General features: G+C 70.5%; 187 protein-coding genes, 1 tRNA gene and 4 pseudogenes. 67 read left to right on the top strand and 125 right to left on the bottom strand.

All coding sequences use genetic code 11. The features are described from left to right. The 4 genes and pseudogenes from ACFQ6S_RS23440 to ACFQ6S_RS23425 form a co-directional block, all read right to left on the bottom strand. Positions 1-453 (bottom strand): annotated as a pseudogene (locus ACFQ6S_RS23440) (hypothetical protein); the annotation flags it as partial. 83 nt (positions 454-536) lie between these two features. Further along, a complete protein-coding gene (locus ACFQ6S_RS23435; RefSeq protein ID WP_383412941.1) occupies positions 537-1,220 on the bottom strand; it encodes a SigE family RNA polymerase sigma factor in 684 nt (227 codons plus the stop codon). A 445-nt stretch (positions 1,221-1,665) separates the two neighbouring features. Beyond that, positions 1,666-2,718, bottom strand: coding sequence for an aspartate-semialdehyde dehydrogenase (locus ACFQ6S_RS23430; RefSeq protein WP_383412938.1), 1,053 nt, complete (start codon positions 2,716-2,718; stop codon positions 1,666-1,668). Continuing rightward, complete coding sequence (locus ACFQ6S_RS23425) at positions 2,715-3,992, bottom strand: aspartate kinase (protein WP_383412935.1); 1,278 nt, start codon at positions 3,990-3,992, stop codon at positions 2,715-2,717. Before ACFQ6S_RS23425 ends, ACFQ6S_RS23430 begins: the two co-directional genes overlap by 4 nt. A gap of 279 nt (positions 3,993-4,271) precedes the next feature. Here ACFQ6S_RS23425 and ACFQ6S_RS23420 point away from each other — a divergent pair, with 279 nt between their 5' ends. The 4 genes from ACFQ6S_RS23420 to ACFQ6S_RS23405 all read left to right on the top strand — a co-directional run bounded on the left by ACFQ6S_RS23420 (position 4,272) and on the right by ACFQ6S_RS23405 (position 8,346). Further along, positions 4,272-5,018, top strand: coding sequence for a tRNA-dependent cyclodipeptide synthase (locus ACFQ6S_RS23420; protein ID WP_383412932.1), 747 nt, complete (start codon positions 4,272-4,274; stop codon positions 5,016-5,018). Beyond that, positions 5,008-6,195 (top strand): cytochrome P450, encoded by a 1,188-nt coding sequence (locus ACFQ6S_RS23415; protein ID WP_383412929.1) that lies wholly within the window; start codon positions 5,008-5,010, stop codon positions 6,193-6,195. Before ACFQ6S_RS23420 ends, ACFQ6S_RS23415 begins: the two co-directional genes overlap by 11 nt. A gap of 79 nt (positions 6,196-6,274) precedes the next feature. Next, a complete protein-coding gene (locus ACFQ6S_RS23410) occupies positions 6,275-6,964 on the top strand; it encodes a response regulator transcription factor (protein WP_383412926.1) in 690 nt (229 codons plus the stop codon). Beyond that, a complete protein-coding gene (locus ACFQ6S_RS23405; protein WP_383412924.1) occupies positions 6,961-8,346 on the top strand; it encodes a sensor histidine kinase in 1,386 nt (461 codons plus the stop codon). Before ACFQ6S_RS23410 ends, ACFQ6S_RS23405 begins: the two co-directional genes overlap by 4 nt. Here the strand turns inward: ACFQ6S_RS23405 and ACFQ6S_RS23400 are convergent. Beyond that, positions 8,312-8,815, bottom strand: coding sequence for an SgcJ/EcaC family oxidoreductase (locus ACFQ6S_RS23400; RefSeq protein WP_383412921.1), 504 nt, complete (start codon positions 8,813-8,815; stop codon positions 8,312-8,314). The genes ACFQ6S_RS23405 and ACFQ6S_RS23400 overlap by 35 nt on opposite strands. Before the next feature lie 136 nt (positions 8,816-8,951). Then, positions 8,952-9,146 (bottom strand): hypothetical protein, encoded by a 195-nt coding sequence (locus ACFQ6S_RS23395; RefSeq protein WP_383412918.1) that lies wholly within the window; start codon positions 9,144-9,146, stop codon positions 8,952-8,954. A gap of 149 nt (positions 9,147-9,295) precedes the next feature. Here ACFQ6S_RS23395 and ACFQ6S_RS23390 point away from each other — a divergent pair, with 149 nt between their 5' ends. Beyond that, on the top strand, positions 9,296-10,027 hold the full coding sequence (locus ACFQ6S_RS23390; RefSeq protein WP_383412915.1) for a TSUP family transporter: 732 nt from the start codon (positions 9,296-9,298) through the stop codon (positions 10,025-10,027). Positions 10,028-10,039: 12 nt separating this feature from the next. Here the strand turns inward: ACFQ6S_RS23390 and ACFQ6S_RS23385 are convergent, their stop codons facing one another. From ACFQ6S_RS23385 to ACFQ6S_RS23375, 3 genes are all read right to left on the bottom strand, one after another. Further along, positions 10,040-12,124, bottom strand: a complete 2,085-nt coding sequence (locus ACFQ6S_RS23385) for an NB-ARC domain-containing protein (protein WP_383412912.1) — start codon at positions 12,122-12,124, stop codon at positions 10,040-10,042. Further along, the gene (locus ACFQ6S_RS23380) at positions 12,121-12,534 is read right to left on the bottom strand and encodes a hypothetical protein (protein WP_383412909.1); all 414 of its coding nucleotides are present in this window, start codon (positions 12,532-12,534) and stop codon (positions 12,121-12,123) included. The genes ACFQ6S_RS23385 and ACFQ6S_RS23380 overlap by 4 nt, the downstream gene beginning before the upstream one ends. Before the next feature lie 81 nt (positions 12,535-12,615). After that, positions 12,616-13,032: an SsgA family sporulation/cell division regulator gene (locus ACFQ6S_RS23375; protein ID WP_383412906.1), complete on the bottom strand. Its 417-nt coding sequence runs from the start codon at positions 13,030-13,032 to the stop codon at positions 12,616-12,618. Between the two features lie 189 nt (positions 13,033-13,221). Between ACFQ6S_RS23375 and ACFQ6S_RS23370 the strand changes: the two genes are divergently transcribed. Further along, positions 13,222-14,058, top strand: a complete 837-nt coding sequence (locus ACFQ6S_RS23370; RefSeq protein WP_383412903.1) for a PhzF family phenazine biosynthesis protein — start codon at positions 13,222-13,224, stop codon at positions 14,056-14,058. A gap of 23 nt (positions 14,059-14,081) precedes the next feature. Here ACFQ6S_RS23370 and ACFQ6S_RS23365 read toward each other — a convergent pair whose 3' ends face one another. The 3 genes from ACFQ6S_RS23365 to ACFQ6S_RS23355 form a co-directional block, all read right to left on the bottom strand. After that, positions 14,082-14,744 (bottom strand): DUF5063 domain-containing protein, encoded by a 663-nt coding sequence (locus ACFQ6S_RS23365; RefSeq protein WP_383412900.1) that lies wholly within the window; start codon positions 14,742-14,744, stop codon positions 14,082-14,084. Further along, on the bottom strand, positions 14,737-15,336 hold the full coding sequence (gene recR / locus ACFQ6S_RS23360; protein WP_274241543.1) for a recombination mediator RecR: 600 nt from the start codon (positions 15,334-15,336) through the stop codon (positions 14,737-14,739). The genes ACFQ6S_RS23365 and recR overlap by 8 nt, the downstream gene beginning before the upstream one ends. A gap of 92 nt (positions 15,337-15,428) precedes the next feature. After that, on the bottom strand, positions 15,429-15,773 hold the full coding sequence (locus ACFQ6S_RS23355) for a YbaB/EbfC family nucleoid-associated protein (RefSeq protein ID WP_190074330.1): 345 nt from the start codon (positions 15,771-15,773) through the stop codon (positions 15,429-15,431). 293 nt (positions 15,774-16,066) lie between these two features. On the opposite strand from ACFQ6S_RS23355, the gene ACFQ6S_RS23350 reads away from it, so the two are divergent. Beyond that, positions 16,067-16,819 (top strand): SLATT domain-containing protein, encoded by a 753-nt coding sequence (locus tag ACFQ6S_RS23350; RefSeq protein WP_383412896.1) that lies wholly within the window; start codon positions 16,067-16,069, stop codon positions 16,817-16,819. A 127-nt stretch (positions 16,820-16,946) separates the two neighbouring features. On the opposite strand, the gene ACFQ6S_RS23345 is transcribed toward ACFQ6S_RS23350, so the two are convergent. The 9 genes from ACFQ6S_RS23345 to ACFQ6S_RS23305 all read right to left on the bottom strand — a co-directional run bounded on the left by ACFQ6S_RS23345 (position 16,947) and on the right by ACFQ6S_RS23305 (position 26,650). Continuing rightward, a complete protein-coding gene (locus ACFQ6S_RS23345) occupies positions 16,947-17,735 on the bottom strand; it encodes an ABC transporter permease (protein WP_383412893.1) in 789 nt (262 codons plus the stop codon). Continuing rightward, complete coding sequence (locus ACFQ6S_RS23340) at positions 17,732-18,733, bottom strand: ATP-binding cassette domain-containing protein (RefSeq protein ID WP_383412890.1); 1,002 nt, start codon at positions 18,731-18,733, stop codon at positions 17,732-17,734. Before ACFQ6S_RS23340 ends, ACFQ6S_RS23345 begins: the two co-directional genes overlap by 4 nt. Before the next feature lie 73 nt (positions 18,734-18,806). Further along, positions 18,807-19,649, bottom strand: coding sequence for a DUF4097 domain-containing protein (locus ACFQ6S_RS23335; RefSeq protein ID WP_383412887.1), 843 nt, complete (start codon positions 19,647-19,649; stop codon positions 18,807-18,809). An 82-nt stretch (positions 19,650-19,731) separates the two neighbouring features. Beyond that, positions 19,732-20,250, bottom strand: a complete 519-nt coding sequence (locus ACFQ6S_RS23330; protein WP_383412885.1) for a hypothetical protein — start codon at positions 20,248-20,250, stop codon at positions 19,732-19,734. 153 nt (positions 20,251-20,403) lie between these two features. Continuing rightward, a complete protein-coding gene (locus ACFQ6S_RS23325; protein ID WP_383412882.1) occupies positions 20,404-21,786 on the bottom strand; it encodes a M28 family metallopeptidase in 1,383 nt (460 codons plus the stop codon). Positions 21,787-21,901: 115 nt separating this feature from the next. Beyond that, positions 21,902-23,440 carry a PstS family phosphate ABC transporter substrate-binding protein gene (locus ACFQ6S_RS23320; RefSeq protein WP_383413008.1) on the bottom strand — a complete coding sequence of 513 codons (1,539 nt, stop codon included), beginning with the start codon at positions 23,438-23,440 and terminating at the stop codon, positions 21,902-21,904. 130 nt (positions 23,441-23,570) lie between these two features. Beyond that, positions 23,571-25,514, bottom strand: a complete 1,944-nt coding sequence (locus tag ACFQ6S_RS23315; RefSeq protein WP_383412880.1) for a protein kinase — start codon at positions 25,512-25,514, stop codon at positions 23,571-23,573. Positions 25,515-25,592: 78 nt separating this feature from the next. Further along, entirely contained in the window at positions 25,593-26,051 is a 459-nt protein-coding gene (locus ACFQ6S_RS23310) for a MarR family winged helix-turn-helix transcriptional regulator (RefSeq protein ID WP_383412877.1), read from the bottom strand. Further along, entirely contained in the window at positions 26,048-26,650 is a 603-nt protein-coding gene (locus ACFQ6S_RS23305) for a type 1 glutamine amidotransferase family protein (protein WP_383412874.1), read from the bottom strand. The genes ACFQ6S_RS23310 and ACFQ6S_RS23305 overlap by 4 nt, the downstream gene beginning before the upstream one ends. Before the next feature lie 182 nt (positions 26,651-26,832). Here ACFQ6S_RS23305 and ACFQ6S_RS23300 point away from each other — a divergent pair, with 182 nt between their 5' ends. The 4 genes from ACFQ6S_RS23300 to ACFQ6S_RS23285 all read left to right on the top strand — a co-directional run bounded on the left by ACFQ6S_RS23300 (position 26,833) and on the right by ACFQ6S_RS23285 (position 32,347). Then, positions 26,833-28,188, top strand: a complete 1,356-nt coding sequence (locus ACFQ6S_RS23300; RefSeq protein WP_383412871.1) for an aspartate aminotransferase family protein — start codon at positions 26,833-26,835, stop codon at positions 28,186-28,188. Between the two features lie 144 nt (positions 28,189-28,332). Continuing rightward, on the top strand, positions 28,333-29,034 hold the full coding sequence (locus ACFQ6S_RS23295) for a GntR family transcriptional regulator (RefSeq protein ID WP_383412868.1): 702 nt from the start codon (positions 28,333-28,335) through the stop codon (positions 29,032-29,034). Positions 29,035-29,138: 104 nt separating this feature from the next. After that, positions 29,139-31,532 (top strand): dolichyl-phosphate beta-glucosyltransferase, encoded by a 2,394-nt coding sequence (locus tag ACFQ6S_RS23290; RefSeq protein WP_383413006.1) that lies wholly within the window; start codon positions 29,139-29,141, stop codon positions 31,530-31,532. Positions 31,533-31,696: 164 nt separating this feature from the next. Beyond that, a complete protein-coding gene (locus ACFQ6S_RS23285) occupies positions 31,697-32,347 on the top strand; it encodes a hypothetical protein (RefSeq protein ID WP_383412865.1) in 651 nt (216 codons plus the stop codon). Position 32,348: 1 nt separating this feature from the next. On the opposite strand, the gene ACFQ6S_RS23280 is transcribed toward ACFQ6S_RS23285, so the two are convergent. From ACFQ6S_RS23280 to ACFQ6S_RS23260, 5 genes are all read right to left on the bottom strand, one after another. Next, on the bottom strand, positions 32,349-32,639 hold the full coding sequence (locus ACFQ6S_RS23280) for a DUF3303 family protein (RefSeq protein ID WP_383412862.1): 291 nt from the start codon (positions 32,637-32,639) through the stop codon (positions 32,349-32,351). A 130-nt stretch (positions 32,640-32,769) separates the two neighbouring features. Beyond that, positions 32,770-33,213, bottom strand: coding sequence for a hypothetical protein (locus ACFQ6S_RS23275; RefSeq protein WP_383412859.1), 444 nt, complete (start codon positions 33,211-33,213; stop codon positions 32,770-32,772). Then, the gene (locus tag ACFQ6S_RS23270) at positions 33,210-33,476 is read right to left on the bottom strand and encodes a hypothetical protein (protein WP_383412856.1); all 267 of its coding nucleotides are present in this window, start codon (positions 33,474-33,476) and stop codon (positions 33,210-33,212) included. Before ACFQ6S_RS23270 ends, ACFQ6S_RS23275 begins: the two co-directional genes overlap by 4 nt. Positions 33,477-33,526: 50 nt before the next feature. Further along, positions 33,527-34,246 (bottom strand): hypothetical protein, encoded by a 720-nt coding sequence (locus tag ACFQ6S_RS23265; RefSeq protein ID WP_383412854.1) that lies wholly within the window; start codon positions 34,244-34,246, stop codon positions 33,527-33,529. Beyond that, positions 34,243-34,638, bottom strand: a complete 396-nt coding sequence (locus ACFQ6S_RS23260; RefSeq protein ID WP_383412851.1) for a hypothetical protein — start codon at positions 34,636-34,638, stop codon at positions 34,243-34,245. The genes ACFQ6S_RS23265 and ACFQ6S_RS23260 overlap by 4 nt, the downstream gene beginning before the upstream one ends. Before the next feature lie 116 nt (positions 34,639-34,754). On the opposite strand from ACFQ6S_RS23260, the gene ACFQ6S_RS23255 reads away from it, so the two are divergent. Further along, positions 34,755-35,600 (top strand): Scr1 family TA system antitoxin-like transcriptional regulator, encoded by an 846-nt coding sequence (locus ACFQ6S_RS23255; protein ID WP_383412848.1) that lies wholly within the window; start codon positions 34,755-34,757, stop codon positions 35,598-35,600. Then, positions 35,597-35,794 carry a DUF397 domain-containing protein gene (locus ACFQ6S_RS23250; protein WP_383412845.1) on the top strand — a complete coding sequence of 66 codons (198 nt, stop codon included), beginning with the start codon at positions 35,597-35,599 and terminating at the stop codon, positions 35,792-35,794. Before ACFQ6S_RS23255 ends, ACFQ6S_RS23250 begins: the two co-directional genes overlap by 4 nt. Here the strand turns inward: ACFQ6S_RS23250 and ACFQ6S_RS23245 are convergent. After that, positions 35,769-36,446 carry a response regulator gene (locus ACFQ6S_RS23245; protein ID WP_383412842.1) on the bottom strand — a complete coding sequence of 226 codons (678 nt, stop codon included), beginning with the start codon at positions 36,444-36,446 and terminating at the stop codon, positions 35,769-35,771. The genes ACFQ6S_RS23250 and ACFQ6S_RS23245 overlap by 26 nt on opposite strands. Beyond that, a complete protein-coding gene (locus tag ACFQ6S_RS23240) occupies positions 36,443-37,750 on the bottom strand; it encodes a sensor histidine kinase (RefSeq protein WP_383412839.1) in 1,308 nt (435 codons plus the stop codon). Before ACFQ6S_RS23240 ends, ACFQ6S_RS23245 begins: the two co-directional genes overlap by 4 nt. 214 nt (positions 37,751-37,964) lie before the next feature. Here ACFQ6S_RS23240 and ACFQ6S_RS23235 point away from each other — a divergent pair, with 214 nt between their 5' ends. Together ACFQ6S_RS23235 and ACFQ6S_RS23230 are read left to right on the top strand one after the other, a co-directional pair. Then, positions 37,965-38,681, top strand: coding sequence for an ABC transporter ATP-binding protein (locus ACFQ6S_RS23235; RefSeq protein WP_383412837.1), 717 nt, complete (start codon positions 37,965-37,967; stop codon positions 38,679-38,681). Then, positions 38,678-41,062 carry an FtsX-like permease family protein gene (locus tag ACFQ6S_RS23230; protein WP_383412834.1) on the top strand — a complete coding sequence of 795 codons (2,385 nt, stop codon included), beginning with the start codon at positions 38,678-38,680 and terminating at the stop codon, positions 41,060-41,062. Before ACFQ6S_RS23235 ends, ACFQ6S_RS23230 begins: the two co-directional genes overlap by 4 nt. Before the next feature lie 84 nt (positions 41,063-41,146). On the opposite strand, the gene ACFQ6S_RS23225 is transcribed toward ACFQ6S_RS23230, so the two are convergent. Next, complete coding sequence (locus ACFQ6S_RS23225) at positions 41,147-42,430, bottom strand: adenylosuccinate synthase (RefSeq protein ID WP_383412831.1); 1,284 nt, start codon at positions 42,428-42,430, stop codon at positions 41,147-41,149. Positions 42,431-42,627: 197 nt separating this feature from the next. Between ACFQ6S_RS23225 and ACFQ6S_RS23220 the strand changes: the two genes are divergently transcribed. Then, the gene (locus ACFQ6S_RS23220) at positions 42,628-43,488 is read left to right on the top strand and encodes a diacylglycerol kinase family protein (protein WP_383412829.1); all 861 of its coding nucleotides are present in this window, start codon (positions 42,628-42,630) and stop codon (positions 43,486-43,488) included. A 12-nt stretch (positions 43,489-43,500) separates the two neighbouring features. Here the strand turns inward: ACFQ6S_RS23220 and ACFQ6S_RS23215 are convergent, their stop codons facing one another. Further along, entirely contained in the window at positions 43,501-43,998 is a 498-nt protein-coding gene (locus ACFQ6S_RS23215; protein WP_383412826.1) for a GbsR/MarR family transcriptional regulator, read from the bottom strand. A 73-nt stretch (positions 43,999-44,071) separates the two neighbouring features. On the opposite strand from ACFQ6S_RS23215, the gene ACFQ6S_RS23210 reads away from it, so the two are divergent. After that, on the top strand, positions 44,072-44,977 hold the full coding sequence (locus ACFQ6S_RS23210; RefSeq protein ID WP_383412824.1) for an ATP-binding cassette domain-containing protein: 906 nt from the start codon (positions 44,072-44,074) through the stop codon (positions 44,975-44,977). Beyond that, a complete protein-coding gene (locus ACFQ6S_RS23205; protein WP_383412821.1) occupies positions 44,974-46,578 on the top strand; it encodes an ABC transporter permease in 1,605 nt (534 codons plus the stop codon). Before ACFQ6S_RS23210 ends, ACFQ6S_RS23205 begins: the two co-directional genes overlap by 4 nt. A 6-nt stretch (positions 46,579-46,584) precedes the next feature. On the opposite strand, the gene ACFQ6S_RS23200 is transcribed toward ACFQ6S_RS23205, so the two are convergent. The 10 genes from ACFQ6S_RS23200 to ACFQ6S_RS23155 form a co-directional block, all read right to left on the bottom strand. Continuing rightward, positions 46,585-47,178: a Uma2 family endonuclease gene (locus ACFQ6S_RS23200; protein WP_383412818.1), complete on the bottom strand. Its 594-nt coding sequence runs from the start codon at positions 47,176-47,178 to the stop codon at positions 46,585-46,587. Positions 47,179-47,266: 88 nt separating this feature from the next. Further along, on the bottom strand, positions 47,267-48,487 hold the full coding sequence (locus ACFQ6S_RS23195) for a cytochrome P450 (RefSeq protein ID WP_383412816.1): 1,221 nt from the start codon (positions 48,485-48,487) through the stop codon (positions 47,267-47,269). 54 nt (positions 48,488-48,541) lie between these two features. Next, positions 48,542-48,976 (bottom strand): VOC family protein, encoded by a 435-nt coding sequence (locus ACFQ6S_RS23190; RefSeq protein WP_383412813.1) that lies wholly within the window; start codon positions 48,974-48,976, stop codon positions 48,542-48,544. 23 nt (positions 48,977-48,999) lie between these two features. Further along, a complete protein-coding gene (locus ACFQ6S_RS23185) occupies positions 49,000-49,665 on the bottom strand; it encodes a response regulator (RefSeq protein ID WP_383412810.1) in 666 nt (221 codons plus the stop codon). Continuing rightward, positions 49,662-50,999 (bottom strand): sensor histidine kinase, encoded by a 1,338-nt coding sequence (locus ACFQ6S_RS23180; RefSeq protein ID WP_383412807.1) that lies wholly within the window; start codon positions 50,997-50,999, stop codon positions 49,662-49,664. The genes ACFQ6S_RS23185 and ACFQ6S_RS23180 overlap by 4 nt, the downstream gene beginning before the upstream one ends. Positions 51,000-51,118: 119 nt before the next feature. Beyond that, positions 51,119-51,793 (bottom strand): response regulator, encoded by a 675-nt coding sequence (locus tag ACFQ6S_RS23175; protein ID WP_383412804.1) that lies wholly within the window; start codon positions 51,791-51,793, stop codon positions 51,119-51,121. Then, positions 51,790-53,187, bottom strand: coding sequence for a sensor histidine kinase (locus tag ACFQ6S_RS23170; RefSeq protein ID WP_383412802.1), 1,398 nt, complete (start codon positions 53,185-53,187; stop codon positions 51,790-51,792). The genes ACFQ6S_RS23175 and ACFQ6S_RS23170 overlap by 4 nt, the downstream gene beginning before the upstream one ends. A 112-nt stretch (positions 53,188-53,299) precedes the next feature. After that, positions 53,300-54,532: an acyltransferase gene (locus tag ACFQ6S_RS23165; RefSeq protein WP_383412799.1), complete on the bottom strand. Its 1,233-nt coding sequence runs from the start codon at positions 54,530-54,532 to the stop codon at positions 53,300-53,302. Next, a complete protein-coding gene (locus tag ACFQ6S_RS23160; RefSeq protein ID WP_383412797.1) occupies positions 54,525-55,607 on the bottom strand; it encodes an alpha/beta hydrolase in 1,083 nt (360 codons plus the stop codon). The genes ACFQ6S_RS23165 and ACFQ6S_RS23160 overlap by 8 nt, the downstream gene beginning before the upstream one ends. Positions 55,608-55,790: 183 nt before the next feature. Further along, positions 55,791-56,708, bottom strand: a complete 918-nt coding sequence (locus ACFQ6S_RS23155) for an alpha/beta hydrolase family protein (protein WP_383412795.1) — start codon at positions 56,706-56,708, stop codon at positions 55,791-55,793. 209 nt (positions 56,709-56,917) lie between these two features. On the opposite strand from ACFQ6S_RS23155, the gene ACFQ6S_RS23150 reads away from it, so the two are divergent. Continuing rightward, positions 56,918-57,520: a TetR/AcrR family transcriptional regulator gene (locus ACFQ6S_RS23150; RefSeq protein WP_383412792.1), complete on the top strand. Its 603-nt coding sequence runs from the start codon at positions 56,918-56,920 to the stop codon at positions 57,518-57,520. Here the strand turns inward: ACFQ6S_RS23150 and kynU are convergent. The 10 genes from kynU to ACFQ6S_RS23100 all read right to left on the bottom strand — a co-directional run bounded on the left by kynU (position 57,517) and on the right by ACFQ6S_RS23100 (position 67,746). Next, entirely contained in the window at positions 57,517-58,716 is a 1,200-nt protein-coding gene (kynU, locus tag ACFQ6S_RS23145; protein ID WP_383412790.1) for a kynureninase, read from the bottom strand. The genes ACFQ6S_RS23150 and kynU overlap by 4 nt on opposite strands. Beyond that, entirely contained in the window at positions 58,709-59,557 is an 849-nt protein-coding gene (locus ACFQ6S_RS23140; protein WP_383412787.1) for a tryptophan 2,3-dioxygenase family protein, read from the bottom strand. Before ACFQ6S_RS23140 ends, kynU begins: the two co-directional genes overlap by 8 nt. Positions 59,558-59,706: 149 nt before the next feature. Beyond that, positions 59,707-60,120 carry a DUF3151 domain-containing protein gene (locus ACFQ6S_RS23135; RefSeq protein WP_383412784.1) on the bottom strand — a complete coding sequence of 138 codons (414 nt, stop codon included), beginning with the start codon at positions 60,118-60,120 and terminating at the stop codon, positions 59,707-59,709. A 247-nt stretch (positions 60,121-60,367) separates the two neighbouring features. Then, entirely contained in the window at positions 60,368-61,855 is a 1,488-nt protein-coding gene (locus tag ACFQ6S_RS23130) for an MFS transporter (protein WP_383412782.1), read from the bottom strand. Positions 61,856-61,913: 58 nt separating this feature from the next. Continuing rightward, positions 61,914-62,936: a class II fructose-bisphosphate aldolase gene (fbaA, locus tag ACFQ6S_RS23125; RefSeq protein WP_383412780.1), complete on the bottom strand. Its 1,023-nt coding sequence runs from the start codon at positions 62,934-62,936 to the stop codon at positions 61,914-61,916. A 172-nt stretch (positions 62,937-63,108) separates the two neighbouring features. Continuing rightward, entirely contained in the window at positions 63,109-63,657 is a 549-nt protein-coding gene (gene pyrE, locus ACFQ6S_RS23120) for an orotate phosphoribosyltransferase (protein ID WP_383412777.1), read from the bottom strand. 10 nt (positions 63,658-63,667) lie between these two features. Next, positions 63,668-64,465 carry an aldose 1-epimerase gene (locus ACFQ6S_RS23115; protein WP_383412774.1) on the bottom strand — a complete coding sequence of 266 codons (798 nt, stop codon included), beginning with the start codon at positions 64,463-64,465 and terminating at the stop codon, positions 63,668-63,670. A 90-nt stretch (positions 64,466-64,555) separates the two neighbouring features. After that, the gene (locus tag ACFQ6S_RS23110) at positions 64,556-65,431 is read right to left on the bottom strand and encodes an SRPBCC domain-containing protein (RefSeq protein ID WP_383412771.1); all 876 of its coding nucleotides are present in this window, start codon (positions 65,429-65,431) and stop codon (positions 64,556-64,558) included. 95 nt (positions 65,432-65,526) lie between these two features. Beyond that, positions 65,527-67,137 (bottom strand): polyamine aminopropyltransferase, encoded by a 1,611-nt coding sequence (locus tag ACFQ6S_RS23105; RefSeq protein ID WP_383412769.1) that lies wholly within the window; start codon positions 67,135-67,137, stop codon positions 65,527-65,529. 36 nt (positions 67,138-67,173) lie between these two features. Beyond that, entirely contained in the window at positions 67,174-67,746 is a 573-nt protein-coding gene (locus ACFQ6S_RS23100; RefSeq protein ID WP_383412766.1) for a DUF2617 family protein, read from the bottom strand. An 804-nt stretch (positions 67,747-68,550) separates the two neighbouring features. Between ACFQ6S_RS23100 and ACFQ6S_RS23095 the strand changes: the two genes are divergently transcribed. Beyond that, on the top strand, positions 68,551-69,741 hold the full coding sequence (locus ACFQ6S_RS23095) for a pyridoxal phosphate-dependent aminotransferase (protein ID WP_383412764.1): 1,191 nt from the start codon (positions 68,551-68,553) through the stop codon (positions 69,739-69,741). Positions 69,742-69,873: 132 nt separating this feature from the next. Here ACFQ6S_RS23095 and ACFQ6S_RS23090 read toward each other — a convergent pair whose 3' ends face one another. Next, complete coding sequence (locus tag ACFQ6S_RS23090; protein WP_383412761.1) at positions 69,874-70,401, bottom strand: YbjN domain-containing protein; 528 nt, start codon at positions 70,399-70,401, stop codon at positions 69,874-69,876. 158 nt (positions 70,402-70,559) lie between these two features. Then, on the bottom strand, positions 70,560-73,193 hold the full coding sequence (gene clpB / locus ACFQ6S_RS23085; protein ID WP_383412760.1) for an ATP-dependent chaperone ClpB: 2,634 nt from the start codon (positions 73,191-73,193) through the stop codon (positions 70,560-70,562). 118 nt (positions 73,194-73,311) lie between these two features. On the opposite strand from clpB, the gene ACFQ6S_RS23080 reads away from it, so the two are divergent. Further along, positions 73,312-73,725: a pyridoxamine 5'-phosphate oxidase family protein gene (locus ACFQ6S_RS23080; protein WP_383412757.1), complete on the top strand. Its 414-nt coding sequence runs from the start codon at positions 73,312-73,314 to the stop codon at positions 73,723-73,725. A 175-nt stretch (positions 73,726-73,900) separates the two neighbouring features. Here ACFQ6S_RS23080 and ACFQ6S_RS23075 read toward each other — a convergent pair whose 3' ends face one another. Beyond that, complete coding sequence (locus tag ACFQ6S_RS23075) at positions 73,901-74,236, bottom strand: hypothetical protein (RefSeq protein WP_062673604.1); 336 nt, start codon at positions 74,234-74,236, stop codon at positions 73,901-73,903. A gap of 370 nt (positions 74,237-74,606) precedes the next feature. On the opposite strand from ACFQ6S_RS23075, the gene ACFQ6S_RS23070 reads away from it, so the two are divergent. Next, positions 74,607-75,551, top strand: coding sequence for a helix-turn-helix transcriptional regulator (locus ACFQ6S_RS23070; RefSeq protein ID WP_383412754.1), 945 nt, complete (start codon positions 74,607-74,609; stop codon positions 75,549-75,551). A gap of 337 nt (positions 75,552-75,888) precedes the next feature. Here the strand turns inward: ACFQ6S_RS23070 and ACFQ6S_RS23065 are convergent, their stop codons facing one another. Both ACFQ6S_RS23065 and ACFQ6S_RS23060 read right to left on the bottom strand, forming a co-directional pair. After that, positions 75,889-76,998 carry a LuxR C-terminal-related transcriptional regulator gene (locus ACFQ6S_RS23065; protein ID WP_383412751.1) on the bottom strand — a complete coding sequence of 370 codons (1,110 nt, stop codon included), beginning with the start codon at positions 76,996-76,998 and terminating at the stop codon, positions 75,889-75,891. 756 nt (positions 76,999-77,754) lie between these two features. Next, positions 77,755-78,879, bottom strand: coding sequence for a sugar ABC transporter substrate-binding protein (locus ACFQ6S_RS23060; RefSeq protein WP_383412749.1), 1,125 nt, complete (start codon positions 78,877-78,879; stop codon positions 77,755-77,757). 294 nt (positions 78,880-79,173) lie between these two features. Here ACFQ6S_RS23060 and ACFQ6S_RS23055 point away from each other — a divergent pair, with 294 nt between their 5' ends. Continuing rightward, positions 79,174-80,892 (top strand): PA14 domain-containing protein, encoded by a 1,719-nt coding sequence (locus ACFQ6S_RS23055; protein ID WP_383412746.1) that lies wholly within the window; start codon positions 79,174-79,176, stop codon positions 80,890-80,892. A gap of 64 nt (positions 80,893-80,956) precedes the next feature. After that, positions 80,957-82,624, top strand: a complete 1,668-nt coding sequence (locus ACFQ6S_RS23050) for a PA14 domain-containing protein (protein WP_383412743.1) — start codon at positions 80,957-80,959, stop codon at positions 82,622-82,624. Between the two features lie 82 nt (positions 82,625-82,706). Here the strand turns inward: ACFQ6S_RS23050 and ACFQ6S_RS23045 are convergent, their stop codons facing one another. The 5 genes from ACFQ6S_RS23045 to ACFQ6S_RS23025 form a co-directional block, all read right to left on the bottom strand. Beyond that, positions 82,707-83,153, bottom strand: coding sequence for a heat shock protein transcriptional repressor HspR (locus ACFQ6S_RS23045; RefSeq protein WP_383412741.1), 447 nt, complete (start codon positions 83,151-83,153; stop codon positions 82,707-82,709). Positions 83,154-83,158: 5 nt separating this feature from the next. Continuing rightward, positions 83,159-84,340, bottom strand: coding sequence for a molecular chaperone DnaJ (gene dnaJ / locus ACFQ6S_RS23040; protein ID WP_383412738.1), 1,182 nt, complete (start codon positions 84,338-84,340; stop codon positions 83,159-83,161). A 36-nt stretch (positions 84,341-84,376) separates the two neighbouring features. Beyond that, positions 84,377-85,021, bottom strand: a complete 645-nt coding sequence (gene grpE / locus ACFQ6S_RS23035; protein ID WP_383412735.1) for a nucleotide exchange factor GrpE — start codon at positions 85,019-85,021, stop codon at positions 84,377-84,379. Next, positions 85,021-86,868: a molecular chaperone DnaK gene (gene dnaK, locus ACFQ6S_RS23030; protein ID WP_383412732.1), complete on the bottom strand. Its 1,848-nt coding sequence runs from the start codon at positions 86,866-86,868 to the stop codon at positions 85,021-85,023. Before dnaK ends, grpE begins: the two co-directional genes overlap by 1 nt. A gap of 94 nt (positions 86,869-86,962) precedes the next feature. After that, positions 86,963-88,027 (bottom strand): MraY family glycosyltransferase, encoded by a 1,065-nt coding sequence (locus ACFQ6S_RS23025; protein ID WP_383412730.1) that lies wholly within the window; start codon positions 88,025-88,027, stop codon positions 86,963-86,965. Positions 88,028-88,233: 206 nt separating this feature from the next. Here ACFQ6S_RS23025 and ACFQ6S_RS23020 point away from each other — a divergent pair, with 206 nt between their 5' ends. Together ACFQ6S_RS23020 and ACFQ6S_RS23015 are read left to right on the top strand one after the other, a co-directional pair. Further along, complete coding sequence (locus ACFQ6S_RS23020) at positions 88,234-90,528, top strand: (Fe-S)-binding protein (RefSeq protein WP_383412727.1); 2,295 nt, start codon at positions 88,234-88,236, stop codon at positions 90,526-90,528. A 108-nt stretch (positions 90,529-90,636) separates the two neighbouring features. Then, complete coding sequence (locus ACFQ6S_RS23015) at positions 90,637-90,930, top strand: zinc-ribbon domain-containing protein (RefSeq protein WP_383412724.1); 294 nt, start codon at positions 90,637-90,639, stop codon at positions 90,928-90,930. Between the two features lie 49 nt (positions 90,931-90,979). Here ACFQ6S_RS23015 and ACFQ6S_RS23010 read toward each other — a convergent pair whose 3' ends face one another. The 7 genes from ACFQ6S_RS23010 to ACFQ6S_RS22980 all read right to left on the bottom strand — a co-directional run bounded on the left by ACFQ6S_RS23010 (position 90,980) and on the right by ACFQ6S_RS22980 (position 96,465). Beyond that, positions 90,980-91,675, bottom strand: a complete 696-nt coding sequence (locus ACFQ6S_RS23010) for a DUF2637 domain-containing protein (protein WP_383412721.1) — start codon at positions 91,673-91,675, stop codon at positions 90,980-90,982. 2 nt (positions 91,676-91,677) lie between these two features. Next, positions 91,678-91,857, bottom strand: coding sequence for a hypothetical protein (locus ACFQ6S_RS23005; protein ID WP_383412719.1), 180 nt, complete (start codon positions 91,855-91,857; stop codon positions 91,678-91,680). A 115-nt stretch (positions 91,858-91,972) separates the two neighbouring features. Beyond that, positions 91,973-93,118, bottom strand: coding sequence for an MFS transporter (locus tag ACFQ6S_RS23000; RefSeq protein WP_383413003.1), 1,146 nt, complete (start codon positions 93,116-93,118; stop codon positions 91,973-91,975). A gap of 38 nt (positions 93,119-93,156) precedes the next feature. Then, entirely contained in the window at positions 93,157-93,759 is a 603-nt protein-coding gene (locus ACFQ6S_RS22995; protein ID WP_383413000.1) for a Chromate resistance protein ChrB, read from the bottom strand. A gap of 50 nt (positions 93,760-93,809) precedes the next feature. Then, positions 93,810-94,721: a calcium-binding protein gene (locus tag ACFQ6S_RS22990; protein ID WP_383412717.1), complete on the bottom strand. Its 912-nt coding sequence runs from the start codon at positions 94,719-94,721 to the stop codon at positions 93,810-93,812. A gap of 194 nt (positions 94,722-94,915) precedes the next feature. After that, positions 94,916-95,647, bottom strand: a complete 732-nt coding sequence (locus ACFQ6S_RS22985) for an SDR family oxidoreductase (RefSeq protein ID WP_383412714.1) — start codon at positions 95,645-95,647, stop codon at positions 94,916-94,918. A gap of 152 nt (positions 95,648-95,799) precedes the next feature. Beyond that, the gene (locus ACFQ6S_RS22980; RefSeq protein ID WP_383412711.1) at positions 95,800-96,465 is read right to left on the bottom strand and encodes a DUF5701 family protein; all 666 of its coding nucleotides are present in this window, start codon (positions 96,463-96,465) and stop codon (positions 95,800-95,802) included. A 254-nt stretch (positions 96,466-96,719) separates the two neighbouring features. On the opposite strand from ACFQ6S_RS22980, the gene ACFQ6S_RS22975 reads away from it, so the two are divergent. After that, a complete protein-coding gene (locus tag ACFQ6S_RS22975; protein ID WP_383412708.1) occupies positions 96,720-97,997 on the top strand; it encodes an FG-GAP repeat domain-containing protein in 1,278 nt (425 codons plus the stop codon). 7 nt (positions 97,998-98,004) lie between these two features. On the opposite strand, the gene ACFQ6S_RS22970 is transcribed toward ACFQ6S_RS22975, so the two are convergent. From ACFQ6S_RS22970 to ACFQ6S_RS22955, 4 genes are read right to left on the bottom strand one after another with little or no spacing between them, the layout of a single operon-like run. Further along, positions 98,005-98,637: a hypothetical protein gene (locus ACFQ6S_RS22970; RefSeq protein WP_383412705.1), complete on the bottom strand. Its 633-nt coding sequence runs from the start codon at positions 98,635-98,637 to the stop codon at positions 98,005-98,007. Between the two features lie 5 nt (positions 98,638-98,642). Then, complete coding sequence (locus tag ACFQ6S_RS22965; RefSeq protein WP_383412702.1) at positions 98,643-98,768, bottom strand: hypothetical protein; 126 nt, start codon at positions 98,766-98,768, stop codon at positions 98,643-98,645. Then, positions 98,768-99,034, bottom strand: a complete 267-nt coding sequence (locus tag ACFQ6S_RS22960) for a hypothetical protein (RefSeq protein ID WP_383412699.1) — start codon at positions 99,032-99,034, stop codon at positions 98,768-98,770. The genes ACFQ6S_RS22965 and ACFQ6S_RS22960 overlap by 1 nt, the downstream gene beginning before the upstream one ends. Before the next feature lie 5 nt (positions 99,035-99,039). Beyond that, the gene (locus ACFQ6S_RS22955; protein WP_383412696.1) at positions 99,040-99,231 is read right to left on the bottom strand and encodes a hypothetical protein; all 192 of its coding nucleotides are present in this window, start codon (positions 99,229-99,231) and stop codon (positions 99,040-99,042) included. 315 nt (positions 99,232-99,546) lie between these two features. Between ACFQ6S_RS22955 and ACFQ6S_RS22950 the strand changes: the two genes are divergently transcribed. From ACFQ6S_RS22950 to ACFQ6S_RS22915, 8 genes are all read left to right on the top strand, one after another. Then, entirely contained in the window at positions 99,547-101,022 is a 1,476-nt protein-coding gene (locus ACFQ6S_RS22950; RefSeq protein ID WP_383412693.1) for a VCBS repeat-containing protein, read from the top strand. Between the two features lie 125 nt (positions 101,023-101,147). After that, positions 101,148-102,554, top strand: a complete 1,407-nt coding sequence (locus ACFQ6S_RS22945; RefSeq protein ID WP_383412690.1) for an FG-GAP repeat protein — start codon at positions 101,148-101,150, stop codon at positions 102,552-102,554. Next, a complete protein-coding gene (locus ACFQ6S_RS22940) occupies positions 102,551-103,984 on the top strand; it encodes a hypothetical protein (protein WP_383412687.1) in 1,434 nt (477 codons plus the stop codon). The genes ACFQ6S_RS22945 and ACFQ6S_RS22940 overlap by 4 nt, the downstream gene beginning before the upstream one ends. Before the next feature lie 28 nt (positions 103,985-104,012). Beyond that, entirely contained in the window at positions 104,013-105,437 is a 1,425-nt protein-coding gene (locus tag ACFQ6S_RS22935) for an FG-GAP repeat protein (RefSeq protein ID WP_383412684.1), read from the top strand. A 57-nt stretch (positions 105,438-105,494) separates the two neighbouring features. Next, on the top strand, positions 105,495-106,940 hold the full coding sequence (locus tag ACFQ6S_RS22930) for an FG-GAP and VCBS repeat-containing protein (protein WP_383412681.1): 1,446 nt from the start codon (positions 105,495-105,497) through the stop codon (positions 106,938-106,940). A gap of 76 nt (positions 106,941-107,016) precedes the next feature. Then, positions 107,017-108,051, top strand: a complete 1,035-nt coding sequence (locus ACFQ6S_RS22925; protein ID WP_383412678.1) for a Yip1 family protein — start codon at positions 107,017-107,019, stop codon at positions 108,049-108,051. A gap of 374 nt (positions 108,052-108,425) precedes the next feature. Further along, positions 108,426-109,061: an MSMEG_1061 family FMN-dependent PPOX-type flavoprotein gene (locus ACFQ6S_RS22920; protein WP_383412675.1), complete on the top strand. Its 636-nt coding sequence runs from the start codon at positions 108,426-108,428 to the stop codon at positions 109,059-109,061. A gap of 187 nt (positions 109,062-109,248) precedes the next feature. Then, positions 109,249-109,557, top strand: coding sequence for an immunity 53 family protein (locus tag ACFQ6S_RS22915; protein ID WP_383412672.1), 309 nt, complete (start codon positions 109,249-109,251; stop codon positions 109,555-109,557). A 19-nt stretch (positions 109,558-109,576) separates the two neighbouring features. On the opposite strand, the gene ACFQ6S_RS22910 is transcribed toward ACFQ6S_RS22915, so the two are convergent. Beyond that, positions 109,577-110,026, bottom strand: coding sequence for a hypothetical protein (locus ACFQ6S_RS22910; RefSeq protein ID WP_383412669.1), 450 nt, complete (start codon positions 110,024-110,026; stop codon positions 109,577-109,579). A 126-nt stretch (positions 110,027-110,152) separates the two neighbouring features. Between ACFQ6S_RS22910 and ACFQ6S_RS22905 the strand changes: the two genes are divergently transcribed. After that, the gene (locus tag ACFQ6S_RS22905) at positions 110,153-110,626 is read left to right on the top strand and encodes a hypothetical protein (RefSeq protein ID WP_383412666.1); all 474 of its coding nucleotides are present in this window, start codon (positions 110,153-110,155) and stop codon (positions 110,624-110,626) included. A 382-nt stretch (positions 110,627-111,008) separates the two neighbouring features. Beyond that, positions 111,009-111,452, top strand: a complete 444-nt coding sequence (locus tag ACFQ6S_RS22900; protein ID WP_383412663.1) for a hypothetical protein — start codon at positions 111,009-111,011, stop codon at positions 111,450-111,452. A gap of 917 nt (positions 111,453-112,369) precedes the next feature. Here ACFQ6S_RS22900 and ACFQ6S_RS22895 read toward each other — a convergent pair. Both ACFQ6S_RS22895 and dcd read right to left on the bottom strand, forming a co-directional pair. Then, entirely contained in the window at positions 112,370-112,885 is a 516-nt protein-coding gene (locus ACFQ6S_RS22895; RefSeq protein WP_383412660.1) for a phosphoribosyltransferase, read from the bottom strand. Then, positions 112,882-113,457 (bottom strand): dCTP deaminase, encoded by a 576-nt coding sequence (gene dcd, locus ACFQ6S_RS22890; RefSeq protein ID WP_147994749.1) that lies wholly within the window; start codon positions 113,455-113,457, stop codon positions 112,882-112,884. Before dcd ends, ACFQ6S_RS22895 begins: the two co-directional genes overlap by 4 nt. A 582-nt stretch (positions 113,458-114,039) precedes the next feature. On the opposite strand from dcd, the gene ACFQ6S_RS22885 reads away from it, so the two are divergent. Then, a tRNA-Gly gene (locus ACFQ6S_RS22885) sits at positions 114,040-114,113 on the top strand. A gap of 49 nt (positions 114,114-114,162) precedes the next feature. On the opposite strand, the gene ACFQ6S_RS22880 is transcribed toward ACFQ6S_RS22885, so the two are convergent. Further along, positions 114,163-115,206 carry a tyrosine-type recombinase/integrase gene (locus ACFQ6S_RS22880; RefSeq protein ID WP_383412656.1) on the bottom strand — a complete coding sequence of 348 codons (1,044 nt, stop codon included), beginning with the start codon at positions 115,204-115,206 and terminating at the stop codon, positions 114,163-114,165. Between ACFQ6S_RS22880 and ACFQ6S_RS22875 the strand changes: the two are divergent. From ACFQ6S_RS22875 to ACFQ6S_RS22860, 4 genes and pseudogenes are all read left to right on the top strand, one after another. Beyond that, positions 115,197-115,437, top strand: a pseudogene (locus ACFQ6S_RS22875) (hypothetical protein); the annotation flags it as partial. The gene ACFQ6S_RS22880 and the pseudogene ACFQ6S_RS22875 overlap by 10 nt on opposite strands. Positions 115,438-115,523: 86 nt before the next feature. Continuing rightward, positions 115,524-116,204, top strand: coding sequence for a hypothetical protein (locus ACFQ6S_RS22870; RefSeq protein WP_383412655.1), 681 nt, complete (start codon positions 115,524-115,526; stop codon positions 116,202-116,204). Beyond that, positions 116,201-116,689 carry a hypothetical protein gene (locus tag ACFQ6S_RS22865; protein WP_383412652.1) on the top strand — a complete coding sequence of 163 codons (489 nt, stop codon included), beginning with the start codon at positions 116,201-116,203 and terminating at the stop codon, positions 116,687-116,689. Before ACFQ6S_RS22870 ends, ACFQ6S_RS22865 begins: the two co-directional genes overlap by 4 nt. A gap of 570 nt (positions 116,690-117,259) precedes the next feature. Beyond that, a complete protein-coding gene (locus ACFQ6S_RS22860; RefSeq protein WP_383412649.1) occupies positions 117,260-118,015 on the top strand; it encodes an ASCH domain-containing protein in 756 nt (251 codons plus the stop codon). Between the two features lie 767 nt (positions 118,016-118,782). Here ACFQ6S_RS22860 and ACFQ6S_RS22855 read toward each other — a convergent pair. Beyond that, complete coding sequence (locus tag ACFQ6S_RS22855; RefSeq protein ID WP_383412647.1) at positions 118,783-119,169, bottom strand: hypothetical protein; 387 nt, start codon at positions 119,167-119,169, stop codon at positions 118,783-118,785. Positions 119,170-119,609: 440 nt separating this feature from the next. After that, complete coding sequence (locus ACFQ6S_RS22850; RefSeq protein WP_383412644.1) at positions 119,610-121,058, bottom strand: FG-GAP and VCBS repeat-containing protein; 1,449 nt, start codon at positions 121,056-121,058, stop codon at positions 119,610-119,612. A gap of 112 nt (positions 121,059-121,170) precedes the next feature. Between ACFQ6S_RS22850 and ACFQ6S_RS22845 the strand changes: the two genes are divergently transcribed. Beyond that, positions 121,171-121,371, top strand: coding sequence for a hypothetical protein (locus ACFQ6S_RS22845; protein WP_383412641.1), 201 nt, complete (start codon positions 121,171-121,173; stop codon positions 121,369-121,371). 605 nt (positions 121,372-121,976) lie between these two features. On the opposite strand, the gene ACFQ6S_RS22840 is transcribed toward ACFQ6S_RS22845, so the two are convergent. The 8 genes from ACFQ6S_RS22840 to ACFQ6S_RS22805 all read right to left on the bottom strand — a co-directional run bounded on the left by ACFQ6S_RS22840 (position 121,977) and on the right by ACFQ6S_RS22805 (position 129,174). Next, the gene (locus ACFQ6S_RS22840) at positions 121,977-122,243 is read right to left on the bottom strand and encodes a DUF4235 domain-containing protein (RefSeq protein WP_383412639.1); all 267 of its coding nucleotides are present in this window, start codon (positions 122,241-122,243) and stop codon (positions 121,977-121,979) included. After that, entirely contained in the window at positions 122,240-122,710 is a 471-nt protein-coding gene (locus tag ACFQ6S_RS22835) for a DUF3618 domain-containing protein (protein ID WP_383412636.1), read from the bottom strand. Before ACFQ6S_RS22835 ends, ACFQ6S_RS22840 begins: the two co-directional genes overlap by 4 nt. Further along, positions 122,707-123,126: a phage holin family protein gene (locus ACFQ6S_RS22830; RefSeq protein WP_383412633.1), complete on the bottom strand. Its 420-nt coding sequence runs from the start codon at positions 123,124-123,126 to the stop codon at positions 122,707-122,709. Before ACFQ6S_RS22830 ends, ACFQ6S_RS22835 begins: the two co-directional genes overlap by 4 nt. A 147-nt stretch (positions 123,127-123,273) precedes the next feature. Then, positions 123,274-123,675, bottom strand: coding sequence for a phosphatase PAP2 family protein (locus tag ACFQ6S_RS22825; protein WP_383412630.1), 402 nt, complete (start codon positions 123,673-123,675; stop codon positions 123,274-123,276). A 212-nt stretch (positions 123,676-123,887) separates the two neighbouring features. Further along, the gene (locus ACFQ6S_RS22820) at positions 123,888-124,949 is read right to left on the bottom strand and encodes a YihY/virulence factor BrkB family protein (protein ID WP_383404544.1); all 1,062 of its coding nucleotides are present in this window, start codon (positions 124,947-124,949) and stop codon (positions 123,888-123,890) included. Between the two features lie 239 nt (positions 124,950-125,188). Further along, a complete protein-coding gene (locus tag ACFQ6S_RS22815; protein ID WP_383412627.1) occupies positions 125,189-125,758 on the bottom strand; it encodes an SUKH-4 family immunity protein in 570 nt (189 codons plus the stop codon). A gap of 141 nt (positions 125,759-125,899) precedes the next feature. After that, on the bottom strand, positions 125,900-128,590 hold the full coding sequence (locus ACFQ6S_RS22810) for a hypothetical protein (protein ID WP_383412624.1): 2,691 nt from the start codon (positions 128,588-128,590) through the stop codon (positions 125,900-125,902). Continuing rightward, positions 128,587-129,174, bottom strand: coding sequence for a hypothetical protein (locus tag ACFQ6S_RS22805; protein WP_383412621.1), 588 nt, complete (start codon positions 129,172-129,174; stop codon positions 128,587-128,589). Before ACFQ6S_RS22805 ends, ACFQ6S_RS22810 begins: the two co-directional genes overlap by 4 nt. 225 nt (positions 129,175-129,399) lie before the next feature. Between ACFQ6S_RS22805 and ACFQ6S_RS22800 the strand changes: the two genes are divergently transcribed. After that, entirely contained in the window at positions 129,400-129,606 is a 207-nt protein-coding gene (locus ACFQ6S_RS22800; RefSeq protein WP_383412618.1) for a hypothetical protein, read from the top strand. 50 nt (positions 129,607-129,656) lie between these two features. Here the strand turns inward: ACFQ6S_RS22800 and ACFQ6S_RS22795 are convergent, their stop codons facing one another. The 3 genes from ACFQ6S_RS22795 to ACFQ6S_RS22785 form a co-directional block, all read right to left on the bottom strand. After that, entirely contained in the window at positions 129,657-129,791 is a 135-nt protein-coding gene (locus tag ACFQ6S_RS22795) for a hypothetical protein (RefSeq protein ID WP_383412615.1), read from the bottom strand. A gap of 82 nt (positions 129,792-129,873) precedes the next feature. Continuing rightward, positions 129,874-130,395, bottom strand: coding sequence for a hypothetical protein (locus ACFQ6S_RS22790; RefSeq protein WP_383412613.1), 522 nt, complete (start codon positions 130,393-130,395; stop codon positions 129,874-129,876). 54 nt (positions 130,396-130,449) lie between these two features. After that, positions 130,450-130,908 carry a MarR family winged helix-turn-helix transcriptional regulator gene (locus ACFQ6S_RS22785; protein WP_383412997.1) on the bottom strand — a complete coding sequence of 153 codons (459 nt, stop codon included), beginning with the start codon at positions 130,906-130,908 and terminating at the stop codon, positions 130,450-130,452. Between the two features lie 304 nt (positions 130,909-131,212). Here ACFQ6S_RS22785 and ACFQ6S_RS22780 point away from each other — a divergent pair, with 304 nt between their 5' ends. Next, positions 131,213-132,286 (top strand): alkene reductase, encoded by a 1,074-nt coding sequence (locus ACFQ6S_RS22780; RefSeq protein WP_383412610.1) that lies wholly within the window; start codon positions 131,213-131,215, stop codon positions 132,284-132,286. Between the two features lie 76 nt (positions 132,287-132,362). Here ACFQ6S_RS22780 and ACFQ6S_RS22775 read toward each other — a convergent pair whose 3' ends face one another. The 4 genes from ACFQ6S_RS22775 to ACFQ6S_RS22760 form a co-directional block, all read right to left on the bottom strand. Continuing rightward, positions 132,363-133,295, bottom strand: coding sequence for a CPBP family intramembrane glutamic endopeptidase (locus ACFQ6S_RS22775; RefSeq protein ID WP_383412608.1), 933 nt, complete (start codon positions 133,293-133,295; stop codon positions 132,363-132,365). Between the two features lie 69 nt (positions 133,296-133,364). After that, positions 133,365-135,893: an FtsX-like permease family protein gene (locus tag ACFQ6S_RS22770; RefSeq protein WP_383412605.1), complete on the bottom strand. Its 2,529-nt coding sequence runs from the start codon at positions 135,891-135,893 to the stop codon at positions 133,365-133,367. A 3-nt stretch (positions 135,894-135,896) separates the two neighbouring features. After that, entirely contained in the window at positions 135,897-136,616 is a 720-nt protein-coding gene (locus tag ACFQ6S_RS22765; protein ID WP_383412602.1) for an ABC transporter ATP-binding protein, read from the bottom strand. Further along, positions 136,613-136,858, bottom strand: a complete 246-nt coding sequence (locus ACFQ6S_RS22760) for a hypothetical protein (RefSeq protein WP_383412600.1) — start codon at positions 136,856-136,858, stop codon at positions 136,613-136,615. Before ACFQ6S_RS22760 ends, ACFQ6S_RS22765 begins: the two co-directional genes overlap by 4 nt. Before the next feature lie 172 nt (positions 136,859-137,030). On the opposite strand from ACFQ6S_RS22760, the gene ACFQ6S_RS22755 reads away from it, so the two are divergent. The 7 genes from ACFQ6S_RS22755 (at position 137,031) to ACFQ6S_RS22725 (ending at position 147,425) form a co-directional block, all read left to right on the top strand. Beyond that, a complete protein-coding gene (locus tag ACFQ6S_RS22755) occupies positions 137,031-138,305 on the top strand; it encodes a sensor histidine kinase (protein ID WP_383412597.1) in 1,275 nt (424 codons plus the stop codon). Between the two features lies 1 nt (position 138,306). Next, positions 138,307-138,966 (top strand): response regulator transcription factor, encoded by a 660-nt coding sequence (locus tag ACFQ6S_RS22750; RefSeq protein WP_383412594.1) that lies wholly within the window; start codon positions 138,307-138,309, stop codon positions 138,964-138,966. Positions 138,967-139,007: 41 nt separating this feature from the next. After that, a complete protein-coding gene (locus ACFQ6S_RS22745; RefSeq protein ID WP_383412591.1) occupies positions 139,008-140,243 on the top strand; it encodes a hypothetical protein in 1,236 nt (411 codons plus the stop codon). A gap of 43 nt (positions 140,244-140,286) precedes the next feature. Next, a complete protein-coding gene (locus ACFQ6S_RS22740; protein ID WP_383412589.1) occupies positions 140,287-141,558 on the top strand; it encodes a toll/interleukin-1 receptor domain-containing protein in 1,272 nt (423 codons plus the stop codon). Between the two features lie 8 nt (positions 141,559-141,566). Continuing rightward, the gene (locus ACFQ6S_RS22735; RefSeq protein ID WP_383412586.1) at positions 141,567-142,490 is read left to right on the top strand and encodes an AAA family ATPase; all 924 of its coding nucleotides are present in this window, start codon (positions 141,567-141,569) and stop codon (positions 142,488-142,490) included. Positions 142,491-142,908: 418 nt separating this feature from the next. Next, positions 142,909-143,457 (top strand): hypothetical protein, encoded by a 549-nt coding sequence (locus ACFQ6S_RS22730; protein ID WP_383412583.1) that lies wholly within the window; start codon positions 142,909-142,911, stop codon positions 143,455-143,457. After that, the gene (locus ACFQ6S_RS22725; protein ID WP_383412580.1) at positions 143,454-147,425 is read left to right on the top strand and encodes a CHAT domain-containing protein; all 3,972 of its coding nucleotides are present in this window, start codon (positions 143,454-143,456) and stop codon (positions 147,423-147,425) included. The genes ACFQ6S_RS22730 and ACFQ6S_RS22725 overlap by 4 nt, the downstream gene beginning before the upstream one ends. 17 nt (positions 147,426-147,442) lie before the next feature. Here ACFQ6S_RS22725 and ACFQ6S_RS22720 read toward each other — a convergent pair whose 3' ends face one another. Genes ACFQ6S_RS22720 through ACFQ6S_RS22700 form a run of 5 tightly spaced genes read right to left on the bottom strand, consistent with a single transcriptional unit; the run spans position 147,443 to position 153,105 of the window. After that, positions 147,443-148,093 (bottom strand): hypothetical protein, encoded by a 651-nt coding sequence (locus ACFQ6S_RS22720; protein ID WP_383412578.1) that lies wholly within the window; start codon positions 148,091-148,093, stop codon positions 147,443-147,445. Then, positions 148,090-149,661 carry an ATP-binding protein gene (locus ACFQ6S_RS22715; RefSeq protein WP_383412575.1) on the bottom strand — a complete coding sequence of 524 codons (1,572 nt, stop codon included), beginning with the start codon at positions 149,659-149,661 and terminating at the stop codon, positions 148,090-148,092. The genes ACFQ6S_RS22720 and ACFQ6S_RS22715 overlap by 4 nt, the downstream gene beginning before the upstream one ends. Further along, positions 149,562-150,245, bottom strand: a complete 684-nt coding sequence (locus ACFQ6S_RS22710) for a response regulator (protein WP_383412572.1) — start codon at positions 150,243-150,245, stop codon at positions 149,562-149,564. The genes ACFQ6S_RS22715 and ACFQ6S_RS22710 overlap by 100 nt, the downstream gene beginning before the upstream one ends. Before the next feature lie 23 nt (positions 150,246-150,268). After that, complete coding sequence (gene murJ, locus ACFQ6S_RS22705) at positions 150,269-151,912, bottom strand: murein biosynthesis integral membrane protein MurJ (RefSeq protein ID WP_383412569.1); 1,644 nt, start codon at positions 151,910-151,912, stop codon at positions 150,269-150,271. Then, positions 151,909-153,105: a lipid II:glycine glycyltransferase FemX gene (locus ACFQ6S_RS22700; protein WP_383412566.1), complete on the bottom strand. Its 1,197-nt coding sequence runs from the start codon at positions 153,103-153,105 to the stop codon at positions 151,909-151,911. Before ACFQ6S_RS22700 ends, murJ begins: the two co-directional genes overlap by 4 nt. 217 nt (positions 153,106-153,322) lie before the next feature. On the opposite strand from ACFQ6S_RS22700, the gene ACFQ6S_RS22695 reads away from it, so the two are divergent. Both ACFQ6S_RS22695 and ACFQ6S_RS22690 read left to right on the top strand, forming a co-directional pair. Continuing rightward, on the top strand, positions 153,323-154,525 hold the full coding sequence (locus tag ACFQ6S_RS22695; RefSeq protein WP_383412563.1) for an Ig-like domain-containing protein: 1,203 nt from the start codon (positions 153,323-153,325) through the stop codon (positions 154,523-154,525). A 168-nt stretch (positions 154,526-154,693) separates the two neighbouring features. Further along, on the top strand, positions 154,694-155,377 hold the full coding sequence (locus tag ACFQ6S_RS22690; RefSeq protein WP_383412561.1) for a DUF4232 domain-containing protein: 684 nt from the start codon (positions 154,694-154,696) through the stop codon (positions 155,375-155,377). Between the two features lie 84 nt (positions 155,378-155,461). Here ACFQ6S_RS22690 and ACFQ6S_RS22685 read toward each other — a convergent pair. From ACFQ6S_RS22685 to ACFQ6S_RS22675, 3 genes and pseudogenes are all read right to left on the bottom strand, one after another. Then, a pseudogene (locus ACFQ6S_RS22685) lies at positions 155,462-156,121 on the bottom strand (DUF3500 domain-containing protein); the annotation flags it as partial. Between the two features lie 65 nt (positions 156,122-156,186). Further along, the gene (locus ACFQ6S_RS22680; protein ID WP_383412996.1) at positions 156,187-156,321 is read right to left on the bottom strand and encodes a DUF3500 domain-containing protein; all 135 of its coding nucleotides are present in this window, start codon (positions 156,319-156,321) and stop codon (positions 156,187-156,189) included. A gap of 67 nt (positions 156,322-156,388) precedes the next feature. Further along, a pseudogene (locus ACFQ6S_RS22675) lies at positions 156,389-156,721 on the bottom strand (response regulator); the annotation flags it as partial. Positions 156,722-156,923: 202 nt separating this feature from the next. Here ACFQ6S_RS22675 and ACFQ6S_RS22670 point away from each other — a divergent pair. Beyond that, positions 156,924-157,697, top strand: a complete 774-nt coding sequence (locus ACFQ6S_RS22670; RefSeq protein ID WP_383412994.1) for a polysaccharide deacetylase family protein — start codon at positions 156,924-156,926, stop codon at positions 157,695-157,697. A 14-nt stretch (positions 157,698-157,711) separates the two neighbouring features. Here ACFQ6S_RS22670 and ACFQ6S_RS22665 read toward each other — a convergent pair whose 3' ends face one another. From ACFQ6S_RS22665 to ACFQ6S_RS22650, 4 genes are all read right to left on the bottom strand, one after another. Next, on the bottom strand, positions 157,712-158,533 hold the full coding sequence (locus ACFQ6S_RS22665) for an MBL fold metallo-hydrolase (RefSeq protein ID WP_383412558.1): 822 nt from the start codon (positions 158,531-158,533) through the stop codon (positions 157,712-157,714). Positions 158,534-158,599: 66 nt separating this feature from the next. Then, positions 158,600-159,034, bottom strand: a complete 435-nt coding sequence (locus tag ACFQ6S_RS22660; RefSeq protein ID WP_383412555.1) for a DUF6233 domain-containing protein — start codon at positions 159,032-159,034, stop codon at positions 158,600-158,602. A gap of 33 nt (positions 159,035-159,067) precedes the next feature. Next, positions 159,068-159,286 (bottom strand): hypothetical protein, encoded by a 219-nt coding sequence (locus ACFQ6S_RS22655; protein WP_383412552.1) that lies wholly within the window; start codon positions 159,284-159,286, stop codon positions 159,068-159,070. A gap of 149 nt (positions 159,287-159,435) precedes the next feature. Continuing rightward, the gene (locus ACFQ6S_RS22650; RefSeq protein ID WP_383412549.1) at positions 159,436-160,278 is read right to left on the bottom strand and encodes a hypothetical protein; all 843 of its coding nucleotides are present in this window, start codon (positions 160,276-160,278) and stop codon (positions 159,436-159,438) included. A gap of 282 nt (positions 160,279-160,560) precedes the next feature. Between ACFQ6S_RS22650 and ACFQ6S_RS22645 the strand changes: the two genes are divergently transcribed. The 8 genes from ACFQ6S_RS22645 (at position 160,561) to ACFQ6S_RS22610 (ending at position 165,436) form a co-directional block, all read left to right on the top strand. After that, a complete protein-coding gene (locus ACFQ6S_RS22645) occupies positions 160,561-160,911 on the top strand; it encodes a MerR family transcriptional regulator (protein ID WP_383412546.1) in 351 nt (116 codons plus the stop codon). 232 nt (positions 160,912-161,143) lie between these two features. Further along, positions 161,144-161,347, top strand: a complete 204-nt coding sequence (locus tag ACFQ6S_RS22640; RefSeq protein ID WP_007383480.1) for a cold-shock protein — start codon at positions 161,144-161,146, stop codon at positions 161,345-161,347. 278 nt (positions 161,348-161,625) lie between these two features. Continuing rightward, positions 161,626-163,245, top strand: coding sequence for a DEAD/DEAH box helicase (locus ACFQ6S_RS22635; RefSeq protein ID WP_383412543.1), 1,620 nt, complete (start codon positions 161,626-161,628; stop codon positions 163,243-163,245). A gap of 123 nt (positions 163,246-163,368) precedes the next feature. Continuing rightward, a complete protein-coding gene (locus ACFQ6S_RS22630) occupies positions 163,369-163,656 on the top strand; it encodes an SCO5918 family protein (RefSeq protein WP_383412540.1) in 288 nt (95 codons plus the stop codon). A gap of 53 nt (positions 163,657-163,709) precedes the next feature. Continuing rightward, positions 163,710-164,084 carry a hypothetical protein gene (locus ACFQ6S_RS22625; RefSeq protein WP_383412537.1) on the top strand — a complete coding sequence of 125 codons (375 nt, stop codon included), beginning with the start codon at positions 163,710-163,712 and terminating at the stop codon, positions 164,082-164,084. A 112-nt stretch (positions 164,085-164,196) separates the two neighbouring features. Beyond that, the gene (locus ACFQ6S_RS22620; RefSeq protein ID WP_383412533.1) at positions 164,197-164,517 is read left to right on the top strand and encodes a hypothetical protein; all 321 of its coding nucleotides are present in this window, start codon (positions 164,197-164,199) and stop codon (positions 164,515-164,517) included. 129 nt (positions 164,518-164,646) lie between these two features. Continuing rightward, positions 164,647-165,090, top strand: coding sequence for a DUF6325 family protein (locus tag ACFQ6S_RS22615; RefSeq protein ID WP_383412991.1), 444 nt, complete (start codon positions 164,647-164,649; stop codon positions 165,088-165,090). A gap of 49 nt (positions 165,091-165,139) precedes the next feature. After that, complete coding sequence (locus tag ACFQ6S_RS22610) at positions 165,140-165,436, top strand: SHOCT domain-containing protein (protein WP_383412530.1); 297 nt, start codon at positions 165,140-165,142, stop codon at positions 165,434-165,436. 34 nt (positions 165,437-165,470) lie between these two features. On the opposite strand, the gene ACFQ6S_RS22605 is transcribed toward ACFQ6S_RS22610, so the two are convergent. Further along, complete coding sequence (locus tag ACFQ6S_RS22605; protein ID WP_383412528.1) at positions 165,471-166,301, bottom strand: alpha/beta fold hydrolase; 831 nt, start codon at positions 166,299-166,301, stop codon at positions 165,471-165,473. 170 nt (positions 166,302-166,471) lie between these two features. On the opposite strand from ACFQ6S_RS22605, the gene ACFQ6S_RS22600 reads away from it, so the two are divergent. Next, complete coding sequence (locus ACFQ6S_RS22600) at positions 166,472-167,146, top strand: DNA alkylation repair protein (protein ID WP_383412989.1); 675 nt, start codon at positions 166,472-166,474, stop codon at positions 167,144-167,146. 4 nt (positions 167,147-167,150) lie between these two features. Here the strand turns inward: ACFQ6S_RS22600 and ACFQ6S_RS22595 are convergent, their stop codons facing one another. The 4 genes from ACFQ6S_RS22595 to ACFQ6S_RS22580 are packed head-to-tail and all read right to left on the bottom strand — an operon-like array spanning position 167,151 to position 169,964. Further along, the gene (locus ACFQ6S_RS22595) at positions 167,151-167,507 is read right to left on the bottom strand and encodes an MmcQ/YjbR family DNA-binding protein (RefSeq protein ID WP_383412526.1); all 357 of its coding nucleotides are present in this window, start codon (positions 167,505-167,507) and stop codon (positions 167,151-167,153) included. Beyond that, positions 167,504-167,938: a VOC family protein gene (locus ACFQ6S_RS22590; protein WP_383412523.1), complete on the bottom strand. Its 435-nt coding sequence runs from the start codon at positions 167,936-167,938 to the stop codon at positions 167,504-167,506. Before ACFQ6S_RS22590 ends, ACFQ6S_RS22595 begins: the two co-directional genes overlap by 4 nt. Beyond that, a complete protein-coding gene (locus tag ACFQ6S_RS22585) occupies positions 167,935-168,627 on the bottom strand; it encodes a hypothetical protein (RefSeq protein WP_383412521.1) in 693 nt (230 codons plus the stop codon). Before ACFQ6S_RS22585 ends, ACFQ6S_RS22590 begins: the two co-directional genes overlap by 4 nt. Next, the gene (locus ACFQ6S_RS22580; RefSeq protein WP_383412519.1) at positions 168,624-169,964 is read right to left on the bottom strand and encodes an APC family permease; all 1,341 of its coding nucleotides are present in this window, start codon (positions 169,962-169,964) and stop codon (positions 168,624-168,626) included. Before ACFQ6S_RS22580 ends, ACFQ6S_RS22585 begins: the two co-directional genes overlap by 4 nt. Positions 169,965-170,036: 72 nt before the next feature. On the opposite strand from ACFQ6S_RS22580, the gene ACFQ6S_RS22575 reads away from it, so the two are divergent. From ACFQ6S_RS22575 to ACFQ6S_RS22565, 3 genes are all read left to right on the top strand, one after another. Next, a complete protein-coding gene (locus ACFQ6S_RS22575) occupies positions 170,037-171,038 on the top strand; it encodes a GlxA family transcriptional regulator (protein ID WP_383412516.1) in 1,002 nt (333 codons plus the stop codon). 80 nt (positions 171,039-171,118) lie between these two features. Then, positions 171,119-172,348 carry an amidohydrolase family protein gene (locus ACFQ6S_RS22570; RefSeq protein ID WP_383412513.1) on the top strand — a complete coding sequence of 410 codons (1,230 nt, stop codon included), beginning with the start codon at positions 171,119-171,121 and terminating at the stop codon, positions 172,346-172,348. A 17-nt stretch (positions 172,349-172,365) separates the two neighbouring features. Then, on the top strand, positions 172,366-172,734 hold the full coding sequence (locus tag ACFQ6S_RS22565; protein ID WP_383412511.1) for a hypothetical protein: 369 nt from the start codon (positions 172,366-172,368) through the stop codon (positions 172,732-172,734). A gap of 74 nt (positions 172,735-172,808) precedes the next feature. On the opposite strand, the gene ACFQ6S_RS22560 is transcribed toward ACFQ6S_RS22565, so the two are convergent. The 16 genes from ACFQ6S_RS22560 to ACFQ6S_RS22485 all read right to left on the bottom strand — a co-directional run bounded on the left by ACFQ6S_RS22560 (position 172,809) and on the right by ACFQ6S_RS22485 (position 192,643). After that, entirely contained in the window at positions 172,809-174,080 is a 1,272-nt protein-coding gene (locus ACFQ6S_RS22560) for an MFS transporter (RefSeq protein WP_383412509.1), read from the bottom strand. Positions 174,081-174,086: 6 nt separating this feature from the next. Continuing rightward, positions 174,087-175,376 carry an ATP-grasp domain-containing protein gene (locus tag ACFQ6S_RS22555; protein ID WP_383412506.1) on the bottom strand — a complete coding sequence of 430 codons (1,290 nt, stop codon included), beginning with the start codon at positions 175,374-175,376 and terminating at the stop codon, positions 174,087-174,089. 121 nt (positions 175,377-175,497) lie between these two features. Next, positions 175,498-176,826, bottom strand: coding sequence for a cation:proton antiporter (locus ACFQ6S_RS22550; RefSeq protein ID WP_383412503.1), 1,329 nt, complete (start codon positions 176,824-176,826; stop codon positions 175,498-175,500). Between the two features lies 1 nt (position 176,827). Continuing rightward, positions 176,828-178,627: an ABC transporter substrate-binding protein gene (locus ACFQ6S_RS22545; RefSeq protein ID WP_383412501.1), complete on the bottom strand. Its 1,800-nt coding sequence runs from the start codon at positions 178,625-178,627 to the stop codon at positions 176,828-176,830. Next, positions 178,627-178,953, bottom strand: a complete 327-nt coding sequence (locus ACFQ6S_RS22540) for a hypothetical protein (protein WP_383412498.1) — start codon at positions 178,951-178,953, stop codon at positions 178,627-178,629. Before ACFQ6S_RS22540 ends, ACFQ6S_RS22545 begins: the two co-directional genes overlap by 1 nt. Continuing rightward, positions 178,950-179,831 carry a dimethylargininase gene (gene ddaH / locus ACFQ6S_RS22535; RefSeq protein ID WP_383412495.1) on the bottom strand — a complete coding sequence of 294 codons (882 nt, stop codon included), beginning with the start codon at positions 179,829-179,831 and terminating at the stop codon, positions 178,950-178,952. Before ddaH ends, ACFQ6S_RS22540 begins: the two co-directional genes overlap by 4 nt. A gap of 50 nt (positions 179,832-179,881) precedes the next feature. Next, positions 179,882-181,162: an ATP-grasp domain-containing protein gene (locus ACFQ6S_RS22530; protein WP_383412492.1), complete on the bottom strand. Its 1,281-nt coding sequence runs from the start codon at positions 181,160-181,162 to the stop codon at positions 179,882-179,884. Beyond that, positions 181,159-182,775 carry a class I tRNA ligase family protein gene (locus ACFQ6S_RS22525; protein ID WP_383412489.1) on the bottom strand — a complete coding sequence of 539 codons (1,617 nt, stop codon included), beginning with the start codon at positions 182,773-182,775 and terminating at the stop codon, positions 181,159-181,161. Before ACFQ6S_RS22525 ends, ACFQ6S_RS22530 begins: the two co-directional genes overlap by 4 nt. After that, on the bottom strand, positions 182,772-183,140 hold the full coding sequence (locus ACFQ6S_RS22520; RefSeq protein ID WP_383412486.1) for a cupin domain-containing protein: 369 nt from the start codon (positions 183,138-183,140) through the stop codon (positions 182,772-182,774). Before ACFQ6S_RS22520 ends, ACFQ6S_RS22525 begins: the two co-directional genes overlap by 4 nt. 50 nt (positions 183,141-183,190) lie before the next feature. Next, positions 183,191-184,486, bottom strand: a complete 1,296-nt coding sequence (locus ACFQ6S_RS22515) for a lysine N(6)-hydroxylase/L-ornithine N(5)-oxygenase family protein (RefSeq protein WP_383412483.1) — start codon at positions 184,484-184,486, stop codon at positions 183,191-183,193. A 20-nt stretch (positions 184,487-184,506) separates the two neighbouring features. Beyond that, positions 184,507-184,743 (bottom strand): acyl carrier protein, encoded by a 237-nt coding sequence (locus ACFQ6S_RS22510; RefSeq protein WP_383412480.1) that lies wholly within the window; start codon positions 184,741-184,743, stop codon positions 184,507-184,509. Next, positions 184,736-186,610, bottom strand: coding sequence for an HAD-IIIC family phosphatase (locus ACFQ6S_RS22505; protein WP_383412477.1), 1,875 nt, complete (start codon positions 186,608-186,610; stop codon positions 184,736-184,738). The genes ACFQ6S_RS22510 and ACFQ6S_RS22505 overlap by 8 nt, the downstream gene beginning before the upstream one ends. A 28-nt stretch (positions 186,611-186,638) precedes the next feature. Continuing rightward, on the bottom strand, positions 186,639-187,556 hold the full coding sequence (locus ACFQ6S_RS22500; RefSeq protein WP_383412474.1) for a 3-oxoacyl-ACP synthase III family protein: 918 nt from the start codon (positions 187,554-187,556) through the stop codon (positions 186,639-186,641). 330 nt (positions 187,557-187,886) lie between these two features. Then, positions 187,887-188,912: an NAD(P)/FAD-dependent oxidoreductase gene (locus ACFQ6S_RS22495; protein WP_383412471.1), complete on the bottom strand. Its 1,026-nt coding sequence runs from the start codon at positions 188,910-188,912 to the stop codon at positions 187,887-187,889. Between the two features lie 7 nt (positions 188,913-188,919). Then, on the bottom strand, positions 188,920-191,412 hold the full coding sequence (gene pepN / locus ACFQ6S_RS22490; RefSeq protein ID WP_383412469.1) for an aminopeptidase N: 2,493 nt from the start codon (positions 191,410-191,412) through the stop codon (positions 188,920-188,922). A 130-nt stretch (positions 191,413-191,542) separates the two neighbouring features. Then, positions 191,543-192,643 carry a ParB/RepB/Spo0J family partition protein gene (locus ACFQ6S_RS22485; RefSeq protein WP_383412466.1) on the bottom strand — a complete coding sequence of 367 codons (1,101 nt, stop codon included), beginning with the start codon at positions 192,641-192,643 and terminating at the stop codon, positions 191,543-191,545. Positions 192,644-193,037: the final 394 nt, after the last annotated feature.

Here is a 193,037-nt window from a genome sequence, read left to right as displayed (position 1 = left end):
GGTCGCCGTGGGGTCCTCGGGGCTGCCGGAGTCGTCACCGGAACCGGTGCCGGTGCCCTTGTCCTCCTCCTTGCCACCCCCCTTGCCATGGTCCTCGGTCTTGCCGGAGGAGCCGCCCGAGGTGCTCTCGCCGCCCTCGGTCTCCTTGCCCTGACCGGACCCGCCCTGCGCCTGCTCGCCGTGACCGGCGACGGACGGGTTGACGTCGGTGCCGGTCGAGTTGGACACATGCACCAGGGCCGGGACCGCGGTGCCGACGAAGAGGGCCGCGGCCGCCATGCCGACGAGCGCCTGGCGCTTGCGTGCCCGGCGCGCGGGCACGGCCCGCCGCAGATGGTCCAGGGTGCCGTCGCGCGGCTCGATCTCCTGGACCGCATCCTGCAACATGCGGCGCAGTGCCAGCTCGTCCGAGTCGAACCCCTCGGGGCTCTGGTCGTCGGGGCCGTGGTTCACAGTTCCGTTCCCAGCGTGCGATTGCTTCGGATCTTGCTCGTCCGGGCGTTGTGCCGGATCGCGCCGCCCGTTCTGGTCCCCGCTCATGCCGGCGCCTCCATGGCGACCCGCAGCGCCGCGATCCCGCGCGAGCCGTACGCCTTCACCGAGCCCAGCGAGATGCCGAGCGTCTCGGCGACCTGCGCCTCGGTCATGTCCGCGAAGTACCGCAGGACCAGCACCTCGCGCTGGCGGCGCTGCAGGCCCTTCATCGCGTTGATGAGGGAGTCGCGCTCGAGCTGGTCGTACGCCCCCTCCTCCGCGCTCGCCATGTCGGGCATCGGCTTGGACAGCAGCTTCAGCCCGAGTATGCGGCGGCGCAGGGCGGAGCGGGAGAGATTCACGACGGTCTGGCGCAGATACGCCAGCGTCTTCTCCGGGTCACGCACCCGCTTGCGCGCCGAGTGGACGCGGATGAACGCCTCCTGGACGACGTCCTCGCAGGAGGCGGTGTCGTCGAGGAGGAGGGCCGCGAGCCCCAGGAGCGAGCGGTAGTGCGCCCGGTAGGTCTCGGTGAGGTGGTCGACGGTGGTGCCGGCCGCCGCGGTGTTCTCGGCGTGCTCGGCACCGTCACGCTGACTGGGTATGCGGGTGGGCCGCGCTGCAGGCATGGGCGCGATCACCGGCATGCCGCCGGGCGCACCGGGCATGCGGGGTCGGACGGGCCGACGGGGCGGCCGTAGGGCCGTGCCGCGGGTCGCCGCGCTGAAGTCGAGTACCTCTGCCACGCCTGTTGGACACGCGTCCCCCCAGGAGGGTTGTACGTGCCGGACGTCACTTTTGCGCCAGTCTCCGCAATCACCCCTCCAGGACCCGCAACCGACCCACTCACCACCCCAGCAGCCGACCGTCTCGCCCCAGGCAGCACAGCTGACCGTGCGTCAAACGCCCACATGCCTACCCGCTCTTCCCTTATGTCCTATATGGGCAGACGTCCCCACGCCCCGCCCATTCGGCGTCCCCACGCCAGAAAAAACGCGTCTCCACACCCCATAAGGGCGACCGCAAAGACGCTCCCCGCCCTGCAAGCGGTTGCAGAGCGGGGAGAAAAATCTTCAGCTGCCGACAGGGTCCGGTTCAAGTGGTACGGACCATCGATCGGCTCACACTTCTCACACAGATCCTACAAACGTTCCCGTCCGAGCCCAGGAGATTTCCGGCACCACGGGCGGTTCACGAAAATTCCGCCGCCACGAGCTCCGCGACCTGCGCGGTGTTGAGCGCCGCACCCTTGCGCAGATTGTCGCCGCAGACGAACAGTTCGAGCGCGGTCGGATCGTCGAGCGCGCGCCGCACCCGGCCGACCCAGGTCGGATCCGTGCCCACGACATCGGCGGGCGTGGGGAACTCACCGGCGGCCGGGTCGTCGTACAGCACGACCCCCGGGGCGGTGGCCAGGATCTCGCGCGCCTTGGCGACCGTGACCTCGTTCTCGAAGCGGGCGTGCAGGGTCAGCGAGTGCCCGGTCAGCACCGGCACCCGTACACAGGTCACCGCGACCGGCAGTTTGGGCAGCCCGAGGATCTTGCGGGACTCGTCCCGCACCTTCATCTCCTCCGAGGACCAGCCGTCCTCGCGCAGCGACCCGGCCCACGGCACGACGTTCAGCGCGACCGGCTCCGGGAACGGCCCGGTGTTGTCGCCGACGGCCCGCCGTACGTCACCCGGGCCGGTCCCCAGTTCGGTGCCGGCGACCAGGGACAGCTGCTGCCTGAGCGTCTCCACACCGGCGCGCCCGGCCCCGCTCACCGCCTGGTACGAGGACACGACCAGCTCCCGCAGCCCGAACTCGGCGTGCAGCGCGCCCAGCGCCACGATCATCGAGAGGGTCGTGCAGTTGGGGTTGGCGACGATCCCGCGCGGCCGCATCCGTACGGCGTGCGCATTGACCTCGGGGACGACGAGGGGCACCTCGGGGTTCATCCGGAAGGCGCCCGAGTTGTCCACCACCACCGCGCCCTTGGCGGCGGCAACCGGCGCCCAGCGGGCGGCCACCTCGTCCGGTACGTCGAACATCGCGATGTCGACCCCGGCGAAGGCCTCCTCGGTGAGCGCCACCACCTCGACCTCCTCGCCGCGCACGGTCAGCTTGCGGCCGGCCGAGCGCGGCGAGGCGATCAGACGGATCTCGCCCCAGATGTCCGCACGCTGGGACAGGATCTGGAGCATGACCGAGCCCACGGCCCCGGTCGCTCCCACGACCGCGAGCGTCGGTCGTCGGGTCATCGCCCGGTGCCGCCGTAGACCACGGCCTCGTCGCTGTCCGAGTCGAGCCCGAAGGCCGAGTGCACGGCGCGCACGGCCTCGTTGACGTCGTCGGCGCGGGTGACGACCGAGATTCGGATCTCGGAGGTCGAGATCAGCTCGATGTTCACACCGGCGTCGGACAGCGCCTTGAAGAAGTCGGCCGTGACACCGGGGTTGGTCTTCATGCCGGCGCCGACGAGGGAGATCTTGCCGATCTGGTCGTCGTAGCGCAGCGAGTCGAAGCCGATGCCGTGCTTGTTCTTCTCCAGGGCGTCGATGGCCTTGCGGCCCTCGGCCTTGGGGAGCGTGAAGGAGATGTCCGTCAGGCCTGTGGAGGCGGCGGACACGTTCTGCACGATCATGTCGATGTTGATCTCGGCGTCGGCGATCGTCCGGAAGATCGCAGCGGCCTCGCCCGGCTTGTCCGGCACACCGACGACCGTGACCTTGGCCTCGGAGGTGTCGTGCGCGACACCGGAGATGATGGCCTGCTCCACCTGCTTGTCCCCTTGCTCGATCGGCTCGCTGCTGACCCACGTGCCCTGAAGTCCGCTGAAGCTGGACCGGACGTGGATCGGGATGTTGTACCGGCGGGCGTACTCCACACAGCGGTGGAGCAGCACCTTCGAGCCGGACGCAGCCAGCTCCAGCATGTCCTCGAAGGAGATCCAGTCGATCTTCTTCGCCTTCTTGACCACGCGCGGGTCGGCGGTGAACACGCCGTCGACGTCGGTGTAGATCTCACACACCTCGGCGTCGAGCGCGGCGGCCAGCGCCACCGCGGTGGTGTCCGACCCGCCACGCCCCAGCGTGGTGATGTCCTTCTTGTCCTGGCTCACGCCCTGGAAACCGGCGACGATGGCGATGTTGCCCTCGTCCACCGAGGTGCGGATCCGGCCCGGTGTGACATCGATGATCCGGGCTTTGTTGTGGACCGAGTCGGTGATGACACCTGCCTGGCTGCCGGTGAACGACTGGGCCGAGTGGCCCAGGTTTTTGATCGCCATGGCCAGCAGGGCCATGGAGATCCGCTCTCCCGCGGTCAGCAGCATGTCGAGCTCGCGCCCGGCAGGGATCGGGGATACCTGCTCGGCGAGATCGATCAGCTCGTCCGTCGTGTCGCCCATCGCGGAAACGACGGCCACCACCTGGTGACCGTTCTTCTTCGCTTCCACGATCCGCTTGGCGACGCGCTTGATGCCTTCGGCATCGGCTACGGAGGAGCCTCCGTACTTCTGCACGACAAGGCCCACGTGCGCTCCTCGCTCAGTCCGTGTGTGTCGGCTCAGTCTATCGAGCGTCCGAAAACGACCTTGGGGTTCCCAGATCGTGAGATTCCGGCGCTCCGGGATGGTCTCTGCCCGGTGGGGAGCAGGGCACTCCGGAAAGTGGGACAGGTCACTACCGCGTGATGCGGACCATCATGAGGCCATTGACGCTCTCCGTAGTCGCACACTAACTTCGCGTCGTCGTCGCCACACCAGGAGCACAAGGCTCCATCGGGACTTGCGACGCGCAAGGATTCTCCTCCTTTGACGACTGCGACCGCTTCCGAGATCCAGCACGTCACATCGGCCGATACGGATTCCCCGGCCGGCCTTTTCAGGATCCAGCCCTTCACCCCGCACTGCGAGGTGATCCGAGCCGCCGGCGACCACGCCGTCATCGGCGTCTCCCCCGGCAACAGCTACTTCTCCGCCCGCCGGGTCCATGACCTCGCCCAATGGGGTCTGGCCCGGTTCGAACGGGTGGACTTCGTCTACACGGACCTGTACGTGGCCGAGATGTACGCGGCGTCCGGCTACCCGCCCGACGACGCGCGCCGCAAGGCGGTGAAGAACCTGCGCGGCGTACGGGCCAAGGTCCTGGGCGCCGTAGCGGCGGTGGACCCCGCCGGCACCCGTCTGCACGCCCACGCCATGTCCGACTTCCGCGGCAACCCGGCGTACCGCGAGATCCACGACCGTCTCCAGGCCCGCCTGGCCACCGACGACGAGTTCCGCACGACCTGCGAGAAGCTCGTCGACTCCTTCCTCGCCGAGAAGGCGGGGCACGCGACCAAGGCCCAGCGCGAGGTCTGCCTGGCCTATGTCTGCGCCGAGGCTCCCCTGTTCCTGGACACCCCCGCCATCCTCGGTGTCCCCTCGTCCCTCAACTGCTACCACCAGCTGCTGCCGATGGCCGAGCTGCTCTACTCCCGGGGCGCCGGCCTGCGCGCCTCCCGCAACCAGGGGCACGCCATCGTGACGCCCGCCGAGAGGGCCACCGATGCTCACTGAGACCGCCATCGACTTCCCGTTCTCCTGGCGGGGCGACCAACTCCCGCACGAGGTCGAGGAGTTGCGGGAGCGCACCCCCGTACGCCGGGTGCGCACCATCGCCGGCGACGAGGCCTGGCTGGTGTCGTCGTACGACCTGTGCAGGCAGGTCCTCGAAGACCCCCGCTTCAGCCTCAAGGACACCTCGGCACCCGGAGTGCCCCGCCAGTACGCGCTGACGATCCCGCCCGAGGTCGTCAACAACATGGGGAACATCACCGGTGCCGGCCTGCGCAAGGCCGTACTCAAGGCACTGAACCCGAAGAGCCCCGGGCTCGCGGACTGGATGCGGTCCTACGCCGCCGAACTCGTCGACGGGCTGATCGGCGAGGGCGCCCCCGCGGATCTGCGCGCCGGCTTCGCCGATCCGTACTCGGCCGGCATGCACTGCCGCATCCTCGGCATCCCGCCGGCCGACGCGCCCCGGCTGATGCGGAGCCTGGACATCGCGTTCATGAACTCGGCGTGCCCCGTCGCGGGTGCCCGGCTCAACTGGGACCGGGACCTGGCGTACATGACGGAGCGGCTCGACGACCCGGCGACGACGGGTCTGATGGCCGAACTCGCCGCCCTGCGCGCGGATCCGGACTACGGCCACCTCACCGACGAGATGCTCGCGACGGTCGGGGTGACGATGTTCGGCGCGGGCGTCATCTCCACGTCCGGCTTCCTGGCGATGGCGCTGGTGTCGCTGATCCAGCACCCGGACCTGCAGGACGAGTTGGTCGCGCACCCCGGCAGGATCCCCGCCGCCGTCGATGAACTGCTGCGCATCAACCTGTCCATCGGCGACGGCCTGCCGAGGCTGGCGACACAGGACGTACGGCTGGGAGACGTGGACGTGAAGGCCGGCGACCTCGTCCTGGTCCTCGTCGAGGGCGCGAACTTCGACCCGGCCGCCTTCCCCGACCCCCACACGGTCGACCTCGGCCGTGAGAACGCCACCGCCCACCTCTCCTTCGGCGGCGGAAGCCACTACTGCCCCGCCACCGCCCTCGGCCGCAAGCACGCCGAGATCGCCCTGGGGGCCCTGCTGGAACGGATGCCGAAGCTGCGGCTGGCCGTGCCGATCGAGCAGTTGGTGTGGCGGACGGGCTTCATGAAGCGGATCCCGGAGCGGCTGCCGATCATGTGGTAAGTGGCTTTTCGCCACGGATCGCCTGATCACGGGCTCGGCGACCGGTCGTCTTTAAAGTTCAACCACTAGGGTTCGCCGTGTGCGCGTACTTCTGGTGGAAGACGACGAGCCGGTCGCCGAGTCCCTCCGGCGCGGACTGCTGCGCTACGGCTTCGAGGTGGCCTGGGTCACCACGGGCAGCGCGGCCCTGAGCCACAAGGAGCCCTACGACGTCGTACTCCTCGATCTCGGTCTGCCCGACGCCGACGGGCTCGACGTCTGCAAGGCGCTGCGCGAGCGCGGAAGCGTGCCGATCATCGTGATCAGCGCGCGCAGCGACGAGACGGACCGGGTGGTGGGCCTGGAGCTCGGCGCGGACGACTACGTCTCCAAGCCGTTCGGCGTCCGCGAGGTCATCGCGCGGATACGAGCGGTGATGCGCCGCGTTCAGCCCCGTACGCCCGCCGCCGAGACCGGCCCGGACCGTTACGGCGACCGCCTCACCGTCGACCGCAAGGCGGCCCGCGTCCGGCTGGACGGCGAGGAGGTGGGGCTCGCGCCCAAGGAGTACGACCTGCTGGCCTTCCTCACCGAGGAGCCCGGGGCGCTGATGTCGCGCGAGCAGATCATGGAGGCGGTCTGGGACGCCAACTGGTTCGGGCCGACCAAGACGCTGGATGTGCATGTGGCGGCGCTGCGGCGCAAGCTCGCCGGGGCGATCACGATCGAGGCCGTGCGAGGTGTCGGCTTCCGCCTGGAGATCGTGAACGGCGATAGCGGCGCGTCATGATCCGCCAGCTCATCCGCAGTTACGTCCTGCTCGTCGCGGTCGCCATCGCCCTGTTCACCGTGCCGGTGGCCTTCACCCTCACGGACCAGCTGCGGGGCGACACCGCGGACTCGGTGCGGCGTGAGGCCGACACCATGGCGCTGCTGCTCGGCAACGGCAACGCCTCGTCGTGCGCGGCACTGGACGAGATGGCCAGGGCGTACGCCGGCCAGACTCCCGGCACGGTCGAGGTGAGCGGGCGCTGCGCCACCCGTCTGCCGCGTCCGGAGCAGGACGCGGCCCTGGCCAAGGCCCTTCAGAAGGGCGAGCCCACGACCGACTGGGGCTCCTCCTTCATCTGGGGGCCGGAGCTGAAGATCACGGTCCCCGCCCGTTCCAGCGCGGTGGACCTCGACGGCCGCAACAGGGGCCCGGTCGTCGGCGCCGTACGCATCGTGTACTCCACCGAGGACATGACCGGCCGGCTGTGGCAGATCTGGGTTTTCCGGGCCGGCCTCGCGGTGGTCGTCCTGGCCGTGGCCGCGGTGATCGGCGCCGCGGCGGCCCGGCGTATCACCCGGCCGCTGCGCCAGCTCAACGACATGGCGAGCAGGTTCAGCGACGGCGATCTGACCGCCCGCTCCCCCGTGACGGGCCCGCCGGAGACCCAGACGCTGGCGCGCACCCTCAATCAGGGCGCGGAACGACTGGACACGCTGGTCGCCTCCCAGCGCATCTTCGTGGCGGACGCCTCGCATCAACTGCGCACACCTCTCACGGCGTTGCGGCTGTCGCTGGACAACATCGCGGACGGTGTGGACGACGACTTCGTCAAGGAGGACGTGGAGCAGGCGACGGCCGAGGTCGTCCGGATCAGCCGGCTGGTGAACGGGCTGCTGGTGCTGGCCCGCGCGGAGGCCAAGGTGACCGCGGCCGAACCGCTGCCGCTGTGGGACATCGTCCGGGAGCGGCTGGACGTGTGGCGGCCGGCCGCCGACGAGCGTGGAGTCAGCATCACGCTCGGGGGGAGTGCCGACGGCCGGCCGCTCGTGCTGACCAGCCCCGGCCATATGGACCAGGTGCTGGACAACGTGCTCTCGAACGCCCTTGAGGTGTCACCGGACGGCGGCACGATCACCGTCGAGGTGGAGCCCAAGGGCGACGAGGTGGTGCTCTCGGTTCTCGACGAGGGCCCCGGGATGTCGGACACCGACAAGTCCCGTGCCTTCGACCGCTTCTGGCGCGGCAGGGGCCTGACCGGGAAGACCGGCTCCGGACTCGGCCTCGCCGTCGTCAAGCAGCTGGTGACGGACGACGGCGGGACCGTGACCCTCGGGGACGGGCCCGAGGGCGGGCTGAAGGTGACGATCAGCCTTCGGGCATCTTCGAGGAGTGGTGGTTGACGATCAGCCACTCGCCGTTCCGCTTCTCGTACACATAGGTGTAGCGGGCCTCGACGGTGCTCTTCGCGCCGGTCTCGGGGTCGGTGAGCGCGAACTCGTAGACACCGGTGTCGATGGCCGAGTCGCGGTCGAGGACGTTGACATGGGTCTCGATCTTCGTGCCGACCGGCTTGTTCGCGAGGAAGTGCTCGAAGTAGTCGACGATGCCGGCGTGGTCGGAGCGGACCTGGTTGGAGACCGTGGGCAGCAGCACCGCGTCCTTCGCGTACAGGTCGGCGACCTGCTCCGGGTCCCCGGTCTGCAGGGTCCTGTTCCACTGGTAGAACAGCTGGGCTATTCCCTTCTTGCCGGGCTTCCCGTCGCCCCACCCGGGCCCGGCGACGGCGGCACCGGCGGCGACGGTGCCGACGGCGACCACCGCGGTGGCGGTGACCACGGCTACGCGCTTACTGAGGGAACGGCGAGTCATCTCATCTCCAGTACGGGTCTGTTGGGTCTCTGCGGTGGAAGTGACTCCAGACTCGCTTCGCACTGGTTAGGGCCCGTGCAGCGGACGTACAGGCCCCGGACAACACGTCTCCAACTCACGCTGCGCGGTGGGCGCGTCACACAGCGGCAGCCTTCCCGCGGCCCCGCCCGCGCACCAACTCGACCCCGGCCCCAAGCGATACGACGCCCATGCCGACGGCGGTCACGATGCCCTGCCCGCCGTCGACGACGAAGGGGGCGGCCACGGCGACGACCGCGTTGAAGAGGAACAGGAACCACAGGACGGGACGGGAGGAGAGCAGTGCCTTCATGACGTTTCCTTCGGGACGGGGCCGCGGTGGCGGTCGTTGACCTGGTGAGATCAACGATTCCGTTTCCCGGGGCGGGCCACGAGGGAGTGGTCTCCCGAAGGGGTGGTGGAGCGGGCTACACCCCGGGCCGCCGGGAGGGAGGCCGGGCCGTGACGAGCGGTTGGGCGGGCGAGGCGCTGCTGGCCGGCATCGTGCTGCTCGGTTCCTCGGTCCAGTGGCTCACCGGAATGGGCTTCGCACTGGTCGCCGTGCCGGCGCTGGTGTTGTTGCTGGGGCCGGCGGAGGGGGTCGTCCTCGCGAACTGCGCGTGCGGCGCGATCAGTGTCGTGGGCCTGGCGAGCGGCTGGCGACAGGTCCGGCCCGGCGCGATGGTGCCGCTGTGCGCCGCGGCGGCCTGCACGGTCCCGGCGGGCGCATGGATGACGCGCCGACTGCCCGAGCCGGTGCTGCTGTTGACGATGGGCGGGCTCGTCTCGGCCGCCGTGCTGCTGGTCATGCGCGGCGCCCGGGTCCCCGCCCTGCGCGGCACCAAGGGCGCGGTGGCGGCCGGTGCGGTGGGCGGGTTCATGAACTCCGCGGCCGGGGTGGGCGGGCCGCCGGTGTCGTTGTACGCGGTCAACGCGGGGTGGACGGTACGGGAGTTCGTGCCGAACGCGCAGTTCTACGGGGTGGTCGTCAATGTGTTCTCGGTGGCGGCGAACGGGGTGCCGCAGCTGAGTGGCCCGAGGTGGGTGGCGGTGGTCGCGGCGATGGTGACGGGTGGGTTGATCGGCCGGGTGCTGGCCGCGCGGACGTCCGAGAGAGGGGCCCGGCTGCTGGTGTTGTCGCTGGCCCTTGCGGGCGGGGTCATCACGGCGGGCAAGGGGATGTGGGGGCTGTGAGGGTGCTGGGGCTCAGGTCTCGTCGTCCGGGGGCGGGCCGACCAGCGGCGTCAGCGCCTCGCGGAGCCGGCCGCCGAGGTCGTCGTCGGCGGGCAGCGCCGATTCCACCTCGGCGAGAAGGGCAACGGCCAACTCCCGTGCGCGCTCGTGCTCTCCCGCCTTCCAGAACAGCACGGCGATCCGCTGACGCGCCTTCAGTCCTTGTGTGTCCACACCGTCGGACGGCGCCGAGCGCTGCTCCAGGTACTCCTCGGTGACCCGGATCGCGCCCGCGAGATCGCCCGCGGCCTCGCGAGCAGCCCCGAGTTCCCACCTGTGCGCCAGGGCCGTGTCACCGCACTCGCCTTCGGCCCGTACGGCTTTGTCCAGCAGCCGCTCGATCTCGGCGACGGCTCGCGCCGCGTACGGCCTGGGGCGGGACTCGGCCCTCAGCCGCCATCCCTCGGCCACGACCGCCCCCGCACGGAGGGTCTGCGGAGCGTCGGCACCCAGGGCGCGCTCGGCCCAGCGGGCGTTCTTCACGGCAAGTGACAGCCCCTGCTTGAGAGTACGCTCCTGCCGCATCCTCACCTTGGCCAGAGCGGTGCGCTCGTCGATCGTCCGCGGGTCGTCCCGCCCGAGCACGCGCCTGGCCACCATCACACTGGTCATCAGCAGCACTTCGGCGCGATGCTGGTCGCCCGCCAGCCAGCAGATGTCCGAGAGGCGTCGCTGAGCGAGCCGAGCGGTGGGGGTACGTCCCAAGTGGTGCTGCTCGCAGAGGGTCACCGCGTACTCGTACGCCCAAAGGACCTTCTCCGGGACCTCTGTCCCCATCAGGTCGGCGGCGCCGATGTACAACAAGACCTCGAAATCCCTGGGTATCCCCAGCTCCGAGTCGTGCTGGAGGAGCGCGATCACCTGAAGGTTCCACTCCCGGACAAGCGGGCGGTCCATCGCGTTCCACGCTTCCTCCAGCAGGACACGGACCGCTTCCGCATGGCCCTCGGCCCCGTCCTCCCCGGCCCGCGACACCGCCTGCACCAACCGGTGCACCGAGATGGTCCCGTCCTCACGCAGGCCGATCATGCTGTGCGCGGCGAGCCGCCGCAGCGCCTCCCTGACGTCGGGCTCATCGCCCAGCGACTCGACGTACGCGCGCGGAATCCCGTCCGGCGCCCACCAGGCGATGACCCGCAGGATGCGCGCCGCGACCGGCGTGTCCGCCAGCCGGTCCATGGTCACCCGCCACACCCGGGCGATCGTCTGCTCGGCGTCACCGCCCTCGGCCGTGTTGGCGAGGATCCGCTCGGGGTGGCGCGCGAGCAGATCCCGATAGGCGGACGGGGTGATGCGCGCCTCCGCGCAGTACGCCGCCGCTTGTTCCACGGCCAGCGGCAGACACCCCAGCGTGCCGCACAACTCCTCGATGCCGTCGGCCGTACCGGCGTATGTCCGCTCGAACAGCTCGACTGCCTGGGGCAGTTCGAGCACATCGAGCGAGAGCGGCTCGGCGATCCCGTGCCAGCCCGAGGCTCTACGGGTGGTGATCAGGAAGCGCCCGCCCGTCGTGCGCCCCAGCAACGGCCGTACGTCCGCCGGATCGGTGACGTTGTCCAGCACGAGCAGCCAGCCGTCGCGTTCCGCGAGCCACTGAACCGCCCGTTCACTGCGGGCCTCCGGCGAGAGTACGTCCCGCAGGGCGGGCTGGAGGGCGACCGCCAGGTCGGCCAGACCGGCCTCGAGGTCGTCCGGCGTCTCGGCGGTGATCCACCACACCGGGTTGTACGCCCCCGTCCGCCCCGCCGCCCACTTCGCCGCCAGCGTCGACTTCCCGATGCCGCCGAGCCCGTGCACCGCCTGCACGACGACACCGCCGGTGTCCTCGAACGCCTCGTCCAGTCGCGCGAGTTCGGGCTGTCTGCCGATGAACAGGCGGGCCCGCTCCGGCAGGTTGACCATGCCGGACGGTGCCCGCGGCGGCAGTTCGAGCGCCTCCGGCGGCAGGGTCAGGGACTTCTCCACGTAGTGAGCGACCGCGAAGTCCCCGGTGAGCGCCTGCCGGATGGACCCGGCGGCGATCGAACGCTCGCCGGACGCCTCCGCCGACCCGCTCATGCGTCCCCCGTCGACACCGACCCGATGTCACCCCCGGCCGCGACGGAACGCTCCCCGGAGGCGGTGACGGGCCCCGTCGCCGGTCGCGTCGCAGGGGCGGGCATCGTGGGCGGCGGCGTGGCGGTCGCCCCGTCCCCCGTCGCCACGGACCCGATGGCGCCGCCCGCGGCGACCGAGCGGGGACCGCTCGCCGTCACGGAGGCCGTGGGCGTCGGTGACGGCGCCGACGTCGGCCCGAGGAGGGCGTAGAGGGTCACGGCCAGGCCGAACAGGCCCGCCGCTCCCCCGGCCACACTGGCCCAGGGATCGGCGGCGTCGACGTCCAGCGCGCCGCCCACGACCAGTCCGACGGCCCCCGCGACGCAGAGCCCGACTCCCGTCCACACCAACGCTTTTGACCGAGTCGCCATACGACCATCATGAACGAGTTCGGTGGCCGGGCGGGTGCTGTTGCATGTGCTTTCTGTGCCGCGGGGACCGGGACCCGCGCGTCACACCCGCCCGCCGAACAGCGTCACCAGCCCCTGGTCCAGCTCCGCCCCCAGCGTCTCCTCGCCGGGCGCGATCACGGTGTAGGTCCGGGCGAGGAAGCGGTACAGATCCGAGGCGGCGAACCGGATCATGGCCACGCCCTCCGACGCATGGAACTCGACATAGGTGTGGGACGCCCCGCAGGGCCGGATTCGCACGGTGCCGAGCCCGGCGGGGGCCCGCAGCCCCTCGCCCAGCAGCACCCGGGCGAACGTCCAGGTCACGGCCTCGCCGTCGAGGGTGACATGGGACGGGAAGTCGATGTGCACGGCCAGCGGATCGCCGGCGGTGTAGCGAAGCGTGGCCGGTATCGCGATCTCCTGACCCGCGTCGGTGATCAGACGGGCGCCGGTCGGCTGCTCCAGGGTGACGTGCATGGTCGGGCTCCGATTCGGGGGCGGGGGCAGCGGCCGGGGGTGGCCGTCGTGCCTGTGAGACCGCGAGAGAGGCCCTTGCATTACGCCACTTCCGGAGGCTTCTTCTGTAACCTGCGCCACTTTCCGGCCCGAGCCCCCCGTACGGGTATTCCCCTCGCCCCGCTCCGCACGTGCGGTTACGGTCCACAAATGGAGATTTCGAGCTACGTGGCCTTCAGCAGCGATCCCGCGGGAGGCAACCCGGCAGGTGTGGTGCTCGACGCCACCGGGGTCGACGACACGGCGATGCTGGCGACGGCGGCCGAACTCGGCTACTCGGAGTCGGCGTTCGTGGTGCCTGCCGTCGACGGCACGCTCGGCATCCGGTACTTCAGCCCGCTCGCCGAGGTGCCGTTCTGCGGCCACGCGACGATCGCCACGGCCGTCGCCCACGCGGAACGGCACGGCACCGGCCGGCTGCTGCTGCGGACCAAGGCGGGCCCGGTCACCGTGACCACCGACCGGACGGCGGACGGCACGGTGACGGCGACCCTGGTGAGCGTGGCGCCGCGCACGGCACCGATCGCGGACGCCGACCTGGCCGGGCTGCTGGCGATCCTGGGCTGGTCCGCCGCGGATCTGGACCCGGCGCTGCCGCCGCGGGTGGCCTTCGCCGGGGCCTGGCACCCGATCCTCGCCGCCTCGTCGCGGGAGCGGCTGGCCGACCTGGACTACGACATGGACGCGCTGGCCGCCCTCATGGCCCGCGAGGACTGGACCACCGTCGACCTGGTCCGGCGGGAGTCGGCGACCGTGTTCCACGCCCGCAACCCGTTCCCGCCCGGCGGGGTCGTGGAGGACCCGGCCACGGGTGCGGCGGCGGCCGCGTTCGGCGGGTACCTACGGGAGCTCGAACTCGTGGCGACACCCGCCACCCTGACGATCCATCAGGGCGTGGACATGGGCAGGCCCAGCAGGATCACCGTGACCGTTCCGGCGGAGCCGGGCACGGGCATCGGCGTGACGGGCACGGCCGTACAGCTGTGAGCCCGCCGCGGCCATGACCGCCGCTACTTCGCCGACCGCAGCCCCAAATGGTCCCCGATCTCCTGCTGCATGACCTTGCCCGCCTCGAACTCGAGCGTCTCGTCGCCCATCACGCCCTGGTCGGTGTCCAGGCCGTCCAGCTCCTCCAGGGGCTGGTCCAGGCGGACATGGGCCAGGACCGAATGCAGTGCGCGCAGGGTCGCGGACGCCGTCGAGCCCCAGTTGGAGAAGTAGGAGAACTGCCACCACCACAGGGCCTCGGCGGTGCGCCCGGCACGGTAGTGGGCCATGCCATGGCGCAGGTCGGTGATGACGTCGGTCAGGTCGTCGGAGATCCGGGCCGGGACCGGGGCCTTGCGGGGCTCGTAGGGGTCGAAGACCTCGGAGTAGACATCGACCGGGTCCAGCAGACGGGCCAGGTTCTCGCGGAGCTCGTCCACGTCCGGCTCGGGGCCCAGGTCGGGCTCGTAGCGCTCGTCGGGGACGATGTCCTCGTGGGCGCCCAGACGGCCGCCGGCCAGGAGGAGTTGGGAGACCTCCAGGAGGAGGAAGGGCACGGTCGAGCCCGGCTCGTCGCCCTTCGCGACCTCGGTGACGGCGACCAGGAAGCTCTCGATCTGGTCCGAGATCTGGACCGCGAAGTCGTCCGGGTTCTGTTCGGTCGCGTGCAGCGTGGCGTCAGACATCTAGGAGTCGTCTCCCCTCGAAGGCGCGTCCGAGGGTGACCTCGTCCGCGTATTCCAGGTCGCCACCCACCGGGAGGCCGCTGGCCAGGCGGGTGACCTTCAGGCCCATGGGCTTGATCATGCGCGCGAGGTACGTGGCCGTTGCCTCGCCCTCGAGATTCGGATCGGTGGCCAGGATCAGCTCCGTGACCGTCCCGTCGGCCAACCGCGCGAGAAGTTCTCGTATACGCAGGTCGTCCGGTCCGACACCCTCGATCGGGCTGATCGCGCCGCCGAGCACGTGGTAACGGCCGCGGAACTCACGGGTCCGCTCGATCGCGACGACGTCCTTCGGCTCCTCGACCACGCAGATCACCGCCGGGTCGCGGCGCGTGTCCCGGCAGATGTTGCACAGCTCCTCCTGCGCGATGTTCCCGCACGTCGCGCAGAAGCGGACCTTCGCCTTGACCTCCATCAGGGCCTGGGCGAGGCGGCGTACGTCCGTCGGTTCCGCCTGCAGGATGTGGAAGGCGATCCGCTGCGCGCTCTTGGGACCGACGCCGGGCAGCCGTCCCAGCTCGTCGATGAGGTCCTGGACCACGCCTTCGTACAACGGACTGCCGTCCTTCCTGGGGTTCCTTACGGTACGTACGGTAGTTGGCGGCGGCCCCTCTTAGAAAGGCAAGCCGGGGAACGCCCGGAGCGTCAGAAGGGCAGGCCGGGGATGCCGCTGCCGCCGCCCAGGCCCTGGGCCAGCGGGCCGAGCTTCTGCTGCTGCAGATTCTGCGCGTTCTCGTTGGCCGCCTGTACGGCCGCGATGACCAGGTCGGCGAGGGTCTCGGTGTCCTCCGGGTCCACCGCCTTCGGGTCGATCTTCAGGGCGCGGAGCTCGCCGGAACCGGTGACGGTGGCCTTCACCAGACCGCCGCCCGCCTGGCCCTCGACCTCGGTCTGCGCCAGTTCCTCCTGCGCCCGCTGCAGATCCTGCTGCATCTTCTGGGCCTGCTGAAGCAGCTGCTGCATGTTGGGCTGGCCACCACCGGGGATCACGATCAGCTCCTTGCCTCTGTACGGCTTTTTCCCGTTCAGCACGAGCCTACGTGGTCCGGGCAGCCGTCGCCCCGGCACTCTTTCGAGTGAGAGGAACTGGAGTCCTATACCTGATCAAGACCCACTTCCGGGCGGAAAAGAGGCGAAAGGCATCTCTTCGCCACCCATTGGGCGGTAGGAAGGGTCCGGCGCGTCAGCCTCAGGTGTTGCGTGACGTTCCGTGCGCTGCGGGGGGTCGTACCCGGACGTAAGTCGTACGTGATGTCACGCACCGTGACAGTAGGGAGTGCCGGGTGGGTCAGCCGGAGATGCAGCCCGACAGGTCGCCGCAGGACGGGCGGGGCGGCGAAGGGGCGGCCGGACTGCGGCCGGGCGATCTGACGGGGCGGGCGTTTCCGCTCGGGGACTGGGGGGAGCCGGCGCTGCGGCTGGACGAGCTGTACCGGTGGGTGGAGCGGGGGGCACTGGACACGGCGGCGTGGTATCTCGCGGACCGGGTGTGGAAGCGGCGCGGGGCGCAGGCGCTGCGCGGCGGGGCGGCGACGGGAGCGGTCGTCGGGGCCGCGCTGCCCCTGCTGGACCTGACCGGGGTCGCGAGCGGGGTGGCCCCCTGGGGATATCTTTCCCTGCTCCTGGCGGTGGCGTGTGTGGCGGTCGACCGCTCCTTCGGCGTCACCTCGGGCTGGATAAGGGACCTCGCCACGGCGCAGGCGGTGCAGCGGCGGCTTCAGGTACTCCAGTTCGACTGGGCGACGGAGAGCGTACGAGAGGTCCTCGGCCCGGCCGAGGGCACGGCCGGCGAGGCCGCCGAGCGGTGCCTGGGCGTACTGCGCCGGTTCTCGGAGGACGTGACCGAGCTGGTCCGCGCGGAGACGGCCGACTGGATGGTGGAGTTCCGGACGGGTTCGGCGCCGATGGGGATCCAGTCGGCGGTGGCCGGCGGGACGCGGCCGGACGCGGCCGTGGGACAGGGCCGCTTCACGGTGCCGCCGGCGAACGGGGCGCGGCCGAACATGCCTCGGCAGCGGCCGCCCGAGCCTCGGTGAGAAGCCGCGGTAAGGGGAGGGTGGCGGCGGGGAACGCCGACGGGGCGGCGTACGCCGACTCGATGTCGGAAGTACGCCGCCCTCAAGCAGGACGGGTGGGCGGGAGCGGGCCCGCGGGTCGTCCGGGCTACTTCGGGCCGCGGTCGTAGACCGCCTTCGACCAGAAGTAGCCGAGCGCGGAGAGAGCCACGCACCAGCCGACGGCGAGCCAGCCGTTGTGGCCGATCTCGGTGCCGAGCAGCAGGCCGCGCAGGGTCTCGATGGCGGGCGTGAAGGGCTGGTACTCGGCGATCGGCCGGAACCAGCCCGGCATCGCGTCGACCGGGACGAAGGTGCTGGAGATGAGCGGCAGGAAGATCAGCGGCAGGGCGTTGTTGCTGGCCGCCTCGGCGTTCGGGCTGATCAGGCCCATGCCGACCGCGATCCAGGTGAGGGCCAGCGCGAACAGCGTGAGCAGCCCGAACGCCGCCAGCCACTCCAGGGCCGTGGCGTCCGTGGACCGGAAGCCGATCGCCACCCCGATGGCGCCCACGAGGACCACGCTCATCACGCACTGCAGCACGCTGCCGACGACGTGTCCGATGAGCACCGAACCGCGATGGATCGGCAGGGTGCGGAAGCGGGCCATGATGCCCTCGCTCATGTCCATGGAGACGGACACCGCGGTCCCGATCGTGGTGCCGCCGATGGTCATCAGCACAATGCCGGGGACCAGATACGCGATGTACTCGGAGCGGTCCGCCCCGCCGCCGATGCCTGCGCTCATCACGTCGCCGAAGATGTAGACGAAGAGCAGCAACAGCATGACCGGGGTGAGCAGCACGTTCAGGGTGAGCGACGGGTAGCGCCGCGCGTGCAGCAGATTCCGCCGCAGCATCGTGGACGAGTCGCGCAGGGCGAGGGAGAGGGTGCTCATCGGGCGTTCTCCTTGGGCTGGTCGGGGATGGTGGCGCTGCCGGTGAGGGCGAAGAAGACGTCGTCGAGGTCGGGGGTGTGCACGGTCAGCTCGTCGGCCTCGACGCCGGCGGCGTCCAGCCAGTCCAGGAGGGAGCGCAGCTCGCGCTGGCTGCCGTCACTGGGGATCTGCAACGCGAGCGCCTCGTCGTCCCGGGTGACCTCGCGCAGGGCGGCGGCGGCCGACCGGTACGCCGCCGGGTCGGAGAAGCGCAGCCGCACGTGCCCGCCGGGGATGAGTCGCTTGAGCTCCTCGGCGCTCCCCTCGGCGGCGATCCTGCCGTCGTTCAGCACCGCGATGCGGTCGGCGAGTTCGTCAGCCTCCTCCAGGTACTGGGTGGTGAGGAAGACGGTGACGCCGTCGGAGACCAGCTCACGGATGATGCCCCACATGTTGTGGCGTGAGCGTGGGTCGAGACCGGTGGTCGGCTCGTCGAGGAAGATGATCCGCGGACTGCCGACCAGCGTCATGGCGATGTCCAGACGCCGCTTCATACCGCCGGAGTAGGTGGACGCGGGCTTCTTCGCGGCCTCGGTGAGGTCGAACCGCTCCAGCAGCTCGGCGGCGACCCGCCGACCCTCGCGCCTGGACAGGTGGTGCAGGTCCGCCATGAGCCACATGTTCTCCTCGCCGGTGATCAGACCGTCGACGGCGGAGAACTGTCCGGTGACACCGATCGCGGCACGCACCCCGTCCGGTGACGTGGCGACGTCGTGGCCCGCGACCTGGGCCTGTCCGCCGTCGGCGGCGATGAGCGTGGACAGGATCTTCACGGCGGTGGTCTTGCCGGCGCCGTTCGGGCCGAGCAGCGCGAACACGGACCCCGCCGGGATACGCAGATCGATGCCGTCGAGCACGGTCTTCTCGCCGTACGACTTGCGCAGACCGACGGTGGAGACGGCGGCCGGAGACGGGTGACCGTCACCCCGCCTGGACGTGGGCATGACAGATGAAGGCATGGGGCCCTCCATGAGAAGGCTGAAGTGGGTGGGAGATCCGAAGAGGTGCGGGCGGTGGGGGAGATGAGGGCGCTCAGGCCTTGGCGCGCAGGACGTCGATGTTGCCCCAGTTGGTCCGTGCGCGGACCTTCACGGTGTCCTCGGACTGCTCCGGGGCCTCGGACGCGGCGAGCATGTTGCGTACCTGTCCGCGGTTGGAGCTGACGTCGAGCCAGGCGGCGGTGCCCTCGCGGATACCGACCTCGATGGAGCCGTTGGAGGTCTCCAACTGGACTGTTCCGCGGGCGACTTCGGCGACGCGCAGGACGCCGTGGGTGGTGGTGCAGGTGACCGACGCCTCGGCGCGCGCGATGTCGATGGCGCCGTTGGCGCCGTTCACCCGCAGCTCGCCGGTGACGGCGCCGACGGTCGTGGTGCCGTGCGAGTTCTTCAGGACGGCGGGGCCGTCGATGATGCCGACGCGCACATTGCCGGTGCTGCTGGTGATCTCGGCCAGGCCTTCGATCCGGTCGACGGTGCTGGTGCCGTGCGACGCCTTCAGTTGCAGCGGGCCGGTGGTGTCGAGGCGCACGTCGCCGGCCGAGGTGTTCACGCGGACCTCGCCGAGCCGGCCCTCGCCGAGCACCCTGGTCCCGGCGCCGGTCATGTCGATGTTCGAGCCCGTGGGCAGTCCCACCGTCACGTCGACGGTGCCGCCGCGCCCGAAGAGATTGGCCTTGGGCGTGCTGACGGTCAGGACGCCGCTCGCGTAGGCGACCTCGGTCTGGTCGGCCGCTCGTACGTCCAGGTCCTTCTTCGGGTCGCGGGGCCGCACCTCCACGACGGTGTCTACGCGGTCGCCCGCGGTGAGCTGGATGGAACCGGCGTACACGTAGGCGGTGACCGAGATCGCGTCGGGAGTGTCGAAAGAAGGCATGGCTGTCCCGTCCTCTTGAGTCCTTGGAGCGTCCCCGCTGGTGGGACGTGGTGTGGGTGAAGTGGTGCGGGCGGGGGCGCGGCTAGCGCACCCAGCCCGTGAAGCTCTGTCCGAGGGTCTGGGTCTTCTCCGTGGCACGCGGCCGGGTGCCGCCGTCGACCGCGGCCGACACGGCCCGCACCAGCCACGCGTTGACCGACAGGCCCTCGCGGCTCGCGGCCTCCTCGGCGCGCGCCTTGAGGTGGGCCGGCAGACGCAGGTTGACGCGGGCGGTGCCGCCCTCGTCGCCGTCGGCCGGGACCGGGGTCCTGACCGTTTCGACGGGCGCGGCCGGCTCCGCGGGGGCGCCGCCGTGGGTGGGCGGCGGTGTCACCACGAAGTCGGGGTCGAGCCCGCGCAGCCGTACGTCGACCGAGCCGGGGGCGAGTTCACGGGTGATCTCGTCCATCGCGGCGGAGAGCACATTGAGCATGGTCAGCCGGGTCGCCGACTCCAGGGGAGCGGTGAGCCTCTCGGCCAGCTCGCGTGCTTCGTCGCCACCGGCTTCGGCGGCCACCGCGAGTTCGCGGCGGAGGGTGTCGACATACGGGGTGAGGTCCATGACGCCATGATGGCACCACGATGGCGCCACATGCAAGCCTGATTGGCGCCTAAAGTGGCACGGGCGCGAAAATAGCCGCCCTACCTGCGCAAACATGAAATGGCACCGAGTGGCACCATGTGGCGTCAAACGGTGCCACCCCAGCGCCACCGCTCACGACTGCGGCGCCGGGAAGGCCACCGGACTGCGCAGGCCCGCCCCGTTCACCGCCCGCACCCCGAAGAACACGTTGTCCTTGGACAGGTCGACCTCGTGGGTCGTCGCGTCGCCCACCGGCACCACGTGGGTCCACTCCGGGGACGTCGTCTCACGCCAGACGATCTCGTAGCCGGTGAGGTCCGGTTCCGGACCTCTGGTCCAGGTCAGACGGGTGGAGTTGGTGAGGGTGCTGGTGACGATCTTTGCGGACTCCGGGGTGCCGGGGGCCTGGGCCAGGGTCCACAGGGTCGCGGCGTTCACCTTGGCCACCCTCGCCGTGTAGCCGAAGTCGCAGAACTCCGGCAGGTCGCCGTACTGCTTGCCGTTCTCGTCGACGCGGACGTCCTGGTGCTGATGGGCGAAGTCCTCGGCCGGCTCGGTGAAGCGGGCGGCCGGGTAGCCGCGTTCCAGGAAGGGGATGTGGTCGCCGCCGCGGAGGTAGCGATCGCGGCGGTAGATCGTGCGGATGCGCATGCCCGTCGCGTCGTTGTCGGCGACATCGCGCACGAAGCGGGCCAGTTGGCGGGTCGCCGAGTCGTTCTCGCCGCCCACCGAGCGGCGGATCGCCGCCTGTTCGGGGGTCTCCGAGGACGGGACGCCCTCGGCGAACAGACGGATCGTGTACGGGTCCCGGGTGCCGTCGTCCGCCGTCGGGCTGCCGACGATGTCGTTGGTGAACATGCCCTGTACGTCCGCACCCGCGGCCTTAAGCGTCTGCGCCAGGTGGGCCGATCCGTACAGGCCCTGCTCCTCCCCCGCCACCGCCGCGAACACGATCGTCGACGCCGGCCGGCGCCTCGCCATCACCCGCGCCAGCTCCAGGACCACGGCGACCCCGGACGCGTCGTCGTCCGCCCCCGGCGCGTCGGACGCCGCGTCCATGACGTCCGTGACGCGGGAGTCGTAGTGGCCGGACACCACGTACACGCGCTCCGGCGTCACCGAGCCGCGCAAGGTCGCGACGATGTTCGTGATCTTCGTGGGGGACGGGATGCGGGGGGCCGGCTGCTGGACGTACGACTGGAGTTCCGTGGTCATACGGCCGCCCGAGGCCGCCGCGCAGGAGCTCAGTTCGGCCAGGAGCCAGTCCCTGGCCGCGCCGATGCCTCGGGTCGGGTCGTCCTGGACGGAGAGGGTGTGGCGGGTGCCGAAGGAGACCAGTGTGCGGATCGTGGCCTCGATGCGGGCCGGGTCGATCTCCCTCAGGAGGGCGCGGAGTTCGCGGCCCGGGCGCTGGGCGGTCGCCGGGGGGCGGTTCGTCGACGCGGGCGCCGCCCCGGCCGTACCGGTCGTCGTCAGCGCCGCCGCGCTCGCCGCCGATGCCGCCGTAGCCGTCAAGACCGTTCTCCTGCTGGGGCTGCGACGCATGTGTCCTCCCGGGGCTGCCGATGCCGGCCGACCCTCGCCATGGTTGTGTACATGGCAACCAACGGCAAGGGTGCGGTGCCGTGCCTCAGCGGCACAACTCCAGCCCCACCGGCGTGCCGCACGGCAGATGCCCCTGCGTCCGGATCACCTGCCGGCTGCTCTCCTTGTCCAGGTAGGCGAGAAACCCGGCGGTGAGCGAGTCGTCGGCCGCGGTGCCGTACGTGTAGGCGTACTCGATGTCCCGATAGGGGTAGGCGCTGTCGCCGCGCTCGATCTCGTCCACGTCCGCCCGGTCGCCGTCCAGCGCCACCGTCCGCACACCCTTGTGCCGGGCGGCGACACTCAGCTCGCTGTACCCGAGGGCACCGGGCTGCTCGGCGATCCTGTCCAGCACATCCCCGGTACTGGCGAGTTCGCACCGCGTCACGACGGTGACGGCGCCCTTGGGCGGCCGGCAGTCCAGTGACGTGCTCTGCGCCTGCTCCCACCCCCCGAGCACCCGGTCCTGGAACACCTGCCGGGTCCCCGAGCTGTCGCTGCGGCTGACGAGGACGATGGGCAGGTCGGCGACCGCCCTGCCGGCGGCCGGAAGCACCTCGCCCCACCGCTTGTACCGGCCCTTGTAGATGTCCCGCACCTGACGCACGGACAGCCCGTCGGGCCCGAGGTCGATCCCGTCGTTGACGGCGAGCGTGAAGACGGACAGCGCGACCTTCTTCCCCTTCAGGTCCAGCCGTTCGCCCAGCGGACCGTCGGAGAACGCGATCACCGACCGTGCCCTGTCCTTCGACCGGCCGGCCAGCGCGGCGAGTTCGCCCACACCGGCCTCGCTGCCGCGCGTCTGGACGTCGATCTCCGCACCCGCGCACTTGCCCTCGTACTGCTTCGCCAGCGTCGAGATCACCGGCTCGAACGCGGTCGACCCGATCACCGTCAACTCGCCCTGCTCGCATTCGATCGGGTTGCCGTCCCGGAAGACGACGATGCCCGCGAGGGCGAGGACGGAGAGGGTGAGCAGGGCGGTGAAGACCCGGGCCGGCAGGCTGAACATCGGCGACTTGTCGTCCGGCGTCGCACTGCGGTTGGGGTGCACCTCGCCGTCCCGGATGCCGCCGCGCAGCCGGATCTCGCTGCCCACGTCACCGCCGGACAGCAGCACCAGCAGCTTGTAGTAGTCGCCGGGGTTGAGCGGGACGCGCGGGATGCGCAGCCGGTTGTCCTCGTAGCCGAAGCCGCGCTGCGCGGTGAAGTGGTCCATCAGGTGGTCGATGTCGGTCGGCTGGGTGACCGAGACACCCCGGATGGTGCGGTCCGTGAACACCGCGGTGAGGCCATGGGGTCCGGGGCCCGTGTAGTCGTCGCGGTCGATGCTCTGCGAGCCGTCGTTCTCGACGCGCAGCAGCACGAGCGTCGCGTCGTCCATGTCCACGTCGAACAGCCCGAGCCGGACGTTGGCACGTCCCGAACGCACGTCGTCGCCTATCGGGTTGTCCATCTGGACGCGATAGCCGATGCGCTTCCTGCGCGGCACGCGCCGCTCGTACCAGACCATGACGCCCGACGCGACCACACCGAGCACCGCCGTGCCGACGGCCACGATGTTCTCTGCGCTCAGCCACTCCACAGTGGTGCCCCCGCCGCTCACCAGAGCCGTAGTGTGGGGTCACCGTACGTCCGTTCGGAGCCACCGTCGGTGCGTGGCCGCCGATGTTCGCCGTACGTTCAACTGCCTCACAGGAAACGCGACTTCATCCTCACTGCCTGGTGTACGTCAGCTTTTCCCCGCTGCTGGTGTTCACGCGCTCCAGCCTGCCGTCCGGCAGCAGCGTGATCTCGGTGGCCTCGCCCGGTGAGCAGGACGTGGCCGGACCGGCCGTCACGGTGGACGGGCCGATCTCCAACGGGCTGTCGCCGCCCGGCGCCCGGGTCAGCGTCGCCTCGAACTCGCAGTGATAGGTGCCGGTGCCGGCCGGGCCGTCGGCTACGAGGGAGAGGACGGTGTCACCGACCTCGCCCTGCCGGATGGTCAGCCGTCGGGTGTTCTGGCCGGTGTCGTTGTCGATCGAAGCCGTCCAGGTGCCCAGGTAACTCGCCGGGATCGCGCCGTCGGCGGGCTCGGAGGTGGCCGGGTCCGGAGAGGTGGCGGGGTCCGTCGGGTCGGAGGTGGCCGGGTCGGTCGCGGTGGCCGTGGCGGTCGGGCCGCCGCCGGCTCCGTCGTCACCGCCGCCGTTCATGAAGGCGTACACCGAACCACCTGCGGCGAGCGCGACCACCAGCGCGACGACGACGAGCGCCACCGTGGAACGACCGCTGCGGCGGGGGTCCTCGGGCGGGGGCGCGGGGAGGTACGGCACGGGCGGGTTGTAGGGCGGGGTGCTGCCGTAGGACGGGCCGGGGCCGTACGAAGGGGCGAAGCCGTACGCCGGATGGGGCCCGGGCGGCGTCGGACCCGGCGGCGTGTTCGGGGCGGCCGGAGGGTAGCCGTACGCCGGCTGCTGCGGGTGCTGCTGGGGGTAGCCGTACGCCGGGTGGGCCGGGGTGTCCCCGGGGGCGGCGGCGTCCCCGAAGGCACCGCCGGGCGGGGTGCGGGGGCTCGGCGGCGGGGTCGGGCCGCTCCGGGTCGCGGCCACCGTGGGGAGTTGGTCCGGCGGTGTCGCCGGGGCGGCCGGGGAGTGCTCGGGGGAGGCGGCGGGGGTCGGCTCCGCGGAACCGGGCCCATCCGAGCCCGCCCGCGCCGGATCGCCCTGTCGGGCGGGGACCTGCGCGGCCCCCGGCCCCACCGGATCCTCCGCATCCAGCAATCGCACCGCGTGCCGCCCGAGCTGCGCCACCAGCGCGCTCGGCAGCCAGGGATCACGGGACCGGCCACCGGAGACGGTGTCCTCGGCCCCCGTACGCTCCAGGATCCTCTCGAGCGTCGGGCGGGCGCCGGGGTCCTTGCGCAGACAGTCCCGCACCAGTTCGGCGATCCCCTCGGGCACCCCCTCCAGATCGGGTTCCTCCTGGGCGATCCGGAACATCACGGCGTGCGCGCCACTGTCGATGGACCCGAAGGGCAGCCTGCCGGTCGCGGCGTACGCGAGGACCGAGCCCAGGCAGAACACGTCGCACGCGGGCGTGATCCGGTCCCCGCGCACCTGCTCGGGCGCCATGAACCCCGGCGACCCGACGAGCGCTCCGGTGCGGGTGAGCCCGCTCTCGTCGACCGTCTCCAGCGCGCGTGCGATGCCGAAGTCGATGACGCGCGGCCCGTCGATGGTGACCAGGACGTTGGAGGGCTTCAGATCGCGGTGCACGATCCCCGCGGCATGGATGTCCCTGAGAGCGTGCGCCAGCCCGGCCGTCAGGATCCGCACCGAACGCTCGGGCAGCGCCCCGTGGTCGTGCCCGACCACCTGCTGGAGGCTGGGCCCGGCGACATACCCGGTGGCGACCCAGGGCACCTCGGCCTCGGTGTCCGCGTCGAGCACCGGCGCGGTCCAGAACCCGCCGACCTGCCGGGCGGCCTGCACCTCCTGCCGGAACCGTGCGCGGAACTCCTCCTGTGCGGCCAGCTCCCGCCGTACGAGCTTCACGGCGACGGTACGCCCCCGGTCCGACCGGGCGAGATAGACGTCCCCCATGCCGCCCGCGCCCAGCCGCGCCAGCAGCCGGTACACCCCAATGTGCTGCGGATCCCCGGGCCCCAGCTTCTCCATCGCACGCCCCCAACCAGCCCCCGCCTATGCGTCGGCCCCACGATAGTGCGGCATTTACGGAGGTGAGCGGCCCGGTGTCTACGGTTCCGTAACAGGAACGGCGAGGTCGTCGAGCACCGTCGACAACCGTTCCAGAATCCGTACGGCATCGGCGAGTTCGTCCTCCCCGAAAGCCGCCGCCAGCCGCTCGGCGAAAGCGGCGTGGCCGGGGTCGACACGGGAGATCGCCGCGCGCCCCTCCTTGGTCGGCGCGAGGAGCTTGGCACGGCGGTGGGCGGGGTTGGGCCGGTACTCCGCGAGTCCCTTCTCCACCAGCAGGTCGGCGATGCGCTGCACGCTCTGCCGGGTGATGCCCATGGCGCGGGCGATGCCGGAGACGGGCAGGGGCTCGCCGAGCACCGCGCCCAGCACCTGCCACCAGGCCGCCGTCAGCCCGGAGGGCCGGGCCAGTTCCTCGGCGACCGCGAGGAACTGGCCGTTGAGCCTGAAGACACCGAGCGCGCCACGGCTGAGCAGGTCCTGGCGGGTGCGGCTCACTGCCCGGCCTTCTCGAGGACGGCGTACGCCTCCGCGTCGGAGTCGTGGAACAGCCGGTACCAGGCGTCCAGCACCTCGCCCTCGTACACCCCGAGCAGCCGGAAGATCTCCCGGGCGAAGGCGACCGGCTCGGTGGGTCCGGCGGTGATCAGCTTGCCGTCGGTGACCGCATCGGCGTCGACGTACCGCTCGCCGCCGCCGTAGCCCGTGGCCGCGAGGTAGAAGGAGACGGCGCTGGTGTGGGCACGGTCGTCGAGCAGACCCTCGCGGGCAAGCCCGGCGGTGGCCCCGCAGATCGCGGCGACGGGCACCCCGGCGTCGAGGAACTCGCGCGCCTTGCGGGCGAAGGGCGCGAGGTCGCCGCTCGTGTCCCACAGGTCGGCGCCCGGGAGGATCAGCAGCGAGCTGTCCTCGGGCCGTACGTCGTCCAGGGCGAGGTCGGGCAGCACGCTCAGCCCGCCGATGCTCCGCACGGGCCGCGTGGACGGGCCGACGGTGCGGATGTCGTGGCCGGCGCGGGCGAGATGGGCGGTGGCGTGCCCCGTCTCCCAGTCGGCGTAGGTGTCATAGACGGCGAGGTGCACGGGCTTGGTGCTCATGACTGCTCCTCCTGCAGACTCCGAGGGCTCCGACGCCTTCGGGCATGACAGTAGACTGCCATCTCGACAGCTTACTGTCAATCAATTCCCGCCCGCCCTGTCGACACCTTGTCGCGGAAACCCCCGGACCGCAGACAGGACGCCGATATCTCGCCCACCCCGCGCACTCCTACGCTCACCGCATGACCCCTCAGCCAGATCCCGAGGTCGGCGCCGCCGTGAAGGCCGCGGACCGTGCGCATGTCTTTCACTCCTGGTCCGCGCAGGAACTCATCGACCCGCTCGCCGTCGCCGGCGCGGAGGGGTCGTACTTCTGGGACTACGACGGCAGGCGCTTCCTCGACTTCGCCAGCGGGCTCGTCTTCACCAACGTCGGCTACCAGCACCCCAAGGTCGTCGCCGCGATCCAGGAGCAGGCCGCGCGGATGACGACCTTCGCGCCCGCCTTCGCGGTCGAGGCGCGGTCGGAGGCGGCGCGGCTGATCGCCGAGCGGACGCCGGGCGACCTGGACAAGATCTTCTTCACCAACGGCGGTGCGGACGCCGTGGAGCACGCCGTACGGATGGCCCGGCTGCACACCGGGCGGCCGAAGGTGCTGTCCGCGTACCGGTCGTACCACGGCGGCACCCAGCAGGCCGTGAACATCACCGGCGACCCGCGCCGCTGGGCCTCCGACAGTGCCGCGGCCGGGGTCGTGCACTTCTGGGCGCCCTACCTGTACCGCTCCCGCTTCTACGCGGAGACCGAGGAGCAGGAGTGCGCGCGGGCGCTGGAGCACCTGGAGACGACGATCGCCTTCGAGGGGCCGTCGACCATCGCCGCGATCATCCTGGAGACGATCCCGGGGACGGCCGGAATCATGATCCCGCCGCCCGGCTACCTCGCCGGCGTCCGTGAGCTCTGCGACAAGTACGGGATCGTCTTCATCCTGGACGAGGTCATGACCGGCTTCGGGCGGACCGGGGAGTGGTTCGCGGCGGACCTCTTCGATGTGACGCCTGACCTGATGACCTTCGCCAAGGGCGTGAACTCCGGGTATGTGCCGCTGGGCGGTGTGGCCATCTCCGGGGCGGTCGCGGAGACCTTCGCGAAGCGGCCCTACCCGGGCGGTCTGACGTACTCGGGCCATCCGCTGGCCTGTGCCGCCGCCGCCGCGACGATCGGCGTCATGGCCGAGGAGGGCCTCGTCGAGAACGCCGCGCGGCTCGGCGCGGACGTGGTCGGCCCGGCGCTGCGGGAGCTGGCCGAGCGGCATCCGTGCGTGGGCGAGGTGCGGGGCGTCGGGATGTTCTGGGCGCTCGAACTGGTCAAGGACCGGCAGACCCGTGAGCCGCTGGTCCCCTACAACGCGGCCGGCGAGGCCAACGCCCCCATGACCGCGTTCGGCTCCGCCGCGAAGGCCGGGGGCATCTGGCCGTTCGTGAACATGAACCGCACGCATGTCGTCCCGCCGTGCAATGTGAGCGAGGCCGAGCTGAAGGAAGGGCTGGCGGCGTTGGACGCCGCGCTGTCGGTGGCGGACGATTACACGTCGTAGCCACCAGGGGCGCTGCCCCTTTTCCGGGCGAGGAAAAGCCGGGGGCCGCAGAAACGTCCCTCGAAACCCGAACGCGTAAGGTGGCGTGCTCGTAGACATATACGTGCACGCCACCTCATCGCGACGACGGGAGACGCCCTGACCATGCCCGGCACCGGCAGCAACGGCTCCGTCACGCGAAGTACCCTGCGCCAGCAGATCGCCGACGCGCTGCGGGACGAGGTACTGGCCGGGCGCCTCCAGGCGGGCCGCGAGTTCACCGTCAAGGAGATCGCCGAACAGTACGGGGTCTCAGCCACCCCGGTACGCGAAGCCCTCGTCGACCTCTCCGCACAGGGCCTCCTGGAGGCCGACCAGCACCGCGGCTTCCGTGTCCACGAGTACTCAGTGGCGGACTACCGCGACATCGTCGAGGCCCGCGGCCTGGTCACCGACGGCATGTTCCAGGTCCTGGCCACCGACCGCTCGACGCACCGTGACCCCGACAACCCACGCGTCGCCGCCGCCGTGGCCGGAGTGCGGCGCCGCGCCGAGGAGGCACAGCGCGCCGCCGCCGCCGGCGACCTCACCGTGCTCATCGGCTACGACCTGCGCTTCTGGCGCGAACTCGCCACCCTCTTCGGCAACCCCTACCTCGCCGACTTCCTGCACCGGCTGCGCCTGCAGTCCTGGGTCTGCGCGGTCCAGCACCTGCTCCGCCTGGACGATCTGCGCGGCCGGCTGTGGTCGGGGCACACCGACCTGGTCGACGCCCTGATGCGCCGCGACCTGCCCACCGCACGCTCGATCATCGCCGCCAACGACGCGGACTCCGTCGCCCTGATCGAGCGACTGGCGGCCGAGTGAGCCGTGAGCGGGGCCTGCCGGAGCTCTCCGCACCGGACTCGGCCGAGCCCGGCCCGGTCGACCCCGGCTCCGTCACCCCCGAGTCCTGCGATCTCTCCGTCGTCATCCCCGCCTACAACGAGCAACACCGCCTGACCCCCACCCTCGACACCCTCACCGGCCACCTGGCCGCCGAGGACGCCCGCTGGGGCGAGTGGGAGATCATCGTCGCCGACGACGGCTCCACCGACGCCACCCGCGACCTCGTCAGCGTCCGCCAGGACCCCCGTATCCATCTGGTCACCGGCACCCGCAACCGCGGCAAGGGCCATGCCCTGCGGCTCGGCGTCGCCGCCTCCCGAGGCCGCCGTGTGCTGGTCACCGACGCCGATCTCGCGACGCCGATCGAGGAGCTGGAGCGGCTCGACAAGGCGCTCGCCGAGGGCAACTCGGCGGCGATCGGCTCCCGTTCGGTCCCCGGCGCCACCATCGGCGACCGCCAGCACCGGCTGCGCGAACTCCTGGGCCGCGCCGGGAACCTGCTGATACGCGGCACGGCCCTCCCCGGCATCCGCGACACCCAGTGCGGTTTCAAGCTCTACGACGGCGACCGCGCCCGCGAGGCCTACGCCGCCTCCCGCGTCAACGGCTGGGGCATAGACGTCGAGGTGTTAGGGCATCTGCGGCGCGCCGGGCTGCCCATCGCGGAGGTCCCCGTCCGCTGGTCCCACCAGCCCGGCTCGAAGGTCGGCCCCCTCGACTACGTCCGCGTCCTCACCGAGATCATCCGCATCGCGCTGCGCTCCCTGCGCCCCGCCGACCTCTTCGCCGGCTTCCTGTTCCTCCTGATGTCGGTGGCCCTCTACTCCGGCCGTTTCTTCGCGCCGGCCCACCGCTACCTCCCCGACTCCCTGCGCGACCAGAACCAGTGGGAGTGGTTCTTCGCGGTCACCGCGGACAACGTCGCCCATTTCCGCAACCCCCTCTTCACCGACCTCCAGGGCTTCCCCGACGGCGTCAATCTCATGGCCAACACGGTCATGCTCGGCATGTCCGTCCCCCTCACACCGCTCACGCTCGCCGCCGGGCCCGCGGTCACCCTCAGCCTGGTCATGACGCTGGGACTCGCCGCCACCGCGGCCGCCTGGTACCGGCTGATCGTCAAGTACGTCGTCCGCGGGAGGATCGCGGCCTTCCTGGGCGCGTCCCTCGCCGCCTTCGCCCCGCCGATGGTCAGCCACGCCCACGCGCACCCGAACTTCGTGGTCCTGTTCATGATCCCGCTGATCATCGACCGCGCCCTGCGCCTGTGCACGGGCGCCCGGGTGGCACGGGACGGGGTGCTGCTGGGCCTGATGGCGGCGTACCAGGTCTTCCTGGGCGAGGAACCGCTGCTGCTGACGGCGCTGGGCCTGCTGCTCTTCGCCGCCGCCTACGCGGTCGTCCGCCCGGACGCGGCGCGGGACTCATGGCGTCCGCTGCTCAGGGGCCTCCTCATCGGCGCCTCCGTCTGCCTCCCCCTGGTCGTGTATCCCCTGGTCTGGCAGTTCGCCGGCCCGCAGAGCTACACCGACATCGAGCACAACCCCCGCTCCTTCAACAGCCCCCTCGCCCTGCTCTCCTTCGCCGAGCGCTCCTGGCTCGCGGGCGACGCCCAGACGGCGAACGCCCTGGCCTTCAACACCACCGAGCAGAACGCCTTCTACGGCTGGCCGCTGGTCCTGCTCGCCTTCGCCGTCGTCGTACGGCTGTGGGAGCGGGCCCTGGTCAGAGCGCTGGCGTTCACGGCGGTGGTGGCGGCGTTCCTGTCGCTGGGGCGGGAGTTCCGCATCCCGCTGACCGACGTCACCCTTCCCGGCCCCTGGAAACTCCTCGCCGACATGCCGTTGTTCGAGGCGGTCATCGAGAGCCGGGTCGCGATGATCTGCGCCCCCGCGCTGGGGATGCTGCTCGCCCTCGCCCTCGACCGGCTGCTGACGGCACGCCGCCCGGCCGCGCGCTACGCCGGCCTGCTGGGCGTCGCCCTCGCCCTGCTCCCCCTGATCCCGGCCCCGCTGAGGGCCGTCGACCGCGTCGACGTGCCCGCCTTCGTCGCGGACGGCACCTGGAAGTCGTACGTCCGCGAGGGCGAGTCACTCGTGCCGGTGCCGTTGCCCGACCCCGCCGACGCGGAGGCGCTGCACTGGCAGACCGAGGCCGGCCTCGGCTTCAAGCTGCCGGGCGGCTACTTCAACGGCCCCTACGGCGACGAACGCGTCGGCATCTACGGCGCCGAGCCCCGCTTCACCTCCAACCTGCTGCGTGAGGTGCGCAACTCCGGCGACGTCCCGCCGGTCAATGAGTCGTGGCGGGAGCAGGCCCGGGTGGACCTGGCGTACTGGAAGGCGGGCGTACTGGTGCTGGCCCCGCAGCCGAACGACCGTGCGCTGCGGGCGACCGTGCACAAGCTGGTCGGCGAGCCCGGTAGGTGGGTCGGCGGAGTATGGGTATGGGACCTGCACGAGCGGGGACCTGGATGAGGAGCCCGTACGAGGAGCCGGGTGAGGAGCCGGCGTGAGGATCCCACATCCGCACAAATGGGCCTGCACGAGGGGTCCCTGCCCGAGCCGCACCGATTACCCTTCCCTGACCACTGTGCTTCGTCTGAGCCACGCCGTGCGACGTCTGTGTGAGGAGCCCTCTTTTGGCCTGTGACCTGTGGCTGGTACCGCTTGTCGATGTGTTGTGCCACACCCCCGACAACCCGTTCGCCGAGGAACTCGCGCAATACAACAAGGTACTCGCCGAGGCCGGGCTGCCACCGGTGCCCGTGTACCAGTACATGCCGGGCCTGTCCGGTGATGTCGCCCCGGTCGCCGGCTTCGACTACGACGCGCTGCACTTCCTGCGGCGCGCGTATCTGCTCCAGGTCTGCCGTCTCGAGGTCACCCCGGTCGACGAACTGGGCGGCGACTACGAGCAGCTGCTGGAGATGTTCGAGTCGACGGCCAAGCAGTCGCACCTGGTCTGGCACTACGACCACGCGGGCGCCTACGTCCCCGTCGACTTCCCGAACCCGCTGTCCAACGACGAACTCCTCGCGGGCGGCGGCCCCTTGGGCTCCGCCCAGTCACTCCTGCGCGAGCTGGAGTTCGTGGCCCCGGTGATCGGCATCGACCCGGCCAACCCCCCGGCGGCACCCCAAGCTCCGCTCGCCCCGACGGACTTGGAGGAACCGGCCGTTCCCGCCCCCTACGATCCGAGCCCCTTCGCCCGCGAACGGCATGTGTGGCTGGGGCTGCACGCGGCGGCGACGCGGAGTCTGGCCCAGGGGTCGATGATCGTCTTCAGCTGACCTACTTGAGCTGGGACAGGCCCTTCTGCAGGTCTTCGAGGTTCATCACCGGCGTGTAGTCCACGGTGGCGCCGAACTTCTGGAAGAGCTGCTCGGTGACCGGCGGCATCTGAGAGGTGTCCTGCATGTCGAAGACGAGGAACATCGAGCGAACGCCGTTGTCAGGGCCGAAGTAGGAGGCCTCCGGCTTGAAGGCCTCCATGACCTCCTGCATCAGCTGGGGCATCTTGCCGCTCCGGATGATTTCGTTCGTCTTGTCGGTGTCGAGATGGGCCTGGAGCAGTACGCGCATGACGTTCACCTTCTTCTGGTCGCCCCCTGCGACCTCACGCTAGGGGCGCCGGGCGTGCGTCGCCCGCTGACTGGTCCATCGGAGGCGGGGTCGAAGGGGGACACCGGGTCGGCGCCCCCTTCGAGCCTCCTCAGTTCTGCTCGACGATACGGATGGTGCGGATGCCCGTACCCCGGTAGCGGGTAGGTGTCCTGGTCAGGACCGGACGCCCGCGCGGCCACTCGACGGTGGGCAGGGCGAGATGGAGCACCTGCGCGCCGCTCCAGTCCGGCTCGTCCTTGCCCTCGTCGTCGGCACCCGCCGTCCGCAGGCGCTTACCGACGGCGGCAGCGGCCGAGAAGTCGAGCCCCTCGACATGGACCGACGGCAACGCGCCCAGGTGCTCGGCGACTCCGGCCCGCTCACGCTCGGCGGCGGCGATGCCGAGTGCCGGGATGTAGACCCGCAGGGTCGGGTCCTTCTCGGCCTCGACGACCAGCCGCGAGGCCATGCTGTTCCCCGCGCCGAGGGCGAGCGCGGCCGTGTCGTCGAAGATGACGGCGCGCGGCAGCGGGTACCGCTTCTCGTGCGTCACTGGACCTCTCCGATCCGCCCGGCTTCGAGGTCGGCCCACAGCTTCTCACCGGCCCGCTCGTCCTCCTCGGTGTACGGCCGCCCCAGGAAGTGCTCCTCGACGTACGCCTTGGTCTCCTCATACCGCTTCCGCAGCTCTTCCTGGGTGGGCGTGGCCCCGGCCAGCTCCGCCACGAAGTCCCGCATGCTCATCCCGCGCTCCCGGGCCAGCTCCTGCAGGCGGTCGCGGACAGCGGGGTCGACTTTGATCGTGGTGTCAGCCATGAGGAGAGTATACCGACGGTATACCACCTCAGGCCGCTCCAGTACGACGGTCATCGAACGCTCCATTCCTCTCGAAGGAACCGCCGGGCGAGGCCGCCCGGCTTACGGAAATCAACTTCAACTGCCCTTGCAGGCCCAGCTGTTGATGCCGCCGGGCGCCGCAGCCGGGCCTCGATGTGGCCATACGCCGTGCCCACCCACCGCGGCGCATCCCACGTCACCGCCGCCCGCACCTCGGCACTGCTCGCCCCCCGCCGCCACCACATCTCCACCAGCGGCGCGAGCCGCAGCGCCTCGCTGGCGTCGAGCGTGAGTCGCCGGTCGAAATCCCCCAACGAGAGCAGCAGCCGCGCCGCCGCGGCGGTGCCCACCCCCGACGACGCACGCCGACCCGGCACTTTTTCGGTTTCACCCGTTCGTGGCACGGCTTCGTACGGCGCGTCGAACACCTCGTAGACGACGGGGAGTTGGCTCGCCGCCTCCCCCTCGCATGTCACTCGCCGCAGATACCGGAGTTCCTCCAGCTCACGCAGAGCGGCGTCGATCCGCGACCGCTCTTCGACACGCGCCCTGGCAAGCACGCGGAGGGTGACGCGAGCACGGTTCGGAAGTGCCAGCAAGTACGTCAGTACGTTCACCGCGCACCAGGAGATGCTCCGGTCGCGGAGTAGGGCGGCAGACAGGCCTGAAAAGACGCGCGCTAAGGCCACGCAGAGCGACGATTGCAAGTCGGAACCACCTTTCCCCAGGCGGGAGTTCGCGTTCTTCACTCCTGCGAGTGAAGGACGGTGCACAGCAGCAGCGCGTGGACGAGGCGGTCGGGGACCGTGGGGCGGTAGCGCCAGCTCAAAGGCCAGGTGGAGCCGTCGAGGGCGGGCACCGGGATGTACGAGACATGGCCCGGGCCGGCGACGAAACGGGTCACTCCGTCGGGCCAGGCGCGGTGGGACGTACTGCCGACAGGCACGAGGAAGTAGACCCCGCGGCGCCCCGTCGCCGTCTCGACGATCGGCCCCGGATCACCGCCGGTCATGCTTGCCAGCCGGTCGGCGACGTCCCGCCCCTCCTCGCCGTCGACTCTGATCGCGTCGAACTGGACGCCCGCCTTGCGGAGTTGAACACCGGTTGCCGGGAGCCAGGTCAGGTCACTTTGCGCATTCACGGAGTCAGCTTGCGGGTGCGAAGCTAGCTTGATCCATGACTCTGCGTCGTCGGTTGAGCACGGTTGATTACCGGCGTCCGTCAGTTGTGACCGGTTGAGTTCGGTTGAGTTCGGAGGTGACCGCAATGGCGCGGGCGGAGAACAAGACAGAGGCAGGCGGTACGGCTCATTTGGTCGCCGCCCTCGCGAAGGCATTGCGGGAGCAACACGGGCTGACCCAGCCGCAGTTGGGGGACAAACTCGGGTACACGGCAGCGGCGGTGAGCGCGATGGAGACGTGTGCGCAGCCCGCGAGCGATCAGATGCTGGTGAAGTTGGAAGCGGAGATCGGTGGTGGGCTGGGGGTCTTCGAGAAGGCCCGCAAATGGATACTGCTGGAGAAATACCCGGCCCGTTTCCGGGGGTTCTCCGAGCTGGAGGCCCGGGCCGTCACCATCTGTTCGTACGAGACGCTGGTGGTCGACGGGCTGTTCCAGACGGAGGATTACGCGCGGGCATTGATCGGCGGCGGCTATCCGCCGTTGCCCGATCAGAAACGCGAGGAACTGGTTGAGGCGCGATTGGCCCGCAGGGCACTCTTCGACCGCAATCCTGCCCCGCTCATCGAGCTGATCCTCGAAGAGAGCGTGCTGCGTCGGCCGTTCGGAAGCTGGGAGATCATGCGCGGACAGCTGCACTCGCTCACCGAAGACGCCCAGCGGGAAAATGTCTGTGTACAGGTGCTGCCTCTGGATCGGGGGCTGCGCGGAACGTATGCAGGCGCCTGCGGTCCGATGCACCTCGTGGAAACCGAGGACCACCAGCACGTGATTTACCTGGAAGTGGAGGACCAAGGCATTCTGGTCAGCGACCCGGCCGAGGTGTCCCCACTTGCACAGCGCTATGCGAGGATCCGTTCACAGGCCCTGAGTCCCGATGAATCACTGGTCCTCATCAAGCGGTTGGCAGGAGAGGAACGATGACAGGCACCGGAAAACTTCGCTGGTTCAAGTCGAGCTACAGCGACAGCAGCGGCGGAGCCTGCGTCGAAGTCGCCCGCAGCCCCCACGCCACCCCCACCATCCACATACGCGACTCCAAGAACCCCGACGGCCCGAACCTCACCGTCTCCGGCGGGGCCTGGGCCGCCTTCACCTCGGGTCTCCCCCAGGGGTGACCAGCCCCGTCTCGTAGGCCACCACCACCGCCTGCGCGCGGTCGCGTAGGCGGAGCTTGGACAGGATGCGGGCGACGTGTGTCTTCACCGTGGCCTCGCTCAGGGCGAACCGGGAGGCGAGTTCGGCGTTGCTGAGGCCAGTGCCCAGTGCCTGGAGAACCTGCCGTTCGCGGGGTGTCAGAACCTCCAGGTCCCGGTGGAGCGCGGCGGTCGCCGTGTCCTGGGTGATGAAGCGCTCGACAAGGCGCCGGGTGATGGCCGGGGCGAGCAGCGCGTCGCCGGAGCGGGCCAGCCGGACGGCGGCGACGAGGTGTTCCGGTGTGACGTCCTTCAGCAGGAAGCCGCTGGCGCCCGCGGTGAGGGCGGCGTAGACGTAGCGGTCGAGGTCGTAGGTGGTGAGGATCAGGACGCGGGGCGGGTCGGGGATCACGCCGGAGAGGATGCGGCGGGTGGCCTCCAGCCCGTCGAGGCCCGGCATCCGGATGTCCATGAGGACGAGGTGGGGGCGGGTGCGCTCGACGGCCGCCACCGCCTGTTCGCCGTCCGCCGCCTCGGCCACCACGTCGATGCCGTCGGCGGTCAGGATCATGCTGAAGCCGGTGCGGACGAGGGCCTGGTCGTCGGCGATCACCACGCGGGGCGCGTCGGTCATGACACCCCCTCGGCTACCTCGTCCACCGGCTTCTCCACGGGTATGACGGCCCGTACCCGGAAACCTCCCGTGGGTCGTACGCCCGCCTCCAGCGTGCCGTCGTAGACGGCGAGCCGTTCGCGCAGACCCAGCAGGCCCCGGCCACCTCCGGGACCGGCCGGGATCGCGGCCGTGCCGCCGGTGTCGGACACCTCCACGTGCACGGCGTCGGGCATGTGGCCGACGGTCACCCGCACCCTCGACCCGGCGGCGTGCTTCACGACGTTCGTCAGCGCCTCCTGCACCACCCGGTACGCGGCCAGGTCGGCGCCCGCGACGAGCGGTGCCGGCGCGCCCGTGACGGACAGCTCGACGGGGACGCCGGTCGCTCGGACCCGGTCCACGAGTACGGTCACCTGAGCGAGGCCCGGCTGCGGGGCGAGGTCGACGTCTGCGGCGGGGTCCCGGCCGGACTCCCCGTCCATGGTCAACAGGCCCATCACATGGCGCAGTTCGGCCATCGCGGTGCGCCCGCCCGCCTCGACGGCCAGCAGCGCCTCACGGGCCCGGTCGGGCGCGGCGTCCATCACCTTGCGGGCCGCGCCCGCCTGGATCACCATCACGCTCACATTGTGGGTGACGACGTCATGCAACTCCCGGGCGATCCGGGCGCGTTCGCGCTCGACCGCGAGGCGGGTGGCGGTCTCCTGCTGTTCCTGGAGGTCACGGACGCGCTGCTGCCAGGTGTGGATGGCGTTCGCCCCGAGGCCGACCCCGAGCAGCACCAGGAACGGCACGAAGCCCGGCGTGAAGTACGGGAAGTACTCCTCGTGGAACACCGCCATCAACACCGCGCCGACCAGCACGCCGACCAGCGCCGGAACGCGGCGCGGGCTGTGCACCGCGGCGCTGTAGGCGGCGACCACGCACGACAGGAACGTGTACAGGGTCGCGCCCGTCGCACCGGAGCGCTGGCCGAACACCAGGGTCACACCGAGCACGGCCCAGAACGCGGCCAGCGGATAACGTCGGCGCACGATCAGGGGCAACGCGGTCAACGCGGCGAGGACCAGCTCCCCGGGATCGGCCGCGGGGCCCGCGAGTACGCCCGGCGGCCCGGGCGGCGGCGGCGCGACCGGCTCCCCCACGCCGAACGGCGCAACCCTCATCGCAGCGTCCTGATCCAGCGAGGCGCTCACCGTGCACACGGCCAGGACGAGGGCGAGGATCGCGTCGGCCGTCCACATCCACCGCGACGGCCGCGGCAGCGCCGTGACAACGGCCCGCCACCGCCGCGCGCCTGCCCGCCCGACCACCCCACTCATGGGCTCAGTCTGGCAAGGGCCCGGCGCTTGCCACATCCCTCCCGCCGTCGACCAACGCCAACGGGCCGTACATCTTCCTCGTACATCTCAGGGATGACGTTCCCGCCACGTCGCCCCGGCACGGTAGTCGCTCTCGCCGCCGCGGGCGACGCCCCGGGCCCGGCCCCGCCCCTAGCGTCGCGCCGAACCGTCAACCGCCGGCCGGGGAGGGCCCATGACCACGACCGCACCACCTGTGATCGACATCCGCGACGTGAGCAGGACGTACGGGGAAGGGCCGCCGGCGCTGGCCGGGGTGAGCCTGAGCGTGCGGGCCGGGGAGGCGCTGGCCGTCCTCGGGCCGTCGGGCAGCGGCAAGTCGACGCTGCTCAACCTGATCGCGGGCCTGGACCGGCCGAGCGGCGGGAGCGTCACCGTCGACGGGCAGCGGGTGGACCGGCTCGGCGAGGCCGCGTCGGCGAGGTACCGCAGGGCGCGGATCGGCATGGTCTTCCAGTTCTTCAACCTGCTGGAGGACATGACGGTCGCCGACAACGTCCTGCTTCCGGCCCAGCTCGCCGGCACACCCCGCGCCGAGGCCCGCCGCCGCGCTGCCGGTCTGCTGGCCCACCTCGGCATCGAGCGGCACGCGGACGCCCACCCCGGCAGGCTGTCGGGCGGGGAGCGGCAACGGGTGGCGGTCGCCCGCGCCCTGATGAACCGTCCGGCACTGCTGCTCGCCGACGAGCCCACCGGCGCGCTGGACACCGCCTCCGGCGAGGACGTGCGGGAACTGCTGGCCGCGCTCAACGCGGACGGGCAGACGATCGTGCTGGTCACACATGATCTGGGGCTCGCCAAGTCCTGTGCCTCCCGCACGATCGAGCTGGTCGACGGGCAGATCGTCCGGGACTCCCAGGACGTCCGGGGCACACCGGCGGTGGCCCGGTGAGCGCCCTGGGCAGGGTGGTGCGCGCGGGGGTGGGGCGGCGCCGGATACAGACCCTGGTGATGATCCTGACCACGCTCGTCGCGGTCACCGCGTCCGTCGTGGCCGCCGGTGTGCTCACGGCGTCCCGGGCGCCGTTCGAGCACGCGATGGCCGAGCAGCACGGCGCCCACCTGGCCGCGCAGTTCGACGGCGACGAGGTCACCGAGCCGGAACTCGCCGCCACCGCTCGCGCGTCCGGCGTGAGCGCCGCGGCCGGCCCCTTCCGGACCCTCGAACTGCGCCCGCGCACGGTCTCGGCCTCCGCCCCGATTCCGGCCGGTGTCACGTTGCCCGCGCTGACCGTGGCCGGTCGCGCGGACGCCGCGGGGCCGGTCGACCGGCTGCGGCTCGTCGCGGGCGCCTGGGCCACCCGGCCCGGCCAGATCGTGCTGGCGGAGGCCGACTCACCGCTGCGTCCGGGCGCCCGGCTGACCTTCCCCGACCTGCCGGGCAGCCCGACGCTGACCGTGGTCGGCCTGGCCCGGTCGGTGACCGGCACCGCCGACGCGTGGGTGACCCCCGCCCAGGCCGAGGCGCTGACCACGAAGTCCGGTGCTCCCACGTACGAAATGCTCTACCGCTTCCGGCACGCCGGCACCGACGCGCAGATGTCCACCGCGCGTGCCGCGATCGCCGCCGCCGTGCCCTCGGGCGCGCTGACCGCGACGCGGTCCCACCTCGTCGTCCGGCAGGAACAGCTCGCCAACGCGCTGGCGTTCGTTCCCTTCGTGGCCGCCTTCGGTGTGCTCGGTCTGGCCATGTCGGTGCTGATCATCGGCATCGTCGTCAGCGGCGCGGTGGGCGCCGCCACCCGGCGCATCGGCATCCTCAAGTCCCTCGGCTTCACCCCGGCCCAGGTGGTGCGGGCGTACGTCGCCCAGGCGCTGGCCCCGACCGCGGTCGGCTGCGCCCTCGGTGTGGCCCTCGGCAATGTGCTGGCGGGCCCGGTCCTCGGCGACGTCGAGGACGTCTACAGCGGCGCGCCCGCCTCGGTGCCCTGGTGGGTCGACGTGGCGGCACCCGCCGTCGCCCTCGCGCTGGTCGCCGTCGCCGCCCTCGTGCCCGCGCTGCGCGCCGGCCGGCTGCGCACCGTGGAGGCGATCTCCGCGGGGCGTACGGCGGGCACCGCACGGGGGCGCGTGGCCCGGCGGCTGACCGGGCGGCTGCCGGTGCCGCGCCCGATCGGTCTCGGTCTGGCGCACCCCTTCGCCCGCCCCGCCCGTTCGCTGACGACGGCCGCCGCGGTGGCCTTCGCCGCCGTCACGGTCACGTTCGCGGTCGGGCTGGCCCTGACGCTCGGCGCGGTGCAGTCGAACCGGATGCTCGACTCGGCCGCTCCGGTCGTCGTGGACACAGGTGGCGGGCAGGGGCCGCCCGGCGCGCAGGTCGTCCGCGCCCCCGGTCAGCCCGCGAAGGCGCCGGCCGACCCGGCCGAGGTCACTGCCGCCCTGCGCGCGCAGGAGGGGACTCGCCGCTTCTACGGCACCGCCCAGGCGGAGGTCGGCGCGTCGGGCGTCACCGGCCGGACCACCGTGACCGCGTACGAGGGCGACACTTCGTGGGCCGCCCCGGAGCTGGTCTCGGGCACCTGGTTGACCGGCCCCGGCCAAGCGGTGGTCACCGAGCGCTTCCTGCACGCCGCCGGAATCGCGGTCGGTGACAGCCTGACCCTCACGGAGGCCGGCCGCCGCACCACCGTCCGCATCGTCGGCGAGGCGTTCTTCACCGAGGACGACGGCATGACCGTGCTGTCCGCGGCCACCACTCTCACCGCCCTGGGCCTGGAAGCCGAGCCGACCCGGTTCTACGTCGACACGGACCCTGGAACCTCCGAGTCGGCCTACCTGACCTCCCTGAACGAGACCCTGGACGCCATCGGCGCGTACGCCCACCCGGGCGGTGACGACTCCTCCAGCGTGATCGCGGCCATGGACGCGCTGATCGGCATGCTGACGCTGCTGCTCGTCACGGTCGCGGGCCTGGGCGTGCTCAACACGGTCGTCCTCGACACCCGCGACCGCGTCCACGACCTCGGCGTCCACAAGTCCCTGGGCATGACACCCCGCCAGATCGTGGGCATGGTGCTCACGTCGGTCGCCGGCATCGGTCTGCTCGCCTCGGTCGCCGGGATTCCGCTCGGAGTGGCCCTGCACCACTACGTGACACCGCTCATGGGCGACGCGGTGGGGATGAACCTGCCCGGCTCGTACATCGCCGTCTACGCCACGCCGATCCTGGCCCTGCTCCTGCTGGGCGGCCTGACGATCGCGGTGGCGGGCGCCCTGCTCCCGGCGGGCTGGGCGGCCAGGACGGACGCGGCCAGGGCGCTGCGCACGGAGTGAGGCGGCCCGCGGCCGCCCTTCGTCCGACGGGTGAACGCGGGAGCGCCCGGCCGGAGAACCGGCCGGGCGCTCGCACGTGCGGCCCTACAGGAACGAGTTGATCTCGATCGTCTCGTCCCGGCCCGGACCCACGCCGATCGCGGAGATCGGGGCGCCGGACATCTCCTCCAGCGCCTTGACGTAGTTCTGGGCGTTCTTCGGCAGGTCGGAGAACGACTTCGCCCCGGTGATGTCCTCGGACCAGCCCGGGAGGGTCTCGTAGACCGGCTTCGCGTGGTGGAAGTCCGACTGCGAGTACGGCAGTTCCTCGACCCGCTTGCCGTCGATCTCGTACGCCACACAGACCGGGATCTGCTCCCAGCCGGTGAGGACGTCGAGCTTGGTGAGGAAGAAGTCGGTCAGGCCGTTCACGCGGGTCGCGTAGCGGGCGATGACCGCGTCGAACCAGCCGCAGCGGCGGTCACGGCCGGTCGTGACACCCCGCTCGCCGCCGATGCGGCGCAGCGCCTCGCCGTCCTCGTCGAACAGCTCGGTCGGGAACGGACCGGCGCCGACCCGGGTCGTGTACGCCTTGAGGATGCCGATGACGCGGCTGATCTTCGTCGGGCCCACGCCCGCGCCCGTGCAGGCACCGCCCGCCGTCGGGTTCGAGGAGGTGACGAAGGGGTAGGTCCCGTGGTCGATGTCGAGCAGGGTGCCCTGCCCGCCCTCGAAGAGGACCACCTTGTCGTCCTCCAGCGCCTGGTTGAGGACCAGGACCGTGTCGGCGACGTACGGCTTGATCTTCTCGGCGTAGCCCAGCAGCTCCTCGACGACCTGCTCGACGGCGATCGCGCGCCGGTTGTAGAGCTTGGTGAGGACCTGGTTCTTGACGTCGAGGGCGGCTTCGACCTTCTGGGTGAGGATCGACTCGTCGTAGAGGTCCTGGACCCGGATGCCCACGCGGTTGATCTTGTCGGCGTAGGTCGGGCCGATGCCGCGCCCGGTGGTGCCGATCTTCCGCTTGCCGAGGAAGCGTTCCGTCACCTTGTCCACCGTCACGTTGTAAGGCGTGATGATGTGCGCGTTTCCGCTGAGGAGGAGCTTGGACGTGTCGACGCCACGCTCGTTCAGACCGCTCAGCTCGGAGAGCAGGACCGACGGGTCGACGACGACGCCGTTGCCGATGACCGGGGTGCATCCCGGGGAGAGGATGCCGGAGGGGAGAAGGTGGAGGGCATACTTCTGGTCGCCGACGACGACCGTATGGCCGGCGTTGTTGCCGCCCTGATAGCGGACCACGTAGTCGACGGATCCGCCGAGCAGGTCGGTGGCCTTCCCTTTACCCTCGTCACCCCACTGAGCACCGAGCAGCACAAGTGCGGGCACGCGCGTACACCCCTTCCGGGCGGGGCATGTCCAAGGTCAGGGGTGACACACGGAGGTCTTCCACCGTGTGCACCACGACCGTCCGCGACCGTCGTTGGCCGCGAACCGTCGGACCGGATGGCCCCGGAATAGACGAAGCCCCTGGCGCAATAGCGCAAGGGGCTCTTGCACAAAGATGCTACCCGAGGAAGCGAGGCATGGCCGAGGTGGCGACTTTCGCGATGTCCGATCAGCTGCTGGTGGTGATCGATCCGATCGCCCGGAGGACGGACGGCGAGTCTGTCAGGATCGCGAAAGACGTGCTCAGCGCGGGTGCGGCGACGAAAGTGTGCCTGCCGGAGGACCCGGACGAATTCGCCCGCGCACTGGCGAAACGCGGGTCGCGCAGGCCCGTGGTCGTCGGCGACGACGGGGCCCTGCTGCGCACGGTGGCGCTGCTGCACCGGCAGCGGCAGCTGGCCGAATGCGTGCTGTCGGTGGTGCCGGTCGGGGGTGCGCTGTCACTGGCCGGATCCCTGGGGGTGCCGACGGGGGCGGTCGCGGCGGCGCGGGCGGTGCTGGACGGGGTGGAGCGGCGGCTGGATCTGCTCGTGGACGACAGCGACGGGGTGGTGCTGGGCGGGCTGCGGATCCCGCCGATACGGGACCCCGCCGCGCCGGTCGGGGCGAGCGCGGTGGGGCCGGGGGCGGGGCGGCCGTGGTTGCGGACGTGCCAGTCGCTCGTACGGACGCTGGTGCCGGCCCGGGGTGCGCCGGTACCGGGATCGCCCGGCCCGGCGCGGCTGCGCGTCGAGGTCGACGGGGCGACGCTGGTGGACCTCGACCAGCCGGTGGAGGGGGTGTCGGTGACGCCGGGGGGTGCGGGGGTGGTCGAGGTGGAGGTGCGGCCGGCCTCGGTGGGGGCGGAGGCCTCGCCGCTGCGGGCCGAGGGGCGGACGGTGACCGTGTCGGGGGCGCATTTCCGGTACCGGGCGGACGCTGCGGTCTCCGGGCCCGTACGCAGACGGACCTGGACGGTGGGGGAAGGCGCGCTGCGGTTGGTGCTGCCGGGGCGGTGAGCCCCGGGAGGGTCAGCCCTGCCCGAAGATCTCCTCGCGGTGCACCCGCCAGCGCTCCATCATGGCCGCGACCTCTCCCTCGACGAACTCGAAGAAGGCGAGCGTCTCGGCCAGGCGGCGTCCCGCCGGGGTGTCGGCACCGAGGCTGGTGACACCCTCACGCAGGGCCGACTCCCACCGCTTGAGGACGGCTTCGCGGTTGGTGAGGGCCTCGTACCACTGGTCGCCGTGCACCCGGTAGCGCTCCCGGCGCGATCCGGGCTCCCGCTCACGCGAGACCATGTGCGTCTGGGCCAGGTAGCGCACCGCGCCGGAGACCGCCGCGGGGCTGATGCGCAGCTGTTCGCTCAGTTCGGCGGAGGTCAGCACACCTTTGTCGGAGGCGAGCAGCGCGGCGAAGACCCGGGCGGCCATGCGCTGCATCCCCGCCTCCACCAGCTGCGCCGCGAAGGACTCCACGAACTTCGACACGGACTCCGCGTCCCGGCCGACCCCGACTGACTCCGTCATCCGTCCATCCTATCGGGCCTTTATACGCTTCCTTAACTTCACAAATTTCTGAAAGAAGCGTACGTTCTGAACCATGACGAAGGCAATCACCGTCTCCGGACTGCACAAGTCGTTCGGCAAGACGCACGCGCTCGACGGCCTCGACCTGGACGTCGAGACCGGCGAGGTCCACGGCTTCCTCGGCCCCAACGGCGCCGGCAAGTCCACCACCATCCGCGTCCTGCTCGGCCTGCTTCGTGCCGACTCCGGCGGCGTCCAGGTGCTCGGCCGCGACCCCTGGACGGACGCGGTGGAGGTGCACCGCCGGATCGCCTACGTGCCGGGGGACGTGACGCTGTGGCGGAACCTGTCGGGGGGTGAGGTCATCGATCTCTACGGCCGGCTCCGCGGCGGGCTGGATTCCGGGCGCCGCGCCGAGCTGATCGAGCGGTTCGAGCTGGACCCGACGAAGAAGGGCCGCACCTACTCCAAGGGCAACCGGCAGAAGGTCGCCCTCGTCGCCGCGTTCGCCTCGGACGTGGACCTGCTGATCCTCGACGAGCCGACCTCGGGCCTGGACCCGCTGATGGAGGAGGTCTTCCAGCGCTGCGTGGAGGAGGAGCGCGACCGCGGCCGCACCATACTGCTCTCGTCCCACATCCTCAGCGAGGTCGAGGAGCTCTGCGACCGGGTCAGCATCATCCGCAAGGGCCGCACGGTCGAGAGCGGCTCGCTCGCCGACCTGCGCCATCTGACACGGACCAGCGTCACGGCCGAACTGGCCGGCCCGCCCAACGGGCTGTCGCATCTGCCGGGCGTCCACGACCTCGACGTCCAGGGCCGGCGCGTCCGCCTCCAGGTCGACACCGACAAGCTCGACGCCGTACTGCGCTCGCTCAGCGAGTCCGGCGTACGGTCGCTGACCTCGACGCCGCCGACGCTGGAGGAGCTGTTCCTGCGGCACTACCAGGCCGACATGAGCGAGGTGGCCGCCCGATGACCGCCACCGCCTTCACGGTACGGCCCGCAGGCTCACGCCAACTCGCGGGCACCGCAACCCTGCTGCGCTTCGCCCTGCGCCGCGACCGGGTGATGATCCCGGTCTGGGTGGCGGTGAACGCGCTGATGATCCTCTCCATGCCGAACACGCTGGAGAACCTCTACGCCACCCCGGCCGAACGCGCCGACCTCGTCCAGAACACCGCGACCAACGCCTCCTTCCGCGCACTGATCGGCCCGGTCTTCGACGACTCGATCGGCGCCCTCACGGCCTGGCGGGTCGGCGTCTACGCGGGCGCGCTCGCGGCCGTGGTGAGCATGCTCCTCGTCGTACGGCACACCCGGGACGAGGAGGAGAGCGGCCGTCACGAACTGGTGGCCTCCGGGATGGTGGGCCGCCGGGCCTCCCTGACGGCCGCGCTGCTCACTGCGGCGGTCGCCAACGCCGCACTGGCGCTGCTGGTGACGGCGGGACTGGCCGGGCAGGGCGCCTCCGGGGCACTGGCCTTCGGGCTCGGGCTCGCCGGGGTCGGCATGGTCTTCGCCACGCTGGCGGCGATCGTCGCCCAGTTCACGGAGAGCGCGCGGCTCGCGCGAGGGCTGACGGCCGGGCTGCTGGGCGCCGCGTTCGTGTTGCGCGCGGCGGGCGACTCGGCGTCGGACGACGGTTCGTCGGCGCTGACATGGGCCTCACCGCTGGGCTGGCTGGAGAACGTGCGGCCGTTCGCGGACGAGCGCTGGTGGGTGCTGCTGCTGCTCGCGGGGGCGGCCGCGGCGCAGGGCGTGGTGGCCTATGCGCTCGCCGGGCGCCGGGACGTGGGAATGAGCTTCCTGCCCGCCCGTCCGGGCCCCGCGCGCGGCCGCCTCGGTACGGCGGGCGCGCTGGCCTGGCGGCTGCAGCGCGGCGGCGTGCTCGGCTGGAGCATCGGCTTCTTCCTCGCCGGGGTCGTCTACGGCGGGCTGACCGACGGTGTGGCCGACCTGGTCGGCGACAACGACAACGCGCGGGAGATCTTCGAGCGCATGGGCGGGCAGTCGGGGCTGACGGACGCGTTCCTGGCGTCGATGGTCGGCATGCTCGGACTCATCGCGGCCCTGTACGTCGTGGCGTCGGTCCTCCGGCTGCACGGCGAGGAGACCTCGATGCGAGCGGAACCGATCCTGGCGAACGCGGTGGGCCGGCTGCGCTGGGCGGGGGGCCATCTCGTGATCGCCTTCGCCGGCTCCGCCCTGATCATGCTCCTGGCCGGCCTGGGCTTCGCCGTCGGCTACGGCAAGGAGATCGGCCCGATCCTGGGCGCGTGCCTGGTCCAACTCCCGGCGATCTGGGTCATCGGCGGCCTGGCGGTCCTGCTGTACGGCCTCTTCCCCCGAGCGGCGATGGGGGCGTGGGCGGTGGCCGGCGCGGTCCTGCTCATCGGCTGGGTGGGCCCTGCGCTGGACGTCCCGCAGACGGTGCTGGACCTGTCCCCCTTCGGACACCTGCCCAAGCTGCCGGGCGGCGGGATGGAGTGGGGCCCGGTGCTGGTCCTGCTGGCGCTGGCGGCGGGGCTGGTGGCGGCGGGGCTGGCGGGGTTGCGGCGGCGGGACATGACGACATGACGGGGATCAGTCGAAGTACAGCTTGAGTTCCTCCGTATCGAGCTCGATGCCGACCGGGTCGGGGAGAGCGACCTTGCCACCGAGCCTGACCACGTGGATGTCCCGGTAGACGCCCTCCAGGTCCGGATCGCTGTGCACGAGGACGGACAGCTCGTCCCGGTCGATCAGCAGATAGACCGGGATGCCCGCCTCGGCGTACGCCCGCGGCTTCTCGACCCGGTCGCGGTTGTGTGTGTCCGAGTCGTACGACGTGATCTCGACTGCCATCAGCACGCCCTGAGGGTCGGCCCAATCCCCCTGGCCCACGAAGTGATCGACCGGGGCGAGCACCCCGTCAGGCCGGGCCCGTCCCTGGCGGTAGGCCTCCACCTTGAGACCCTGCAATGGGTTGAGGTCGAGCTCAGGCCTGGCCCGCATGCATTGCCGGATCAGCCACATCGTGATCGCGCCGTGGTTGCCGTTTGTCACTTTCTTGAGACCGATCCGTCCGTCGATGAACTCGAACCTGACGGTCTCGTCCTCCCGCTCGGCGAACTCGGTGATTCGCTCGAACATGTCCACCGACAACTGAGACGACGCACGCTCTGCCATAACCGTCATGGTGCCTCCCTTCGCAGGCGTGCACCAGGATGACGAGCCGCCGACGGCCATCGATCGGGATTCGCTCAGTGATCATCCGAACGAGTGATCACCCCACTTCGACGCTCAGCCCCTCCAAGCCCCGGATCACAAAGTTCGGCTTGCGCTCCGGTTCCGCCGCCAGGCGGAGGGTCGGGGCCTGTTCCAGCAGGGCCGTCATCGACGCCGCCAGCTCGATGCGGGCCAGTGGGGCGCCGATGCAGTAGTGGATGCCGGCGCTGAAGGAGATGTGGGGGTTGTCCTTGCGGGTGAGGTCGAGCTTCTCCGGGGTTTCGAAGGCCTCCGGGTCGTGGTTCGCGGAGCCGAAGAGCATGGCGATCTCCGCTCCCCGCGGAATCGTCGTGCCGTCGATCTCGATCTCGTCCAGGACCCAGCGCTCGAAGAGCTGGAGCGGGGTGTCGTAGCGCATCAGCTCCTCGATCGCGGACGGGATCAGGGAGTGGTCGGCGCGCAGGGCCGCCAGCTGGTCGGAGTTGCGGAACAGGGCCCACCAGCCGTTGACCGTGGCGTTCACCGTGGCCTCATGGCCGGCGTTGAGGAGCAGGACCGCCGTGGAGATCATCTCCTGCTCGGTGAGCCGGTCGCCCTCGTCATGGGCCTCGATCAGACCCGAGATCAGGTCGTCCCCGGGCTCCTTGCGGCGGGCCGCGATCAGCTCCAGCAGATAGTCCGAGAACTCGACCGACGCACGGACCGCCTTCGTCGCCGTCTCCTGCGACGGGTTCAGCTCGTACATCCCGCAGATGTCCGCCGACCAGGGCCGCAACTGCCCCCGGTCCGCCTCGGGAATCCCGAGCATCTCCGCGATCACCGCCACCGGCAGCGGCTCCGCGACGTCCGTCAGCAGATCACCGCCGCCCGCCGCGACCAGCCCGGACACCAGCTCGCCCGCCAGCTCCCGCACATACGGCTGCAGCCGCTCCACCGTGCGCGGTGTGAAGGCCTTCGACACCAGCCGGCGGATCCGCGTGTGGTCCGGCGGCTCCAGATCGAGCATCCCGTGGTCGTTCAGGACGTGGAACGGCTCCTGCTCCGGCGGCGGCGCGGTGCGCCCGAAGTCCTCGTGCGTGAAGCGGTGCTGGTACGTCCGGCCGAGCCGGCGGTCGCGCAGCAGCGCCGAGACGTCCGCGTGGTGCGGCACCAGCCACTGGTTCGTGGGCTCGAACCAGTGCACACGGCCCCTGGCCCGCAGCTCGGCGTAGGCGGGGTACGGATCGGCGAGGAACGCCGGGCCCCAGGGGTCGAAAGCGAGGTCGAAAGGAGCTGCCATGCCCGGACGTTAGACCGCCGTCCCCCTCCCTGACCAGGGGGGCCAGGACACGACCTAGGCCGCGCCGAAGTCCGGCAGGGTGATCGAGCCGTCCTCGGCCAGCGGGAAACCGGGATTGTGGGCGACCTCCCACGCATGACCGTCGGGATCGACGAACGCGCTGGAGTAGAAGCCGATCTCGTTGACGGCCGCGGGTTTGGTGACCGTCCCGCCGGCCCGCTCCACCGCCGCGAGCAGCGTGTCCACCTCCGCCTCGGACCGGACGTTGTGCGCGAGGACGATCCCACCGAAACCGCCCGCCGAGCCGGGCTCCAGCCCGCAGTCCCGCGCCAGCTTGTCCCGCCCCCAGAGCACCAGCCCCAGGCCGCCCGCCTGGAAGAACACGGTCTGAGCGACCTCCTGCCCCCGCCAGCCCAGAGCCTCGTAGAAGGCCTTGGAACGGGCGAGATCCAAGACGCCCAGCGTGATCAGAGTGATGCGCTGTTCCATGCCCTCACCGTAGCCCCGGCGCCTCAGCCCGGCGTGACCAGACGCGCCTCGTACGCGAACACCGCCGCCTGCGTACGGTCCCGCAGCCCCAGCTTCACCAGGATCCGGCTGACATGGGTCTTGATCGTCGACTCGGCGACCACCAGCCGCTCGGCGATCTCCGAGTTGGACAGGCCCTGGGCGATCAGCACCAGCACCTCCGTCTCGCGCTCGGTCAGATCCCCGTACGCCGCGTGCGCGGACGTCATCAGACGCGGGGAGTCGGACAGCTTCGAGAACTCCGTGATCAGCCGCTTGGTGATCGACGGGGCGAGCAGCGCCTCGCCGGCCGCCACCACCCGCACACCGTCGGCGAGTTGGCGTGCCGAGGCGTCCTTCAGCAGGAAGCCGGAGGCGCCCGCCCGCAGCGCCTGGTACACGTACTCGTCGAGGTCGAACGTGGTCAGCACCAGCACCTTGGCCGCGCTGTCCGCCGCGACGATCTCGCGGGTCGCCTCGATGCCGTTCAGCTCCGGCATGCGGATGTCCATCAGCACGACGTCGGGAGCGAGTTCACGGACCCGGTCCACCGCCTCGCGGCCGTTGACCGCCTCGCCGACGACCTCGATGTCCGGCATCGCGTTCAGCAGGACCGAGAAGCCTTCGCGCACCATCATCTGGTCGTCCGCGATCAGCACGCGGATGGTCATGAGCCGTCCTCTGTCGTCGCCGCGACCGGCAGGAACACCGTCACCTCGTAGCCCCCATCGTCCGTCGGGCCCGCCGTCATCTCGCCGTTGAGCATGGTGACGCGCTCCCGCATGCCGGTGATGCCGTGCCCGGCGCCCGGCGAGGGCTTCACCAGGGCCGGCGCGGGCGGCGGGCCGTTGACTATACGCAGGCCGAGGCCGCCGAGGACATACGCGATCTCCACCCCGGCGCTCGCGCCGGGTGCGTGCCGCAGGCTGTTGCTGAGCGCCTCCTGCACGATCCGGTACGCCGACAGCTCCACGCCCTGCGGAAGCCCGCGCACCGCTCCGGTCACCGTCTTCTCGACGCTCAGGCCCGTGTCCCGCACGTTCGCCAGCAGCCCGTCCAGTTCGCTGAGCGTGGGCTGCGGGGTGTCCGGTGCCTCGTAGTCCTCGGCTCGGACGACGCCCAGGACCCGGCGCAGTTCGGTGAGCGCCGCGACCGCGTTCTCCCGGATGGTGGCGAAGGCACGCTCCAGCTCCGGCGGCGGGTTCTCCACCCGGTAGGGGGCGGCCTCGGCCTGGATGGCGACGACCGACATGTGGTGGGCCACCACGTCGTGCAGCTCGCGGGCGATGTTCGTGCGCTCCTCCAGCAGGGTCCGCCGGGAGCGCTCGTGCGCGGTCACCGTCTGCTGCGCGGTCACCTCCTGCCGGGCCTCCTTGCGGGTGTGCCAGACGGCGACGACCAGCATGATCAGTGCGGAGAGGATCAGCATGGGGCCGCTGTCGGTGCCGTAGTGGCCACCGGAGAGCATGAAGTCCGCCACGAAGGCGTACGCCGCGGTGAGCGCCCACATGTACGCGGCCGTGCGCGGTCGGGTGCGTATGGCCACGATCGTCAGCACGGTCAAATGGCACAGGAAGCTCGCGGGCAGCCAGGGCCAGCCGTCCCACGAGCTGCCGAAGACCTGGCTGACCGGGGTGGCCGCCATCGACATCCAGAACGCTCCGACCGGCCGCAGCATGGTCAGCAGGATCGGGAGCACCGCGAGCGGACCGAGCAGCAGGACCGCGCCGTCGTTGTCGACGGCGGCCATGAGCAGTGTGAGCAGGGCGACCGCGACGATCATGGCGTGCGGCGTCCAGGCCGCCCACTCCCGCAGACGGCCCGGCAGCCTGCGGGTGATCGGGCCGTCGACGCTCATGCGCGGCAGCGGACGGTAGGTGAAGGCGTCGTGGGACAGGTCCTGCCGCAGCCCGCGCAGGGCGCCCGCGGCGAGCCGGTACTCCGGGCTGCGTGGCTTGGCCGCGTCCCCCGTCGGCGGGGTCGGCATCTCAGTCGTCTCGGTCACGTACAGAACGGTAGGCGCCAGGCCGCATCGCGGTCGTCCCCAGTGAGAGGGGTTCTGCCGGGTCCGTCTCAGGTACTACGGGTATCACCGCTGGTCGCGCCCGGGTCGGAGCGCCCCGATCAGTACCCCGAGGGCCGCACCAGACCCGACTCGTAGGCGAACACCGCCGCCTGTGTACGGTCCCTCAGTCCCAGCTTCACCAGGATCCGGCCCACGTGGGTCTTCACCGTCTGCTCGGCCACGACCAGGCGCTCGGCGATCTCCGCGTTCGACAGGCCCTGCGCGATCAGCGCGAGGACCTCAGTCTCGCGCTCGGTCAGGTCGCCGACGCGTTCCTTCAGCGGGGGGCGCGGCCGGCCGTCCATCTTCGTGAACTGGGCGATCAGACGGCGGGTGATGACGGGCGCGAGGAGGGCGTCGCCGGCCGCGACGACCCGTACCGCCTCGGCCAGCTGGTCGGCGGAGGCGTCCTTGAGGAGAAAGCCCGAGGCGCCCGCGCGCAGCGCCTCGTACACGTACTCGTCGAGGTCGAACGTCGTCAGCACCAGCACCCTGATGTGCGGGAACGTGGTGGTGATGCGGCGGGTGGCCTCGATTCCGCCGAGCTCCGGCATGCGGATGTCCATCAGGACCACGTCGGGCACGAGCTCGGTGACCTTCGCGACCGCGTCCAGGCCGTGGACCGCCTGGCCGATCACGTCGATGTCGGGCTTGGTGTTGAGCAGCACGGAGAATCCCTGCCGGACCATCTGCTGGTCGTCGGCGATGATTACGCGGATGGGGCTGCTCGTCATGCGGTGTCGTCCTTGTCGGGGTCGTGGAGGTTCGAGTCGCGGGGGCCGGAGTCTTGGTCGTCGGGGTCGAGGGCGTCGAAGGCGTCGAGTGCGTCGGCGTTGTCGGCGTGCGTGGGGTCCTGCGGGACGTAGCCGAGGCCCTCGACACGCAGGTACGCCGGAAGGTAGGCGCTCACCACGAACCCGCCCTCGAGCGAGCGGTTCGCCGACAGGCCGCCCCCGAGCATCGCGGCCCGCTCCCGCATGCCGAGCAGCCCGTGCCCCGCGCCCTGCGACGGCGGCGCCGGCCACAGCGGCGGTGAGTTGACCACCCGCAGGCTCACCCCGTGCCGTTCGTACGCGACGGCGACACGCGCGCTCGAGCCGGGAGCGTGACGCAGGACATTGCTCAGCGCCTCCTGCACGATCCGGTACGCCGACAGCTCCACCCCGGGCGACAGCTGCCGGCGCCGGCCGGTGATCTCGACGGTCACGGTCAGTCCGGCGGCACGGGTGTTCTCCACGAGTGCTTCCAGCCGCTCCAGGGTGGGTTGCGGGGCGTGCGGGGCGTCGGGGTGCTCCGAGCGCAGGACGCCCAGGACGCGACGGAGTTCGGTCAGTGCCTCCAGGGCGTTCTGGCGGATGCCTTCGAGGTTCTCCTTCAGCTCGTCGGTGGGGTTCTCGACGAGGTGGGGGGCGACCTGGGCCTGGATGGAGATGACCGACATGTGGTGGGCGACCACGTCGTGCAGCTCGCGGGCGATACGGCTGCGCTCCTCCAGCAGGGTGCGCTGGGCCCGCTCCGCCGCGGTGAGGGTCTCCTGCTCCACCAGTTGGGAGCGGGCCTCCTTGCGGCCGCGCAGGGCGGTGCCGACGAGGACGGCCACGGCGAAGATGGCGACCGAGGTGGTGCCGGTGCCGGAGTAGTTCTCGGCTCCGATGACGCTCTGGAGGACGAAGGTCACCAGGCCCGACACGGCCAATGCCGCCACGGCGGTGCGGGTGCGCACGCGCAGGGCCAGGAGCAGCAGGACGCTGGCGTGGGCGATGACCGCGGGGGTGCTCCATGGCCAGTTGGGGTCGGGGGCCGCGGTCTCTGCCAGGTGGGGGCGGGCGGTCATCGCGGTGGCGACCGTGGCGGCGAGGCTCAGGGCCCAGGCCGCGCCCGGGTGCCACAGGGCGAGGATCAGGGTGAGGCCGAGGGCGAAGCCGCCGACGAGGCCGTTGGCGGTGGTCAGGTCGTAGCTGGCGCTGAGTTCGTTGCCGCCGGCCAGGGAGACGCCGAGGGCGATCCATGTGGTGAGGAGGATCGTCAGCCAGCGCAGCCAGGTTGTGCCGAAGGGTTTGCGGAGGTTTTCGGGGAGGGTGCGTTTCCTGGGTGCGGGCTTGTCGGGTGGCGGTGGGTTCGGAGGCACGCGGCCTTCGGCCGCGTTCGGGTTCCCACCGGCACCAGGCCCCCGTGGGGGTCGCGCGCCGTCGGTGGCCTCGGGTGCGGTCGCATCCTCCCGTTCGTTCACGTGGTCAACCCTAGGCATGGTTACGGGCCTTCGTTTCACGGGTGTTGGGGGTCGGGTGGGTGCGGATGACTCTGGACTCGCGGCCCCTCGGGCGGCGCGGGCCCTGTTCGTAGATGCGGAACGCCGCCCAGCACAGGGTCAGTGCGGCCATGAACAGGGGGAGCCAGGCCAGGCGGGCCGCCAGCCAGGTCAGGTTGTCGGGGAAGGTGTGCAGACCGGGGAGATGACCTGCCGTCAGGGCCGTGGCCGTGGTGGCCATCAGGGCCGTCTGGTGCCATAGGAAGATCGTCATCGCGGAGAGGTTGAGCAGGGCCACCGCCGCCCACGCCAGCGGGATGCGCATCGCCCGCCGCAACGGCTCGCGCAGGAGCAGCGCCAGGCCGCACTGGGCCAGGCCGAAGGTGACGGCGGCCAGCGTCGGCGGGTTGAGGTTGGAGACTCCGGCGCCGGGGACGCCGACCATGGACGCCGGATAGCCCGCCCAGGCGATGAGCGCGGCCGTCGCCGCCGCGCCGCCCGTCAGCAGGATCCAGCCCGCGCGCGGGCGCTCCAGCTCGCCCCTGGTCCAGGCCGCGCCCAGCGTGTACGGCACCAGCCAGCCCGCCGCCAGGTTCACCCAGCCGAGCCAGTCGGGTCCGCCCAACCCGAAGCGGAGGAGATCCACATGCAGGACGACGGCCAGCGGCCAGAGGGGATGGAGGCGCAGCAGCAGAGGCGTCACCGCCGTCAGCGCCGCGAAGACCAGGAGGAACCACAAGGGGGACAGGGCCAGTTTGACCAGCGTGTGGACGGTGTCCATGTCGGTGCCCGACAGGAGCAGCAGGGCCGACGCCACCGTCCACAGGGTGAGGACGGCCGCCACCGGCTTGAACAGACGGGACAGCCGGGACCTCAGCCACTGTCCATAGCTCGTGCCGCGCTCCCGGGCCGAGGTGTAGCCGCGGGTCGCCACATGACCGCCGACCAGGAAGAACACGGCGAGGGTCTGGAAGACCCAGGAGATCGGGGACAGCCAGGGCAGGTAGTGCAGCGGGCTGGCGGTGCGCAGACCTGTTCCGCCGCCGTCCGCCACCAGGGCCGTGACCAGCCAGTGGCCGAGGACCACACCGAGGATCGCGAAGGCCCGCAGGGCGTCCACGGCCCGGTCGCGCTCGGCGGGGGTGACGGCGTCCACCTGCGCGGCGCCCCGGCGTATGCCCTTCCATGCGCCCTTCAGGCGCGCTGCCGTCGTCGACTCAGCCATGGGTCACCTCCGAGGTCTCGCCCAGGACGATGCGGGTCAGGTTCGCCAGGGACGTCGACCCCGGCTTGAAGTAGTCGCTGTGGCCGCCGTCGCCTGCCGCGAAGACACGGGCGCCGAAGGCCGGGGAGATCGGGTCGGTGCCGAAGCCGACGGTCGCGCCGAGCAGGTCGAGGCGGACGTGCGGGACCTCCGCCACCCAGTCGTCGGCGCCGCGGGCCGCCCAGACGCGGGCCCGGGTGTGCAGGGCGGCGGCGGTGCCCGCGCCGGTGCCGGGGCTGCCGACCAGGGCGATGTCGTCCACGTCCAGGCGGGAGGCGGCGCGGCCGCAGACCACGGAACCGTAGGAATGGCAGAGGAGGGAGAGGTGGGCCTCTCGGCCGGTGACGGCGCGCAGTTGCCGTATGAACTCCCGCAGCTTCGGGGCCGCCGCCTCGGCCCGCCCGGTCGTCGTGACCGTGGTGCTGACCGTGCCCGGTGTCTCGTAGCCGAGCCAGGCCACCACGGCGGTGCCCGTGCCCTGCGGGGCCTCCCGGGTGAGCCGTTCGTACAGCGCGCGGGCGGTGTCGCGGAAGCGGTCGTAGGTGTCGATGGAGGTGTCGGAGCCCGGGACCAGGACCGCGATGCGGTCGGCGTGGGCCAGGTCGCCGAAGACCTCGCTGGCGAGGCCGGGGCCGCGGCCGTCGTAGGTGAGGAACCGGCGCGACGGGTCGGCCATCGCGCGGTCCGCGGCGGCGCGCTCCCGGTTGCCGTGGGCCGCGGCCATGCGGGACGCCTCGGCGGCGTTGGCGCGGTTGGCCTCGTAGGTCTCGTCCAGCGTCGCCGCCGTCACCGGAGCGAGGGCCGCGGGAGCGGGGGCGGGGATCTCGGGGCGCGCGGCTCCGGACAGCGGGACGACCACGGCGCCCGTGATGAGCACGGCGAGGAGGGCCCGGCGCCATCGGTGGCCGCGGTGGGGCTGCTTGCGCTCGCATGTCCTCCGGGCCGCGGACGGCGGCTCCTTCGCCCGACCCGGCCCGCCCGGCGTGTACGCCTCCCGCGATTCGCTCGCGCCGGCTGCCCCCGTCGTACGCCCCATGGTCGTCTTCCCTTCCAGTCCGCCCGGCCATCGGGCTTGCCTGGATGGGAAATTACGGATCCGGACTCGTCGTCCGCGTCATGCCAGGGAGCTCACCTGCGACGTAGCTCTCAGGTACTACGGGTATGAGGGGGACCGGTCATTAAGGGGAGGACAGCACGACGGCGCCGGCACCAGAACGGCTCACCACGCCAACTGCGCGATCTCCTCCACCACCACCGCACACGCGTCCGCCGCCGGATCGATCAGCGGAAAGTGGCCGACGTCCTCCAGCAGTGTCAGTCCGACCACCTCCCCCGCCTTCGCCGCCGCGTCCGCGTACGACTCGGTGACCGCCGGCGGCACCACGAGGTCCGCGCGGCCCTGGACGAGTGTGGTCGCGATGCCCGTCGGGAGCAGGAAGGTCGGGTCGGCGTACGGCCGGCGCTCGGCGAACTCAGTGCCGCCGCCGAGGAGTTGGCGCGCCGCACCCCCGCAGACGTCCAGCTTGTCGGCGACGTCGAAGTCGGCGATCGGGGCGAGGGCGACCACGCCGCGCAGGGGGGTGGGCCGGTCGGTGCGCCAGGGGGCGTCCGCCGGGAGGACATGACGGGCCGCCGCCCACAGGGCAAGGTGGCCGCCGGCCGAGTGACCGGTGAGCACCATCCGGCGCGCATCCGCCTGCGGGAGGATTTCCCGTACGAGCGCGGGCAGCGCGTCCAGCGCGGCGGCGATGTCGTCGAAGGTGTCCGGCCACCGGCCCGCGGCCGGCGGACCGACGGCCGGACCGCCGCCCCCGCCCGGAGTCTCGGAACCGGCCTCGCCGCCACCCGGGCCCCGCCGATACTCCACATTGGCCACGGCGAACCCCCGCCGAGCCAGAAAGTCCGCGAACGGCGTGACATGGCGCCGGTCGTAGCGGGCCCGCCAGGCACCGCCGTGCAGGAGGACGACCAGCGGGGCCGGGCTGCCCGCGGGGATCTCGCCGCGGGGCGCGTAGAAGTCGATCACCTGGTCGGGGTGGTCGCCGTAGGAGGCGATGGCGTCGGGATCGACGGGCGGGTGCGAGAAGGCCGATTCCTCCTCGGCAACGTCCCGGGCAGCTGCGACGTCGTCCGGCATGCTCCAACCTCTCAGCTACGAAACGGATTTGGACGAAAGGGAGCTGGCGGACCAGGTGCGAATTCGACCGTTGGCGGGGACGGTATCAGGCGGGTGACGTGCGCGGACACGCGGATGTCACGCTCGGTGAGGATTAAACGGTTCTGCTGTTTCGTTACGCTGGCAGCGCGGAGCACACCACGGCCCGCACCTGCACCAAGGAGGCCGATATGTCCGCCGAACCCGGCACCGTACGTCCCGGAGGGCGTACGGCGCGTGTCCGTGCCGCCGTGCTGCAGGCCGCCGGAGACGTGCTCGCGGAGCAGGGTTTCGACGGCCTCGACCTCGGGGATGTCGCCCGCCGCGCGGAGGTGGGCAAGACCACGGTGTACCGGCGGTGGGGCTCGGTGACGGGGCTGGTGGCCGATCTGCTCGCCGACATGGCCGAGCAGTCGTCACCGCGTGAGGAGACCGGGTCCGTGCTCGGGGATCTGCGGGCCAACGCGGCTCTGGTGCAGCGGACGTTGGCCGATCCCCGGCAGGGGGCGCTGTTCCGCGCGGTGATCGCCGCGGCGACGTGCGACGCACGCACGGCCCAGGCGCTCCGGCGGTTCTACGAGGTGCGGGTCGCGGAGTGGGCGCCGTGCGTGGAACAGGCCGTCGTCCGCGGGGAACTGCCCGCGGGGACGGACGCGGAGGCCGTCGTACGTGCCGTGTCGGCGCCCCTTTACTACGAGTTGCTGACGACCGGGGTGATCCCCGACGCCCCCGCCGCGGAGCGCGCCGCGCGAGGCGCGCACGCGGCTGCCGTGGCGGGGGTGTACGTCGGTTAGCGCGGCGCCGCCCCGAGCAGCACCTCGGCCAGCACCCGCGCCGCCCGCTCCACGTCCGCGAACCCGACGTACAGCGGGGTGAAGCCGAACCGCAGCACGTCCGGGTGCCGGAAGTCGCCGACGACACCTCGCTCGATCAGCCGCTTCATCACGTCCCCGGCGTCCTCGCAGCGCAGCGCCACCTGGCTGCCGCGCTCCCCGTGGGCCACCGGAGTCACCGACTCCACGCGTCCCTCGGGCACATAGGCCCCGACGCACTCCAGGAAGAAGTCCGTCAGCGCGAGCGACTTGGCCCGCACGGCCTCGACGGACACGCCGTCCCAGACCTCCAGGGCCGCCTCCAGGGCGAGCATGGAGAGGATGTCGGGCGTGCCGACGCGACCGCGCAGGGCACCGGAGGCCGGTTCGAAGTCGCCGCGCATGCCGAAGGGGTCGGTGTGCGAGTTCCAGCCGGGCAGCGGGGAGTCGAAACGGTCCTGGAGGTCCCGGCGTACGTACAGGTACGCCGGTGAGCCGGGGCCGCCGTTCAGGTACTTGTAGGTGCAGCCGACCGCCAGGTCCACCCCGTGCTCGTCGAGCCCGACCGGCAGCGCACCCGCGCTGTGGCACAGGTCCCAGACGGCGAGCGCGCCCGCCGCGTGCACGGCGGCGGTGAGGGACGGCAGGTCGTGCAGTCGGCCGGTGCGGTAGTCGACGTGGTTCAACAGCACCGCGGCGGTACGGCCGGACAGCGCCGCGGGCACCTCCGCGGGCGTCACCGGACGCAGTGTGCGGCCGGTCATCCGCGCCGCCGACTCGGCGATGTAGCCGTCGGTGGGGAAGGTGGTCGCGTCGACGAGGATCTCGTCGCGGTCGTCCGCCGCCATCCGCACGGCCGCCACAAGTGCCTTGAAAACATTGACGCTTGTCGAGTCACCGACCACGATCTGCCCGGCCGCCGCGCCGACCAGCGGGGCGATCCGGTCGCCGATCCGCTCCGGCGCGGACCACCAGCCGCTCTCGTCCCAGGAACGGATCCGCAGCTCGCCCCATTGCCTGCGTACGACGTCCTCCACGCGGCCGGGGACATGGGCGGGCAGGGCGCCCAGGGAGTTGCCGTCGAGGTAGACGACGTCGTCCAGTACGAACTGCTTGCGGACGCCGGCCAGTTCGTCGGCCGCGTCCAGCGATCCTGCCTGTGCCGCGAACTCAGACATGGGACCTCGCCGTCCACAGCTCGGGGAAGACGTTCTTCTGCGCGCGCTTCTCCAGCCAGGCCACGCCGGCCGAGCCGCCCGTGCCCGCCTTGGCGCCCATCGCGCGCCGGGTGGCGACCAGGTGGTCGTTGCGCCAGCGCCACACGAGTTCGGCGACATCGGTCAACGCTTCGCCGAGGCGGGCGAGTTCGGAGTTCTGGTCACCGGAGTAGATCGCGGTCCAGGCGGCTTCGACCGCCTCCGTCGGCTCGTACCGGCGCGAGACGTCGCGCTTCAGCACGGCCTCGGGGATCGCGCTGCCGTGCCGGGCGAGGAAGCGGAGCACCTCGTCGTAGAGGCTCGGCTCGTGCAGGGCCTTCTCCAGCTCGGCGTGGACGCGCGGGGCGCCGCGGTGCGGGACCAGCATCGACGCGGACTTCTCGGCGAGCAGGAACTCCATCCGGCGGTACATCGCCGACTGGAAGCCGGAGCCCTCGCCGAGGGCGCTGCGGTACGCGTTGAACTGGGCCGGGGTGAGCTGGCCGAGCGGCTTCCAGGAGGCGTTCAGGGCGTCCAGTTCCCGTACGGAGCGCTTCAGGGCGTCGATCGCCACGGCCGGCCGGTCCTCGCGCAGGGCGCGTGCGGCGGTCTCCCACTCGTGGACGATGACCGTGAACCACAGCTCCATCACCTGGGTCGTGACCAGGAAGACCATCTCTCCGGGGTCGTCGGAGAGGGTGTGCTGGAGGTGGGTGAGCACGTCCGCCTTGACGTAGTCCTCGTACGGCGTCGTACCCGCGAAGTCGAGATTCGGGGTCTCGGGCTCCTGAGTCTCCGTGGACCTGTGAGCCTGCTGGGACATCGCTGTCTCCTGTGTAACTCCGGGTAGCGGTCCGCCCTGCCGTTATCGACAAAGGGGCCCCGGTCCCCACCCGGCATCCTCAGGGATCGCCCGGAGCAGCGCAAGGCCCGCCTGGTCACATCGGCGGGCCTCACGTGGGGCCGGCGTGGCTAGCCCAGGGTCTGGGCCGCCGTCGGTGAGGAGTCCTTCAGGAACTGGGTGCAGCGCTCGTACTCCTCCTGCTCGCCGATCGTTCCGGCGGCGCGGGCGAGGGCGTGCAGGGCGCGCAGGAAGCCGCGGTTCGGCTCGTGCTCCCAGGGGACGGGGCCGTGGCCCTTCCATCCGTTGCGGCGCAGGGCGTCCAGGCCGCGGTGGTAGCCCGTACGGGCGTAGGCGTACGACTCCACGACGCTGCCCCGCTCGAACGCCTCGTCGGCCAGCTGGGCCCAGGCCAGCGAGGAGGTCGGGTACTTCGCGGCGACGTCCGCGGGGGCGGTGCCGCCGGCGAGCAGCTCGCGCGGCTCGGGGTCGTCGGGGAGGTGGGTCGGGGGCGGGCCCCCGAGAAGGTTTTCGTGATTGGCCATGAGGTCCAGTCTGGCCCATGGGGCGGGTACGGCAGAGGTGGGGCGCCCTTGGGTGAGGCCGGGTGTTTCTCGCCCCCGCCGCCCCCTACCCGTCCCATCCCCCAGGGGCGCCGCCCCTTCGACCCCGGCCCCTTCTGGGAGCTGCCGCCCCCAGACCCCCGGCATCGGCCCTGAACAGGCCTCGTCCTCAAACGCCGGCCGGGCTGACATCGCCTGGACCGGAGCCACGCAGTGCCACCGCACAGCCTCAGACCCCGCCCTCGTCCTCCACCCCCAACCGCCCCTTGCTCCGCACCCCCTCCAACGGTGGTGTCGTCACGCTTCCGTGGTGGATGCATTCCGGGCGGCGGCAGTCCGGTGGGAGCGGGCGTACCGTCGCGAAGGCGACCAGGGCGCCCAGGACCAGTACGCCCGCGCAGATCACCATCGCCCGGCCGAACGCGTCGTCGAAGGCGTCGGCCGAGCGGTAGGCCTCCTCGCCCATGCCGGCCAGCAACGGCAGCGCGGCCACCGCGATCAGGCTCGCCGCACGGGCCGCCGCGTTGTTGATGCCGCTGGCCAGGCCCGCACGGGCGACGCTCACGGAGGCGAGGACGGTGGCGGTCAGCGGAGCGACCAGGGTGACCAGGCCGAGGCCGAAGACGAAAACGGCGGGCAGTACGTCGGCGACGTACGAGGCGTCCGGGCCGACGCGCAGCATCAGCAGCAGGCCGACCGCACTCACCAGTGGCCCTACGGTGAGCGGGATGCGCGGCCCGATCTTGTCGGCCAGGGCGCCGGACCGGGCGGAGAACAGCAGCATCAGCACGGTCGTCGGCAGCAGTGCCGTACCGGCTTGCAGGGCCGTGTAGCCGGAGACGACCTGGAGCTGGAGCGCGGCCAGGAAGAAGAAGCCGCCGAGGGCCGCGTACACGCACACGGTGACCAGGTTGACCGCGGTGAACTGCCGGGACGCGAAGATGTCGAGCGGCATCATCGGGTCGCGCCGCCGTTTCTCGACGTACACGAAGGCGATCCCGGCGGCGACGCCCGCGACCGCGGTGACGGCGATGATCAGGGACCCCTCGCGGGCCTCGATCAGGGCGTACGTCACGAGTGCGAGGGACAGCGCTCCGAGGGCCGCGCCCAGCACGTCGAAGCGGCCGTGCTTGGACCCGTCGCCGGACTCGGGGACGTGGCGCAGGGCAATGGGGACGCACAGCAGCGCCAGCGGGACGTTGAGCAGGAAGACCCAGCGCCAGCCGGGGCCGTCGACCAGCCAGCCGCCCAGGAATGGGCCGATGGCCGCACCGATACCGCCGAAACCGGACCACAGGCCCACCGCCCTGGCCCGGTCGTCGGGGTGGAAGGACGCCTGGATCAGCGCGAGGGAGCCGGGAGTGAGCAGCGCCCCGCCGATGCCCTGGAAGGTCCGCGCGGCGATGAGGAAACCGGCGTTCGGTGCGAGCCCGCACAGCAGCGAGGCCGCGGCGAACCAGATGACGCCGATGACGAAGATCTTGCGGCGGCCGTAGCGGTCGCCCAGGGAACCGCCGAGGAGGATCAGACCGGCGAGGGCGAGGGTGTACGCGTTGACCGTCCACTGGAGGGCGGAGAGGTTCGCGTCCAGGTCCTCGCCGATGCGGGGGAGGGCCACGTTGACGACGGTCGAGTCCAGCATCGCCATGCTGGAGCCGAGGACAGTGGTGAGCAGGATCCACTTGCCTTGCGGGGAGGCCATCCGGACGTCGGGCATGACCCCAGGTATACAGCGAGCCCGGTGCCGTAGCACCGGGCTCGCTGCATGCGTACGGCTACTTGATCTTCGTGCCGGTGGAGCGCAGGTGGGCGCAGGCCTCCGTCACGCGCGCGGCCATGCTCGCCTCGGCGAGCTTGCCCCAGGTGCGCGGGTCGTAGGTCTTCTTGTTGCCGACCTCGCCGTCGACCTTCAGGACACCGTCGTAGTTCTGGAACATGTGGGCCGCCACCGGACGCGTGAAGGCGTACTGCGTGTCGGTGTCGATGTTCATCTTGACGACGCCGTTCTCCAGCGCGGTCGCGATCTCCTCGGCGGAGGAGCCGGAGCCGCCGTGGAAGACGAAGTCGAACGGGGACGCCTTGCCGTACTTGGCGGCGACGCCCTCGTTCAGCTCCTTCAGGAGCTCGGGACGCAGCACGACGTTGCCCGGCTTGTACACACCGTGCACGTTGCCGAAGGACGCGGCGAGCAGGTAGCGGCCCTTCTCACCGAGACCGAGCGCCTCGACGGTACGGATCGCGTCGTCGACCGTGGTGTACAGCGAGTCGTTGATCTCGTGCGAGACGCCGTCCTCCTCGCCGCCGGTCGGGGTGATCTCGACCTCGAGGATGATCTTCGCGGCGCGGGCGCGCTCCAGCAGCTCCTGCGCGATCGACAGGTTGTCGGCGAGGGTCTCGGCCGAGCCGTCCCACATGTGCGACTGGAAGAGCGGGTTCTCGCCGCGGGCGACGCGCTCCTCGGACACCGCGAGCAGCGGACGTACGTACCCGTCGAGCTTGTCCTTGGGGCAGTGGTCCGTGTGCAGGGCGACGGTGATGTCGTACTTCTTGGCGACGATGTGCGCGAACTCGGCCAGGGCGACTGCGCCGGTGACCATGTCCTTGCTGTGCTGGCCGCCGAGGAACTCCGCACCACCCGTGGAGATCTGGATGATGCCGTCGCTCTCCGCCTCCGCGAAGCCGCGCAGGGCCGCGTGCAGGGTCTGGGAGGAGGTCACGTTGATGGCCGGGTAGGCGAACTTGCCTGCCTTCGCCCGGTCGAGCATCTCGTTGTAGACCTCGGGGGTTGCGATGGGCATCTGTCCGCTCCTTGGAGTGTGCGGGTTGACGTACTGCGTACGGCGTTCTTCTTACGGCCCTGACCTAGACCTTGGGGGGTGCGACGTCGTCGTCGGCCCCATCTTTCCAGACGAACCGGGATGCTCCGAGCGCCTGTCATCAGCCGAGACGGACGCCGTTTCGGAGCGGACGTCAGTCCAGTCCGAGCTCGTCCTTGGAGTACGCGAAGAGGTACGGCACTCCCGCACCCTCCTGGATCTTCACGTCGGCGCCGGTGGCCCGGTCGACGATCGTCGCGACGGCGACGACCTCGGCGCCCGCCTCACGCACGGCCTCGACCGCGGCGAGCGGGGAGCCGCCGGTGGTGGAGGTGTCCTCGACGACGAGCACGCGGCGCCCGGCGATGTCCGGCCCCTCGACCCGTCGCTGCAGCCCGTGCGCCTTGGCGGCCTTGCGTACGACGAAGGCGTCGAGCCGCTTGCCGCGCGCGGCGGCGGCGTGCAGCATGGCGCCGGCGACGGGGTCGGCGCCCATGGTCAGCCCGCCCACCGCGTCGAACTCCAGCTCCGCCGTCAGGTCGAGCAGCACCTGCCCGACCAGCGGGGCCGCCTCCCCGTCGAGGGTGATGCGGCGCAGGTCGACGTAGTAGTCCGCCTCGAGCCCCGACGACAAGGTCACCTTGCCGTGCACCACGGCCTTGTTCTTGATCTGTTCCAGCAGCTCACCGCGTACGTCAGTCATGCCGCCCAGCTTAGAGGCGCCGCCAGCTCCAGAGAGTCGTGGCCTCCAGCGGCTCCAGGGGCGTGACCAGGCGGGGCAGGGTGTTGAGCCCGTTGGGCGGCCCGGTCTGCGGCTCGACGCATACGGCGGCCTCCTGCTCGTCGTACACCACGACCCACTCCTCGCGGCTGCTCACCTTCAGCTCCAGCCGCCCCGGCCAGGTGAGGGTGACGTCGACGCCGCCCGGCATGCCGAAGCAGTCGTCCCAGGGCCCGGGCTTCGGATCGATCCGGTTGCCGGTCGGGAGGTGATCGTCCCCGCGCTCCTCCTGCCAGGCGGGGGTGAAGTCGAGCCGGACGTCCTGGGCGCCCTCGCCGCCGAGGTTCCGGTTGAACCAGGGATGCCAGCCGATCTGGGCCGGGAAGGACGTCCCATACGTCTCGACGGACATGGTGAGGCTGAGGCTGTCCGGGGTGAGCGCGACGACATGGGTGACGCGGCCGGTGTAGGGCCACGGGTCGACCAGGTCGTAGGTGATGACGGCCTCGCCCTCGGTGACCCGGGCGACGCTCCAGGCGCCGTCGCGGGCGGTGCCGTGGATGGCGTGCGGCGGGGCGCTGAGCGGCATCTGCCGCACCTGGGCGCCGTCCAGGAACCGCCCGTCCCTGATCCGCCCGCACCAGGGAACCATCGGAAAGCACCCGAAGCGCTCTCCCTGCCGCAACAACTGCGTCCCGCCGACGCGAAGGCCCCCGACCCGCCCGCCGTTGCCCGGCAGCACGTCCACCTCCGCGTCACCCGCGGTCAGCGTGATGTGTTCGCTACTCACGGGACGACCCTACTGGGGCGATCAAGGGGGCGCGGCCGTCCCCCGATGCCGCTCCGGCCGATCTCGGCCCGTCGGGAGTCCGAGGGCCGGTCAGCCACGCCGCCGCAGCATCCGCCGCCCCACCACGATCGCCGAGGCCAGCACCAGCGCCGCCGCCGGTGCGGCCCACCGCAGCGTGGCGTTCGGCACCACGGTCTGGGGCGCCGGCACAGGCGCGTACCGCCCGCGCGGCGGCGCATGATCGACCTCCTCCGCGCTGCGCCCGATCATCGTCCGCCTGGCATGCGCGGCCTCGGCGACCGGCGGCTCCTCCTCGGACTCGCCCTTCTCGCCCCGGGGCTCCAGCGAAGGCGGCGGCACATCGGTCTCGAAGACGGACGCGGACTCGGCATCACCGACGGGGCCCTCCTTGCCCCCCGTCTCCGGCGCCGCGGCGTCATCCGCGTCCGGCGTCGTCTCGAAGTCACTGGTCACCCGTGTCTCGAACTCCCCGGGCGCCAAGGACTCCGTCACGGCCTCCGTCCCGGCCTCGGGATCCGGCTCCCCCGCCACCACTCCCAGCTGCTCCCCGAACCGATTCAGCAGCCGTCCCACGGCCGCCTCCACCGCGTCCTTCGAGAACTCGGCGATCCGCCCGTCCGCCGACGCGCTCCCCTCGAAGACGACGACGCAGCCGCCCTCGGCCTCGCGCACCCGCACGGTGAGCGTCAGCTTCACGGATCCGCTCCCGCGCGCCTCGGTCGCCTCGCCCTCGACGGCGTACGAACCGTCCTCCCGCGCGGAGACTCGCACAGCGCCCCGGTACGTGATGGTGTGACCACCGACCCGCACCTTCAGCCGTCCGGCGACGGGCTCGGCTCCGGCATCCTGCTGGAGCCCGGGGACCGCCCGGGCGACCCGTACGGGGTCGGCCAGCGTCTGCCTCAGCGGCTCGACCGTGACCGGAACGAACACCTCATGCTCCATGTCGATCGAGACTACCCAGCATGGCGTGAACCTCACCCGAACATCCCGGGATTCTCACCTCACGCCCTCCCGCCGGGCGTATCCTCCCGGCCCGCTCAGTACCGGGGATGCACCAACGTCGACACCGCGAGCCCCACGACCCGCGTCCCCTCCGCCGCCAGCCCGTCCGCCGCCAGCCCCGCCTGCGTCAAGGTCGCCGGACGCGGCCCAGCCCCGAGCCGCAGCGGCGGCCGCTGCGCCGGCCCCGCGAGGAGGAACCCCCAGTCGTGCGGTGCGCGTGCCGGTTCCGTCGAGCGGTCGCGGCCCCGGACGCGATACGGGGCGGTGCGCAGGCCCGCCGCGCGCAGGGTCGTGTCGACCGTCCAGAAGACGCGCGGGCGGGAGGAGACCGGCCCGGCGTGCACGGCGAGGCGGCCCTGCGGGGTGAGGGCGCGGCGGGCGAGGCCGTAGAACTCCTGGGAGTACAGCTTGGTGCTGGCCGTGATGCCGGGGTCGGGCAGGTCCGAGATGACGACGTCGTACGTCGAGGGCGGCGCCGTCCGCAGCCAGCGGAAGGCATCCCCGGTCATGACGTGGACGCGGTCGTCGTCGTAGGCATACCCGTTGAGGCGGGACAGCGGAGGGTCCCGGCGCGCCAACCGCACGACCCCTGGGTCGACTTCGACGACGTCGACCCGGTGCACCCCGGAGTGCCGCAGCACTTCACGCACCGCCAGTCCGTCGCCGCCGCCGAGGACGAGCACGCGTGAGTGCACGCCGTTCATCGCGGGGTGGACCAGCGCCTCGTGGTACCGCCGTTCGTCGCGTCCGCTGACCCGCAGCCGGCCGTCGAGGAAGAGGTCGAGGGGGCGGCCGTCGGTGCCGCCGGTGATGACGACCTCCTGGACCTCGGTCTGCAGCGCCACGCGCACGTCCTGCCCGTACACCTCGTGCCGGGCCGCCCGTTCGAAGTCGTCGACGAGTACGGCGGCGGAGGCCAGCACGCCGAGCACGGTGACGTTGGCGATCACCAGCAGCCAGCGGGCCCGCCGGGTGAGGTCACCCCGGAACAGGCCGAGGACGAGTGCGCCGCCCGCGACGGCGTTGACGGCGCCGGTGATCAGGGTCGAGGTCAACTGGCCCAGCAGGGGCAGCAGGAGGAAGGGGAAGGCGAGGCCGCCGACGAGGGCACCGACGTAGTCCGCGGCGAACAGGTCGGCCACCGCGCCGCCCGCGTCCTGGCGCCGGATGCGCTGGATGAGCTCCATCAGCAGCGGCACTTCGGCGCCGATGAGCAGGCCGATGGTGAGGGAGAAGGCGACCAGGAGTGCCCGGGAGCCGGCGGCGCCCGTCCCGTCCCAGCCGCCGGTCCAGGCGAACACGGCGTACAGGACCAGCGCGCTGCACCCGCCGACCAGGGCCAGTACGGCCTCGACGGCGCCGAACCCGGCCGCCGCGTGCGGGCGCAGGCGTTTCGCGGCGAGGGAGCCGATGCCCATCGCGAACACCATGACGGACAGGACGACGGAGGCCTGGGTGATCGAGTCGCCGATCAAGTACGAGGCGAGGGCGACGAGTTCGAGTTCGTACACGAGTCCGCAGGCGGCGCAGACGAACACACACACGAGCACCAGGAACCGTCCGGTGTCGGGCCGCACCGGTAGCCGTGCGCGGCCGCGCCAGGGCGGCGTCGTGCCGGGTGGGGCGGGGGCGTGCGGCTCGATCACGCTGCCGACGGTACGTCACTGCATGGGTACGCTTCGTCACCCACACGTGTGGTGTTGAGGCTCCCGACGTTTGCGTTGCCGTTCAGTGAGGAGTGCGGCCCCGGACCCCCGCACGCCCACCCTCGTGCGCGTCGCCACCAACTGCCCGTCCTGCGGGTACGCGTGCCAGGTGCGCCAGTGCACCTGGCCCTCGTGGTGCTGGGCCAGCATCGCGGTGAAGGCGTACGGGCTGCCGGGGAAGACGCCGACGAGTCCCTGCGGGTGGTCGGCGACCAGGGCCAGCAACTCCTGAGCGCGGCCCGCGAACTGCCCCGGTGACAGGATCTCCACCCGGGCCGCGAACTCGTACTCCCAGTCCCCGTGCCGCTTGGCCACACCGAGCGGCAGAGGGGTGCTGCTGCCGGGCATACAGGCCACCGTCTCCGAACAGTTGCCCCGCTCCTCCTCCAACAGCACCTGGTGGGACGCGCCGAGCAGTCGCAACTGAAGCTTCGCATCGGTCAGTTCGAGGTCGAGCAGGGCAAGCGCGGGCAGCGGCTCACGCCCCAGGGCCCAGGCGAGGTCGGCCGCGCGCGTGTCGGAATAGGCGGTGTTCAGGGTCGTGAGCATGGATCGGCTCCGCAAGCACACAAGAAAGGGAGGGAGGTATCGGTCTCCGGCGCTCCCGTCCGACACCGGGAGGCCGATCCGGTCAGCCCAGTCGGCCGGTCAGAAGAGGTGTCCGCGAGACGTCCGAGGGCTGCGTCGGTGAAATTAACTGAATCATGAACTGTGGGGCCGCCACAGCGTTTTTACCCAAGTTCGTAGGGTTTCCATCCCTCAGAGGGCTTATCAGCTCAACTGTTCAACTCCGGCGTGCGCTGCCGGACACGGGGCGTGCGCCGGTGCTCGACGATTCCGGCCGGGATCCCCGCCCCGGACGCAGGAAAGCGGGGCCGGTCCCAGGCACCGGCCCCGCTCCCCTCCGGATGCGGTTCCCCCTGCTCGGGGAGCTCAGCTGCCCCGTGTCAGCTGCCTCCGCCACCGCATCCGCCCCCGCCTCCTCCTCCACAGGACGACGACCCGCCTCCGCATGACGAGCCGCCACCGCAGGAGGAGCCACCCCCGCAGGACGATCCGCTGTCTCCCCCGCCGGCCCACCAGCTGCCCCCGCTGCTGTGCGAGCTCCCCCGGCGGCTGTGGCCGCGGTGTGCCGACCGTCCACTGCGGGCGGCCGATACGACGACCACGACACAGACCACTGCGACCAGCGCCACGATGATGCCGATGCCCATGGCTCAGCCTCCTTCCGTTCCCCCGAAGCGGCCCGAGACGTCCCCCCGTGGGCGCCTCCCGCTCGGTGCGTGCGAGCAAGATGCCCGGCCCTCTCGCGGCCCAAAGCAGAGTTGAGGAACTCCAGAGCTTGGGCGCAGGATGGCCGGCATGACCTCCACCACCCGCCCGCTGCTCAACCGCCGGCTCGCCGAGTTCGGGACGACGATCTTCGCCGAGATGTCCGCGCTGGCCCTGAGCACCGGCTCGATCAACCTCGGCCAGGGCTTCCCCGACACCGACGGCCCGGAAGAGGTCCGCGAGGCGGCCGTACGGGCGCTGCGGGACGGGCGCGGCAACCAGTACCCGCCGGGCCCCGGCGTCCCCGAGCTGCGCGGCGCGATCGCCGCCCACCAGCAGCGGCGCTACGCGCTGTCGTACGACCCCGACACCGAGGTCCTGGTCACCGCGGGCGCCACCGAGGCCATCGCGGCCGCCCTGCTCGCGCTGCTGGAGCCCGGCGACGAGGTCATCGCCTTCGAGCCGTACTACGACTCCTACGCGGCCTGTATCGCCATGGCGGGCGGCACGCGCGTGCCGGTCACCCTGCGCCCGCACGAGGGAAGCTTCCGGCTCGACCTGGACGAGCTGCGGGCCGCCGTCACCGACCGCACCCGGCTGCTGCTGATCAACACCCCGCACAACCCCACCGGCACGGTGCTCACCCGCGCGGAGCTGGCCGCGATCGCCGAGCTGGCCGTGGAGCGGGACCTGCTGGTCGTGACCGACGAGGTCTACGAGCACCTGGTCTTCGACGATGCCGAGCATCTGCCGCTCGCGACCTTCCCGGGCATGCGCGAGCGGACGGTGACGATCGGGTCGGCCGGCAAGAGTTTTTCGTTCACCGGCTGGAAGGTCGGCTGGGTGACGTCGACGTCCACCCTGGTCACGGCCGTGCGCTCGGCGAAGCAGTTCCTGACGTACGTCTCCTCGGGGCCGTTCCAGTACGCGGTCGCCGAGGCGCTCGCGCTTCCCGACAGCTACTTCGCGGCCTTCCGCGAGGACATGCTGGCCAAGCGGGACGTGCTGGCGGCGGGGCTGACGGAGGCCGGGTTCGAGGTGTTCAGGCCCGCCGGCACCTACTTCATCACCACCGACATCCGGCCCCTCGGCGAGAGCGACGGCTTCGCCTTCTGCCGTGCGCTGCCTGAGCGGGCCGGGGTGGTCGCCATCCCGAACGCGGTCTTCTACGACCACCGGGCGGAGGGGGCGCCCTTCGTGCGGTTCGCGTTCTGCAAGCGGACGGAGGTGCTTCAGGAGGCGGTGAAGCGGCTCAAGTCCCTGGCGGGCTGAGTCCTCCCCAAGCCGTCCACGGCCTGTGGACGGGCGGGCGGCCCCGCGGCCCCTCAAACGGCGAAGCCCGGCCCCGGCACCCGGCCCGTGACGGCCGGTGCCCTGGCCGGGCTTCGCCTTGCGGCTGCGGGACTACTCCTCGCCGTCCTCCGGCTCCTCCGCGTCGTTGACCTCCTGCTCCAGGCCGAGCTGCTCGACGAGCCACTTGTCGAACTCGATGGCGGCCCGCACCCAGCTGACCGTCGACGAGACGAAGTGCTCGAGGCTCACGCCCGTACCGATCAGCATCTGCGCCTCGCCGATCAGGCGGACGGTGCCGTCGTCGTGCGTGTGGCTGTAGACCTTGGGCCACAGGGTCCGGCGGTTCCAGTCGTCGATCGACTCCAGAAGCTGGGGCTTCTCGTCGATCTTGTGGGGCCGGTCGTAGAACGTCCGCACCGAGAAGACCTGCTGGTCACCCTCGCCGCGGAACATGAAGTACGTACGGAACTGCTCCCACGGCGCCGCGAGGTCACCCTCTTCGTCGACGACGTACTTCAGCTCCATCTGTTCGAGGAGCTGCTTCACGAGGTCCTGATCCGGGACAACGGGGCCGGGCGGGGGCCCGGGCTGCGGCTGCTGGCCCCCGAAGTTCGGAATCGAGGACGGGTCGATGCTCACCGTGATTTTCCCTTCGTACGGATTCCGCCATCCTCCCCCATCCGGGGAGGGGGGTGGCAAGCCCGGACGGGCCTGTCAGCCCTCGGCTGACTCGATCCGGTCACAGGGGACGGGTACCCGGTTTCGCCGGGTACCCGCGATCACGGCATCATGCCCGGTCAGAGCGTCTTTCCGGTCGCCGGACCCACGATCAGCCCGCCGCCGTGGGGGTCCCCCCGGTCGAGCGAAGCCGAGACTGGGGGAGCGTCCACCCGAACCGTGTCGCCGTCCTTCACCTCGCCGGAAAGGATCTCCTTGGCCAGCCGGTCACCGATGGCGGTCTGGACCAGTCGGCGCAGCGGCCGCGCGCCATAGGCCGGGTCGTTGCCCTCGTCGGCGAGCCAGGCCAGGGCCTCGTCGGTGATCTCTAGCGACAGCCTGCGCTCGGCCAGCCGCTTGGCGAGCCGGTCGATCTGGAGCCGGGCGATACGGCTCAGCTCGTCCTTGTTCAGGGCCGAGAAGACCACCAGGTCGTCCAGGCGGTTGAGGAACTCGGGCTTGAAGGCCGTGCGCACCACCTCCAGGACCTGTTCCTTCTTCTCCTGCTCGCTGGTGATCGGATCGACCAGGAACTGGCTGCCCAGGTTCGACGTCAGCACCAGGATGGTGTTGCGGAAGTCGACCGTACGGCCCTGACCGTCCGTCAGCCGCCCGTCGTCCAGCACCTGGAGCAGGATGTCGAAGACCTCCGGGTGCGCCTTCTCCACCTCGTCCAGCAGCACCACGCTGTACGGCCGCCTGCGCACCGCCTCGGTCAGCTGGCCGCCCTCCTCGTAGCCGACGTAGCCGGGAGGCGCGCCGACCAGCCGGGCCACGCTGTGCTTCTCGCCGTACTCCGACATGTCGATGCGGACCATCGCCCGCTCGTCGTCGAAGAGGAAGTCGGCGAGGGCCTTGGCGAGTTCGGTCTTGCCGACGCCGGTCGGGCCGAGGAAGAGGAAGGAGCCGGTCGGGCGGTCCGGGTCGGCGATGCCCGCGCGGGTGCGGCGTACGGCGTCCGACACCGCGCTCACGGCCTCCGACTGGCCGATCAGCCGGCGGCCGATCTCGTCCTCCATGCGCAGCAGCTTCTGCGTCTCGCCCTCCAGCAGCCGCCCGGCCGGGATGCCGGTCCAGGCCGCGACGACGTCCGCGATGTCGTCGGAGCCGACCTCCTCCTTGACCATGGTGTCCTTCGCGGCCTCCTCCTCCGCGGCGGAGGCGGCCTCCAGCTCCTTCTCCAGGGTGGGGATCTCGCCGTACAGCAACTTGGAGGCGGAGTCGAAGTCGCCGTCGCGCTGGGCGCGTTCGGCCTGGCCGCGCACCTCGTCGAGCCGTTCCTTCAGCTCACCGACGCGGTTGAGGGACTGCTTCTCCTTCTCCCAGCGTGCGGTCAGGCCGCGCAGCTCCTCCTCCCGGTCGGCGAGGTCGCGGCGCAGCTTCTCCAGACGCTCAAGGGAGGCCGCGTCGGTCTCCTTGTCGAGGGCCAGCTCCTCCATCTTCAGCCGGTCCACCGACCGCTGGAGTTCGTCGATCTCGACCGGCGAGGAGTCGATCTCCATGCGCAGCCGGGAGGCGGCCTCGTCGACGAGGTCGATGGCCTTGTCCGGCAGGAACCGGGAGGTGATGTACCGGTCGGAGAGGGTGGCCGCGGCCACCAGCGCGCTGTCCGCGATCTGCACCTTGTGGTGGGCCTCGTAGCGCCCCTTGAGTCCGCGCAGGATCGCGATGGTGTCCTCGACCGTCGGCTCGGCGACCAGCACCTGCTGGAAACGCCGCTCCAGGGCGGGGTCCTTCTCGATCCGCTCGCGGTACTCGTCGAGGGTCGTGGCGCCGACCATGCGCAGCTCACCGCGGGCGAGCATCGGCTTGAGCATGTTCCCGGCGTCCATGGCGGAGTCACCGCCGGCGCCGGCACCGACGACGGTGTGCAGTTCGTCGATGAAGGTGATGATCTGCCCGTCGGAGTCCTTGATCTCCGCGAGCACGGTCTTCAGCCGCTCCTCGAACTCACCGCGGTACTTGGCCCCGGCGACCATGGCGCCGAGGTCGAGCGCGACGAGCCGCTTCTCCTTCAGGGACTCGGGCACGTCGCCCTTGACGATCCGCTGGGCGAGCCCTTCGACGACGGCGGTCTTGCCGACGCCGGGCTCACCGATGAGGACGGGGTTGTTCTTGGTGCGGCGGGAGAGCACCTGGACGACCCGCCGGATCTCCTGGTCCCGGCCGATGACGGGATCGAGCTTGCCCTCCCGTGCGGCGGCGGTGAAGTCGGTGCCGAACTTCTCCAGGGCCTTGTACTGCCCTTCGGGGTCGGCGCTGGTCACCCGGCGCCCGCCGCGGGCCTTGCGGAAGGCCTCCAGCAGCTTCTTCGCACCGGCCCCCTGCTGGGCCAGCACGTCGGCCGCCGGGCCGCCCTTGGCGGCGGTGCCGATGAGCAGATGCTCGGTGGAGAGGTACTCGTCGCCGAGCTCCTGGGCGCGCGCCTGGGCGTCCGCTATCACGGCGAGCAGGTCCCGGTTGGGCTGCGGGGGCGCCACCGTGGACCCGGTCACGCTGGGCAGCGCGGCGAGCGCCTTCTCGGCGCCGGCGCGCACGGAGGCCTGGTCGGCGTCGACGGCCGCCAGCAGATCGATGATGTTCTCGTTGTCCTGCCCCTGGAGCAGAGCCAGCAGCAGGTGGGCGGGGGTGAGATCCGGGTGCCCCTCGGTCACGGCCCGGTTGCTGGCCGCGTTGATCGCGTCCCGGCTCCTGTTGGTCAGCTCGGCGTCCACGTGTCGGTTCTCCTCCTGGCGTCAGCGTCTCCCAGTCTGACTGGGACAGCGTACACAAAGTTGAGTCTATTCCACTCAAGGTGGTCGCGGGAGGCTTGGGGCGACTAGCTTCCCGGGCATGGCCGCATACCCCCAGGATCCTGGCGCGCCGGACGCGCCGTACCTCGCCTTCTGGCAGGAGAGGCATCTGTGCACCCTGACGACCCTTCGTCCGGACGGCACTCCACACGTCGTACCCGTCGGAGTGACATACGACCCCGAGGCGCGGCTGGCTCGAGTGATCACGAACAAGTCCAGCGCGAAGGTGAGCCATGTCCGGGCCGCCGGCCCGGACGGGGCCCGGGTCGCCGTGTGCCAGGTGGACGGCAGGCGCTGGGCGACGCTGGAGGGGCGGGCGTACGTCAGGACCGAGCCGGAGCGGGTCGCGGAGGCAGTGCGGCGGTACGCGACGCGCTATGAGCGGACGCCGGCGCCGAATCCCGACCGGGTGGTGATCGAGATCGAGCTGACGCGGGCGATGGGGCAGGGATGACCGGACGACCGGCCTGATTGGCCGGATACCGGTCGCCCGGTTTCAGCCACGGTCCGAACGGGCGGATACGGGTAAATGTCCCCGCAAAACTGCAGCGGCGTCACCGTGTTCAGGTCACGGTGACGCCGCTGCGGGGGGAAGCACCTGAGCGATCTGTTACGACGGGGGAATCGCGTCAGGCACTGCGGGGGGTGGCTGAGATGGTCCTTGGGGCCGGGGCCTCCGGCTCCACCAGCCGGTGGTCGCGCTGATCGAGGTTGACGAAGATCATTCCGTACCGGATGGCACACCGCACGGGCTGCGGCGCCCCCCGAGGCCGCCGCAGACACCGGTATGCCCGTACGTCCTCGTCCTCGTCCCGCGTCACGACGACCGGTTCTCCGAAGACCGTCACCATCAATGAGTCACCGGGGTGGGGGATCGCGGTGACGAGATCGATGAAGTGCCAGCCGGAGCGGTAGGCGGTGGCCATTTCCCTACGGAACGACCGGTCGTCGGGCGGGGTGGTCATGCCGACTCCTCGGCACTGTTCTGCACGGAGGAGGTGGGCCAAGTGCTGTCCTTGGCGATCGTGACAGTCGTCTTCGACGACGGCCACGTACTGTCCGCTCGCGAGTCGCTCTTCGCTTCCGAGAGGCCACTCAGGACTCCGAAGGCCATAACGGTGGAGAAGGCGGCGACAAGAATCGAGCGAAGCATTCTGTTCCGCATAGTCGGCTTCGTCCTCACTTGAAGGTCCCCTCTTCCCCCGTCGAGTAAGACGATGGCTCATTCGGGCACTTCATGGCCACACGATCGGTGCATCATGTTCCTGCATGTTCAGGACCCTGGGGGGTGGAGATTTGGCAACGAATCAGACTAAAGCGACACATCCCCATGCGATGACCGAGATGTGCGCGGAAGGTGGCCGACTCTATGCGAACGCGCTGCGCACGGGGCGTATCGCACGCGCGGACGTGGAGTCCGCACCCTGTCTGACGGAGTTCGCACTGCTCTACCCGGATCCTGACGACGCGAACTGGCTGCGCCCCGTGCCGGCGTCGGTCGCCCTCGCTCAGCGTCTCAATCCGATCGAGCGGGAGATCGCCGAACGCAGGCGGATGTCGGTCGGTCTGGCCGAGGTGCTGCAGCCGTTCATGGACCTCAGTACCCAGGTGCCGGGGAGCACGCACTCCATCACCGTGCTGGAGGGCGGGGAGCGGATCAACGCCGCCCTCAATCTGGCCACGGCCCAGTGCCACACCGAGATGCTCACGGTCCAGCCGAGCAACCGTCTCTCCGAGCGCCAGCTCCTCCAGGGGCTGGAGCGCGATCGGCCGATGATCGAACGGGGCGCGCGGATACGGACCCTCTACCAGCACACGGCGCGCTACAACCCGGAGAAGCTGGCCTACGTCGCCCAGCTCTCCAACGGGAAGGTGGAGTACCGCACGATCGACGAGCTGGTGGAGCGGCTCATCATCTGCGACGAGTCGGTCGCCTTCATCCCCACCCGGGACGACCAGCAGGTGGCCCTGGAACTCCGCCACCCCGGGCTCATCCGCTATCTGATCAAGGTCTTCGAGTTCATGTGGAACCGCGCGGTCCCGCTGACCGCCGGCGCCCCGTACGAGACGGCCCCCGACGGCATCACCGACATCCAGCACTCCATCGCGAAGCTGCTCGTGGAGGGACACGTCGACGAGGCCATCGCGCGCCGGCTCGGCATGAACGTCCGCACCTGCCGCGCCCACATCGCCAAGCTGGCGGCGGCGCTGGGCAGCGGCAGTCGCGCCCAGCTCGGCTATCTCATCGCCCAGTCCGGAATCCTGGAACAGGAGCACTGAATCCCAAGGGGAGAGCGACGCGTGAGCGCACCGGCGCACGGCCACGGAGCGGACGACATGTGCGAGCCGGGGCTGCGGCTGTACGCCCAGGCCCTGCGCGAGGGGTGCGTGGACCGGCCGGGCCGCGGACGACGCGCCCTGTCTGTTCGACTTCGGCCTGCTCCAGCCCACGGTCGAGAACCTGGACCGGCTGGAGCCCGTGGCACCGGCCCTCGCCCTCCACAGGCTGCTGCGCGCCTCGGCGGACCGGGTCGCGGACGAGCGACGGCGCCCCGCGTCCACATCGCCGAACTCGCGGCGACGCCGGGCAGCGTGAGCCGGGCCCAACTCGGCTGTCTCATCGGCCGGTCGGGGATTCTTGACCAGGCACACCATGCCCCTCGGGCATCCCATGACCTCCAGGCAGCCCAGGCACCCCGGCGACCCTGATCACCGCGGCCTCGGACGACGAGACACGCGAACGGTCCAGTCCCACCTGGGCGATCCGCACGCCCAGTTGAGTACGGCTCGCCGCGCCCAGCGTCTCCGACAGCCGAGCGATGTGCGCCCGGCACGTCCGCACGCTTATCCCCAGCCGCTCCGCGATCACCGCGTCCTGGTGCCCCTCGGCGAGCAGCGCGGCGATGGACTGTTCGCGGTGGGAGATGCCCTCGATGCCGGTGTCGGGGAGCGGGGCGGTCAGCGGGATCGCGAGGCGCCACAGCCGCTCGAACACCGTCACCAGGTAGTGGACGAGCCCCGGATGCCGCAGCTCCAGCGCCATCGTGCGGTCGGCGTTCGCCGGGATGAAGGCCACCGTGCGGTCGAAGAGGATCAGCCGGTCGATCACCTCGTCCAGGGTGCGGGCCTCGACCGAATCGCCCATCAGCTCAAGGTAGTTGAGCAGGCCCTGCCCGTGCCGGGCCACATGCGTGTACAGGTCGCGCATCCGCACGCCCCGCCCCCGCAGCGCCATCGCCCGGTGCAGCCCCTCCGTCAGCTCGTGCTCGGGACGGATGCCGCCGGGCTGCACGGTCAGCACCTCGCTCGTGCAGGCCTGTGTCGCCTCGTCGAGCGCGCCCTGGATGCGCGAGTCGCCGTCCAGGACCCGGATCGCCGAACCCGGCGCGATGCCCTCGATGCCGGCCGTCTGCGAAGTCAGGGGGCCCAGACCGGCGTACCACTCGAAGGCCGCCACCGCCGAGCCCATGCGCCGCTGGCTCGTGCTCACCTCGTCGTACACCCCGCGCAGCAGCCGGGTCATGACCTCCTGCGGGGAGGTCGGCACCAGCCAGTCCATGTCGTCGGGGTCGGGGTGCAGCAGTGCCAGTTCCAGCAGACAGGGCACCGGCTCGGCGTCCCGGCGCGGCACCCGGCCGTGCCCGACGGCACGGGAGTAGACACGATCCCCGGCCTCGCACAGCCGGTCGGCACCGTGTGGATGCTCCTGCGCCCTGTGCCCGGCCATCGCCCATCCACCCCCGGTTCCTGACTGGTTCGCCGGCTCGCTCAGCTCCGGAGCGCGGTGTCGACGCCCCTGCCAGGACACCGGCCGGGCGGGACCTGGTCGACGGGCCCACCGTGCTCGGCCGTGCGGCCCCGCGGTTCGCTCGCGCTTCCGCAGCGCAACTATGCGCGGACAGGCCGTGCTCCGCAACACGGCTCCTCGCGGGACGGGCGCCGCAAAACACCAGTACGCCCCGGTATCTACGGGCCTCCGCCCGCCGAGTTGCAACAAGCTGATGGTGTCTTCCCGGCCTTTGCGGTGTGCGCAGCAAAGCCGGGACGCCTTGCTCGGTCCGACCGCCGGACGTCACCGTGCCGCGCGCACCTCCGTGAAACGGCAGACCTCCTCGACGCATACGCGGGGGCCGACGAGGAGAGGGGCCGGCCGTCGGGCCCGACCCCTCTGCAACGTCCCACTCGCGAACGCCGCGCGGGAGGCGCGCTCGCCGGCGACAAGCCTCTCCGCACATATGTCCCGGACCTCATCCGGTGGCCGCCTCGGCGAGGGAACCGGCTTCACCCCGACGTCGAGTCCTGCCGCTCGACGGAACAGGGCGAGTGGGAGGCCGCCTCGACCGGAGCCGGCAGCGCGTTGTCGGGTCCGGGGTCGAACGCCGTGACGATCGAACGCACTCGCAAAGCCGCCGTCACCGACCCGCGCGGCTCCTCGCCCCGCGTCCGGTCCGCCCCGTCCCTCTCGTACGACTCCGGGCGCGCCCTACTTGATCCCGGCCGCCGAGCAGTCCGCCTTGTACTCGCCCGTGCAGATGTCGGACACCTGGTAGATCCCGTCCGCGAGGACGGTCTCCTTGATGTTCTGCTTCGTCAGGGCGACCACGGGGACCAGCAGCGCCGGGATGTTCTTGTCCGTCGGGCTGTCGACCTGGTCCTGGGCGAGCGCTTCGAACTGGATGTCGTGGCCCTGGACCTTGGCGACGGCCATCTCGGCGGCGCTCTCGGCCTCCTGCGGGTACGACTTGTACACGCTCATGAACTGCTCGCCGTCCAGGATCCGCTGGACGGCGTCCAGTTCGGCGTCCTGCCCGGTGATCGGCGGCAGATCGGTCACGCCCGCCGACTCCAGGGCCTTGATGACGCCGCCGGCCATGCCGTCGTTGGCGGAGTAGACGCCCTTGATGTTGTTCGCGCCGAGGGACTTGATCGCCGCGGCCATGTTGGCCTGGGCGTTCTCCGGCTTCCAGTCCTTGGTGTCGTACGACTTGGCTATGTCCACCGAGCCGTTGAGCTCGGAGAGGGCACCGGCCTTGAACTGCTTGGCGTTGGGGTCGGTGGGCGAGCCGTTCATCATCACGATCTTGTCGGAGGAGTCGACCTCCCCCATGGCCTCCAGGAGGCTGCGGCCCTGGACCTCGCCGACGAGTTCGTTGTCGAAGGAGACGTAGGCGTCGATCGGCCCCTCGGCCAGGCGGTCGTAGGCGATGACCGGGATCCCGGCCTCCTTGGCCTTCTTCACCCCGCCCGCGATGGCGTGCGCGTCGACGGCGTCCAGCAGGATGACGTCGACCTGGTCGTCGATCATCTGCTGCAGCTGGCTCTCCTGCTTGGCGGCGTTCGCGTCGGCGTTCTTGTAGACGACCCTGCCCTGCTTGTCGGTGAGCTCGAGGACCTTGCTCCTGATGATGGGGAAGTCGAACTTGTCGTAGCGCGTGTTCGCGGTCTCCGGCAGCAGCAGGCCCACGGTGACGTCGTTGCCCTTGGTCGGGCTCGCCTCACTGCTGTCCCCTGTGACACCCAGCGCCCCGCATGCGGCCAGCGAGAGGGTCATCGTGGACGCGGCGGCCACGGCTGTGGCGGTGCGGCGCAGCGGGCGCAAGGGACGCATAGAGGAGCTCACTTCTGGTGCCTTCGGGACACGGGCGCGCCATTGCGCCCAGATGTCTGAAAAGACAACGCGCCGACGACCCCCAGCGTCAAGCGGAACTACTTAACGAGTGCGCAACACCACGCTCCGCTGACCATGTAAAGACATGGCGGAACCTCTCCAAACGCCCGTTACACCCCCTCCACGGAATCTCGATCGAACGCAGGATCAAGATCCGTACAACCAACCCCATTACTCGCGAGTCCTGATGAGGACAGCTCCTGACCGCTGTCCCGCACTCGACCAGAGGATCGAATGAACCCAGCCAGAGGCACGACCGCCGCTGCCGCGACGACGGTCGTGCTCGCCACCGCGGGCACCCTGCTCTCGATGACCCCCTCCGCGTCCGCCGCCGTGACGTGCACATCCCCCGTCTTCAAGCGGCAGTTCTTCGCGAATACGACGTTTTCGGGCACCCCCAAGCGGACCGACTGCGACACCGCGATCGACCAGAACTGGGGCACGGGCGCCCCCGCTTCCGGCCTCCCCCGGGACAACTTCAGCGTCCGCTGGACCCTGACCCGGGACTTCGGCTCCGGCGGCCAGTTCTCCCTCGCGGCCTCCACCCAGGACGGCATCCGCGTCTACCTCGACGGCAGCCGCAAGATCGACCTGTGGAAGAACGTGTCGACGACCGCGAACAAGACGGTCAACGTCACCATCCCCGCCGGCAAGCACACCCTGCGCATCGACCACGTCAACTGGACCGGCACCGCGAACGTCAAGTTCGCCTACACGCCGCGGACTTCGGCGACCGTCGACAAGGTCAAGCCGCTCACGCCCACGGGCGCGAAGGTCACGTACGACACGGCCACCGGCAAGGCCAAGCTGACCTGGGCGAAGAACCCGGAGATGGACCTCGCGGGCTACCGCGTCCACCGCCGCCTCAAGGGCGCCTCCTACGGCAGCGCCCCGCTGGCGACGACCACCTCCACCACGTACACCGACAGCACCCTGCCGGTGAATGGCGCGACCTACTACTACGAGGTCCGCGCCTACGACAAAGCCGGCAACGAGTCGGCCGGTACGACGGATCAGGCCATCACCACCGTCGACCGGGTCGCACCCGCCTCGCCCACCATCACGAAGGCGACGGGTGAGGTGACCCCGACCGGCGGGTCCGGCGGACTGGAGGTCGGCTGGGGCAAGGTCGCGGACGCGGTGAAGTACCGCGTCTTCCGGGCGGCCACCGAGCGCGGCACTTACACCGAGATCGGCGGCACGGACCAGCTGTCGTTCCTGGACACCGCCGCCGCCAAGGGCGTCGTGTACTACTACCGGGTCTCGGCCGTCGACGCGGCGGGCAACGAGTCGGCCCGGTCCGCGACTCAGTACGGCAAGATCTGGGACAACGACCCGCCGGCCCTCGTCACCGGGCTGAACGCCACCCCGACCGAGTACGGCTTCCGGCTCGACTGGGACAAGAGCGCGGCAACGGACCTGAAGTACTACACGGTCCACTGGGGCGAGCTCTACGGCGACGAGGGCGAACAAGTCTGCTGGGGCAGCCTGGTGGACTACGTCTCGCCCAGTGACACGTCCTACGACTACACCACGCTCCCCGACGGCGACGAGGTCTGCTTCTTCGTCGACGCCGTGGACGACGAGGGCAACTCCGCCATCAAGTGGAGCGACGATCCGGTCCAGGCCGTGCGCGTCACCGAGCTCGACATGACGCCGAGCGTGGCCACGCCGGAGGGTTCGCCGGTACATCTGACGGCCGACGAGAACGACGACGACGTAGTGCTGACCTGGAACACCGTGGCCGATGCCACCGGCTATCAGGTCTACCGCTGGAACCCCGACACCGAGGCCTACGAGAAGCTGGCGGCCACGACCGGCACCTCCTACGTGGACACCGGCGCCGGCGCGGGCACCACCCGCCACTACTGGGTGACCGCGATGTACGCGGACGGCACGGAGTCGGCGCCCGGCGGCGACTGGGCGGTCACCGCCCCGGCCGACAACCCCTGACAGACGCCGTACGTGTTCGGCGACGGTTGATCACCGCCGTCGCCGAACAGGACCGAAGGACCCCATGACCCCAGCCAGACGCACGCCCGCGGTCACCGCGACCGCCCTCGTGCTCGCCACCGCGGGCGGCCTGCTCACGACCCTCGCCGCGCCCGCGTCCGCCGCCGTGACCTGCAACTCGCCCGTCTTCAAGCGGCAGTTCTTCGCGAACACGGCCTTCTCCGGTACGCCGAAGAAGACCGACTGCGACACCGCCATCGACCAGAACTGGGGCACCAATGCCCCCGCCTCCGGCCTCCCCAAGGACAACTTCGCCGTCCGCTGGACCCTCACCCGCGACTTCGGCTCCGGCGGGCCCTTCGTCCTCTCCGCCTCCGGGCTCGACGGCATCCGCGTCTACCTCGACGGTTCCCGCAAGATCGACCTGTGGAAGAACACCTCCACGACCGTCTCCAAGACCGTCAACGTCTCCGTTCCAGCGGGTAAGCACACGCTGCGGATCGACTACGTGAACTGGACCGGCAGCGCGAAGGTCAAGTTCGGCTACGCCCCGCGGACTTCGGCCACCGTCGACAAGGTCAAGCCGCTCACGCCCACCGGTGCGAAGGTCACGTACGACACGGCCACCGGCAAGGCCAAGCTGACCTGGTCCAAGAACCCGGAGATGGACCTCGCGGGCTACCGCGTCCACCGCCGCCTCAAGGGCGCCTCCTACGGCAGCACCCCGCTCGCGACGACCACCTCCACCACGTACACCGACAGCACCCTGCCGGTGAATGGCGCGACCTACTACTACGAGGTCCGCGCCTACGACAAAGCCGGCAACGAGTCGGCCGGTACGACGGATCAGGCCGTCACCACCGTCGACCGGACGGCCCCGGCGCGGGTCGAGACCGTGTCGGCGCTGGGGACGACGGCGGGCAACTCCGTCACGTGGAAGGCCTCGACGTCCAAGGACGTGCACCACTACGAGGTGTGGGGCGCGGAGGGCGGCCAGTCGGACATGGACGGTCCGGAGATCGTCTTCGGCACGTCCTGGACGGACCCCGTGGCACCCGCGGGCCTGGCCTACAACTACGAGGTGGTGGCCCTCGACGCCGCCGGCAACATCGCCCCGGTCTCCGACCCCGCGGTGGTCACCCGCCCCGTGGCGTCGGCCGTCGCCGCCCCCACGGGCCTCACGAGCACGCCCGCCGACGCCTCCACGAAGGTGACGTGGACCGCGGCCGAGGACGCCGGGGTCACCGGCCACCGCGTCTACCGCCGCACCACCGCCACCGGCGCCTGGAGCCTCCTGGGCGCCACGTCCGGCACGTCGTACGCCGACACCTCCGCCCCGAAGGGCAAGGCCTACTACTACGTGGCCGCCGTCGACGCCCAGGGCGCCGACTCCGTCCCCTCCGCGGAGACCGTCGTCGACCGTCTGACGCCGGCCACCGCGAGCGGCCCGGCCGCGCCGAAGCTGACCCTGGTCACCACGGGCGTGCCCGCGCGCAGTCCGATCCAGCTCACGGCCGCCCCCGGCACGGGCGACGAGGCACGCGTCCTGAAGGGCTACTCCTGGGAGATCTCGGGCGCCTGCGGCATCAGCGGCACCCGGTTCTCCGCCACGGGGTCGCTCTCCTGGACGGCGCCCTACAACGGCCCCTGCATCGCCGAGGTGTACGCCGTGGACGCCTACGGCCGCCAGAGCACGCAGAGCACCTCGCTGGAGTTCTTCGTCGGCCGCTGACGGCCACAGCTGACGGCGGGCCGCTCACGGCACAGGAAAGGGGCCCGGAGATTCCTCCGGGCCCCTTTTGCCTGCGGTCTGCCTAGTCCTTGGGCTTCTTCGGCCGCCACACCACCAGCGCACTGGTCTGCTGTACCTCCTGGTACGGCACCAGGTCGCGCCGGTACGACGCGTGCACCGCGGCCTCGCGCTGCTGCATCGCCGCCGCGGCCCCGTCGAGGGCCGCCTGCATCTCCGCCATGCGGGACTGCAGCGCGACGACCTGGTTCTCCAGTTCGATGATGCGCTTGATGCCGGCCAGGTTGATGCCCTCGTCCTGCGACAACTGCTGCACCTGGCGGAGCAGTTCGATGTCGCGGGCCGAGTAGCGGCGGCCCCGGCCGGGCGTGCGGTCGGGGGACACCAGGCCCAGGCGGTCGTACTGGCGAAGGGTCTGCGGGTGCAGGCCGGAGAGCTGGGCCGCCACCGAAATGACGTAGACCGGGGTTTCCTCGGTCAGTTCATACGGGTTGCGTCGACGACCGTCCATCTCCATCAAGCTCCCTTCGCGGCCTGGAACAGCTCCGCCCGCGGATCCTCCTCCGCGGTCGCCTCGCGATACGCCTCGAGCGCGTCACGAGCCTTCCCCGTCACGTCCTTCGGGACACTCACCTCGACGGTGACCAGCAGGTCCCCGCGGGTGCCGTCCTTGCGGACCGCGCCCTTGCCCCGCGCCCGCATGGTGCGGCCGTTGGGCGTGCCGGGCGGCAGCTTCAGGGTGACCGGCGGTCCGCCCAGGGTGGGAACCCTGACCTCGCCGCCGAGGGCCGCCTCCGTAAAGGTCACGGGGACGGTCACCGTGAGGTTGTCGTCCTTGCGGCCGAACACCGGGTGGGCGTCGACATGCACGGTGACGTAGAGGTCGCCCGCCGGGCCGCCGCGCTCGCCGGGCGCTCCCTTGCCGCGCAGCCGGATGCGCTGGCCGTCCGACACCCCGGCCGGGATGCGGACCTGCATCGTCCGGGACGACTTCGCCCGGCCGCTGCCCTTGCACTCCATGCACGGGTGCTCGGCGATCAGGCCGCGCCCCTTGCAGTCCGGGCAGGGGTCGGTCAGCGAGAAGCCGCCGCCCGAACCCCGGGCCACCTGGCCGGTGCCGACGCAGGTCGGGCACACCCTCGGCGTGCCGTTCTTGTCGCCGGTGCCCGCGCACGCCTTGCACGGTGACTGCGAGGACATCCGCAGCGGGACCGTCGCACCCTCGATCGCCTCGGTGAAGCTGAGGTTGACCTCGGTGTCGATGTCCTGGCCGCGCCTGGGCTGGGTACGTGTGCCCGTGCCCGCGCCGCCGCGGTTGAACAGGCCCCCGAAGACGTCACCGATTCCGCCGCCGAAGCCGCCGGAACCCCCTTGGCCCTGGGCGCCGCCTCCGAAGAGGTCGCCCAGGTCGAAGTTGAAGGAGCCGCCCGCGCCGCCCGGCCCCGGGCGGAACCCGCCGTTGCCGAAGAGGGCGCGCGCCTCGTCGTACTCCTTGCGCTTCTTGGGGTCGCCGAGGACGTCGTTCGCCTCGGAGATCTCCTTGAAGCGCTCCTCGGCCTTGGCGTTGCCCTTGTTGGCGTCCGGGTGGTTCTCGCGGGCGAGCTTCCGGTACGCCTTCTTGATCTCGGCCTCGGTGGCGTCCTTGGGGACGCCGAGGACCTTGTAGTAGTCCTTCTCGATGAAGTCCTTGGTGCTCATCCTCGACGCCCCTCCTCTCTCCTCGTCAGTTCAACGTCAGCCCTCGTCCGGGCCACCGCTCTCCTTGTCGTCGGCCGCCTCGGCAGACTCCTCCTTGACGGTCTGCGCGCCCGGCTGGGGCTCGGCCACGGCCACCCGCGCGGGGCGGATGGTGCGCTCGCCGATGCGATACCCCGGCTGGAGGATCGCGACGCAGGTCGTCTCGGTGACGTCCGGCGCGTAGGAGTGCATCAGGGCCTCGTGGATCGTCGGGTCGAAGGGCTCGCCCTCCTTGCCGAACGCCTGCAGTCCCATCTTCGCCGCGACGGTCTCCAGCGACTCCGCGACGGACTTGAATCCGCCGACGAGTTCGCCGTGTTCCCGTGCGCGGCCGATGTCGTCGATCACGGGCAGGAGCTCGGTCAGGAGGTTCGCGATGGCGATCTCCTTGACCGTGATCCGGTCCCGCTCCACGCGGCGGCGGTAGTTCTGGTACTCGGCCTGGAGCCGCTGGAGGTCCATCGTGCGCTCACCGAGCGCCGTACGCACCTGGTCCAGCTGGGCCACCAGGCCCGCGTCTGCTGCTCCGTCCCCGGCCGGGGCCGCCCCCTCCTGAGGGGCGGCCTTCGACTCGGCGTCGTCAGGGGTCGCGCCGGAGGGGACGTCGGGCTTCTCCTCGAAGCCCGGGGTCTCCTCCGTCATTACGCGACACCGTCCTTGCGCTCGTCGTCCACGATCTCGGCGTCCACGACGTCGTCGTCGGCGGCCTTGCCACCCGGAGCGGCGCCCTCGGGGCCACCCGCGGCCTGGCCGGCCTGGGCGTCGGCGTACATGGCCTGACCGACCTTCTGCGAGACCGCGGCGACCTTCTCGGTGGCGGTGCGGATCTCGGCGGTGTCCTCGCCCTTGAGCGCGGTCTTCAGCTCCTCGACGGCGGCCTCGACCTCGGTCTTGACCTCGCCGGGGACCTTGTCCTCGTTGTCCTTGAGGAACTTCTCCGTCTGGTAGACGAGCTGCTCACCCTGGTTGCGGGACTCGGCGGCCTCGCGGCGGGCGTGGTCCTCCTCCGCGTACTTCTCGGCCTCTTCGCGCATCCGGTTGACCTCGTCCTTCGGCAGCGAGGAGCCACCGGTGACGGTCATCTTCTGCTCCTTGCCCGTGCCGAGGTCCTTCGCGGTCACGTGCATGATGCCGTTGGCGTCGATGTCGAAGGCGACCTCGATCTGCGGGACACCGCGCGGGGCCGGCGGCAGACCGGTCAGCTCGAACATCCCGAGCTTCTTGTTGTACGCCGCGATCTCGCGCTCGCCCTGGTAGACCTGGATCTGCACGGACGGCTGGTTGTCCTCGGCGGTGGTGAAGATCTCGGACCGCTTGGTCGGGATCGTCGTGTTCCGCTCGATGAGCTTGGTCATGATGCCGCCCTTGGTCTCGATGCCGAGGGACAGCGGGGTCACGTCGAGGAGCAGGACGTCCTTGACCTCACCCTTGAGGACACCGGCCTGGAGGGCGGCGCCGATGGCGACGACCTCGTCCGGGTTGACGCCCTTGTTGGCGTCCTTGCCGCCGGTCAGCTCGCGCACGAGCTCGGCGACGGCGGGCATACGGGTGGAGCCACCGACGAGGACGACGTGGTCGATCTCGTTGATGGAGACGCCGGCGTCCTTCATGACGTTGAAGAACGGGGTCTTGCAGCGCTCCAGGAGGTCCGCGGTCAGCTGCTGGAACTGAGCCCGGGTGAGCTTCTCGTCCAGGTGCAGCGGGCCCTCGGCGGAGGCGGTGATGTAGGGCAGGTTGATCGAGGTCTCGGTGGACGAGGACAGCTCGATCTTGGCCTTCTCGGCGGCCTCACGGAGGCGCTGGAGGGCCATCTTGTCCTTGGCGAGGTCCACGCCGTGACCGGACTTGAACTGCTGCACCAGGTAGTCGACGACGCGCTGGTCCCAGTCGTCACCACCGAGGTGGTTGTCACCGTTGGTGGCCTTCACCTCGACGACGCCGTCGCCGATCTCCAGGAGGGACACGTCGAAGGTGCCGCCACCGAGGTCGAAGACGAGGATCGTCTGGTCGTCCTTGTCGAGGCCGTACGCGAGCGCGGCCGCGGTGGGCTCGTTGACGATGCGAAGGACGTTCAGACCGGCGATCTCGCCGGCCTCCTTCGTCGCCTGACGCTCGGAGTCGTTGAAGTACGCCGGGACGGTGATGACCGCGTCGGTCACCTTCTCGCCCAGGTACGACTCGGCGTCGCGCTTCAGCTTCTGGAGGATGAACGCGGAGATCTGCTGCGGGTTGAAGGGCTTCCCGTCGAGCTCCATCTTCCAGTCGGTGCCCATGTGACGCTTCACCGAACGGATGGTCCGGTCCACGTTGGTGACCGCCTGGCGCTTGGCGACCTCGCCGACGAGCACCTCGCCGTTCTTCGCGAAGGCGACGACGGACGGCGTGGTCCTGGCACCCTCGGCGTTGGTGATGACGGTGGGCTCGCCGCCCTCCAGAACGCTGACGACGGAGTTAGTCGTGCCCAGGTCGATGCCGACCGCACGTGCCATGGTGATTTCCTCCAGCTGACTTGAGTGGAACGGACTCAAGTGTGCACGACGGCTCCCCATGGGTCAACAGAGCTGAGTCGACCTCACTCAACTCTTATCCGTTCCTTACGCGCAACTGGGCTCCCACCTGCGAAGACTCGACCCGTGCGGAGGCCCTGACGGAGTCCTGCACGGGAAAACTGGGTTGACGCCGAGGCCCGTAGGTCTTGATGTGCAGCAGCCCGAGTACGGCGATCAGAGCGCCCACCCCCACCCACAACGCCCCGGACCGCGCCATCCATCCCATGTGCACGAGGACGCCGACGAGTACCCCGGAGAAGGCCCCGGCACCCAGCAGAACGGTCACGCCCTGCGGAGTGAGACCGACCCGGCGCAGCCGGTGGGCCAGATGGTCGGGCCCGGGCCGCAGCAGCGGCCGCCCGGCCAGCCGGCGGGACAGCGCCACTAGGACGACGTCGGCGGTGGCGAGGGCGGTGAGCGCGTAGAGCACGCCCGCGCTCGAGACCGGATCGTGCCCGGCCCGGGTCATCACGGCCGACGACGCGAGCACGAAGCCGACGAACAGGGACCCGGACGCTCCGAGCCCGATCTTCGCGGGATGCCAGTTGTGCATGAGGAACCCGGTCAGGGCGGCGGCCAGCACACTGAGCAGCACGGCGAGTTCGTCCATCACCTCGGCCGCCGCGCAGACACCGACGCCGAAGGCGGTGAGCACCCCGACCGTGCCGACCAGCGCGTCCGCGTGGTCGAGCGCCTTGAAGCCGACGGCGACGAGCACGATCCAGCCGACGGCCAGCAGCCCCAGCAGGATCCCCGTGTCGCCGTACGGCACCACGCAGAGCGCCGCCACGGCCGTACCGCCGACCAGGAACCGTGCCTTCACCCGGCGTACGTCGGCGACCAGTCCGAGCACGGCGACGGCGCCCGCGGCGATCAGCAGCCGCATGATCTCCGAGCCCAGTCGGGCGACTCCCGTCCACTCCCCGGCACCTGCCACCAGGCAGGTCACCAGCGCGACGGCCACACCGCCGAGCAGGGGCAGCGGCCGCTGTCGCCGGCGGTCCACGATGCCGAGGCGCAGAGCGGGCAGGCGAAGCAGCGCCGCGAGGAGCGCGGTGAGGAGAAGGGCGGCGGTGGCGGCGGCGATCCCGTAAAGCACGGGCATAGATTAGTGCCGTATATACCATTTCGGGATGAATAACACGATCGGTTCTTAAGGCAACCCTCAGCGACTCAGATCACCTCGCCCCTGGCTACAGTGCGACTGAGGATGGGGGTAGTCTCAGACGGACTGCATAAGTTACCGCTTAGTAATGTCGAGGACCCCCTCGAAACCACCACCTCGCAGGCCCGAGGAGCCCCGAAATGCAACTCGCCGCGATCATCGTGTCGCTGGTGCTGACCGTGGTCGGCGTTGCGCTGCTCGCACGCGCCATCGGCCAGTTCGTCCGGTACTTCAAACTCGGCCAGCCGGTCCCGGCCGGCAGCCGGACCGACAACCCCTACGCGCGCAGCGTGACGCTGGTGCGGGAGTTCCTCGGCCACACCCGGATGAACCGGTGGGGCATCGTCGGAGTCGCCCACTGGTTCGTGGCGGTCGGCTTCCTGACGCTGCCGCCCACCCTGGCCCAGGCCTTCGGCCAGCTCTTCCAGGCCGACTGGACGCTGCCGGTCATCGGCGGGTTCCTGCCGTTCGAGCTGTACATCGAGTTCATCGGTGTGATGACCATCCTGGGCATCGCGGTGCTCATGGTGATCCGCCTGCTCAGCCTGCCCTCGCGCGCGGGCCGCAAGTCCCGCTTCGCGGGCTCGAAGTCCGGCCAGGCCTACTTCGTCGAGTACGTCATCCTCACCATCGGCCTCGCGATCTACGTGCTGCGCGGCCTCGAGGGCGCGATCCACCACGTCGAGCACTACGAGGCGGCGTACTTCGCCTCGTACCCGCTGGTCCTGGCCTTCAAGGGCCTGAGCCTGACCGCGCTGCAGAACCTGGTCTACCTCACCGCGATGGTGAAGATCGGCACCTCGTTCGTCTGGATGATCGTGGTCTCGCTCAACACCAACATGGGTGTGGCCTGGCACCGCTTCCTGGCGTTCCCGAACATCTGGTTCAAGCGCGAGGCGACCGGCGGGACGGCCCTCGGCGGCCTCCAGCCGATGACCTCCGGCGGCAAGCCGATCGACTTCACCGACCCCGGTGACGACGACGTCTTCGGTGTCTCCCAGGTCGAGCAGTTCTCCTGGAAGGGCCTGCTGGACTTCTCCACCTGCACCGAGTGCGGCCGCTGCCAGTCGCAGTGCCCCGCCTGGAACACGGGCAAGCCGCTCTCCCCCAAGCTGCTGATCATGTCGCTGCGCGACCACGCGCACGCCAAGGCGCCGTATCTGCTGGCCGGCGGCGGCAAGAGCATGGAGGGCGAGGAGAAGGCGTCCGAGGAGCAGCTGAAGGACGTCCCCGCGGCCGCCCTCGCGGAGGCCGAGCGCCCGCTGATCGGCACCGCCGAGGAGAACGGCGTCATCGACCCGGACGTCCTGTGGTCCTGCACTACCTGCGGTGCTTGTGTCGAGCAGTGCCCGGTGGACATCGAGCACGTCGACCACATCGTCGACATGCGCCGCTACCAGGTGATGATCGAGTCCGCGTTCCCGTCCGAGGCGGGCACGATGCTCAAGAACCTGGAGAAGAAGGGCAACCCCTGGGGCCTGGCCAAGAAGCAGCGCCTGGAGTGGCTCAAGGAGGTCGAGTTCGATGTCCCGGTCGTCGGCCAGGACATCGAGGACCTCACCGAGGTCGAGTACCTGTACTGGGTCGGCTGCGCCGGCGCCCTGGAGGACCGGGCCAAGAAGACCACGAAGGCCTTCGCCGAGCTGCTGCACATCGCGGGCGTCAAGTTCGCGATCATGGGCGGCGACGAGAAGTGCACCGGTGACTCCGCCCGCCGCCTCGGCAACGAGCCCCTGTTCCAGGAGCTCGGCATGGAGAACGTCATGGCCCTGAACATGGCGTTCGGCGAGGAGATGGACGACGAGGGCAACGTCACGCCCGAGTCGAAGAAGCCGAAGGCGGCGAAGAAGATCGTCGCCACCTGCCCGCACTGCCTCAACACGATCGGCAATGAGTACCCGCAGATCGGCGGCGACTACGAGGTCATCCACCACACCCAGCTGCTCCAGCACCTCGTCGACGAGGGCAAGCTGGTCCCGGTGACCCCGGTCGAAGGCATCATCACCTACCACGACCCCTGCTACCTGGGCCGCCACAACAAGATCTACACGCCTCCGCGCGAGATCATCGCCAGCGTGCCGGGCATCCGCAACGAGGAGATGCACCGCCACAAGGAGCGCGGCTTCTGCTGTGGCGCCGGCGGTGCGCGGATGTGGATGGAGGAGCGGATCGGCAAGCGCATCAACAACGAGCGCGTCGACGAGGCCCTCTCCGTCAACCCGGACATCGTGTCCACGGCCTGCCCGTTCTGCCTCGTCATGCTCACGGACTCCGTGAACGGCAAGAAGAACGAGGGCAAGGCCAAGGAGTCCATCCAGGTCGTCGACGTCGCCCAGCTGCTGCTGGAGTCCGTCAGGACCCCGGTCGCGGACGACGAGCCCCCGGCCGGCGAGGCCGAGGCGGAGGACGCTCCGGAGCCTGCTCCGGTGAAGTGACCGGCCGGGACGGCAGCTGCCTTCCGACGCCCCCTGCTCCCGCCACGGGACAGGGGGCGTCGTGGTACGGCAGGCTGTAGGCAGGAACTGATCGGAAAGGACCGCGGCGTGATCATCTTTGGCACCAAGGGTTACCTGTACCAGCTCGCGATACTCACGCTGGTGTGCGGCCAGTGCGGCAACCCCTCGGCACACACGCTGAGGAAGCGCGTCACGAAGTTCACGCTGTTCTTCGTGCCGCTGTTCCCGATCTCGACCAAGTACGCGACGCAGTGCACCTTCTGCGGCGCGGAACAGAAGGTGGGCCAGGAGCAGGCCGAGCAGCTCCGGGCGCAGGCCACCGCCGGGGGCCCCGGCGGTCAGCAGCCGTACGGACAGCCTCAGCAGCCCTACCGCTCCTGACCCGGTCCCGGCCCGTCCGGCCGGGAATTCCGGAACCCCCGGCGGCGGCCTACGACTTCGGCTGCTTCGGGCCGTTCATCGTGTCGGCGGCGTGCTTCGGGCCGGGACGCGACGAGAACTGGCCGACAAGCTCGCGAAAGCAGACGAGGGCCGTGATCGGCGGAATTCCGACGATCACCATCGCCAGCAGCGAGTCCGCCGACTGGCCGATGCACAGGGCGACGGCCACGCCGGAGGAGATGAACATGACCGCCCACGACCGCCGGGCGGTCCGGCGCTGCACGTACGCCCGCAGGATGGACAGTCCGGCCAGCAGCCACGGCCCGTACACCGTCAGTGGCCACCAGTGGGCCAGCTTCGGCGTGACCACGAGCAGCGCGATCGAGCGCAGCTGATCGTATGAATACGAAATAGACCAGGTGAGCATCGTCACCGCACACAGGGTGATGAGTGTGACCAGGAACGAGACGGTGAGGAACCTCGGGTTTCGGGTGAGACTGTGCGCGCCTTGCTGCGGGCGCTTGCGATGGACCGGGCGGGGCTGGGGCGGAGGCGGCCGTTCCCTGTCCTGCCGGGGCGCAACGGGCTCCGCGATGTGCGGGGCACCCAGCATCTGTGCCAGCTCCTGGTCCAGGTCCCATCCCTCCGGCGAGATCACCTGATCCGGCGCCTGCCAGAGGTTCTGCATGTCGAGCTGCTGGGTGTAATGAGGCTGGTCGCCTACCGCGTCATAGTCGGTCCTCATTTCTAGAACTTTTCCCCTTCCATCGCCGCCCGGAGATATTCACGCTCCATCCGGCCGATGGTTTTCAGGAAATCCTCAAGCAGATCAGAGCAGTGCGTGATGCTTTCCGCAGCGGTCAGATCAGCTGTCTGTAGCGGCCGGAACGCAAGAGCGTCGGCTGCGTATTTTTCCTGCCAAGTCACTCCCACATAACGAGCGCCACGCGGGGCAGGACATCTGGCATTCGGGGGAATATGCGTCAACGGTGATTATCTGGAATATCCAATGACCGGGACCGGACGCTGAAATTCAGAATATCTATGAAACCTGTGTGTCCCTGACTCGCCAGGCGGTGAGGGCGAGGACCGGCCCGACGGCGATGAGCAGGGCGAGAGCGGCGTAACCGTAGGTGAGGGTGGCCACCGAGGCGACGGCGGCGACCAGCAGAGGTCCGCCCGCGTCGCCGAGTTCACGGCCGAGCTCGGCGGAGCCCATGGTCTGGCCGAGCCGTTCTGCCGGGGTGGCCGCGGCCAGGGCGGCGAAGCCGAGCGGGGTGATCAGGCCGGTGCCGACGCCGATCAGGGCGGCGGCGGTGAGAACGCCGGCCAGGCCGGGCAGCATGGCGCAGGCCAGCCCGGCCGCGGTGGCCAGCAGCCCGGCGGTGAGGCCGGTGCGGACGGTGAGCCGGCCGTCGTCCAGGGCCCGCCCCGCCTTCGGCTGTACGACGGCCGCGCAGGCCGCGAGCACCGAGACCGCCGCGCCGGTCGCGACCGTGCCGAGCCCGGCGGCGGCCCCGGAGACCGGCAGGAAGCCGACGCCGACGGAGAGGGCGGCGGTCGCGGCGGCCAGGGCGGCCGTGGGGCGCAGAAACGCCGGGTCGGCCAGGCGGCGGGCCAGGTCCAGCACCGTCTGGCGCTGCTTGGGAAGCGGCGGTACGTGCGGGACGGCGACGGCGGCCCAGAGCGCGACCGCCGCGCCGAGCACCGCCAGGACGACGAACAGCAGCCGCAGACCGCCGGCCCACACCAGGACGCCGCCGAGCAGCGGGCCGAGGGTGTAGCCGATGGACTTGTGGAAGCCGTAGCCGCCGAACGCCCGCCCGTGCTTCGCGGCCGGGTTCAGCCGGGCCACCAGCGCGGAGGCGGACGGGGAGAACGCGGAGGCCGCGGCGCCCTGGCCCAGGCGTGCGGCCCAGAGCCAGCCGGGGCTGTCGGCGACGGCGTAGGCGGCGGATGCGGCCGCGAACGCGACCAGGCCGCCGAGCAGCACCGGGCGGGCGCCGATCCGGTCGGCGAGGGTGCCGAAGACCGGCTTGAGCAGCACCTCGGCGCCGTCGTACAGGGCGAGCAGGCCACCGAGGACGAGCAGGGAGGTCACGGCGTCGTCGGAGTGAGCGCCGAGGTTGGCGGCGATGCCGTGCGCGCCGAAGGCGGTGGTGAAACCGGCGGCGTACAGGGGCCACATCTGGCCCGCCGGGGCGGCCTGCCGGGGGACTGTCGCGGTCACCGGCCGTTCCCCTCGTCGGAGGCCCGCTGCTCCGGCACCTGGTGCAGCGCGGCGAAGACGCGCTCGGCGTAGTCCTCGCAGGCCGCCACGCAGAGCTTCAGGCGCTCGCCGGCCGCCGCGGCCTCGGGGGCGCCGAACACGTCCCGGGCCGTCAGATCCCGGTGCCAGCGACGCAGCCGCTCGAGCGACTGTTCCTCCTCCTCCAGCTCGGCGAGGGTGAACTTGGCGATGCGGATCTCCTTGGCCAGTTCCGACTCGAACTTGCCGCAGTCGGCGAGGAACTCCGACCAGTCGGCGGAGCGCGCGGCCGTGAACATGGCCCGCAGCCGCTGCCCGTCCTGACTGCCGCGCCCGGTCGCCGCGAGCGACACCGCCTCACCGCCGGCCCGCTCGGTCAGCTCCAGCACCCGGCCGATCCCGTCGGCGAACAGCGGTACGTCCGGTACGGCCCACACGCCCTGCCCGAGGGAGAGGGCGCCGGTCTTCCGCAGTTCGCGCCAGACGGCGACGCGGTGCCGGGAGGGTTCGGCGGGGACCCGGACGACGAGGACGATCCAGCGCGTCCCGTCACGCGCGTCGCCGTCCTCGCCGTTCCGCATCTCAGTCACACTTCGGAATGTAGCAGCCGTTACATCCGAATGGAACCCTGTCAGTCCTGGCGCTCGACGTCCGTGCCGGGTCCCCCCGAGAGGGTGTCCGTGCCCGCGCCGCCGTACAGCTTGTCGTTGCCGCTGTTGCCGTAGATCGTGTCGTTGCCGCCGTCGCCGTGCAGGACGTCGGCGCCGCGGCCGCCGTACAGGAAGTCGTCTCCGGTGCCGGCCCGCACCGTGTCGTTGCCGTCACCGCCGGACAGGCGCTGCCGGTCCGCGCCGCCGAGGACGACATCGTTGCCCGCGCCGCCGTCCGCATCGCTCTCGTCGCCGTAGGCATAGATCCGGTCGGCGCCGTTCTGGCCCAGCGAGATGGTCACGTCGGCGGCGCGGATCGTGTCGTCGCCGTCCCCGGCGAAGGCCGCCGCGGCGGTGCCCAGCGTGATGGAGTCGTCGCCCGGTCCGCCCATGATCTGGCTGCCGTCGACGCTGCCGGCGTGGTTCGACCTGTCCTTTCCGGCGCCCAGGTCGACCCAGGCCGTGTAGTAGGCCTGGTCGGTGGAGTTGCCGTAGAGGAAGTCGTCGTCGCCGTCGCCGAGTCGCACCTCCAGGGTGACGTACGGGTCCTGGCTGTCGTGGGTCTCGACCGTGCAGGCGACCTTGGTGCGGTCGGCGCCGTCGGGATGGGTGCAGCCCTCGCCCGCGGTGATCGGGACCACGTCGTCGATGACGTATGTGATGCGCGCCAGGCCTTCGGCGGAGGTCGCGGTGACGGTCACCTCGTTGGTCTGGCCGGGCGCCGCCAGGTAGCCGATCGCCGAGCCGTGGGCGGCGGCCGTCGCGGTGGCCGGCGGTGTGGCGGCACCGGCCACCGCGGGCAGGGCGATCGACACGGTCAGCGCCGCGCCGGCGGTCAGGGTCAGGGCCGTCGCCGCGGTTAACGCCGTGCGGCTGATGGAGCGAGAGGGCATTGCACAACCTCCTGGGGAGCGTGTGGTTCGACAACCACGTGACTCCCGGCCGCTGCGGGGGGTTGTGCACGGATGTGTACGGCGGCAGGCCTGCACCGTCCCGGCGGAGGGCGCGCGGACATCGCCGACCAGCGATGATCGATCCGTCGGCGGGTACGGCGGCGCCTGCCCGACGGGCGGATGTCGTCAGGAATTCATGAGGCGAGCCAGTCGGCGTAGCGGGTCGGCGCGAGATGCGCGTCCTTGTCGGTGAGGACGTCGCCCTTCACGACGGCGAACATGCCGGCCGTCGGGTCGGTGACGACCGTACGGTTGTCGCCCTTGCGGGACAGGGTGAAGCGGCCCACTTCGTCGAGGTTGAAGATCTCGGGGCCGCCGATCGGGTGAATGCCGTTGATCGGGGTGCCGGCGGCGACCTCCGCCACCGCGGCGGCCACGTCCTTGGCGGCGATCGGCTGGACCGGCGTGGCGGGGAGCCGGACGGTGCCGCCGTCGGCCGTCCAGGACATGACGGCGTCGATGAACTCCATGAACTGCGTCGCCCGGACGATCGAGTAGGGGACCGGCCCGGCCGCGAGGAGTTCCTCCTGGAGCGCCTTGGCCTTGTAGTAGTCCAGCTCCGGCACCTGGTCGACGCCGACGATGGAGAGGATGACGAAGTGGCCGACGCCGCCCTTGGCGGACGCGGCCAGCAGGTTCTCCATCGAGGTCCGGAAGAACGCGGGCGAGGCTTCGTCGAAGGTCGGTGAGTTCGTCAGGTTGACGACGACGTCGGCCCCCGCCACCGCCTCGTCCACCCCCTGACCGGTGATGACGTCGACTCCGGTGGTGAGTGCGTGCGGCACCGCCTCGTGCCCGGCGGAGTTCAGATTCTTGACGACCTGCGAGCCGATCAGACCGGTGCCGCCGATGACCGCGAACTTCATGGCATGCCTTTCGTCAGGGGACATCTGCTGGTCGGGGAACCTCTGCAATGTGGCATACCGGGCACCCCTTGGGTATGCCATCTATGGGCAGACATGGCCGAAAGGGGTGACCCTGCGGCACCCCTTTCGGCACCCTTCCCGACCGGCCGGGGTCAGCCGGCGCGGCCCGTGGCCGAGCCGAAGCCCAGCCAGGTGTGGCGGTTGCCCCACCAGCACCAGCCGACCTTCGGGGCATTGCGGCGCTCGCGGCCGTCGCGTCCCGTGCCGTTGCTGATCCAGATCGCCGGGGTACGGGCGTCGAGAGTGCCGTTCGCCTTGCGCAGCCGGGAGCCGATGGTCATGAAGCAGCGGTTGCGCTCCAGGGCCGCCGGCTGCTGGAGCACCCAGTGGATGCCCTCGGTGAGCACCAGCGGGGTGCGGTCGTCCTCGGTGAGCGCGGGCAGCGCCTCCTCCGGGCTCCAGTTGGCCATGTGGTCGCCGCGGTCGAGGCCGGTGACGACGTAGAGCGGCGCGTCGGGCAGCTCTACGGCGTGCGGCGCGAAGTCGTCGACGTCAGGCATGTCGACGACGACGAAGCCGGGCTTGTCGTCACGGCGGAGCAGCGGCGCGAGGGCGGAGGCGGGGACGCGGTCCGGGTGGACGGCGAGCAGGGCGTCGCCGGCCGTGGGCTGCCCCTTGGCGAAGGCGCGCAGTTCGCCGGCCGGTATCCCCGCCAGCTCGTGCACCCCCAGCTCGATCAGACGTGCCGCCTGAACGGGGAGCGGCGCAAGCGGTGGGATCGAAGACGGCTCGGTGGCGTGGGACGACGTATCGGTCACGGTCCTCCTCAAAGTTCACGAATGCGCATTTCGGGCCGCGCGCACGGGATTCCCCGTGCCGCGAGCACGTGATCAACGCCCCGGTTGGCCGGAATGTTCCTGACGCGACGGTTCGCCCACAGCGCGGTGACGGACAGAGCCCCGCACAGGACTGTCCCTCCATCTCGAACGCGTGCATGATTGCCCGGTTGTTGCCCCAGATGCTGACGAGGTGAGCGGTGCGCACGCGAAGAAGCGGGAAGTGTACGGCGGCCATGACCGGCACCCTCTCGGTCCTCGCCCTCGCGGTCGCCGCCTGCGGCCCCACCCGGCACGACGACGCCCAGCCCGCCCGGCACACCCCCGTCCAGGTGGCCGACGCCCCGGCGCAGCTCCCCATTCCGCGGGGCAAGGGCAGCAAGACCCCCGACGACTTCAACGGCGACGGCCACCGCGACCTCGTCCTGGGCGACCTGGTGAAGGCCCAGGCCCACGCGGACGACGCGGGCATCGGCATCGTCTACGGCGGTGAGCGCGGACTCGCCCCGGGCGCACGGCAGTTGCTCAGCCCCGAGCGGCAGGCGGCCCCGACCAAGGGGCAACTCCCGGCCGTCTTCGACGCGGAGGCGACCTGCGACCTGGACGGCGACGGCTTCACCGACCTCGTCGTCTCCACCGACCCGCCCTACGACGGCCAGGGGCAGCCGCCGGTGCCGTTGCAGATCCTCTTCGGTTCGCCGACCGGCCTGACCGGCAAGGCGGTCAAGCTGGCGATCCCGGACCGCGCCCGCGTCGGCAACGACTGGGCCGACCAGCCGGTGTGCGGCGACTTCGACGGCGACGACGCGCAGGACCTGGTCGTGCACGCGTCGGGCGGCCAACTGAGCTTCCTGCGCGGCCCGTTCAGCCGCAAGGGTGCCCCACGCGCGGCGGGCGCCCCCATCCAGGCGCCCGGCAACGTCCCCACGGGCCCGGCGGTCGACGTCGACGACGACGGCTACGACGACCTCGTGGTGCGCGCCGCGGCAGCCAGCGGCAAGTCGGCGCTCGTCCTCGGCGGGCCGACCGGCCCCACCCGCACGGGGGCCACCCTCCCCGCCGGCATCGACGTGGCCCTCGGCACCTTCGGCAAGGGCAAGGGGGCCCTGGACGCGGCGATCGGCACGATGGGCGAAACGTCCCTGCGCTACGACCTCCCGGCGGCCGCCGTACGCGCGACCCTCGACTCCCCCGGCTCCACACTCGACGCCGCCGACTTCGACGGCGACGGCCTGAGCGAGCTCCTCTCCAGCGGCTCGCGGCTGCGCATCTTCCACGGCCGTACGGCAGGACTCGCGACGGCGGGCATGGTCACCGTGGAGCCGCCCGCCCGGGGCACCACACGCGTCGTGTCGACCGGCGACTTCGACGGGGACGGGCGGGCGGACCTGGTGGTGCGGACGTACGCGGGCGAGACGAAGGACACGGTGGCGGTGTATCCGGGGGCGGAGAAGGGGCTGGTTTCGGCGGAGCCGGCGGTCACCTTCTCCAGCTCGGAGTTCCTGGCGAAGTAGCGGGCCTTCAGTCGGCGACGCGGGCACCGATGGCGCGGGCGCGGCGGCGGGCCTCGGGGCTGAGGCCCTTGCGGCGGGGGGAGGTGCGCCAGTTGTAGGCGGTGGGCTGGGCAACGTAGCTCAGCGTCTTCGGCCCAGGCCTGGCGACCACACAAGCGAATCGAGGATCTCCGGCGTACCACAACTCGTCCTGGAACCCCCTGCGCACGACGCGGTCCCAGATACGGAAGAGCCCGCCATGCTCCTCGGGCGACTCCGTCTTCTCCGGCCGGTCCGGATTCGGCAGGACGAACATTGCTCTCGCCCACCTGGACCGTCGCTGGTCAGCGTGCACACCGTCGGGCTGCTGCCGCCAGGGATAGACCTTGAGGATCCGGTACATGCGCCAGAGCTTGAAGAGTCCGTACACCTGGGCACCCACGAGGTAGGCGATCATCACCAGAGGCAAGGCCCCCACGGCTGCCAGACCGCCCGAAAGGGTCGCGATCACCACACCGTAGAGCCAGGCCAGCCACAGCGCCGCCCATCCGAGCATCTTGCCCACAAGCCGTGCCGCCCAGCGGAGCAACGCGGCGCGGGTGCCAGGGGTCTCCCAGGCAGCAGGGCCGTCGAAGCCCCCGGCGTTCTTGCTCAGTCTCATTGCGATCACCCGAAGTCGCCGGCGATGTCGTCCTTGACGGTCCCGCCGCCGTCGGTCCCGTCGCCCCGTGCGGCACGCTCGATCTCGGGCAGCGGATCGTGGAAGGACACCGTGTGCGCGATGCCCTCCATCAGGTCGCGGTAGTGCGTCCGGGAACCCACGGCCGTGGTGCGACGTCGTACTTGGACGCCAGCTCCCGGCGGCCGGTCAACCCGCCGTGCCAGGCGCCGAGATGCCCGGCGGCCTTGGTCGGCGAGGTGTGCGCGTCCTTCATGTACTTCGGCAGATCGCCGTCGAGGGCCTCGCGGAAGCCCACGGCGGCGTCGCCCTCCCAGAAGCTGGACTCGCCGAGCAGCACGGGGTTCCACCCGAGGTGGACGTAGGGGTTCTGTGCCATCGCGATCACTTCCCCGCGGCCGCGGCGCGCTTGAAGCTCTCCTCCAGGGAGGTCTCCACTTCGCGGTAGTTGTCCGTGTTCTTCTGCAGTACGTGCTGGAGGGCGGTCCGCACCTGCTCGAGGGAGTCGTTGGCACCCTTGAGGTCCTTGGTGAAGGCGGCAAGCTGATCAATATCGGTCTTGAAGTGGTCCCCCACGCACGTCCTCCCCCTTCACGCTTCGCGGTCGCATCGGCAAACGACTGCCGACGGCCGAATGGGCCCGATCATGCCACGGGAGGGTGAAGGGACCAGGTGAGGGTCACCGAATCCACTGAATCCACACGAAACAGTCCACGCCCCAGCCGCCTCGAAAAATTACCGAACTCACGTACAACCCTTGCCCCTCATCGCAGGTCTCCTGATCGCCGACCGCACGGTGAACCCGAGGACAACTCCCGGAGAACGCCCACGGTTGCACCCCATTGTCTGTGGATGTCCGCCAGGCATCCCCGCATGCAGCAGGAGACCCGCATGCACAAGCACCACCTGCGACTCGCCCTCGCCACGGCCACCGCGGCCGCGCTGACGGGCGGTCTGCTCACCTTCGCCGCCTCGACGGCCACCGCCGCCGACTCGGCCACCGTCCCGCACGCCGACTTCAACGGCGACGGCCGGGGCGACGTGGCCTTCTCGGCCGACGGCGCGTACGTCAACGGCAAGAAGGACGCCGGGCAGCTCGTCGTCCTGTACGGCACCGCCACCGGCGTCTCGTCCGCCAAGCGCCACACCATCAGCCAGAACACCACCGGCGCCCCCGGCACCGCCGAGGCCGGCGACCGCTTCGGCTACGACACCGCGTTCGCCGACTTCAACGGCGACGGCTACGACGACATCGCCGTGGGCGCCCAGGGCGAGGACGTCGGCAGCGACGTCGACGGCGGTGGTCTGGCCATCCTGTGGGGCTCGGCCTCCGGCATCACCGGCGAGGGCGTCACGATCGCCGACCCGGCCCCGACCGCGCACGACCGCTGGGGCAAGAACCTCGCCGCCGGCGACTTCGACGGCGACGGCAAGGCCGACCTGGCCGTCGGCAGCAACAACGCCACCCTCTACGTCTTCAAGGGCGGCTTCGCCGTCTCCGGCATCCCGGGCGGCCGCTACACCATCAAGCCTCCGATCATGGGCGCCGACGCGAACGGCCCGCTGAACCTGAGCGCGGGCGACGTCAACGGCGACGGCCGCACCGACCTGGTCGTCGACGGCTACGAGTACCAGACCGACTACGGCTGGAACGAGAACTCCTACATCCCCGGCGCCTCCAGCGGCCTCGCCGTGGGCAACATCCGGACCCTCAAGCCCGGCGTGATCACCGCGATCGGCGACATCGACAACGACGGCTTCGGCGACATCGTCAGCGGCGCCCAGTGGAACGCCACCACCGACGACGGCACCTCCGTCCCGAACTCCGCCAAGGGCGGCAAGGTCTGGGTGACGTACGGCACGGTGGACGGCCCCGGCTCGGCCACCGGCATCACCCAGGACACCGGCAACGTCCCCGGCGCCTCCGAGACCAACGACTGGTTCGGCTACGAGCTCGACCTCGGCGACATCAACGGGGACAACTACCTCGACCTCGCCATCGGCGTCGCCGGCGAGAACATCGGCAGCGCGGTGAACACCGGAGCCGTCACGATCCTGTACGGCAACGCGAGCGGCCTGAACACCACCTCGGGCGCGCAGTCCTTCGCACAGAGCACCGCGGGCGTCCCCGGCAACGACGAGAACGACGACATGTTCGGCATCGACCTCAAGCTGGACGACGTCACCGGCGACGGCAAGGCCGACCTGATCGCCGGCTCCGCCGAGAACGACGGCAACGGCGGGGTCACCTACCTGCCCTCCAACGGCTCGAAGATCACCACCACCGGCTCCCGCAGCATCGCCCCGAGCACCTCGGGCGTCTCGACGACGGGCACGCCCTGGTTCGGCGCCAACTTCGCCGACTGAGCCACCGTACGACCCTCACGGCCGGGCCCGTCCCTCCACGGGCCCGGCCTCTGGCACACGGGGCGACCCGGGCCCGCCCCCACCGGGCAGCGGACTCGCCCCCCTCCTCCCAGGAGCAACCCACCTTGCGCAAGCGCCCTCTTCTCCTCGCCGCCACCCTCACCACCGGCCTGCTCACCGCGCTTCCGGCCACCCCCGCCTCCGCCGCGCCCTCCGGCCTGGCCGGTGACTTCAACGGAGACGGGTACCGCGACGTCGCCGTCAGCGCCATGTGCACCGACGTCGGCTCCGCGTCCTGCGCCGGCGCCGTCGTCGTGCTGTACGGCTCGTCGACCGGTGTGTCGGCCACCCGCAAGGCCGTGATCACGCAGAACTCCACCGGGGTGCCGGGCACCGCCGAGGCGAACGACCTGTTCGGGTCCTCCCTCGCCGCCGCCGACCTCGACCGCGACGGCTACTCCGACCTCGTCGTCGGCTCCTCAGGCGAGAGCATCGGCGACCGCGACGGCATCGGCTCCGGCACCGTTCTGTGGGGCTCCAAGTCCGGCCTGTCCGGCGGCAAGGGCCTGCCCCAGCCGTCCTCGCTCGCCGAGTGGGGCGGCTTCTCGCACGGCGCCGCGACCGGTGACTTCGACGGTGACGGCGACATGGACGTCACGCTGACCGGCCAGAGCCACACCCGCATGTACCTGGGCCCGTTCACCCGCACCGGCGGCCCGCTCAGCCACTACGGTGTCGGCGAGCTCGGCTCGACCTACGACGTGATCGCGGGCGACCTCACCGGCGACGGCGCGGCCGAGCGCGTCTACCCGTTCGGCGTGGACGGCGACTCCGGCGGCGACATCCGCTACTTCCGCTGGAACGGCGGCGGCTACGACTTCACCAAGCTGCCGAACGCGGACGGCCTTTCGGGCTCCGTCGCCGACATCAACGGCGACGGCTACGGCGACCTCGTCCTCGGCGACTCCTCGGACCCCAACGCCTCCAAGCCCGGCGGCCACAAGGGCGGCCAGATCACCGTCTGGTACGGCGGCCCGAACGGCCCCGACCCCGCGCAGAAGCCGACCGTCGTCCACCAGGACAGCACGAACGTGCCCGGCTCCGGCGAGACCGACGACGGCTTCGGCATGTTCCTGAGCACCGGCGACATCAACGGCGACAAGTTCGCCGATGTCGCCGTCGCCGTCCCGGGCGAGGACCTCGGCTCGGCGAAGGAGGCCGGCTCGGTGACCGTGCTGTTCGGCTCGGCGTCCGGCCTGAAGACGTCGGGCTCGAAGTCGTACACGCAGAACACCGCCGGCGTGCCCGGCAGCGCCGAGTCCTGGGACCGCTTCGGCTCCGCGGTCGACCTCACCGACATCACCAAGGACGGCAAGGCCGACCTGATCATCGGCGTCGACGGCGAGAACGGCGCGGGTGGCGTCTGGACCCTGCGCGGCAGCTCCACGGGCCTGACCACGACCGGCGCCCAGGGGCTGACCGCCGCCTCGGTCAAGGCCGGCAACTACTTCGGCTCGGTGATCGCCCAGTGACGTACCGGCGGCTGCCCGCCGTGCTCCTCGCGGCGGCCCTGACCCCGCTCGCCCTGGCCCTCACGGCCCCCTCGGCCCACGCCGCCACGGCCGCCAAGCCGTACGACTTCAACGGCGACGGCCGCCTCGACCTCGCGATCGGCGCGCCGGGCGCCACGGTGGGCGGGAAGGCCAAGGCGGGCGCCGTGTCCGTCGTCTACGCAAGCTCTGGCGGGCTCAAGACCTCGACGCGGACCCTCATCACCCAGAACACGGCGGGCGTCCCGGGCGCCGCCGAGAGCGACGACGCCTTCGGGACCGCCGTCGCCTCCGCCGACCTCAACACCGACGGGTACGCGGACCTCCTGATCGGCGCCCCCGGCGAGGACGTCAACGGGGACACCAACGACGGCACGGTCGTCACGGTCTGGGGCTCCAAGTCCGGCCTGTCCGGCGCCCGTTCGGTGCCCAATCCACTCGACGCGGACCTCGACCGCTACGGGCAGTCGCTGACGGTCGGCGACGTCGAGTACGACGGCGACCTGGACATCGTCGTCGGCTCCACCGGCCCGGTCGGGCTGACCTTCATCAACGGCCCCTTCACCAGGACCAGTTCCTTCCAGGGCGGTTCGGGGTCGGGCTTCTACGACACCCACTCCACGTCGTACGGCATCACGCCCGTGTCCCTCGGACACGTCTCGGCCTCCTCGGACACCAACCTCGTCGTGCACGGCCGCAGGCTGGGCACCGACGACGCGGTCACCCACCTGGTGACCGACCCGTCCATCGGCAACTACACCGACTGGTGGCAGGAACTGCCGTCCGGATACGTCTCCGCCCTCGGCGACATCGACAAGGACGGGCACGCGGACATCGCGATCGGCAACGAGCGCGAGACCTCCGCCGACCCGGCCGGCGCCAAGGGCGGCAAGGTCACCGTCGTGTACGGCGGCCCGGCGGGCGTGGACCCGTCCCGGACTCCTCTGGTCCTCACCCAGGACACCGCCGGCATCCCCGGCGCGTCCGAGTCCGGCGACCGTTTCGGCAGCGGCGTCTCCCTCGGGGACGTCAACGGCGACGGCTACGCCGACCTGGCCGTCGGCGCCTCCGGCGAGAACTCCGGAGCAGGCTCGGTGACCGTCCTGTACGGCTCGGCGTCCGGACTGCGCACGACCGGCGTGCAGTCCTTCACGCAGAACACCGCCGGCGTGCCCGGTACCTCCGAGCCGAACGACCGCTTCGGCGCCCGCGTCCTGCTCGCCGACCACTCCGGCGACCGCCGCGCCGAGCTCACCGTCTCCGCGACCGGCGAGAACGGCGACGGTGCCGTCTGGTCGCTGCGCGGCGCGGCGAGCGGCGTGACGACGGGCGGGGCGGCGAGCTTCGGCCCGGGGACCACGGGTGTCTCCACGGCGGGCAGCCCCGGCTACGGCACGGCCCTCAATTCCTGAACTCCTCGATCGTGAAAGGGACTTCACCTTGCGCAAGCGCACTCTTCTGCTCGCGGCGACGCTCACCACGGGTCTGCTGACCGCCCTGCCGGCCACCGGCGCCGCCGCCGCGCCCTCCGGCCTGACCGGCGACATCAACGGTGACGGCTACCGCGACGCCGTCATCACCGCCCCCCTCGCCAAGGTCGCCGGCAAGAGCAAGGCCGGCTACGTCGCCGTCGTCTACGGCAGCGCGAGCGGCCTGAACACCGGCAACCGGCAGATCATCAGCCAGGACACCGCCGGCATCCCCGGCGTCCCGGAGAGCGGCGACTACTTCGGCGACCGTGCCACCACCGGCGACCTGGACGACGACGGCTACACCGACATCGTGGTCGGCGTGCACGCCGAGCGGATCGGCTCGACCGACGACTTCGGCGCCCTGACGGTGCTGTGGGGCGGCGCGAGCGGCATCAAGTCCGGCACCGACATCACCACGCTCCCCGAGTACCGCAATGAGCTGGGCTGGTCCGTGGCCACCGGCGACTTCGACGGCGACGGCGACACCGACCTCGCGGCGGCGAACAACGCCGCCCCCGGGCTGAACGTCTTCGAGGGCCCCATCACCCGCACCGGCAGGGCAGAGGAACTCGGCGGCATCGACACCTCCGCGGAGACCGGCATCAACACCGACCAGATCGTCGCGGGTGACGTCACCGGCGACGGCAAGTCGGACCTGCTGGTCATGGGCCAGGAGGAGACCAGCAACCGCACCCGCAGCGTCCTGTACAAGGGAACGGCGATCGACCTCACGCCCTCCAGCAAGGTCGCGGGCGGCTACGCGGCGGTCATCGCGGACGTGAACAAGGACGGCTACGGCGACATCGTCACCGGCAACTTCATGGAGAAGTCGACGGACGAGCCCAACGGCGGCTCCGGCGGCGCGGTGACCGTGACGTACGGCGCCGCGAGCGGCCTGAGCACCCGCACCCCCGTCCGCTTCACCCAGGACACCACCGGTGTGCCGGGCGCGTCCGAGCGGAACGACGCCTTCGGCTGGAGCCTGGACGCCGGTGACACCAACGGCGACGGCTACGCCGACATCGCGGTCGGTGTCGCCAACGAGGACCTGAGCGGGAAGACGGACGCCGGCTCGGTCGTGATCCTGCGCGGCTCCGCCTCCGGCCTGACCGGCACCGGCTCCAAGGCGTTCTCGCAGGACACCAGCGGAGTGCCGGGCACCGCCGAGTCGTACGACTACTTCGGTCACTCCGTCCTGCTCACCGACGTCAGCAAGGACGGCCGCGCCGAGCTGATCTCCGGCGCCCGTGGCGAGAACGACGGCGCGAGCTCCGCCTGGACCCTGCGCGGCAGCTCCTCCGGCATCACGGCCACCGGCGCGAAGTCCTTCGGCAGCACGACGCTGGGCGGACCGTCGGGCCTCACGTACTTCGGCGACGTACTGGCGGGCTGACCCGTGCGTCCGCACCTCACGCCTCGGCCACACACCCCACGGCAGGAGAATCCCCACATGCTCCGGCACCACCGGAACCGCACCCGCCTCCACTCCCTGGCCCTCGCCACGGCCACCGTCGCCGCCACCCTGACGGCCGCCCCGCTGCTCACCGCCGCACCGGCCGCCGCGGCCCCCGCCAAGTTCGCCGACGACTTCAACGGCGACGGTTACCGCGACCTCGCCACCGCGGCCCCGTACACCCCGGTCGGCGGCAAGACCGACGCGGGCGCGGTCGTCGTCAACTACGGCTCCGCGAACGGCATCAGCGCCTCCCGCCGCACGGTCCTCACCCAGAACACGGCCGGCATCCCCGGCACCGCCGAGCAGGGCGACGAGTTCGGCCAGTCCCTCGCCTCCGGCGACCTGAACCGGGACGGCTACGCCGACCTCGTGATCGGCTCCGAGGGCGAGAACGCCGAAGCCGGCGCCGTCGTGATCGTCTGGGGCGGCAGGAGCGGCCTCTCCGGCGGCCAGGTCGTCCCCGACCCGGCCCCCTCGGCCCACGACGAGTACGGCATGTCCCTGACCGTCGGCGACTTCAGCGGGGACGGCAAGGCCGACCTCGCCGTCGGCAGCACCGGCAGCGACATCTGGATCCACAAGGGCGGCTTCCTCAAGGCGTCCGGCGCCGCGTCGCGCTACCAGCTGGCCACCGACCTGTACTCCGGCATCATCTACGGCGCCCAGGGCCTCGCCTCCGGTGACGTGAACGGCGACGGTGTGGCCGACCTGGTCGTCAGCGGCACCCAGGCGGAGACGTACGACAGCGGCACCTTCGTCTACCTGGGCTCCGCGTCCGGCCTCACCCGCCAGACCCTCCTCAAGAACGGCGCCCACGAGCTGGCGGCGGTCGGCGACCTCAACGGCGACGGCTACGCCGACATCGTCGCGTCGACGTTCGGCGACGACGGCGTGACCAGCCTCGGCGGCTCCCTCAAGGCCTACCTCGGCGGCGCGAACGGCATCCGCACCCAGCCGCAGGCCACGATCACCCAGGACACCCCCGGCGTCCCGGGCTCGGACGAGGACAGCGACTGGTTCGGCAACGACCTGTCCATCGCCGACATCAACCGCGACGGCTACGCGGACCTGGCCGTCGGCACGATCCACGAGACCATCGGCGCCGCCAAGATCGCCGGCAGCGTCACGGTGCTGCGCGGCTCGGCCTCCGGCCTGACGGCGACCGGCGCCCAGTCCTTCACCCAGAACACGGCCGGCGTCCCTGGCACCGCCGAGACCGCCGACCGCTTCGGCGCGTCGGTACGCCTGTCCGACCTCAACGGCGACGGCAGGGCCGACCTGTCCGTCGGCGCGGACGGCGAGAACCACCCGGCGGGCTCGATCTACAGCCTGCGCGGCTCGGCCACGGGTGTGACCACCAGCAAGGCGATCAGCTTCGGCCCGGGCTCACTGGGCCTGCCGTCGGGGTACCTGCGGCTCGGCCAGGTCATGCTGGGCTGATGTGCCGTCCGGGGCTCACCCGTACGGCCGAACCCTGACCGAACACCCGGAGGGGGGCCGCCGCGCCCCCTAAGGGATGTCACAGGTCGGCCGCAAAGCCGGGCCCGAACCTCAGGGCCCGGCACGCGACTCTCCGGGACCAGGTACGTTCGAAGACGTGGCTGGATTCAGGATCGGACGGGGCAGCCGGAACAACGGCACCCCGCAAACGCGACCGCAACAACCTCCGTACGGGCAGCAGGCGCCCCAGGGACCGTCGTACGGCTATCCTCCGCCGCCGCAGCAGCCCTACGGCGGCTCGGGCGGCGGCGCGGGTGGCTGGCCGCAGGCGAACGGCGGCGCTGGCCACGGCGGTTACGGCCCCGGCGGTCACGGAGGCAACCGAGGTAACGGCGGTCACGGCGAGCCGGAGTACTTCGGCGACGGCGGCTACCCGCAGGGACCGGCCGGCGGCCCGGACCCGTACGCGGCGAACAACCCGGGCCACACCCAGGCCTTCTCGGTCGGCGAGGACCCCTACACCCAGGGCGAGACCTACCACGCGGGCTCGGCCCCGGCCGGCCCGATCGGCCCGCGCCTGCACTGGAAGGCCCTGCTGCGCGGCATCGTCCTCTCCCCCACGCAGACCTTCCTCCAGATGCGGGACTACTCGATGTGGGGCACCGCCCTGATCGTGTCGTTCCTCTACGGCCTGCTCGCCGTCTTCGGCTTCGACGGCGCCCGAGCGGACGCGATCAACGCGACCCTCTCCAACGCGGTCCCGATCGTCCTGACGACGGCGGTCGCGATGGTCCTGTCGGCCTTCGTCCTGGGCGTGGTCACCCACACCCTGGCCCGCCAGCTCGGCGGCGACGGCGCCTGGCAGCCCACGGTGGGCCTCTCCATGCTGATCATGTCCCTCACGGACGCCCCCCGCCTGGTCTTCGCCATGTTCGCCGGTGGCGACGCCCCCTTCGTCCAGGCCCTCGGCTGGGCGACCTGGGTGGCAGCGGGCGCCCTCCTCACCCTGATGGTCTCCAAGTCCCACGACCTCCCCTGGCCGAAGGCCCTGGGCGCGAGCGCGATCCAGCTGATCGCCCTGCTGTCGATCGTGAAGCTGGGCACGTTCTAGCGGGCCGCGGCACGCACAGAAACGACGAAGGGCCCCCGGCGCGGTCAGCCGGGGGCCCTTTCTCGCGTGTGTCAGTCCTGCGTCTGGCCCTGGTCAGGCGTCGCACCTGGCTGGCCCGCCGGACGACGAGGGCTCGACACCCCCTGCCCTAACGCCTCGCGTGTCCCGACTAGACGGTGACCTGCGCTCGCGCTCCGGTCTCCCGCTCGCAGTGACCTCAGGTTCCGGAGTGGGCACCCGCCCGTGATCACGCAGATAGCGGACCAGGTCGTCGTACGCGAGCCACGCGGCAGCGCTTGACGGGGCCATCGAGACTCCACCGCCCGCGCGACAACGCTCCCCCGTCTTCGACCCACAGGGCTACGATCGCCAGAGTGGATGACACCTTGATACCCCGAGCTCTGACCAGTGAGGCGCAACTCCGAGAGTTGTACGGGGACCCCGGAGAGCGGGCGGTACGCAAAGAACTCGACCACATCGACGAGATGTCGCGCCGCCTCATCGCGGTCTCGCCCGTGGTGTTCGTCGCCACCAGTGATGCCCATGGCCGCTGTGACGTGGCCCCTCGTGGCGGCACCCCCGGTTTCGTCACGGTCCTCGACAAGCGTCATGTAGTGATTCCGGACGCGACGGGGAACAATCGGCTGGACAGCTATCGCAACATCCTGGCCAACGGCCACGCCGGGCTCAACTTCGTCATCCCCGGCCGGGACACGACGCTTCGTGTCAACGGCGCAGCCTGGATCACGGCCGATGAAGATCTGCTGGCGCGGCTGACCCCGGTCGGCAAAAGGCCGAAGACTGCGCTGGTCGTGCGGGCCGACGAGGTGTACGTCCACTGCGCCAAGGCGTTCGTCCGGTCGAAGTTCTGGCGCCCCGAGGCCTGGCCGCTCAAGGAGGAACAGCCGACGCCGGCCGAGGTCGCTCTTGCTCATCAGCGCGACCCCGACTTGACGCTCGCCGAGATCGAGCAGGATCAGCGTGACTCCCTCCTGCACCGACTGGCCTGATATCGGTCCGCCGCGGCGACACGCATCAGGTGCCGAGTCCTGGTCGCCAGGCACCCATGATCGGCCTGATGAAGATGAGGCCGGGCTGTAAAGCCTGAGTCACCACGGCGCACTGCTCGCAGCGGCCGAGTGGTGCGCCGGTTACGCGCCTCCATCAGTACGGCCCAGCCTCGTAGGATCAGCAGCCATGTCGGACACAAGCGGGGAACTCAGCTGGCTCCAACGCTGGTACGAAGCCCAGTGCGACGGTGACTGGGAGCACGAGTGGGGCGTTCGGATCTCGACGCTCGACAACCCTGGCTGGACAGTCGACATCGATCTCGAAGAGACGTCTCTGGCCGGCCGGTCCTACGCCCGCACCGATTTCCGGCGCAGCGACTCCGACTGGGTGATGGTGAAGGTGTCTGACGACGTCTTCCAGGCGTCGTGCGGTCCGCTCAACCTCGGGGAAGTACTGCGTCTGTTCCGAGACTGGGCCACCTCAGTCGGCGAGTAGCCCTAGTGGACGTCCAGTGTCAACGAGCCCGCGCCGTCTCGGTGATCGGTCCTGTATTCGTCCTCATGCGGGCCACGACACTTGGAAAGCCTGCACCCTGCGTCAGAGCTGGGACGCTTTCGGCGAGTTCTGCCAGATCGAGGTGGACGGGATCGAGCGGCCCGAGGACGACGGCGACGGCTTCATCGCGGAATGAGGTCGGTGGGACTGGAACGACGACCAGCCGGCGCTGTCCTTCGGGCGGCTGCTCGCGGTCACCGGGGATGGCGGACGTGATGATCCGGAGTGGCAGCCCGAGTACTGGAAGGTGGAACTGCAGGTCGTCTTCACCGAGGACCCCGCCTGGGCCGAACTCGACAGCCTCGGGCATCAGGACACCGGGTACGACTTCGATGAGATCGGTGCCGCCAGGGATGCCGCACTCGTGGAGATACGCCGGTACATCGAGTTCGTTGCGCGCTTGCCACATATGCGACAAGCAGGGCTAATCCGACTCTTCATGTTAGCTGCTGCAAGCGAGCAAATAGACCTATATGTGAGCCATTTTGATATCCAAGCAGCAACGCGGAACGGTGTCGAGAAATAAAAAGCTCAAATGACCCTCAAGGGGGGTTCACCCAGCAAGATCTCGTTGACTAGGGTCGAACATGAACGCAAGGCGAAGGTTGACCACCTTCGCCTTCGAAATTCAACAATCGGGGAACTCTTGAGCAAGATACGTATGGCTTCAGGACTGACTTCCGCTGTTCTTGTGGGAGCTGTAACGCTCTCCGGCGCAGGCGTGGCCTCGGCATCCACCAACACAGGCATTGGGGGCGGGACTACTAGGGTCAGCCCGATCGAGGAGCAGAGGTCCAAGTGCGTCGTGTACCACGACAAGAACTCGTGTAAGTCTCTCATGAGGAACACGAAGATGGAGAAGGTCGTCAAGGACTGCCTGCTCAGGGCGGCCATCGGTGGTGCTGGCGCACTTGTGGTAGGTAGGTTCGTCAGCAAGGACCTCGCTGAGGACATTGCCGCAAAGACTGTAGTCGCGGGAGCCACTGGGTGCCTCTCTGCACTCGCATAACTGTGAGGTTTCACGATGGCTAAGGTTCTGATAACTCTCGTATGGGCTGGCGTGCTCGTTCTGGCAAACAAACTGCTGGACTCGACGCAATGGGCTCAGTACGTGGCCACGTTCGCACTTGGGGGAATTTACGCTTTCATCATGAGCGAGGCACGATTCTCCCGCAGGCAAAGCAACAAGCCGACCTCTGAGGAATCAAAAATCTGACCCTGGCCTCGCTTACGCCTGGGATGCGCTATCGACTGGCACATCCCAGGCGCTAAGTTTTCTGCACAGGCTTGGTCGTCGGGCCGGACTCATGGTTGGCCCCGCACGATGGTTGACGGGTCGGCGTCGGGTGATGCTTGACGTCTGACCTAGACATCGTGGCGTACTGGCTGTCATGGCGGATCGTTTCCCTGAGATCACCTCCGTGGAGGAGTTCATCCGGCTGCGGGAGAGTGAGGACCCGGCGGAGTACAACCGCTCGGTGCGGGCAACCCTCCCGCTGCCCGTCTGGTGGAACCTGGTGCGCAACCATCCCGAGATGCGTTTCTGGGCCGCGCACAACAGGACGGCGCCGTCGGAGATCCTTGCCGAGCTGATCAAGGATCCGGACTGGCGGGTCCGGGACCGGGTGGCCGGCAAGCGCCACTGCCCGCCCGAGCTGCTGGAACGGCTGGTCGACGATCCGCATGACGCCGTGCGGAGGCTCGTCGCAGGCCATCCTCACTCGCCGCGGTCGGCAGTGGCGCGTTTGGTTGATGACCCGTGGCCGGTCATTGGGCAGGAAGCCCGCGCCAGGCTGGCCAACTGGCCGTCCGTGCAGCCGTCCGAGCCTCTCTGACGCCGCAATCACACGATCAGGGAGCCGGCTCGGCCCTGACACTCGCCGTCCTAGTGGAACCGATCGGATGCCTCAGCCAGCCGTGCATGACGGTGATGACTACCGACTCAAGGTGCACAGGTTGTAGTCGTCCAGTTCTCCTATGTACACCCAGAGCTTGGGAGACCGCGAAGTTCCCCCAGTTTCGTACTCTGCGGACACGTCTGAGTTGGAGAACCGGATTGTCATTTCAGTTCTCGGCGTGGACTCGTCTGAGGGTGTCCAGACCGTCGTTTCCCACGACCCGTCTCCGGATTTCGGCTGGGAGTCCGCGCGCATGGGGCCGACTCCCGCCCAGTCCAGGAATTGGCCGCAGATCTTCGTTGCGGTAAAGGCTCCGCTCGCGGCGAAGGTGATGCTGCCGCCCGCATCGTCCCGCCAGGTACCGACCAAGTGGCCGTCGGTCACGACTTGGGGTGTGCCCGGCGCCTGCGGCGGATCGTGGATCGCGGCGGCAAGGCTGTGGCAACCAGAGAGCAGTGCGGACAACACACCGCTCGCCAGTGAGGCACCGAGCGCTCCGCCAAGCCGAGCGAGCCCCATCCCGATTCCCCCAGTCCCCTCGCTATGCGCTTCCGCCACCTTGCCATGTGAATTGAACGTGTTCAAGATTGGCTAGGTTTCGCGCACAGCAGGAGGTGCCGAGTCGCCCCGGCGAGCTGGGGTTGTCAAGAGGGCCCCTCTTCGCTGACATCAACGCCTGACACCAACAGGGGCGAACAGCGGCGATCGACGCCGGACTCCAGCAGGCAACCTGCCACGGCGCGCCACGCGTTGAGCGACGCCGGCAATCCTGCGTGATCGACCTGATATGGATGAGGCTCCGGTTCAAATGGTCCCCGGTCCTCCAAGGCCGGGGATCTTCGCAGAGCAGCAGGTCAGAGCGCTTCCTTCGACGGAGTAAGCGGCTCCCCCGACTTACGTACCACGGGCAGAACACTCCACGGGAAGTTGATCCACTCATCGGTGCGCTTCCACACGTACTCGCATTTCACGAGGGAGTGGGACTTCTCATAGATGACGGCGGACCGCACCTCGGCGACGTGCTCGACGCAGAAGTCGTGGACGAGCTTCAGCGTCTTGCCGGTGTCGGCGACGTCGTCGGCGATCAGCACCTTCTTGTCGGTGAAGTCGATCGCGTTGGGGACGGGGGCGAGCATGACGGGCATCTCGAGCGTCGTCCCCACACCCGTATAGAACTCGACGTTCACCAGATGAAGGTTCTTGCAGTCGAGCGCGTAGGCGAGCCCGCCGGCGACGAAGACCCCGCCCCGGGCGATGCTGAGCACGATGTCCGGCTCGTACCCGTCGTCGGCGATGGTCTGCGCGAGCTCACGGACGGCGGTGCCGAACCGCTCGTAGGTCAGATTCTCGCGTGCCTGGCTGCCGCTCATACCTGGGTCCGATGGAAGTTCTGGAAGGACCGGGAGGCGGTGGGCCCGCGCTGCCCCTGGTACCGGGATCCGTACCGCTCGCTCCCGTACGGGAACTCGGCGGGCGAGCTGAGCCGGAACATGCACAGCTGGCCGATCTTCATGCCGGGCCAGAGCTTGATGGGGAGCGTGGCGAGGTTGGACAGCTCAAGGGTCACGTGCCCGCTGAAGCCGGGGTCGATGAAGCCGGCGGTGGAGTGGGTGACGAGCCCGAGCCGCCCGAGGGACGACTTCCCTTCGAGCCGCGAGGCGAGATCATCGGGCAGGCTGATGACCTCGTACGTCGAGGCGAGCACGAACTCCCCGGGATGCAGGATGAACGGCTCGTCGCCCTCGGGCTCGACGAGCCGCGTGAGATCCGCCTGCTCGACCGAGGGGTCGATGTGCGGGTACCGGTGGTTCTCGAACACCCGGAAGTACCGGTCCAGCCGTACGTCGATGCTGGACGGCTGCACCATGGTCTGGTCGTAGGGATCGATCCGTACCCGCCCGGCGTCGATCTCGGCCCGGATGTCCTTGTCTGAGAGAAGCACGCCCCGAGGATACGCAAGGCGCGCGGAACGACGACAATCGCGCCGCCCGCGCGCCCGGCTGTTGCTACTGCTGTGCAGGTCCTGCGGGTGCTCCCGCTCCCGCTACGGCTACCACTCCCGTTACTGCTTCTCCCGTTACTGCTTCTCCAACTGCACCGGCACCACACTGCGGAGCCGGGCACAGCGGGGACATCGGACGAGCCGTCCGGGGCCGAGGCGATCGGCCTGCTGCATCGGGAACGAAGTGGTGCTGAACACGTGCCCATCGGCACAACGGACGACGGTGCGCTCCATCAAGTCCTAGAGTCCCTTCCCCAAGAGCCGCGTCTGGCTGCTGCCCGCCTGACGACGGGAGGCCACATTACGGGATCAAAGGGACGGCCCTCCAGGCGGCACTCCGACCCGGCCCGGACCCTCTCCCACCTCTCCACGGTACGCCCCAACTCCGGTGCCCCGCACCCGGATCCGCCCCCTGAAACGCGCTCAGGCCCCGCGGCTTCAGCGCCGGAGGCCAGTGATGAGGTACAGTAACCAGGCAATTGGACACCGCTCCGGATGATCACGGAACGAGCGGCGTCTTACGCGGGTGTAGTTTAATGGTAGAACATCAGCTTCCCAAGCTGAGAGCGCGAGTTCGATTCTCGTCACCCGCTCCACGATTAAGGCCCAGGTCAGAGACCCGGGCCTTTTTGCTGTCCGTGGTGATCAGCGGTCGCGTGCCAGATTCGTGCCAGAAGGCTTGTCGGGCTCCTTCTCCGTGCGGGCAGCATCCCGAGCCTTCCGGACTGTCGCGTCCAGCCCGGCGGCGACCTCCTCTTGCCGCTCGTCGTCGGAGTGCTGGTAGATCAACGCCGCCTTCTCCGAGGACTGGCCCGCGCGGACCATCGTGTCCTTGAGGGTGGCGCCGGAGCGGGTGGAGAGGGTGTGCCCCGTGTGCCGGAAGTCGCAGAACCGGAAGCCCTCCGGCATGCCGACGATCTCACGCGCCTTCCGCCACTTCCGCCACTTCCGCCCGAAGGTGCTACGCCGTAAGGGAGCGCCCTCCTCGCCGACGAACAGCAGCCCGTCGGGGCCCGACTCGGCGTAGCTCTCCAGGTGCCAGCGGAGCTCCCGACGGAGGAACGCGGGAAGAATCACAGTGCGAGTGCCTGCCCCGGACTTGGTGTCGCCTTGGACTCGTCGCCCGTTCATCCGCTCCGGCTCTGCGAGGCGGACACGGATACGAAGGGTGCCGATGCCGACGTCCCGGCGACGTAGGCCGGCCAACTCTTCCGGCCGCATCGGACCGTAGGCGCCCAGGTAGACCATCAGACGCCACCGCATCCCCACGGTGTTGGCGAGTGCGTCGACCTGGGCGACGGTGGCGATGCGCCGCTCAGCCGCCTTCTCCTTACCCGCGCCCTTGATCCGGCACGGGTTGCGCGTGATCAGCTCCTCATCCACGGCGGTTTCCATGATGGCTTTCAGTAGCCGGTACGCCTTGGCCGTGATCGTCTTGGCGCCCGTGATCCGCAGCCGTTCGGCCCGCCACTCGCGGACGCGCGGTGCGGTGATCTCGTCAAAGTCCAACTCAGCGAGGGCGAACAGGTGCTTGTCGAGGAGGTAGCGATGGAGGTCCTGGGACAGTGGGGCCAACTCCCGTTCCTCTACCCACTTATCGGCGTACGCGCGGAAGCTGACGGCACCGGCTTCCGGGTCACGCCACTCGCCACGGCCGATCTCCGTCTGCTTCTCGGCAAGCGATCTCACCAGCGCTGGACACCGACGCCTCCGACGAGGCATGGGTCTGGCTGTATCGGGGCCGTATAACAACACGCCAAGCCCTCCTACGTTCGGAGCCCTGCATGGTCGCGGTCACTCAGGCCAACACCCGCATCACGTGGACCGTCCGACCGGCGCTCTTCCTGCCGCTCGCCCATCGCCAAAGGGAGCGAACTCTCCGCCTGCGCATACGACTTCAAACCCCACTCATCCGACTGACCGGCGGCCCCCGCTTCTTCCTCAAGTTCTCCTCAGAGTATTGATCACTTAATTGTCGCGTGCATGACCCTTCACATACTGTCCAAGTGCTCGATCGCCACGGGGGCGGTCCACCGGAAAGGTGTCACACGGGCATCGGTTCACGGCGCGCTTCGACCGGCGCTGCCACTGCTGTACTGCTTTTGTGCTTCGCTACCGCGGGCACTGCTGCCGCCGATGAGGCGCCGACCGACGACACGGCCGTTTCTGCTGACCAGACGATAGAAGTCAACGACGAACAGGGCTGGGAGGATGGGCCCGAAGAGCCCCTTGACGACTCGGGGCAGCGTCAGTGTGACGGTCCGCAGACCTGGTACGAATACAAGTCAAAGAAGGCAACCTTCGTTCCTTCGTGGTGGAACGGCACCAAATTCAAAGATGGACCGGGCGGCACCATGTCGGTGTCGGTGACGAAGAGCGGCACCATTTCGGCCAAGTTCACGGGTACCGGTGAGTGGTCGGCTGGAACGCTCCTCGCGAAGGCCAAGGCCACGATATCCATCGAGGTTGCTGCCAGCGTGACCATCACCACGGGGCACACCTACACGCGCAGCATCAGCAGGAACAAGTACGGTCACGTGCAGTACGGCACCTCTGGCTACAAGGCGAGCTGGACGAGGTACCGACGTCACGGCGACGGCTGTGGCGCCGGCACTGTGATCGCCAGTGGTACGGCAACGCTCCCCATCAATGAAACCGGCTGGAAGTACTGGGAAACCTCGTCATGACCTACTTGAACCCGCGTGCCTGCCTTGCCGGTTGTGCAGTGGCGGCTTCCGCACTTCTGCTCACCTCCTGTACCTCTGGCAACGGAGAGCCCGGAGCCGGAGGATCGTCACAGTCATCTACGCCAAGCAACTCGGCAACGACAAACGGGCCCTCCGAGAAGAAGGCCACCCAGCAGGCCCAAGCGGCGCTTGCCGCTGTACACAGCGGCACGCTGGTTGAAGCCGGCGCAGAGCGCGTGACGGACGGCATCCACAGCGAGCCCAGCCTGAGCAAGGGCAAGACCTACAAGATCAACCTGGTTTGCGTCGGCACTGGCAGCGCGCAGTTGTCGTTCAAACCGGCGAGCACCGGCCCGAAGGCCACGGTGCCGTGCGATCAGTCGGTGGTCCAGGAACGGATCACAGGGGACGGGCCAGTCCGCATCAATGTTGAAGCCGACAAGGGGGCGACCGGCATGATCGCCTGGCAGGTTGACGCCATCTGATTACATAAAGTGAGCGCCCTCCGGTCCCGACCACTGAGGGCGCTCACTGACAACCTGCGGTGAGTGATGGCGCTGCTCGACCACGCTCAGCTCCACCAGCACGGCCCCGGCCCGCCCCATGCACCCAATCCAGGCGCACAGCCAAACCGAGGCAAGCGGTGTCAAGCATCAGGTGAAGCCACAACGTCAAGCATCAACCGAGACAAGACACGCGCCATGCGACCGACTGAGTTACAACTTTCTCTACTGGTTCAAGGCCCGCGCACGGCGCGGGCGCGCGCCGCCTCTGCGGCGCGCTGGCGAGCTGCGGGCATGAAGGGGGAGACACCCTCTGTGGCTGAGGCGGTCGACTCCACGGCTTTAGGCAGCCACTTTGGGGCGAGCCTCTAAGATCATGGCCCCAACGTCGTGCTTCAACGGGCAGGTCCACAGACTGCCCGACGCGCCGGAAGCTTACCGGGCCATGATCACTCACCCCAAAGCAGCTCCAGCCCAAAGCCGCTCGCCGACCTCACGCGCAAATCACCCCTGGGTCCGTCGCCTCCAACTGCCAGCCGTAGGGTGCTGGGCGTGGACAGCACCCTGCAATTGCCGACAGAAGAAGACATGGAGCTGGTCGAGTTCGCCCAGCGCATTGTGGAGGCCAACGGCGACGGGGAGGTGCACACGGTTGGCGCCGCTGTCCGAGATGCGCGAGGACGGATATTCGGTGGCATCAACCTCTACCACTTCACTGGCGGACCCTGTGCAGAGCTCGTGGCATTGGGGCATGCCCGTGCGGCAGGGGCGCGTGAGCTGGCAACCATTGTTGCTGTCGGCGACAGGGGCCGCGGTGTGCTCGCGCCGTGTGGCCGTGATCGACAAGTCCTTCTCGACCACCATCCAGACATCCGCGTCCTGGTGCCCACGGCCGAAGGGGTTCGCAGCATCGCCATAGCGGGCCTCCTACCGCACAGCTATGTATGGGCCGATCAGGCCGCTTCCTCTGAACCGGGCTGCCACGCGACAGCGAGGCAGCCCATGTATTTCCATCGGGACTATCTCGACGCCGTCCGGACCGGACAGAAGACGACGACCGTTCGCTTCCGTGATCCGGTTTCCACGGGGCCCGTCAGCATGGTCTTCGAGCTGGATGAGGAGGTGGTGCTACAGGGTGTCGTAACGCAGATCATCTCAAAAAAGGTCGACGAGCTGACCGAGCAGGACGCCATCGCTGACGGATTCCGCGATCTCGAAGAACTACACGACAGGCTGCGGTACCACTACCCCAGCATCGTTCCCGCCGATGATATTGCCATCATCCAGTTCCGCTTGGCTGACGCATGAACCCTTGCCCGGCTGCAGGGGTGAGTGTCTAACTGCGTGACAAACGCCTACGTACAGCGGCGGACAACCGCGCATGCCAAGGGACCATCGCACCAGGCGAGAGGTGCACAGTCCGCACGTCGAGGACCCGCCCCGGTTGATTCGGGACAAAGAGGTCGTCACGCGAAGGTGCGCCACATGACCCACCAGCTCCCGGCCTGTCCTGAGTGCAGCAACTGAGTTCTCACGACGCCCAAGCAGCAGAACGGTCCTGCCGTTCGGCCTGGAACGCTTTGCCACACGGTGCCCTGAACGACGAGGAGTTCAGCGCTCTCCTAGAGGGATGGTGGTCTCGTCCACCGACCTTTAGCGGCTCTTACCTCGATGCCAATCATCAATTCGGTGAGGCAGAAACGCGCTTCGTCCGTGCTGCCAAGATCGAGCTGCATGTTCAAGCCGCTCCGTAAGAGCCGCCGCCCTGGCTTGCCTACCTTGTCCCCTTCGGGCCTGCATTGATGGCAGGGGCCACTGGGTACGTCACGCCCCTCCTCTTCAGCTTCGTATGGCGCTGCAGTGCAACAGTGGCGTTCGGCAGCCCCTCAGCTACCCTCATCGGCCCTCCCGTCAGCCTGCATGGCCTCCAGAGCCCAGTTCAGCGCTACGGATCAGAAGGCTCTTGACATCCACGGCTGACATCAACGACGCCGGACGGAGGCGTACACCAGCGTCACTGTCCGGCCATCACACCAGTCGACGGCAGCAGCCCGGAGCGGGCTCCGGTCGAACTCCTACAGCGGCGGTGGCGGGCCGCCAGGAATGCCAGCGTTCGGATCTCGCGCCGCGCGTCCGAGCACCTTCATGTCGTGAGGATCACTCCTGCGGTACCAGGCGCAGGTGGCGGAGGACTGGCCCCACTGGCCCGGGTTCAGGGTCACCCAGTCACCGGAGACGTCGGGGGCCCGGCCGCAGACGACCTCGGCGCGGAACCGGATGGTGCGGTCGCTGTTGTTCGTGCAGCTGGCGATGCCCCGGTCCGTGTCGACACCGTGGACCGCGCCACGGCAGTCGACCGAGCCGGCGGCCGACGCCGGGGCGGCCATGGCGCCGACGGACAGGGCCACCGCCGAGACGGTGGTGGCCAGACCTGCGGCGAACATCTTCTTACTGCGGATCATTCTTCGTGCCCCCGAGAGGTTGCAGTTTGCATGTGCTGACCTCAGTGAAGGGCACGGGGGCGGTCCCGGGGACCTGACATCTGTCAGGGTGCCCGGCCCAGGGTGTGTCGTTTGGATCAGCGGCGGCTGAGACTGCGCCCTCCAGCCGCCGCGCGACGCCGACATGGTCCAAGCGACAGGCCCTAGCCGTCCTAGCGGCCACGCCGCACGACAGCCTCGGTCTTCTCGACTCAGTCGAGGTACCAGTCAGCGAATCCGGCCTGCCCGAGGGGACTGAACCGTCCGTCCCCAGGACGCTCGTCGAGCCACTCGCCGAGCCACACTTGCCCGCGCTGTGGGCCAGAGAAACGGTCGCTCGACGCAAAGCCCCCGCCCGCGGGCTCGGTGCCGGCAGGCAGGGGGCGGGCTGTGGATGACTCCTCAGCGGTCGGGTCGGTGGGTCAGCGTGCGAATGGACCGCCCAGTCGCGCATACGACAGCTTCAGGGTCGTCACGGAATACGTCTTGGCGCCCGTTGTCGTGATGCCCGACGTGGAGCCCTTGAGCTGGTGTACGAGGCCCCACCGGTCCTCGTACCCCAGCTGCTCGTTCGTGTCGATCATCAGATCGGCACGGCCGTCGCGGGTGTAGTCGGTGAGCTTGAGGTAGGCGCCGAACTGGTCATCGGTTTCGGAGGAGCCCGCGACGCCGGAGGTTTCCTGGGTGTAGGACTTGGCACCGGTGCCGGTCAGGCCGCCCGCGCGGCCGAGCAGGACGGTGACCGAGCCGGCGTTGCGCTTGGTGCCGAGGTCCTCGCCGCGGGCGCCGACGGCGAGGTCCGCGTAGCCGTCGCCGTTGACGTCGCCGGCGGCGATGGCGGAGCCGAAGAAGTCCTCGTTCTCCGCGGAGCCGGGCACACCGGTGGTGTTCTGGCTGAACTTCACCGGCTTGCGGGCCGTGTTGGGGCCGCCGGAGCCGCCGTACTGGACGGTGACGTAGCCGCGCTCGCCGTCACCCGTCTCGTAGCCGCGGCCGATGGCGAGGTCACCGTAGCCGTCCTTGTCGAAGTCGCCGACAGCGAGGATGTCGCCGCCCTGGTGGCCGCCGTCGTCAGGCACCAGCACCTCGCCCGCACGCTGCGTGAAGGTGCTGCCGCCGCGATGGAAGTAGGCCCGCATGTTGATGTCGCCGACCTGGAGATCCGAGCCGAGGATGTACAGGTCGGTCGCGGCGTCGGCGGTGACCCGGCCGGCTACGAGGTTGGGGGCGTTCAGATAGCCGTAGCCACCACCCAGGGAATCCCAGCCGCTCTTTCCGCCGGTGCGCGTGAAGGGGCCCTTCAGGAGGACCACACCCGCCCGGCTGTAGCTGGTCACGGCGAGGTCCGGGTCGCCGTCGCCGTCGAAGTCGCCGGAGACGACGTCCTCGCCGAAGTGGTCGCCCTGGTTCTCGTACTCCTGCGGGACGGGCGAGTTGAAGACCGTGCCCGAGCCGAGGCCGCGCGCGCTGCCCCAGACCACGGTCAGCCCGCCCCGGGACTGGATGGCGCCCGCGTTCTCGCCGGGCGAGGAGACGACCAGGTCGGCGTAGCCGTCTCGGTCGAGGTCGGCGGTGACGGCGGCGGCGCCCCACCAGTCGCCCTCCTCCACCGCGCCGGGGATGCCGGGCGAGTCCTGGTGGATGGTCTGGACGCGCGTGCCGGGGCCGGTCGACGTGCCGTAGACGACGGTGACCCGCCCGTCCTTGCCATGCGAGCCGCCGAGCATGACGAAGTCGCGGTAGCCGTCGCCGTTGAAGTCGTCGGACAGCTTGGCGGGGGCCGCCGACGCCGCGGGGGCCGTCAGGAGCGGTATGCAGACCGCCGTCGCGAGGGCCACGGCAGCGGCGAGGGCGGTACGTGTGGCGCGCATGGGTCTCCGTTGTCGAGATCGTGCTGTGAGCGACCTGTTGATCTGATCGACTGCGGTCTACGACCTATGCGGTGGCCGAATGGTTGTAGCGACGGATCAGAAGCAAGGACCGATGACGACCACTCAGGTGCAGGGTGCCGCCCCCCGGACCTACTGCATGACCTCGCTCAGCACGGGCGGAGCCGGCTCGGGCACCGCATGGGGACAGCAGACTGCCGTGCGGTCGCTCCGGGATGCTCGCTTCGGGAACGCGGACATCAAGTCCGTGGAGGACGACTCGATCGACGCGCATGACGTCGCGACCAGAAGGTGACGGCCGACGCCTCGCGCAGGGGCCGGTCAGTGCGTGGTGACGAGCACGCCTCCGCGGGGCTCAATCGTCGGAGTGCCTTCCCTTGTCCTTCCCTCCGCCGTCCTTGCCCGAGCGCTCGTCGTGCTTTCGCCATCCTCCGCCTGCGCAGGCTGCGTCGCGGTGGCCGGTCGTTGATGTGGCCCGCGATGTACTGATGGCGACATGGTCGTGCACTGAGGAAGGGTCGCCCATACCGCCGCTGCCGCCGCCAGATGGTCTGGAAGACGGGCCGGCATCAGCTCCTGCTGCGTGGTCGCCACCAGGCTTCCGCCACGTCGTGGAGCTTGGTGTTGGCGTGCTGGGACGCCCGAACAAGGATCTGCCACGCGCTCGCCGAGCCGGAGGCGGGTAGGGCGCAGGTCCTCGGGTAGACGTACCGGGCCGGCGGGGGCGGCGCAGTGCCTGGGGAGGTCCGGCGCCGCTCTCGCCCGCGAACCGGCGTGACGGAGATGAAATGGATGTTCGGGTGGCGGTCGGTATGGCCGGGGCGATCGATGCTCGCGCGGCATGCGCCGACTGTCTCACCGCTTCGGATCCGTTGGGATGCCTTGCACGCTGGCGGAGGTTCAGCCTGGCCAGGTGCCGGTCAGGCGGCGGGTCGCGGCGGCGCCGCCTCGGTCTACTACGGCTTTGACTCCCGCGAAGATCGCGCCTTGCAGGACGGCCGCCGACAGCACTTCGCGCCAAGTGCGCTCCTCGTCGGTGGCGTCGGGGGCGTCCTGTTCGTGTCCGAGTTTCTTCCAGACCTGCTTGAACAGTCCGCCGGCGAGCACGCCGCTGACAGCTCCCAAGGCCAGACCGACCGGCTTGTAGGCGATCTTCGACGCTTTCATGGCCGCCTCCTGGCGTGACGCACGAGCAGCACCGCGATCAGCGCGCCTGCCGCGGCGAACAACGGTGCGCGATTGGCCCGCGCCATCCGCATGCCCTGGCCGGCCTTCTCACGCAGCGGCTCCGGAGCTTTGTCGTGGGCCAGCTCTGAGACGTGCACGGCCGTGTCGCGGACCTGTCCGCCGGCGGCGGCAGCTTTGGCGCGCAGCGGCTGCGGGGTCCTGTCCTGCATCACCTGTGCGGCATGTGTCGCCTTGTCCCTCAGCTGGGCCGTGACCTGGGTGGTCTTCTCCGCGAGCTGCTGCCTGACGGCGGTCGTCTTCTCATGGGCGCGGGTCTTCACGTCGGTCCTCGCCGCGAGGGCCTCGACGGTCTGGCCGAGTTCCTCACGGGTCGCCTCGACCTGCTCGCGCAGGTCTTGTGGGGATGGTGTCGGCTCATCGCCCGTGGGCGGCTTGTCCTGGGTCATCGCTGTGCCTTCTCCTTGATCTCGGCCACGTCGTCCTTCACGCTGTCAACCGTCTGCTCCGGTGCTGGCGGGGAGGCCCTGCTGATCTGCTGCTTGCCGAGCGCTGCCATCAGGGCGGTGATGGCGGCCAGGGCTGCGGTGACGATCAGCGCTGCCAGCCATACATCCATGACGAGCGACAGCGCGGCGATCACGGTGGCCACCAGGGCCTGCAGGGTGAGGACACCCACCAGGCCGGCGCCGCCGAACAGGCCGCCGCCCTTGCCGAACCGCTTGCCCTTCTCGGTCATCTCGGCCTGCGCCAGCCGCATCTCCGCCCGCGCCAGCTGGGAGAGCTGCTGCGTCGCGCGCTGAACCAGTTCACCCACCGCTTCCTGCCCTGTTTCGCCGGTGCGGGGGGAGCCGTCTGCTGTCATCGGTGCTCACCTTCCTTCGTCCGTGCCCTGCGGCATGTGCGGCAGATTCCTAGGGGTCGGCCAGCCGGTGGCATGCGTTGGGCGATCTTGCCTTCCGCCATCCGGCCGGACGCCCGAGTACCCCTCGCACCGGCGCATCACCGCCCTTCAGAGCACGTACCGCCGCAGCAAGTACGGAGCGGCACGGACCAGCGCGGCTCCGGCCAGTCCGATCACACCGCCGGCGGCCACGTCGCTGGGATAGTGCGCGCCGCCGTGCACCCGCTGCGCGGCCACCATCAGCGCCGCAGCCCCGCATACGGCGCCAGCGGCCGGCCACACCGGTGCGGCGGCCGCAGCGAACCCGAAGGCGGCCGCCGCGTGCCCGGAGGGGAAGGAAGAGCTGTCCGGCCGGTCCCGGAGATCGTCCGGCGGCACCCACTCGGGTGGCGGGCGGCGGCGCCGGTACAGCCGCTTTGCGACGCAGTTGGACAGCACCTCAGCCGTCGCCATCGCGGCCACCCCGGCCGCAGCGGCCGTACGGCCACGCAACCCGCTGGCGGCGACCATGATCCCCGCCACCCCCCCACCACAGCTTGGTGTGCTCGGCCGCTTCCTCCACCGCGGGCGCGAGCTGCCGCACCCAGCCCGGTCCCGACGCGATCGCCCGCCTCGCCAGCCGCCGATCCCGGTCGCGCAGGCCCGCCATCACTCCCATAACCAGCCGACTCCCGTCGATCCCCGCTCACTCCGATACCGCGGCAGAGGGTGATCCACCGCCGCTAGGATTCGAGGCGGCGACGGTCCTCCTCGTCCCACTTGCGGGTGTCGCGAGGCTGGACGTACGGCTCGTCGTCGGCCGGGTGGCCGCCTGCGACAGCCCGCTGGCGGACCAACTCGGCATCGAACTCCAGGCCCAGCAGGACCGCCAGGTTGGTGATCCACAGCCACACCAGGAAAATGATCACGCCGGCGAGGGCGCCGTAGGTCTTGTTGTACGAGGCGAAGTTCGCCACATACAGCGCGAACCCGGCGGAGGCGATCATCCAGATCAGCAACGCCAGGAAACTGCCTGGAGTGATCCAGCGGAAGCCGCGGACCTTCGCGTTCGGCGTCGCCCAGTACAGGACCGCGATCATGATCGTGACCAGGACCACCAGCACCGGCCACTTCGCGATCGACCACACCGTCAGCGCGGTGTCGCCGACTCCGAGCGTCGTGCCCACCTGCCGCGCGAGCGCGCCGGTGAACACGACGATCAGCGCGCTGATCACGGCCATGACCATCAGCACCACGGTCACGCCGACCCGCACCGGGAGCACCTTCCACACCGGACGGCCCTCAGGGAGGTCGTATACCGCGTTGGCGCTGCGGATGAACGCGGCGACATAACCGGATGCCGACCACACCGCCAGCACCAGACCCACGATCGCCATGAGCGAGCCCAACCCGGCGTTGCCCTGCATCTGCTGCACCGCGCTGCGCAGGATGTCCTGCGCCGCGCCAGGGGCGAGCTTCTCGATGTTGTCCAACACCGCCTGGGTCGCCGACTGCCCGACGATGCCCAGCAGGGACACGAGTGCCAGCAGCGCCGGGAACAGCGCCAGAATCCCGTAGTACGTCAGCGCCGCCGCCCGGTCGGCCAGCTCGTCCTTCTTGAACTCTTTCAGGGTGCCTTTCAGCACCATTCCCCAGGAGCGCTTCGGCAGATCCGTCGGACTGTCCGGCGCCCGCCGCTCCACCTGTTCATCCGGCCCTACGCCCGGCGCCTGCGCGGTCTCGGCCTCACGACCGGCCGCGGCATCCCCGCCGTGCCTTCCATGCTGTTTCAATGTCCGCACCATTCCGCACGGGTATCCGATCCATCTACACCCATACGCAAATTCGGGAAATATGAGATTTTCTTCCTGAATGTGCAGAATTTGCTGCGGAAGCGGGATGATCGCGAAGCGGAGATCAGTCCCGTTTCTGGCGCTGATTTGACGCACCAGTCGTTCAGGTCAGCAGGCGCCGCCATCGCTCCGCGGCAGGTCTGAGCTTTCCAAGCTGAGGTGAGGCGTGTCTCCCCCAGACCTGGGCCCCGTCACCACAACCAGCGGCTTAGGAACTCGGCCCAGATGTATCCCTGATACCCCGCGAATGCCGGCGGGTCGCATTCCTCCAGTTCGGCCGCCAGTTCCTCCAACTCGGCCAGGACGGCGTCTTCCTCGTGGTGGTCGGCGTTGAGGAGCAGGTCGCAGGTGTCGACCCGCAGCCCGTAGTGGTGCAGGCATTGCACCCAGAGGACGACGGAGGAGTTGGCGAACCACGGCTCGCCATCAGGCTGAACGTAATAGACAGTTCCGGTATCCGGCTCCACGGCCCACGAGGAAGTCAGGGCACCGTCCGGGAGGCCCGAGAGCTGCGTCTCGGCCACGCGGTACAGCAGTCGTCCATCAGTGGTCGGCAACGACGGCTGAGGCCCTCCCTGGAAACACACTCGGGTGAGAGGCGTGTCCTCGGTGTGAGGAATGCCGACCTCCATCAGGATCGCCTTGTCCGCATCTGATATCCGCCAGTCGCCCACTTCAGACCCCTTGGCCCGGGTCACTCCCTGCCCACCGGCCCAGTCAACGAGATCTTCGTAGGTCAGGCCCTCATAGAACAGTGCCACGATTACCTCCGGCCCCGGACGCTACCCCCGAGACCCCCGTACCGGGTCCGTGGGCCCACCAGCGCGCAGCTTCCCAAACTGAGAGCGCGAGTTCGATTCTCGTCACCCGCTCCATGTGAAACCCCCAGGCCACGGCCCCGCTCACCCCGTCTCGGCCAGCAGGCGCTGCACCCGGGGCTTCCACAGCCACGCGGCCGTGTGATCCGGGGTGGTCATGGCCAGGCGCCAGGCGTGTACGGCCTCGGGTGTGCGGCCCGCGGCGGCGAGGGCGCGGCCGTAGTCCAGGAGGTCTCGGGCCGTGCCCTCGTTCTGCGGTGGTTCCGTCGCGTCCAGCACGTCCGGGCCCAGCAGTGCCTCGTAGTGATCGCAGGCGCCGCTCGCCTCGCCCCGCAGCAGCGCCAGACGGGCGTCGAAGCGCAGGTGGTACAGCGGGTTCTGGGCGCGTCGGATCCAGGGGTCGGTGTCCAGGACGTGCCACTCGCGCTCGGCCAGCGGCCCGTTGCCCTCCAGTACGGCGAGGTCGAAGAGATGGGCGTGGCAGTTCATCCGGAATCGCTCCGCCATCGAGCCGGCGGGGCGCGGAACGGTCTCCAAGAAGGCGTCCATCTCGTTGAGCTCGCGCTCGTAGTCGTCCGCGGACAGCCACTTGCCGTAGTAGGCGAACTGGGCGGCGATGCTCCGCGACACCCACGCCGAGACCTCGTTTCCCGCCTCCCGTGCGGCATCGGCGCTGCGGACCATCAACTCGTGCGCCGGGCGGATCTCCCCGCGCAGAAACGCCGCGTACCCCTGGTCGTACAGGTCGGTGGAGCGCTGTGCCGCCGTCGCCGTGTCGTCCCGGGCCAGCTCCGCGAGCAGCGCCTCCGCCTCCGTGACCGCTCCGTGGCGGCGCAGCCGGCCCGCCTGGGTACGGAGGAACTCGCCGCGTACGTGCGGCACTCGGCGCCCGGGAATGTGCGCGGAGAGGAAACCGCGGTCGGCGGCGGAGGTCAGCACCGCGGCGTAGAACGCGTCCGCGTCGGTCCGGTAGACCAGCGCGGCGTGCAGCGCGGCGGCGCCCAGCGGGCCGGGCGTGTCCCGCGCCTCGGCCCGCACCGCATGGGCGGCGACCGCCCGTGCCACCCGGGGTGCCAGGCCGGGGGCAGCCGCGGTCAGCGCACGGTGGGCCGCGAGGCAGTCGGTGAACAGGTCCAGGGGGTCCAGCCGGGCGGCCCGGGTATCGGCGTACGCCGGGTCCTCGATCACGGTCGCGAGGGAGTCGGCGCACGCGGCCAGGGCCGTACGGTCCGCGGGCTCACGGGTGTCGTCCAGGCCCGCGTCCAGCGCCGAGATCAGGTGGCCGAGGACATGGGTGAGGGCGTAATCGTCCTCGCAGGTCGTCCAGTTGGCGCCGTAGGTGTCCAGGATCTGGTGTGCGAGGCGCTGGTTGTGGATCACGGGGTCAACGTAATAGAGCCAGCGGTTTTCGTCCGCGTCGGTTTCCGGACTGGTCAGGAACCGTGTGACGGAGGCGTGGTAGAGACTCAGGGCGCCGTCGCCCGGGTCGCGCACGACGAGTTGGCGGAGATCGCGCAGTGCGAGGCGTGCGGCCGTGCGGCGGCCCGCCAGACCCGCCCAGTGCAGCAGCCGGGCCTCCGGCAGCGGCGCACGGGCGACGGCGAGCGTCGCGAGCAGTGGGTGCCAGATCTCGTCCCACTGCCCGGCCTGCGCGCGACCGTGGATCTGGGAGAGGAGGTGCTCATGGAGGCCGTCGAGGTCCGCGGGCAGCCGGCTGAGATCGGTCAGGGCCCGGAGGTCGTCGGGGCGGTCGTCCTCCACGGCGCCTCGGACCGCGCGCACCCAGGAGACGAGGAACAGGAAGTTTCCCGCCGCCCGCTCGGCGACCGCATGCACGGTGTGCCGCAGGTTCACGGCCCGGGAGCGTAACGCCGCGCCGAATTCCGGGTCCCCGGCGACGGCCTCCGCGTATGCCCGTACGTCGGCCACCGCTTCGGCCGTATTCGGTTCCAGGTGGATCTCGTGCAGCCGTTCCCCGTGGTGCAGCACCACCTCGCGGAGTCTGGGGTGCGGACGGCTGGTCGCCATGATCCGGACGTTGTCCGGCGGTGTCGGGCAGTTGGCCAGCCAGCCGGTCACGGTGTCCGGACGGAGCCCGGGTACGTGCGGCTCGTCCAGCTCGTCCAGCGCGTCGATGATCACGACGATCCGGGCGCCCGGGTCCTTCTTCAGCAGCGCTCTGGCGGGGTCGAAGAGCGCCAGGCGCTGCAGTTGCCTCGGGTCCATCAGCTCGGGGTCGGCGTCCAGCCGGTCCGTCGTGATTCCCGTCGACCGGCCCTCCAGCATCTCCACCCGCTGACGGATCCGTACGGAGAGCGGCTTGAAGGGGTTGGCGGTGATCTGCCGCGCCTCCAGCCCGGTGTGGCTGCCGCCTTCGGCCACCTGGCCGATCTCCGACTCGATGTCGATCCGGACCTGGGGATCGTCGAAGAGGTCGGGCCGCAGTGCGGCGAGCTGTCTGCCGAGGGAGATCAGCAGGTCATGGGTGTCGCCGCAGGAGTGCCCGACGCGGCTGTCGACCCGCAGGAAGTAGCGGGGGGACAGCCCGTGCCGCTGTGTCATCCAGGCCGCCAGTGCGGACTTGCCCACTCCGGCCGGGCCGGTGACCAGCACGATGCGGCAGGACGGCGCGGCGAAGTCGGCCTCGATCCGCTCCGCCAGCCAGGTTCTGGGGATGAACGGCTCCGCCAGATAGCGGTTGATCAAGGCCGCGCTGAACAGGTCGTCCGACGTGGGGTCCCCGGGGGCGTCGGACCGCTGCGCCGGTACGGTCACTCCGTATCCCCGTCCTCGCCCGGGCCGCCGACGCTGTCCGCCTGGAACCCCACCACACGGCCGCCCGGCCCGACGTTCTCCCCGTGGATCCGGGTGGTGAAGCGGCCGCCGCTCACCTTGCCCACACTGACGCCGATGACCTCTGCGTTGATCTCCTTGATGTCGATTCTGGTGTCGATGACCGTGCCGGAGGCGGGCCGCTCGCCGGCCTCCGTGACGAACGTGATGCGCTGCCCGTAGACCGCCTCGAGCAGTCGCCTGAGCTGGTCGACACGCTGGAGCAACTCGACGTCGCCGGGCTGGACGGAGTCCTCGTCGTCGATGAACGGGAAGAGTGCCGTGCGCAGTTGCCGCAGCGCGGCGACGGACTCCGTGAGCGCCTCCTCGTCGAGCCGACGAGTGTCGAGGGTGCCGGCGAACGCCGCCGGGGGGAGTTGTACGACGCCGTCGCCCGACTCGTCCGTGGCCGCGCCGCCTCCCTCCTGGTCGCCCCGGCGCCGGTCGAGCAGCGCTCTGGCCTGGTCGAAGAGGAATCTGATGCCTTCAGTGAGCGCGGTGGTGCCAAGGGTGGCAAGCAGTTCCATACGGCGTCTCCTCCGGGCAGACGGCACGAACGGTCGCGGCGGTGGCCAGTGTGGCATGTCAACTGGGGCTGGAGGAGCGCGGTTTGGGCGGGGCGCGGTGAGTGGACGGGCCTGGCGGCCGACCACCAACGAGCTTGGCGTCAACGGCAGTTACCGATAGGTAGAATTATCAGCCGGTTTGTTCGCGTATCGCGTTATCGCCCATCGCAGGGAATGGAGCATGGGGTGCGTCGGCTGAGTGGCGTGGTGTTGGTGGTCGCGGCGATGGGTCTCGCTTTCTGGTTGGCCCTCGGGCCTTCGACCGAATGGGACGGCGCCGCGAGGGTCGCTCGCTTCGCCCTCCTGCTGAGCTGCTTCGGGGTGATCGGCGGCGGTGCGCGGCTGGTCTTTCCCGGCAAGGCGGAGGAACAGCAGGCCCGGTTCACCGGCTGATCGGCGGCCGGCCGAGGTCCGGAGGGTTTCGCATACCGGACTCGCGCCCCTCAACCGCCGTCCAGGAAGTTGGGCTTCGCGTCAAGGAGGGAGGCGGCGCTGAGGACGTAGAGCTTGGTGCCGCGCAGGGGGACCGATGTCGGCCTCCGCAGGCCGTCCTCGGGCGACGAGGTGGAGGTGTTCACAGACGTCCGGCGCGCCGCCGAGACGCTGCTGGACGCGGACTTGGGGAACGCGGCCAGAGGGTGAGGGTCTCGAGGCCGGTGCTCAGTGCCCCGCGAGCAGCTTCACCGCGACCACGCCGAGGCCGATCCCGGCGTTGAGTACGGCGGCGATGAGGGAACTGAACGGTCCCGCGCCCACCCGGCGTCCGCCCGCGAACCCCCATGCCGCCAGGGCCGCGACCTCGCTGCCCACCGAGATCCACAACGCCGTGGTCAGCTCCATCGCGCCCAGCGCCGACAGGCCGACCAGCAACAGCGGCCCGACGGCAGAGGTGAGCAGCGGACTGCTGGTGAACAGCGTGTGCCGGATCTCGGGCAGCCGGGCGGGCCGGCCGTGGGCCACCGGGTACGCCTGCAGATCCGCGACCAGCGAAGCCAGCCATAGCCCGAGCGCGGTCGCCACCACCGCGACCGCCGACCCCGTTCGTGTGGGGTGACTGCTCTGCGCGAGGCCCACCAACACGGCGAGCAGCGTCAGCGAGGCATAGATGCGCTCCTTGAGCCGCTCACGCGCCCCATCGACGTGCCCATGGGCCAGGTTCTCCGGCGACATACCCTCGGCCATGGTCGCACCCTAGGCGGCGGCAGGCTCCCTCCCCGGCACATATGCGCCTCGCGTCTACGCCAGCGGAGCGTGGCGCTCCACCGCGCGGCTGAGGTTGTCCTCGATGCGGTCCAGGACGCGGATCATCGTGTCCTGTTCGTCCGCCCCCAGACCGGCGGCCGCGCTGTCTTCGAGTTCCGTCCACACCTGTTCGACCTCCTTGCGCAACGCGAGGCTGGCGGCGGTGGGTTCGATGATGGTGGCGCGCCGGTCGGTCTCGCAGGGCCGGCGGCGGACGAAGCCCGCGTTCTCCAGCCGCTTGACCGTACGGGTCATGGTGGCGGCGTCCGACCCGAGCAGACGCACGAGGTCGGTCTGGCGCTGCGGGCCGAGGTCCCACAGCTGCATCATCACGAGCTCCTGCCCGGGGTGCAGCCCGACGCGGCGCAGGAGTTGCCCGGCCAGCATCCGGTGAAGGCGGGCCACGCGGAAGATCGCGTGGTTCATGGCCCCCGCCCGGACCGAGGGCGGCATCTGGGTACGGGCCACCTCCGCGGCGGGGCCGGCCTGCGGTGCGGCGTCGGCGCCGGCGTCCGGTTCCTTCGACACGTCGTCCACGACTCCCCTCGTCAGGATGATTGCCCGAGCAGGAACATTCTATCGCCGTGGTTGCCGCGACGCCGCGAGGGCTCTGGGCAGCACAAGCAGCTTCGCATGTGATGCACGTCATAAGGCTTCAGGAATGTGTTGCGGGATTTACCTGTTCGAGCAAGTAATGGTGTGTGGCGCGCCAGACACTCATCGCTCACGAACATCGCCGACGAACAGGAACCTGATCATGACCACAGCCTTCACCTCCTACGACCTCGGCGGCATCCGCCTGTCCAACCGCATCGTGATGGCCCCCATGACCCGCAGTCGCGCCTACGGTTCCGGGCAGAGCGCGACGGATCTGATGGCGACGTACTACGCACAGCGGGCCAGTGGCGGCCTGATCGTCACCGAGGGCACCCAGCCGTCCTTGGTCGGCCAGGGCTACCCCGACACCCCCGGGATCCACTCCGCCGAGCAGATCGCGGCCTGGCGCAAGGTCACGGATGCGGTGCACGCCGAGGGCGGCGTGATCTTCCTGCAGATCATGCACACCGGCCGGGTCGGTCACCCGAGCCTGATGGGGCTCACGCCCGTCGGACCCTCCGCGGTGAAGGCGGAGGGGCAGGTCTACACGCAGGAAGGGCCGAAGGACTTCGTCACCCCGGCCGAGCTGACCGACGACGAAATCGCCCGGACCATCGCCGACTTCGCCGACGCGGCACGGAACGCCGTGGAGGCGGGCTTCGACGGGGTGGAGCTGCACGGCGCCAACGGCTACCTGATCCACCAGTTCCTCGCGCCGAACTCCAACCGGCGCACCGACGCCTGGGGCGGGACCCCTGACCGGCGTATCCGCTTCGCCGTCGAGGCCGCGAAGGCCGTGGCCGAGGCCATCGGTGCGGACAAGGTCGGCTTCCGCATCTCCCCCGGCAACCCCTACAACGACATCGACGAGAGCGACCGTACGGACCTGGAGGCCACGTACACCGCCCTCGTCGACGCCCTCGCCCCGCTGGGCCTCGTCTATCTGCACCAGATGGAGGCGCCCGAGGTGCGCGACCTGGTGGTGCGGCTGCGCAAGGCATGGCCGGGGACCTTCGTCCTGAACCCCTTCACCGGCATGGAGCCCACCGGCCCCGACGCGCTCGGCCTCGTCGAGGACGGCACCGCCGATCTGATCGCCTACGGCGGTCTCTTCCTCGCCAACCCCGATCTGCCCGCCCGTCTGGCCGTCGGCGGACCCTTCAACACCCCCGACCGCGCCACCTCCTTCGGCGGCGACCACCGCGGTTACACCGACTACCCCGTCCTCGGCTGACCCGCGCGCCACGCGGGTGCCCGCCACTCGGCGGGCATCCGCAGCACCGTCCCCCAGGTCGAACGGGCCGCCCCCGTCAGGCCGCCGGCCGGACCGGCAGTGCGTGGGTGTCGTGCGCCGGCGGGCAGCCCAGCCGGCCGCGGGTGGCGATCAGCAGGACGACGGCCGCGGCGGTGGAAGTGAGCAGCAAGGCGTGCGCGGCGTATCCGTCGGACAGGGACGGGAACATGTCGGACCAGGCCAGGGAGATGTAGTTGTTGACGCCGCAGTGCAGCAGCATGGCCAGCGGCAGGCTCTCGTCCGTGCGGTTGAACACCCAGGTCATGACGAAGCTGAGGGCGATCGCGGTGACGATGAACTCCAGCGGCGTGGACCAGGTCACGTGCGGCCCGCCCCACTCGGTCAGGAACAGCGGCAGGTGCCAGGCGCCCCACAGCGGGCCCACGACGAGGGTGCCGAGCAGCGGGCCGTGGCGGCGCTGCAGACGGGGCATGGCGAACTCGCGCCAGCCGGGCTCCTCGGCGAGGCCGGTGGTGACCATCTGCATGATCAGGCCGGGCAGGAACGCGGCCAGCACGACGACGGGCGGCATCGCGGGGCCGCGGCCGGCCAGCGCGGCCGAGGTGAGGGTCAGCGCGGCGGGCACCGAGACCAGCACCAGGACGTACCAGCGCCGGCCGACCTTGAACTTGGTCATCCGGCCGCGCCAGGCGCGCAGTCCGCGGCGTCCCTCGGTGACCCCGGTGATGAGAAGCGCCGCCGTGATCGGGCCGAGGTAGGCGCCGGGCAGGACGCCGAGGAGCTGGGTGGTGCCGCCGGCCCCGGGGAAGGCGAAGTGCCAGATGCCCAGGCCGTTCTCGGACAGGATGTACGGCGTCCACGCGACCCAGCTCAACAGGTAGGCCAGCGAGAAGAACCAGGTCAGGGGGCGGCGGCGGATGCTGCCCCGCAGTCCTGGGCCTGTGGGGGCCGACCGGTCCTCGATGCTGACGGGGGCTTGGATGCTCACTGCGGCGTCCCTTCGGATGGTATTGGCGGGTGGTCCGGGGCCGGCCCTGAAGGGACCGGCGACGGGAGCTCACTGCGCGCGGATGGCGTCCGCGGGCGGCGTGCGCAGGGCCTGCCGCGTGGGCAGTTCGATGGTGAGGAATGCCGTGACGGTGACCGTCAGGGCGAGGGCGGGCAGCAGCCACACCGGACCCGCGGGCCAGGGGCGGCCGAGGAAGCCCTGGCCCAGGAGGGCGAGGGGCACGGCGGACAGCAGCAGCGCCGTGGTGAGCGCGGTCGCCGCGGTGACCGCCGCCTCGCGGCGCATCATCGCGCGGATCTGGCTGGGGGTCGTCCCGTTCAGGCGCAGCGCCCCCAGCTCGACCCGGCGCTGGGCGGTCGCCGCGACGAGCTTGTTGGCGATGCTGAGCAGCAGATAGACGAGCAGGACCACGATCGTCGCCAGGTTGATCCACACCTCGGGCGGCGCATCCTTCAGGCCGTCGCCGGACGTCGGCTTCGTGTCCTCCACCACCAGGCCCGGGTGGGACGCGGCGAGGGTGGTCAGGGCCTTGCGGGCGGTCGTCGTGCCGTCCGTGCGGATCAGGATGCTCTGATCGAGGCCCGTCGCGGTGTGGCCGGCCGCCAGGTCGTGGGAGAGGACCACCGTGCCGAAGCCGAGGCCCCGGGCGTAGACGGCGACCACCTCGGCATCGACCCGTGCGCCGTCACCGAGGACGAGGCCCACCCGACGGCCCACCGATGCGGAGCGCGAGCGGGCGACGTCGCTGCTGACGGCGACGGTGGCGCCGGTGAGACGGGCCAGGCTGCCGTCGCGCACGTCGAGGTCGAGGACGTCCGCCGCGTCCGGCGTGAGGATCGTCGCGGAGCCGGACTCCGTCTCCGTCTCGCCGAACATCTCGTACGGCCACACCACGGTGGTGGTGCCGACCGGGGCCGCCGCCCGTACGCCGCGCGTCTTGCGTACGGCGGCCGGCGTGCCGTCGGGCAGGCCGCCCAGGCCCGGCGCGCTCAGCCGCAGCTGGGCGAGGGTACCGGTGCGGGTGTCGTGGGCGGTGGCGGCGAGCACGGTGGTCTGGGTGAGGGTGTAGGTCAGGACGAACACGACCGCCATGGCCAGTGTGCTGACGATCCCGGCGTTGCGCAGGGCGTAGGCGCGGACGTTGGCCATCGCCAGCCAGGTCGGGGCGGAGGCGCCGGACCGGGTGCGCCGGGCCGCGGCGTTGCCGATGCCCCGGACGAGGGCCGGGCCGGACAGCGCCAGGCCGATCGCGCCGAGAATGCCCGCGAGGGATGTGGCCGTCGCGCCGAGGACCGTACGGGAGAAGAGCGGCAGGGCCGACATGGCGGTCGCGGCGGCGATGACGAGGAGGCCGCTACGCGTCCGGGTCCGCGACGGATTGCGCGGCTCGCTCCGCGATTCGGCGACCGCCTCGGTGGCCGGCATCCGCGAGGTGCGCCACGCCGAGCCCCGGGCCGAGACCTGCACGGCCAGGGCCATCAGAAGGATCGTCGCGAGAGCGGGCAACGGGCTGAGCGTGAGCGGGAGTTCGGACGGGACGACACCCCGATCCGCCAGCAGTCCGCGGAACCGCCCGGCCAGCAGATGGCCGAGCGCCACACCGGGTACGAGGGCCACGGCCGCGACGACGGTCGACTGGGCGGCGGCAAGTCGCCGGATCTGCCGCGGAGTCGCGCCGACGGCCCGCATCAGCGCCAGGTCCCGGCGTTGCCCGGCGATCGACACGGCCAGCGCGCTCGCCATCACGAACCCGGTGATCAGCAGGACGATCCCGGCGAGCGAACCGGCGAGGAGGATCAGGAGTGAGCGGGACGCGCCCGCTCCGGGTGACACCAGGTCGCCGCGGGCCGCGCCGGTGACCGTCTCAAGACCGGTGCCCTTCAGCTTCGTACGGACTTCGTCGGCGACCCGTTCCCCGGCGCCGGGTGCGGTGCGGATGCCGATCAGGTCGACGGTTCCGCTGTCCCGCCCTGAGAGCCGTACGGCCGTCGTGTCCGCGAAGAAGATGCCCGCGTCCGGCGCGGCTACGACCGCCGAGACCCGATACCCGGCAGCGGGACGGGCGTTGGCGACCACCTGGACCCGGTCACCCACCCCGACCCCCGCCGCCGCTGCGGTGGCGCTGTCCACGGCGATCTCGCCGGAAGCGACCGGCCCGCTGCCGTCGACCCGCGCGCCGTCCAGCAGCTTCGTCGAGGACCAGCCATGTCCCGCGGCCTGGGGATCCCCGGCCGTCACGACCCGTCCGTGGGCGTCGAGCAGCGCGGCGGGAAAGCCGATGTCGCCGACCGTGGTGGTGATGCCCGGCAGGCCGGCCAGTTCGCGGACCAGTCCGGCCGGGACCCTACGACGCTCCGGGAGCGCGATCGGCAGGTCGCCGGCCGGATGGAACTCCTGGTCGGCGGCGACCAGGACATCCGCGCCGGCGAGACGGCCGGCGGGCAGGTGGGAGCGCAGGCCGGACTCGGCCAGGACGCCGGTGGCGGTGATCAGGGCCGCGCCGCCGAGGGCCGCGCACGCCACGGCGACCAGCGCGGTGATCCGGTGCCGGACCATCTGTATCGCGAGGGACAGCATGGCTCAGATCTCTCCCAACGCGACCAGACGGCGGGCCAGTTCGGGGGCGGTCGGCGCTTCGAGGGCCTCGACCACCCGGCCGTCGGCCATCACCAGCACGTGGTGCGCGCGGGCCGCGGCGGCCGGGTCGTGGGTGACCATCACGACGGTCTGGCGCAGGTCGTTCACCAGGTCCCGCAGCAGGTCGAGGACCTCGTGGGCGCTGCGCAGGTCGAGCGCGCCGGTCGGCTCGTCGGCGAACACCACGGCCGGCTTGGCCACCAACGCCCGGACCACGGCGGCCCGTTGCTGCTGCCCGCCGGAGAGCTCGGCCGGGCGGTGGGTGAGCCGGTCGGCCAGCCCGACCCGCTCCACCAGGGTCCGCAGCCAGTCGCGGTCCGGGGTGCGGCCCGCCAGGCGCAGCGGCAGGGTGATGTTGTCCTCGATGCTGAGCGAGGGGATCAGGTTGTACGCCTGGAACACGAACCCGACGCGCTCCCGGCGCAGTTCGGTGCGGCGGGTCTCGTTCAGGCCGGCGATCTCGTGGTCGTCGATGCGGACGCTGCCCGAGGTCGGGGAGTCCAGTCCAGCGGCGCAGTGCATCAGCGTGCTCTTGCCGGAGCCGGAGGGGCCCATCACGGCGAGGAACGTGCCGCGTTCCACGGTCAGCGACACCTCGTCGAGGGCGCGTACGCCGCCCGCGTACTCCTTGCTGACCTTCGCCAGGGCGATGGCGGGGCTCATCGACGGCCCCGCAGGTTGCGCACGACGAGGGTGCCGCCGCAGAGCACGGTGACCGCACCGCAGGCCAGGTTCACCCAGGTGTGCGCGCCGCCGAGCGAGGCCGCCATGTTGGCGACCGCGCTGATCACCACCAGCATCCACAGCAGGCTGCGGGCGACGTCCCCGCGGGTGAGGGCGGGCGTCGACGATGTGCCGGGCGTGGTGTCCGCGCTGGTCAGGCGGTAGGGGTCGGTGTTCGGCATGGGGGGCTTCCTCTCGGGGTCGGCCGTCGTCACCGACGCTATGGACCGCGACCCCGCCCGGCCGATCCCGCAGTCCGCCCGGTTCGAGGTACAGCAGGCTGTACTCCTTCGCCCCCGGGCTGACGGTGAACGGGTCCGCGCCATAAGGTCCTTCGCGACGAAGGGAGGACGCATGGCCGTATCGCGGAACGCCGCGGCCGGCGACCGGAGTGCGGGGCTCAAGGACACCGTCGTACGGAGCCTGAGCGCCGCGGGTGCCGCGATCGCGCAGCTCGCCTCCGGCCTCGGCACCGCCTTCCTGGCCCTGCTTCTGCTGCTCTGGCTGGCCGTCACCGCCGTGACGAGTCCGGTCGGCGTGGGACTGCTCATGGCACCCGCGCTGCTGCGCGCGCTGCACGCCCTGGCCGGCCGGGAACGCGAACGGCTCGGCCGCTGGGGTCCCGAGGTCGTCGCGCCGGAGCCCCCGCCGACGCGGCTGCGGCCGGCCCTCACCGACCCCGCCACCCGGCAGGAACTGCACTGGCTGGTCCGGCACGCCACCCTGGGGTTCCTGCTGGGGCTGCTCGGCATCATCCTGCCGATCTCCGCCGTGCGGGACAGCGCCTTTCCGCTGTACTGGAAGTTCATGCCCGAGGACGTCACCGCCACGTCCGTGGGGTACGGCAACGCGCACTCCTGGCCGGACGCCCTCGCCGTGGCACTGCTGGGCCTGGGCTGGGTTCTCATCGTCCTCGGGCTCGGTCCCGGCATGGCGCGTCTGCAGGCCCGGCCCGGACGGCGGTTCCTCGCCGCCGGTCCCGACGTCGACCTCTCCCTGCGCGTCGCGGAGTTGACGGCCACGCGCGCCGCGGCGCTGGACGCCCACGCGGTCGAACTGCGCCGGATCGAGCGGTCCTTGCACGACGGCACGCAGAACCGCATCGTCGGCGTCACCGTCCTGCTGGGCGCGGCCCGCCGCATGGTGGCCCGCGACCCGGCCGGCGCCGACGAACTCCTCGAACGCGCCCAGTCCGCCGCCGAACAGGCCCTCGCGGAGCTGCGTACGGTCTCCCGCAGCATCCTGCCCCCGGTCCTGGACGACCGCGGGCTGGCCGGTGCGCTCTCGGGGCTGGCGGCCCAGTGCGCGGTGCCCTGCCGGATCGACGTCGACGTACCCGAACGCTGTGCCGCGTCCGTCGAGGCCACCGCCTACTTCGTGGTCGCCGAGGCCCTGACCAATATCGCCAAGCACAGCGGCGCCGCACACGCCACCGTCGCGGCCCGCAGCCGTGGCGGCCGGCTCGTCCTGTGCGTCGAGGACGACGGCCGGGGCGGCGCGGACGAGGACGCGGGCTCCGGACTCACCGGCATCCGCCGCCGTATCGCGGCCCACGACGGCACTCTCTCCCTGGCGAGCCCGCCCGGCGGCCCGACGACCCTGAAGGTGGATCTTCCCTGTGGAGCGTGACATGCGGATCGTGATCGCCGAGGACGACCCGTTGCTGCGCGAGGGGCTCGCCCTGCTGCTGCGCGCCGAGGGGCTCGACGTGGTGGCCACCGCGGGCACCCCCGACGAGACACTCACCGCCATCGCCGAGCACAAGCCGGACGTGGCCATCCTCGACGTACGGATGCCGCCCACCCACACCGACGAGGGCATCGTCGCGGCGGTCGAGGCCCGGCGCCGGCGGCCCGACCTGGCCGTCCTCGTGCTGTCCGCGTACGTCGAGCAGAGCTTCGCCACCGAACTGCTCGGCGGCGGTGTGGGCGGACTCGGCTATCTGCTCAAGGAGCGTGTCGGCCGGGTGGAGGAGTTCCTCGACGCCCTGCACCGGGTGGCGGCCGGGGGCACCGCCATCGACCCCGAGGTCGTCGCGCAGCTGTTCACCCGCTCCCGCCAGGACACCCGTCTCGACCGGCTCAGCCCCCGCGAACGGGACGTACTCGCCCTGATGGCCGAGGGCCTCGGCAACACGGCGATCGCCGAACGCCTCGTCGTCACCGAGGGCGCCGTCCACAAACACATCCGCAGCATCTTCGCCAAGCTCGACCTGTCCCCGACGGACCGGGTGGACCGACGGGTGGCGGCGGTTCTGCGGTATCTGGAGGATCTTCGGCGGCTGGGGTGAGGACGGGGGGCCGCGGCACGGGGATCATAGGCAGGGGGAGCATGCGGACTGTCAGACGGATTGCGATTGTTGCCGGCGGCTCCGCCGTCCTGGCGGCTTGGACGGCGGCAGCTCTGCTGACCCGGGTGCCGGTGTTGGTCGTCGCGCTGCCGGTGTTCGGAGCGCTGTGGCTCCTGGTGCTCCTGGACAGCGGGTATCTGCTCGGCCGGGAGTGGGCGCATCGTCGCCGTCGCCGGGCGAGCCGTCCGCGGCGCGCGGCATGGGCCCCTGCACCCGACGTACGCAGGCCGATCGACTACCCGAATATCGTGCCCCGCCCAGCGAGTGACAGCGCGGTGGACCACCAGGGGCGGTTCCGGGCGACCGGCATCCGGCTCGCCGTGCTGCCCGCACTGGCCGTGATGTTCCTGACCGTCCAGACCGTGTTCCTCGACCACGGCAGTGACCTGGGCCTGGGATTCGTCCTCGCCGAGTGCCTTCTCCTCGTTTCCATGGTCTGGACGGTCTGGACCGAGCAGGAACCGTCCCGTCCCTGGGTCACCAGCCGGGTCAGAGCCGAGCTCTTCCGCCGTGAGATGTTCCTCGTCCTGGCGGCAGTCGGCCCCTATCTGGGCCGGGCCGACGAGGAGGTGGAGCGGGTGCGCGACGCGCGGCTGAGCCTGCTCGCCGGTGCCGGTCCGGCCGAGCTCGACGCATTCGCCCGCCTCGCCGACCGGGACACGGACGGCTCGGAGAGCCACTGGCAGGACGAGGTCTGGCGTCGACCGGGTGAGGCCGGCACTGACACCGCCGATCGGATGAGCACCTACCTCGACTACCGGATCAGGCGCCAGGGCCTGTTCTTCGAGCTGGCCGCCGAGAAGTGCGGACGTACGGAGAGCGTCCTCGGCAGAGTCGCCAAGGGCGCGGTCCTGGCAGCCGTCGTCATCGCGCTCGCGTACGCCGCGCTCCTCCTGTCGAGCCGGGACGGGGACGAGCCCTCGGTGGCTGCCTCGGTCATCGCCCTGCTCGCCGCGGGCCTTCCGCCCGTGTGCAACACAGTGCTGGCCGTGCAGAACCTGCTCGCCGCACAGCGGTTGGCCGCTTCCTACCGGGAGACCCGCCAGGAACTGCTGGGGCACGAGAGCACGCTCCGCAAACTTCTCGTCGAGCCCGTCGGCCCCGAAGTCGCCGTCTCGTTCCGCGCCTTGGTCGTCCGGGCCGAGTCGACGCTCACGGAGGAGCTCCGCAGATGGCGGATCATCGTCGCCAAGCCGGAGTTCGATGCGGGTTTGTGAGAGTTTCCTCCATGGCCCCTGATGATGGATCACAATCGGCGTCGTGGGGGATGTGTTCATCAGTCATAGCGCTCGGGGCGACGCGTTCGCCACGGCTGTCCTGCAGAGGATCGAGGACCGCCTCAGGAAGAAGAACCACACCCCGCGGGTGGATCAGTCGGACATCCCGCCCGGCGACGAGTGGCGCCCCAAGATCGTCCACTGGCTCGCACGCTGCGACGCGGCGGTCGTTCTGCTCAACGAGAAGGCGCTGAAGTCCACCTGGGTACGGCGCGAGGTCAACATCCTCTTGTGGCGCAGGGCGCTCGGCGCACCTCTGCTGGTGGTGCCCGTCCTGCTGGACGGGCTCACCAGCAAGGCCGTCAAGATCGCCGGGCTGGAGGAGCTCGGGCCGATCCAGTTCGCCCGGACCGCGCGCGGCGAACAGCAGGATGCCGAGAGCCTCTCCGGCCAGGTGCTGGAGCGGTTCGCCGAGCTTCCCGAGGCGGTCACGGGCGACGATCCGATGAGTACCTGGCACCGACGGCTGGGCCTCTATCTCTCCGAGGCCCGGCAGCGGTCCAGCCTGCTGGTCGACGCTGCCAGAGCGCTCAAGTCCGAGAACGAGTACGTGGCTGATGTCACCGCTCAGCACGGCGGCTGTCTGTTCCTGGCTCACCAGTTCCTGGTGGCGCCTCCCGAGCGGATGGAGGCGGCTGTCGACGCCCTCGCCCCATCGCTGCCGGACGACACCCTCCGCCGGCTGACTGCAGCGCTGGCGCCCACCTGGGTCGATGAGGAAGCCGCCCGCGGCGTGCTTCCCGAACCGGACGGACGACCCCGCGGCATGACGGTCCTGCTCAACGCCCGCGCCACCGGCACGGCCGAACAGTACATACGGCGGGCCACCTGCGCCGCCACCCAAGGCTTCGAGATGAGGTCGGTCGGGAGTCTGCCCACGGGCGAGGATCGGGTCGGGGAGCGGTTCCGCACGTGGGAGAACGCGGTGTGGCAAGAGTTCTTCGAAGCCGACGCCGAGGAGGACCGGGTGCTGCCCCACGATGTCGATACGCGGACCCACTACCTCATCATCAACGAACTATGCGTGCCCGACGCGGAGTTCGCGCAGGCCGTCAAGTTGCTGCACGGAGTGTTCTCCTGGCTGATCGTCCTCGTGACGACCGGCACGCCGGAGCCGGACGAACAGGTTCGGACCGCCTTCGAGAACGCGGTGCTGCTGCGGCCCCTGCTCACCGCACAGGACGAGCAGACGGCGAAACTCCGCAACAAGCGCCTCAGCAAACTGCACGAACAACTCGCCGGTACGTACTCATAGGAGTCCTCGTGACCGATCTCGTCTCGTACGGTCCCGACTCCAGGGACGGCCGGGTCTACGACATGCCGGAGGGCCTCAGACTGGCCATCGATGTGGCGCTGGCCACCGACCGGCCCCTGCTGCTGAGCGGGGACCCGGGATCCGGCAAGTCCTCCCTGGCCCCGTTCTACGCCCGCGACAACGGCATGCGGTACTACGAGCACGTGGTCACGTCCCGGACCCAGGCCACCGACCTGCTGTGGACGTTCGACAGCGTGCGCAGGCTGGCAGACGCACAAGCGCACCGCGGCATGCTGAACGACGGCGACTACATCGAGCCCGGCGTCCTGTGGTGGTCGCTCGCCCCTGAATCGGCCCACACCCGCGGCGGTCTCCTCAAGCCGCGCCACCGGCACGACCCGCTCGACCGGTTCTACCGGCAGCACCTGACGAAAGGCGCCGTCGTTCTCATCGACGAGATCGACAAGGCCGACCCGGACGTGCCCAACAGCCTTCTTGTACCCCTGGGTTCGCAGGAGTTCACCGTCGCCGAGACCGGGATCCCCGTCCGCCGCGAGCCCGGCGCAGGCACGCCTTTGATCGTCATCACCACCAACGGGGAGCGCGAACTCCCGCAGGCGTTCCTGCGGCGCTGTGTCACCTTCACCCTGCCCGGCCCGACCCGCGAGAGCCTGATGAGGATCGCGGAGCTGCATCTGCGAGAGGAGGGTGTGGCCCTGGACCCACCGACACTGGACCTCGCCGGTGCGCTCGCCGATGAGCTCGTGAAGCTACGGGCGGACGAGGAAGTCCGGCGCGAGCGGCGGCCCAGCACCGCCGAGTACCTGGACGCCCTGCGCGCATGCCGCACACTGGGCCTCAGTCCGGCCCATCCCCAGTGGCCCCTCGTCCGCAGCCTGACTCTGACCAAGTCCCGGCAGTGGGAGCGGTGACGGGATGCGCCCGCAGATCTGGATAGCCGATGTCGTCCGGGCCCTGGAAGTGGCACGGACCGAGAGCGAGCAGGTTCAGGTCCTGGAGATGCTGGGACTTGCCGGCGCCGTGTCCGGCATTTCGGATCTCGAGCCGCCCCAGGTACGCCCTCTCGTGCCGGGCCCCTCGGCCGAGGCTCCCCGCGAGGCGCCCGACGCGAAGCCCCGCGCCGAGCCACCGCCAACACCCGACGCCGGGAACCGAGACGAAGTCGCCGACGTGGCCGCGGAGTTGCCGTTGCTCCGTCCGACGAGCCTCGAGGGTACAAGCGCGCTACGTGAACCGATGGAGCCTCTCGCCAGGCCGACACACGAGCGTGTTCCGCTCCCGCATCTGCCCCTTCTCGTTCCGCGCTGGACCAGCGCCATTCTCCGCGCCATGCTCTCTCGTCAGGTGTGCGAAGGCCCCGTGGACATTCCGGCGCTGATCGACACGCTCGCCCACGGCCGTCCCGTGGCACGGCTGCCGCGCCGACGCGTGCCCACTCTGCGGTACGGCATCCAAGTGCTGGTCGACCGAAGTGCCGGTATGCAGCCGTTCCGCCGGGATCAGGACCAACTCATCGGCCAGATCCGTACAGTGGTCGGAGCCGGTCTGGTGGAGGTGGGCTACTTCTCCGATCTCCCTCAGCGCGGAACCGGGCCCGGCGCACGGTGGACGCGCACCGCGTACACACCTCCCGAGCTCGGCAGGCGCATTCTGCTGCTCTCGGATCTCGGGCTCGGTGGCCCTGCTGACGACCTCCAACGCGCCGCCCCGGCCGACTGGGAGGAGTTCGTAGGACTCGTCACTCGGGCCGGCTGCAGCATCGTCGCGCTCTCGCCGTACCCGCCCGACCGCTGGCCCGGATGGATGACGAGGCTGCTGCCGCTGGTCAGCTGGGACCGCACCACCACCGCGGGCCGAGCCAGGGTGAGGGTGTCGTGACCGCGCCGCCGCAGGAGCTGCCACCTCCACCCACGGCAGGAGCGCTGGAGCTGGCCACGGTCCTCAGCATCGCCACCCGTATCGAACCCGAACTGATCCGCGCGGTCCGGCTCCGGCTCCTGCCGCACCTCGACGTCGGTGCCGAAGCCGACCTGTGGTTCTGCGACTGGGTGGGCGCCCGTACCCCCGAGGCCATCGCGCTCCTCCCGGAATGCCTGCCCTACCTGCGCGCCGGCTTGGTACAGATGATGGAGACCGACCCGCGTCTGCGGGAGATCATCGAGGTCGTCACCGAGGTGCACAGCGGTCTGTCACCGGCGCTGCTCCTGGAGGAACGGGTCACCTGGGACACCTTGACCGGCGATACCGAGGCCGCGGCCCAGCACCTCAACCGGGCCCTGCACGCCCTCGTACGGCAGAACCGCTCCGGCCTGGCGGGCTGGTTCGCAGAGGCATGGAAGAGGTTGCCCGTCGAGGCCCGTTCCACCACCACCGCGTGGAGTCTCGCCAACGCGACCCGCCCCCACGTGCCATCCCTCGACCCGGGTACGGCGCCGGAACTCACGCTCGCCACCATCTCGTCCATCGCCACGGCCGTCGGTGAGGCCCGGCTCGGCGTCCAGCGCGAAGGACCCGCGTTGCTGCTGGGGGACGTACGAGGGACATCCGCGGCGGCGATTCTCGTCCCCGACACCCACCCGCGTGTGGTCGAGGTCGTCACGGATTCCGCCACCCGGACGGTACAGGTCGACGCGAGCGCCGTCGTCCACGTCGAGGTGGGGTTCGGGCAGATCAGCCTTCGCACCGGCGCGGGTCACGTCTACGAGCTCGACCGGCCGGCCCCGCCGTCGCCACGAACCGAGGTTTCCGAGTACGTGGTGCTGAGGGACCTGCTCGGGCCCGAGTCGCAGCCCGAGTTGGTGCCGCGGCTGACCAAGGCGATACGAGACCTACTCGTCCGGTTCCGGCGGGAGGACGACCTCGGAGCCCTGCGCGAGGCACTCGATCTGGCGGAGCGTGTCCTGGCGGCCGACTACGACCTGGCCCTCTACCCCGAACTCGGTTGCGAGGCCGCGGAAGCGGCATACCTCCAGGGCTTCCGCCACGGCACCCGGCGACCACTTGAACTGGCTGTCGGCATCAGCCAGAGCATGGCCGACGTCGTGAACCCCTACACAGCCGTACGCGTCAGGTCCGTGCTCGGCGCCGCCCTCCGCGAGGTCTTCTCCCACACAGGGGACCTCGCTCAACTGGACGGCTCCGTGGACACCCTTGAAAGGTCGTTGGACCGGCTGTCGGCAAGCGGGGTCGACACCGTGCCGCTCGTCACCGAGCTGCTGCGCACGTACGCGGTTCTCCACGAGATCGAACAACGCGAGGAGATCCTTCGGCACGCTGTGGCGCTCGCCGACGAAGCGCTCAGGACGGCTGACGGCCTGGAAGCCTCCGCGCTGCCGCTGGCGCGGATTCTCGTCGCCCGGTTCGGGACGACCGGGAATCCCGACGATCTCGCTCGTGCCGAGGAGCTGGCCCGTCTCGGCTCTACGCCCGAGGAATCCAGAGCCGACCAGTCCGAGCGAGCGGCCACCATCGCCGCGGTGAGCCTGGCCCGGTTCTGGGCGGACGGCTCACGGGAGGCCCTCGAAGAAGCCCGGGCACACTCGCGGTCAGCCGTCACGCTCAGTCCTCCGGGCGACCGACTCCGACGGTCCAGGCTGCGACTCGCACACGCTGAAGTGCTTCGGGTGTCCTTCACCCTGTCGCACAATCTGGCAGAACTCGACGAGGCCCTGGCTCATGCAGAAGGTGCGGGCAAACTCCTGCCCACGGCGTCGGTCTGGCAGAAAGCGGCGCGCAACGGTCTGACCCGGTGCCTGATCGACAGGTTCCGGCAGACGGGTGACCTGATGGATCTCGACCGTGCCATCGAGGTCTCCCTGCCGGTCCTCTCCGACGACCGAGCCGACGCCGAACTCCCCTACCGACACACAGCGCTCGTACAGCAGGGTGAGTGCCTGTTCCTGAAGTACCGGGCGGCCGGGGACACCGAGTCCCTGCACAGAGCCGTAGCCGGTTTCCGGGCGGCGGGAGCGAGTCGGGCACGCCTCAGTCCCTCCCAACGTGTGGCCCAGGCCACCGGATACGCGTCCGCCCTGATCGAACTCCATGCGATCGGCGGTGCGCAGGCAGACCTCGACAGCGCACTCGCCGAGCTGGATGCCGTAGAGGAGGACATCGCCACTTCTCAGTCCGTGCACGCCGTGCTCGCGGCCGCTCTGCTGGCCAGAGCCGGGCTGGTGTCACGTCTGGCGAACGCGTCCGACGAGTCGCTCCGCCGCGCGGCGGGCGACGCACGGCTGATCGCCAATGAGCCGTTCGCACAGCCGCTGCAACGGCTGCAGGCCGCACTGCTCTGGGGAAGCCTGGCCATGCGGATGGACCTGCACGACGAGGTCATCCGGAGCTACGAGACCGTCACCAAGGAACTCCCGCCTGTCGTGCTGCTGCCCGGGGGCGAACGCGGAGCCATCATCAGGGCCTGGGAGGAGCGGAGCCGGGAAGCCGCGGCGTACGCGATCGAGGCGGGAGCACCGGAGCGCGCGCTGGAGTTCCTCGAGCAGCGGAGCGTCCTTCTGTCGGCATGGACCAAGGACTCTCATGCCGAGGTGGACCAGCTGAACAGGGTCGCACCGGATCTCGCTGCGGAACTCCGCTGGCTGTGGACGTTTCTCCACCTGAACGCCGGACAGACCGACACCCCGGTCTTCCGGCGCAGCGACCTGGTGCAGGCCCGGATGAACCACTTGGTGGAAGCGGTCCGTGCCGTTCCCGGTTTCGAGGACTTTCTCATCCCCGTGCGCGCCGACCGGATGGTGGCGGCCGCGAGCGAAGGTCCCGTCGTCGTGCTCAGCGCGATCGCCCGCCGCTGCGACGCGCTGCTCGTGACACGCCAGGGGGTATCAGCGCTGCCGCTGCCGGACCTGAGCCTGGCCGAGCTGACGAGCCGGGCGCGCGCGTACCACGTGACGAGTTTCAGACCGGATGGCGACGAGGCCTGGGGTGTACTCGATTGGCTGGGGCAAAGCACCGTGTGGCCGGTCCTGTCCGCTCTCGGGCTCACCCGCCGCACCACGTTCAGCCCCGCCCCGTACGGCCCCACCACGGCCAAGTCCGGGGCGCAGCAGGGCCCCCGGCCGCTCAGCTCGGTCCCCTCCGACACGCTTCCCCGGATCTGGTGGTGTCCCACCGGCCCGTTCACGATGCTTCCCCTCCACGTGGCCGGACAGCCCCGCAGAACGGCCCTTGACTACGCGGTCCACTCCTACACCCCGAGTCTCCAGGCCCTCATGACCGCGCGGTACCGCGAGAGACACCGGGTCGAAGGACCGGAGCAGGGGATGCTGCTGGTACTCGCGGACGACGCGCTCCCGGCCGGACTCAGGGAAGCCGAACAGATCCAGCGACTCGTTGCCGGTGGCCAGGTCCTTCGTGGGACGGAGGCCACGGTCGCGAATGTCGCCTCGCGGCTCGCCGATCACCCCTTCTTCCACTTCACCGGGCATGCGCGCCTCCATGGGGGAGTGCCCCAACTGCAGTTCGCGTTCGGCGCCGAGGAAGGGCTCGACTGGCGGCATCTTCCGCAGAATCTCGTGGCCGACGGGGCACTCGCCTATCTCTCCGCCTGCGAAACAGCGGGCGACGACCGGGGTTTCGAGAGCGGCGGGTGGACGATCGCCGCGTCCTTCCAGGCCGCCGGTTTCCGCCATGTGATCGGGATGCTGGGCAGGGTCACGGACGAAACCGCCATGCGGATCGCGGTTCACGTGTACGAGTTGCTAGTGGATCCCGAAGGACGGATTCGCCCGGAGCACTCTGCGCGCGCCCTGCACACGGCTCTTCAGGAGGCCCTTGCCGCTTCTCCCTTCCAGGCACTCACGTCTGCCAGCGTGGTGCACTTGGGCCCGTGAGCAGTCGGGACGCCGTCTCAGCTCCTCGTGCCCGACGAGGTGGTCCGGGCCCGGGTCTCGGTCGCCGAGGGTGCGCCCCCGTTGCCGCCGAGGGCAAGTCCACACGTGCCGGACCTCAAGCCCCCGTCCTGCCCCCTCAGCTCCACGGTGACCTGGCCGTCGGCGTCCTGGCTGTAGGCGATCGTGCAGGTCAGCTGTCGTAGAGCGGTGCGGTCCAGCCCCTCCAGGGCAAGAGGGAGGCGGGTCGTGACCTTGCCGTCCGAGGTGCGCTCGACCTTGACGGTCCCGCCGGGGCGGGTGGTGGGGAGGGCGGTGGTCAGGCCGGCGGCCCGGTCTTCCTTTCCCGGTCCGCCGAGCAGCGCCAGGACGACCTTCTCCGTCGGCACCGGTCCTGCCGTATCGCCGGGGTTCTGCTCTCCCGAGCCCGATTCGGCGTATCCGTCGAGGAGTTCTGCCGGGGGCTCGGTCGTCCTGATCACGGGGGTCAGCCCTCCGTCGGGGGAACGGAAGAAGAGCAGCATGTCGAAGTCGCGGTTGAGGAAGGCCTGGAAGCTGGCAGGACCGCCCGCCTCGATCACGTCGGTCTCCTGAATGCCGCAGCCGGCGAGCAGGGGCACGGCCGCGAAGGCGACCGCCGCCGCGCGTCCGCGCGTCCGCGCACGCCTCATCCCCCGGCCTCCTCCGCGTGAAGCGGTATCTCGACGGTGAAGACGGCACCGCCCTCGGGCCGGTTCCCCGCGCGGATCGTTCCGCCGTGCAGCTTCACGTTCTCCAGGGTGATCGCCAGTCCCAGGCCGCTGCCCGCCGAGCGGGTGCGGGCCGCGTCGGCCTTGTAGAAGCGGTCGAAGATGTGCGGGAGCGATTCGGGGCGGATGCCGGGGCCGGTGTCCATGACCTCCGTGATCAGCACGGAAGTTTCCGGGGAGCGTGCCTCGGTGCGCAGGCTGACCGTGACGGGCGCGCTGCCGTGCCGCAGGGCGTTGCCCACGAGGTTGGCGATCACGATGTCGAAGCGGCGCGGGTCGAGCCGGGCGCGGATGCCGTCGGGGAGTTCGGTGCGGACCCGGCCGTCGGTCCAGTGCCGGTTGTGAAGGGTTTTGCCGATGGCCTCGGCCACGTCGACCTCGTCGGCGTTCAGCTCGGCCGCGCGGGCGTCGAAGCGGGAGATCTCCATCAGGTCCTCGACGAGCACGGCGAGCTTTCCGGTCTCCGCGCTGACCAGCCGGACCGCCCGGGCGGTGTCGGCGTCCAGATGATCCGCGTCCTCGTCGAGGACCTCGGTGACGGCGAGCATTCCGGCGAGCGGGGTGCGCAGTTCGTGCGAGACGTCGGAGGCGAAACGGCGGGCACGGGCCTCGGCCTCGCGCAGTTCCCGTACGGAGGCCTCGAGTTCGCCCGCCGACTCGTTGAAGGTGCGCGCCAGGTCGGCCAGTTCGTCGCTGCCGCGCACCCGGATCCGGGTGTCGAGCCTGCCGCTGCCCATGCTCCGGGCGGCCTGGCGCAGTTCCCGCACCGGGCGCAGCACGCTGCGCGCGGCGATCAGGCCGGGTATCAGGGCGACGGCGAGGCCGGGCAGGGCGCCGTCGCGGCCGGCCATGAGGAGGGCGTCGACGTTGACCTGCTCGTCGGTCATCCGCATCACGGCGTAGAGGACGAGCCCGCTGGGCACCAGGCTGTCCGGGCCGGCCTTGAAGACCATGGGCATGGCGATGGTCAGATAGGGGACGCCGTCCTTGACGACCCGCTCGAAGCTGCCGTGGGGGTCGGCCCGTGCGGCGCGGCGCAGTTCGGGGGTGATGACGGTGGAGACGGGGTTCTCGCCCGAGGAGGCGCGGACCGAACCGTACTCGGCGAACACCACCCAGGGGTGCGGCTTGCCCTTGCGGGCGATGTCTCGCAGGACCGCGTCGAGGTCGTCCCCTTCCTGCATCGGGAGCCCGAAGCCGGTCTGCTGGACCTGGTCGCGGAACGACGTGACCGCCGTGTCCTGGGCGGTCTGCAGCACCGCACTGCGGGCCTCACGGTAGGTCAGCGCGGCCGTGGTGCCGGCACTGACCGCGGCGACCAGCAGGAAGGCGAGCAACAGCCGCGTACGCAGCCCGAACGCCCTGAACCGCGACCGCTCGGGACCGGTGCTCACAGCGGCCCGAAGCGGTAGCCGAAGCCCCGCAGGGTCTGGACGTAGCGGGGGCTGCCGACCTCGTCCTCGATCTTGCCGCGCAGACGTGCGACGCATGCGTCGACCAGGCGGGCGTCGGCGTGGTAGCTGTGATCCCAGACGTGCTCCAGCAGTTGCTGCCTGCTGAACACCTGCTCGGGGGCGGCGGAGAGGTGCAGCAGGAGCTTGAGCTCCGAGGGGGCGAGCGCGAGCGGCCGCCCCGCCTTGGAGACGGTCAGTCCGACCCGGTCGATGGTGAGTGCGCCGTAGACCTCGATGGCCTGGCGGCCCTGGCCGCCGTCGTCCAGGCGGCGCAGTACGGCACGGATCCGGGCCTCGATCACCTCGGTGCGGGCGGGTTTGACGATGTAGTCGTCGGCTCCGGCTTCCAGGCCGATGACCACGTCGAAGTCGTCTCCGCGCGCGGTGAGCATGATGATCGGCAGCTGACTGCGCTCGCGGACCTGCCGGCAGACCTGTACGCCGTTCATGCCGGGCAGCATCAGGTCCAGCAGGAGCAGATCGGGGCGGAACTCGGCCATGGCGGCGAGGCCGGCCTCGCCGGTCGCGGCCGCCCGTACCTCGTGGCCGCGGCGGCGCAGACCGAGTTCGACCCCTTCGCGTACGGATGGGTCGTCCTCGATGAGGAGCACGCGGGACATCGGCGGTTCTCCCTCGGTGATGGTCAGGTCCGGGTCACTCTGCGGCGTACTCCGGAGAGCAGCGCGTCGAGTTCGGTGAGCCGCAGCGGACGGGCGAGCAGGGCGAAGGTGAGAATGACGGCGGTCGCGCCGGCAACCGTGGAGACCACCGCTCCCGCCGGTGCGGTTCCCGAGGCCGCGAAGTGACCCAGCGCGGTGGCGGGGACGGCGGCGAGCAGCAGCCGCGCGTGGGCGCCGACGGCGGACGAGCGCAGGGGGCGGGCGACGGCGAGCCGGCGGCTCAGCACCCGCGCGGTCACCGCCCAGCCCGCGCACAGCGCCAGCGAGTACGCCGCCGCCATGCCGGTCACGGCCCAGCGGGCCGGCAGCAGGTGTGCGGCGGCCACGGACAGTCCCGCGTTCAGGGCGACGATCACCAGGTTGAGCAGGAAGGGCGTACGGGTGTCGGAGAGCGCGTAGAAGGCGCGGGAGAGGACGTACTGGCCGGACAGCGCGATGAGTCCCGGCGCGAAGGCCATCAGGATCCCGGCCATGGCGGTGGTGTCGGCGGCGCTGGTCCTGCCGTATCCGAAGACGAGGGCCATCACCGGCTGGGCGAGGGCGAACAGCGCGCAGGCGGCGGGTACGACGGCGCAGGCGCTGACGCGCAGGGCGTGGGAGACGTCGCGCCGCACGGCGGCGGTGTCCCCGTCGGCGGCGGCCGCGCTCATCCGGGGCATCAGCGCGGTCACCACGGAGACGGTGACGATGCCGTGCGGTACGACCCACAGGGCATAGGCGTTGTTGTACGCGCCGTACCCGGGACCGCCGTCGAGGCCCGCGGTGGTCGCAAGGCGGGTGGTGACCCAGTAGGCGGCCTGGTTGGCCAGCACCAGCAGCACCAGCCAGCCGGCCGCGCGCAGCGGGCGGGTCAGTCCGCTGCCGCGCCAGTCGAAGCGGGGCCGCCAGCGGAAGCGGGCCGCGCGCAGCGCGGGGACGAGGGCGAGGGCCTGGGCGGCGATACCGGCGGTCGTGCCCCAGCCGAGCACGGCGGTCTCGGTCGCGGTGAGCGTGTCCCCGCCGCCCATGGCCATCGCCAGGTACAGGCCGAACACGGCCATGACGACGAGGTTGTTGAGGACGGGCGCCCACATCATCGCGCCGAACCGGCCACGCGCGTTGAGTATCTGCCCGAGCAGCGTGAACAGTCCGAGGAAGAAGATCTGGGGCAGGCAGTAGCGGGCGAACGCGGTCGTCATGGCCGCCTGTTCGCCGGTGTAGTCGGTGTACGCGTCGATGATCGCGGGGGCCGCCCACACCGCGGTCGCGGTGATCGCCAGCAGGGCGACGACGCACACGGTGACGAGCCGGTCGGTGTACGCGGCGCCCCCGTCGTCGTGCTCCTTGGCGGCCTTGACCAGCTCGGGCACGAAGACGGCGTTCATCGCGCCGCCGAGGAGCAGCATGTAGACGATGGTGGGCAGGGCGTTGCCGACCGCGTAGCCGTCGGCGACCGGCCCGATGGTGCCCAGCGCCGCCGCGACCACGGCGGAGCGGGCGAATCCGGTGGCCCGGGAGACGATGGATCCGGCGGCCATCACGGCGCTGCCGCGCGCGGCGGAGGAAGCCGGAGAGGCCGCCTTTGTCGCTTTGGTATGGCCCGTGGCGGTCGGCGTCGTCTGCTTCATCGGCGGTTCAGGTACGCGTGGAAGGCGCGGTAAAGCGTGTGGTTGGCGCTGCCGGCCAAGGGCCTCTCCCATTCCCCCAACGTCTCGACGACCTGTCCCCCGGTGCCGAGCTTCCACCGCAGCAGTCCGTACGCACGTTCGTCTGGATCGAGTGTGGAGGGTACCCCGCGCATGTCGTAGACATCGGCGCCGAGCGCGTGGGCGTCCTGCAGCATCCGCCACTGCAGGGCGTTGGAGGGCCGGACCTCGCGGCGGTGGTCGGCCGAGGCGCCGGTCTGGTACCAGGCCCGGCGGCCCACCGTGATCATCGTGTGGGCGGCCAGGATCTCTCCCCGGTGCCGGGCGAGGTACAGCTTCATCCGGCCCGGTTCCTCGGCGTTGAGCGCCGCGTACTGACGCTCGTAGTAGGCGAGCGAACGGCCGAGCCGGAAACCGTCGCGTCGCTCGGTGATGCCGAGCAGCCGGTAGAACTCGGGGAGTTCCGCGGCACTGCCCACCACCACCTCCACGCCCTCCTTCTGGGCGCGGCGGACATTGCGGCGCCACTCCTGGTTGAGCCCGGCCCACAGGTCCTTCGTGGTGCGTTCGGCGAGCGGTACGTGGAAGACGTGCCGGGGCTGGGCGTCCCCCTCCGCTCCGGTCCCGTCACCGCCGCAGCGGCGCCAGCCCCGGGCCCGCAGCCGCTCGGCGACGGCGGTGCCCAGCGGGTCGACCTCGCTGGCGAGCACGTCGCCCAGGCGTCGGCCCGGGCCGGTGAGCGGCTTGAGACGGGCGGCGTCCCAGCGCCGGTAGGCGGGCGACGGGCCTATGCGTACGGCGAAGGCGCCCGCGCGGCGCAGGTGTTCGAGGAGCGGAGCGAGCCAGCCGTCGATGTCGGGGTCGTTCCAGTCGGCGACGGGCCCTTCGGGGAGGTAGGCGAAGTACTTGCGGGTGCCGGGGAACTGCCGTAGCAGCACCAGGGCCACGCCAGTCAGTTCTCCCGCCTCGGGATCCGGTCCCCAGCCGAGGAGTTGGGCACGCCAGCCCTCCTTGACCTCGGCCCAGGAGGGGAGTTGCAGGAAGCCGGCGCCGAGCGCCGCGCCGTCGGGGGACGCGAGGAAGGCCCGGTAGGTCTCCGCGGTGATGGTTCGCAGGGCAAAGCCCCGGTTGTGTGCCTGGGGCACGCGGCCGGGCGGCACGAGCAGCGCTGACACGGTCTGAACCTCTCCTTCTCCCCGGGCCTGTCGCGGGGACACACAGGAGGTTCACAGCGGCCCATGACCGCTCCGTCCGGCGAATGTGACCGGACCATGACCGTTCCTCACCAGACGCCGTCACATAGCCCCATAGCGGCTGACCTCGGGTTTTCCGGCTCTACAGTCACGACATCGCCGAATCGTCCACCCCCTTCTCGTCCTCCCGGAGGTCCTGTTGTCGCGCACCCGTGTACTCACCCATGCCCGCGTCCGGGCCACCGTCGTGGCCGCCCTGCTGGCGTCGCTCGCCGCCTGCTCGTCGAGCGGCTCCCCCAGCGCCCCGGACGGCAAGGTGAAGCCGCGCGCCGCCGACCGTCCTGTCACGGTCACCGTCACGCCCACGGGAGAACGGGTCCCGGCGGGCGAGCCCGTGAAGGTCACGGCCGCGGGCGGCAGACTCACCTCGGTGGCCGTCACCGACGCCGAGGGCCACCGGCTCGCCGGCAAGGTCGCCGCCGACGGCCGGTCGTGGGTCTCCGACCGCAAGGCCGTACCCGGCGCGGCGTACGCGGTGACGGCGGCGACCCGCACCGAGGCCGGAACCGCCGGAACCACGAAGGCCTCCTTCACCACGGCTCCGGCGGACCAGGTCAACAAGGTCGACTGGCGACCGGGCGCCGCCGCCACCGTCGGCGTCGCCCAGCCGATCTCCCTGGTCTTCGACAACCCGGTCGAGAACCGGGCCGAGGTCGAGAAACAGCTCAGGATCACCACCTCGAACGACACCGAGGGCTCCTGGGGCTGGATACGCGACTGGTCGGGCCGGGACCGGGTGGACTGGCGGCCCAAGGCGTACTGGAAGCCCGGGACCAAGGTCACGCTGAACGCCGATCTGAACGGCACCGATTCGGGCGCCGGCGGCGGCTGGTTCGTACGCGACTACGTGACCACCTTCACCATCGGCGCCCGGCAGATCGTCAAGGTCGACCTCGACAGCCACCAGCTCCGACTCCTGCGCGACGGCGAGACGGTACGGCGCATACCGGTCAGCGGCGGCACGCCCGGCGGCGACAAGCGCTCCTGGCGTGGAACCGCCGTGCTGATGGCCAAGGAGGGCACGATCAACATGAACTCCGAGACGGTGGGTCTGGGCGACGCCTACGACAAGATGGTCGACTACTCGATGCGGCTGACCTGGTCGGGCATGTACGCACACGCCGCCCCGTGGAACGCCCGCTACTTCGGCAACGCCAACCACAGTTCCGGATGCATAGGGATGAGCGACGCGAACGCGGCCTGGTTCTACGGGCAGGTGCGGCCGGGCGACCCGTTCGAGATCACCGGCAAGGACACCAAGGGCGTGGTCGAGCCCGGGAACGGCTTCGGCGCGTGGAATCTTTCATGGACCGAGTGGCAGCAGAAGAGCGCGCTGAGCTGACAAACCGTCCGACCGGCTTTTTGTGATCATGTCACCAGCCTGTGACAGCGCTGTCCTGGAACGAAGGCACCGGGATCCCTTCGGCGCGCAGCCCCCTCATAGAGATCGAGCAGCACCGAGCCGCCGAAACCGCTTCGGCCTCAACCAACCGATCACCAAGGGGATTTCATGTTCGGCAACCGTCGCAAGGCCCTCCTCGTCTCCGCGGCCCTCGTGGGCGGCGCCATGCTGATGACGGCGTGCCAGGACACGGACACGGCCACGGACACCGGTGCCTCCAAGGGTTCTTCCTCGTCCCCCACCCAGGCCGGCTCGTCGGGCAGTGGCAGTGGCAAGGGCAGCGGTCAGGGCAGCGGCAAGGACAGTGGCAAGGGCTCCGACGCGTCGGGCAAGGGGACCGAGGACGGGGCCGGTTCCGGCGTCGACACCGGCAACGGTGAGCGGGAGCAGGTCGAGCAGAGCTGCGGCGCCAACGACATCTCCTGGAGCACCAAGTCCGAGAGCCAGGCCGGCGGATACATCCTGATCATCGCCAAGGCGAAGCCGGGCATCACCTGCTACCTGCCCGCCGAGCTCCCGACCGTGGCGTTCGGATCCGACGGTACCGAGGCCGGCCCCGCGGAGCAGGCCGTCGGCGAGCCGGTCAAGCTGAGCGGGAGCACCGCCGCCTACGCCGGGGTCAACCCGAAGACCACCAACGAGGACGGCGGCAAGGAACTGGACAGCATCATCGTCGCCGTCGGCGCCGACGACCCCGACCCCGTTTCCCTGCCGGTCGACACCATCACCGTCGACAAGCCGATCGTCACCAACTGGCACACCGCCCCGACGGACGCCGTTCCCTTCAGCTGAACGAACCTTCAACCCTGAGCGCACGCGCGGAGGGCCGCACCCGGGAATGGGTGCGGCCCTCCGCCATGACGGGAAACGTGCGCCTCACCGGTGGTGGGGCGAGGTCAGGTAGTGCTGCCTGAGGAGCTCCCTTCCGTAGTCGTTGCCGTTGGGGGTGCGGACGATGGAGTGGACGTGCTTCTGGGTCGGGCCGTCGCCCTGCGCCGCGCCGTACGCCCCGGCCTGCGGACCCGGGCCCTGGCAGTCGACCTCGACCCAGACGACGGGGCTGTGGACGCGGACGTAGAAGGCGGAGTCGTCGGCGATGCCGCCGGCCCAGGTGACGTAGGTGTCGGCGAGGTGGGCCCGGACCTCGGCCATCCGCACCTTCGCCGCGTCGGCCCGCGCCCGGCCGACGAAGGCCTCGACGATGCCGAGGAGCATCCTCTGCTGGGCGGCGTTCAGGACGTCGCCGCGCAGGCCCTCGTACGCCTGGACCGTGTTGTCGGAGAAGGCACCCGCCTTCATGGACTCGTTCGTCTTGGTCGAGGAGACGATGGCGACCGATCGCTGGGCCGCCGTGAGGGAGTTGATGAAGGCCAGCGAGGCGACGACCTCCTCGTGGCAGACCGTGACCGTCTCGCCGTCGATCTCCATCGACGTCGGCTCCGAGCCCCAGAAGCAGGGGCTCATGACCACCTGGTCGCCGAGGACGAAGTAGTTGATGACCAGGTGGTGGCCGTCGAACTGGAAGCCCCAGGGCTCGGTGGCGGACGGAGTGCCCATCACCGTCCAGTAGTAGGCGTCCTCGTTGAAGGAGTTCGTGTTGCCTATTTCTCCGTCGTCTCCAGGCCGTCCGCGCTCAGTGCCGCCTTGAGCAGGGCGGTCCCGAGCGCCTTCTGGTCGTCGCTCAGATCGGCGAGGGCGACGCCCTGGCGGTCGTAGGAGTCGACGTTGCTCCACAGGCGCCACTCGGTGGAGTGGACGGTGAACTGGGTCGAGGTCCGCTGGTAGGCCGCGCAGCCGCAGCATGACCTCTTCGAGGGAGAAGGGCTTGGTCACATAGTCGTCGGCGCCGGCCGACAGTCCGTCGATGCGGTGTTCCAGGGTGTCGCGGGCGGTGAGCATGAGCACGGGCAACTGCGCGTTCTCGTACCGCAGTCGCCGCAGTACGTGCACACCGTCCAGGTCCGGCAGCATCCCGTCCAGGACGACGGCGTGCGGGGCGCAGCCGCGTGCGAGCGTCAGGGCGCTGCGCCCGTCGTCCGCGAGGAACGGCTGCCAGCCCGCCTCCACGACGGCCCACGACAGCAGTTCGGTGAGCTCGGGCTCGTCGTCGACGATCAGCACTCGTACGGCGGGCATGCACCGAACTCTGTCCCGCGACCCTGAGGGCCTCCTGTGAGGGACCTGTTGTCCGGCCAGGAGTTCCCGGTTGTCCGCGAACTCCCCCGGAATTGTCCGTGATCGGTAACGGAGGGATCCCGCGGCCGCTGTCTCTCGTCCTGCCATGTGGTCGCAAGGCGACCCGGGGATCGGCGAGGAACTGCGCGAAAGCGGGGCGGACATGGCACGGCACGGCGGCGGGCGGGGCTGGTACGGCAAGGTGATCGGTGCGGCGCTGGGGGTGACGGTGCTCGCCACGGGTGCCTCGGTGTGGACCGCGCAGGCCGGTGCCGTGGGCGGCTCGTCGCCGAAGACGACCGCGTCGGCCAGGCCGGGCGGTGACGTCAAGCCGGTCGCGGTGTCCATCGTCCATGCCTCGGACAAGGGGGCGCGCGGCGTCAACATCACCATCGACGACGGCCCCGACCCCGTGTGGACCCCTCAAGTGCTGGACGTGCTGCGGGAGTACGGGGTGAAGGCCACGTTCTGCATGGTGGGGACGCAGGCGCAGGCCCACCCGGACCTCGTGAAGAAGGTGGTCGCGGCCGGGCACCGGCTGTGCGACCACTCGGTGTCGCACGACACCACCATGGACAAGAACTCCGAGGCCTACCAGTCGCAGCAGATCCTCGACGCCGAACGCATGATCACCAAGGCGTCCGGGGGCGTACGGCCGATGTACTACCGGGCGCCGGGCGGTGCCTTCACCCCCTACAGCCGCAAGCTCGCCGCCGACCGGGGCATGCGCCCGCTGGGCTGGAACGTGGACACCAAGGACTTCGAGCAGCCCGGCGCGGACGCGATCGTCGCCACCGTCCAGCGCGAGCTGCCCAACGGGCCGACCCTCCTCTTCCACGACGCGGGCGGCGACCGTTCCCAGACCGTCGACGCCCTGCGCCGGATCCTCCCCTGGCTCAAGGAGCAGGGCTACTCCTTCGGATTCCCGGTGCGCTGAGCCCGGTCCGGATCTCAGGCGAGGCCGAACATCAGCCAGGCCTGAGGGGCCGCCCAGCCGGGGTACTGCTTGGTCATGGCGCCGAACAGCTCGGCGTCGCCGGAGGTCTCCTCCCTCAGCCGGGCGAAGTCGGTGAGGTACCGCTTCGTCCACTCGATCGCCTCGGGTGTGTCCGCGGCGCCCGGCTTCTTGTGGCCGGCCACCGCGACCTTCGGGTTCAGCGCCGCCAACCGGTCCAGCGCCGCCAGCCAGTTCGCCAGGTTCTCGGGGGTGAGCCCCGCGACGTACTGATGGCACTGGTTGTAGAGGACGTCTCCGGCGACGACGAGGTCGAGCGAGGGCACGTACAGGGAGGTGCTGTCCGCCGCGTCGGTGTGGCCCTGCTGGATGATGCGCAGTTCGTGGCCCTCCAGGGTGAGGACTTCGTCGTTGTAGGGATCGGGCAGGGGGATCACGGCCGGCAGCCGGCCGGGCAGCAGCTTGCGGTAGAAGGCCACCTGCTGCTTGCGCGCCAGCTCCACCGCCCCGGGCGCGGCGACGCACCGCGCGGTGGGGAAATGGCGCTTGAGGACGCTGACGCCGGCGAAGTGGTCGAGGTGGCCGTGGGTGATGTAGATCGTCGTGAGGTTGCGGTGGTGCAGGGCGACCCAGGCGGCCAGCGCCTCGGCCTCCGCCTCGGTCGTGAGCGTGTCCACCAGCACCGCGTCACTGTCGCCGTAGATCAGGGTCGAGGTCATCGGGTCCCAGGCCATCGTGTCCCCGAACGGCCGGGGCCGGTCGCCCACCAGCGGCTTCTCCGGGGCGGTGAAGACGTTGAAGTTCAGCGTGGATGCCATGTCGGCCCTTCCTAGTCGGGACGAGCGAGCGCTGGGCGCTGCCGGACCTTCCTGCGTGAGAGCCCGCTACTCCAGGATCCCCAGCTCACTGTCCGGGCGGCAGAACGGGCACGGTTCGAGGTTGGGGTCTGTGAGGGCGACGCGCGCCTCGTGGGCTCTGATCGGGTGGGCGGTGCCCTCGATCATCGTGCAGTCGTCCGTGTGGATCACGGCGGGCTCCGGGCCGTCGGGGGTGCGTTTCTGCTGGACCACGAAGGCCCTTGGGCGGCCCGCGTCTCGGGCGGGGGTGAAGGAGGGGAGCGCGGGCCGGCGTCGTGGGGGAGGGCCGGGGCGTGGGCGGCCTTCGGCCTCTGCCCCGGCTTCGGCTTCGGCGAGGGCCGCCCGTACGGCGTCTCGCTGGAGGCGCAGATAGATTCCCACGGCTTCGTTCTCGGCGATCCGGTCCTCGATGAAGGCCAGGATCGCCCGGAGTCGCCGTGCGTCAGGCGGCAGCGCGGTCATCGCCCGCACCGTTGCCGTGCGCGGTGAAGCCCCTCACCCCCAGGTCCTCTCCCCACGCGCCAGACTCCGCAGCTCCCACCATGCTGCCGCCGATCTACCGCGCTCCTGCCAGTAGGGGTGGAAGAGGACTGCGGTGGACAGCCGGTACAGGCGCCGGCGCAGCTCGGTCCGGCCGGGGCGCTCGGCGAGCTGGTGGTAGGTGTGGCTCCACTCCTGCTGCGCCTGGACGAGATCGTCGGGGAACGGTCGCATGGCCGAATTCAATCATGTGTTCGATTTTCCACGCCATCGCGACCGGCACCTTCGGCGCGCTTCAGCCGAGCTGCTCCGCCGGCCCTACGACCACGGCGTGAACGTCGTCGGCAAACCGCCGCCCATGCCGCGGCTCCCTCCAGAACCGATCACGGACGTTCGTAGTGCTGAAGGACGCCACCGAGCAAGAAGCACGAGGCGCCGATGAGGGTGGCCCAGTTGGCGATTTCGGCGTTGATCTCGCTGCCGGTGGCGGGACGGGTGAAGGCGGCGATCGCCGAGGCCATGAAGAGCACGGAGCCGAACTGGTTCACGGCGACGATCCACCAGCCGAGACTGCGGCGCCGGAAGCAGAGCCGCCCGTGGCAGATCTCGACGAAGGCGAGGTGGCCGGAGATCAGGAAGAGCAGACAGCCGATCACGTCCGGGGTCCAGATCAGCCGGTTGATCTGCTGGACGCTCAGCCCCTGGAGGAAGGAGTCCAGCAGGTCGACGGCGAACACCAGGGTGCCGGCGAACAGGACGATCGCGCTCAGCCAGTCCACCCGCGTCGGCTCGTAGCTCCACCAGCGCCAGCCGTGGGTGACGAGTCGGCCCTCGCCGCCGGGTACGTGACGGGGAGCGTTGACGACCTGGAGCAGTGAGACATAGCCGCCGGTGTTGAAGAACAGACCGCCGGCGAAGTAGATCGAGGCGCAGGTGGTGGCGTCGCCGGAGCCGAGCTGGGCGACACCGGCGCCGGCCGCGAACAGGGCTCCGCCGATGATGAAGGCGGTCGCGGCGGTGGCGTTGAGCCCGCGCAGGCGGCGCAGCGCGACCTCGTCGGCGCTGGTGTGCCGGCTGCTGGGCGCGCCGGGCGGGCGTACGGCGATGATCCCGCGGCGACGGGCGAGCCGTGACTCCCAGACGGCGGTGCCGCCGCCCGGGGGTTGCCAGGTGAGGCGGGTGGTGAACGGTCCCGCGCCCTCGGCGCGCAGCTCGGGTTGTCCCACGGGCCGAGAGTAGATCGCCCGCCGGAGGCGTCTCGCGCGCGAAACGCCGTCGGGACCTGCAAGACGACGGGACGAGTGAAGGTGATGTTCCCGCACCCGGGCCCATCCGCCCGCACTCGAGATCCCTCCTCCGCCGCGTCGGAAAATCTGTTATGGCGAGGACACATCTGCCGGGCCCACCGGAGTTAGGGTTGTCCCACGAGGCAAGTGGTGCTGAACCCTTCGGAGCACGGGTGCCACGCACACCCGGGTCCCTCGCCGCGTCCCCGAAACGAAGGTGCAATGCCCGCTGAGAACGCCCCCGTCGCCGGGAACCTCGACGACGACGACTACCCCGCCTACACCATGGGGCGGGCCGCCGACGTTCTCGGCACCACCCCCGCCTTCCTCCGGGCCGTCGGCCAGGCCGAGCTGATCACTCCCCTGCGTTCCGAAGGCGGTCACCGGCGGTACTCCCGCCGCCAGCTGCGCATCGCCGCCCGCGCCCGGGAGCTCGTCGACCAGGGCACCCCCATCGAGACCGCGTGCCGCATCATCTCCCTCGAGGACCAGCTCGACGACGCCCTCCGCCTGAACCGGGAGATGCGCCGGATGCTGGACGAGCACGGCGGCCGCCGCGCCGCGGATATCTAGTCTCGCCGGTGCAGAATTACGGGCCACGACGGGGTGAGAATGTCTGAACGACCCCGAAAACCTGCAGGCAGGTTGCGCCCGAGCTGTGTTAGCGTGATAGCAGTTGCAGTTTTGGTTGCCAGAGACTTGGTTCTTTGCAAAGCTTTCCGGATCTTTCCGGAGGGGTGATCATCGCGGCGACTCGGATCCGTAAAGTGCGGAGTCCGGCACTGCCCCCCAAGGGAGATTCAATATGGCATCTGGCACCGTGAAGTGGTTCAACGCGGAAAAGGGCTTCGGCTTCATCGAGCAGGACGGCGGCGGCGCTGACGTGTTCGCCCACTACTCGAACATCGCCACTTCTGGCTTCCGCGAGCTTCAGGAAGGCCAGAAGGTTACCTTCGATGTCACGCAGGGCCAGAAGGGCCCGCAGGCCGAGAACATCGTTCCCGCCTGACGCTGACGCGACATGAGGCTGGGGCCCGCGCTCTTGGGGTGCGGGTCCCAGCTCATTGTTTTGTCCGGGCTCCGGAGCTTTTCTGAGTTCCCGGACCTCCCGGAGTTCACGGTCTTCCCGGACCTCCCGGTCTTCCCGGAGTTTCCGGATTCTTGACAGCCTCGGCTTCAGTGCCGCGCTGCTTTCGTATTTCCCTCGGCTTATTCTTGTGGTTCCGCATGCGGCTCATCGCCGCTGGGCAGAATTCCTCGATACGCCGGATCGAGGAAGGTTCCTCAATGAACCGCACCCGCCGTACCGGCGGCAGTTCAGGTCGCTCCCGCGCAGACAGGAGTTCCACCCGCTCGGCGAGCAGCGCTCGTGGCGGCCGCTTCCGCTCCCAGGAGTCGGGGCGGCAGAGCCCTCGGGCCTCCGCCGCCCGCCCGCAGGAGTTCACTCTCCCGGTCACCCTCACCGAGCCGCTGCCGGCGGTCGAGACGTTCACCGAACTGGGCCTGCCCGCACGTCTGTTGGCCACGCTCGGCACCGAGGGCGTGACCGTGCCCTTCCCGATCCAGGCGGCCACGCTGCCCAACGCGCTGGCCGGACGGGACGTACTGGGCCGAGGGCGCACCGGCTCGGGCAAGACGCTCGCCTTCGGCCTGGCCGTACTGGCCCGGCTGGACGGGCAGCGGGCCCAGCCCCGCCAGCCCCTCGCCCTCGTCCTCGTACCCACGCGGGAACTGGCCCAGCAGGTCACCGACGCGCTCACCCCCTACGCCCGTGCCCTGCGCCTGCGGCTCGCCACCGTGGTGGGCGGCATGGGGATCGGACGCCAGGCGAGTGCGCTGCGCGCCGGCGCCGAGGTCGTCGTGGCGACACCCGGCCGTCTCAAGGACCTCATCGAACGGGGTGACTGCCGGCTCGACCAGGTCACCGTCACCGTCCTCGACGAGGCCGACCAGATGGCCGACATGGGCTTCATGCCGCAGGTGACCGCGCTGCTCGACCAAGTCGGTCCCGACGGCCAGCGGTTGCTGTTCTCGGCCACCCTGGACCGCAACATCGACCTTCTGGTACGCCGCTACCTCCACGACCCCGTGGTGCACTCGGTCGACCCGTCCGCGGGAGCCGTCAGCACCATGGCGCACCACCTGCTGCACGTGCACGACGACGACAAGCACGCCACCGCGACCGAGATCGCCGCCCGCGACGGGCGAGTGATCATGTTCCTGGACACCAAGCACGCGGCCGACCGGCTGGCCAAGCACCTGCTGTCCGTCGGTGTGCGCGCCCTGGCCCTGCACGGCGGCAAGTCCCAGCCGCAGCGCAACAAGACGCTGGCCCGGTTCAAGGACGGCCATGTCACGGTCCTGGTCGCCACCAACGTCGCCGCGCGCGGCATCCACGTCGACGACCTCGACCTCGTGGTGAACGTCGATCCTCCCGGCGACCACAAGGACTACCTGCACCGCGGCGGCCGTACCGCCCGTGCCGGCGAGTCCGGCACCGTCGTCACCCTCGTCCTGCCGCACCAGCGGCGCGCGATGGACCGTCTGATGGCCGACGCCGGCATCACACCGCGTTCCTCCAAGGTCCGCCCCGGCGAGGCCGAACTGCAGCGCATCACCGGCGCCCGGACCCCCTCCGGCGTGCCCGTCACCATCACCCCGCCGGCCACCGAACAAGCCGAGCAGGGCGAACGTACGGGAGCCGCCGGCCGCGGTCGCAGTCGTCGCGGCGCCGGTCGTGGCGGGAACGGACAGGCCGCCGGGCGCAGTGGGAACGGACAGGCCGCCGGCCGTGCCGGGAGCGGACGGGCCACCGGGCGGAGCGGAAACGGACAGGCCGCCGGGCGCAGTGGAAGCGGAACCACCGCCGCCCGCACCCGTCGCTCCACCCCGAGGAACAACCCCTAGCCCGGACACGCGCTGGGCGACCCGCTCTCACTCCCCGACCGCATCCCGCTCCCCGACCGCCATCCGGCCGCCGTCGCGCGGTCACCCCTCCGGCGTTTCTCCCCCAGCCCTGTGGAGGCATCCATGCGCTGTGTCATCGCCCGATTCCCCTTCGACCTGGTCAAGAGCGAGGTCGAGCAGTCGATGAGCGGCATCACGCCCGAGCCCGTCACCGGCGTGGCCGTGACCATCAGCGGCCGGGTCTATCCCGTGATGCAGGTCGGAGAAGTGATCACCAGGCAGAACCGGCGCGACTTCACGGCGGGCGAGATGCGCCGGGCACTGACCCGGCTCGGCTTCACCTGCCACGACGCGCCCCCGCCCGCGCCGGCCGGGGAGACGCGGGCCGACGAGGGTGCGCTGGGCTGGTGACGCCCGGTTCCCGGCACGCCCCGACGCCCTTCGTCGGACTAGGCTCCTGAGGTATGAAGCACCCTGACGACCTGCTCGTCGCGATCGCCGCGACGGTGGAGTCGCAGCACAGCAGCCAGATGTCCCTGACCGTGGTGACCGCGGGAGCCGTCATCACGGGACGGCTCGCGCCGGAAGCCCTGTGGAAGGAGCGGGTGGCCGAGGTCCTGCGGGATTCCGAGCACCTGGGGCGGTTCGCCGCCGTGTTCACCCCGCCCCAGGGCGGCGGCACGCCGGAGCACGGCGACCGGCCCACCCACCTCCACTTCCATGTCGCCCGGATTCTGCAGGGCAGCTTCGGCATCCCCGACACGGGAGGCATGTACCGCGTCGCGCTGGAGGACGTGAGTGCCTGGACCATCGGGGACATCGGCTACTCGGACCAGTGAGGCGGCGGGTGCGTCATCCGTGCGGCCTGGATAGGGTTGACACGTAGGGAAAACGTGCCAAAACGCACCGTCGGCAGATCGGTCCGTGTCGACGGTGGATCGGATGGCGGCCATGGACGCATCGACTGTTTCCCCACAGGGCGTCTACCCCCTCCGGCCCGGTGCCCCCGGCGGACACGCGGGGCCGGCCGGTCCCGGTGAGGCGGCCGAGCACGCTGTCGCCCGGCACAGTGTGACGTTCGATGTGTTCGGCGCGCATATCGAACTGCCGCCTGTCGACCAGCTCGCCTTTCTCACGGGTGTCGGCGTACTGGCCGCTTTCGAGATCATCGACTGGCCGGTGGCGCTGGTCCTGGGAGTCGGGCACCAGCTCGCCCACAACCATCACAACCGGGTGCTGCGCGAGTTCGGCGAGGCCATGGAAGAGGCCTGAGGGCGACGACCGACACCAGAGGTGAACGGCCGGTACCGACGTGCGGGTGCCGCGGCCCGGTGATGGAATTGAGGGGCGGGGGGCGTCCCATGGGCGCAAGGGGAAGCCGTGAGCACCAGAGGTGACACCGTGACCGACGAACTCGAAGAAGTGGGCCCGATCGACTACCTGGTCGTCGAGTTCCCCGGCAACCGGATGACGGGCGAGGGGTTCCCCCTGCTGGTCGACCTCGTGGACCGCGGCCTCATCCGGATCCTGGATCTGTTGTTCGTCAGGAAGGGCGAGGACGGATCCGTGACCGGCATGGAGATCGCCGACCTCACCGGCGACGGCGCACTCGACCTCTCCGTCTTCGAAGGCGCGTCCTCCGGGATCCTCGGCCAGGACGACATCGACGAGGCGGCCACCGCGCTGGAGCCGGGCAGCTCCGCCGGAATCCTGGTCTACGAGAACCGCTGGGCCGCGCCCTTCGCCGCCGCCCTGCGCCGCGGCGGTGCCCGCATGGTCGCCTCCGGGCGGATCCCGGTGCCCGCCCTCGTCGCCGCCCTCGATGCGACCGAGTCCGCGCGCTGAACGTCACAACGGCAGTCGGCGACGGCTGCAGGACGGAAGGGGAACGGCCATGCCAGGTCTCATCCGCGGGGTCGCGCGCACGGCCGTGGTCGCCGGAACCGCGACCGCCGTGTCGAACCGTGTGACCCGCCGGCAGCAGGGGCGATGGGCGGCGCAGGAGCGGAATCCGTACGACGAGCCCCCGGCTCAACCGGCGTCCTACGCCCAGCCGTCGGCGGCACCGTCGGCCGCCGACGACATGACCGGCAGGATCGACCAGCTCAAGCAGCTCGGCGATCTCAAGGCGCAGGGTGTGCTCACCGAGGCCGAGTTCGAGGAGCAGAAGCGCCGGGTGCTGGAGCCGTGACGCCTCCAGCAAGCCGTGACGCCTCCGGCACCCGTCAGGACCGCAGGAACGCCAGGATGTCCGGATTGACGTCGTCCGGGTTGGTCGACAGCATGCCGTGCGGGAAGCCCTCGTAGGTCCTGAGCGTGCCGTTCTTCAGGAGCTTGGCCGTCAGGGGGGCCGAGTCGTCGTACGGGACGATCTGGTCGTCGGTGCCGTGGGCGACCAGGACGGGGACGTCGATCTGCTTGAGGTCCTCGGTGAAGTCGGTCTCGGAGAACGCCTTGATGCATTCGTAGTGGGCGTTGGCCGCGCCCATCATTCCCTGTCGCCACCAGTTGTCGATGAGACCCTGCGACACCTTCGCGCCGGGGCGGTTGAAGCCGTAGAACGGCCCCGAGGGCACCTCGATGTAGTACTGCGCGCGGTTGGCGGCAAGGGCCTCGCGGAAGGCGTCGAAGGTCTCGATGGGCAGCCCGCCCGGGTTGGATTCCGACTTGACCATGATGGGCGGTACGGCGCCCACCAGCACGGCCTTCGCGACGCGGCCGGGCTTGGCGCGGGCGACGTAGCGCGCGACCTCGCCGCCGCCGGTGGAGTGGCCGATGTGGATCGCTTCCCGCAGGTCGAGCGCGTCCGCGAGCGCGATGACGTCGGCCGCGTAGGTGTCCATGTCGTGGCCGGTGGCGCTCTGGCTCGATCGTCCGTGCCCGCGGCGGTCGTGGGCGATGACCCGGAAGCCCTGCGCCAGGAAGAACACCATCTGGTTGTCCCAGTCGTCGGCGCTCAGTGGCCATCCGTGGTGGAAGACGATCGGCCGGCCGTCGCGTGGACCCCAGTCCTTGTAGAACAGGGTGGTGCCGTCGTCGGTGGTGACCGTACCCATGCTGAACCTCCGCTCGTCCGGGCGTGCCCCGGCGCCGCAGAGCTGCGCCGGGGGCGCGGTCCGATGTACCCCGACCACGCTACGCGCGGACCGTGGACGTCACATCCGCTGACGGTCGGCCTACGCTGAACCCCGTACATGAGGGACAGGAGGCTGAGGTGGCCGAGACGATGTCGACCGAGGCGACGGTCGCCGAGGTGATGGCCGAGCTGGCCGGGCTCGAGGACCCGAAGGCCCGCGCGGTGAACGAGCGGCACGGTGACGATCACGGTGTGAACCTCGGCAAGCTGCGCGCGATCGCCAAGCGGCTGAAGACCCAGCAGGAGCTCGCGGGCCGACTCTGGGAGACCGGCGACAGCGCGGCGAGGCTGCTGGCCCTGCTGATCTGCCGGCCGAAGGCGTTCGGGCGGGACGAGTTGGACGCGATGCTGCGCGAGGCCCGGACACCCAAGGTGCACGACTGGCTCGTGAACTACGTCGTGAAGAAGAGCCCGCACTCCGAGGAGCTGCGCCTGGCCTGGTTCGCCGACCCGGATCCGGTGGTCGCGAGCGCCGGCTGGGCGCTGACCACCGAGCGCGTGGCGAAGAAGCCCGGGGGCCTGGACCTCCCGGGGCTGCTCGACGTCATCGAGGCGCGGATGAAGGACGCCCCGGATCGGCTGCAGTGGGCGATGAACCACTGCCTGGCCCAGATCGGGATCGAGCACGCCGAGTACCGCGCCCGCGCGATCGACATCGGTGAGCGCCTGGAGGTGCTCAAGGACTACCCGACTCCCCCGGGCTGTACGTCCCCGTTCGCGCCGGTCTGGATCGACGAGATGGTGCGCCGCCGGCACGGGGAGTAGGCCGTCACGGGCGGCCGGGCATTGACTCCAGGTAGGCGTCGCCGACCGACCTCGGCACCGCCATCAGCCACGCGTCCAGGACCAGGGGGGCCAGTTCCTCCGGCGTGAGCGCCGGCATGCGTGCGTGGACCCAGTTGTAGCGCAGGTCGGAGGCGCGGGGCAGTTGGAACTTCTCGGGCTCGGAGGCGATCAGCGACTCGCGTTCGTCCTTGGGGAAGGCGAAGCCCATGGTCGTCTCGTCCGGGGAGACCGAGGCGTACACGATCCGGCCGACCTTGAACTTGATGTACTCCCGGATCAGGTGTTCCTCGGTGCGGGGCAGGTGCAGGGCCGCCGCGCGGACGTCCTGGAGGGTGATCACACGCCCCTCCCACGATCCGGTGTGTAGTGGACCAGCTCGATCAGGAGACTGGCCGGCGCGGGGGCGTAGAGGAAGGCCACCGTCATTCCGTCGCGCGCGCCCTTGCAGGGCTCCGCGTCGACCGCCGTGAAGCCCTGGTCGCGCAGCCGGGCGGTCTCGCTCTCCAGGTCGTCGACCTCGAAGGCGATGTGGTACAGACCCGGGCCCTGGCGCTTCAGGCGCCCGCTGATGGCGGAGCGTTCCTGGGTCGGGGAGACGATCTCCACGGCCGGGTTGCCCAGGCCGCCCCCGAACTGCCAGAACTCGCAGGCCACTCCGTAGTCGTCGGCGTGCCCTTCGTCGTATTTGCGCATGCCCAGGGTGGTCATGAAGGCGGCAACACCATCGGGGTCCTCGGTGGCGAGTCCGATGTGGTCTATGCGAAGGATCACCTTGTGTCCGATCGGGTCAATGTGATGTACGCGTAGTCGTCCAGCATCTTGGAAAGCGGTCTGCCGGGACACCCGTACAAGATGGCGAGCGCCTCCTCGTCCCCTCCGCTGTCGGCGAGAACGCGCCGGGCCCAGTCCCGGTTGAGACGCTGGTGGGCGAGGTAGGCGGCGGCGTCCCGGGCTCCGTGCAGCTTCCGGGCGATGGCCTCGTCCCAGGGGACGAGGGTGTACGGGCGCAGCCCGTGGAGCAGTTTCGAGGCGGCGGTCGCACCCAGGGTCCGGGGGCGGTCCGGTGTCCCGGCGCCGAGCGCGCACAGGTCGGCGTAGCACTCGCCGAGCGGCGCGATGTCGTCGTCGGTGAGTTCGCTGAGCCGGGTGTCCGGCCCGGGCAGGAGCGCGTACCAGCGTGAGGTCCACTCGCGCAGCGCGGGGCCGAACACGTCCGTCTCGCCGGGGCGGGGATAACGGATCCTGCATCCCCAGGAGTTGAGCCACTTCAGCGCGGCGGGCGGATCGTCGTGCGCCAGCGGTTCGTACGAGGCCACCACGGGTGGTGCCGCCTGGCCGGCGTCGAGCCCGAGGAACGTGGCCACCGCTGCCCGCAGGCTCTGTGCGGTCGGCGGGGTCCGTGCGACATCCACGGTCACGGACGTCGGGTCCGTGACCGTGGGCTGCGGCTGAGGTGTCACGAGGCGGATTCCCGGGCGTCGGAGGCCGTCTCCAGCGGCGGCACGGCGGCGGCCTCGACCGGCTCGCCGGACGGGCGGCGGCGCCGGTTCAGCCGCAGGTAGAGCAGGGCGGCGCCGGCCACCGTCAGCGGCCAGAGCAGATAGAGGCCGGCCATGATCAGCAGCGCCGTGACGGCGACACACGCGCCCAGTGCGGAGGCCCGGCCCTTGGTGCCCTTCGGGAGCAGCTTCACGGCGGCGGCGACGCCGATCGCGTACACGGCCACGAACGAGCCGGTGGTGAGCAGGACCAGCGGCTCGGTGCCGAGGCCGGTGAGCACCACGGCGAACAGGGCCAGGAAGGACAGGCCGGAGACGACCGCGAGGCTGCGCCGCGGCACCTCTCCGGCGACGCTGCCCCGGGACATCCAGCTGGGCAGCGCGCCGTCACGGGCGAGGGCGGCGCCCAGGTTGGCGGCGCCGGCGTAGTAGGCGTTCATGGCGCCGGTGGTGAGCAGCAGCGCGGCGCCGGCGGCGAGATAGCGGGCGTCGCCGCCCAGGCCCGCGGCCATCAGGTCGCCGAGCGGCGCGTCCGAGTCGGAGGCCTTGTCGCCGAGGACGACGATGACGGCGAAGGCCACCAGCAGGTACAGCCCTCCGACGATCACGACGGCCGAGTAGGTGGCCCGGGGCAGGTCGCGCGCGGGGCGGCGGAACTCGCCCGCCAGGTGGGTGATCGCCTCCCAGCCCGCGAAGCTCCAGACCAGCAGCGCGGCCGCCGGCAGCACCGCGGACCAGCCGTGCGGGGCGAAGGGTTCGAGGTTGGCCGTGTCCGCCTTCGGCAGCGACAGCGCGACCGCGATCAGCAGCAGCGTGACGAGCAGACCGGCCAGCATGAACTGGAACCGCCCCGTCACCCGCAGCCCCAGGGTGTTGGCGGCGGTGACCACCACCATCAGCCCGACGGCGGTGACGGTCGTGGTGGTGGTGCCGCCGCCCACCGCGGAGGAGACGTAGGCGCCGCCGAAGAGCGCGGCCGCGGCCGCGCCGGGGGGTACGGCGAGATAGAAGCACCAGCCGACCACCGCGGAGGCCCGTTCACCGAACGCCTTCATGGCGTACGTGGAGACTCCGCCCGCGTCGGGATAGCGGGATCCCAGAGCGGCGAAGGCAGCGGCCAGCGGGGCCGACAGCACGACGAGGGCCAGCCAGGCGAGCAGCGACGCGGGGCCCGCCGCCTCGGCGGCGAGTGCCGGGAGGGCGATGACACCGGTGCCGAGCACGGCGCCCACGTACATCGCGGTGCCCTGCACCGCGCTGAGGGTTCCGCCGGAGTGTTCTGTCTTGGCTTCGCTCATGCCGGCCAGCATCGCCCGGCGGCTCTCGCGCGCGCCATCGGCAGTTTTGACAAGGTGCGCTAAATTACCGACATGCGTCCTCACGTGATCGCGATCGCCGTTACGGATGCCACACCGACGTTCGAACTGGCCGTTCCCTGCGAGGTGTTCGGGACCGACCGCACCGATCTGGTCGACCCCTGGTACGAGCTGCGGATGTGCGGGGACCCCTCCGGCCCGCTGCGCACCGCGACCGGTCTGCATGTGCACACGCCCCACAGCTTCGAGGACCTGCTCGACGCGGACACCATCCTCGTCTCGGCGTGCGCCCGGCCCGTCCAGCTCGATCCGCCGCCGCGACTGGTGGAGGTGCTGCGCGAGGCCCACGGCCTGGGCAAGAGGATCGTCTCGATCTGCACCGGTGCCTATGTCCTGGCCGCTGCGGGGCTTCTGACGGGCCGTACGGCGACGACGCACTGGATGAACGCCGGGGACTTCGCCCACCGCTTCCCCGAGGTCGACTTCGTCCCCTCCGCGCTCTACACCGACGAGGGCGACATCCTCACCTCGGCCGGCACCGGCTCCGCCATCGACCTGTGTCTGCATCTGGTGCGGCAGGACCATGGCGCGGCCGTCGCCAACGAGGTGGCCCGCCGGATGGTCGTACCGCCGCACCGGGAGGGCGGCCAGTCGCAGTACACCAAGCCGGTGGTCCGGGCGGAGACGGGCAACGATCTCGCCCCGGTCCTGCAGTGGGCGCAGGAGCGGCTGCACGAGCCGCTGACCGTCCCCCAGCTCGCGCGCGTGGCCCATCTGGGCGAGCGCACCTTCGCCCGGCGGTTCCGGGACCGGCTCGGCATCACCCCGCTGCAGTGGCTGCTGCAGCAGCGGGTCCGGCTGGCGCAGGAACTGCTGGAGACCACGGACGACGCGGTGGAACACATCGCCAAACGCACGGGATTCGGTACGGCCGCCAATCTCCGCTATCACTTCGGCCGGGTCACCACGGTGTCCCCGCAGACCTATCGGCATGTGTTCCGGCACCGTGCCGCACAGGCCCGGAAATCCGTGGAACAGACCGTTCTGACACCGTGAGCGGACCGCGTCCGTAAGGGACAACTTGCCGTCCCCGAACACCGGTTGTCCCGAGAACACCTCTTTGATTTGCTCCCTGCATGTTGCAGCGAATCGAAGCGGAACAGTTAATTCCAGGCCGGGGCCAGCCGATTCAGAACGGCTGCGTCATATTCGACGAGGAGACCATCAGCTACGCCGGTCCCGTCGCCGAAGCCCCTGACACACCGCAGGCGCAGACGGTCCGCGCCACTACCGTGATGCCCGGACTGTGGGACTGCCACGGCCACTTCATGGGGCTGCGGTCGGCCGACCTCACCCTGCTGCTCCAGGAACCGATCGCCCTGCGAGCGGCCCGGATCACCACCGATCTGCGCAACGCGCTGAACGCCGGGGTCACCTCCGTGCGCGAGACCGGCGGGCTCGGCATCCACCTGGTCCGCGCCATCGACGAGGGCACCGTCCAGGGCCCGTCGATCTACCCGGCCGGCACCACGCTGTCCACCACCGGCGGCCACGCCGACCTGCACAGCTACCCGACCTCCTGGGTGGAGGACTTCGGGCACCTCGGCGGTGAGCTGAGGCTGGCCGACGGCCCCGCGGAGTGCGCACGCGCGGCACGGGAACAGCTGCGCCGCAACGCCAAGCTCATCAAGGTCTGTGCCTCCGGCGGGGTGCTGTCCGAGGTCGACCACCCGGTCCACCAGCAGTTCACGAACGCCGAGCTGCGCGCGATCGTGGAGGTCGCCGGGATGGCCGACCGCATCGTCGCCGCGCACTGCCACGGCAAGCCCGGCATCATGGCCTCGCTGGAGGCCGGGGTCAAAACCATCGAGCACGGCACCTACATCGACGAAGAGGCCGCCGTGGCCATGCGCGAGTGCGGGGCCATCCTCGTCACGACGCGCACGATCTTCCAGGAGCTCCTCGACAACGGTCACATGCTGCCTCCGTACGCGCTGAAGAAGCTGCAGGCGACGGCCGGCCGGCACGCGGAGGCCGTCACCATCGCCCGCGAGCAGGGGGTGACCATCGCCGCGGGCACCGACATCGCGCTCACCGGCACCGAAATGCCCGACTCCTGGGGCCGCAACGGCCGGGAGCTGCCCCTGCTGGTGAAGACCGGCATGACCCCGCTGGACGCCATCGAGTCCGGCACCGCGATCGGCCCCGCCACCCTCGGACCGCAGGCCCCGCGGTCCGGCCAGCTGCGCGAGGGATACGACCCCGACGTCCTGATCCTCGACGAGGACCCGCTCGTGGACATCGAGGTCATCGCGCAGCCCGAGCACATCACCGGGGTCTGGAAGGCCGGAGTCCGGGTCAAGTGACCAGCAGAGGAGATGACATGAGCGACCTGAGCGACGCCGGCGCACCATGGCTGCTGGAGATCCGGCTGTTCACCGTGAAGCCGGGAGTACGGGAGGAGTTCCACCGGATCAGCCGGGACGGCACGATCCCGCTCATGCGCGAGTGCGGCATCACCGTGGTCGCCCACGGCCCCTCCCTGAACGACGAGGACGGCTACTACCTGCTGCGGGCCTTCCGTTCCGAGAACGAGCGCGTCGCGCTCTCGCAGTCCGTCTACGCCACCGACGTATGGCTGCGGAAGTACGACGACGTGGTGCCGGAGATGATGACGGGCTACCAGACCTCGGTGGTGCCCGTACCGCGCCCGGCTCTCGAGGAGTTCGCCCGGAGCCTGGCCATCGGCTGACCGGATACCGACGGCAGCACAACGGCCGCCGCCCCTCAGGGGGACGGCGGCCGTTCCTCGTGGGGGGATCCGGCTCAGGCGTCCGCCGGCTGCGCGGCCACCTCGTCGGTCGGCTCCGTCTTCGTCGCGGCGGGCGTGCGGATGGCGGCGACTCCCAGTCCCGCCGCGGCCAGGCCGATCACGCCGAGCAGCGGCCAGACGTCATGGCCGATCCGTACGAACAGCAGGCCGCCGAGGACCGGGCCGATGGCCGTGCCGAGCGCGTGCATGAACTGGAAGGCGCCGATGTAGCGGCTGCGCAGATGCGCCGGGCCCGCCGTCGCCGGGTGGGCGAAGACCGCGGGGCCGCCGATGATCTCACCGAGGGTCCAGACCAGCGTGGCGCCGATGATCACGGCGGCGCCCATCGGCATGCCGTACAGGGCCACACCCAGGCCGACCAGGGCGAAGGACAGCCCCACCGTGACCTTCGTCCGCCACTGCTGGGTCACCTTCGTGAGCGGGAGTTCGAAGGCGATCACCATGAAGCCGTTCAGGGAGACCGCGGCCGTGTACCAGAACAGGTCGAGGTCGTGGGCCTCCACGTCCAGCGGCAGCGTCGAGAGGTACTGCACGTAGATGATCGCGTTGAACAGGGTGGCCGTCAGATACAGCACATAGCGGCGGTCGCCGAGCATCGCCCGGTAGCCCCCGGCCGTGCTCTCCTCCTCGGCTTGGGCCGGCTCGGTCGGGTCCGTCGTGACCCGCCTGGGCAGGACGGCGGCCGCGACGACGGCGTAGGCCAGCGCGATCACCGCCTCGCCCCAGAACAGCAGGGTGTAGTTCTCCCCGTCGAGGTGGTAGAGCCCGAGGCCGACCATCGGCGCCAGCATGGCGCCCACGTTCAGGCACCACCGGTACATGCCGAAGACCACGACCTGGCTGCTCCCCGAGGTGAGTTCGGAGAGCAGGGAGGCGGCCGCCGGGCGGTAGAGCTGGGCCATGAGGCTGGCCAGGACGATCGCCACGACCAGCGTCGGATAGCTGGGCAGGTAGAGCAGCGCCGCGGTGAGCACCGCGGTGCCGCCCATGCCCAGGATCGTCGCGGTGCGGGCCCCGAGCCGGTCCGCGAGGGTGCCGCCGAGCAGTACGCCTGCCACGCCGCCCGCCCCGTAGGCGCCCAGCGCGTAGGACGCCTCGGTGTCGGAGTAACCGCGGTAGGTCAGGTAGAGCACGATGAAGACGTTGAGGAATCCGCCGAGCTTGCTCAGCAGCACGCCCGCGAGGATGGTCTTCACCGCCGCCGACGAATCCCGGAACGTGGCCCAGATCGCCACGCTCTTGTCCTTCTTCTCCTCAGTTGCCATGCACGTTCACTCTTCTCTCGCATGGGTGGCGTCTTGATCGCTGCGCACGTCCAGTGCCGACTCGGCGGCGTCGAGCGCCCCGCCGCACTCCTCGATGGACTCCCCGGTGGCGATGGCGAAGGCGATCCGCCCCCACACCGTGCCCTTCGGCGGCGGGGACACGACGGCACCGGGCCTGGCCACGGCCACCAACTGCTCGACCGCGGGGGGCAGTCCCGTCTCCCGGAAGGAGACGGAGTCGATACGGGTGTCGTCGTGCTCGACGTAGAAGAAGCGGATGCCCGCGACCCGCCGGTGGGACGGGGCGGTGTCGGGGGTGATGCCGCAGGCGGCGCGCGCCGCGGCCAGCCCTGGGTCGATGCCCGTGGCCAGCATGCCCAGATAGGGGATCATGTCGCCGCCGAGCCTGCCGTTGACCTCGATCAGGCGCGGGCCGGCGGCGGTCAGCATGAACTCGCTGTGGGTCCAGCCGTCCCGGAAGCCCAGCGCGGTGTGGGTGTCCTGCAGGGCGTCCAGCAACTGCGGGTCGGTGAGCAGCGGATCGTCCCCGTCGACGAAGTGGCCGATCTCCTCCGCGTACGGCGGGTAGCCCACGATCTTGCGGCCCACGAACAGCGGTATCGCCTTGCCGTCCTGGACGACCGCGTCGACGCTGATCTCCTCGCCGGTCACCAACTCCTCGACCAGGACCGGCTGATCGGTGCTGTAGCGCAGCGGCTCGGGGTCGGGGCCCTTCGTGCCGGCGGTGAACGGGAACCTGTCCGCGAGCCGGGCCGCGTCCTCGACGCGGACGACGCCGAGGCTGGCGCCGAGTCCGCGCGGCTTGAGGATCGCGGGGTATCCGACCCGGTCGGCCGCGGCCAGGGCCTCGTCCAGCGTCTTGACCGCCACGGAGCGGGGCTGGGCGACACCGGCCTCGTCCAGGGCGGCCCGGGTCTGGCCCTTGTCGCGCAGCCGCCAGATGACGTCCGGCTCGCCGTTGCGCAGGCCGAGCGCCTCGGCGACGTAGGAGGTGGCGTGGATGCGTCCCTCGTCCCAGCACAGGACCCCGGCGACGGGCGTGACCGCGTGCAGTTCACGGGCCGCGCGGGCCATCGCCGGGCCGTCCAGGGTGCTGGGCAGGACCGTCCAGCCGGAGATGTACTCCTTCTCCCAGGTGGGCTCGTCCACATGGAAGAGGTGGAGGTCGAACTCGGTGCGAATGGAGCGCAGCAGATACTCGCGATACGTCCGGATGCCCGTCGCCACCACGAGCAGCAGCGGCCGCTGTCCCGTCGCCTTCGGTACTTCTCTCATGTCACCTTTCCCTTCGGGAAGTTGGGGTGGCCGAGCGCACACGGAGGTGGACGGGTCGGCCTCACGGTAGTGCCGGATCACCGGGGGAAATCCGGAGCGTCGGTAATTCAGTGCGAATGCGTCAGGAATTCGACTCCAGCGCCGGACCGCCGGCCATCACGCGCTCGCGCACCCGCTCCTCGCTGGTGATGGGCATGCGCCGCACGGACATGCGCAGCAGTGGCGCGGCCATCACGGAGGTCACGATCGCCACCAGGACGATGATCGTGTACATCTCGGTGGTCAGGATCCCCAGCCGCAGCCCGACCATCGCGATGATCACCTCGATCACCCCGCGGGAGTTCATCCCGGCGCCGAGCGCGAGGGCCTCCCAGTGGCCGAGCCGGCCGGCCCTGGCCCCCGCGTAGGCCCCGGCGAACTTGCCGGCGATGGCGACGAACAGCACGAGCACGGCCGAGCCGGCGACCTCTGGACGGGCCATGGCGGTCAGGTCGATCCGCAGCCCGGCGGTCGCGAAGAACAGCGGGGCGAGGACGGTGACGGCGACCACCCGCAGCGGGGCCATCCGCTCGCGGTCCATCTCTCCGGAGGAGGCGATCAGGACCCCGACGAGGAAGGCACCGATGATCGCCTCCATGCGAAGCGCGTGGCTGGCCACGGCCCCCAGGACGATCAGCACGGTGCACACGGCGGGCACCGACTCGCCGTTGCCGGACCGGCCGGCCCACCGCAGCACGCGGCGGACCAGCGGCCGGCCCACGAACCAGGCGCAGGCGAGGAGCCCGATCAGGTTCACCACGGACCAGACGATGTCCGGGCCGTGCACGCCGGTGGTGGCCATCGCCGAGACGACGGACAGCAGGAGCCAGCCCGCGATGTCGTCCACCACGGACGCGCCGACGATCAACTGGCCTATGTTGCGGTGCAGCAAGCCCATGTCGAGCAGCGTCTTGGCGATGACCGGAAGCGCGCTGACGCAGAGCGCGACACCGGCGAACATGGCGAAGACGGTACGGTCCACGCCGTCGACGAGCAGGGCGGCCGGGATCGCCATGGCGACCGCGAGACCCCCGGCGAAGGGCACCACGAGGCCGCCGGTGCTCACCAGGACGGCGGCCCTGCCCTTTCTGCGGACCAGCCCGAGGTCGATGTTCATGCCGGTGATGCCCACCAGCAGCAGCACCCCGAGCTGACCCGCCGCGTCGAGCAGGTGCATGGACTCGGGCTGCGGCGGCAGCAGCCAGGCCGCGAAGTCGGGGGCCAGCGGGGTGAGCAGGGACGGACCCAGCACCACACCCGCGCAGAGCTCACCGACGATGGAGGGCATGCCGAGCCGCTGCGCGAGCCGGCCCAGGAGCACGGCCGTTCCCAGCAGGACCCCGATCTGCAGCAGGAACATCAGCAGTGCGTGGGAGCCCAGGGGCGCTACGGGAGTGGCGGACAGGTTCACGTCACACGTCCTCGCGGTAGTACCAGTTCTCTGGGTTGATCATCCCGAAGGGGTTCACGGGCCCGAATCCCCCTAGGCTGTCGGCCACTTCGAAGAGCCGGATGGGGAAGTTGGGCGTGAAGATGACCGGCACCTGCTCGGCGATGAAGTCCTGGTAGGTGTAGAGCGCCTCCAGGTCGTCGGAGGTGACGGACGCCTCGATGAGCCGGTCCGCCCGGGGGTCGCTGTAGTGGCCGAAGTTGCCGCCCGCGCCGGTCTGGAAGAGGATCTCGCCGCTCGGGTAGTGGTAGGCCCAGCCGCCGTTCCAGCAGGTCATCTCCCACAGACAGTCCGGCCCGGCGGCGCAGGGCGCGTCCTCGGCGACGAGCACCGAGCCGTACACCTCCTCCATCCGCAGCTCGATCCCGGCGGCAGCCGCGTCCTTGCGGTACTTCTCCATCAGCCGGGTCAGCGCCGGGCGTCCCTCCACATATCGCAGCGAGAAGCTCAGCTTGGTGCCCGCGGGGATGCCCTCGCCGGCCTGGCCGGGCCCGGTGCCGGGGTTCACGCAGACGGCCGGAGTGGTGCTGGTGTCCCAGCCGTTGGCCGCCAGGAGCTCACGGGCACGGTCGACGTCGAAGGGCAGCGGCCAGGCTCCCTCGCGCTGGCGCGGGGAGACGAGGTCGGTGGCCGGGACCATCGGCACGGGGCCGTTCTGCCGGTAGGCGTACCCCTGGTAGATGTCGCGTACGGCGGAGTCCTGGTCGAGCGTGCTCTGCAGCGCCTGCCGGAAGTAGGTCTGCCGGAAGATCTTCGCGGCGACCGTGGGGTTGTTGTAGTTGAGGCAGAAGTAGCGGATGCAGAAGGCGACCTGCGGCACCAGCGTGTAGTTGTCCGCCAGCGGGTTGGGCCCGCCCACGGTGGGGTCGGTGGCCGGCTCCGAAGCGAAGCTCAGCGGCAGGTAGCCGACCTGGATGCCGCCCTCGGCGTCCGGGCCGGCCTTGAGCATCTCGTACTCTTCGTCGTCCGAGAACGTCGGCACCTGGCGGAACTCGTCCAGGTAGGGCTTGTTGGGCCCGGAGTAGTGCTCGTTGGGCACGAAGGTGACCAGCCCTTCGAGCGTGTAGCTCTTCAGCCGCCAGGGGCCGCTGACCACGCTCCAGACGGGGCTGTCGGCCCACCGGGTGCGGTGTGCGTTGCCCTCGTCGATGATGTCGCCCTGTTCCGCCATCAGATAGTCGTAGACGGCGGGTACGTCGGCCACGCCGCCCGACGCGTTCGCGGGCCCCTCGGTGGTGCGGTCCCATGCCTTGGGGAGCGGGGTGATGGTGCTGAGCTGGTTCATCAGCACCCACTTCTTCGAGTAGGCCTTGTCGAAGGTGAAGTAGACGGTGTCCTCGGCGAGTTTGCCGTACGAGGTCAGGTTGTCGGGGAAGTAGCCCGGCACGTACTCGCCGTACCGGTCGCCCTTGACCTTCATCAGGTTCACCCAGAACAGGACGTTGTCCGCGCACAGGGTCTCGCCGTTGGACCACTTCCACGGCTTGACCTTGACCGTGACGGTCAGTCCGTCCTCGCTCCACTGCGGCGGTTCGCCGATGCTCTGGTCGTAGTCCACGTCCGGGGTGCCCCGGCTGCCGAAGTAGTACAGCGGCCGGTACATCAGCATCTGGAACTCGTAGATGTTGCGGGTCCCCATCCGCTCGGCCGGCGTGAAGGGGAAGATCACCGCGGGCGGGAACCCGGGCGCGCACGCCCAGGTCACCGTGCCGCCCTTCCTGGGGGTGGACGACGGGGTGGACGGCGGGGTGGACGACGTCATCACTTGACCTCCTTCAGATACGAGACGCCCTTCGCGGCGTGGGCTCCGAAGCGCTCCCACTCCTCGCGCAGATCGATGCCGCCGTCCTCGCGGAGCTCCGGAGTACTGCGGCAGCGGCCGGACACGACCTCGCCGTCGTCCAGGACCATGGAGTACGCGAAGTCCAGCGAGCCGTCGGGGCCGCAGACCCCGGTCAGGGAGCCGCGGCGGGCCCTGCCGCCGGAGAAGGAGCCCCACAGCAGGTCGCCGTCCTGCCGGTAGACCGCGGTACGGCCCTGGGCGTCGGCCTCGGCGGGGCGGAAGCGGCGTCCGTCGTAATTGATCATGCGTCGGCCCCCGGCACCCGGTCGCGGATCTCGAGCGTGCAGCACTTGGAGCTGCCGCCGGACTTGAGCAGCTCGGACAGGTCCACGCCGATCGGCACGAAGCCGCGGGCCCAGAGCTCGTCGATGAGGTGGGCGGCCTGCTCGGGCAGCAGCACATGCCGGCCGTCCGACACGGCGTTCAGGCCGAACACCGCCGCGTCGTCCTCGGTGGCCTCGATCGCGTCCGGATACAGCTCCCGCAGGGTCCGGCGGCTCTCGGCGGTGAAGGCCGCCGGGTAGTACATGATCTCCTCGTGGTCGAGCACGGCCAGGGCGGTGTCGAGGTGGTAGAAGCGCGGGTCGACGAGGTCCAGGGTCACCACCGGCAGGCCCAGGAAGCGCTCCGCCTCCGCGTGCGAGCGCCGGTCGGTGCGGAATCCGGTGCCGGCCAGGATCCGGTCCCCGGTGACGAGGTAGTCGCCCTCGCCCTCGTTGACGTGGTCGCCGTCGTGGACCTCGTAGCCGTGCTCACGGAACCAGGCGGCATACGCCGGGCCCTCGTCGGCGCGCTGTTCGTGCCGGAACCGGGCGGCCAGCACCTGGCCGTCGACGACGGTGGCCCCGTTGGCCGCGAAGACCATGTCGGGCAGGCCGGGGACCGGGTCGATCAGCTCGACCTCGTGGCCGAGGCCCAGGTAGAGGCTGCGCAGCCGCTCCCACTGGGCGACGGCCAGCGCCGCGTCGGTGGGCTTCTCCGGCTCCATCCAGGGGTTGATGGAGTAGACGACGTCGAAGTGGACCGGCGAGCACATCAGATAGCGCCGGGGCCGCACCGTCCGAACCGGGCGGCCGCCCTCGACCGCGGTGTTCCGGCGTGCGGACGTGGTGTCTTGCTGCACTGTCGATTCTCCTTGCGCGAAGTGGGCGGGAGGCGTCGGGCGGTGCGGGTTCAGGAGGCCGTGGCGGCGTCGTGGAGCGCCGGCGTCTGCTGCCGGAACGTCACCTTGATCCGGGAGGCGAAGTCGTTCATCGTGCGGAACGCCTCCTCCTCGGAGGCTCCGGTCGTCCCCAGGAAGCCGAGGATCGTGTTGCCGTCCGGAGGGCGGCGGATCACATCGCCCGGCCGGGCGGTGATCTTGAGCAGGAAGACCTTGTCCGACTCGGCGACCTCCGCCGGCACGTCGACCCGCTCGACCACGCCCGCCTCGCTGATCAGGCACATGGCGGTGATGTGGATCCCGGTCGGGCGGAAGTGCCGCACGTCGGGGCGCACTCCGCGACCGATGTCCACCACGGCCTTGATGGGGTCGTGGTCGGCCGTCTTGCGCGCGATGAGGTCCAGGCCCCCGCCGCCGACGCGGGCGGCGATCTCCAGCAGATGCGGTTCGCCGTCGTGGAACCGGACCTCGGCGTGCATGACGCTGCGCCGCAGCCCCTGGGCGTGCGCCCCGGCCCGGACGGCCCGGTGCACCTTCTCGATGTCCTCGGGCCCCAGCGAGGTCGGCGCGTGATGGACGTCGTCGTCGAAGGTGCCGCCCTCGGCGGTGATGCGGTCCACGACCGAGCCGAGGTAGACGTCGTCGTCCCAGACGACGGCCTCCATCAGGAACTCTCGGCCGTCCAGGAAGGACTCGACGAGCAGCCCGTTCGGCCCGAGTTCCACGCCTTCGGCCTCGGAGTTGACCCAGAACAGGTCACGGATGCCCTCGGCGGCCTGGGCGTGCCGCAGCGCCATCTCCTCGGGACCGTCGACCCGGAAGACGAAGTGGCTGCCCGCGCCCAGGGTCGGCTTGAGGATGACCGGGTAGCCGAAGTCGGCCGCGGCCTGAAGCGCGTCGTCCAGGCTCTCCACCAGCCGGAACGAGGGGATCGGGGCGCCCGCCCGCTCATAGGCCTGCCGCATCAGGTACTTGTTCCTGCTGCACACCGCAGCCGGCACACCGATGCCCGGCAGGCCCAGCGCGTCGGCGACGGCGGCGACGGTGATGACGGAGGACTCGGAGAAGGTGATCACCCCGTCGAAACGTTCCTCCGCATGCCATTCCCGGGCCAGGGCGACGATGTCGTCGATCTTCCGGGAACCGGCCGTGCGATAGCGGTCGGCCCGCCAGAAGTCGTCCGTCCCCTCCCCGTTGAGCACATGGAGGTCGACGCCCAGGTCCTCCACCTGCCGGTAGCGGCCGTGGTAGTAGGTCAGGTACTGCACCGTCTCCAGCGTGAGCAGCTTCATGCCGCCACCTCCGTGCCTGCGGCGCCGGTCCGCGCGGCCTGCGGCAGCCGGGGCAGGGCGAACGGCGTGATCTTCTCGGGCTGTTCGAGGTCCAGGGCGAGGTCCACGCCCACGTCCGTCGCCTCGGCGGCGGCGTCGATGAGCAGCGGGGCGGCGCAGGCCAGCAGCGCCCGCACCTGCAGCAGCAGATCCCCGGCGGCGAGGGCGTCGTCCCCGTGACGCAGGTCCAGGGCCGCCGCCGCCAGCCGGTCGAGCGCGGCGACGATGTTCTCGGCGGTCCGGCCCAGGTTGAAGCCGTCCAGTTCATAGGTGAGACGGAACCGCTCGATGAGCGCGGCGGCCCGGTCCCGGCCCACCGCGGTGGTCGGCAGCGGGCTCGCCGCACCGGCCGGAGCGATGGCGGACAGCGCGTCCGCGAGGCGGTTCCACGGCCCGGTCAGCCGTCGCCCGGTCACCTCGGTGAGGGCGGCGGTGCTGAAGTTGGTGCGCTGGAACTCCGGTGCGGTCAGCGCCAGGTAGAAGCGGACGAGGTCCCTCGGCACCTCCGCCAGCAGGTCCGCCGACCAGATCAGATGGTTGCGGCTGGTGGAGAACTTCTCGCCCTCCAGGTCGTAGAACTCGTTGCTGATGTTGGCCTCGGGCAGCACATAGCGGTCGCCGTGCGCCATCAGCAGGACGAGGTCCAGCAGACCCCAGTGGTAGACATTGTCGAAGCCGTGGAAGTACACGAGCTCCGTCCCGCTGTCGGCCCGCCAGAGCTCGTCGACGGCCTCGGTGCGCTCACCGCGCCGGTCGGCGGACCACCAGGTGCTGTACATGACCGCCGGCATGGCCTCCACCCACGGGTACAGGATCTGCCCCGGCGTCTCGGGGAAGGGTGCCGCCATGCCCCAGTCGCCGGGCACGGTCACCGGTATCTCCGGCAGGGGGCGGGCCAGCAACTCCCTTATGAGCTGGGCGGCGTGCGGGCGCCATCGTCCGAGCCGCTCGGCGAAGTAGGCGGTCAGCCGCTCCCGGTACTCCTCCATGGGCAGCACCAGAATGGTGACCTCGCGGGTGGTCACCGGGGAGTCCGGCTCCAGCACCGAGCGCGCCCCGAGCAGTTCGTCGCCGTTGTTGGGGTGCCCGCATCCCTCGCAGACGCCGCCGGCGCTGCCGGTCAGACAGACCGGGCAGCTGCCGCTCATCAGGCCGTCGTACAGATACCGGCCCGACTCCTGCGCGTACGGCAGCCGTACCGTGCGCTCGCGCAACCGGTCCCTCTCGTGCAGGCGGGTGAAGAACTCCAGCACCGTCGCGCGGTACCGGTCGTCGATCGGCGGCAGCCCTTCCATCGACAGGCCCATCGCGGCGATGGTCCGCTCGATCTTCGCGGTGGACGTGGCGCACAACTCCTCGGAGGACACCCCGAGTCGGCGGGCCGTGGTGGTGACGTAGGTCTGGCTGTCGTCCGTGCAGGTCGTGTAGATCACGTCCCGTCCGTCGGCGGCCAGATAGCGGCTGTAGACATCGCCCGCGAGATACGGGCCGGCCATGTGGCCGATGTGCAGGTCCCCGTTGGGGGTGGGGGTCGCCGCGACGACGACGGCGCGGCGCCGGCTGCGCTCGCTCATGTCGTCTCCTCCTGGTGCCGGGCGGAGAACCGCTCCGCCAGCTCCGCGTCCCACCAGACCGCGTACATCTGGAAGTCGGCGTCCGATTCGTTGACGACCTGGTGCCGGGTGCCGGGGCGGAAGTGGACGACGTCACCGGCGGTGAACGGCACCTTCCTGCCCTCGCTGAGGATCGCCGCCGCACCGGTCATCGCGATCCAGACCTCGTACTCGTGGTGGCTGTGCGGGCCGGAAGCCGCGCCCGGCGGCACGACGCACCAGGAGCCCTCGAAGGGCGCGTTCAGGGCCGGCCAGGGGAACAGGCGCTGGGCGCGCAGTCCGTTGTCCGGTGCGAGGTTGTCCCGGTCGAGCTCTCGGATTTCCATGTGTGTCTCCTCTGCCGCTGGGGTGCGCTGACGGGTTCGGCCGGCCCCGCTCACAGGGCCTTGGCGAGCAGGGCCTCGTCGGACGCGGCGCCGCGGCGGGCCAGCAGGTCGGTCACGATGTCCTGGGAGCGACTGGCGAGCACGCTGAGCAAGGAGTCGGCGATGCCGTGGGTGGCCTCGTTGACGCCCTGGAGATAGCAGTTGGCGGTGTACGACTCGGGCAGCCGCATCCGGTAGTTACGGTCGACGGCGGCCTCGCCGGTGCCGGTCGTGGCGGCCAGCGCGCGCACCATGGCGGGCATGTCCCGCACGAAGCCGGTGCCGAGCAGCACGAGGTCGCAGCGCAGTTCGGTCCGCTCGCCCGACCTGCGGTCGACGGTGTCGAGGACGACCTCGTCGCCGTCCATGCGGGCCCCCGCCACATCGGTCAGGGTGAGCATCCGCAGCCGCTCGGTGCCCTGGAGCCGCTCCTGGTACATCTCGCGGTAGAGCGTCTCCAGCATGGCGGGGGCGAGCCCCGCGTAGTTGGTGACGTGCATTTCGCTGAGCACCTGGCGGCGGGTCTCGGACCGCGTCGCGTAGAAGTCGTCGATGAAGGACGGATAGAACAGCTCGTTGGTGAACTTGCTGGTCTGGTAGGCGTTCAGGCCGATCGAGCGCATCAGCATCGTGCACTGCGCCTCGGGGAAACGCTGGTACGCGGCCCACAGCAGCTCCGCGGCGCTCTGCGCGCCCCCGATCACCACGATCCGGCGCACCTCACGCGGGTCGAGCGACTCGATCCGGTGCGAGTACCGCGTGCTGTGGATGACGCGCCGCTCGGGCAGTGCGGTGAGCTCGGCGGGCACGAACGCGTCCCGGCCGGCGCCGATCACCAGATTCCGGCTGGAGATCACGGCGCCGTCGGCGGTGCGCGCCAGCCAGTGGGAGACCTCACCGCCGCGGGACGGACCGGGCTCGATCGACACGCACCGGCGCCCGTACTCGACCTGCACCTCGCGCAGCGAGGAGGCCACCCACTGCAGATAGCCGGAGATCTCCGAGCGGTACGGCGTGAAGGTGCCGAGGTTGATGAACTCGTCGAGCCTGCCGATCGAGTGCAGATAGTTCACGAAGGAGTACTCACTGCGCGGGTTGCGCAGCGTCACCAGGTCCTTGAGGAACGAGACCTGGCTCTGGGTCCACGGCAGCAGCATGCCCCGCTGCCACACGGTGTCGTCGTGCTGCTCGATGATCAGCGTGCCCGCCGCGAGCTCCTTGGGGGCCAGCTCCTCCAGCGCTATACCGAGCGCGAGGTTGGCCGGGCCGGCGCCGATGGCGAGGACTTCGACTTCCTGGTGCCGCAATTGGTCCCTCCCTGAATTCATTAGAATTTCTCGACCAGCGCGACCATGTCGGTCACGGTGTAGGCGGCATGAAAGGACCGCAGGTCCAGATCGACGGCGAACTGCTTCTCCAGGCGCACCAGGGCTTCCATCGAATTCATGCTGTCCCACCCGAGCGCCGCCAGTGCCGTGTCCGCGGGGATGTCCGCGGGGTCCGCGCCCAGCACATCGGCGATGATTTCCCTCACCGACTCCTCGATCGAAACCGAATCACTCATGCGGGGATCCATTCCTTTCGTTCAGTGCGATCCATTCCGGTGCGATCTCTCTCGCGGTGGCCGCGTCGCGGGTGAAGACCTCCGTGTCCGGCTCCTGCGGGGAGTCGGCCCGGGTGAATCCGGCGCCGGTCCAGAAGTCCGCGGCCACGCCGTTGCGGTCGGAGCGCCGGTAGTGCCCCTCGACGGTCGGCGCACCGGCCCGTGCGGCCTCGCCGGCCAGCCATCCGAGGGCCGCCCGTTCCACGCCGCGGCTGAGCACGCGGCAGCTCAGGACGAGGTTGAGGACCCGCCATGCCTCGGGGGTGCGCTCCACCCACAGGGCGCCGACGATGCCCTCGTCACCGAAGCGGTCGGTGACCGACACCGACAGCACCAGATGGCCGGCTTCCTCGCTCATGCGCCGGGTGGCCGCCTCGTCGTAGCGGATCCCGGTGAGGTTGAACTGGTTGGTGCGGGCGGCGAGCTGGGAGATCCGGCCGATCGTGTACTCGGTCGCGGGCGTCACCTCGACCTTCAGGTCCAGCGCCCGCAGGAAGTCCTCCGAGGAGTCGAACCCGGCCGAGAAGTCCCCGCGCAGCGCTCGGTTCCGGTACAGCTCGGGGCGCTTGCGGTCGGTGTCGGTGAGCGACATGACGTCGAACCAGCCGTGCCGGACCAGCGAGTCCACCAGGTACGCGGGGTCACCGGCGGCGGAGACCACCGCGACCTCCGGCAGTTCGTCCGCGACCTGCGCCCGCTCGAAGTCGGAGTCGTCCATGAAGACGAACGACTCGGTCGACAGGGACAGTGCCTCGGCGGCCCGGCGCAGATTGCCCGCCTTGGCCGACCAGTCGACCATCCGCGCGGAGAACGCCTCGGGCCGCAGCACCATGTCCGGATGCTCGGTGAGGACCCGGTCCACCTGGTCCTGGTCGTTCTTGCTGGCCAGGACCAGGATGACGCCCTGCTCGCGCAGCCTTGCCACCGTGCGCTGCAGCTCCGTGTAGCAGTTGCCCGGGTAGAGGCCGCCCAGCTGCACGCCCTGGGCACCGACCTCCCCGAGCACACCGCCCCACAGGGTGTTGTCCAGGTCGAGGGCGAGGACCTTGCGGGACAGACCCGAGCGGGCCTGCGCGACCCGGCGGACGAGCCGGGCCAGCAGCAGCAACGCGCCGTCGCCGTACGGCAGATCGCCGTACCGGTGCAGCCGTACGTCACACGCCTGGACGGGTGCCTCGGCCAGCTCGCCGAGCAGGTCCACGGCGACCACCTGGGCGTGCTCCTCGGCGAGGGCGAGGAGGGCCGCGTTCAGCCGGTACCAGGAGCGGACCACCTGGGCCCGGGCGTGCACGCTGATGATCCCGTCGCGGACCTGCGCGGGCAGCGGGACGGTGTGGACGACGACGGTGGCGGCCGTGTGGTTCAGGGCGCCGGCCAGCAGGGTGCGGAACTCCTCCAGGCGTGCCTCGACGTACTTCTCCAGCACGTCCGGTTCGGCGGCGCCGAAGTCGCCGGGCACAAAGTACCCGGAGTCCATCAGCACGGCGATCAGGCCGGGGTCGCCGTCCCGGGTGAACGATCCGGTGGCCAGGGTCATGTCGAAGGTGCCGTAGTCCGCGGTGCGTACCGCGGGCAGGAGTCCGGCGCCCACCAACTGGGCCCGCAGCAGCGGCTCGAACGGGCCGACGGTGCAGGTGGCCAGCACGGCCACCTCGACCTCGCGGGGCCGTTCCCCGTCCACGACCAGGTTCTTCAGGATCCGGCCGGCCTGCCGGGCCAGGGCCGGGTCGTCGCTCTCCAGCAGTGCCCTGCGGGTGCGGGGGTCGGGCATACGTCGTTCCCGTACGGCCGCACGCAGCACGGCCGTCGGGTTCTCACTCTCGCTCACGGTGCGGTGCCTTCCTGTCGGACACGGGTCAGGCGCGGACGAGGGTGCAGTACCAGCGCATCCCGATGGAGATCCCGGTCAGCGCGACCAGGTCGCCGGGCGCGATCACGCCCTGTTCGGTCAGCTCGCCGAGCGCGGTGAGCTGGTCGGCGGAGCCCATGTGCCCGTGTGCCCTGGCCAGTTCGGCGCTGGTGTGCGCCAGCGGGATGCCGAGCGGTTCGGCGAGGTCGGCGATGCCGTCCGGGTCGTTGATGTAGATGAGGTGCTTCACCTCGTCGCGGCCGACGCCAGCCCGCTTGCACGCCCCGTCGACGACGTCGACGATCCGGGTGACGGCCGCCTGGCCGAACTCGCGCAGCCGGGCGGGGTCCTTCCGGAAGTGCTCCTGCACCCGCACATGCCCGGCCGGAGCGGTCTTGCTGGACCAGCCCTGCGGGGGCAGGGGTGCGACCGCGCCGCCGTAGTCGGTACGGAACCAGTCGCACAGGTCCGTGATCGTGAACTGCTCGGTGGCCAGCCAGGCATTGCGCTGGTGGCCGCGCCGCAGGACCGCGGCCACGGCGCCGTCGCTGTGCACCGCGTTGTTGACCGTCATGCGGTTGCGGTGGAATTCACTGACCCGGTTCACCGCGACGAACAGCACGGTGTCGATCTCCGGCTGTACGGCGAGGACCCCGGCCACAATGCCCAGTCCGGTGACGCCGGAGGCGCAGCCCTCGTTCAGCAGCAGGGTCTGCCGGCTCTCCATCTTCAGGGCCCGGCCCAGCGCCGCCGACCCGTCCCAGTGGGGGTATTCGGGGTGCTCGGAGGTGGCCAGCACCAGCAGGTCGACGTCGTCGGCGTCGACTCCGGTGCGGGACAGGGCGTCGTGTGCGGCCTGGGCCGCCAGATCGGTCGTGGTGATGTCGTCGGGGGCCCGGTGAAAGGTGTGGTAACCCCACCGCACAATGCGCTCCGGATCGGGGACATAGGTTCCCGCTACTTCTTCGACATTCTGGTCCGCTCCGAATGAGTAACCGAAACCAGTAATTCCGAAGCCATGCGGAAGCTGCGCCATTGAAGTCTCTCTCTCGCTGCGGTTCCTGAGGCCGCGTGAAATCTTCGCCGGTCTGGTTGGCCGAATCAACCGCCGTTGGCCTGGGGCGAGTTGAACGAGAAATTAGATGTTGAACGCGTATGGAAAAAGGCGAAGTTGAACGCGCACAAAAAAGAGTGCGGGCCGGGAGATATCCCGGCCCGCACTCATCGAAAAAAGCCTCAGAGCCGTGTACGGCCGTCAGGCCAGCAACGCCGCGGCCGCCTTTCTGCTCGCGGAGACCACGGTCTTCGCCGCGCCTCCGCTGCCACCGGTGAAGGTGTGCAGTCCTGGTCCGAGGGAGCGCAGCGCGAGGCCCGCCGGATCGTGATAGCAGTCGCAGGAGGCGACGGTGCGGTCCACGGCGACCGAGACGCCGAACACCCGTCGGGCGCTCTCGGCCACCCGCTGCGCCAGCGCCCCGTCCGGTGTCACCGAGTCCGGGTCGACTCCCCATCGGTCGCACGGCAGACCGAGCAGGAAGGCGCCGTCCGCGCAGGGCCGGCCGTAGAGCCCGGAGTTCTCGTCCACGAAGGGCCCGAGCCCGTCCAGCGCCGCCGCGCACAGGCTGTACTGGATGTGCTTGGTCCGCAGACCCGCCACCGGCAGCCCGCTGCGGGCCAGCAGCCCCGGTGTCCAGGCACCCGCCGCGACGACCACCCGGTCGTAGCGCAGGACGCGGCCGTCCGCCGTCCGCACCGCCGGGTCCTGGGTCACCGCGTCCACCGCCGCCGAGTGGACGGTGACCCCCTCCGCGGCCGCCGCCCCGAGTGCCGCCGTGCGCAGCCGGTGCGGGGAGATATGACCGGCGTGCCGCTCCACCACGGCGACGGAGTCGGCGGGAAGGGTGCGGAAGGGAAACTCACGGACCACCTTGTCCCGGCCGACCACCTCGGCCGAGCCCGGCAGATAGGCGTCGACGACCTCGGCCGGCTCTTTCACGGAAGCAACGCCCGGCAGGACGTACAGCGCTCCGGTCTCCCGGTACCCGGACCACTCGCGCAGGACGTCGCTGCTCCTGATCTCGGCGAGGCTCTCGGCCGCCGGCCCGGTCGCCTCCACGGTGGGCTCGAACGCCCGGACCAGCCCGCCGGAGACCCTCGACGCGTCCGCCCGGCCGCCGGTGCCCTCGGTGAACAGATCCACCGACGCCCCGCCCGGTGCCCGCACGGTCCGCCAGGCGAGCAGGGCGCCCGCGACCCCGCCGCCGACGATCGCGACCCTCACGCCGGCGTCACCGTTCATCCGCCCATGCCGCCCGCGCCGCGACCACCCGCCGCAGATCGTGGGTGTGGTCCGCGCCCCGGCGGCGCAGCGTCACCGGAAGTCCGTCGAGCGCGAGCATCCGCTTCGCCGACGCGAGGGCCCCGGAGGTGGCGGCGTGGCGCGGGTAGAGGAAGCGGAGCAGCAGATCCAGCACCAGGTCCCCGCGGATGCGAGCGGCGGCCGGCATGTCCTTGAAGAACCGGTCGACGTACGGCTCCGTCAGTGCGGTCTGCTCGGGCTGCCAGAACCCCTCGGCCAGGGACCACAGTTCGTAGTTGGACAGGTCCGTGCCCCGCATGATCGAGGCCCACGCCGCCTCCTTGGCGGTCGCGTGGGGCAGCGCCGCCCGGCACTTCGCCGCGAACTGCTCGGCGACGGCGCCCGGTCCGGCCGTCAGGGCCGCGGCGATGTCGGTCTCGTCCAGTCCGCCGAGCACGGCGAGCCGGTAGCGGGTGCGCCAGCTGATGTCGGTGTCGAGGGTCAGTCCCGGGGGCAGCGCGTCGCCGGCCAGCCAGCCCGACAGCTCCATGGTGTCCGCGGTGAAGTCGATCAGACCGCGGAAGAGGGTGATCAGCCGCTCGTCGTCCGCGTCGGTGCGGGCGAGCCGTTCGCGCAGGGCCTGGGCGATCCGGGCCATCGCCGCGGGCCGCTCCTCCGGCGCGAGGAAACGGTCGGCGACGTCGTGCCGGGCCTGTTCGAGGACCTCGGTCAGGATCGACAGCTCGGTCTCCTGCCGGACCATCCCGCTCACCAGGGCCAGATGCGCGGAGGCGGGGTACGTCCCGTCCTGGACGCCCAGCAGCAGGGCGCACCACACCATCGCCCGGTTCAGCGGGGACAGCCGGTGCAGCGTGTCGGGCAGCGCGGCCAGCGAGCCGGGGTCGAACCCGATCTTGGCGTAGGTCAGGTCACCGTCGTTCAGGAGGAGGAACCTCGGCGCCGGGCGGCCCACGAGCTCCGGCAGTTCGGTGCGCTCGCCGTCGATCCGGACCCGGACGGTGGTGCTGTCGTCCTCGTAGTAGAGGCCCACGTCCATGGTGTGTGTGCGCAGGACCGGATGGGTGTCGGGGGCGCCCTGGAGGACGGCGGCCCGGGTGATACGCCCGTCGGCGACGGCGATCTCGGGCGTGAGCGTGTTGACGTTGGCCGAGTGCAGCCACTTCTCGGCCCAGTCGGTCAGATCGGTGCCGGCCGCCTCGCTCATCGCGGCGAGGAAGTCGGCGAAGGTCGCCGTGGAGTAGGCGTGCCGGTCGAAGTAGGTCCGCAGTCCGGCGCGCAGGGCCTCGTCGCCCACATGCGCGGCGAGCTGCCGCAGGGCCGAGTGCCCCTTGAAGTACGAGATCCGGTCCAACTCCAGCTGCACGGTGCGCACATCGGGGCCCTCGATGCTGACCGGGTGGGTGGAGGGACGCTGGTCGGGCAGGTACGCCTGGCCCTTGCGGCGGGCGGCGAACGTGGTGGGCGGCCCCGGGAACCTGGTCACCTCGCTGGTGACGCGGTGGGCCATGTAGTCGGCGAGCGACTGGCCCAGCCACAGGTCGTTCCACCAGGCGTTGGTCACCAGCCCGGCGAGCCAGAGCAGCGAGATGCCGTGGGCGAGGACGACGGCCCTGGTCTCGCGCTCGCTGTCGGTGGCGGCCGAGCTGAACAGGTACTGCTCGCGCAGCAGCACGCAGCCCGGGTGGTCTAGCGAGAGAACGCCGAACTCGGGCGCGAAGACCTGGTCGAGCTTCGCGAAGGGGTGCTCGACGCCGAAGAGTTCGGTGTACGCGTCCAGACACTGGGCCGTGATCTCGAAGATCTCGTCGATGTCGGTCTTCAGCGAGTCCGCGAGCGAGGCCCGGCAGTGCAGCCCGAGGGGTATGCCGTGGTGCTCGGTCCGGAAGGAGGCGTACGGACCGGCGACGAGCGCGATCAGGTAGGTGGCCAGGGCCGGCGACTCGGTCAGCCTCCAGCGGCCGGGTCCGGTCCGCACGGCCTCGCTGTTGCCGAGCACCTGCCACGTCTCGGGGACCGACAGCTCGAACTCGTACGGGGCCTTCAGGTCGGGCTGGTCGAAACAGGCGAAGACGCGTGGTGCGTTGTCGACGTAGACGAAGGAATATACGTAGGTCTCGCCGTCGGCGGGATCGACATAGCGGTGGAGCCCTTCGCACTCATTCGAGTAACTCATGTCGGCCACCACGACGACTTCGTTCTCCGTACCGAGACCGGTAATCGGGAAACGGCCGTCCTCCCCTGCCTCGGCATCCAGTACCCGGCCATTCAGCGTGATCGAGCGGAGCACCTTCGGCGCAATGTCCAAGAAGGTTTCCGCCCCGGGCTCGCGCGCGTCGAAGCGGATTGTCGTCGTCGAGCGAAACGTGTCCGATCCGGTTGTCAGATCGAGGTCGACAGAATAGGAGCGGACCTGGAGCAGGGAACCGCGTTCCGCTGCTTCCTCACGGGTCAGACTTGGCATACGACCTTCCTTTCGCGAGAGGCCAACGAATCGTCGTACGAAGCGGTTTCAGCGTCAAGGAGAGCATAGGAATGCCGGTGGCCGGGAACCTATTCGGTGCCCGGCCACCGGCATTGACTTCATGCCCGGATCACACCTCTTGCCGTTGACCTTCGAGCTCTCTCGCTATATGGAGCCAGATTTCCCCGCAGGAACGCGCGACGGCCGCGATCTCATTGACCCAGTGCGGGGGTACTCCCTCGACGCCCGCGACCACGTCCTTGGTGTCGATCGTGTGCGTGTCGTACCAGCGGAACAGGGACCTGCCGGACTCCGAGTACCGCAGCAGCGGGTCCTGCAGAAGCTTCGAGCGCAGCGCCGACCAGTCGGCGGGGCCGAACACGGCCGGCCTCTGGCGGGAGGGCGAGGGCTGATCATCGATCACGCGATCGACGGGCGGATCGGGCTTGCCCTCCTCACCCGGCCCGGCGTCCTTCCCGGACGGACGCAGCTTCGGGGGGAGCGGGTCGACCCCCCGTTGGATGCGCTGGCGGACATCCCGCGCCGTGGCGACCGAAACCCCTGCCTGACGTGCCACTTCCCGCAGGGGCATCTCCGGGTAGGCCGTGACGACCTCGCTGGCCCGCAGCCGTCCCTGGCTGTAGTTGACCGGTCGGTACCTGCCATCCCGACCCAAACGTACGTTCAACTGCGGCGAGTTCACAGTTGAACGCTCCATGATCGCCCTGCGCAGGGTGGCCACGGTTCTCGCGGCCAGGCCGGTCACCGCCGCGACGGCCCGGTCGGACCAGTGGGGCTGCGCCGTGAGCACCCGGCGCGCGGCCGCCTCACGGTCCGCCCGCGAAAGCGGCAGACCGTGTGCGACATTCTCCTGAACCGCGATGAGAAAGCTCAGTTCCTCGGGGCCTTCGAAGAACCGGACTCCAATGGTCTCCTGGCCTTTTATCAACGCCGCCATGAGCCGATGCGAGCCATCGATGACGCGCATAGACCTACGGTGCACGATTATCGGCGGCAGCGAGTGCTCGACATCCGCAAGAGTCTGGGCATGTGACTGATCCTCTCCCTCCAGACGAGGAGAGTCACCGGGCAGGATCGACTTTATCGGAACTGATTCGACCGAACTCAACTCGACGGATAAGCCATGGCGCACTTCGAGCAGTTCACCGGAAATCTCAGAGTCATCTTCTTCGAGCTCTTCCGCAGCAAGCACATCCCCCGTGTAATCCATTCAAGAATCCCCTCCTGAGAAATCGCAACGCTCCCACCTGCGCTGTTCCTAGGAATACGGATCTCACTCGCCGTGCCACTTCTCTTTTGTCGTGAAGCAGAACATCAAGAATGCCGCCGGACTGTCGAGCAGGTTACGTCAGCGTGTGCTTGCTGTCACCTGTTACACATCACGCCGCGTGGCGGACGGGACTGCGCAACTCGGCGCACCCGGATTATTTCCTTCGGGCGGGGGTGATGACTTTGCACAAGCGAGTGCCCGGCGGTCGGCGCGGCCTCCACCGACAGCGAAGCGGGGGGGGCCCTCGCCGGGGGGGACCCCTCCCCTTTTTTTTCCTGCCCCCCCCCCCCCCCCCCAACCCCCCCACGGAAACTCCCCCCCCCCAACCCCACCC

Source organism: Streptomyces sp. NPDC056479 (assembly GCF_042795335.1).
Classification (GTDB): domain Bacteria; phylum Actinomycetota; class Actinomycetes; order Streptomycetales; family Streptomycetaceae; genus Streptomyces.
Note: the sequence above shows the minus strand (reverse complement) of the source record. Positions and strands in the feature narration are given on the sequence as shown.

Excerpts from the sequence above, each read along its gene's own strand:
- ACFQ6S_RS23430 (WP_383412938.1), bottom strand. The coding sequence starts at position 2,718 with ATGACCCGACGACCGACGCTCGCGGTCGTGGGAGCGACCGGGGCCGTG.
- ACFQ6S_RS23415 (WP_383412929.1), top strand. The coding sequence starts at position 5,008 with ATGCTCACTGAGACCGCCATCGACTTCCCGTTCTCCTGGCGGGGCGAC.
- ACFQ6S_RS23405 (WP_383412924.1), top strand. The coding sequence starts at position 6,961 with ATGATCCGCCAGCTCATCCGCAGTTACGTCCTGCTCGTCGCGGTCGCC.
- ACFQ6S_RS23400 (WP_383412921.1), bottom strand. The coding sequence starts at position 8,815 with ATGACTCGCCGTTCCCTCAGTAAGCGCGTAGCCGTGGTCACCGCCACC.
- ACFQ6S_RS23395 (WP_383412918.1), bottom strand. The coding sequence starts at position 9,146 with ATGAAGGCACTGCTCTCCTCCCGTCCCGTCCTGTGGTTCCTGTTCCTC.
- ACFQ6S_RS23385 (WP_383412912.1), bottom strand. The coding sequence starts at position 12,124 with ATGAGCGGGTCGGCGGAGGCGTCCGGCGAGCGTTCGATCGCCGCCGGG.
- ACFQ6S_RS23380 (WP_383412909.1), bottom strand. The coding sequence starts at position 12,534 with ATGGCGACTCGGTCAAAAGCGTTGGTGTGGACGGGAGTCGGGCTCTGC.
- ACFQ6S_RS23375 (WP_383412906.1), bottom strand. The coding sequence starts at position 13,032 with ATGCACGTCACCCTGGAGCAGCCGACCGGCGCCCGTCTGATCACCGAC.
- ACFQ6S_RS23370 (WP_383412903.1), top strand. The coding sequence starts at position 13,222 with ATGGAGATTTCGAGCTACGTGGCCTTCAGCAGCGATCCCGCGGGAGGC.
- ACFQ6S_RS23365 (WP_383412900.1), bottom strand. The coding sequence starts at position 14,744 with ATGTCTGACGCCACGCTGCACGCGACCGAACAGAACCCGGACGACTTC.
- ACFQ6S_RS23345 (WP_383412893.1), bottom strand. The coding sequence starts at position 17,735 with ATGAGCACCCTCTCCCTCGCCCTGCGCGACTCGTCCACGATGCTGCGG.
- ACFQ6S_RS23340 (WP_383412890.1), bottom strand. The coding sequence starts at position 18,733 with ATGCCTTCATCTGTCATGCCCACGTCCAGGCGGGGTGACGGTCACCCG.
- ACFQ6S_RS23335 (WP_383412887.1), bottom strand. The coding sequence starts at position 19,649 with ATGCCTTCTTTCGACACTCCCGACGCGATCTCGGTCACCGCCTACGTG.
- ACFQ6S_RS23330 (WP_383412885.1), bottom strand. The coding sequence starts at position 20,250 with ATGGACCTCACCCCGTATGTCGACACCCTCCGCCGCGAACTCGCGGTG.
- ACFQ6S_RS23315 (WP_383412880.1), bottom strand. The coding sequence starts at position 25,514 with ATGGAGAAGCTGGGGCCCGGGGATCCGCAGCACATTGGGGTGTACCGG.
- ACFQ6S_RS23305 (WP_383412874.1), bottom strand. The coding sequence starts at position 26,650 with ATGAGCACCAAGCCCGTGCACCTCGCCGTCTATGACACCTACGCCGAC.
- ACFQ6S_RS23300 (WP_383412871.1), top strand. The coding sequence starts at position 26,833 with ATGACCCCTCAGCCAGATCCCGAGGTCGGCGCCGCCGTGAAGGCCGCG.
- ACFQ6S_RS23295 (WP_383412868.1), top strand. The coding sequence starts at position 28,333 with ATGCCCGGCACCGGCAGCAACGGCTCCGTCACGCGAAGTACCCTGCGC.
- ACFQ6S_RS23280 (WP_383412862.1), bottom strand. The coding sequence starts at position 32,639 with ATGCGCGTACTGCTCCAGGCCCATCTCGACACCGACAAGACGAACGAA.
- ACFQ6S_RS23270 (WP_383412856.1), bottom strand. The coding sequence starts at position 33,476 with ATGGCTGACACCACGATCAAAGTCGACCCCGCTGTCCGCGACCGCCTG.
- ACFQ6S_RS23250 (WP_383412845.1), top strand. The coding sequence starts at position 35,597 with ATGACAGGCACCGGAAAACTTCGCTGGTTCAAGTCGAGCTACAGCGAC.
- ACFQ6S_RS23245 (WP_383412842.1), bottom strand. The coding sequence starts at position 36,446 with ATGACCGACGCGCCCCGCGTGGTGATCGCCGACGACCAGGCCCTCGTC.
- ACFQ6S_RS23240 (WP_383412839.1), bottom strand. The coding sequence starts at position 37,750 with ATGAGTGGGGTGGTCGGGCGGGCAGGCGCGCGGCGGTGGCGGGCCGTT.
- ACFQ6S_RS23235 (WP_383412837.1), top strand. The coding sequence starts at position 37,965 with ATGACCACGACCGCACCACCTGTGATCGACATCCGCGACGTGAGCAGG.
- ACFQ6S_RS23220 (WP_383412829.1), top strand. The coding sequence starts at position 42,628 with ATGGCCGAGGTGGCGACTTTCGCGATGTCCGATCAGCTGCTGGTGGTG.
- ACFQ6S_RS23215 (WP_383412826.1), bottom strand. The coding sequence starts at position 43,998 with ATGACGGAGTCAGTCGGGGTCGGCCGGGACGCGGAGTCCGTGTCGAAG.
- ACFQ6S_RS23210 (WP_383412824.1), top strand. The coding sequence starts at position 44,072 with ATGACGAAGGCAATCACCGTCTCCGGACTGCACAAGTCGTTCGGCAAG.
- ACFQ6S_RS23205 (WP_383412821.1), top strand. The coding sequence starts at position 44,974 with ATGACCGCCACCGCCTTCACGGTACGGCCCGCAGGCTCACGCCAACTC.
- ACFQ6S_RS23200 (WP_383412818.1), bottom strand. The coding sequence starts at position 47,178 with ATGACGGTTATGGCAGAGCGTGCGTCGTCTCAGTTGTCGGTGGACATG.
- ACFQ6S_RS23195 (WP_383412816.1), bottom strand. The coding sequence starts at position 48,487 with ATGGCAGCTCCTTTCGACCTCGCTTTCGACCCCTGGGGCCCGGCGTTC.
- ACFQ6S_RS23190 (WP_383412813.1), bottom strand. The coding sequence starts at position 48,976 with ATGGAACAGCGCATCACTCTGATCACGCTGGGCGTCTTGGATCTCGCC.
- ACFQ6S_RS23185 (WP_383412810.1), bottom strand. The coding sequence starts at position 49,665 with ATGACCATCCGCGTGCTGATCGCGGACGACCAGATGATGGTGCGCGAA.
- ACFQ6S_RS23175 (WP_383412804.1), bottom strand. The coding sequence starts at position 51,793 with ATGACGAGCAGCCCCATCCGCGTAATCATCGCCGACGACCAGCAGATG.
- ACFQ6S_RS23165 (WP_383412799.1), bottom strand. The coding sequence starts at position 54,532 with ATGGCTGAGTCGACGACGGCAGCGCGCCTGAAGGGCGCATGGAAGGGC.
- ACFQ6S_RS23160 (WP_383412797.1), bottom strand. The coding sequence starts at position 55,607 with ATGGGGCGTACGACGGGGGCAGCCGGCGCGAGCGAATCGCGGGAGGCG.
- ACFQ6S_RS23155 (WP_383412795.1), bottom strand. The coding sequence starts at position 56,708 with ATGCCGGACGACGTCGCAGCTGCCCGGGACGTTGCCGAGGAGGAATCG.
- ACFQ6S_RS23150 (WP_383412792.1), top strand. The coding sequence starts at position 56,918 with ATGTCCGCCGAACCCGGCACCGTACGTCCCGGAGGGCGTACGGCGCGT.
- kynU (WP_383412790.1), bottom strand. The coding sequence starts at position 58,716 with ATGTCTGAGTTCGCGGCACAGGCAGGATCGCTGGACGCGGCCGACGAA.
- ACFQ6S_RS23140 (WP_383412787.1), bottom strand. The coding sequence starts at position 59,557 with ATGTCCCAGCAGGCTCACAGGTCCACGGAGACTCAGGAGCCCGAGACC.
- ACFQ6S_RS23135 (WP_383412784.1), bottom strand. The coding sequence starts at position 60,120 with ATGGCCAATCACGAAAACCTTCTCGGGGGCCCGCCCCCGACCCACCTC.
- ACFQ6S_RS23130 (WP_383412782.1), bottom strand. The coding sequence starts at position 61,855 with ATGCCCGACGTCCGGATGGCCTCCCCGCAAGGCAAGTGGATCCTGCTC.
- fbaA (WP_383412780.1), bottom strand. The coding sequence starts at position 62,936 with ATGCCCATCGCAACCCCCGAGGTCTACAACGAGATGCTCGACCGGGCG.
- pyrE (WP_383412777.1), bottom strand. The coding sequence starts at position 63,657 with ATGACTGACGTACGCGGTGAGCTGCTGGAACAGATCAAGAACAAGGCC.
- ACFQ6S_RS23110 (WP_383412771.1), bottom strand. The coding sequence starts at position 65,431 with ATGGAGCATGAGGTGTTCGTTCCGGTCACGGTCGAGCCGCTGAGGCAG.
- ACFQ6S_RS23100 (WP_383412766.1), bottom strand. The coding sequence starts at position 67,746 with ATGCTCACGACCCTGAACACCGCCTATTCCGACACGCGCGCGGCCGAC.
- ACFQ6S_RS23095 (WP_383412764.1), top strand. The coding sequence starts at position 68,551 with ATGGCCGGCATGACCTCCACCACCCGCCCGCTGCTCAACCGCCGGCTC.
- ACFQ6S_RS23080 (WP_383412757.1), top strand. The coding sequence starts at position 73,312 with ATGGCCGCATACCCCCAGGATCCTGGCGCGCCGGACGCGCCGTACCTC.
- ACFQ6S_RS23075 (WP_062673604.1), bottom strand. The coding sequence starts at position 74,236 with ATGACCACCCCGCCCGACGACCGGTCGTTCCGTAGGGAAATGGCCACC.
- ACFQ6S_RS23070 (WP_383412754.1), top strand. The coding sequence starts at position 74,607 with ATGACCGAGATGTGCGCGGAAGGTGGCCGACTCTATGCGAACGCGCTG.
- ACFQ6S_RS23065 (WP_383412751.1), bottom strand. The coding sequence starts at position 76,998 with ATGGCCGGGCACAGGGCGCAGGAGCATCCACACGGTGCCGACCGGCTG.
- ACFQ6S_RS23060 (WP_383412749.1), bottom strand. The coding sequence starts at position 78,879 with ATGCGTCCCTTGCGCCCGCTGCGCCGCACCGCCACAGCCGTGGCCGCC.
- ACFQ6S_RS23055 (WP_383412746.1), top strand. The coding sequence starts at position 79,174 with ATGAACCCAGCCAGAGGCACGACCGCCGCTGCCGCGACGACGGTCGTG.
- ACFQ6S_RS23050 (WP_383412743.1), top strand. The coding sequence starts at position 80,957 with ATGACCCCAGCCAGACGCACGCCCGCGGTCACCGCGACCGCCCTCGTG.
- ACFQ6S_RS23045 (WP_383412741.1), bottom strand. The coding sequence starts at position 83,153 with ATGGACGGTCGTCGACGCAACCCGTATGAACTGACCGAGGAAACCCCG.
- dnaJ (WP_383412738.1), bottom strand. The coding sequence starts at position 84,340 with ATGAGCACCAAGGACTTCATCGAGAAGGACTACTACAAGGTCCTCGGC.
- grpE (WP_383412735.1), bottom strand. The coding sequence starts at position 85,021 with ATGACGGAGGAGACCCCGGGCTTCGAGGAGAAGCCCGACGTCCCCTCC.
- dnaK (WP_383412732.1), bottom strand. The coding sequence starts at position 86,868 with ATGGCACGTGCGGTCGGCATCGACCTGGGCACGACTAACTCCGTCGTC.
- ACFQ6S_RS23020 (WP_383412727.1), top strand. The coding sequence starts at position 88,234 with ATGCAACTCGCCGCGATCATCGTGTCGCTGGTGCTGACCGTGGTCGGC.
- ACFQ6S_RS23010 (WP_383412721.1), bottom strand. The coding sequence starts at position 91,675 with ATGAGGACCGACTATGACGCGGTAGGCGACCAGCCTCATTACACCCAG.
- ACFQ6S_RS23000 (WP_383413003.1), bottom strand. The coding sequence starts at position 93,118 with ATGTGGCCCCTGTACGCCGCCGGTTTCACCACCGCCTTCGGCGCGCAC.
- ACFQ6S_RS22995 (WP_383413000.1), bottom strand. The coding sequence starts at position 93,759 with ATGCGGAACGGCGAGGACGGCGACGCGCGTGACGGGACGCGCTGGATC.
- ACFQ6S_RS22990 (WP_383412717.1), bottom strand. The coding sequence starts at position 94,721 with ATGCCCTCTCGCTCCATCAGCCGCACGGCGTTAACCGCGGCGACGGCC.
- ACFQ6S_RS22985 (WP_383412714.1), bottom strand. The coding sequence starts at position 95,647 with ATGAAGTTCGCGGTCATCGGCGGCACCGGTCTGATCGGCTCGCAGGTC.
- ACFQ6S_RS22975 (WP_383412708.1), top strand. The coding sequence starts at position 96,720 with ATGACCGGCACCCTCTCGGTCCTCGCCCTCGCGGTCGCCGCCTGCGGC.
- ACFQ6S_RS22970 (WP_383412705.1), bottom strand. The coding sequence starts at position 98,637 with ATGAGACTGAGCAAGAACGCCGGGGGCTTCGACGGCCCTGCTGCCTGG.
- ACFQ6S_RS22965 (WP_383412702.1), bottom strand. The coding sequence starts at position 98,768 with ATGGAGGGCATCGCGCACACGGTGTCCTTCCACGATCCGCTGCCCGAG.
- ACFQ6S_RS22960 (WP_383412699.1), bottom strand. The coding sequence starts at position 99,034 with ATGGCACAGAACCCCTACGTCCACCTCGGGTGGAACCCCGTGCTGCTC.
- ACFQ6S_RS22950 (WP_383412693.1), top strand. The coding sequence starts at position 99,547 with ATGCACAAGCACCACCTGCGACTCGCCCTCGCCACGGCCACCGCGGCC.
- ACFQ6S_RS22930 (WP_383412681.1), top strand. The coding sequence starts at position 105,495 with ATGCTCCGGCACCACCGGAACCGCACCCGCCTCCACTCCCTGGCCCTC.
- ACFQ6S_RS22925 (WP_383412678.1), top strand. The coding sequence starts at position 107,017 with ATGTCACAGGTCGGCCGCAAAGCCGGGCCCGAACCTCAGGGCCCGGCA.
- ACFQ6S_RS22915 (WP_383412672.1), top strand. The coding sequence starts at position 109,249 with ATGTCGGACACAAGCGGGGAACTCAGCTGGCTCCAACGCTGGTACGAA.
- ACFQ6S_RS22910 (WP_383412669.1), bottom strand. The coding sequence starts at position 110,026 with ATGTGGCAAGCGCGCAACGAACTCGATGTACCGGCGTATCTCCACGAG.
- ACFQ6S_RS22905 (WP_383412666.1), top strand. The coding sequence starts at position 110,153 with ATGACCCTCAAGGGGGGTTCACCCAGCAAGATCTCGTTGACTAGGGTC.
- ACFQ6S_RS22900 (WP_383412663.1), top strand. The coding sequence starts at position 111,009 with ATGGCGGATCGTTTCCCTGAGATCACCTCCGTGGAGGAGTTCATCCGG.
- ACFQ6S_RS22895 (WP_383412660.1), bottom strand. The coding sequence starts at position 112,885 with ATGAGCGGCAGCCAGGCACGCGAGAATCTGACCTACGAGCGGTTCGGC.
- ACFQ6S_RS22865 (WP_383412652.1), top strand. The coding sequence starts at position 116,201 with ATGACCTACTTGAACCCGCGTGCCTGCCTTGCCGGTTGTGCAGTGGCG.
- ACFQ6S_RS22855 (WP_383412647.1), bottom strand. The coding sequence starts at position 119,169 with ATGATCCGCAGTAAGAAGATGTTCGCCGCAGGTCTGGCCACCACCGTC.
- ACFQ6S_RS22850 (WP_383412644.1), bottom strand. The coding sequence starts at position 121,058 with ATGCGCGCCACACGTACCGCCCTCGCCGCTGCCGTGGCCCTCGCGACG.
- ACFQ6S_RS22845 (WP_383412641.1), top strand. The coding sequence starts at position 121,171 with ATGACGACCACTCAGGTGCAGGGTGCCGCCCCCCGGACCTACTGCATG.
- ACFQ6S_RS22840 (WP_383412639.1), bottom strand. The coding sequence starts at position 122,243 with ATGAAAGCGTCGAAGATCGCCTACAAGCCGGTCGGTCTGGCCTTGGGA.
- ACFQ6S_RS22835 (WP_383412636.1), bottom strand. The coding sequence starts at position 122,710 with ATGACCCAGGACAAGCCGCCCACGGGCGATGAGCCGACACCATCCCCA.
- ACFQ6S_RS22830 (WP_383412633.1), bottom strand. The coding sequence starts at position 123,126 with ATGACAGCAGACGGCTCCCCCCGCACCGGCGAAACAGGGCAGGAAGCG.
- ACFQ6S_RS22825 (WP_383412630.1), bottom strand. The coding sequence starts at position 123,675 with ATGGTCGCCGCCAGCGGGTTGCGTGGCCGTACGGCCGCTGCGGCCGGG.
- ACFQ6S_RS22820 (WP_383404544.1), bottom strand. The coding sequence starts at position 124,949 with ATGGTGCGGACATTGAAACAGCATGGAAGGCACGGCGGGGATGCCGCG.
- ACFQ6S_RS22805 (WP_383412621.1), bottom strand. The coding sequence starts at position 129,174 with ATGGAACTGCTTGCCACCCTTGGCACCACCGCGCTCACTGAAGGCATC.
- ACFQ6S_RS22790 (WP_383412613.1), bottom strand. The coding sequence starts at position 130,395 with ATGGCCGAGGGTATGTCGCCGGAGAACCTGGCCCATGGGCACGTCGAT.
- ACFQ6S_RS22785 (WP_383412997.1), bottom strand. The coding sequence starts at position 130,908 with ATGCCGCCCTCGGTCCGGGCGGGGGCCATGAACCACGCGATCTTCCGC.
- ACFQ6S_RS22780 (WP_383412610.1), top strand. The coding sequence starts at position 131,213 with ATGACCACAGCCTTCACCTCCTACGACCTCGGCGGCATCCGCCTGTCC.
- ACFQ6S_RS22770 (WP_383412605.1), bottom strand. The coding sequence starts at position 135,893 with ATGCTGTCCCTCGCGATACAGATGGTCCGGCACCGGATCACCGCGCTG.
- ACFQ6S_RS22765 (WP_383412602.1), bottom strand. The coding sequence starts at position 136,616 with ATGAGCCCCGCCATCGCCCTGGCGAAGGTCAGCAAGGAGTACGCGGGC.
- ACFQ6S_RS22760 (WP_383412600.1), bottom strand. The coding sequence starts at position 136,858 with ATGCCGAACACCGACCCCTACCGCCTGACCAGCGCGGACACCACGCCC.
- ACFQ6S_RS22755 (WP_383412597.1), top strand. The coding sequence starts at position 137,031 with ATGGCCGTATCGCGGAACGCCGCGGCCGGCGACCGGAGTGCGGGGCTC.
- ACFQ6S_RS22750 (WP_383412594.1), top strand. The coding sequence starts at position 138,307 with ATGCGGATCGTGATCGCCGAGGACGACCCGTTGCTGCGCGAGGGGCTC.
- ACFQ6S_RS22745 (WP_383412591.1), top strand. The coding sequence starts at position 139,008 with ATGCGGACTGTCAGACGGATTGCGATTGTTGCCGGCGGCTCCGCCGTC.
- ACFQ6S_RS22730 (WP_383412583.1), top strand. The coding sequence starts at position 142,909 with ATGCTCTCTCGTCAGGTGTGCGAAGGCCCCGTGGACATTCCGGCGCTG.
- ACFQ6S_RS22720 (WP_383412578.1), bottom strand. The coding sequence starts at position 148,093 with ATGAGGCGTGCGCGGACGCGCGGACGCGCGGCGGCGGTCGCCTTCGCG.
- ACFQ6S_RS22715 (WP_383412575.1), bottom strand. The coding sequence starts at position 149,661 with ATGCGTCGCACGTCTGCGCGGCAAGATCGAGGACGAGGTCGGCAGCCC.
- ACFQ6S_RS22710 (WP_383412572.1), bottom strand. The coding sequence starts at position 150,245 with ATGTCCCGCGTGCTCCTCATCGAGGACGACCCATCCGTACGCGAAGGG.
- murJ (WP_383412569.1), bottom strand. The coding sequence starts at position 151,912 with ATGAAGCAGACGACGCCGACCGCCACGGGCCATACCAAAGCGACAAAG.
- ACFQ6S_RS22690 (WP_383412561.1), top strand. The coding sequence starts at position 154,694 with ATGTTCGGCAACCGTCGCAAGGCCCTCCTCGTCTCCGCGGCCCTCGTG.
- ACFQ6S_RS22670 (WP_383412994.1), top strand. The coding sequence starts at position 156,924 with ATGGCACGGCACGGCGGCGGGCGGGGCTGGTACGGCAAGGTGATCGGT.
- ACFQ6S_RS22665 (WP_383412558.1), bottom strand. The coding sequence starts at position 158,533 with ATGGCATCCACGCTGAACTTCAACGTCTTCACCGCCCCGGAGAAGCCG.
- ACFQ6S_RS22660 (WP_383412555.1), bottom strand. The coding sequence starts at position 159,034 with ATGACCGCGCTGCCGCCTGACGCACGGCGACTCCGGGCGATCCTGGCC.
- ACFQ6S_RS22655 (WP_383412552.1), bottom strand. The coding sequence starts at position 159,286 with ATGCGACCGTTCCCCGACGATCTCGTCCAGGCGCAGCAGGAGTGGAGC.
- ACFQ6S_RS22645 (WP_383412546.1), top strand. The coding sequence starts at position 160,561 with ATGCCCGCTGAGAACGCCCCCGTCGCCGGGAACCTCGACGACGACGAC.
- ACFQ6S_RS22640 (WP_007383480.1), top strand. The coding sequence starts at position 161,144 with ATGGCATCTGGCACCGTGAAGTGGTTCAACGCGGAAAAGGGCTTCGGC.
- ACFQ6S_RS22635 (WP_383412543.1), top strand. The coding sequence starts at position 161,626 with ATGAACCGCACCCGCCGTACCGGCGGCAGTTCAGGTCGCTCCCGCGCA.
- ACFQ6S_RS22630 (WP_383412540.1), top strand. The coding sequence starts at position 163,369 with ATGCGCTGTGTCATCGCCCGATTCCCCTTCGACCTGGTCAAGAGCGAG.
- ACFQ6S_RS22625 (WP_383412537.1), top strand. The coding sequence starts at position 163,710 with ATGAAGCACCCTGACGACCTGCTCGTCGCGATCGCCGCGACGGTGGAG.
- ACFQ6S_RS22620 (WP_383412533.1), top strand. The coding sequence starts at position 164,197 with ATGGACGCATCGACTGTTTCCCCACAGGGCGTCTACCCCCTCCGGCCC.
- ACFQ6S_RS22610 (WP_383412530.1), top strand. The coding sequence starts at position 165,140 with ATGCCAGGTCTCATCCGCGGGGTCGCGCGCACGGCCGTGGTCGCCGGA.
- ACFQ6S_RS22605 (WP_383412528.1), bottom strand. The coding sequence starts at position 166,301 with ATGGGTACGGTCACCACCGACGACGGCACCACCCTGTTCTACAAGGAC.
- ACFQ6S_RS22600 (WP_383412989.1), top strand. The coding sequence starts at position 166,472 with ATGTCGACCGAGGCGACGGTCGCCGAGGTGATGGCCGAGCTGGCCGGG.
- ACFQ6S_RS22580 (WP_383412519.1), bottom strand. The coding sequence starts at position 169,964 with ATGAGCGAAGCCAAGACAGAACACTCCGGCGGAACCCTCAGCGCGGTG.
- ACFQ6S_RS22575 (WP_383412516.1), top strand. The coding sequence starts at position 170,037 with ATGCGTCCTCACGTGATCGCGATCGCCGTTACGGATGCCACACCGACG.
- ACFQ6S_RS22570 (WP_383412513.1), top strand. The coding sequence starts at position 171,119 with ATGTTGCAGCGAATCGAAGCGGAACAGTTAATTCCAGGCCGGGGCCAG.
- ACFQ6S_RS22565 (WP_383412511.1), top strand. The coding sequence starts at position 172,366 with ATGAGCGACCTGAGCGACGCCGGCGCACCATGGCTGCTGGAGATCCGG.
- ACFQ6S_RS22560 (WP_383412509.1), bottom strand. The coding sequence starts at position 174,080 with ATGGCAACTGAGGAGAAGAAGGACAAGAGCGTGGCGATCTGGGCCACG.
- ACFQ6S_RS22555 (WP_383412506.1), bottom strand. The coding sequence starts at position 175,376 with ATGAGAGAAGTACCGAAGGCGACGGGACAGCGGCCGCTGCTGCTCGTG.
- ACFQ6S_RS22545 (WP_383412501.1), bottom strand. The coding sequence starts at position 178,627 with ATGACGTCGTCCACCCCGCCGTCCACCCCGTCGTCCACCCCCAGGAAG.
- ACFQ6S_RS22540 (WP_383412498.1), bottom strand. The coding sequence starts at position 178,953 with ATGATCAATTACGACGGACGCCGCTTCCGCCCCGCCGAGGCCGACGCC.
- ACFQ6S_RS22530 (WP_383412492.1), bottom strand. The coding sequence starts at position 181,162 with ATGAAGCTGCTCACGCTGGAGACGGTGCAGTACCTGACCTACTACCAC.
- ACFQ6S_RS22525 (WP_383412489.1), bottom strand. The coding sequence starts at position 182,775 with ATGAGCGAGCGCAGCCGGCGCCGCGCCGTCGTCGTCGCGGCGACCCCC.
- ACFQ6S_RS22520 (WP_383412486.1), bottom strand. The coding sequence starts at position 183,140 with ATGGAAATCCGAGAGCTCGACCGGGACAACCTCGCACCGGACAACGGA.
- ACFQ6S_RS22510 (WP_383412480.1), bottom strand. The coding sequence starts at position 184,743 with ATGAGTGATTCGGTTTCGATCGAGGAGTCGGTGAGGGAAATCATCGCC.
- pepN (WP_383412469.1), bottom strand. The coding sequence starts at position 191,412 with ATGCCAAGTCTGACCCGTGAGGAAGCAGCGGAACGCGGTTCCCTGCTC.
- ACFQ6S_RS22485 (WP_383412466.1), bottom strand. The coding sequence starts at position 192,643 with ATGGATTACACGGGGGATGTGCTTGCTGCGGAAGAGCTCGAAGAAGAT.